The organism is Niallia taxi (assembly GCF_032818155.1).
Lineage (GTDB): Bacteria > Bacillota > Bacilli > Bacillales > Cytobacillaceae > Niallia > Niallia taxi_A.
Map to the genome: position 1 here is coordinate 593014 of NZ_CP102589.1, position 230686 is coordinate 823699.

Below are 230686 nucleotides of genomic sequence, written 5' to 3' on the forward strand. Positions count from 1 at the left end.
CCGGCGGGAGATGTACGATTCTCTTGAAAGTTTTGTAGACCATGTCAGTGAATTGCTCGGATGCCCGATTACACTTGAGGATACACATCATCGTGTTCTAGTTTACAGCAGCCATAATGAGGAGACAGATCCTGTCAGAATTTCTACGATTATAAGCAGAAGAGTCCCGGAAAAGGTAATAAACCGCTTGTGGAAGGATGGAGTTATCCCAAGTCTTCTTCAAAGTAAAAAGCCAATCAGAATTGAGGGGAAGCAAGAGATAGGTCTTGGAAGCAGAGTGGCAGTTTCCATTTGGAGAGCAGATGAAGTAATTGGCTATATTTGGGCAATTGAACTGCATCAAGCGCTGACAGCTAGCCAAATGGATATATTAGAGAATGCAGCAGCAGTAGGAAAACATCTTTTATCCCGTTTTGCAAAGGCGAAGCGACCATCAACAAGTGTCGATCAAGAATTTTTTTGGAAGCTTCTTACAGGTCATGTGAATAAGCAAGAGGCAGAAGAAAAGCTGATGGAAATAAATCAAACTGCCCTCAATAACTATACAATTATGGTTTTTACCTTTAAGGAAATTATCACGAAGGAAATGGAAAAACAAATTATTTATTTGCTGAAAGTAATGGATAATGTCAAAATCTCACTTTATACGATGGATGACCATGAATTAATATTGCTGGCAAGTGCAATAAACAAACAAGACAGCCCTGCTGCTGTTTTTAAGCAATTCATTCGGAATTTTCCAAGCAGCTTAGCGGAAAAGTTTCAAATAACAGATGTTTATGGAGGATATGGCAGCATCTATACTGATTTAAGGGATGTAGAAAAGTGCTTAAAGGAAGCAAAGAAGGTAATAGAGGTTAAAGCGAAATTTCCAGGTGAGGCACAAGCTTTTTCTGCGTATCAAGATTTAGGAATCTATCAGTTCATGGATGTGTTATTAGAAAAACGAATACAGGATGGCTTTGAAAATATTGCGATTCAGAAATTAAGGAAATATGATAACAGTCATAATACAGAGCTGCTGTTAACGTTGGAGGCCTTTTTGGATGAGAGTGAAAGCATGCAAAAAACGGCTTTAAAGCTTCATATACATACGAATACATTAACATATCGACTAAAGCGAATTACAGAGATTATGGAGGTTGACCTTTCTGTTCCCTCCCAGAAATTCATGCTTTATCTCGACTTGAAATTACTGCGCTGGCATCAGAAATAAGCTGCTGAAGTAAGTTTTGTGAATTTTCACAAAGGCGCTGATTTACTTTTATCTTTTTTACCAAAGAATAATTTCGCAATTCGTCCTATTATAATTATAAGATATCTAACAATTTAAGTAAGGAATTCTAACAAGGGGTGGATTGTATTGATTATTGGTATTCCGAAAGAGATAAAAAACAATGAAAACAGAGTTGCGATTACACCTTCTGGCGTCGCTTACTTGCTAAATGGCGGGCATGAAGTTCTAGTTGAAACAAATGCTGGTTCAGGCAGTGGTTTTACAGATAGTGAATATGCTGCTTCTGGAGCGAAAATAATGGATACTGCAGCAGAGGTCTGGAATTCTGCAGACATGATTATGAAGGTAAAGGAACCACTTCAATCAGAATACGGCTACTTCCGCAAAGGCTTAATCTTGTTTACTTATCTTCACTTAGCAGCTGAAAAGGAATTGGCAGCAGCCTTAACGGAAAAGGGTGTTACTGGCATTGCTTATGAGACAATTGAAGTGAATGGAAAACTGCCGCTGTTAACTCCAATGAGTGAGGTTGCAGGCAGAATGGCAGTTCAGATTGGTGCACAATTTCTTGAACAGCCTCATGGAGGAAAAGGGATTTTGCTGGCAGGAGTTCCTGGAGTAAAGCGTGGCAATGTGACAATCATTGGCGGTGGTATTGTTGGCGCAAATGCTGCTAAACTTGCAGTTGGTCTTGGTGCAAATGTAACATTACTAGATTTAAATCCAGAAAGATTAAGAGAGCTTGATAATCAATTCGGGTCAAGCCTAAATACAGTTATTTCAAATCCTGCTAATATTGAAGCGGCAGTAGCGGAGTCAGATTTAGTAATTGGTGCTGTCCTTATTCCTGGTGCTAAAGCACCGAAGCTTGTGACAGAGGAAATGGTTAAAAAGATGGCTCCAGGTTCTGTGATTGTTGATGTGGCAATCGACCAAGGCGGTATCTTTGAGACAGTTGATCATATTACTACACATGATAATCCGACATATGTGAAGCATGGGGTAGTTCACTATGCTGTTGCAAATATGCCTGGGGCGGTGCCGAGAACTTCTACGATTGCCCTGACAAATGTAACCGTGCCATATGCATTGCAGATTGCCAACAAAGGTGCAGTCGAGGCCATCCAAAACAACTATGCGATAAAGCAAGGTGTAAATACCTTTAATGGACATATAACATACGCTCCTGTAGCTAAGGATTTAGGGCTTGAATATGTCCCGGTTCAAGAAGTAATTAATTCGATTCCTACTACTGCAGTATAACGATATTAAAAGCCGTACTTCCTAGAAGAGGAGGTACGGCTTTTTGTGGATTCTGCTAACAAGATTATAAATTTTTTCCAGAAAAATGAAACTTCTATTAGGCGAGTTTCGTATAACAATATGGATAGATATGCTGAGGGTATAAAGATAAAGAGATAACAAGAGCGAAGATTTAAAAGATAAAAAAGAGAGGAGTATAACATGTCACAGTATGCATTAGAAGTGAGAAATTTCACAAAGAAAATTAAAAGCAAAACAATCGTGGACAAGGTAAGTTTTGCGGTGGAAAAAGGGGAAATTTTTGGACTGCTTGGCCCTAACGGTGCTGGGAAAACAACGATTATAAGAATGATAGTCAGCTTGATTAACAGAACAGAAGGAGAGGTTGTCATAAATGGGCATAACCTCGATACTTCTTTTGCAGATGCGATGAGCAGCCTCGGGGCTATTGTGGAAAACCCAGAATTCTATAAATACATGAGTGGTTACAAGAATTTACGCCATTATGCAAGAATGGCAAAAAATGAGATTTCGGAGGAGAGAATCGCAGAAGTAGTTAAGCTTGTAAAGCTAGAAAATGCTATTCATCAAAAGGTAAGGACATATTCACTTGGGATGAGGCAGAGGCTAGGTGTTGCGCAAGCACTTCTGCATAATCCTGCTATCTTAATCCTTGATGAGCCGACAAACGGACTAGATCCACAAGGGATACGAGAATTCCGTGATTATCTTCACGAGCTGGCAGCAACGGGAATATCTGTGCTTGTTTCATCTCATTTGCTTTCAGAAATGCAGCTTATGTGCCATCGCTTTGCGATCATTGAAAAGGGTAAGCTTATTCACATCTCTTCCATGGATGAGACAGTTGCAGAGGGAGTAGATGAGCAAAGAGAGGTAGCCTTTGAGATGGATGATGCTTCTAGTGCGCTAGAAACACTGAAAAGTGGCGCAGTGGCTTTTGAGGAGGTTTCGCTAAAAGAGGATATGCTTACAGTAAAACTGTCGAAGTCTTCCATTCCAGCTGTGAACAAACTATTTGTGGAAAAAGGATTATCTGTGTACGGAATTAGTGCAGCGAAAGCGACATTAGAGGACAGATTCCTTGAACTCACGAATAAAAAAGGAGAGGAAGCAAAACGATGATCGGGTTAATTCAGAATGAACTGATAAAAATATTTGAAAAGAAGATGAGCTGGATTTTTGCTATTATTCTTATACTTGGTCTTATAGGAAGTGCTGTGCTTGAGATGAAAATCAGCGATCAGCAAAAGGATGATGATTGGAAGGTACAGGTTCAATCAGAAATTGACAAGCTGGAGAAGAAGATGGAAAAAGCTCCGAGCTATAATGATTTCAAAGAGGATGAATATCCGTCAGAGGAGACGAAGGAGGATATTCAATCTCAAATTGATGGTTTTAATGGAAATCTGAAGGATAATGTAAATCCATATACGACAAGCTGGTCTTATTTAGGTGATTTTGGAATTGCGATGAAGTCTCTTATCACATTGTTTGTAGTAATTGTTTGTGCGGGAAATATCTCGTCTGAGTTTTCCGATGGGACAATTAAACAGCTGTTAATTCGCCCGCATAGAAGATGGGCAATCTTGCTTTCAAAATACGTTGCAATAGTCATTTATTCAGTGTTTCTACTTGCTGTGCTCGCTTTAGCTGGGTACTTAGTGGGTATTGCCTTCTTCGGTACAGCAGGGTTTAATGATAACATTTATGCCTATAATTCTGCTTTTAATCCAGAGGTTGTTAGCGGTGGTGTTTACTTTTTACAGAACCTGGCTTACTATTTACCTGGTTTAATTCTTATCCTGACATTGGCGTTTATGCTGTCTACTCTCTTTAAGAATCAAGCAATTGCAGTTGGAATTGGTATTTTTGTACTGTTCTTTTCTTCAACGGTTGGCTCTATAATTGTAGGGCTTTCGGAAAAATATGCGTGGACAAAGGCGTTAATTTTCCCGCACTTGGATCAGACTGTTTTTATAATGGATGATAAAATATTAACTAATATTACAATGCCGATATCATTGGGTATTCTTGGAGTCTATTATATTATCTTTATGTTCATCACATTTTTCTTTTTCCAAAAAAGAGATATCAGCATTTGATTTTATGGAAAACCGGAGAGGGTTGCTCTCCGGTTTTAGTTTGCAGTTAAACACTTATCACTAATAGCAAGTGGGGATATTAATTTCCGCTGCAGGGGTTCGCTTTCCACGGGGCGAGCGGTGAGCCGCATCGGCGCTAAAGCGCCTGCTGGGTCTCACCTGTCTCGCAAATCCCGTAGGAGACTCGCCCCTTCCGCTCCAATCCATATCCGTTTTTAATGTTGAAAGAATTATTAAGATATTCTTGTTTTACAAGCTGAAACCGGAGAGGGTTGCTCTCCGGTTTTAGTTTGCAGTTAAACACTTATTTATAGCAAGTGGGTATATTAATTTCCGCTGCAGGGGTTCGCTTTCCACGGGGCGAGCGGTGAGCCGCATCGGCGCTAAAGCGCCTGCTGGGTCTCACCTGTCTCGCAAATCCCGTAGGAGACTCGCTCCTTCGCTCCAATCCATATCCATTTTTAATGTTGATAGAATTAATAAGATATTCTTGTTTTACAAGCTGAAACCGGAGAGGGTTGCTCTCCGGTTTTAGTTTGCAGTTAAACACTTATCACTAATAGCAAGTGGGGATATTAATTTCCGCTGCAGGGGTTCGCTTTCCACGGGGCGAGCGGCGAGCCGCATCGGCGCTAAAGCGCCTGCTGGGTCTCACCTGTCTCGCTAATCCCGTAGGAGACTCGCCCCTTCCGCTCCAATCCATATCCGTTTTTAATGTTGAAAGAATTATTAAGATATTCTTGTTTTACAAGCCGATACTGGAGAGGGTTGCTCTCCGGTTTTAGTTTGCAGTTAAACACTTATTTATAGCAAGGGGGATATTAATTTCCGCTGCAGGGGTTCGTTTTCCACGGGGCGAGCGGTGAGCCGCATCGGCGCTAAAGCGCCTGCTGGGTCTCACCTGTCTCGCAAATCCCGTAGGAGACTCGCTCCTTCGCTCCAATCCATATCCGTTTTTAATGTTGATAGAATTAATAAGATATTCTTGTTTTACAAGCCGATACTGGAGAGGGTTGCTCTCCGGTTTTTTAACTGTTGTTATTTAGATAATGGATGGCTTGTTTAATTCGGGTTAAGCCATCTGTGAGCTTTGGCCGTGGGCAGCCTAAATTCATCCTTAAATAGCCTCTGCCGTCAGCGCCATATGTTTCTCCTGCCATGATGGCTACCTTGCCTTCGTGGATAAGAGCTTGCTGAATTTGTTCTGGTGAATACGGCAGCTTTTTTGTATTTATCCATGCTAAGTAAGTTGCTTCTGGTATTTGTAGAGTCATGCCTAACTGGTTCATTTCCAGGAATTCCTTTGTAAGAGTCAAATTTTCTTTAATATAGTCATTCATGTCGTCTACCCAACTGCCGCATGATTGATAGGCCTCTATTGTTGCCGTTAAACCTAGTATGCTTGTGGAGGAAAGACCATCTTTGTTTTTTAATGTTAGTAAAAATTCGTCCTTTATTGTTTCTCCAGGAATAATGGCATAAGAGCCGATTAATCCTGGAGTATTGAATGTTTTACTAGCAGAGGTACAAATGCATACGTTTTGTAAGTTCATTGCTTTGCTGATAATAGGAATATGCTTATTTGGCTGCATAACGATGTCCATATGAATTTCATCACTAATAATATAAACGTGATATTTTTGGCAAAGACTAACTAGTTGTTCAAGCTCTGTTGCTGTCCAAACCCTGCCTGTCGGATTATGAGGACTGCATAGTAACAGCACTTTTGCTTTTGGGTGGGCAAGCCTTTTTTCTAAGTCAGCAAAGTCAATCACGTATTTTCCGTCAGCCTCAAGTAATGGATTTCTTGATATTTGTCTGTTATTATCCGTAATCATTTTAAAGAAGGCATCATAAGCCGGAGTCTGTATCACGATATGATCTTCTTTATCTGTTAACATCTCGATTATTTTTGCAATCGTATAAATAACACTTGGGCTATAAACAATCCAATCCTCATCTAGCTCTGTGGAAAAACGCTCTCTGTACCATTTTTGAATAGATGCTTTGAATTCCTTGTGATTCCATCTTGTATAGCCGAAAATGCCGTGCTCCAAACGCTTAGTTAAAGCATTCATTACCTCTGGCGGTGTTTGGAAGTCTGTATCTGAAATAGAAAACGGTAAGAGCTTTGCTTCTCCAAATCTGTCTTCAATATAATCCCACTGTGTGCAGTATGTGCCAGTTCTATCTGTGATACGATCAAAAGAATATGTCATAAACGGTTCCTACTCCATTTCTATTTCCAGCTGGTTCTTTAAAGAAGCTACTTGTGTGCCAATAATGACCTGTACATTATGATTATCCAGCTTCACGACACCAAGTGCTCCGCAGGCCTTTAATTCCTGCTCATCAATTTTGCTCATATCCTGAACAACAAGACGCAGTCTGGTGATACAATTGTCCAATGTTTCGAGATTTTCTTTGCCGCCTAAAGCAGTTAAAATTCTTTTTGCATCATATTTACCTTTTTTCTTATGAGTTAATTCTTCCTTCGATGTTGCAGTTGTTTCATCTTCACGGCCAGGTGTCTTCAGATTGAACTTAATAATGGCATAACGGAAGATGAAGTAGTAAAGGGCGAACCAAACAGCTCCTACAACGAGAACGAGATACCATTTTGTGTATGTTCCCTGCAAGACACCGAAAATAATGAAGTCGAGAATGCCGCCATCTGTGTTTCCAATTACTACTCCGAGCAAATGCATTGTCATAAATCCTAAACCTGTTAAGATGACATGGATGCCGTAAAGGGCAGGTGCCAGGAACAGAAACAAAAATTCAATTGGCTCTGTAATACCAGTCACAAATGTGGCGATGACACCTGAGATTAACAACCCTTTAATCTTACTTCGTTTTTCAGGAAGTGCTGTATGATAAATAGCCAGTGCCACGGCTGGTAAGCCAAACATGAAAGTAGGCATTTTCCCTTGTGATAAAAAGGCGGTAGCGGAAGGACTGATTGGCGAACCGCTTTGCAGCTGGGCATAGAAAATATTCAGGGCTCCTGCAATAGTCTGTCCGTCAACAACCTGAACGCCACCAGCTTCCGTAAAACGAATCATTGCTACAAGTATATGGTGCAGTCCAAATGGCAGCAATAAACGTTCACCAGCTCCGAATATAAATGGTCCAAATGCACCGGATTTCTGAATAAGTTGACCAATGCCAGTGATAGCAATTGCGAAAATCGGCCAAATGATTGGAATTAAAATGCCGACAACAGCTAATGAAAGGGAAGTGATAATCGGCACAAATCTTGCTCCGCCAAAAAAGGCGAATGCATCTGGAAGCTGAATATTATAAAAGCGGCTGTGCAGCAAATGGACAATCACGCCGACGATGATACCGCCGAGTACCCCCATTTCAATCGTTTGTATTCCCATTACCATGCCTTGACCAGCTTCGCGCAATGCTTCAGCTGCAGCAAGGCTTTTTGTTTCTGATAAATAAAAGTTAATGGATAAATGCATAATGACATATCCTACAAACCCAGAAAAGGCCGCGACTCCTTTTTCGTAACGTGCAAGTCCCAGCGGAATTGCAACGGCAAACAAAACAGGCAGATAAGTAAAAGCAAAGCCTCCAATTGTAGACATGAACCGGAATATCGTTTGCAGGAAGCGGTTATCAAGAAAAGGCAGAGCTTCAATTGTAGATGGACTCGTAAAGGAGCTGCCGATTCCTAACATAAGTCCCATGAATGCAAGCAGGGCTACTGGAAGCATGAATGTCTTTCCGAGTCCTTGGAAAAATTCCCAAAAACGTGATTTAGCGTTTTTCATCATCACTTACTCCTTCCAAATACATATATTTGTGTTAAGAGTAACTGCCTTAGAAAAGAAGAACAATCAGTTTCGAATAATTTGTAAGGGTATACATTTTTTGTATAGCTATTTTTACATTAATAAAAGGCTTCTAGGACTGTGCCTTCGAAGCCTGCTAACTTTTTTTCCTTGATTCTATGGCTGTAAGGATGATGAAATCTAACAAAATACTTAAAGGAAATCTTGAACTCATATCAAGGTCACCGAGATAACAGTTTTGTATTTGCGCATGAAATGTTATGTTGACTAAATCCTTCAGCCGGCTGCTTTTTCTGCCGACGATAGCAATGGTTTTTACGTTTCGTTCCTTTAAAATTGCAGCGAACTCTAGTATATGAGCTGTTTCTCCGCTATAGGAAACTAGTATTGCCAAATCCTTATTGGAAAGCCTCTTCGCAACACATCTTAGTTCGTCCCAATCTTCTCTAGCATTACAAATAGTTCCTGAAAATGTCAGCTTTCTAGCAGCGTCTATGCAAGTAGGCAGAGATGCTCCTACGCCAAAGAATTCAATGAAGTTACTTTCGTGTATAAAGTTAGCAGCCTTTTGTATTTGCGCTTCATTAATATGCTCTAGTGTCCATTCCATTTCCTGCTGAACCCGTTCCATATGGGAGGACAGAAAGCTTAAACTAGGCTTGGCAGCTTCATATAATTCCTGTTCGGAATCTTTATTTAACGTATATTTTAAATCCTGAAAACCGCTGAATCCAATGCGTTTGCATGTTCTGCTAATTGTTGCTGTTGAAATAAATAAGTTTTTTGCCAGCGCATTTAAGCTGGAAGTGGCGATTTGCTCTGGGTTTGCAATGATATAGTCTAGTACTTGTTTTTCTAACTGGCTAAGCTCGCCTTTGTATTGGGCGAGACGTTTTAAGAGGATTTTCAAACTGTTCAGCTCCAGCACTTTATTAGGAGGACAAACCATCCTGAAGTATACGCTTTCCTTTTTATTATAAGGCCAATTACTGAAAAAAAGTACTTAAGCTTATGGCAGGAAATAAGCCAGAACCTAGTAGGGTCCCGGCTTATGTAGATAATACAGATTATCTCGCAGCTGCTGGCTGCACTTCATCTGGGATAGGACAGACATAGCCACTGTCGCCAACAGCCTGCTTAAGCTCATCTGCTGCTTTAAGAAGAAGCTCTGGCTCCTCCAGTACTTTTGCAGCAGTAAGGAATAGAATTTTTGCAACTTGTAAAGTTCCTTTATGTGCAATGCTAGATTTTCCTTGTGCCACTAGCTGCCAAGTATGAAATGGGGTACCAAGAGCACATGTTGTGACATTACATTGTGCTGTTGGTGTTACCCAGCTGACATCTGCTACATCTGTTGAGCCTGACATGAGAGAGACTGTCTCATCATATGCAAGAACATCCTCAAACAGAGGGGTATTTCTATCTGCAATGCCGATTAAAGGAATATATGCTTCGTTTAGCTCTTCTGTGCTAAAAGTTGTTTGGATCTCCTTGGCGAATTGCTTTTCTACTCCTGTAAACTTTGTTGGGCCTACCTCGAGCATCGCCTCTTGCATGGCTAAATTGAGCGTATTGCTCGGAATATAGTTAGAGCAAGCTTTATCTATAACAATCTCCAGCTCTGTCCCTGTCATTAAGGCAGCACCTCTTGCTACATCCTTTACTCTTTCGAATAATTCCATTACGGTATCTGTTTGTGGAGCACGTATTAAATAAAGCACTTCTGCAAAGCCTTGTACGACATTTGGAGAAAGTCCGCCTGAATTGGTGATGGCATAATGGATTCGCGCCTGATCAATAATATGCTCTCTTAAATAATTGGAGCCGATATTCATCAGTTCAACTGCGTCAAGGGCGCTTCTACCTAAGTGAGGGGAACCGGCAGCATGTGAGCTCTTTCCTTTAAAACGGAAATATACTTGGATATTAGCAAGCGAGCTCGTGTTCATTACAGAGGTAATACCGCTTGGATGCCAAGTTAATGCACAATCTACATCGTCAAACGCTCCTGCTCGAACCATAAATGTTTTTCCTGATCCACCTTCTTCTCCTGGGCAGCCATAAAATCGGATGGTGCATGGGATATTATTTTCTACAACAAAATTTTTAAGTCCCACGGCAGCAGCGAGGGCTCCTGTACCAAGGAGATTATGCCCGCATCCATGTCCATTTCCGTTTTGAGCGAGAGGGTTCTGGATGGCTGTTCCTGCTTCCTGGCTTAAACTGGATAAGGCATCAAATTCGCCGAGGAAAGCGATAATGGGTTTCCCAGAACCGTATTCTGCAATAAACGCAGTCTCCATTCCACCGATATTTTCATTAATCGTAAAGCCTTCTTCCTGTATAGCTGTTCTTAAGTAAGCGGCAGATGCGTATTCCTCAAATCTTGTCTCTGGATGATCCCAAATATAATCACTTATTGTGCTCCATTTTGCTTTTGTTTCCTCTAAATAATCGGTAATCCAATACAAGTTACTCATGCAAACTTCCTCCTTTTAATAAAAAATTAAAAAAATTTTGACATTTACTTGCAGTTATAGCTTACATCCATTAAAATAACGTTAGATTTCCTAACATATGTAAGAGAGATTAATGGCGTGTTTTATCTATATACATATATATGGATAAAAAAATCCATTACAAGCATAACCTGTATTTTTCAAGCTGCCTGCAATGGATGAATTATTTATGTGAAATTAGCTGTTTTGAATAATACGAAGAATATCATGGGCGTTGTCTCCTGCAACTGCTGCGAAGTTCTCCCATATCTCATCACGAAGAAGGTCGATCTCGACAATTTTTTTTGCTAATTCGATTGCTTCTTTGTTGATCATTGCATATAGCTCCTTTCGGTGTAAAATTATCCATTCTCCTCAGATTAAACAAAAGAAAAAATATTTATCGATTATATATAAGTATTTTAAAAGATTTTTTCTAAAAAAACATCTATATTGTCAGGTATTCTTACCCATTTTTTGAATTTTGCGTTAGATTATATGACAAGAATCAATTTTGTTTTGTGTAATCGTATTATAATTACATTAATGGTAGAAATCATTACTTCATGAGGTGAGATGATAATATGGATCATGAGCCATCCTACAAAAAAAGGAAAGTAATCACGATTGGTGTTGTTAGTGAACTGACTGGTTTGACAGAAAGGCAAATTCGTTATTATGAACAAAGAAAGCTTATTTTTCCTGAAAGGCCTGAAAGAGGGAATCGTAAATATTCCTTTTCAGATGTGGAACGGTTAATTGAGATTGCCAACAAGCGGGAAGAAGGAGTAAGGACCCACGAAATTCGCCAGGAAATAATTAAGAAAACCCGCGAAGAGGAAGAGCGCAAAATAAAAAAACAAATGTTACGCGGTCAAATCAACGCCAGGTTTGGTATCCAAAAAGATTGAGTAAGCCTAGCAACTTCCTATAATAAGCCTCGGGTAAGCAAAAGTCCTTTTTAATTAAAGGGCTTTTTATATGTTCACATACAGGAAATCTTAAGCGATAACTAGATTCTTCTATTGATTATAGGTGTTCTTCTCATATAAACTTGTAGATGGTAAAAGATAACTTCAAAGAATGTTCAATTAATGGAGAGTTGGCATGGACTATATATCCAAGGAAAAAACGTATGAAATTATAGAGGTTTGTTTGCTTGCTGGGCGGATTATGTTAAAAAACGGTGCGGAAACATACAGAGTGGAAGACACGATGACGCGCATTGCAAAAGCGTATGGAGTGGAGGATTCGGACAGCTTTGTTACACCTACTGGTATCATCTTTTCTTTAGCGGGTCAGGAACCGACAAAAACAAAGCTGATTCGGATTATTGAACGGACAACGAACCTTGAAAAGGTAATGAAGGTTAACGATATTTCTAGAAAAATCAGTGTCGGGAATATCCCTTTACAAGAGGCATATCATCTTTTAAAAGATGTAGATAAGGAGAGCAAAACGTATTCAGATTTGGCGCAAGTTATTGCTGCTGCCATTGCAAGCGGGTGCTTTCTCATCATGTTTCAAGGAATATGGCAGGATTTTTTTGCGGCTGTTATTGCAGGTGGTGCAGGCTTTTTATGCTCTGTGTATTTTCACCGCGTTGTCCAAATTAAATTCTTTGCGGAATTTTTAGCAGCAGTGCTCATCGGTCTTATTGCCTTTGGCTCCGTTCATATCGGTTTTGGCGCACAAACAGATAAAATTATTATTGGCTCGGTCATGCCGCTAGTGCCAGGGTTGCTAATTACAAATGCTGTCAGGGATTTAATGGCAGGCCACTTAGTTTCCGGCATCTCAAAAGGGGCAGAGGCATTTTTAACAGCTTTTGCAATTGGGTCAGGAATTGCGGTAGTATTCGTAGTATTTTAAGGAGAATAGATATGTGGGAATTAATAGAACAAGCAATTACAAGCTTCATTGCATCCTTTGCCTTCGCAATGATTTTCCACACACCGCCAAAACTGCTAGTGAAATGCGGATTTATCGGAATGCTCGGCTGGGTAGCCTATTGGGGCTCTGTCTCTTTGCACATCGATGAGGTTCCAGCAACAATCATTGGTGCTTTTTTAGTGGCAGTACTCAGTCAAGTGTTCGCAAGGCGGTATAAGACACCTGTCATCATTTTTTCGGTGGCAGGAATTATTCCACTCGTACCAGGCGGGATGGCGTATGATGCAATGAGAAAATTTGTGGAAAACGACTATTACTACGCTGTCAGCCTTGCTGCCAAGGCCTTTTTAATATCGGGATCCATTGCAATAGGATTAATGTTCTCTGAAGTAATCAATCAGTTAATGTATAAACGAAAAACTAGAAAAAGCAATGGAAGCATCTAAGGAGTGCTTCCATTGCTTTTTTAGTTATGTAACAGGTTGTTCCTATAAAGTAACAAGTTCCATTCGGTGTGACTAAGTACTAAATACGGAAGATGTATTTACTATGTATTGCAAGCGTTGTAACGTATAGATGTAAAGCAAAAGGGAGCGTTGCTATTTCCCTTCATCCCTGTCAATTAAGGAGGATTGCATATAGTCAAAGGTTTCTTTTCCTAACCGTTCAATCAGAAACATGACTGGTATTTGAGTCGTTAAATTGACATTTCCTAAATATTCCGTCGTTATATAATAGGCGAGGTTATAATCAGACATTTTGGCCAGCGAGCTGTCAGAGTGATTCGTCAAGCTTACGATGATGCTTCCATCCTGCTTAAGGCGGTCAAGCTTTTCCATTGTTGACTTAGATTCGCCTGACACAGACAGCACGATCGTGACACTGTCAGTTATATAGTGGCTATAAATTGGGAAATATGGGTCTTTAATATGAAGAGAAAATTTCTTAAGCCCAGAGAAGAACCTTGCGCCATATTCTGCAATTACACCTGAAGTGCCTGCACCGATAAAAATGACGATTTTCGCTTTTGCCACTACTTCGGCAATTTCTCGGATTTTAGTTTCATAGTTTGCTGATAATGTTCTTTCTACAAAGTCGGAGACCGTCGTATATGTATTGTTTAAACGGTAGGTTTCTTCTTCTGCAAGATAATTTTTCAGATGAACCTTGAATTCTGTGAAGCCATCGAAGCCTAGTTTTTTGCAGAAACGAAGTATGGTTGTTGTGGAGACATGAGTTTCATTTGCGAGTTCCCGTATTCTCATATAGGTTACTTCACGGGAATTTTTCATGATGTAATTGTAAAGCTCGTATTCTAGATCAGAAAAGGTTTGAATCTGCTCATTTGTAAACATATTAACACATCCATTAAAAAGATTTACTCCAACTTAGATAATCTTATTATAACAAATTTAGAAATTGAAAAGGGTTGCACACCCAAAAATAAGAAAAAGGGGCGTTCGTAGATGAGCAATGGAATTAAGATTGTAACGATTGGCGGAGGATCTAGCTACACACCAGAACTTGTGGAAGGATTTATTAAAAGATATGACTCTCTGCCAATACGTGAGCTTTGGCTTGTAGATATTCCAGAAGGACAAGAGAAGTTGGAGATTGTCGGTAACTTAGCAAAGCGTATGGTGAAAAAAGCAGGCTTGCCAATTGAAGTTCATTTAACACTTGACCGCAGAGAGGCGTTAAAGGATGCAGACTTCGTAACAACTCAATTCCGAGTTGGTTTGTTGGCTGCAAGAGCGAAGGATGAAAGAATTCCTTTAAAATATAATGTAATCGGACAAGAGACAAATGGGCCTGGCGGTCTTTTCAAAGGCTTGCGCACAATCCCTGTTATTCTTGATATTGTTAAAGATATGGAAGAGCTTTGTCCAAATGCTTGGCTCATCAACTTTACAAACCCTGCAGGAATGGTGACAGAAGCAGTGCTTCGCCACAGCAACTGGAGAAAAATTGTTGGCTTGTGCAATGTTCCGATTTCAATCCAAATGAGTGTAGCTAAGCTGTTGGAAGTTGAACCTGAACGTGTACATGTTGATTTTGCAGGACTGAACCACATGGTATATGGACTTCATGTATATCTTGACGGTAAAGATGTTACAAAAGAAGTGCTTGATGAAATGACATCCGGCAAGCATGCAAGTGCGACTATGCGTAATATTGCTGCAATTGACTGGGATCCAGACTTTATTAAGGCACTTGGGGCTATTCCATGCGGATACCACCGTTACTACTACAAGCAGGCACAAATGCTTGAGCACGAGCACGAGGAAGCAGCAGAACAAGGTACACGTGCAGAGGTTGTGCAAAAGCTGGAAAAAGAGCTGTTTGAACTTTACAAGGATGAAAACCTTGCTATTAAACCGCCACAGCTTGAAAAGCGCGGTGGAGCATACTACAGTGATGCAGCCTGCAGTCTAATTGACTCTATGTACAATGACAAGCGTGACATCCAGCCTGTTAACACAATCAATAACGGAGCAATTGCCAGCATTCCAGATGAATCAGCAGTTGAAATCAGCAGTGTCATCACAAAGGACGGCCCTAAACCGATTTCTATCGGCGATCTTCCTGTACCTGTCAGAGGATTGGTACAACAAATCAAGTCCTTTGAAAGAGTAGCAGCAGAAGCAGCTGTAACAGGCGATTATGATAAAGCATTGCTTGCTTTAACAATCAACCCGCTATTGCCTTCTGATAAAGTTGCGAAAGAAATTCTGAATGAAATGCTTGAAGCACATAAAGAGCATTTACCGCAGTTCTTTAAAGAAGATAAAGTACTATCTTAATAAATTGATAGCCAAAAAAGAGGAGTGTCCCAGAAGACACTCCTTTTTTTTATCGAGAAAAACAAAAAGGAACTATTTTACTATAAGCTTGTGCTAGGAAAAGAGAAGGTATGTCCTATTGACTATGTAGCGTATAGGAAAATAAATGCATTTATGGGTGTTTTTTGTCTTTATCCTTTATTTGGATATTGAATTATGGTAATTATTATATAGATGTTTGTTTTTTATTAGCTACATAGTAATAAAGAATGATAGCTAAAATTATTTTTAAAGGAGAGAGGAAAAATGGCAGGAATCATTCGAGTAACTCCTGAAGAGCTTATTAGCATGTCAAATCGTTACGCAAGCGAGGGAAGTCAAGTTGGTGAACAAGTCACTCGTTTGGATCAAATGATCCAAGAATTAGAAAGCATGTGGGAAGGTCAATCAAGCCAGGCGTTCAGTGAGCAATATCAATCACTTCGCCCTTCATTCCTTAAAATGCAGCAATTGCTAGAGGATATATCCTCACAATTGAATAGCACAGCAAAAGCACTAGAAGATGCTGATGCACAAATTGCCAATCAAATTCGCGGCTAAGTGACTGAACTTAATATCGTTAGAGCTTAGAGCTTCTTCATGAGGTATGCATGATGGGTAACGAAATAATGGCGGATGTAGCTTTGTAAAAAGCCGTGTGTATATTAATAAACAAACTAAACCCTTGGAGGAGCGCTTGTATTCAAAGCGCTCCTTTATATTTCGAGGTGGAAAAATATGTATATAGAAGTAACGGTCGATTTACATAAGTATGATAAGGAAACAATCGACTTGCGCTTATCAGACTTCTACACAATAAAAAAATTGGTTGACGTATCATGGCAGGTTTCACATATAGACAGCGTCCCGAGATCAGGGTATTGGGTGCGTGTAAAGAATAAACAAAAGGTATTCCCGGGAAATAGGCGGTTGGCAGATGCGGGAATAACGTCTGGAGATATTATTGAAATTTTATGAGGATGGTATAGAAAATGCCGCAAAATGAACGTACATACTTAGAAAATAAATTAGATGCGTTGATAAAAAAAGATCAAAATCGCATTTCATTCGTCTTTCAAATCGAAAAGATAAAGATGGATGAAGAAGGTGAAGTCTTTATATTAAAGGATTTGGATAAACAGCTCCATAAGGAAATAAATGTATTAGAGGATGCTCTTTCAATAAGCATAGATATTCCAAGTACCTATCAATATGGTACATCTGTTCAAAAACTGCCGAAAAGAGACAGGCTAAAAGTAATATATCAATTGATTCATAAAGTAAAGGATCACCGCGTTTCAAGGCTGCATCTTTTTATTAGCCCAGAAAACATTGTCGTGGACCAAGGGATGACCCCGTATTTCCTTCATTATGGAGTTAAAGAGAGCCTGCCTCCATATGAAAAAAAGGAAGAGCGGCTTTGGTATGAGCTTAAAGCGCTTGCTGCTTCGTGGGTAGATATCTCCCATTCGTTTGAGGAATATCTCCAATATGAAAAGACATTGGAATTGAGTGAAGACAGCAAAAAGGTGTTGGATGCTCCGTCATACGCCTCCCTGTTACAGATTATAGAGGAGTTTATTAGGAAGGATAAGGAATCTTCCTCTCACTATATAGAAGTGACAAAAAAGAAATGGAATTGGTTTCGAAACAGCCTGATTGCTGTGAGTATTCTGCTTGTGCCAGCCATTATTTATTCCTTTTATTCTATCTTTTTTCTGCAGCCAAAGCAGGCCAGAATCATCACGGCACAAGAACAATACCTTTCTAGTTCCTACAGTGATGTAATCAGTACGCTCCAGCCTTATGAAATTGACCAATTGCCAAAGGTTGCAAAGTTTGAACTGGCTATGTCTTACATCTCCAATGAAAACCTGACAGATGAGCAAAAGAAATTTGTCCGTAATACAGTCACACTGCAATCTGATTCTAAGTACTTGGATTATTGGATACAAATTGGAAGAGGACAAGGAGAGGAGGCGCTTAAGACTGCTAGATTCCTCGAGGAGACAGATCTCATTGTTTTTGCCCTCATAAATTATCGGGAAAATATATCTGCTGATGAATCAATGGACAGTGAAGAACGCCAGCAAAAGATGGATGAAATCGACCGAGAGATTAAAGAATATCAGCAAGAGGAAGATAGCGAATCATAATCGTTTATTTACTGGCAGTGATTAAAAAGGGGATTACAAGATGTACACATTATTTGTATTTCACGATGATACATACGAAAAAGCCTATTTAGATAAGAATGAGTCAATAACAATGGGCACAGCACTAGAAATGGGTATCACAATGGCTATACCAGGCTGGGAAGGCCAATTGACAGTAGCTGTTGATAAAAATGGAGTTGCGACATATCAACATGAAAAGAAATGGGTCGAAATTCAAGAAAAGGAAAAGCACAATGTTAAGGCAGGGTCTGCAATTATTGAACTGGTTTTAATAAAAGAAATTCCTAACACAACGTTTTATATAGGAAAAAGGAAAGAAATCTACTTTGCAGCACAACAAGCAGAGCGTGAGAATGATTCGGAATTTTGGTTGCAAGAGGACCAAGATGAGCTGTCAGCTGGCTTTTTAATTGATGTTCATGAAGGATGCACAGTAAAGAAAGGAGAGTCCCGAGTATTTCTTAATGGCCATTTACTGGATTCAGACAGTGAATTGGCGCTTGGAGACATTCTCCTCTGGAATGGGATGGAAATTACACTTTTAGATGAAGATCTTCTATCCATTGCAACTGTAAAAGAATATGGAACAACACTGGAAGAAATTAAGCCTCATCAATCAGAAATGAAAAAACGCTATCCACTGTACAGACGAACACCGAGAATGGTGTATGAACTTCCAAAGGAAAAGGTTCAACTAACCTTTCCAGGACAGGAGGCACAGCATACAAAAAGACCTTTATGGTTAATAATCCTTCCGCCCTTAATGATGCTTATCGTTATGGGAATTGTTGCGATTTTTATACCAAGAGGAATATTTATTGTCGTTTCTCTTGTTATGTTTGCGACAACTTTATTCACTTCAATCTTTCAGTATTTTAAGGATAAAGCAAACCGCAAAGAATGGGAGCTCAGAAGGCGCCGCATTTATACAAACTATTTAAATGAGAAGCGAGAAGAGCTTCACCTGCTTGCAGAAAAGCAACGTGAAGTACTTGATTTTCATTTTCCAGAGTTTGAGCGGATGAAATATATGGTCGCCGAAGTTTCGGACAGGATTTGGGAACGGACATTAACAAGCCAGGATTTTTTACAATTCCGTATCGGTACAGGAAAGGTGCCAGCAAGCTACAAAATCGACGTGAGCTCACAAGATATGTCTAACAGAGAAATGGATGAACTAATGGAGGCGTCAAAGCAGCTTGAGAAGACCTATCAGGAGCTTGAGCCTCTGCCTGTCACTGTCGATCTTTCAAAAGGTGCGATTGGTTTAATAGGGAAAGAAGCAGTCTTAAAAAATGAGCTTCACCAGCTAGTTGGTCAACTTGCATTCTTCCACAGCTATCATGACGTCCGCTTTATCTTTATCTTTGATGAGAGGGAGTACAGCACATGGGAGTGGATGAAACGCCTGCCCCATTTTCAGCTTCCGAATTCACATGCAAAGGGCATGATTTATAACGAAAGCACGAGAGATCAGCTTCTTAGCTCGATTTATGAAATGATTCGGGAGAGAGATTTGGAGGAGGATAAGGAAAAGCTACTGTTCTCACCGCACTATATTTTCATCATTGCCAACCAGCAGCTCATTTCTGAGCATGTCATCCTAGAATACCTGGAGGGTGAGCACAGGCATCTCGGTATATCTGTCATTTTTGCATCAGAAGCGAAGGAAAGCTTTTCCGATAATATTCATACACTTGTCCGATATATAAATGCCTCTCAAGGGGATATTTTAATGCAGGACAAAAAGGCTGTTGAAATTCCTTTCAAGCTTGATGTCCATAAGTATGAGAACAATGAATATTTCGCCAGAATGCTAAGGACTCTGAATCATCAGGTTGGAGTTACCAACTCGATTCCAGAAAGCGTATCTTTTATGGAAATGCTCCAACAAAAGGATGTTAAGGATATACCTATCCAAGAAAACTGGGAGAACAATCAGTCAGCTAAATCTCTTGCTGTTCCAATTGGCCTAAAAGGGAAAACAGATGTAGTTCGGTTAAATTTACATGAAAAAGCCCACGGGCCTCACGGGTTATTGGCAGGGACAACAGGGTCAGGGAAAAGTGAATTTTTGCAGACGTATATATTATCCCTTGCTGTCCACTTTCATCCGCATGAGGTTGCCTTCCTGCTCATCGACTATAAAGGCGGAGGAATGGCCCAGCCGTTCAAAAATATGCCCCATCTGCTTGGGACTATTACGAATATTGAAGGAAGTAAAAACTTCAGCCAGCGTGCATTGGCTTCCATTAAGAGTGAGCTTAAGCGGCGCCAGCGTCTTTTTGACAAATACGAGGTGAATCATATTAATGATTACACACGCCTTTATAAACAGAATAAGAGTACAGAACCATTACCGCATCTGTTCCTGATTTCAGATGAATTTGCTGAATTGAAAAGTGAACAGCCTGATTTCATTCAAGAGTTAGTCAGTGCTGCGAGAATCGGGCGAAGCCTTGGTGTCCATCTAATCTTGGCGACGCAAAAGCCAGGCGGCATAATTGATGCTCAAATCTGGAGTAATGCCCGCTTCCGTATTGCGTTGAAGGTTCAGAATGCAGAGGACAGCAGAGAAATTCTCAAAAATGCAGATGCTTCCGGCTTAACGGTTACAGGAAGAGGGTATTTGCAAGTTGGCAATAATGAGGTGTACGAACTATTTCAATCTGCTTGGAGCGGGGCGGCCTATAAAGATGAAGCATCTCTTAATGAGGATGAAGTTGCTCTTGTTACTGATCTTGGACTTGTGCCTTTATCAGAGCTTTCCTTACAAGAAACAATGGGGAAAGAGTCCATTACAGAAATGGAAGCAATTGTGGAGGAAATTGAAGCAGTCCAGCATAAGCTAGGACTTCAAAAAATTGCAAGTCCTTGGCTTCCGCCATTATCTCCGCGTATATATAAGCCAGATATAGCAAATGAAAGAGAAGATAACAAGGTCTTGCTCGCAATGGTCGATGAGCCAGAAAAACAAAGCCAGTCTCCGTATACGTATGAATGGGTGGAGGATGGCAATATTGGAATTTTTGGCTCATCAGGTTATGGTAAAACCCAAACAATGATTACATTGCTAATGGGCATTGCTGCAGAGGCAAGCCCAGAGCAAGCACATTTCTATTTACTTGATTTCGGGAATGGAGGCTTAATGCCATTAAGGCAGCTTCCGCATACAGCAGACTATTTCCTTATGGATGAACAGCGTAAGACAAATAAATTTGTCGCCATTATTAAGAGTGAAATGGCAAAACGAAAGAGACTGTTCCAGCAAATGGAGGTAAGCTCAATCAAGATGTATAACACTCTTGCTGAGGATATCTTGCCATTATGGTTTATTGTCATTGATAACTATGATGTAGTAAAAGATGAAATGCATGATTTTGAAGCACAGATGAACCAGTTTGCAAGGGATGGCCAATCACTCGGCATTTATATGATTTTCAGTGCAACGAGAGTCAATTCCATTAGACAAACGCTAATGAACAATCTCAGAACAAAAATTGTCCATTACTTAATGGATAACACGGAGGCATACTCAATTCTTGGCAGGGTACCATTTGAGCCAGAGCCTATCCCAGGGAGAGCAATCATCAAAAAAGATGCTGCCTTTTTCTCGCAAATATTGCTGCCGAATATTGGACTTGATGAGTACGAGCAATTGCGGTTGCTGAAAGAAGAAATTGATGCGCTAAAACAGAAGTATAACGAATTTGAAAAGCCGAAAGCTGTGCCAATGCTGCCTTCTGAATTGAATAATAAGCAATTCTATCTGTATGTGAAGGAGCAAAGGCAAGGCTTGATTCCGATTGGCTTGGAAGAGGAGAGCGTTGAGCCTGTCAGCATCAACTTTGCCAAAATGAACCACTGTTTAATTCTCGGCCAGGCCCAAAAGGGAAAAACAAACGCTATGCAGCATATCTTAAGTGAGGCTGCACGCCAGCAAACGGAAAAGTTAGCAATCTTTGATTCTATTGATAGAAGTCTTTCTCATGTTGTTGATAGGGACACAGTCAGCTTTATTGATAATAAGGATAGTATTTCTGCTTGGCTTGAAAATGTGGAGAGCGTGTTAAAACAGAGAGAATCAGACTACGAGGAGGCTGTACGCAGCGGCAGAATGCCAGAAATTCAGCCGTTCATCTATATGTTTATTGATGGATACAGCAGGTTCTTGCAGCAAGTTGATAACCGCATCCAAGAAAACATCGTCCGCCTTATGAAAAATTACAGTCATCTTGGCTTCCATATTGTTGTTTCTGGAACAAATAATGAGCTGACAAAAGGCTATGATCCGCTGACGCTGGAGCTGAAGCAGGTTCGTCAGGCACTTGTTCTTATGAAGAAGTCAGAGCAGACACTGTTCACACTTACCTATGAAAGACAGGAACAGGAAGTTCAGCCAGGGTTTGGATACTATGTGGAAAATGGCAAAGAAAAGAGAATCCAAATTCCGTTGATGTTAGTGGAAAGGAAGGTGAGCCTATAGTGAAGGGCTTTCCTATATGGAAGATAATTATTGCGCTAGTCCTTATAATCGGTGCTCCATTGCTTTTTTTTAAGGCAATTGGGGAAAATCCGTTAAAGGAGAAGGAAAATGCAACAAAGTCAATTGCCATCGTAAATGAAGATGTTGGCTTAGAAGGGGAAGAAGAGGAAATTCATTTAGGTGAAAGTGCTGCGAGCATTCTAGCGAAGGATTCTTCTTATAATTGGAGTGTTGTCGGCAGAAGTGCCGGAGAAAGCGGGCTGCGCAGCAATAAATATGATGCGGTCATTTATATTCCATCTGACTTTTCTAAAAAGGTGATGGATTATGAGAGTGCTAATCCAAGCAAGGTAACCTTCGACTATAAATTACAAACACAACTAAATGCTGTTAATACAGAGAAGGTGAAGCTGGAGGTAGAAAAAGCAACAAAGCGGACAAATCAACGGCTTTCCTCTCTATATTGGAGTTATGTTGCAACAGACATGAATTCAGTGAAAAAGGAATTCGACCAGATTTTGCAAAAGGAGGTCGATTTCCAAGGGACAATGCTTGCCTTCTATAAGCCGAGCTCAAAGGATTTGGCAGATCAAATCAAAGAACAGCAAGCGATGCTCGAGAATATTAAGAGCTCCTTTGGCCAAGTTGCTGACCAAGGAACAGATCAGGAGGCTTCGGCTGACTCCTTTTCAGAAGACTTAACTGGTTTTGTTGAAAATGTACAAGCATATGAACAATACCAGCAGGAGCAGCAAAAGCTCCTTGCAAGCATTCAAGAGGATGCCGTAGCAAATATAAGCACAGCAACGGAGAACCAGAAATCACCTTATCTGCAAACACAAAGCTTGTTAAATGAAAATGAACAAACAGTATTGCAGCAAATGACAGACTTAAACAGCCAACTGCAGACAAATGAAAGTCTGCTTCTGCAAACAAAGCAGGAGCGGGTTGATACTGCCGAAAACCAGCTGCTGTCTTACAACCAGTATCAAAGCAATCTCTTAGACTACTATCAGCAACTAGTTGATACAAAGTCCCTTAACTCCTTGCAAGGTAATCTTATAGCTGCTAAGCAAGGCTTGTCAGAAGGAGATGAAGTACTGCTGCCAGAAGATCCACCGGAGAATCCGGAAGTGCCTGCTGAAATGTCTGAGGAAGAGGGCGTGGATAATCCAGAAACAGGAGAAGAAGGTTCAGATAGTGAGAAACCGGTTGGTGGTGAAGGCAACGAAGTGATTGCGGCTGTAAGTGAACAAGCTGGAGCTAGCGAATCCCAGCAATCTGGCGAGGGTCAGGAACAGCAGTCTGGAAACTCTAATGCAGAGGCTAATGAGCACAAGGAATTAGAGGGAATACAAGCTGCTTTACAAGACCTTGAAGGCAAGCTCACAGGCATGGCCGGAAGCACTACTAGTGAAGAAATAGCCCAAGCAGTTGAACAGCTGAAGGCTATTAATGAACGTGTATTTAAAGTGAACGAAAGCTTGAAAGCAAGTGGAGATAACCAGCAAGGTTATGTTAAAGGACTGCTTGCTCAAATTGCAGATTTAACGAGCCAGCTCGACAATAATACAACAAGCCTGTCAGAGTTGGAAACGAAAAATGAAGACTTGAATAAACAGCTTGATGAGCTGACGAAACAAAAAGAAAGATTAATAGATTATGCAGAGGATTTAACAGAAGTCAATAATGAGCTAAGGGAGCAGCTGTCCCAATATGCTAATAACATGACAGCAATATTGGATGTAATTGAAGAAAAGGAACAGTCTATTATAGCTTCAAACGCCCTTTCAGCAGACCGAAAACAGGAGCTGGAGAATTGGTTTGATAAGGATATTGCAACAGGTAAGGTAGTAGATCTTCTTTACTATTATGCATACCTAAATGAGTATGAAGGTACATTATCGAGTATGCTTGGCCAAAATTCAGCAAAAGAGGAAGTTATGGCAAATGACAAGTTTCTTCAGCAAATCCAAGCCATTTTCCAAGTGAGTGATGCGGAAAATAACTATTGGAATCAAATCGAAGAGGAAACGCCGACAATGCGCGACGGATTATCTGCTTTAAATGACAGATTCACAGTGTTTATGGCAGATTACAAAAAATCAGTTGAGGATAACCAGGGCAAGCTCTTAGATAGCTTTACTTCAATGGAAGCTGATGCGAATCAATTGCTCGAACAAATCCAGCAGCCAACGCAAAATGAAGCTGGTAACTTAAGTGCTGAGGCAAGCGGCACTGGTGTCGCCACGAGTTATAAGGTTATTCAAGAGCAAATGAATTCCTTCCATAATGGTCTGCAGGATGCAAGCGAGAGCCAAGAGACAATTATTGAATACACAAATGGACTCCATCAAGAAGTATCTGCTGTTCAAACAGATGCAGATGTGTTGAACAATAAATGGTCAACAAATGTTAAATCTACAGAGCTAATAAGAGATGACGTCTTTTCAGTGCTGGGCAATGCCTTTGTTGATGACCAATCCAATGGCGTTGTTTATGACTTCCTTTCAAGTCCGCTGCAGCTTACTGCAGGAACTTCTGAGAAGGTTGAAACAAATACGGTTCCGCCAGTGGTTGTGTTGTTTATCGTTTTATTAAGCAGCTTGTTGATCGGCTATACAACCTATTATTTCAGCAGCCTGCCATATTGGGTACGCACAGCATTGTTCTTCATTGTGAATACGCTCGTCGGCTTTATCATCAGCCTATACGGCTTGAAAATATACCAGCTGGCAGAGCAGGCAACAATGGAATGGACTGTGTTTACTATTTTGCTTCTAATGGTCAGCTCAGGCCTAATTACAGCTGCGTTTTCACTGCATCGCCTTGTCGGCCTATTTGTGACTGCAGGCGTAATTGCCCTGTACGTTACACCATTGCTGGCATTGAGCACACCTAACTTTAAATTTGCAGATCCGATGAGCAACGTCTATATTTCCATTCAGTACAGCACGGAATCCTTATTTGCCCCTGCTGCTATCATTTTAGTGTTTACATTGCTTCTTCTTGTAATACTGCAAGTGCTGATTGAGCGCTATAAGGGCTCTAGCAGCATGGAGCATGAGGTGGGAGCAAATGAGACGATGTAAATGGATGATTTGTTTGGTAGTTTGTTTTATGGGGATAAATGGTTATTTTTCTTATGGAAATATGAAAAAGGCATATGCAGAAACAAAATCCAATATTGATGAATTGGCACCAAATGAATATGAAGGGAAATCAACAGATAAGAATACTAATTTGCTCGATGAAGATGGTTCTTCAACGAGCAAATCTGAAATTCCTGAAGAACAGAAGCAGCTGACATTCGAAGGTGAAAAGACCTTTTCTGCTGATGATGTTAAAGATAAACTTTTCCAAAAGGCGGCAACAAATAAAATTGAACAGAATGCCGAACAGCTTGGCTTATTTACAGGAGACGATGAGACTGCGCAAATGGGGAAAACAGAAGACATACAGTCTGATGCTAATTCCTCATTATCCTTATTTCTAGGCATTCTAATTGCTGTCTGTATTGTTCTGCTAGGCATCGTTTTAACTGTTTTCTATCGGACAGCCAAACAAGGGGAAAGGATGCGTGATAATTAATGAGTCTTTCAAGTATGCTCGCAAGCCTAAAAGGTGATGTAAACGGCAAAATAGACGATATTGAGCACAAAATTCAAAGATTAAAATCAGCTAAACAGAAGGTGGAAAACGAGCAGGATACAATGCTAGAGGAAATTAGGCAGCTAAAAAAGCCTGATTTAAACAATAATTGGGTTGGTCAACGAGCAGATGAGTTTGACGGGAAGCGAGACGATGTGTATCTGGCAATGAGCTATATTGGAAACTTAGAATATGCACAATATCAAAGCTCGATCCAAAGCAAGATCAACCTCCTGCAAATAGAAAAAACCAGTCTTCAAGGCATTGGCGGCCTTGTTGGTGAAGCATCAAAACTATTCGAGCTTGGCGAAGATATGTATGACGATGTCACAAATAAAATATCTGAAATTAAAAGGATGTTGTGATTATGGCTACGATTAAATTAAACCATGCTAATGCAATCAGCAAATTAAGCAATGCAGAACAGGCAGTGCACAGTCTTGCCTTGATCCGCACACCGACAAGTAAATTGAAGGACAACAAGCTCGATTTCACATCGGAATGGAAAGAAAGAGAAGAACGAATTGAGAGCTTAATAGAAGAGTATAAAAAGATTGTTTTAAAGAATATAGCAGATACAAAGGACAATATTGATGCATTAAAGGAACAGGATGAAGCGATAACTAGGTAGGGAGTTCTGGTGAAGGTTCTAAATGGTGAGGGCTTACGTAATACAATGAAAGCAAGAGCGCATTATTCCTCTCTAAGAGAACAGGCTACTAAAAAGCTGTCATTACAAGCAATAATATTGCACTCAAATAGTAATTTTCAAGCATAATTTCACTAGAAGTTATGCTTTTTTCATTTGAGGTAGTAGTTAATAAGGAAAATATAAAAGACCTTGGCGGCCCGGCGGCCATAATAGCTGCTGCTATCTTAGGTCCGTGGCTTTGCGTCTTTTACTTTCGTAAAATTTGCCTTTTGACAAGATATTCATATATTTTAGTTTTCCTTTTCATAGAAGCTGATCTGTTGTTGTTTTTCGTAGATGGAAATGGCTTCTTTTAATAATTGAATGTCTTTTTTTATTTCCTTTTTTATAAGGTGATCAGGGCATCTGTTGTGATCATCTAATAAGCGCGCAAGCTCCCTTTTTACTAGCTGCAAACAAGACCACTTCCTTAATTTGGAGTTGCATGAATTCATTATGCATTATTATAACCATCTTGAAAAGTATTCAATCCCATTTTGGTAAAAATAGTAAAAGTGAGGTTCGCGGTTTCGTACTGTATAAACAGTATACAATTCAGGAAATCTAATAAAACCGATAAACTTTAATAGAAGGAGTCTGTGATGAAGAAAACATTTGATTGTGTAATTATCGGCGGAGGAATCGCCGGCCTGCAGGCAGCTATACAGCTCGGCAGGTATAAACATAATGTGTTGGTTATAGATTCGGGAATAGGCAGGTCTATTCTTTGCAAAAGCTATCATAACATACTTGGCTATCCAGATGGGATAAGCGGAACAGAATTGCGCCAGAAGGGAAGGCAGCAGGCTGAAAGCCTTGGAGTTGAGTTTCTTTCCATGACAGCTACAAATGTGGAAAAGCAGGATGATTATTTTGTTATTGATACAGAATCAGGTCAGTATGAAGCGAAGAGACTGCTTCTTGCAACAGGTATTATTGACAATATCCCGCCATTTGCAGAGCTATATCCTTGTTTAGGTATCAGTGTGTATTTATGTCCTGATTGTGATGGCTATGAGGTTAAAAATAAGAAGACCATTGTTATCGGTAATGGAAAAGTTGGAGCAAATATGGCGTTAACATTAACGTATTGGACAAAGGAGCTTGTCTATGTTAATCACGGTGGAGAAGCCATCGGCGAGGAAGTACAAAAGAAGCTTGCTGAACAAAATATCCCTGTTATAGATAAGGAAATTAAGAAAGTGGAAGCGGATGGATCAAGCTTGCAAGGCTTTACTTTAAATGATGGGGAGTTTTTGGATGGGAAGCATGGCTTTATTGCATTCGGGGGCAATATCGTCAAATCAGAGCTTGCCAAACAGCTCGGTGTGGAGATATTAGAGAATAACCATATTTCTGTTAATGGCAGAACGAAAATGACTAATGTAGAAAATGTGTGGGCTGCAGGTGATGTTGTTGCCCATTCCGAACAGGTAACAATTGCCATGGGAGACGGATCCCAGGCTGCCATATGGATTCATAAATCGCTGTTAAACTAAGGAAAACACCCTCCTGACGAAGGGATCTGGCCCTGATATCCGGAGGGTGTTTTTATTAAAGTGTTGCTCTGTAAACGCGATATCCAATAATATTTCCATAAGTATATAAAATGTGAGCATGCTCCGTCAGCTTATTTTCCATTTCTAAATTTCTTGTAACATGAACGTCCATTTCTTCCTCTTCCCCTTCAATGTTTGCAAACATATGGGAATAGACGGTGTGTGACAGCTTGATTTCCGCATTCCTAAAGCCAGCAGCAGCTAAGTTGTGCACCCATTCTCCTTCAGAATATACCTTCTCTATTCCATAGACTGATCTCATATTATTTTGTTCTAATGATGTAAGCTCTCTTTCAGAAGTCATTTCCAAGGCAAGAACGACACCGTTAGGCTTCAGGACACGTTTAAGCTCCTTTAAGGAGTGGCGAATATCTGTGAAAATAAGCACAGATTCTACAAGTATGATGTCAAAGCTTCCGTCAGGGAATGGCAGTTTCTCAATACTGCCCTGCACTAGATTTATGGGCAGGTTTTCTCTGTGAAAACGACTTGCAGCCCTTTTGACCATCGTTGGATGGAGGTCAATGCTTGTGACAGAACAAGGGTAATGCTTTTTAATAAAAGCCGAGGTTTGCCCTGTCCCGCATCCAGCGTCTAACAGGCTTGTGGCTGATGTGATTTTTTCCTGCTGCAGCAAGTATCTAGTTAAGGAAAGCCCGCCAGGATGGGCTCCGTTAACTCCATAATAAGCAAGTGCATCTTGATAAGATGGTTTCATCTTTATTCCTCCAATAGTCAGGAATCGCATTTCGCTCCCTTTGATTAAGGCAGCTTTCCAATACTATATGGCATATCGGCAAATTGGTTCTGATTATCGGGCCAAATGTCTAACGGGTTAAGTTATAATGGGGAAAAGAGTGAAAAGTCAGACAGGAGCTGAAACGCAATGGCAAAAGGCAAAACGAATGCAATGCGCATTCTCGACGGTCTCCACATCTCCTATACCACTCATTCTTACGAAAATAAGGATGGGAAAATTGACGGCATTTCGGTAGCAGAAAAAATAGGTGTTGATAAAAGACAGGTATTTAAAACACTTGTTGTACAAGATGGGGAAAAGGAGCCGTATGTATTCATCATTCCAGTCCAAGCTGAGCTTGATTTGAAAAAGGCAGCTAAAGCAGTGCAATCTAAAAAAGTCGAGATGGCACCTGTCAAGGATATCCAAAAGCTAACAGGCTATATAAGAGGTGGATGCTCACCGATTGGCATGAAGAAAAGTTATCAAACAATTCTTGATGACAGTGCAGAGGGGCTGCCATCTATTGTCGTGAGTGGTGGCAAAATAGGGTTACAGATGGAACTGGAAGTGAGTGACCTTATTCAAGCAACAGACGCAGCAGTTGTGAATGTTCTTTCATAAAAAAAAGCACAACTTTTCCATCTGGGCATAGCATATGTAAAGATAAATGCCCAGAAGGAGTGCGAAAACAATGTATCCAGAATATCCGTATTATGATCATAAGCAGGAAGTAAAGAATACACCAATTGCTTTTCCACCACAGCATCAGAACAGAATGCCAGGATTTGAGTATGAAATGAATCCACGGCCGATTTCCGAGAACCCTAACTATAAAGGCAGCGGCAAGCTAAAGGGAAAAGTAGCAATTATTACTGGCGGGGACAGCGGTATTGGCAGGGCAGCGGCATATGCCTTTGTAAAGGAAGGTGCAAAGGTCGTTATCGTTTACTTAAATGAACATAGAGATGCCCAAGAAACAGAGCAGAGAATCAACCAGCTTGGTGGAGAGAGCCTGTTCATTGCAGCAGATCTCAGAGTCGAGGAAAACGCTGCAGTTGTCGCACAGCAGGCAATCCAGCGCTTTGGCAAAATTGATATATTAGTCAATAATCACGCTGTCCAATTTGTACAAAAAAGCATTCTTGATATTACAAAGGAACAATTAACGAATACCTTTGAAACAAATATATTCTCATTCTTTTACTTAATAAAAGCAGTCCTGCCTCATTTAAAGGCGGGAAGCTCGATCATTAATACTACCTCTGTTACCGCTTATGAGGGAAATAAGGATTTAATCGATTACTCGGCAACAAAGGGAGCTATTCTTGCATTGACGAGATCATTGTCAATGTCATTGGCAAAAAAGAAAATCAGAGTGAATGCCATTGCGCCAGGACCAATTTGGACACCATTAATTCCAGCAAGCTTTTCTGAAAAGAATGTTATGACATTCGGGACAGATACGCCATGGAAAAGGGCAGGCCAGCCTTTTGAGCTCGCACCTGCTTATGTTTATTTAGCTTCAGATGACTCTGGCTACACGACAGGGGAAGTAATTCATATAAATGGCGGTCAGATGGTAACGACATAAAAATGGCAACAAAAAAGATGAGGAAGTTTATGCCTCATCTTTTTTTAATAAAAAATCTGGATGATCCAGTTCATAAAATTGTCTATAACGTTCGTTTCCAAGAAGCTCTTGATGTGTGCCTCTCATTACAATTTTGCCTGCTTCCATAAATAAGATTTCATCCATCTGCTCCACCCCAACTAAATGGTGAGTAATCCAGATGATTGACTTACCTGCTAGGGAGGCAAAAATGGTCTGAAGCAGTTCCTTTTCTGTACGAGGGTCCAAGCTTGCATTCGGTTCGTCTAATATGACAACCGGCGTGTCCTTTAAGAGAATTCTAGCTAAAGCGACACGCTGTCTTTCACCACCAGAAAAGCGCTGGCCTGTTTCCTGCATAAAGGTATCAAGTCCATCTGGCAGTTTGTTCACTAAGTCTTGCAGCTGTGCTAGTTTAATTGCCGCAGTCAACTCATTTTCCCCCACGTCATCTGAGCCTAGCAGCAAATTATTTCTTAGTGTTGTATCAAATAGATGGGGACTCTGGTTTAAAACAGAAATAATCGCTGAAGTATCCTCCTGATGAAGTCCAGCATCCTTCCCGTTATAGGTTACCTTTCCATTCTTTGTGGTGATAACCCCTTGAATAAGCTTTAACAATGTTGATTTTCCTGCACCGCTCCTGCCAATCAAAGCAATTTTTTTTCCTTGGGGAATATCAATATTTACATTTTTGACAGAGGGGGTATCCCCTTTCTCATAGGTATAAGAGACATTTTCCAGTTTAATATGGATAGAATTTTCCTTTGGCGCCATTTTGTGCTGGCTAGCTTTATTTTCAGAGCCTTCCAGCCTTTTTAGTCTGTTTAAGGAATCTTGATATCCTGGGATTCTCTCAAACGCTTCAGAAACAACTAGAAAGGCGTCCAGTATTGGCAGTGCAACTAATACAATGGCAGCAATCATCGCAACAGGAATATGTCCTTCTGCATATTGTCCAGCAGCCCAAAATAGCAAAGAGGTAATTACTAATGCTGAAACTGCCTGCTGGGCAAAATTACGCCATCTCGAAAAGCGGGTCAGTTTAAGGTTTACATCTGCTGCTAAGGCTTCATCTCTTTCATAGGAGGATATAAAGCTGTTTGAGCGGCCACTAATAACCCAGTCTGTTATGCCTAAAATACTGTCAGTCAGCTTTTGATAAAGGCCATTTCTGCGCTGCTTATATTCTGTCTGGCTTTTCTTCATCAGCAGCAGAGAACAAACTGGAAATACAACAAGTAGCAGCGCTAAATAAAATGCCATAAGCATGGCAAAGGGGATATCGAGAATACCGATAACACAAATTGTCATGATATATAAAACACATGCAGCTATTGTCGGAAAAATCGTCCTTAAATAAATATACTGAAGCTGTTCAATATCCTCTGCAAGAATGCCAAGCATATCACCCATTTTGAAGCGGCTCTTAATGAAAAGTGCCTGTGGCTCTAAAATTCCATATAGCTTTATACGCATTTTCGATAATATTCTTAAAACAGCATCATGGCCCGCGAGCCTTTCTAAATAGCTGAACACAGCACGGCTGATTCCAAATGCTCTAACTCCTACAATCGGAATATACACCATTAGAATGTTTTCAATCGGCATGGCAGATCTGCTGATTAAATAGCCTGAAGTAAAGGTGAGCATTGCTCCTGTGCCCAGTGCTAATATGCTTAATAAGAGAATGATGATAATTCGTCCAGCATTCTCTTTCATAAATGGCAATATCCATTTGTCTTCTCTCATGCTTAGCAGCTCCTTTATTGAATCAGCAGCCTGTAATAGCAGCCTTTTGCCGCTACAAGCTCTTCGTGTGTGCCAGTTTCAACTATTTTTCCGTTATCTAGTACAAGGATTTTATCCATATTCTTCATCCAGTGAAGTCGATGTGTTGCAAGGAAAACAAGCCTCTGTTCAAACAATGGCAGCATTGTCTCCTTTAACTCAAATTCTGTTTCAATATCTAAGTGTGACGTTGGTTCATCCAACAGCATAACTTTTCGGTCTGTCAGAAAGGCCCTTGCTAAGGCAATGCGCTGTTCTTGTCCGCCACTAAGTGTTCTGCCGCCATCACCAAGCATCTCGTCAAGGCCATGCGGAAGGGATTGATATAATGTCTCCAATCCTGTTGCTCTTAATGCAGCTTTAATTTCATCATCCTCTGCTCCAGGTTGATAAAAGGCAATATTCTCTCTGAGTGTCATGCTGAATATATAGGGAGATTGTGGTATATAGACTGTTTTCTGCCGCCACTCCTCAGTCATAAGACTTGGTATCTCCTTGTTATTTAACAGAATTTCACCTTCTGTATTACTCGTAAAGCCGCTGAGTAAATCAATTAGTGTTGATTTCCCTGCACCGCTTTCTCCGACAATACCGACCTTTTTGCAGCCAGCAATTTGGAAGGATAGACTCTCAAGTGTAAGATTCTCCGCACTGCTGTGACGATATCCTACTTGATTAAATGCAATATTCGAAATATCCTGCATAGCTGATACAGTTGTTTTTGACATGCTATTGCTTTCCTCGTGAAGTATTGCCAATATGGCTTCGCCTGCTTCTTTTCCATTTAAAGTGGCATGATAGTCTGCTCCAACCATCCTTACTGGAAGAAAATATTCAGGTGCCATAATTAAAATCATTAATGCCGGCAACAGCAGCAAGTCACCGCCAATAAGGCGTACACCTAAATTAACTGCTACAGAAGCAACAGATAATGATGTAAAAAAGTCCAGTGAAAAGGAGGATAAAAAGGCGACACGAAGTGTTTTCATCGTGGCAGTCCGATATTGCTCACTCACTTTTTCAATATTGTCACTGTGTTTTTTGCTTTTTCCTAAAAATTTAAGTGTTTCCAATCCTCTTAATGAATCAAGGAAGTGATTGGAAAGAATCCGGTAAGTAGCAAGCTGCTTATTCATTTGTCCCTTTGCTGCCAGTCCAACGAGAATGAGGAAACCAATTAGAATCGGCATTGTGATTGTCAGAATGATGCCTGCAATCCAATCCAACCAATATACATACAGCAATATCATTGGAGGAATGACGGAGGTTCCCACCATCCTCGGAAGGATAAGTTCAACATACCCTTTATATTGAGAAATTCCTTCCAACACAAGTGTCGATATGTTTCCACTGCCTTGTTTCTTTGTATATTTCGGTCCAAGCTCAAACAGTTTTTTTATTAGGCGTGATCTAAGTTCTCTACTTGTTTTTTCGGCAAAACGGGCAGAGATGCTTTGCTGGAATAATTGAAGGAGGTGGCGTGCCAGAAATGCCAACAAGAACAATATGATTGTTTCATATTGTTCTTGAATTCCTTCTCCATTAAATAAAGAGGTGATGGCCTCTGCAAGCCATTTGGCTTGCAGAATGATTGCAGCACCTTGAAAGATTGTTGCGAAAGTTAGCAATGTAAGAATCGGCTTGATTCCTTTTGACTTCATTAAGTTTTTGTCCATCAGTACTCCAGATGAGACTTTTCTGTTACACGTTTACGGAATACAATATAGCTCCAAATTTGATACCCTAGCACAAAAGGCAGCAGGGTAAGTGCGACAATTGTCATCACCGTTAAGGAGTAATGCCCGGAGGCTGCATTGGAGACCGTTAAGCTGAATGAGCTGTTGATTGAGCTGATCATCAGTCTTGGGAATAAGCCGATAAAAATAGATATAAAGGAGAGGGCAATGACAGCACCTGTCATTCCAAATGCCCAGCCATCCTTTTTCCTAGATATGAAATATCCACTAAGAACAAAGGCAATTACACCGATTCCGAACAAGAAGGAAAGGATGGTGCCTTGTCTTTCAAAGATATCTGTTTTGATATATGTCATTACAGTAAATGCTGTTAATAAAATGCCTAATGGCGGCAGCAGCTTTTGACCAAGATTACGGGCGCGGTCTTGCAAATCACCGACAGTCCGAATTGTTGTAAACATAAGCCCGTGAACAAGACAAAGCATAAGTACAGTAATGCCGCCTGTTAATGTGTAGACATTAACGATATCGAAAAAGCCGGCATTAAGCTCCATGTTTTTATCAATCGGCAGTCCTTGTATGAAGCAAGCAAACACAACCCCAAACAAAAGGGGAGGAAGGAGACTGCCTAAAAATATACAGATGTCCCAACTCTTTTTCCAGATAGGGTGATTGCCCTTTGCTCGGAACTCAAAACCTGTTGCACGAATAATTAAAGCAAGCAGCACGACGACAAGCGGAGTATAAAATCCGCTGAACAGTGTTGCATACCAATGAGGAAAGGCAGCGAATAGCGCTCCTCCTGCTGTTATCAGCCAAACCTCGTTTGCGTCCCAGAATGGACCGATTGTATTAATAAGAATTCGTCTTTCCATATCATTTCTAGCAATTAACTGTGTGGACATGCCAACACCGAAATCAAAGCCTTCCAGAAAGAAGAATCCAATGAATAAGACAGCAACTAATATAAACCAAAGTACACCTAGATCAAACATGGAAACCCTCCTTTGCAAATGGGTCGTTGTTGATTTTTTGTTCTTCAGCGTCCATTTTGTACGGACCCTTTTTGATTACCTTCACATAAAGGAAAATCATGATTACAGCCAGAATCGCATAGACGGTGCAGAACGTTATGATGGAAAATAAGACTTGACCGGCACTGACGCTTGGGCTAATACTGTCTGCTGTTTGCATAAGACCAAACACTGTCCAAGGCTGCCTGCCGATTTCTGTCATAATCCATCCTGAAGTATTGGCTATAAATGGCAAGGATATACCTGCCACCATAAAACGGTAGAACCACTTATTTGGTTTAGTAACGAGTTTCTTTTTCCAAGCTAAGAAAACACCGTAAATGCCAAGCACAAACATGGCAACACCAGCAACAACCATGATGCGGAAGCTCCAAAACGTTGTTTTAACAGGAGGAATATAGTTTCCTTCGCCGTATTTTTGCTCATATTCTGCTTGAAGCTCATTCATACCTTTTACACTGCCATCCAACGTATTATAGGAAAGAATGCTGAGCAGATAAGGTATTTTAATTTCACCAGTATTTTCTTTTTTATCGACATTAATAAACGCGGAAACAGTCCAAGATGCTGGATCATCGCTATGCTCCCAAAGCCCTTCACTTGCTGCCATTTTCATCGGCTGTGTTTCTACAAGATATTGAGCTTGTGCATGACCTGCCACCATTGTTAAAAATGTTGAAATTAATGCAACTGTAATACCAATTTGGAATGACTTTTTAAAGAAAGAAACATCTTGTTTTTTCAATAGTTTAATTGCACTTATCCCTGTAACAAGGAAAGCTCCTGTTGCCAAAGCTCCGAGAACTGTATGGGGGATTTCAACAAGTGCCTGCCCATTTGTCAGCAGCGCCAAAAAGTCATTCATTTCCGCTCTGCCGTTGTTGATTTCATAACCGACAGGATGCTGCATAAAGCTGTTTGCAACAAGAATAAAGAAGGCAGACATGATTGTACCGAAAGATGTCAGCCAAATACAGGCAAGGTGCACCTTTTTTGATAACCGATCCCAGCCGAAAATCCAAAGTCCAATAAAGGTGGATTCCAGAAAGAAGGCAAGCAATGCTTCAATCGCAAGAGGAGCACCGAAAACATCTCCTACAAAACGAGAGTAGTTTGACCAATTCATGCCAAACTGGAATTCCTGAAGGATTCCTGTAACGATTCCGATGACAAAGTTAATAAGAAATAATTTCCCCCAAAATTTTGCCATTCTTTTATATTCTTCATTACCGCTTCTAACGTACATTGTTTCCATAATAGCAATCATGAAAACTAAGCCGATAGAAATTGGCACGAAGAAGAAATGAAAGATGGTGGTGGAAGCGAATTGTAAACGTGATAAAAACACCATATCCATGTGTTTTCCTCCTTGTTCTAAAATATTTTTGTGAAGATGTGAACATGATAAGTAAAATTGCGACAAATATCGTTGACTAAGCACATAAAAAATAAATAAACGTGTTGGATTAGAATACAAATTGATGTGGCCATCTGTTGAAGCTAGTCTTCTCACCTAGGAAGAAAAGCTGGTATAAAGATGTTTGTGCCGTTATCGTCTCCCTTTTCGAAATGATAGCTATATCATAATGAAAAAGGATTATTTTGCGTTATAAATCATAAAGTGTTTGAAAAGTGTTCACATTTTTAGTTCACAATTATGACAAATATAACCTTCTTTGTTGGAGCATTATGGGACAAAGCGGGGAGTTATTAAAATAGGTGAATCCATGTTATCATAGAGGTATTGGCTGAAAATGCTGTTAAAGGCTTTTTTTTAGGACAGGTTGGAAGCGCTATATATGAATAGCCTTTCCTGCCACAAATAAATAAAAAGGGTGTTTTTTAAATGGTAAAATGTATTGCTATTGATATGGATGGTACGCTGCTGACTTCTGCTCAGGAAATTACAGCAGAAAACCGTGAGGCGATAAAACTTGCTCAAGAGAGCGGGGTTGAAGTAGTGATTGCAACAGGCCGTGCTTATGAAGAGGCAGGGGACTTGTTGAAGGATGCTGGCATCATTACACCGATGATTTGTGCAAATGGGGCAGAAATCCGCACTAGCGCTCATGAAGTAATCCAAACAAATCCATTAAGCAAGGACCTTGCAAAGGAAGTTGCTGAAATTTTGCATAGTCATCAAGTTTATTATGAAGTGTATACGAATAAAGGAACATATACATTAGATAAGACAATGGCCAGATCATTGATTATGGATATTTTTACTGTGAATGGTCATGTAAAGGATATGGATATGGATGAAATTAAGAAGGCTGCTGAGGAGCGTCTGCAGGAGGTTAATCAGCTTGACAGCTATGCTGTTTTGTTTGAGGATGAGTCCCAAGTTATTTATAAGCTGCTGGCATTCCACTTCGAACCAGTCACATTAAATGAGGTAAGAGAGAAGCTGAAGGGAAATTCGAAGCTTGCAGTCAGTGCATCAGGCAAGGAAAATATTGAAATAACAGCTGTTGAAGCCCAAAAGGGTATCGCGTTAGAGGAATTTGTTGACGCAAGAGGCATCTCCTTACAAGACACGATGGCAATTGGCGACAATTATAATGACCTTTCTATGATGCTAAAGGTTGGAAGAGCAGTCGCAATGGGAAATGCCGATGAAGAAATCCAAAGACAGTGTCACTTTGTCACAGCAACGAATGAGGAAAGTGGCGTTGGTAAGGCAATTAAGCTTGCACTTGAGGTTTAAGCTCACAAATACATATAAAGAAAAACCCTTTTTAGCCTGCAGGCAAAAAGGGTTTTTCTATTGTTTCTAGCTTTTAGGCGCAAGACCAGCCAAGATGAACTGAATCGTTCGTTCAATTTCTGCCTCATCATCCCAGTGAATGTCAGGAAGAATGAGGTGCCTGGCAATAAAGTATCCAAAGATAGAGGTAATTGCTAAACGTACTGCCGACATGCTGGGAATGTCTAGTACATCTCCTTTTTCCTTATAAAAATCCATTATTTCATTTAAGCGCTTGAACACCTTTGAGGCTATTTGATCAATGAATATCTCCCTCAAATCTTGATGGAAAGGGATTTCTTGTATAAGAATCTTAAATAGAGCATCGTTTTTCTGAAGAAATTCCATGCGGTTTTTAACGACCGCTCGAAGAAATTCCTCAAAGCTGTGATGCTCGGCATCGAGTACCTTGTTAAAATCCTTGAGAACAATTGGGGCAATCAGCTTTGACACCATTGGAGAAAGAAGCTTTAGCAGCAAGTCTTTTTTCGTCTTGTAATGGCGGAAAATGGTTCCTTCGGCAACACCAGCCTTCTTGGCAATTTCACTCGTGGAGGTCGCTGCAAACCCCTTCTCGGAAAATGCTTCAATGGCAGCGGCAATTATCTTTTTCTGTTTTTCAGTCACATTATCTTCATCCTTTAAGATGAAATCTAATATGTTTTCTTGGTCACTCATGAGACGCTCCTTTAACTTCAGGATCTTTCCTCTATTGTACAACGAAGTATAGAGAAAACCTATCCGGAAATCCCAACACCCAATTTGTTATATTTTGCGATACCTCTTTAATGCTGCTATATTAATAACAATAAACAGCAGGGAAAAACAAAGCAGTATAATGAGTGGTTCTGCGATACTTCCTAGTCCTTTTCCTCTAATCATAACGTCCTTCAGTGCATCACCAGCGTAGTACAATGGAGTGATATTAGAAATCCAGCTGATGTAGCGCGATATCGTTTCTAATGGAAATAGTCCAGAAAAGAACACCTGTGGTACGACAATAATCGGAATAAACTGGATCATCTGCAGTTCATTTTTAGCGAATGTAGATAACAGAATACCAAGTGTCAATGCTGTTAAAGACAGAATTAACGTTGTCAAAAGCACTAAGAGGATGGATCCTTCATTCATCATCCCAAGTATATAAACTGCATAGAAAACAATGATGGCAGACTGAATCATTGTAAATAACCCAAACCCTATTACATAGGACAGAACAAACTCCCATCTCCTGACAGGACTAGACAGAAGCCTTTCCAATGTACCAGATGTTCTTTCTCTTAAAAAGGAGACCCCTGCAACAAGGAACACAAAGAAAAAAGCAAAAAAACCAAGAAGGATAGGGCCGAAGGAGTCGAATTGACTCATGTCTGTTTCCCCATATAAGGCATTTACCTTAATATCTGGACTAGCTGCACCTGTTGATGGAAAGGCTGTTCGAATCTTTTCTACTACCGATTTGCTAATGCTTGGATCGCTGCCTTCCACCATGATGTGTATCGTACTACCGACTTGTAGATAACCGTCAATTTTACCTGCGGCTAAGTCTTTTTGTGCTGCTGCTTCTGTTTTATATTTGCTTGTTGCATTATCAGGAAGTGCTTCCTCTAGCTTGCTTGGGGCATTAATAAGACCTATTTCAGGTTCGTAGCTGTCACTGTTAAAAACGAGATGAACCATTGTCAAAATAAAGATTGGTGCAAGAATCATCATTGCGACGGTTCGTTTATCACGGTAAAACTGCTGTAAAATCCGTATAACTAACGCTCTAATTCTCATCCTCGACCCCTCCATAAAATAAGAATGCTTCCTCCATTGTTTGCGTATTACTGCGCCTTATCAATTGCTTTGGGGAATCTATTGCAATGATTTTGCCATTGCGAATCATTGCAAGCCTGTCGCATTTTTCCGCTTCATCCATAACATGTGTTGTGACGATAATGGAGGTTCCTGACTCTTTAAGCTGACGGAATGTTTCCCAAATACTTTTGCGAAGAACAGGGTCAATACCGACAGTAGGTTCATCTAAAATAAGCAGCTTAGGTTTATTTAAAAGGGCAATACAAATAGATAATCTTCTTTTCATGCCACCTGAATATTGTGCTACTGGTTTATGAAGCTGGTCAGAAAGATTTACAAGCTGTGCGGTCTCTTCAAACCTATCCTTTTGTTGCAACTTGCTTAGACCATACAAACGGGCAAAAAACTGGAGGTTTTCTAATGCGGTTAAATCATGATAAAGGGCATCAGCTTGAGCCATATAGCCAATTTGCTCGATGATTTCTAAATTAGGCATTGTTGTTCCAAGTACAGATACATTGCCACTATCAGGAGATTCGAGCCCAATGATTGCTTTTACAAGTGTTGTTTTACCAGCTCCAGATGGACCAAGCAATCCTAATATTTCGCCTTGCTGGACCTCCATATCAATATTTTCTAATACAGGACGTTTGCCAAAGGCCTTGGAGAGATGATTTACAAATAAAACCGGATTAACATCCATATTAACTCCTCCTGTTAATAAAAGTGAGTAATTACTCACTTTTATCATAAAGTTAATCCCTTTGATTGTAAAGTGAGTAATCACTCATTTTTTAAAAAGTTAAAATAGGCTTAATCCAACCTTTTCTTTTTTAAAAATATGCATGATAAGAAAATAGAGTCTTTTATAAAAATCGGTTATACTTATAAAAAGCATTTAAGAAGAGATTAATAGATAGAAAATATATTAGAGGTGGAAAAAATGGCAGACTTTCGTGCAAGTGTCATTATAACAGAACCCGTAGATGTTGTTTTTGCCTACTTTGCCAATATGAGCTATGCGCCAGAGTACATGAGCAATGTCGAGGAAACAGAAAAGCTCACAGATGGACCTGTCGGGGTTGGAACTAAATATAGGGAATTAAGAAAAGTGCGTGGAAAAAACGCAACAGCTGAAATAGAATATCTTGCTTATGAAAAAAACGTTGCAATTAAGCGAAGAAGCAACTCAAACGGGCTTCTTGTTGACTATGATTATCGCTTTGCTGAGATTCAAGAAGGTACTCAGGTTGAGTTTGAAGGAAAGGTACATGTGAAGGGCTTAATGATGAGACTCACAAAAAGGGTGCTTGTCAATATCATTAAGACAGAGGATGGCGACCATGTCCAAAGAGCGAAGGAACTACTTGAAAGTGAAGAATCCAGTTTGGAGATTAATAGAGAATATTAAAAAAAAGGATGCGGATGCATCCTTTTTTATTTGAACTTGTAAGTCCAAAGTCTTTCTGTATACAGTCGTTCAAGTATTGCTGGATCTTGGTTTTTTAAACCTTCTTGCAACGATAAAGCATAGAGCTGTGTTTGTGAACGATGTGCCGCAATTGTAGCAATTTTCTTTTCTGCGAAGTTTTGGACATCAATGTGAACATCTGGCTCACCTAAGTCCTCTATGCAATTACGGGAAAAGGCAAGACAAAGCAGCTTTGGTCTTTGCGCTGGGTCCATTTTCTCTAACGTTCTAACTACAGCCTCTGCTGTTGCATCGTGATCTGGATGAACAGAGTATCCAGGATAGAAAGAAATAATCAAGGATGGGTTCAATTCTTCAATCAAACCTGTGAATTCATTGACAAGGACGGATTCATCTAAGAATTCGATTGTCTTATCTCTATAGCCCAACATTCTTAAGTCTTCAAGGCCAAGCACTCTAGCTGCCTCCATAAGTTCCTCTCTGCGAACATCTGGCAACGTTTCTCTTGTTGCAAATGGAGGACTTCCAAGATTCCTGCCCATTTGTCCCAGTGTCAGACAAGCATATGTGACAGGCGTTCCGTCATGTATATACTTTGCAATAGTTCCAGAAACACTAAAAGCTTCATCATCTGGATGGGGAAAGATGACTAAAACATGTCTTTCTTTTTCCAATATTATTTCCTCCTGTCTTATTAATAATTAATCAAACGGTTTATCACTAATTTGCAAAGCTACAGCAAGCTTTCCTGTAAAATCAAGACCAGCCAAAAGCAGGCGTCCTTTATCATCCACCTCATAATGGTTGATTCCCTCTGCATAAATCCAACCAATCTCAGTTTTAAGTCCTACTCGATATGGTCCTTCACCAGTGATTTTTCCATATTCATAAACAAGCTTTGCATTGCGGATGTAGGCACCTGAATTAAAGAAGTTTTCATCATTATGATTTGCATAAGCACCATTTGTTGTTTCTAAATGAATATAAACTTCCTTGTTTGCCTTATCATTAATTTGCTCTTGAACCTTATCAGCTTGAACAAACTCCATGCTATCCCTCCTTAGGTTTTACTTAAACAGTAGCACCGTTTCTTTCATTGCGGTAAGCACCATGCATTGTTGGACCGACATATTCATTCAGCTTAAAGCCATTGCTGATTGCAGCAGTAATGAAATCCTTAGCTACTTGCACAGCTTCTTCCACTGATTTGCCCTTTGCAAGCTCTGCTGTTATAGCAGCAGAATTAGTGCAGCCAGCACCGTGCGTATATGTTGTATCGACAAGTTCGCTTTCTAGAATGGTGAAATCTTTTCCATCATAAAGAACATCTACAGCTTTTGCATGATTTAATTTACTGCCGCCTTTAATCAACACATATTTTGGTCCTAAAGCATGGATTTTAACTGCAGCTTCCTTCATATCATCGACAGTTTTAATCGGATGATCTGTTTTAGCCAATTGCCAAGCTTCGAACAGGTTAGGTGTTACTACAGTAGCTCTTGGAACTAATAGTTCTCTTAAAGCATCAGCAGTTTCCGGGTGAAGTACTTCGTCTTCTCCTTTACAAACCATAACAGGGTCAATGACAACATGTTTTACTTTATTCTCATCAATCATTTTTGCCGCTTCTTCAATGATTTCCACAGAACCAAGCATGCCTGTTTTCATTGCATCAATTCCAACAGAAAGAACAGTTTCCAATTGAGATTTTACTGTATCAATATTTTGTGGGAAAACATTATGATGCCAATGGTTTTTCGGGTCCATCGTAACAATTGTTGTCAAAGCAGTCATTCCATAAACTCCTAGTTCTTGGAATGTCTTTAAATCAGCTTGAATACCTGCGCCTCCACTCGTATCAGATCCAGCTAAAGTTAATACTTTTTTCATGTTTATAAGCCCTCCTATGTAATCTCATTAATGAATTATTAATGATCGATGGAATTCATGGTAATTCGTAATAGACTAATGATACTACTATTTACTTTTTTTTTCATTAAGTTCGCATTAATAGACATATCCTTTAAGATGCCACTGATTGTGAAAGTGTATGCGAGTATATTTGGAAAAAGGAAAAAATAATCAAAAAACTGTCATAAAGCCGTCACTTCTGCGCGGTTAAAAAGGTTGAAATAAGTAAAAAAGTTCGGTTTAATTAAAAATAAAACGTTAATAGTGAATTTACAGTAGAAATGATAAAAGGGAATTTTCTTCTTAGGATGGATGTTTTTTATAAGGTTTGAAGTGAAGAAATGTCAGAATATAGCCATTTTTACCTGATAGTTTAAAAGAATATAAGTAAAGGAGCCGGCTATGAACTATCGAATTGTCCATACACCTATAGTTATCCAAGATGTGATTGATCTTGTCACAAGCAGAAATGCAGGGGCCATCACCACCTTTATAGGAACAGTAAGGGAAATAACAGGGAATAAAAAAACAGTATGGCTTTCCTATGAAGCGTATGAGCCAATGGCTATAAAAAAGCTTGAGGAAATTGGTCTTGAAATAAAAGAGAAATGGCAGGAGGCAAAGGTAGCCATATTTCATCGGGTCGGTGAGCTGGAAATAACAGATATAGCAGTTGTCATCGCAGTTTCGACACCGCACAGAAATGATGCATATGAGGCAAACCGCTATGCGATTGAGAGAATTAAGGAAATAGTGCCAATCTGGAAAAAGGAACACTGGGAAGATGGAGAAGAATGGATAGGTGATCAAAAGCAGACAAAGGCCTATCCGAGCGGCAAGCCGGAAGGAGTCGATGTAAATGAATAAACTGCTTTTTTTTGCAGGCTTGAAGGAGATTATTAACGCTGATTATTTAGAGATGGACTTGACAGGAAAAACGGTAAGAGAAGCAAAGGCTGAGCTTTTGGCGACTTACAGTGATCTGCCGTTAAATTCAGTTATGACAGCAATTAACGAAGAATTTGCTCTAGATGATGACATTATTGAAAAAAATGACATTATTGCATTTATACCGCCTGTAAGCGGTGGGTGAGAGGGGCAGGAAAATGGAAGCTAATCGCTATTCGAGACAAACGCTGTTTCCTCAAATAGGAGCTTTAGGGCAAGCGAAAATTCAAAAGAAGCATGTTCTTATTATTGGGGCCGGCGCACTTGGGTCAGGATCTGCAGAAATGCTTGTCAGAGCTGGTGTCGGCAAGCTGACAATAATAGATAGGGATTATGTGGAGCTAAGCAATTTGCAGCGGCAGCAGCTATATACAGAAGAGGATGCAAATGAAAAGGTACCAAAAGCAATTGCGGCTGAAAAAAGGCTGAAAGCTATCAATACCGAGGCGGTTATTACCCCGATAGTGGCAGAGGCAACAAAGGAATTAGTAGAAGAATATTTGGAAGCTGCAGATCTTTTAATAGATGCTACTGATAATTTTGAGACGAGAATGCTTTTGAACGATTTGGCGTTATTTCATCAAACCCCTTGGATATATGGTGCTTGTGTGGGAAGCTCCGGCATGTGCTTCACCATTATTCCAGAAGAGACCCCATGTCTCCATTGCCTGCTTCACACCCTTCCTGTGCAAGGGATGACCTGTGATACTGTTGGAATTATTGCCCCTGCTGTTCAGATGGTTGTGTCACACCAGGTTACAGAGGCGCTCAAAATTTTAGTGGAAGACAGACAGGCCTTAAGAGGGAGTTTATTTCATTTTGACCTTTGGACAAATGAATATTCAAACATGAAGGTTTCTCGCGCCAAAAACCCATCCTGCCAAACATGCGGAACGAACCGCATCTATCCGTTTCTGAGGGGTGAAAATCGAACGAAAACAGCTGTTTTATGTGGGCGAGATACAGTCCAAATAAGACCCCCAAAACAAAAGAAGCTCTCATTAAATAAGCTGGCAGCTAGTTTAAAACAGAACGGTTATCATGTAAAAGCCAATCCGTTTTTGCTGTCTGTTGAAATGGATGGAAACAGGATTGTTCTGTTTGAGGATGGCAGAGCACTCGTACATAATACAAAAGACACGGTGTTTGCAAGGTCCTTATACGATAAACTGCTTGGTTAAACATAAAAAGGTCAGCCCATATTATGGGCTGACCTTTGCTATTATTGCTGGTGGCCAACGATAACTAGTTTGCCTGTGTCCAGCACTTCCTCATATTTTTCTGCTTCCATTTCAGTCAATCCAACAGATTGCATTTTAGAGCGAAGCTCGTCTCCTCTTTTTCGGAAGACATTTCCGATTGTGTCCATTAAGCCTTGCTCCTTCATGCTGACATCGCCAGTATCTGTGGCAGCTGTCAAATCCTCTGAACGATCTTTGTCATGGGCGAAAATATAAATATTTTCCTTTGTATATCCTTGGTTTTCCAATTGGTTAATTACGTTAGTTGCTTGTACACCATTCTCCACTACTTCTACTTTATACATATCTAATTCCTCCTTAGAGTTTGTATAGAGCATCTGTCGCTCTGTCTAGTTATTATTTATCCACTTTTGTCAATAGTAAAACCTATTTTTTTCGAAAACTAGTAAATTGGTAAAATGATACAAGCACCAAAAACGCCACTTTCGACAAATTCCCCTATATAATGAATACTATAAAATACGTATAAAAAGGGGAGAAGGAATGAAAAGAAAAGATTGGAAACAAGCAAATCGTGAACAAGCAGCAGCTGTTATGGGAGCAGAAAGACGCTCTTATTTTCCGAGAATTGGATTTTTTAATAAAACAAAACGACAAATCAAACGGTCATTTTTTTTAATAGTTATCCTGTTTCTCCTAGCAGCAGCTGTCATTGTTTGGTGGAAAACGACGTTGGTAAATGAGCCAGCAATAAAGCAAGGAAGCTTTGTTGAGCAGATGAAGGATTTATCCTCATTAGCGACATCCCAAGCGTTCGTTAAGGTTATTTTGGAGAAGGAGGACAATGAGATATTTGGAAAAGAAATCAGTGCAAACCTGCCTGGAACGCAACGGAAAATCCTTCTCGTTGTTCCTGGATCTGTAACTGCAGGTGTCGATTTAGATGGACTTGAATCTGACCGTATAACGGTTGATGAGAATAATAAAGAGATTAGCCTGAAGCTTCCGCATGCTGAATTTTTGCAAGAGCCTTCTATAGACTTTGATCAAGTAGAAACGTATTCTATTTCGGGACTTTTTAGAGGAGATGTTGATTGGGAGGAAGGTTATCAGCTTGCAGCAGAGGCTAAAGAGGAAATAAAGAAAGAGGCAGAGTCCCAAGGGGTTTTAGCAAAGGCTGAGGCAAATGCGGAAAAGTCACTAAAGGAATTTTATAGCCAACTAGGATATAGTGTTAAAGTAGAATATACAGAAGACTAAAGGAATGGTTAACCATGTTGGATTTTATTAATAATGACTGGCAGTTATTGTTAGAGCGCGAACGAAAAAAAGAGTATTTTACTAGACTAGAAGACTTTTTGTTAGAGGAGTACAGCAAGCATACGATTTATCCTGCAAAGGAGGATATTTATAACAGCTTAAAATATACTCCGTATAATGAAGTGAAGGTTGTATTTTTAGGGCAGGATCCTTATCATGGTCCTCACCAGGCGCACGGGTTGAGCTTTTCAGTTAAACCAGGTGTTAAGAAGCCGCCTTCCCTAGTTAATATTTTTAAAGAGCTGCAAGCCGATATCGGCTGTTCCATTCCGGAAAATGGCTATTTAAAGGATTGGGCAATACAGGGCATCCTTATGCTCAACACAGTTCTTACAGTAAGAGACGGTAAGGCTAATTCCCATCGCGGAAAGGGCTGGGAAGTATTCACAAATGAGATAATCAAAGAGTTAAATGAAAGACAGGAACCAGTAGTATTTGTTTTATGGGGAAAACCGGCACAAGAGAAAATGAAGCTTATTGATACAAACAGACACCGGATTATTACTTCAAGTCATCCGAGTCCATTATCAGCTTACAGGGGCTTCTTTGGAAGCAAGCCTTTCTCTCAAATTAACGCCATATTAGCAGATTTGGGTACAAAACCGATAAATTGGTGTGCAGATGATTGTTTTGATAAGGAATAATATAATAAAATAAGAGGTGGACTATAGACTAGTCCGCCCTTTTTGATGGGGAGAGTAAGATGACTGAGCAAAAGAGGATTGATTGCTTTAAATGCAAGCATTTTTATGTAACATGGGATTCTCGATTCCCAAAAGGGTGCAAAGCCTTTGAATTTAAAGGCAGGGCGCTTCCATCCGTTGAAGTGAAGAGGGCATCAGGACAAGACTGTCTCCGCTTCACGAACAAATAAACGCGGCAGCAAAAGAAGGAAGGATTATAACATGAACATTTCTGTCCAAAAACTATTGGCAAAAATAGAAGACCAGCTCAAGGAAGCAAAAGCAAGCGGAAGTGAGGCAACTATTCGGGAGCGGGTATATGCTATTAAATCATTATGCGAGCTTGTTTTGGAGCAGGAGGGTGGCAACAGTTCAAACGTAACTTACAGCCAGCCGGTACAGCAGCCAGTATTAATTCAGCCTTCCCCTGTTCCAATGCAGCAGATGCAGCCAGTTCAGCAAATGCAACAAATGCAGACGCCAAAATTGAATACAGACGAAGGGAATGGCGATTCTTTATTTGATTTCTAGGAAATGAGGAGAATGTATGAAAATTTTTATCATTATTGGTGCAATTAGTGCGTTATTATCTGTCGCAATAGGTGCTTTCGGGTCACATGGCCTTGAAGGAAAGATTCCCGAAAAGTATTTGGAGATTTGGAAGACAGGTGTACAATATCAAATGTTTCATAGTATGGGTCTGATTATTGTCGGCATCCTTATGAGTAAGTTCCCTGAAAACAGCCTTTTGCCTTGGGCAGGCTGGCTGATGCTTGCTGGAATTGTCTTTTTTGCAGGAAGCCTTTATGTATTGGCTATCACACAAGTAGGAATTTTGGGAGCAATCACGCCAATTGGAGGCGTGGCATTTATTGTTGCTTGGCTTCTTATCGTAATTGCCGCTGTGAAGTATTTGTAATCAGCATGAAGATGTTTAAAAGCCGCCCTACTTGGGCGGCTTTTAGTTTTGATCTTTATCTAGGCGCATTAAAAGTTAAGTTTGGTGCACCTGCAGCATAAGGATATTCGTATTCAATTTCTTCATCAAATGTTACATAATCGAGGTAAATCATTGGAATAAGGTAGCGCTGACCTGTTTGTGGGTCACTTAAGATAAGATGGTCACGTCCAGCTGCTTCAATAAGCCCTTTGAAAATTTTTGCATTCCATTCGCGGTTGTTCTCAAACGTTGTGTAGACAGTGGCAAGCTTTCCTTTGTTTAATCGCAAAATGTTTTCTATATAAGAAGCTTCTAAAGGTAATTGGCCTGGCAGGGAAGGTGCTGTTGGCTGAGTATTGCCTTGAGGCTGTATGTACGGTGCCTGTGTGCCATAGCCAGGCTGTGGTGCCGTACCAAAAAACTGTCCTGGAGCTGCTCCTTGACTGCCAGGCAATGCTTGACCCTGCTGTCCTGTTCCATAGCCTTGTGGGAAACCATAACCTTGGTTTCGCCCGTCTTGATAAGGGTAATAATTAGACTGACTCATTTTCATCCCTCCATCTTTTAAAAAAACAACATTTCTTATTTCAACCTCATGAACATTCATAATTTAAAAAGCTGGGCTGCTTGCTCACTATTCCATCCTATGAGAGAGTGATGGAAGATATTCCTCGGCGGATAAAGAAAATTAAGAAGAAAAAACCCCACTTGTCTTTAAAAGATAAGTAGGGTTTATAAAACATAAGTCTCAGATTATACTTCCAAGAATGCTGGTATATCTGTAAGGATATTGCCGACAAAGAACGAACCGAATTCGCCATAGCGAGCACTCACTTCATCGAAACGCATTTCGTAAACAAGCTTTTTGAATTGGAGAACATCATCAGCGAATAAAGTAACTCCCCACTCATAATCGTCAAAGCCGACAGATCCAGTAATGATTTGCTTCACTTTGCCTGCATATTGGCGGCCAATCATACCATGACTTCTCATCAGGCTCTTACGATCATCCATCGGAAGCATGTACCAGTTGTCGTCTCCTTGACGGCGTTTATCCATTGGGTAGAAGCAGACATATTTAGATTCTGGAAGAATCGGATATAGTCTAGCCTTTACATGAGGATTCTCATATGGGTCCTCATCTGAATCAGATGGAAGATAATTGCTCAATTCTACTACAGAAACATAGGAATGAGCTGGGATAGTGAATTCAGCCAGCTTCGTTTTATTGAATTCTGTTTCGATTTGCTGTAATTCTTCCATTGTTGGGCGTAAAATCATCATCATGAAATCTGCCTTTTGTCCAACAATATTATAAATAGCGTGGCTACCTTGTTTATCAGTTTGAACAGTAGTCCATTTCTCTAATAAGCCTAGAAATTCATTAATGGCTGCTTGTCTTTCTTCAGCAGGCACCATTTTCCATGTTGTCCAATCCATTGTACGGAAATCATGAAGGCAATACCAGCCATCAAGTGTTTTTGCTGCTTCGCTCATTGCTACCACTCCTTGATAATAATTCTCATATAAATTTACTATATCATAGTTTCTCCATATTAGTTGTGAATAAAACTTGAACATTTCTTCTTTCGGTAGCTTAAAGTAAAATCTTGCATGAAATGAGAGCAGGAGGGGAAAATATATCAGGGTGTTATGCTACAGAATTAAAGCTTTTTGACCCTATTAGAACACAAAATAGCGTCTATTTTAGCAAATGGCATTGTTTTTTAAAATATTGGTATAATTCCTTGAATTTTTAGCGAGGAAGAGTATCCTATAGTATGTATACATAAAGGAGGAATTCAATAATGAGCGACCTATTTACTGGCCTTAAGGAAAAAGTGAAGGGCCAAAATCTTAAAATTGTCTTTCCAGAAGGATTGGACGAAAGAATTTTAAAAGCTGCTGGCCGTTTGGCAGAAGAGAATATATTAACACCAATTTTAATCGGTGATATACAAGAAGTGCAAACAAAAGCTGAAAACTTAGGTGTTTCTTTACAAAACGCAGAAATCTATGATCCGAAAAGCTATGCACAATTCGATGCATTAGTAGCTTCCTTTGTAGAAAGAAGAAAAGGAAAAGCAACAGAAGAGGATGCGCGTAAAGCACTTCTTGATGAAAATTACTTCGGAACAATGCTTGTTTATGCTAACCAAGCAGATGGTTTAGTTAGTGGTGCGATTCATTCAACTGCTGACACTGTACGTCCTGCATTACAAATCATTAAAACAAAAGAAGGCGTCAAGAAAACTTCTGGCGTATTCATCATGGTTCGTGAAGACGAGAAATATGTATTTGCAGACTGTGCAATCAATATTAATCCTGATAGTTCAGACCTTGCAGAAATTGCAGTTGAAAGTGCAAAAACTGCAAGAATGTTCGATATCGACCCTCGTGTTGCAATGTTGAGCTTCTCTACTAAAGGTTCTGCAAAATCTCCAGAAACAGAAAAAGTAGAAGGTGCACTTGCTGAAGCGAAGCTAAAGGATCCTTTACTTGTAATCGACGGAGAATTCCAATTTGATGCTGCTTTCGTTCCGTCTGTTGCGAAACAAAAAGCTCCTGATTCTCCTATCCAAGGTGATGCAAATGTATTTGTATTCCCAAGCTTGGAAGCAGGTAATATCGGTTATAAAATTGCCCAAAGATTAGGTAATTTCGAGGCAGTTGGACCAATCCTTCAAGGATTAAACCGCCCTGTAAACGACCTTTCTCGCGGATGTAATGAAGAAGATGTGTACAAGCTTGCATTGATTACTGCAGGACAAAGCATCAGCCATTAATTTTAAACAAAACTATTCATCTTCAGTTAATTTATGTCTGTAGGTGAATAGTTTTTTCTTGTATAATAAAGTGATGTAAATGCAAAGCTTGTATTACTAGCATTATTTTATTTTTTCCTTATGAAGGAGCTTTACAATGATGGAAAACAACAGTTTGTTAATGCAGAAGAAATGGAGAATTATTGACCAGTCCAGCACCGGCTTGCATGTTTCTCCACTGCACTCTTTTGGTATGGATGATACATTATGTGCCTCAGTCGGCAGTGGTATGACTCCAGCAACAGCGAGGACATGGGTGCATGGTAAGTCGATTATATTAGGAATCCAGGATACGAGACTGCCTCATTTAAAGGATGCTTTGTCCTACCTAGAAAAGGAAGGCTATCATTATATCGTCAGAAACTCTGGAGGCCTTGCAGTTGTTCTTGATGAAGGAGTACTCAATATTTCTCTTATCCTTCCAGAACAGGAAAAGAGCATCGACATTAACAGTGGCTATGATACTATGTGGGAATTGATCAAGTATATGTTCGCTGATTTTCATAAAAACATTGAAGCAAAGGAAATTGTAGGCTCCTATTGTCCTGGTAGCTATGATTTAAGTATAGATGGGAAGAAATTCGCAGGGATTTCGCAAAGAAGGCTAAGAAGTGGGGTTGCTGTTCAAATCTATCTTTGTGTTTCTGGAAGTGGACAAAAACGGGCAGAAATCATCAAGAGGTTCTATGAGATTGGTAAGCAAGGTGAAGAAACAAAGTTTGTTTATCCTGATTTAAAGCCTGAGGTGATGGCTTCTCTATCTGAATTATTTGGGATGGAGCTTACAGTAGATCAAGTGCTGACAAGGCTTCTTTATTCCTTAAAAGACCATGCAGAATTTCTTTTTGCAGATCAGCTTCAAGGAGAAGAGCTACCTTCGTTTGATGCTTATTATGAGCGTGTCGTAGAACGCAATGAAAAATTTCTTGCTCCTTTTAGAGATTGAAAAAGAGGATTATAGATGGATAGTGCGTCCCTTTGGTTCGGGGCGTTTTTATCGATCTATAATCCTCTTTTATGTTTAACGAGAATGGTTGCCAAACCAGACTTTAAGGCATATTTAGAATGAAACTATTCAGCAAGCTTTTCTAGGTTTCCGTTCCGGTCCATCTTGAACTTCGTTGCAGGGCGTTCATCTTCTTCCAAAACGACCAGCTTTCTTGCTCTGTTCATGATTTTAAGCAATGTTTCATAATCTTCCTGAATTGTTTCTGAATTGCTCTCCAGCTTATCCAATTTCCCTTCCAATTCCTGATTGCGGCCTTTCAGCATCGCCATTTCTCTTTTTAATCTTTCATTCTCGCTTTTTAGAACATCTACTTGAAGCTGAGAATGACGGAAATTTTGTAAGTAAGAAAGCACTGTGTCAAAATCAAGACTGTTAGTGTTTGCAGGAACACTTTTGTAAATAGGTGTTTGTGTTTCCTGCGGAGCAGCAAGCAGCATTTGTTCTGGAACGGTTGCTTCGAAGCTTGGAGCAGCCTCTGTTTCTTGCATATCTATATCTTGCATTTCAAATGAAGCAAATTCCATGCTAGTGGACACTGTTAAAGCCTCTAAGTCATCAACAGTAGGCACAGGTGGTGAATATAAAAGCTTCTTCTTCCCGCCCTGATCCTTGCCGAGAATTCTTTGGCGCTGTTTACGCTGCTTTTTTGCTAATTGCAGTGCTTTTTCATATTGATGGCGAACTACTGCGTTCCAGCGGAATCCGCAAGCTGCCGATGTGCGATTAAGCTTGTCCCCAACTTCTTCAAAAGCATTTAATTGTGTGCTTCCTTCTCTGACGTGGCGCAAAACTGTTTCTGCTAGCAATAAATCGTTTTCTTCTGACCAAGCATCTTGGCGTATTTTCATATCACTCAACTCCCGATTTCTTTCGATAAATAAGTATTTCTAGTTACATCATTGCCACCAAGACGCTTATTTATACAAACGAAATACAAGGATAGTAGATTTTTTTATAGAGCGAAAGAAAAGTCATTAGAATGCTTTAGTTGCCTTTCTCTAGTGAACTTTCATTCTGGATAAAAAACGCAGTCACAAGTGCTAAAATACTTGTAATAAATCCATAAAGGAAAAGGTGGTGGATGCCTGTCATGAAGACTGCCTGACTAGTAAGCAGCGCCCCCATTATCGTTACACCGATGGAAGTTCCCATATTTCGGCAGAACATGAAGAAGGATGTAGAAATACCTTTTTCATGAGGTCCAACTAAAGCTTGTGAGCCAATGACACCGACTGTTGACAGCAGACCAAATGATAGTCCTTGAATAAGCATGATGCTGAATGTGTACACAAAGCCATGCGTATCATTCAGCAGTACAAGCATCAACCCTGATAACACAAGCAGTGCATTGCCGATGATTAGTAGAATACGATAGCCGTATTTTAGTATCCATTTTCCTGCAGGCACAGATACAAGCATCCAGCCAATAGCTACACCTAATAAGGCAATTCCACTCATAAAGGGAGAAAGGCCAGCTTCGTCCTGAAGGAAAAGGGGAATATAGCTTGAAGTGCCAAACAGTGCCAATGTCCCAATAAAACCGTTAATATAGATCCATGTAATTGTCTTCTTCTTAAAGATAGATAGCGGGACAATCGGAGATTTTTGCTTTCTTTCAAACAAGTAAAAAGCAATTAATAACACTACTCCAACAAGCCCGTAGTAGACCTGTCCATCTTCTACTAATGTTATTAACAGAAGGGAAGTGATTGCCGCCCCAAACAAGATTGCGCCAATATAATCGACACTCGCCTTTTTCGGCTCATAGTCCTCTTTATAAGGCAGCAATGTCAAAAAAGCCACTATGCAAACTGGCAGGTTAACGAAGAATATCCATCTCCATGTCAAAAATTCTACAAATAGAGATCCAAGCAGTGGTGCAAGTATTGCAGATAACCCCCACATTGCTGTAAATAACGATTGAATCTTACCTCTTTTTTCAATTGGAAACAAATCGCCAGCGATGATAGCAGGAAATGGCATCATAAAGCCTGCACCCATACCTTGAAGTGCTCTGAACAATATAAGCTGGACCATATCATCAGCAATCCCGCATAATAATGAGCCTACTAAAAATAAAAGTATGCCGAACCCAAATACCCTTTTTCTACCAAATATATCCGAAAGCCTACCTGCGATAGGAGAGAGGATGGTGCTAGTAATCATATAGGAGGCAAACGACCATGCGTATAAGTCGAATCTCCCCAGTTCTTTAGCAATGATTGGCATTGTCGTATTCATTATCGTTGTATCTATAGAAGCAACGAGCATGGCGAGGACAATGCTGACCATGACTAATGTTCTGCTTTTTGTCATATTTATACCTCCTTAAATTCCAGATGAATTATACCGTAATTTACCGTGGAAACATAGGTGTTTGCTCAATATTAAAAAAACGCAGGGAAAGGGCGCCATAGAGAGCTTTTTCTCTTCTTTGACTACATAGCTAGGGTGAGTTGAAACAAACCAAAGAGCTGCTTTTTTCGAGCGGTTTTGACAATAGTTTGCATCTTGCATTGATGTAGAAGAAGGGGTAAAATACCATATAGCAATATAACGAACTTATGAATATCTTAACTAGCAAAGAGATGTTTGAAATAGAAAGGGTTGTCAAGATGGCAAACGAATTTAGAGTTTGCGACGATTGTCAGGCAGTGAACTTGAAAACGCTAATACCGCGTCTGAAAGAAATTGATCCAGATGCAAAGATAGATATTGGCTGCCAATCCTATTGTGGACCAGGTCGCAAAAAAACATTTGCTTTTGTCAATAATCGTCCGCTTGCAGCATTAACGGAAGAGGAATTGATGGGTAAAGTAAATACTAAGCTAAAGAAATAATTCTATAATGGCTTAACAGAAAGAGGAGTTTCTAAAAAGTGTTAACATCAGCCCAGGGGCAAAGCCTGAACCGCAGATAAACCTTTTTAAACAGAAATCCCTCTTTTTATATTCTTCTTAAGAGATACATTTCCTAACAAAAAAGACAAACACAGAAAAGAGGGAAGACTAGAAGCATGGCATATTCTACGGAAAAATTAAATGAAGAAAAGGTTTTTAAAGATCCTGTTCATCGTTATATCCATGTCAGAGACCGCGCTATTTGGGATTTGATTGGAACAAAGGAATTCCAGCGCTTGCGGAGAATTAAGCAGCTTGGCACGACCTATTTGACCTTTCATGGAGCAGAACATAGCAGATTCAACCATTCTCTTGGTGTGTACGAGATTGTCAGAAGAATTATAGATGATGTATTTAAGGACAGAAAGGAATGGAATAACAGCCAGAGGCTTTTGTCTTTATGTGCCGCGCTTTTACATGATTTAGGCCATGGTCCTTTTTCCCATTCCTTTGAAAAGGTATTTGACCTTGATCATGAACAATTCACGCAGGATATTATTCTCGGTGATACAGAAGTCAACCAGGTTTTATCAAGAGTAGCGGAGGACTTTCCGAAAAGAGTAGCAGAGGTAATTGGTAAAACATCAAAGGAAAAGCTGGTTGTTAGCCTTATTTCCAGCCAAATTGATGCTGATCGCATGGATTACCTGCTTCGTGACGCTTACTTTACGGGAGTAAGCTACGGCAATTTTGATATGGAAAGAATTCTTCGTGTTATGCGCCCTCGTGAAGATCAGGCTGTTATTAAGCAAAGCGGGATGCACGCAGTAGAGGACTATATCATGAGTCGCTATCAAATGTACTGGCAGGTTTATTTTCACCCTGTGTCAAGAAGTGCAGAAGTGATTTTGACGAAAATTCTACATAGAGCGAAGCATTTACATGAGCAATTTTACTCCTTTATTCATCATCCGACACATTTTTACTCCATCTTTGAAGATGAAACTTCGTTAGAAGACTACTTAAAGCTTGATGAGTCTATCATTCTTTATTATTTCCAAATGTGGCAGGAAGAAGAGGATGAGATTTTAAGGGATTTATGCAGACGTTTTATGAACAGGAACTTATTTAAGTATGTGGAGTTTGATCCCGCAAAAGAATATAAGATGCTTGCTGAATTGTCTAAAGCATTTACAGAGATTGGTTTAGATCCGGAGTATTATTTGGTTGTAGACTCTTCCTCCGACCTTCCTTACGATTTTTACCGTCCAGGGGAAGAAGAAGAGCGGCTGCCAATCCATCTCTTAATGAAAAATAATGAGATCAGGGAGCTGTCAAGAGAATCTGAGATTGTTGACAGTATTTCCGGTAAAAGAAGAACAGATCATAAGCTTTATTTTCCCAAGGACATTTTAAAGGACGATCGTGAACACAAAGAAGCGAAGATGCGGATAAGGCAGTTATTAGATATTAATTAGATTTAAGGATTATTCGGAGTAGGAGATGACCAATTTTGTTAAAAGATCATGCGAAAATTATGAACGCGATTGCTGCTTCAGGTGAAATTATCGGAAGAAAAAAATTGCAGAAGATGATTTACATCGCAAAGAAGCTGGATTTCCCTTTCCATGAGAAATATCAATTTCATTTTTTTGGACCGTACTCAGAGGAATTGACATTGAGGATAGAAGAGCTGTGTAATATGGGCTTCCTTAATGAATTAAAGGAGAAAAAGGGCGGATATTATCAATATCGGTATACACTGACAGAAAATGGTCAGGAATTTCTCGAACAGAATAAGGTGGAAATGCCGGCACTGCCAAGCTGTCTTGAAGATATGAACAGTCAAAACTCTCGATTCCTGGAACTTGTATCTACAGTCCTCTTTTTTGACAGCCTGGAAAAAGAGGAAGTGCAAGAAAAGGTCTTTACGTTGAAAAGCAAGCAGAAGTACACGGTCGAAGAAGTAGAAACTGCTTACCAATATATTGATGCTTTAAAGGGCATGGCAAAACAATAAAAAACAAGGATGCATGTTGATGCATCCTTGTTTTTTCTATTCGTCACTTTTACGCACGCCTGCAACTCCATAATTGTTTGGGGACATTTCTTCAATGAAGATAACGACGTTCTCTTTCGGAGCACCAGTTGTTTCAACAACTGCTTCTGTCACCTTTTTTACGAGCTTTTTCTTCTGTTCCTCTGTTCGGCCTTCCAGCATTTTCACAGTAATATATGGCATAATTATCCCTCCAGTCTAATTCGCTATCAGTTTTTCATATTTTCAGAAAAATAGCAAGCTTGAGGAAACAATGCTCCTCTGTGCAGTATGAAAGATTTATTTTCTATTTTATATCATGTATAATTTTATGGTGTACGACTAACTAATAGAAAAAAGATAAGCCTATATAGAAAATAATATGTAATTTGAGGGGAGAATAGCATTTTGTTATTTACACAGTCTTTGGCGAGTTTGCCATACATTATCATCTCCATCATTATTGCTTTTACGGTCCATGAATTTGCCCATGCATATGTGGCATATAAGTTTGGAGATCCGACCGCCCAAAAGCAAGGGAGACTCACCTTTAATCCGATTGCCCATATTGATCCAATCGGTGCCATTTTCATCCTGATTGCCGGTTTCGGTTGGGCACGGCCAGTGCCAGTCAACCGCCACTATTTCAAACGACCAAAATTGGCAGGTGTGTTAGTTTCGTTTGCAGGGCCTTTCAGCAATCTTGTGTTAGCTTTCTTAGGTTTTGGTGGAATGGTATTGATGCAAAAATTAGGTATTCCGACAGGCACAGCTTTTGATTTATACCCATTTTTGTCCATGTTTGTATCTATTAACTTAATGCTCTTTGCCTTTAACCTGCTGCCGCTTCCTCCATTGGACGGCTATCGAATCATTGAGGATTTAGTGACATCCAGAGTGCGGGCTATGATGTCTAAATACGAAGTGTACGGCTCGATTATCTTTATCGTCTTGCTTGTAACAGGATTGTCCAGCCAGACTATTTCACCTTGGATAAGTAATATATCCGCATTTTTTTATAATATCTTTATTTCCATATTTTATTAATCGTAATAAGGAGTGTATACGTTGGAAGAGAAAAAGAAAAAACCAATCGGCTTCAATATCATTAAAAATGCTCCGACAGATGGACATAAAGGCTTCGGAATCGGCGCTTTGAGCCTGGAGAATGTTTCTCCAGTGATTATTGATGTAGAAGCTGGCGAGGCTGCTGTTGATGTCGGTGCGATGCATGCGAGAAGTGTTGTTGAAAAAGGGATTAAGTTTTTGAAAGAAAAGGAAGAGGTCCCAAATGGAAAGCCATACTGGCTTGTGTGGGTGACAATTGACCGCAAGCCGGAGGGTGCTTATTATGCAGGGGTTACAGCTTGTGAAATGACTGTTGACCGTTCGATTCGCAGAGGCTATAAGTCCCTGCCAGAGCATGTGAACAAAATGGATAAATCAATGAAACGTCATATCATGGTAGATCATATGGATGACAAATCAAAAAAATTACTTGCAGACTTTTTAATAAATCACGACGAGTCAATTTGGGACAATTCAACAGATCAGTTGAAAAACGATTTACTCGGATAAAATGAAAGAAACAGCCTTCACCGTGAAGTGAAGGCTGTTTTTTTTATTACCAATGGAAAATTCGTTTATACCAAGGTAGCTTTTCAACTTGCTTTTGTCCGTTGTTATCGGTCGGATTCGATGACTCATTTTTAGGGAGGTCATCACAGTATTGAGTCGGAACCTTATCCTTAGTGAAATACATCAGTCTTTTTGGTGAACAGTCCTCTGTCGCAAGCTTTCCGCTTTTCGGATCAATATAAGCAGCGGCAGTTCCCTTTGTTGGTTTAAAGCCAACTATTGGTTGCTCCTTGAGGCTGTTTTCCATAAATTTAACCCAAACCTTTTTGGCATAAGTTTTATCGGCTGAGATGGTAATTGGGCCACCTTCATCGTAGCCTGTCCATACAGCGGAAACGAGCTGCGGAGTATAGCCAATCATCCAGCTGTCAGATTCAGTTGTTCCCGATTTTCCAGCGTAAATTCTCGTGATATTATTCAAGATGGTACTGCCAGTCACGCTTGCATAGCCATTTAGATTTTTGTCAAACATTCCTGTCATCATGGAATTCATGATGAATGCTAAATCTTCATCCAAAACCTGCTCTTTTTCTTGTTTACTTCTATAAATCAATTGTCCGTCTGCTGTCTCAATTTTCGTAATGAACACCGGTGAAGTGTTATTGCCTCCATTTGCCAGCATGCTGTATGCGTTAGCCATATCAACAACCTTCACATTGGATGTTCCTAATGCCAAGGAAGGCACGGCCTGCATCGGTGTCGACAGCCCAAACCTTTTAGCTGTGTCTGCCAACACATCCATTCCTAGAAATAAATGTGTCTTAACTGCGTATACATTATCTGATAAAGCCAGTGCTTGGGCCATCGTGATGTTTCCATCCGCATACTTATTGTTAAAATTATGAGGAATATATGGATCACGGCCATCCTCAAAACGGAAGGTCGTTTTTTCACTGCTCATCATCGTCACAGGCGTAAATCCATGCTCTAATGCCGCATAGTAAAGAAGCGGCTTAATAGTAGAGCCAGGCTGACGGGCTGCCTGTGTCGCCCTGTTGAAGGAGCTTTCGCTGTAATCCCGACCACCAACCATCGCTTTGACATAACCGGTGCTTGGATCCATTGCAACAAATCCGACTTGGATTTTACTTGTATCACTTATTTCACTTTTGACTGTATCTTCTGCTATTTTTTGCTGCTTCGTATTTAAGGTTGTGTATACACGCAACCCGCCAAGCTGAATGGTCCGATCGTCCATATTCAGTTCTGTCTTTAAGATGTTTTTCACGGCATCCTGAAAGTAAGGTGCTGTTTCAGCACTTGAGATTGGGAATTCCCCTGTAAACTCAAGCTTTTCTGTCACTGCTGCCTGCATATCCTTTTCATTGATATAGCCGTTTTCCATTAAGGAATGAAGAATAATTCCTTGCCTCTTCTTGGCGTTTTCAGGTGATACTAGTGGAGAATAGACACTCGGCCCTTTCGGTATACCTGCGAGCATCGCCGCCTCGCCTAATGTCAGATCTGATGCTGGTTTACCAAAGTAATATTGGCTAGCGGCTTCCGCACCATAGGCACCATGACCATAATAGATGGTATTAATATAGCCCTCAAGAATTTCCTGCTTTGTATAGAACATCTCAAGCCTTATTGTATAAAAGGCTTCAGAAAGCTTCCTTTTCCATGTCTTTTCATGCTCTAAAAAAAGATTTCTAGCATACTGCTGTGTGATAGTACTAGCACCCTGAACCTTTGCCATTGCCTTTATGTCAGCAAGTATCGCCGCTGCTATTCGTTTATAATCAAAGCCATGATGGTCATAGAAGCCCTTGTCCTCTATGGAAACTGTCGCATTGATTAAATCTGGACTTATTTCCTCAATCGGAACCCAGTATCTCTTTTGCCCACTGTTGCTCTCACCGATAATCGTCCCATCGTCAGAATAGTAAATAGTTGACTGGGTAACAGTTAAAGGCGGTGCACCCAAAACCTTCGCATAGATAAGAACCCCTGCAAAACCAATGCTGAAAATAAACGCGGCGAGTATTGCCAGGATGACAATCAGCCTGATATATTTAGCTGAATTTTTCAGGCGATCTTTTGCAATGACTTCCATTTACAATACACCTCCAAGTGGTTCTGTCCTATTTATGATAGATGTCATATTTTTAAACTCCTATATTGAGGTTTTTCGGAATAATAGATAGCACTAGTATGTGGATAAGATTTACATTTTAAACCTTTTATAGCGGAGCTAGTAAATTTTTCTTGCTTTTTAGCGAATATACTCTATACTTTTTTTCGTGTTTGTTATTTATTTGTTTGGGAAGTATATAGGGTAAATGGGTAATTAAGCCTTGTAAATATATGCTTTTTGCGTATGTGCCTGTCCCAATTGATTAGGATTACTTATCAATATGGTCGATACTATCAATAGTCAAAGCAGATTTCACACCCTTCTGCATAAGGGCAATTTAGAATGGAGGAAGCAAAGATGGGATTATGGTTTACAGAAAAACAAACAGATAACTTCGGAATTACGATGAAAATTAAACAAACATTACATACAGAGCAAACAGATTTTCAAAAGCTTGATATGGTCGAAACAGAAGAATGGGGCAATATGCTCCTACTGGATGATATGGTTATGACCTCTGTCAAGGACGAATTCGTATATCATGAAATGGTTGCACATATACCGTTGTTCACACATCCGAACCCGGAGAATGTGTTAGTGGTAGGCGGCGGAGATGGCGGTGTCATTAGGGAAGTGTTAAAGCATCCTAGTGTGAAAAAGGCTACTTTAGTAGATATTGACGGAAAGGTCATTGAATACAGTAAAAAGTTTCTGCCAGAAATAGCCGGAAAATTGGATGATCCTCGGGTTGAAGTTAAGGTTGGCGATGGTTTCATGCATATTGCTGAGAGCGAAAATGATTATGATGTCATTATGGTCGATTCTACAGAGCCTGTTGGGCCTGCAGTCAATTTATTCACTAAGGGATTCTATGATGGAATTGCAAAGGCATTAAAGGAGGATGGCTTATTTGTAGCCCAGTCCGATAATCCTTGGTTTAAAGCAGATCTTATCCGTGCTGTCCAAAAGGATGTTAAAGAGATATTTCCTATTACGAGACTGTATATCGCTAATATACCAACATATCCAAGCGGAATGTGGGCATTCACAATTGGTTCAAAAAAGTATGATCCACTTGAAGTGAAGGCTGACCGTTTTCACGAATTAGAGACAAAATATTATACGAAGGAATTACACAAGGCTGCTTTTGTGCTGCCGAAGTTCGTTAAAGATTTAACAGAGTAGAAGGCTCCGCTAGAACTGCAGGAAGCTGTAATTCTAGCAGAGCTTAATATAAAAAAAGAAGTTAAAGGGAATATCCCTAAAAGGAGTGGACAGATTTTGCGTTTTGATGAAGCATATCAAGGTAATACTTTTATAAAAAGTCACCAAAATTTTGAGGAAAGCAAGGCAGTTCTTTATGGAATGCCGATGGATTGGACAGTATCCTTCCGTCCCGGCTCAAGATTCGGCCCAACAAGAATTCGTGAGGTTTCAGTTGGTCTTGAAGAGTACAGCCCGTACTTAGACCGTGACTTAGCAGATGTTAAATACTTTGACGCTGGAGATATTCCATTGCCATTCGGAAACCCGCAAAAAAGCTTAAACATGATTGAAGAATTCGTGGATAAAGTATTGGCTGAAGACAAGTTTCCACTTGGAATGGGCGGCGAGCATTTAGTTTCATGGGGTGTTTTCCAAGCGATGTACAAAAAATATCCTGACTTGGCAATCATCCATATGGACGCACATACAGATTTACGGGATGAATATGAGGGAGAGCCGCTATCTCACTCCACACCGATTAAAAAGGTTGCAAACCTAATCGGTCCAAAAAACGTCTACTCATTTGGAATCCGTTCAGGTATGAAGGAAGAATTCGAATGGGCAAAAGAAGTTGGTATGCATATCTCCAAATTTGAAGTGCTAGAGCCACTAAAAGAAATCCTGCCAACATTAGCAGGCAGACCAGTATACGTTACAATCGATATAGACGTATTAGACCCAGCACATGCACCAGGAACAGGAACAGTAGACGCAGGCGGAATCACATCAAAAGAACTACTTGCATCCATACACGAAATTGCACGCTCAGAAGTAAACGTTGTAGGAGCAGACTTAGTGGAAGTAGCACCAATCTACGACCCATCAGAACAAACAGCAAACACAGCAAGCAAACTAATCAGAGAAATGATCCTTGGTTGGGTAAAATAATCCAAGGCTTGAAGCTTTTGGTATAGATGAAGTTAAGAGTTTCTCTATAGATTTGTGTTTTTTATCTCGAAACCCGTTATTTATACGGGTTTTTTCTTTTCAACAAAAAGAAAAGCAGATAACTTCATCTATATCCTTACATCATCTTGCACTTCCCATTTAAAAAATTTATACTTATTAAGTTATAGTTTAGAGGAAAAGGAAGTGTTACCGTTGTCTAACGGGCAAGCACCTATAAAAATACATGTGACCACCAACATATACAACGGAAGCTCGAAAGATAGTATCGAGTGGGTTGGATTTGGACAATACTTAGAAAAAGACGGAAGCAGTTATATTAAATACGAAGAAGAAATAGAAGAAGGCACCATTAAGACGATTGTTAAAGTATCTGGAAATGAAGGATTAATACTTCGCAGCGGAGCAGTGAAAATGCGACTGGCCTTTTTGTTGAACAAAAAGCGAAATGGCAGCTATGAAACTCCTTATGGTACTTTTCTAATGGTGACAGATACAAAGCGGCTAGGCATGGAAAAAGAAGCACATAGTCCATCAGGGCTTATTGATATATTGTATGATTTAAATACGAATGGCAATAAAAATGGAACCTATCATATGACAATCAATTTTAAGGAGGAGACAGTACAAGCATGAATATCGTAGATCAAATAAAAGAAAAACTGAAGGATGAAATTAAAGCGAGTGTTGTGAAGGCAGGTCTTGCTGAAGAGGCACAAATTCCAGAAGTAATTCTAGAATTACCGAAGGACAAGGCACACGGGGACTATTCTACAAATATGGCGATGCAACTGGCAAGAGTGGCAAAAAAAGCACCAAGAGCAATTGCAGAAGCAATTATCGACAACTTTGACCAAACAAAGGCATCCATTGAGAAAGTAGAAATTGCTGGTCCTGGATTTATCAATTTCTATATGAATAACCGCTACTTAGCAGACTTAATTCCGACAATTCTTGAAGCAGGCGATGCTTACGGAGAAACTAGCTTCGGAAATAAGGAAAAGGTGCAAGTTGAGTTTGTATCAGCTAACCCTACTGGAGATCTTCATTTAGGACATGCCAGAGGTGCTGCAGTTGGTGACTCTTTGTGCAATATTCTTGATAAAGCAGGTTATGATGTATCAAGAGAATATTATATCAACGATGCTGGAAACCAGATCAATAACTTGGCGCTATCTGTTGAAGCGCGTTATTTCCAAGCCCTTGGTCAAGATAAGGAAATGCCTGCAGATGGCTACCATGGTGAGGACATCATTGGAATCGGTAAGAAGCTTGCAGAAGAATTTGGCGATAAATTTGTGCATGTAGAGGAAAAGGAACGTTTTGATTTCTTCCGTACATACGGACTTAAATACGAAATGGGCAAGCTAAAGCAAGACCTTGAAGATTTCCGTGTACCATTCGATGTGTGGTATTCAGAAACGTCTCTTTATGAAAATGGGAAAATTGATGTAGCATTGAACTCATTAAGAGAAAATGGCTATATTTACGAAGAGGATGGAGCAACATGGCTTCGTTCTATGGATTTCGGTGATGATAAAAACCGCGTGCTTATTAAAAATGACGGGTCTTACACATATTTGACTCCAGATATTGCTTATCATAAAGATAAATTGGAAAGAGGCTTTACAAAGCTAATCAACGTTTGGGGTGCTGACCACCACGGCTATATTCCGCGTATGAGAGCAGCTATCCAAGCATTAGGCTATGATAAGGACGCTTTAGAAGTGGAAATCATTCAGCTTGTTCATCTGTACAAAAACGGTGAAAAGATGAAAATGAGCAAACGTACAGGTAAAGCAGTTACAATGAGAGACTTAGTGGAAGAAGTAGGATTGGACGCAACACGTTACTTCTTTGCGATGAGAAGTGCTGACACACATCTTGATTTTGACCTTGATTTGGCAGTATCTCAATCAAACGAAAATCCTGTATACTATGCTCAATATGCACACGCACGTATTGCGAGCATTTTAAGACAAGGGAAAGAACAAGGGATTGAGCTAGATAATAATCTTGATGTTTCCCATATTACTGCAGAAAAAGAGTTCGACCTATTAAAGAAATTAGGGGAATTCCCACAAGCAGTAACAGAAGCAGCAGCAAAAAGAATGCCTCACCGCATCACAAATTATATCTATGATTTAGCATCAACATTCCATAGCTTCTATAATGCAGAAAAAGTATTGGATGCAGACAATATGGAAAGAACAAAAGCAAGATTGGCACTAATCCAATCAACAAAAATCACATTGAAAAACGCACTGCATCTTATCGGTGTTTCTGCGCCAGAGAAAATGTAACAAGAAAAGGATGGAAGCAATTCCATCCTTTTTTCTATTAATTCATCACCCATTTATCCTTCAAAAACATGATTCTGCCGATAAGGAAAACAACTACTAATACAATAAGATTGCTTCCAATTGTGATAAAGAAATGTTCAAAGTTAGTTATACCAAAGATCAGCTCTTTAAGCAGGGAGTAAATATTCATAACAGGTATGGCGAAATGTTTGAACTCTAACTCATTTATACCGACATTTGACATAAACATTAAAGGCAATATCGTAACCATCATAATTGGTGCACTATAGCTTTGTGATTCCTTAATTGTTTTGCCGATGATGCTAGTCAGCATAAGCAGGGAAGCTATAAACATGGAGTAAACAATTGTTAGCACAAGTGCCAAGATAACACTTAAACCAAAATTATCCCCAATCTCAATAGCATTTTTAAGGTTTTCTGTTAAGAAGGCTATTTCCAATACGACAACAAGCAATGTGATAATTCCTGTGACTGTGCCTATTGTTGAAATTGTTAGCCATTTGGCAAATACAAGTGTAGAGCGGTTGACAGGAGTCATCAGTAATGCCTCCATTGTTTTCTTTTCTTTTTCCCCTGAAAAGAAATCAGCAGCAGAAGGTCCTGCTCCAACACTGATTGCGACAGCAAGAATAAGGGGAATGAGCATTGCCACAAGATTAATAGTCGGGTCCTCACTCAATTCTTCCTGTGTTATTGACAACGGCTTAATTGTATCAGCTTCAACGCCAAGAGACTCTAATCTTTCTGAAACTATTATGCTCTCATATTGGGACAGAGCAGCTTGTGTAAGGGACATGAGTGTAGAGGAGCTTTGACTGAACGAATCACCGATAATCGTTAATTCTGCGTTCTGCTTTTCAGCTACAAGGTTGGCAAAATTATCATCTGTCATTAAAGCAGCCTGAGCTTCTCCATTTTGTAACGCTTCTTCCGGGTTCTTCGCTTCAACTAGCTCAATGCTGCTGTTGGCAAGCAAGGACGTTTTTATTTCTTCAGGTAGAGTGGCAGCTACAGCAAGCTGATAGGATTCACCTTCCCCATCCGAAACCAATTTTTCATAAAATAAAGTAAGTAATGTCATGATAATAATAGGTAAAAACACCGTTAATAATAATGTCCGTTTATCTCGAAAGGAATCCTTCAATTCTTTTAAATATATATTAAGAAACATGGGCATTTCCTCCTCTAACAAGTCTGCTCATAAAGATATAGTTTAAGTCATTGCTTCCTTCTGCTTTATATAAATTTTCAAGGCTGCCATGGTGGACAAGCTCACCTTTATGCATCATCGCAACACTGTCACACAAAAGTGACACCTCCTCCATAATATGGCTCGAGAATATAATCGTTTTGCCGTCCTGCTTCAGCTGGTGGACAAGCTGACGAAACACATTGGAGGAGGTAATATCAAGACCTGTCGTTGGTTCATCGAAAAGAATAATTTCTGGGTTATGAATAAGCGTTCTAGCTATAGCCACTTTTTGGCGCATGCCTTTAGAGAAATTGCCGACTTTTCGGTCAAGATAATCTCTCATTCCAAACATCCTTGCTAATTCATCAATCCGTACCCTTGTTTCATGTTTGCTGAGTCCGTATAGGCGGGCAAAGTATTCTAGATTCTCCCTTGCTGATAAGCGATCGTACAAACCTGTTTCACCACCGAATAATACGCCAATCTTTTGCTTTATTTCATTTGGATTTGTCTTCGTATCAAAACCAGAGACAGTGATAATCCCCTCTGTTGGCTGTAGCAAAGTAGCAATCGACCGGAGTAATGTTGTTTTTCCTGCCCCATTTTCTCCTAATAAGCCGACTGTTTCTCCTTTCTTTATGTGGAAAGACACATGCTTTAATGCGGCTACATAAGTCTTTTTATCTTTAAATGTTTTCGATACCTTTTGTACTGTTATCATGTTTACCACTTCCTTCTTGTTATCTTTGTTTTTATCATACAGATAAAGGAAATGAGCGTCTGTACATATGTCGCGAAAAGTCCATTTCCTGTCGCGAAAATGCTGTACAAGGGTGGGAAAGTCTAATTTTGAGGAACACCTTATATTTCCAATTTGTAAACAATAAGAGGGGAAACCATGATAAAATAAGGAAGTAAAGAAAATATCTGGCAAAGGGAATGGGCAGATGAAATGAAAATCGGGCTAGTTGATGATAGGGCAATTGATTTAGATAAATTAAAAGGTATCGTTTCTGCCATCCCAGAGGCAGAAATTGTATTTGCAACCGACTCTGCAGAAGAGGCATATGAACAAATAAAAAAGGAAGCTATTTCTCTTCTTATTGCAGATATAGAAATGCCGAATCTGTCAGGATATGAGTTAGCTGACATTATTCACTCACATGCATTGAATATAAATGTTATTTTTGTAACGGGAAACAGTGGCTATGCAGTTCATGCTTTTGAGCTGAATGTTCATGACTATATTATGAAGCCTTATTCAAAAGACCGGCTTGTTCAGTCTGTTAAGAGGCTGATCGAAAAATCTCAGTCTGCAGAAATAGCCGGAAGAATTTATATAAAACAAAAGAATGATATACATATTATTTTAAAGAAGGACATTATTTTCATTGAGAGATCTGGAAGGTCTACAACAATCCATACGAAAACGGAAGCAATTAAGACATATCAGACACTTAATGAACTAGAAGGTGAATTAAGAGAGAGAGACTTCGTCAGATCCCACCGCTCCTTTATTATTAATATCCACTGTATTAAAAGCTTTTCCTTGTATGCAAAAAATTCCTATACGGTGACATTTGAAGGGACAGAAGCAAAAGCAATGATTACAAAGGAAAAGGTCGAATTTATTCAAAATAATTATTTCTAAGGAGCAAAGAATGGTGAAGGCAGATCAACTTTATTGGATTATATTATGGGCAGTTTCCGCCGTTCATATAGGATTGTTTTATTACGTCTTTCACTGGCACTTTTCCTTATGGATAATGGCTCTCATACTGTTAGCAGGAATATGTTTATATTATAAACGAGGGAAAGCTCTAATAACTGAAATGGGATGGAGGCTTCATGCTTTATTCTGGAGTGTGCAAACAATTATTGCAGCAGTAGCACTAACTTTGAAGATAGAATGGCTGTGGATTGTTTTTTTCCTGTTGTTCTGGGTTATTGAACTACTTAGAAATATGGTAACAGTTGAATTGTCAGAGGTGAGAAGGGAATTAGTACGAACTGATGGGGAAAGGGAAAAAATGAATGAGACGTTCCGAACAGTCAGAAGTGAACGCCATGACTTCCTGAAGCATATAGCTGCCATTCATTATATGGTTGAGAAAAATGAATTTAAAGAAGCATCAGCATATTTGAATGTACTTGTTGATGGCTATAAGGAAACAAACCTCTCTATTAAGGGTGAAAGTGGAGCAGTTGCTGCTATCTTGCATCAACATTATATGAAAGCTCAAAAAGAAAATATAGAAGTAATTTATGATTTAGATGTCCCTATTTCTGTCATGCCAGTGCCAGATAAAGAGCTTGTAGCTCTTGTTGGCAATTTGCTTGAAAATAGTCTTGAGGCCTGCTTAGAATGGCAAAAAGCCAATCAGCAGCAAGCTTTTATCACATTGAATTTAGTGAAACGAAGTGGATTATATATATTAACTTTAAGAAATCGTGCAATGCCCATCCCTGCAAAAGTACTGGATCGGCTCTATATTCAATTCGGAAATTCAACAAAGGCAGGTAGCGGTAGGGGTATCGGAACAAAGGTAATTTATGAAATTGTAAAAAAACATCAAGGTGTTTTGGATTTTGTTTACAAGGAAGAAGAATTTACGGTCAAGATTAAACTGCCAGCTATCCGCTGATTTAATTTATTTATGAGGTTTAAAGACGCCTTCTTTTCAAATAATAAGACCATTATATGAAAAAGGAAGGTGTTTATGAAGTTACTTTTATTAGCACTTATAACCGGATTTTTGACAGGTTTTATCTTTGCTTTACTCAAGCTGCCAATACCAGCGCCAGGGGCATTGCCTGGGATAATCGGAATTGTTGGCATTTATGCAGGATTTAAAGTTTATGTTAGCTTAGAGCCATGGATCTCTAGCTTGTTTACAAAGCATTGATAAAAGAAGGAGGCAGCATAATCGCTGCCTCTTTTTTTGCTGTCGAAAATGTCTTGGCAGCAAAAGCCAGTGTAGGACTTTTAATATTAAATTATTGCTTCGCACAGAAAGCGAGTTCTGTAAATCTTAAAAACTTATTCTCACTGTTTAGCTTTAATGATTAAGAAATCACTGTTTATTTTAATGAAAGATAACAAATATGCTAAACATAATAAGATTATTGGTAGGGTAAATCTATGAATCTCTAATAATATTGACAATATTCGTAACATTTAGCGCAAAGTATTTTAATTTAATCCTTTCCTTGTTATGGTGTACTTGTTGGAGCATTTATTGGTTTCTAAAGTTGTGGTGGGTTACGCTTGTTTCTATTTTTTCACGTCTTTTTGTTATTTGCTATAAGTGTTAATTAAGTTTGGGAATAAAACTTTCATCCTGCTATCACGTTTTTTTAATAAACGGTCACTGGTTTATCTAATTTTAACGAAACAGGTTTCCTGAAATGGAAGCTGATTTTAGGTAATGAAGAATTAACCAGAAAGGAGTTAGAAGGAATTGAAGCTTGTTCAATATAATAATACAAACCTAGCCCTCTTTAAAACAAAATCGCAATTTAATCAGTCCGTAAGTGTATATAAACAATATATATCCGTTATGTCATTAAGACACGATATTCGTTACAAGCTTTATAGAGTATTTAATTATTTAGCAACTCAAGCTAGGCCAAATTTAGGTGTTTTGTCAAAAGACAATAAACAAATATCCATGGATTTAGAAATCAGTACAAGAACCCTTATAAAATATTATGAACGTTTAGTTAACCTGGGAATGTTAGAGCTAATTAATCCTAAAGATACGACAACATATATATTTATTATTAACCCAATTACATTAAATAAGGCTGTAGATTTTCCAATAATCACAATTAATGATGATAAATAAATGAGTTAAATGAATGCTAAGATTTAATCATAGTATCGTTTAAATACTTATGTCTCAGCTTGTGAGAAATAATAGAACCTTTCTCCACAAACGAAAGAAGGAGACAGCATCCTTGCTGTCTCCTTCTTTTAATTAATTCCATTCTAATGTGGCTCCACCGATTCTTTTAATCCCGCGAATTTTGCTTAAATCCTCAACAAGCTGTAAACAAGCTTGATCCTTCAGCTTTGCTTCAATCATGAAATCGACGTCCATTTGAAGGGGACGCAATAGCTGGATGAGTGGTTTGACAAACTCCGCGTTTACAAAATCTGCATGTGAGCGGAATGTCTTCTCTGATTTGGGAGAAGACAAATGAATTTTCGGAGTAATTCCGCGGTGTTTCCAAGTTCCAAATATTGGCAATAGAAGTTCATCTAGTGGTTTATCACATAAGTTTGCCATATGATGATGATAGTCAAAAACAAGCGGAATTGTTTCGTTTTGACATACTGTTAATGTTTCCTCTGTGTTATACGTCTTGTCATCATTTTCTAATGTCATTATCTTCTTAATATGCAATGGCAATGACTTGATATTTTCATAAAAGCGGATAAGTGTTTGCTCCTTGTCACCGTATGTGCCGCCAATATGAATGTTAATAACACTTCTATCCTCTACTCCCATTGCTTCTAGCAATTTGTAATGATATTCCATATCAATGACAGCATTCTTTGTTACTTCCGGTCTTGGCGAAGTGAATAACGTATATTGATTAGGATGAAAGCTGACTCGCAGCCCATGATCCTTTACGAGTTGTCCAATTTCTGCAAACTCTTCCTTAAATGGAGTGAGATAATCCCACATAACATCAGGGTGTGTTGCTAGTGGAACAATGGAGCTTGACATGCGGTACAGCATGATTTCATGCCCGATATTGTAATGCAATGCTCTTTTCGTGTTGATGAGATTTGTTTTTGTTATTTCCAGAAGCCTTTGTTTCCGTTCTTCCTCAGGCAGTTCTTTGTAACGTGCAAAGGTCATTGTTTTGGAGGGCGAAGCGTCCCAAAGGTTCGTCGCTGTGGAAACATATCCAAATCTGAATTTCATCTTCGTTCTCCTTTCCCTTTGAAAAATTTACAGCAGAGGTGCAAATAATTTGGCAATCCACTCTAGCAATACTGTTTTAGGTTTAGGCTTTTCTAAGTATTCAAGCGTGTATTTTTCTGATACGGCAATATCCTTATCAACAATGCTGTTCATTTCTGTAATAAAGCTAGGTTCAAAAATACAGCAAACCAGTTCATGGTTCAAGAAAATGCTTCTCTTATCAAAATTAGGAGTGCCGACAAGACAAATTTCATCATCTGCTGTAATAATCTTACCATGAAAAAAACCATGTTTATAATGATAAGCCCTTGCACCACCCTTTAACAGGGTACGTAAATAGGGAAAGGAGGCTTCCTTTACTAAAATATGATCAGGCTTTGTTGGCAATAGCAGTGTGATTGTGACATTTCTGTCTTGGGCCATGCAAAGCTCTTTCATTATCCTTTTGCTAGGAATGAAATAGGGAGTGCCAATAAATAGTGTTTTCCGTGTATTACGGATAAGTCCGCAAAGAACATCCTCTAAATAGACTCCTTGGGTTGGAATGATCTGATGTCGGGCATTTCCTTTAGGCTGTTCGGGAAAGTAAATAGGATTCTGAAGCAGATTTGTTTTTGTGGCATCGGTCCAGTCTAATAAAAATTCGCGCTGCAGGTCTTCGACACCTTCACCTGTCATTTTAAAATGGTAGTCCCTCCATGGACTTAATTTTAAATTGGCGTGAATATAATCTTTTCCGATATTAAAACCGCCAACATAGCTGATTTTTCCATCAATTATAGATATCTTCCGATGATTTCTAACCTGCAAAGAATAGAAAAATGGCAGTGTTGGTCTATTGCAATAAGCAAACTCCACTCCTGCTTCCTTTAACTTATTGCGGATTTTTTTTCTGATTTGGAAGCTTCCGAGCCAATCGAGCAACAGTCTTACCTCAATCCCATCCTGTGCCTTTCTTTCAAGAATTTCTAAAAACTGTGTGCTAATTGTATCTGCTTTTACAGTGTAAAATAATATATGTATATGCTTTTCAGCATTCTCCAGCTCTTGGAATAAGTCTGGAAAGAGGTCTTTTCCGTCGTTGAAGATTTGAAAGTTACTTTCTCGAAACGGATAATTTCTTCTCGTAACCTTTCGCTTAGTGATAGCTTTGCCTACAATGAAATCTATATAAAGTAAAAAGATAAGCAGTAACAAAATACCAATGATTATTAAAAAAGTATACATAGAAGTTCCCCCTTGAATATGTATTGTTTCCCATTTTTCCTTATTCTATAAGAGAGTTGCGAAGACTCATGGAACTTTCAGAAATACCGTAGGCAATAAAGAAAAGAAAAGCTAAATAAACCTTAGCTAGAACTAGCATATTCACTAGAAAATTGTTTATAATGGAGAATATGTATTTTTTCTCTTTACTATGAAATGGAAACTGTATAAAATGAAACTCCATGAGGAAATAAATGTTAAGGCAGAAAGATTTCCGCTTGCATGCAGATTAAGATAATGCCTTTAATAAATGTGGTATAACTACATACAATCCAATTCGGATAAAGAGCAGATAGCGAAGGGAAGTGCCAAAATGAGTGTTGATAAGTTTACAAAAGAAGAATTAAATGAAATGTCATTAATTGAAATTGCATATGAACTATTAAATGGTGCAAAAACACCATATTCTTTCAATGAAATCGTGAAGGAAGTAAGCAGGCTAGTGGATTTGTCTGAAGATCAAATCAATGATAGACTTGCACAATTCTATACAGATATTAATATCGATGGACGTTTTTTGTCATTAGGAGATAATCGTTGGGGATTACGTACATGGTATCCTGTTGATAAGTCAGAGGAAGATGTCGTTACAGTAACGAAGCCGAAGAAGAAAAAAGCGAAAAAAGCTGCTGAAGATGATTTCGACGATTATGATGACAGCGTTGAAGAAGATTATGAAGAGTTTGATGATGATGATCTTGACGATGATGTTGAAGATGAGGACGATTTGCTAGATGACGACCTTACTGAAGACGACGAAGAAGAAGAAGAAGAAGAAGACAGCTTTGACGAAGATGCAGAAGATGCTTTCGAAATCGACGAAGATGAGCTGGATGAGGATTTAGACGAAGAAGATGATGAAGAAGAAGACGAGGATGAGTTTGAAGACGAGGATGAAGAAGATAAATAAGACCCTTGACTTTTAGATGCCTTGCTTGTAAAATCATTTTTGGGCTCCTTAAAAAAGGAACGAACTGATATTTGCTTAAATAGCGCTCCCCTTACTTGAAAAAGTAAGTGGAGCTTTTTTGTTTTTATAAAATGATTTTCAGGCCGCAGAACCTGTTTTAAAAGATTAGGACAGGGCGCTGAAAGGCTTTTTTATAAAAGTGGCTTTACAGCAATTGATTCACTCCCCTCGAAAAAAAAATATTCGAATATTTTTCTTTAAATAAAGACAAATATGCACAAACTTTAACTAAGGGGGATTATAAAAATGACAAAATATATTTTTGTTACAGGTGGAGTTGTTTCATCACTTGGAAAAGGAATTACTGCAGCTTCATTAGGAAGACTGCTAAAAAACCGTGGAGTGAGCGTAACCATTCAAAAATTCGATCCATATATTAACGTGGACCCAGGAACAATGAGTCCATATCAGCATGGTGAGGTTTTTGTTACAGATGATGGCGCGGAAACAGATCTTGACTTAGGACATTATGAGCGTTTTATTGACATTAACCTAACGAAATACAATAATGTCACAACAGGAAAAATCTACTCAACTGTGCTACGAAAAGAGCGCAGAGGAGACTATTTGGGAGGAACTGTTCAAGTTATCCCTCATATTACGAACGAGATTAAAGAAAGAGTATTCCGAGCAGGCCGTGAAACAAACGCTGATGTTGTTATAACGGAAATCGGGGGAACTGTCGGTGATATCGAGTCATTGCCATTCTTAGAGGCAATCCGCCAAATTAAAAATGATATCGGCAGAGAAAATGTAATGTATATTCACTGTACATTAGTGCCTTATATCAAGGCAGCTGGCGAAATGAAAACAAAGCCAACACAGCACAGTGTTAAAGAGCTTCGCAGCTTAGGTATTCAGCCAAATGTAATCGTAGTGAGAACGGAAAAGCCAATTTCACAAGATATGAAGGATAAAATTGCTCTATTCTGTGACATTGATACAAATTCTGTTATTGAATGTCAAGATGCAGATACATTGTATACAATTCCACTAGCACTTCAAGAACAACACTTGGATCAAATTGTTTGCGACCATCTTCATCTTAAGTGTGAAGAAGCAGATATGACAGAATGGATTGAGCTTGTTGATGTCGTCCGTAATCTGTCTAAAACAGTTAAGATTGCGCTTGTTGGTAAATATGTTGAGCTGCAGGATGCTTATATTTCTGTAGTTGAAGCATTAAAACACGCAGGCTACGCTTTCGATGCAGATATCGAAATTGATTGGATTAATGCAGAGCACGTAACTTCTGAAAATGTAAAAGAGCTGTTGCAGCATGCAGATGGAATCCTTGTTCCAGGAGGATTTGGCGACCGTGGTGTTGAAGGAAAAATCATTACAACACAATATGCTCGTGAAAACAAAGTTCCATTCTTCGGAATTTGTCTTGGAATGCAAGTAGCTTCAATTGAGTTTGCTCGCAATGTATTAGGCTGGAATGGAGCAAATTCTTCTGAGTTGGATGAAAAAACTTCATACCCTGTTATTGACTTGCTGCCAGAGCAAAAGGATATTGAGGATCTTGGAGGAACTCTTCGTTTAGGTCTATATCCATGTAAATTAAAAGAAAACACAAAAGCATATGAAGCATACCAAGATGAGGTTATCTATGAAAGACATCGTCATCGTTATGAGTTCAATAACCAATATCGCCAAGAGATGGAAGACGCTGGTTTCGTCTTCTCAGGAACAAGTCCTGATGGCCGTCTAGTTGAAATTGTTGAGCTTAAGGATCACCCTTGGTTTGTAGCATCACAATTCCATCCAGAATTTATCTCAAGACCAACAAGACCACAACCACTATTCCGTGAGTTCGTAGGATCTTCCTTGCGTTTTTCTGAGAAATAAGCAATAAAAAAGCTAACCTTTTAAGGTTAGCTTTTTTGCTTACAATTCATATTCCTTAATAAATTCATCCAACGTAAACTTGATGCCATAATAGACAAATAAAGCAGCGATAGAAGCAGGATATCCGAAGCGTTTGCCTTCTTCATCAGGCAGCAGACCTTTCGTCAATTTAAGGTCAATATGTACATCTGCAATGTCTTGTAATCCTTCTGAATCAGCAGACATAATGGTACTTACAGACACAAAAGGAATAAATTCTTCTGCAAGCTTCTTGGCTAAAGAAAGAACCTCCGAATCATCTGACGCCCGTGAGAACAATAAGAAGCGGTCATTTGGGCTAACATTATCAATAGAATGCTCCTCTGTCCATTCTTCTGCCCCTTGCAGCGGTTCAGCACTGTACAAGCTTTCAGAAACAACTGCCTTCATTTCATTGGTGGCATAAATGAAGATTTTGCCATCTCCGCCAAGTGCTTGGGCAAGTATTCTGGCACTATCCTCCATTGATTCTTCTTCCTTTTCGTGAAGTCTTTTAAATAAACCACTTAATTGAGTGGAGAACATTTTAAGCAATGTGAGGCACCCCCATATTTATTTTTACAATCTTATCCATTGATAGGGAAAGTTTGAGTGATTCAATTGTATTATAAGGAAACGGCAAGAAAAGGCAAAATTTATGCCTGTCAGCAGGAAAATATCAATAAAAAGTAGAAAGTTATTTATAGAGAAAAACTTTGTTATATAATGGATGTAATTGGGTCTATTGTCTAAAATAGTCTTTTTTGCTGTGTCGAATATCAGCAGCCGGTTATCAGATATAGGGGAACATCTTTTTCATTTGCAACAAATAGAGGAAAATTAGGAAGGGGAGGGTCTAAAATGAAAGGGAAAATATTAATCGTGGATGACCAGTTCGGTATCAGAATTTTATTAAATGAAGTGTTTCAGAAAGAAGGCTACAAAACATTTCAAGCTGCAAATGGAGTGCAGGCGCTAGAAATAGTGACGCAAGAGGTTCCTGATTTGGTACTTCTTGATATGAAAATCCCTGGAATGGATGGCATTGAAATATTAAAACGTATGAAAAAGCTCTACAAGGATATTCGTGTAATTATCATGACGGCATATGGTGAGCTTGATATGATTCAGGAAGCAAAGGATCTTGGTGCATTGACACATTTTGCAAAGCCTTTCGACATCGATGATTTGCGTGCTGCAGTAAAGGAATATATAGTCAGCTAAAGTATTGAACTAAACGGAGCCTTTTGGGGCACTTATACCTAGTAATTTTACGAATACATAATAACAAAAAAATGATAGAGCAAATTAATTGCTCTATCATTTTTTTGAATAAAACTAATTTTTTTATGACATTTTATAAAAAATGGTTGGATAGATAGCATTTCTCTACTTATTTTGGTATGATTACCTATGGAATTTAAAAGCTAATTGATTCGTTTTATTTTACTAGGGGTAATGTATACATATTCACAATTCTCTTTGGAGAATTTAATAAAGGTTACCTTGTAAAAACGACGATCATAATAAGGAGGAAGAAATATGCCTTTAGTTTCAATGAAAGACATGTTAAACAAAGCAAAAGCAGAAGGCTATGCTGTTGGTCAATTTAACTTAAATAACCTTGAGTTCACTCAAGCAATTCTTCAAGCTGCAGAAGAAGAAAAATCTCCAGTTATCCTTGGGGTATCTGAAGGTGCTGCTCGTTACATGGGTGGTTTCACAACTGTAGTTAAAATGGTAGAAGGTTTACTTGTAGACTATAAAATCACTGTTCCTGTTGCTATTCACTTGGATCACGGTTCAAGCTTCGAAAAATGTAAAGAAGCTATCGACGCTGGATTCACTTCTGTTATGATCGATGCTTCTCACCACCCATTTGAAGAGAACGTTGAAACAACTAAAAAAGTTGTTGACTACGCTCATTCAAAAGGTGTTTCAGTTGAAGCTGAGCTTGGAACTGTTGGCGGACAAGAAGATGATGTTGTAGCTGAAGGCGTAATCTACGCTAATGCACAAGAGTGTGTTGAGCTTGTTAAACGCACTGGCATCGATACTCTAGCTCCAGCACTTGGTTCTGTACACGGACCATACAAAGGTGAACCAAACCTTGGTTTCAAAGAAATGGAAGAAATCGGTAACCTTACTGGTCTTCCACTAGTATTGCACGGAGGAACTGGAATCCCAACAAAAGATATCCAAAAATCTGTTTCTCTTGGTACAGCTAAAATCAATGTTAACACTGAAAACCAAATCGCATCTGCTAAAGCAGTTCGCGAAACATTGGCTGCTAAACCAGAAGAGTACGATCCACGTAAATACTTAGGACCAGCTCGTGATGCTATTAAAGCAACTGTTATTGGCAAAATCAAAGAATTCGGTTCTTCAAACAAAGCGTAATATAACATAAATGATCGAAACCGTCCTTAATGGGCGGTTTCCGTTCATTTACTGTATTTTAGAAAGTCAGTCGAATAAACAGACATATTGTCGGTTATGATGTATAAAGAATGATAATTCCCCATTTGAAGACTGGCTGAAGCTGCTTAAAGGAACAAGACAAGCAGTCCCCATCTGGACTAGACTAAAAGCACCTTTATGTTCAACACATCCAGTATTCTAGTTATCAAGCTTCTATTGAAAAAACACCCAGATTTTTATTAATTATTAATTTCACCGTTCGTAAATTTGACTTGGCGATATTAATTTTGATACTACTTGAGATTTATTAGCCAAATTGGGAATACCCAACTGTCCTTAAATGTTACCTGGACATGCTTTTGCCCTTCTAAACATTGTGCATGTGCTAGCACTTTTCCTATCTTCCTTAAATTTTGGTATAATAATTGAATTAGTAGGAACTCATAATTGATATTACATTCAAGACTTAATTCAATTTTTATATTCCTGTAAACAGGGAAGTTAGCAAAGCAGTACTTGCCCAAATGAAAAGGGGCCGCAAAACGGCTAAGTAATTTCGGATAATACGAAAATTACATAATTAAGTACACGCATTGCTTGGCTTAGAAGGGAGTTAGAAATGGAAAAACTTATGATTGCAGGTGGATCACCATTAAAAGGTACGGTTCGCATTAGCGGAGCAAAAAACAGTGCAGTTGCACTGATACCAGCCACTATTTTAGCAGAATCTCCAGTGACCATTGAGGGATTGCCTGACATTTCTGATGTACACATATTGAAAGGGATTATGGAGGAATTAGGAGGAAGTGTTTCATTCTCTGATTCTGATATGACGATTGACCCGACTTCTATGATTTCCATGCCTATGCCAAATGGTAAGGTCAAAAAGCTGCGTGCTTCCTATTACTTAATGGGAGCAATGCTAGGCAGATTTAAAAAAGCTGTAATTGGATTGCCTGGGGGCTGCCATTTAGGTCCAAGGCCGATTGATCAGCATATAAAAGGATTTGAAGCATTAGGAGCTCAAGTGACAAATGAACAGGGAGCCATTTACCTAAGAGCTGATGAGCTGAGGGGAGCCAGAATCTATCTCGATGTGGTGAGTGTAGGGGCAACTATTAATATCATGCTTGCGGCTGTAAGAGCAAAAGGCAGGACGATTATTGAGAATGCCGCTAAAGAACCAGAAATCATTGACGTTGCTACATTGCTGACTAATATGGGCGCTAAGATTAAAGGGGCAGGAACGGATGTCATTCGAATAGATGGTGTCGATCGGTTAGACGGCTGCCGTCATACAATTATTCCTGACCGAATTGAGGCCGGAACTTATATAATTATTGGTGCAGCAGTTGGTGATGGAATACTGATTGATAATGTAATACCACAGCATTTAGAATCTCTTATCGCAAAATTAAGGGAAATGGGTGTGCATATTGAATCAAGTGGTGATCAAGTATTTGTAAGCTCCAACCCTGATTTGAAGCCTGTGGATATTAAAACCCTTGTTTACCCAGGATTCCCGACAGATTTACAGCAGCCGTTCACATCGCTTTTGACAAAAACAAACGGTACAAGCATGGTAACGGATACAATATACAGTGCCCGCTTCAAGCATATTGATGAACTGAGAAGGATGAATGCCACGATTAAAGTGGAAGGAAGATCGGCAATTATCAATGGACCTGTTCATCTGCAAGGAGCACGTGTTAAGGCAAGTGATTTAAGAGCTGGAGCAGCATTGGTAATTGCAGGATTGATGGCAGATGGCATCACTGAAGTTACTGGTATTGAGCATATTGACAGAGGATATGGACAGCTTGTAGAGAAGCTGAAGGGCTTAGGAGCGTCTATCTGGCGTGAAGGTATGACCCAGGAAGAGTATGAACAAATAAAAAATGGTTGATAGTGATAACAGGGTGGAATAATGGGTGCTGCTAATCTTAATGGACCCCTTCTGTAAGTGGAGGAGCTATAAAGCGAGGTCAGCCTCATTCTGCCCGTTTTATCTTATGTTGATGTTCCAAGAAAACGGATTCTTTTCCTATTAAATTGTAGTTGCATATCAACGACTAGATTAGGTAAAATAGAGGTTGCTTTTATGCAAAAAACTTCTTAACTTGCGGGAGTGCGGGAATTAATACTATACTTCATTAACTATATACATTTTATAGTTTTTTTCTTCTTCAAACACGTAACGCCTCAAAAAAAATGAATACATTCCTTTCCAAATACAAATTTCGCTAAATGGTAGGAATAACTGAAAATGAAAAAAGAGTGGTGGCAAAATGGGATTGAACATATCTAGTTTGGAAAATATGAAATTAAAAGAGCTATACGAATTGGCTCGTGAATATAAAGTAGCTTACTACAGCAAGCTGACGAAAAAAGAGCTTATATTCTCTATCTTAAAAGCGAGAGCCGAACAGGAAGGGTATTTCTTCATGGAAGGTGTTCTAGAGATTATCCAATCAGAAGGCTTTGGCTTCTTAAGACCGATTAACTATTCGCCTAGTTCACAGGATATCTACATATCAGCTTCCCAAATCAGAAAGTTTGATTTGAGAAATGGGGATAAGGTTTCAGGTAAGGTGCGTCCGCCTAAAGAGAATGAGCGATACTTCGGCTTGCTGCAAGTGGAAGCAGTAAATGGCGATGATCCGGCAACAGCAAAGGAAAGGGTTCATTTTCCAGCGCTAACTCCATTATATCCAGACAGACAGATGAAGCTGGAGACAACACAAAAGTATGCTTCTACACGTATTATGGATGTACTTGCACCTGTCGGCTTTGGGCAGCGTGGATTAATTGTTGCGCCTCCAAAGGCTGGTAAAACAATGCTTATCAAGGAGATTGCCAACAGCATAACGACGAATCATCCAGATGCGGAGCTTATTGTCCTTTTAATTGATGAGCGACCAGAGGAAGTAACTGATATCGAAAGATCTGTAAGCGGAGATGTTGTAAGCTCCACTTTTGATGAGGTTCCAGAAAACCATATTAAAGTTGCTGAGCTTGTTTTGGAAAGAGCAATGCGTCTTGTGGAGCATAAGCGTGATGTTGTTATCCTGATGGACAGTATAACAAGACTTGCGAGGGCATACAATCTTGTCATTCCTCCAAGTGGAAGAACATTATCAGGAGGGATAGACCCTGCTGCTTTCCATCGTCCAAAACGCTTCTTCGGTGCAGCGCGTAATATTGAAGAAGGCGGTTCTTTAACAATCCTTGCAACTGCATTGGTGGATACAGGTTCTCGTATGGATGATGTTATTTATGAGGAATTTAAGGGTACAGGTAATATGGAGCTTCATTTAGACCGCTCTCTTGCAGAAAGAAGAATTTTCCCTGCGATTGATATTCGCCGTTCTGGTACGCGTAAAGAGGAACTTCTTATACCGAAGGAACACTTGGATAAGCTATGGGCCATTCGCAAGTCCATGTCTGATGCTCCTGACTTTGCAGAACGTTTCTTACGTAAGCTAAGACAAACAAAGTCTAACGAAGAATTTTTCGCTGTATTGTCTGATCAAATGAAGGCAGGAACTGCTGCGAAGCGTTCTTAATTGCTGTTAAGTGAATTCAAAACTTGGGAAAAATTTCATGATTCAAGATGAGGAAATGAAGTTGCAAAAAGCCCATGTACTTGTTATAATGATGACAGTGTGTTTTTGAAATAATAATGCATGGGAAAAAGCATTGTCCAAGCATTATTCTATAACTCTGTTTCGAAAGTTGCAGGGCGGAAGGAGATGAAAAGGAATGAAAGCAGGAATTCATCCAACTTATAATGAAATTACGGTAAAATGCGCATGTGGCAACGAGTTCACAACTGGTTCTGTTGCAAAAGAGATGAAAGTTGAAACTTGCTCTGAGTGCCATCCGTTCTATACTGGACGTCAAAAATTCGCTGAAGCTGGCGGACGTGTTGACCGTTTCAACAAAAAATACGGCATCAAAACGCAACAACAATAATCAATCCAAAGAACAGGCAAGAATGTTTCATACCTTGCCTGTTCTTTCTTTATGATAATCCTACGGACTAAGAGGGTTTTTAAGAATACAAGAAAATGAAATACGGATTTTTTGTATTCTTAAGCGTCTTCTATGAGTACATGAACGCTACAGTCGCTTTGCTAATTTAGTAAAGGACATGTTTTTGGAGGAAGGAAGGAGAGGTTTCATGTATGTGATGAAACATCATGGATGGGTAGAGGTTATTTGCGGAAGTATGTTTTCCGGTAAATCAGAAGAGCTTATCCGACGAGTTAGAAGAGCCCAATTTGCTAAACAGAACATTGTTGTGTTTAAGCCTAAAATAGATAATCGTTACAGTGAGGAAGCTGTAGTCTCACATAATGGTTCTACAACAGTTGCTGTCCCAATTAGCAACTCCTCAGAAATCTTTGAATATGTGAAACCAGATGTTGAAGTGGTTGCCATTGACGAAGTCCAGTTTTTTGATCCGGAGATTGTGGCAGTTGTCCAGCATTTAGCCAATAGCGGCTATAGAGTTATCTGTGCAGGATTGGATCAGGACTTCCGTGGTGAGCCATTTGGAAGAATGCCTGAACTTATGGCAATTGCTGAGTTGGTGACAAAGCTGCAGGCAGTTTGTGCTGTATGTGGTTCACCGGCAAGCCGTACGCAGCGACTAATTGACGGATTGCCAGCATCGTATGATGACCCAATCATACTTGTCGGTGCTTCTGAATCGTATGAGCCTAGATGCCGTCATCATCATGAAGTACCTAAATCACCTTCACTGAAAGAAATCAACAGTACTTCAATAAAGTGACTGTATGCAAAAAAAGTCCCCATTAGAGCTCTAATGGGGACTTTATTAGGAAGATACAGATAAGCCAAGCTTTGAAAGTGCCTGCTTGAGTGTGCTGTATGTAGGGACATTCTCAAGGCTAATCCCTAAATTATTGATGACTTGTGCTATATCGGGTCTTAGCCCTGATATACTCGATTCCATGCCTGTGTACTTCAAAATCTTTACTAAGCTTAGAAGCTTTTGCAGCACCATCGTATCAATGGAAGATACGCCAGAAAGATCAATAAGCAGATGTCTAATTTCCTTATCCTTGCAGCTAGCAGGGACATTTTCTAAGATTAGATTCCCTCTTGTTGTGTCAATGGCTCCAATAATCGGCAGAACCCCAATATGATTAATAATGGGGATAATCGGGTTGCTTAATTCATTGATTGTGTCTTGCTGCGCTTGAATTTTTTTAAGATTGTATTCGTGGTACATTTCAGTGAATTCATTGTTCAATTTGTCAAAAGTAAGATGGAAGACCGAACTCCAATGCAATATGGTTGCCTGTGGAATATCTCCTATTTCTTCAATGAATATAGTAATCATTTCCCAGATGGTTTGTCTAGTCAGACTTAAAGCATGCAGTACTTGATGAACAGGCACGCCGAGCCTTACTCTGCTTTTGGCAATTTCGTTTGCCCATTTTGATAAATTTGCGGAGAAGATAGTCTCATCATCTAGAAAAGAACTGATGACAGTTTCAATTGTAAAAGCATGTTGGGACCTGAGTAGATTATTAACAGCATCAGTAGAATCTTTACTATAAATGGATCCCTCTTCGCCGTCTTTTAAGACGAACCATTTTTCTGTAATTACTGGAGCCTTTTCCATTATATAGTGATAGACAGAGTCGTTGGATAGAGACATTATTTGTCCTCTCTTTCTATGAATATCTTTATTATAAAGCAAAACGTTACAAGATAAGCATTATATCCTCGTAAATGCTGTTTTTACATGTTAATTTGGTTTTGACGGGGATAATAGCCTATAATATAATTAAAATGTTATGGAAAAAAATTGAGGTGAATATTCGTGTTTGATCGTCTGCAAGCTGTAGAGGATCGTTATGACAGGCTTAATGAGCTATTGAGCGATCCTGAAATTGTCAATGATACAAAAAAATTGCGTGATTATTCTAAAGAGCAATCAGATATACAAGAAACGGTTGAAGTTTACCGGGAATATAAAGAAGTAAAAGCACAAAACCAAGACGCGAGATCAATGCTAGAGGAAAAGCTTGATTCAGAAATGCGTGCAATGGTTAAAGAAGAGCTGGATGAAACAGCAGCGAAAATTGAGGAATTAGAAGGACGTCTAAGAATATTGCTGATACCAAAAGATCCTAATGACGATAAGAACGTTATCATGGAAGTTCGGGGAGCAGCAGGTGGAGACGAAGCAGCATTATTTGCTGGAGACTTGTTCCGCATGTACAGCCGCTATGCAGAATCTCAAGGCTGGAAAATGGAAGTAATTGATGCAAGTTCAACAGGTGTAGGTGGATATAAGGAAATCATTTTCATGATAAACGGAAAAGGTGCCTACTCAAAGCTTAAGTTTGAAAATGGAGCACACAGGGTCCAACGTGTGCCTGAAACAGAATCTGGCGGAAGAATTCATACTTCAACAGCAACAGTTGCGTGTCTTCCTGAGGCTGAAGAGGTTGAAATTGAAATCCACGATAAGGATATCCGTGTTGATACATTTACTTCAAGCGGACCTGGTGGACAAAGTGTTAACACTACAATGTCTGCGGTAAGATTGACTCATTTACCGACAGGAACAGTTGTATCTTGTCAGGACGAAAAATCGCAAATCAAAAACAAAGAAAAAGCAATGAAAGTATTACGTGCTCGTGTGTATGACAAGTTCCAACAAGAAGCACAAGCGGAGTATGACCAGCAGCGTAAGTCTGCAGTCGGTACAGGAGATCGTTCAGAACGTATCAGAACATATAACTTCCCGCAAAACCGTGTAACAGATCACCGAATTGGACTTACTATTCAGAAGCTTGATCAAATCCTGCAAGGAAAAATGGAAGACATTATTGATGCTTTGATTATGGAAGAGCAATCAAGCCGTTTGGAAAGTGCTTCTGATGTCTGATTCAGGACAAATGAAAGTGTTCGATGCCCTTAAATGGGCTTCTTCTTATTTGACTGTGCATGGTCGTGAGGAATACGCTGGAGAACTGCTAATGCGTCATGTATTAGGAGCGACTCGTTCTGAGATGCTGATGAAATTTAGAGAAGAGATGAGTGAAGATGCCTTTTGCCAGTTCCAAAAGTATGTCCATCTTCATGGTGAAGGAAAACCGATTCAATATTTAATAGGTTATGAGGACTTTTACGGACGGACATTTACAGTCAATGAGGAGGTTCTTATCCCCAGACCGGAAACAGAAGAGCTTGTTTATAATATGTTAGAGCGAATTAAGGTGTTATATGGAAGTGACACTGTTGATTTGGTTGATATCGGAACAGGGAGCGGGGCTATCGCGATTACGATGAAACTGGAATACCCACAGCTTCACGTGACTGCAACAGACCTATTCGAAGAATCCTTGAAGGTTGCAAGGCAAAATGCAATGGCGCTTGAAGCAGAACTGGAATTTGTCCAAGGAGATTTGTTTGAGCCATTTTTAAAAGCTAAAAGAAAATTTGATGTAATATTATCAAATCCTCCTTACATACCAGATCAAGATGCTGTTGAAATGTCTGTTGTCGTTACAGAGCATGAGCCTCATCGAGCATTATTTGCAGGAGCAGAAGGCTTGGATATTTACAGAAGAATATGCGAGCAGCTTCCTTTTGTGTTAAAGACTAAAGGCATTGTCGGCTTTGAAGTAGGCATGGGTCAAAGTGAAGCAGTTTCAAAATTGATTGTGAATGCTTTTCCGTCAGCAAAGGTAAATGTTGTGTATGACATCAACAAGAAGGATCGAATGGTATTTGCTGAAATAGGGTTTGAGTGACATTTTTATATTAGTTTTAACCGCGGATAATCCGCGGTTTTTTCTTTTGAAAAAAATCAAACTTGCTAGTTTAAGAATCTATTAATCTGTCCACACTGTTTTTATGAGGGGGCGAATTAATATGAAAAGAAAATCAATGGCAACAATATATATATTTGTACTTATCCTATCAACTATTATGAGTTTATATATACCAAAAAATGAAGTGACAGCAAATGACGAAGTGGTAATTCCAAATGATGCTATCAGACTAAGAATATTGGCAAATAGCGATAGCGAAGAGGACCAAGCTTTAAAGAGAAAAGTAAGGGACGCAGTCAATGCAGAAATAACAAATTGGGTAGCAGATTTAACTTCTAAAGAAGCAGCAAAACAGCTTTTAAAGGATAAACAGCCGGAAATTCAAAAGATAGCAGAAAAGGTAGTTATGGAAGAAAGCTCAGATCAGACAGTAAAAGTGAAATTCGGTAAAGTAGATTTTCCTACAAAGCTATACGGAGAGTTTTTATATCCTGCTGGTGAATATGAAGCAATTTTAATTACATTAGGAGCTGGAGAAGGAGCAAATTGGTGGTGTGTGCTGTTTCCACCATTATGTTTCCTTGATTTTTCTAACAGTGTCGCTGTAAGTGATGGCTTTGAAGAGGATAAGAAGGAAGAAGATAGCAAAAAGAAGGAAGAAGTAGTAGCAGAAAAGAAAGACAAAGCAGATGAAGAATCAAAGAAAGCTAAGGAAGACAAAAAAGCAGAAGTGAAAGAAGTAGTAAAAGACAGTAAAGAGGATCCTGTTTATGTGGATGAAGAAAAAGAGAGTGACGTAGAAGTAAAGTTCTTCCTTGTAGAGCTATGGGATAAAATCTTTGGATGAGATAATAAGTCATCTGCGCAAGTAAACACTGCTTGTGACAGATGGCTTTATTTTTAAAAATAAGGATACAGGGCATATACTGTAAAGTTATGCTTGGATTAATCTTATTGGTAGAGAAGATTAATAAAAATTCTATCATTTTTTTCAACTCCTTTTCATAGTAATAGAATTAACAGCTAATTCAATTTATGATAAAGGGGACTTAAAATATGGAGCATATTATTAGAACAGCAACTAATGGAGATATAGAGGGCCTTAAAAGCTTTTTAGGGAGAACGGAAGTCGAATTGCAGGATTTGGAGAATTGGATGGACTTCTGCCTTGTTGCGGAGGATACACATTCAGGAGAATTAATGGGGACAATCGGCATTCAGCCTTTTGCTGACGCTGGGCTGCTAAGGGCGCTAGTGCTTAAAAATGGATCTGCTGAAGACATTTTGTTTTTGCTTCAACAGGCCATAAGGTTGGCTAAAGAACAAAAATTAGGTATGCTATATTGCGTAGTGAATAATAAGAATGCGAGGAATCTCTTCTATTTACTTGGATTTAAGGAGATAAATGTCGAAGATTTGCCTGTGGATGTCAGACAATCATCAACAGTAAAGACAGCAGAAGCTGTTAATAACTCGAAAATTATGTATTATTCGATAAACAATGTGGATAATTAGGAAGAGTTATCCACTGTTTTCGTCTTTTTATTCACAATTTGTGGACAAGTCAGATAAAAGACGAAAAAATCGCCTGGATTTGGTCAAATGAGAATTGTCGAAAATTGAAGAAACACAGGCGATTTCAATGTATTTACATAAGTTTTAAATAAAGGTGGATAAGTATGAAGACAAATTTATGGTCAGTGGATAAGTATGTGGATATAGATAGTAGTTATCCACAAATTAAACAGGCTGCAGACCTTTTAAACAAAAATGAAGTAATTGCCTTTCCAACAGAAACAGTTTATGGACTTGGAGGGAATGCGAAAAATGATGAAGCCATTGCTAAGATCTTTGCTGCGAAAGGAAGACCATCTGATAACCCGCTCATCATTCATATAGCAAAAAAAGAGCAATTGGCAGAGCTCGTGAAGGAAGTGCCGGAGAAGGCAGAGCAATTAATGGAAGCCTTTTGGCCAGGAGCACTTACGATTATATTTCAGCTTAAAGAAGGTGCATTATCGAAGCTGGCAACTGCCGGGCTTAATACTGTCGGCATAAGAATGCCTGACCATCCGGTTGCATTAAAATTATTAGAATTGGCCAATTTACCGATTGCTGCCCCAAGTGCTAATACATCTGGAAAGCCGAGCCCTACTACTGCGCTTCATGTAAAGGAAGATTTAGATTCAGTTATTGCCGGGATTGTGGATGGCGGTCCGACAGGTGTTGGTGTTGAATCAACGGTTATTGATTGTACTGATTCTGTTCCTGTGATACTTCGGCCAGGTGGTGTGTCCCATGAGGACATCGAAAAAGTAATCGGGGAAGTGATGCTAGATAAAGCCCTTGTTAATAAAGATTCCGCACCAAAATCACCTGGCATGAAGTATACACATTATGCACCGAATGCTCCGTTGTATTTAGTGCAAGCACCGAAGGAAAGAATTCAAGAATTGGTTGCAGAAGAGCGCCGCAATGGCAAAAAGGCAGGAGTGCTTACAACAGAAGAAAACAAAGAGTATTATCAAGCAGATTATATTTTTGTGTGCGGAAAAAGAGCGGACTTATCCACTGTTGCTGCAAATCTATATGATGGCTTAAGAAGTTTTAATCATAGTGATGTTGATATTATTTTCGCAGAGGTATTTCCATATGAAGGGGTAGGACATGCCATCATGAACCGTTTAATGAAAGCAGCCTCTCACCAAGTTATTGATTGACATACTGATTATGTAAATTATTATTTTAACCTTCATTTCTAATGCTTCTAAAAGAACTTGGACGTGCATATTCTCTAATTAGCAAGTCCAAGGAGGAAGGTAATGTCTACACTAATCGGAGAAATATTTACACTTGTTCTAATGGCATTTGCTTTAGGGATGGACGCATTTTCTGTAGGGCTAGGCATGGGAATGTACAGGCTCCGGCTAAGGCAAATTATGAAAATTGGAATCATTATTGGAATATTTCATGTCATCATGCCACTGTTGGGAATTCTTGCAGGGAGATTTCTGTCTGATAATTTTGGGGAGATTGCTGGAATTATTGGTGGAGTGCTTCTGCTTATTTTAGGTGTGCAAATGATATGGGCAGGCTTTAAGGAAGAGGACGCCTACAAAATTACACCAGTTGGCTTCGGGCTTATTGTGTTTGCGGTCAGTGTGAGTTTGGATAGCTTTTCCGTAGGGCTAAGCTTAGGTATTTATAAGGCTAAAACATGGCTTGTTCTGCTTGCCTTTGGGTTAAGCGCAACATTGTTAACATGGCTTGGTTTAATTATTGGCAGAAAAGCTCAGGGTCTTCTAGGGAATTATGGGGAGGTTTTGGGTGGAGGAATATTGCTTGCCTTTGGCATTAAGCTGCTTTTACACCTATAAAATCTTAAAATTCAACATTGAGTAATCATTGGCAGCTTAAAAGTAAGCTGCTTTTTTATTTGGAAAAAACAGCTAAAACTCTATATGGAAAGTGTAAAATCTAAAAATCATGTCGATAGATATAGTAGTGAATCCAAATGGTGAAATAGAACGGCAATAAATCTATAATAACGTTAAAAGGGAGGTGGGAAAAATGGTGCGAGTATTGTTTGTTTGTACGGGAAACACTTGTCGAAGTCCAATGGCAGAAGCCATTCTTATAAACAGAGGGAATATGCAAGTGAAGTCTGCTGGAGTATATGCAATAGATGGTTCAGAAGCTTCCTATCAAGTGAAAGAAGTGTTGACAGAAAAGGGAATAAAGCATAATCATCTTTCAACCATGCTGAATGCTGACTTAATTGATTGGGCAACACATGTGTTTACAATGACAGTTGGGCATAAGAATGCCATTGTCAGCCAATTTCCCCATGCAATCGAAAAAACATTTACATTAAAGGAATTTGTAAATGATGATAAGTATGGTGATATTGTTGATCCATTTGGAGGTTCGGTCGAGCTTTACAGAAAAACATATCAGGAATTGGATGGCTTGATCCAGTCACTTATCAAAAAATTACAAGAGGAATACTAGGGGAGAAAAACATGGAAAAGACTGCTTCATATAAGTTCAGCTTGAGAAAAAAACTTGCATTATTTATTACCATTCTAGCGCTTATTACATATTCAACAAGTGCATTTTTCATCTACGTCCTATATCCTTTGCTTCCAGGAATCGGAATCAGCGCATTTGTATTCAATCTTATTACATTGACATTGGGTGTGCTGTGGTCTGGATTTTTGGCGTTTTTAGCAGCCGGCTTTATTATTAAACCACTGCAAAGATTAGAGAAAAGTGCCATTAAAGCAGCACATGGCAATCTTAGTGAGGATGTGAAATTGTCAAGCTCAGATGATGAGATTCGATCACTTGGAACGGCTTATAACGATATGCTCTCTAATTTAAGAGAAATGGTCAAAAGTATTGAGAAAAACTTCAATAGTACGAATGCAACGGTTAAGACAATTACAGGAAAATCGCAGGAAGCTCAAGAACAGACTGATTCTATTACAAGGGCAGTAGAAGAAATTGCAGGCGGATCAGAGGTAGCAGCTAATTCTGTGCAAGCGACAGCTGAAGCGGTGGAGCAATCAATGAATATCGCCCAAACAGTTCAAGAAACGGCAGATCATACTCAAGCGATCTCTAATGAAATGCTTTCAAACCTTGATGAGACAAATAAAGTAGTTCATTCACTTGTGGCAGGCCTTAAGCAATTGGCAGAGGAGAATAGCCGCTCCTTATCTTCCGTGAAAAGCTTGGAGGAAAATGCAGCGAAAATCGGTGATATTCTTAAGCTTGTTGGAACAATTGCAACGCAAACGAATCTTCTTGCTTTAAATGCATCTATAGAAGCTGCAAGAGCAGGGGAGCATGGTAAAGGCTTTGCAGTTGTTGCAGAAGAGGTCCGAGTTCTTGCGGATGAAAGTGCGAAAGCAGTTGATGGAGTAGCAGAGCTTATCGACAGCATGCAATCAGAGGTAAGAAATGTTGCCGTGCAAATTAAGAAGCAGGTGCAAAGCGCTAATGCAGAGGCAGAGCAAGGGGTAAGAACAAATGCTACACTTCAGGAAATGACAGCCATAGTGAAACAAATGGCAGATTCCACAAAACATATAACACAGCAGGTTCATCAGCAGATGGAGCAAATTGAACATACCTCCCGCCAGTCGCAGGAAGTGGCGGCAATAGCGGAGGAGACATCTGCGGGAACGCAACAGGTTATGATTATTGCAGAAAATCAAGCGAAGATTATTAATGAGGTTGATATGCTGACACTCGAGCTGCAAGAGCAGGCTGAACAGCTGAAAGAAACCATTACTAGATTTAAGGTTTAGTCTTTTCTTTACGAGTTTTGCTTAGGTTATTATTCATTTTAGTTAATCTTTAAGGAGAGGCTGGCATTTCTAAAAAGAATGTAAACAGCCTTTCTATTTGCTCCTTTTTATGTGAAAATAATAGAGGAATATGAGGAGGTTAACAGGATGAAAGTTGCCATTGCTTCAGATCATGGTGGTTTAACCATTAGAGAAGAATTAAAAAATTTACTGGAAGAATTAAAAATAGAATATGTTGATTTTGGCTGTGACTGTAATGCTTCAGTCGATTACCCGGACTATGCACTGCCAGTTGCGGAAAAGGTCGCTAGTGGAGAATTTGACCGCGGAATACTTATTTGCGGCACTGGCATCGGTATGAGCATTGCTGCTAATAAAGTTAAAGGTGTTAGATGTGCTCTTGTACATGATGTGTATAGTGCAAGATTGACAAGAGAGCATAATGACAGCAATGTAATTGCGATGGGTGAAAGAGTTATCGGGCCAGGACTTGCCCGGGAAATAACGAAGGTTTGGCTGCTTTCAGAATTTAGTGGCAGCAGACATCAAACAAGACTAGATAAAATAGCACAATACGAATTAGAAACATCCTCCTAAGCATATGCTAAATTGGAAAGGCTGTGTTGTTTATGAGTATAAATATATCAGCTCTGGAAGATCAGCTTCAGAGCATTGTTTCTGAATATCAAGAACAGGCAAAATTGACGGATCGCCATTTATTTGTCATTGGCTGTAGCACAAGTGAAGTAATTGGCCAGAAAATTGGTACAGCAGGTGCAGTGGACGTTGCAGGTATTATCTTCCAACAGCTTTTAAAGTACAAGGAAACAGCAGGTGTAGAACTAGCTTTTCAGTGCTGCGAACATCTTAACAGAGCTGTAGTTGTTGAAAGAAAGCTGCAAGAGGAAAAGAATTTATCTGAGGTATCTGTTATTCCTGTGCGTCAAGCTGGAGGTGCAATGGCAGCATATGCCTATCAGCATATGAAGGATCCAGTAGTTGTTGAACATATCAAAGCAGATGGTGGCATAGATATCGGGGATACTCTAATTGGCATGCATATTAAGCATGTTGCCGTGCCAATAAGGGTTTCGCACAAGCAGCTTGGCGAAGCTCATGTCACGCTTGCTAAAACAAGACCGAAATTGATTGGCGGCCAAAGGGCTGTTTATGAAAAAACGAAAGATAATGAATCCTGCTAACAGAAAAAGATATCCCGAAAGTAGTCGGGATATCTTTTTTGTTTACATATATGGAAGAAAAAACTGATTTGTATGTACGGGAATAATAGTGAAATTAGGGGTAGATTGGCTTTTTTATTATTTTAAGAAAGTAATAACACAAATTTATGCTATTTTCCCATTAAAACACGAACATTTAATTTTAAATATAAAATAATAATTCGTATTTTTTAGCTTCTTTTTGAAATTGTTCCATGTTAGAATATAAGAAGATTTTACGTAGATTAAAAGATTTTAATATTATCCGTTATGGGGAGGATTCAAATGAAGCATTTAGCACAAAACGACCAGCAAGTATATCAAGCTATCCAGCAGGAACTAGGCCGCCAAAGAGCAAAAATTGAGTTAATCGCATCAGAGAATTTCGTGAGTGAAGCTGTTATGGAGGCACAGGGTTCTGTACTGACAAATAAATATGCAGAAGGCTATCCAGCAAAACGCTATTATGGCGGCTGCGAATACGTTGATATTGTTGAAGATATCGCTCGCGATCGTGCGAAAGAGATTTTTGGAGCAGAGCATGTCAATGTTCAACCACACTCTGGCGCACAAGCAAACATGGCTGTATATTTCACTATACTTGAGCAAGGAGATACTGTGCTCGGGATGAATCTTTCCCATGGTGGACATTTAACACATGGAAGTCCTGTTAACTTCAGCGGAGTCCAATATAATTTTATAGAGTATGGCGTAGATAAAGAAACAGAGCAAATCGACTATGAGGACGTGCTGGCAAAAGCACGCGCAAATAAGCCGAAATTGATTGTAGCTGGTGCGAGTGCATATCCTCGTGCGATTGACTTCAAAAAATTCCGTGAGATTGCTGACGAAGTTGGGGCATATTTAATGGTTGATATGGCTCATATTGCCGGTCTCGTGGCTGCAGGGTTACATCAAAATCCAGTTCCTTATGCAGATTTTGTTACAACAACAACACATAAAACATTAAGAGGTCCTCGCGGCGGAATGATTCTATGTAAAGAGGAATTCGGCAAAAAAATTGATAAGTCCATTTTCCCTGGGATTCAAGGCGGACCGCTTATGCATGTTATTTCTGCAAAAGCTGTTGCTTTTGGAGAAACACTGCAAGATGACTTTAAAGTATATGCTGAAAATATCATCGCAAATGCAAAGCGCTTAGCTGAAGGTCTGCAAAAAGAAGGATTAAGACTTGTTTCAAACGGAACGGATAACCACTTATTGCTAGTAGATTTGCAAACTCTTGGTTTGACAGGGAAAGTTGCAGAACACGTACTAGATGAAGTTGGAATTACTGTAAACAAAAATACTATTCCATTCGATCCAGCAAGTCCATTCGTAACAAGTGGAATTCGTATTGGTACAGCAGCTGTTACTTCTCGTGGATTCGGTTTAGAAGATATGGACGAAATCGCTTCTATCATTGGCTTCACATTAAAAAATCATGAAGATCAAGAAAAGTTAGCAGAAGCAGCTAAAAGAGTTGAAGCATTAACTAGTAAATTTGTATTGTATAAAGAATTATAAGAAACACAAAGCCAGCCTATCATAAGCATAGGCTGGCACTTTTTTGGGTAAAAATAATGTGTGTAAAAGAAAAAATTTCAGTTGATTTGAAAGCCTTTTTTCTGTAGAATTACAAGAAGTGTGTTTACGATAAAGAAGGAAACGGAGTGAAAGATGTGGCAAAAGTATACGTATTTGATCACCCACTTATTCAACATAAACTTACATACATTCGTGAGAAGCAAACAGGAACTAAAGAATTCAGAGAGTTAGTAGACGAAGTGGCAACATTGATGGCTTTTGAAATCACTCGTGATATGCCTTTAGAAGAAATTGAAATTGATACACCAGTTAGCAGAACGAAATCAAATGTGCTTTCTGGTAAGAAAATAGGGATTATTCCTATCCTGCGCGCAGGTATCGGAATGGTTGACGGCATCTTGAAGCTTATCCCAGCTGCAAAAGTTGGACATATCGGTCTATACCGTGATCCTAAAACGCTAAAGCCTGTAGAATATTATGTGAAGCTTCCATCTGATGTGGAAGAAAGAGACTTCATCGTTGTTGATCCAATGCTTGCAACAGGCGGTTCTGCAATTGAAGCGATTAACTCCTTGAAGACTAGAGGAGGAAAAAACATCAAGTTCATGTGTTTAATTGCTGCACCTGAAGGCGTAGAGCTTTTAAAAGAAGCTCATCCAGATGTAGATATTTATATCGCTGCACTTGATGAAAAGCTAAATGAAAAAGGTTATATTGTTCCAGGTCTTGGAGACGCTGGTGACCGTTTGTTCGGAACTAAATAATGCTAAAAAGTTGGCTGGCCTATTAGGTCAGTCTTTTTTATGTTTAAATCATCCAGAAATGCCCAGACATAATTTATGCACAACTGCAAACTATAATGGCAACTACACCCCTCTATGCCTAAAGGAGAATACATATGAAGAAAATAATCCTTCTGCTCTTAGCTTTAATCCTCCCTTGCGATCATTATACTTTTGCTGCTGTGCACGAGCTTCCGGAACTTCCGGCTGAAAGCAAACAAGAAAAAAGGGTTGCCATCGTAAAGTTAAAAGGCAGCTGTTCGGATGATAAAGTAAATGAAATAATGGCTAAATTGAAAAGTGGTCAAAAGAGAACGGTTTTTTGTGAAATTTTTTCAGGCTTTTCTGTACGTGCAAATATGGAGGAGTTGGACAAGCTGACAAGCTATCAAGAAGTGGAGCTTGTATCTCCAGTCAAAACATATACAGCAGAAAGCGAAGGACCTGCAAAGATTATTGGTGCAGACTGGATTCAAGGAGCATCAAGAAGCCAATCGTCTGCTTTGACAGGGAAAGGTGTAAAGGTTGGCGTCATTGATACTGGAATTGATTATAATCACCCTGACTTAAGGAGAAGTTATAAAAAGGGCTGGGACTTCGTTGATCGGGATAAAGACCCAATGGAAACTGTCGGACATGGGCTAAGGGATACGCTTCATGGCACACATGTAGCAGGTATTATCGCTGCAAGGGGAAAGCTTAAGGGAATTGCCCCGAATGCAGAAGTATATGCTTATAGAGCTTTAGGTCCAGGAGGATCTGGAACAACAGAACAAATATTGAGCGCAATTGAAAGAGCGATAAAGGATAAAGTGGATGTGCTTAACCTCTCACTTGGCAGTGAGGTAAATGGTCCAGATTTGCCGATAAGCCTCGCGTTAAACAAGGCAGTCGATAAGGGCATTGTTGCTGTTGCAGCTGCTGGAAATGCAGGTCCGGCTGATTGGACTGTTGGTTCTCCCGGTACTGCGGCAAAGGCAATTTCAGTCGGTGCAACTACACCAAAGTTAAAGGTGCCTTTTTTAGAGGTGGACGGAGAAAAGATTATTTTAAATAAGATGGATAAAAGTAAGCAGTGGAGTTCTGAAAATGCATTGGAAATTGTGGAAGGAAAGCTTGGTTATCAAAAGGATTTGCAAAATGTGAAAGGCAAAATAGTTATTATTAGGCGAGGAGAGCTCACCTTTGGGGAGAAGGCTGAAAATGCTTATAAGGCAGGTGCGAAGGCTGTTCTCATCGCAAATGATATGGACGGACCACTGCTCGGCATGCTTGAAAGAGAAACTCCAATTCCGGTCGCAGGTGTTTCTAAAAAAGAAGGCAGTCAACTGCAAAGAAAGCTTGGCAAAAAGAAAACCATCTACGCAAAAATTAACAGCTACTGGGAACAGGATATACTTGCAGATTTCAGTTCAAGAGGACCTGTAACAAGCACTTGGGATATCAAGCCTGATGTCGTCGCACCAGGGGTAGTGATAAATAGCACAGTGCCAGGTGGTTATCTTGCCCTGCAGGGGACGAGTATGGCAGCGCCTCATGTAGCCGGCGCAGCTGCTCTTTTGCTCGAGGCTCATCCTGATTGGAGCCCGGAGGAAGTGAAGGCAGCATTGATGAATACGGCTCTTCCTCTTAACGACAGGGATGGCAAGCAATACAAGGTGTATGAACAGGGTGCTGGCAGAATTCAAGTTGATAAAGCAGTGAAAGCAAGTGTGTTGATTATGCCAGGAAGCATGCGCTTCGGAAAGTTTAAGCTAGCAGATCATCTGCATGAACATACTTCTTATATTACGATTAGTAACAAAGGAAAGTCGCCCGAATGGATTACGTTTAATCAGCCAAGTATACAGAGCGGTGTTACATGGCAATTGCCGCTGTCCTTAACGCTTGCGGCAGGTGAAACGAAAAAACTGCCCGTTAAGATGATGATAGACAGCGAGCTCTTTAAAAATAAGCTCCAAAATGGTGCGATCGTGGTGAACGCAGGCAAGCAGAAGGTGACAGTGCCATACTTGTATGTGCTTGAAGAGCCGGAATATCCGCGCTTAATGGGGTTCAATATGGTGCAGGAGGAGAACGGAGGCTTCAGTTATGAAGCATATTTGCCTACTGGAGCAGAAGAATTTGGTATTGCGGTCTTTGATAAGGAAACATTAAGATTCGTGAAGTTTTTGGATTGGAAAAAAGAAGTGAAAAGAGGTCAATTAAAGGGCAATATTAAAAAAGAGATTTTGCCGCAGCAAGGCATCTATGAAATTGTTGCATTTGCTAAAAAAGCAGGAAAAGAAGATGCAGTTAGTGGTCAATTAAGTGTGATAGGAAGTCAGGCTTTGTATAATAGTGAAGAAAATGAAAGTGATAAAGAGGATTTGTTAAAATATCCCTTAAATAAAACTAATAGGAAATAATTTGAAAGATATGTGAATTTACTCCTTTTCCGATATAAATTTTTTTGATTCATGATAGAATAAAAAAGAAAAATTTTATCGGGAAAGGAGAGCTAGTAGAAGACTGTATCAACGCGGTTTGCAACTGGATACAATATTTTTGGAGATACATGATTTTAACGTTTTTATGTTGTTAATTACAATTGACATTTGACATAACCTTATTGTATGCTTACAAAGTAGATGATAGGGTTTTCAGGGCCTTTTCAAAAAAATATTTCTTTTTTGTTCTGCAAAAAAGACTATTTTTGTTCCCTGATAAGCTGTCTGAAAGAAAGTCTGTTGTCAGGAGATTTGGCTAAATTATGTTTGAAATAAAACAGATGCTTACAAAACAATTTAAGTACATATCTATACTGCTTTCACTTTACCTTATTGGGTGGGTTGCTACTCCTTATAAGCCTGTATTTATGGGTTTGTTATTGGGAACTGCCTTAAGCCTTTACAATATTTGGCTCTTAGTAAGAAAAATGGCGAAATTCAGCAGAAATATAGATGAAGGTAAAAAGACGCAATCGTTAGGGATGCTGTCAAGGATGGCAGCTGCAGTACTTGGGGTTGCAATAGCCATGGAATTTCCTGAGCAGATACACCTTATCAGCGTTGTCATTGGATTAATGACGGCTTACATAGTCATTATGATAGATTACTTATTTAGTACTGTTTTTAAAAATAGTATTAGAAAAGAGAGGTGAGAATTGCTTGGATCACAAAGAGAAAGTGTATTACCTTTTCGGTTCGGAATACTTGAGAGTAGATGTATCCAGTGTCTTGATGATAGCTATAACTAGTTTGATCGTATTCATTATCGCTGTTGCTGCAACACGTCGACTTGCTTTAAAGCCAACAGGGATGCAGAACATGATAGAATGGGTAATGGACTTCGTGAAAAACATTATCAAAAGCAACATGGATTGGAAAGATGGCGGGAAGTTCCACATGTTAGGGATGACAATCATCTTTTACGTGTTAATTTCCAACCTGCTTGGTTTACCATTTTCTATAGTGGTTGACGGTGTTCTTTGGTGGAAATCACCAACGGCCGATCCGATTATCACATTAACATTAGCTTCCATGATTATTGCTTTGACACATTATTACGGTGTTAAGCAAAAAGGAGTTAAAGGATATTTCAAAGGCTATGTACAGCCGATGAAGTTCTTGCTTCCTTTAAAGATAATCGAAGAATTTTCCAATACGTTGACTCTTGGTTTGCGTCTATATGGAAATATCTATGCAGGGGAACTGCTTTTATCTTTATTAGTAGGTTCATTAGCATGGACAGGCTGGGCAGGCTTTATAGCTGCAATTCCTTTAACATTGGCATGGCAAGGTTTTTCAATCTTTATAGGCTTCATACAAGCTTATATCTTTACAATGTTAACATTCGTTTACATGTCACATAAAGTAAGTGACGAGCATTAATCAATTCCCTTATCTTTAAAAGGTGAAACTATAAAATACACATATTTATATATTTAGGAGGAAAATAAATAATGAATCTATTAGCAGCAGCAATCGCAATTGGTCTATCAGCATTGGGAGCAAGTATTGGTAACGGTTTGATCGTAGGACGTACAGTTGAAGGGATCGCTCGTCAACCAGAAGCACGCGGTTTCCTACAAACAACAATGTTCATCGGGGTAGCGTTAGTTGAGGCATTGCCGATCATCGGAGTTGTAATTGCATTCATGGTACTTAACCGTTAATAATAGCTAAAAAATGGCGAAGACTTTTTCAAAAACTTCGCCTTTGCTTTATGCAAAAAAAAAGAAAGTTTAAGGTATACAGTTGGAAGGGAGTGAACCGTTGTGTTATTAAATAGCTTCGTATTGGGAGCTGCTGGGGCAGCATCTCATGATGGTATAAATGGTGGGACAGCCATATTTCAATTAGTAATATTCCTAGTTCTTCTATTGCTTTTAAAGAAATTCGCATGGGGTCCGATTATGGGCATCATGAAGCAAAGGGAAGAATTTGTAGCAAATGAAATAGACAGCGCGGAGAAAAATCGCATCGAGTCTGCTAAGCTTTTAGAGGAGCAGCGGGCATTGCTTAAAGAGGCGCGCACGGAAGCAAAAGAGTTAATCGATAATGCAAAATCTCAAGGAGAGCTGCAAAGAGAAACTATTATTGCTGACGCTAGAAAAGATGCGGAAAGATTAAAGAATTCAGCATTGCTTGAAATTGAACAGCAGAAGGAAAAAGCTGTTGCTGCAATCAGAGAGCAAGTTAGTTCCCTATCTGTATTGATCGCTTCTAAAGTAATTGAAAAAGAGCTTAGTGAGCAGGACCAGGAAAAACTGATCAATGATTACATACAAGAGGTAGGCGAAAATCGATGATGGATACAGGAGTTTCAAAGCGCTATGCTTTAGCCCTTTTCCAAATCGCGAAAGAAAATGGCAGTGTGGAGCAGTTGGAAGAGGAAATGCGCGTTGTTAAAGCAGTTGTTGCCAACTCACCGGATTTGCAGCAAGTTTTCAAGTCTCCCAATATTTCATTGGAGCAGAAGAAAGAAATAGTTAAAAATGCGTTTGCTTCAGCGAGCGTTAGTGTGCAAAACATGTTGATGCTTCTGATGGACAGACATCGTGAAGACTATATTGTCAGCATTTGCGATTACTTTTTGCAATTCGTTAACGATGAAAAAGGGATCGCAGAAGCGAAAGTTTACTCTGTGAGACAGCTTACAGACAGTGAAAAATCGGCTATTTCTGCAGCGTTCGCCGCTAAAGTGGGAAAACGGTCGTTAAATATCGAAAATATTGTTGATTCCAACCTTTTGGGCGGAATTAAAGTTCGCATAGGTAACAAAATATTCGACGGCAGCTTACAAGGCAAGCTTGCTCGTTTGCAACGTACATTATTAGGATAAGATTTCGAGATAGGGGTGAAACGCATGAGCATCAAAGCGGAAGAAATCAGTGCTCTTATAAAAAGGCAAATTGAAAATTACCAATCAGAAGTTCAAGTGAGTGAAGTAGGTACGGTTATCAGTATTGGTGATGGTATCGCTCGCGTTCATGGATTGGACAACTGTATGGCAGGAGAACTTGTTGAGTTTTCTAATGGAGTAATGGGTCTTGCTCAAAACTTAGAAGAAAGCAATGTCGGGATTATTATCCTTGGCCCTTACACAGACATTCGCGAAGGCGACGAAGTTCGTCGTACTGGAAGAATCATGGAGGTTCCTGTTGGAGAAGAATTGATCGGACGTGTTGTTAACTCATTAGGTCAGCCAGTTGATGGAATGGGCCCGATTAATTCAAGCAAAACTAGACCGATTGAGTTCTTGGCACCAGGTGTTATGGACCGTAAATCAGTTAGTGAACCGCTTCAAACAGGGATTAAAGCAATCGATGCACTTGTTCCAATCGGACGTGGACAGCGTGAGCTTATCATCGGTGACCGCCAAACAGGTAAAACATCTGTAGCAATCGATACAATCCTTAACCAAAAAGACCAAGATATGATTTGTATCTATGTAGCAATCGGACAAAAGGAATCTACTGTTCGTAACGCTGTTGAGACACTTCGCAAACACGGAGCGCTGGAATACTCCATCGTCGTGACTGCATCTGCTTCCCAACCAGCTCCATTGCTTTACCTTGCTCCATATGCAGGTGTAGCGATGGGTGAAGAATTTATGTATAACGGCAAGCATGTCTTAATCGTGTATGATGATCTTTCTAAACAAGCATCCGCATACCGTGAACTTTCCTTGCTGCTTCGTCGTCCTCCAGGCCGTGAAGCATATCCAGGGGATGTATTCTACTTGCATTCTCGTTTGCTTGAGCGCGCAGCGAAGCTTAGCGACGCAAAAGGCGGCGGTTCTATTACTGCATTGCCTTTCATTGAAACACAAGCAGGAGACGTATCTGCATATATTCCAACAAACGTAATTTCTATTACAGATGGACAAATATTCTTGCAGTCAGATTTATTCTTCTCAGGTGTTCGTCCTGCAATCAACGCAGGTCTATCCGTTTCCCGTGTAGGTGGTTCTGCACAAATTAAAGCGATGAAAAAGGTTGCAGGTACACTGCGTCTTGACTTAGCGTCATTCCGTGAGCTTGAGTCTTTCGCACAGTTCGGATCAGACCTTGATAAGGCAACACAAGATAAATTAAATCGCGGTGCTCGTACTGTTGAAGTACTTAAGCAAGATTTGAATAAGCCGTTAAAAGTAGAAAAACAAGTAGCAATTCTTTATGCATTGACTCGTGGATTCCTTGATGATATTCCAGTACATGACATCAGAAGATTTGAAGATGAGTTCTTGAACTGGCTTGATCACAACCGCAAAGAATTGCTTAATCATATTGTGTCAACGAAAGAGCTTCCTTCTGACGACGAAATGACTGCTGCGATCAACGACTTCAAAAAAACGTTCGCTGCAACTGAGTAATTAAAGGAAAATCTGATGAATGGTGGTGAAAACGTTTGGCATCATTACGCGATATAAAGTCACGTATTAACTCAACGAAAAAGACAAGCCAAATCACAAAAGCTATGCAAATGGTCTCTGCTGCCAAAATGAACAAAGCAGAAGCAAATGCAAAGTCTTTTGTTCCTTATATGGAAAAGATAGAAGAAGTGACACATTCAGTAGCGGCAGGGAGCAAAGGGAGCTCCCACCCAATGCTGGTGGCCCGTCCTGTGAAAAAGACAGGTTATATTATCATCACTTCTGATCGTGGACTAGCTGGCGCTTATAACAGTAATGTTCTCAGAAAACTGAACCAGATTGTAAAGGAAAGGCATCAGTCGAAAGAGGAGTATGCAGTTATTGCGATCGGTAAAGTCGGCAGAGATTTCCTTGTTAAGCAAGGGACAAACGTCATTCTCGATATCGTCGGAATTGCAGATCAGCCTGATTTCCTCGATATTAAGGATATTACAAACAAATCTGTCGGTATGTTCAGTGATGGTACTTTCGATGAAGTACACATCATTTACAGTCATTATGTGAGTGCAATTCAACAGGATGTAATGGAGAAGAAGATTTTGCCTCTTACAGAGCTTGCGAATAATTCTGCTGCCCTTACTTCCTATGAATTTGAACCTTCAGCAGAAGAAATCCTGGATGTATTGCTGCCGCAATATGCGGAAAGCTTGATTTATGGTGCGTTGCTTGACAGTAAGGCAAGTGAACACTCTGCTAGGATGACGGCAATGAAGAACTCTACTGATAATGCGAAAGATATTATCGATGATTTGAGTCTAGTATATAACCGAGCTCGTCAGGCTGCTATTACGCAAGAAATTACGGAAATAGTTGGCGGCGCTGCTGCGTTGGAATAGTTTAAGAAATAGAATTGCCTGTGCGCAATTCTATGATGAGAAGTATAGGAGGGAAAAACATGAGCTTAGGACAAGTTCTACAGGTAATGGGTCCAGTTGTTGACGTAAAGTTCGACGGACATTTGCCTGACATTAATAATGCTTTGAAAGTGATCCGTAATTCAGGAGCTGCTGGTTCTGACAGCGTTGAAGTTACTCTTGAAGTGGCCCTTCACTTAGGTGACAACACAGTCCGCACGATTGCAATGTCTTCCACTGACGGTATTACTAGAGGTACACAGGTTGCAGATTCAGGCAAGTCTATTTCTGTTCCTGTAGGTGATGTTACACTAGGACGTGTATTTAACGTATTAGGAGAAACAATTGACCTTGATCAAGAAATCGCTAGCGATGCTAGAAGAGATTCTATTCATAGAGAAGCTCCGAAATTTGAACAGCTTTCTACACAAGTTGAAATACTAGAAACTGGAATCAAAGTAGTAGACTTGCTTGCACCATACATTAAAGGTGGAAAAATCGGTCTATTCGGAGGAGCGGGTGTAGGTAAAACGGTTCTTATCCAAGAACTTATCAACAACATCGCACAAGAGCATGGTGGTATTTCCGTATTTGCTGGTGTTGGTGAGCGTACACGTGAAGGAAATGACCTATATCATGAGATGACGGATTCTGGCGTTATCAAGAAAACAGCAATGGTATTCGGACAAATGAACGAGCCGCCTGGTGCACGTATGCGTGTAGCATTAACTGGTTTGACAATGGCTGAATATTTCCGTGATGAGCAAGGACAGGACGTACTGTTCTTCATCGATAACATCTTCCGTTTCACGCAAGCAGGTTCTGAGGTTTCCGCATTGCTTGGCCGTATGCCATCAGCAGTAGGTTACCAGCCGACACTTGCAACAGAAATGGGTAGATTGCAAGAGCGTATCACTTCTACAAACGTAGGATCAGTAACGTCTATCCAAGCTATTTATGTACCAGCGGATGACTATACAGATCCAGCTCCTGCTACAACATTTGCTCACTTGGATGCAACAACAAACCTTGAGCGTAAATTGACAGAAATGGGTATTTACCCAGCGGTAGATCCATTGGCATCTACATCACGCGCTTTGTCTCCTGAAATCGTAGGGGATGAGCACTATAATGTGGCTCGTCAAGTACAGTCCACTTTACAGCGCTATAGAGAGCTTCAAGACATCATCAGTATCCTTGGTATGGATGAGTTGAATGATGAAGATAAAATGGTTGTACATCGTGCAAGAAGAGTACAGTTCTTCTTATCACAAAACTTCCACGTTGCCGAGCAGTTCACAGGCCAAAAAGGTTCTTATGTCCCTGTAAAAGAAACTGTTAAAGGCTTTAAAGATATTCTTGACGGTAAATATGATCATCTTCCTGAAGATGCATTCCGCCTTGTAGGAAGAATCGAAGAAGCTATTGAAAATGCTAAAAAAATGGGTGTGGAAGTATAATCCTAATCAGGAGGGGTAGAAATGAAGACGATTAAAGTCCATGTAGTAACTCCTGATGGCCCGGTGCATGATTCAGACGTTGAGACGGTTATTGCAAAAGCAGAAAGTGGAGAGCTTGGAATTATGGCAGGCCATGTTCCTATGGTTGCTCCCCTTAAAATAGGTGTCATACACTTGAAAAATGGAAAGACTTCTGAGTATTTGGCAGTTAACGGCGGAATCTTAGAGGTACGGCCTGATAAAGTAACGGTGCTTGCTCAATCTGCGGAAACCGCTGAACATATCGATTATGATCGTGCTTTACGAGCTAAGGAGCGTGCAGAGCAAAGATTGCATACTCAAAGCAATGAACATGTAGATTTCAAACGTGCGGAGCTTGCTCTTAAGCGTGCAATGAATCGTATATCTATCGTTGAAAAGAGATATTAATAACCAAAAATGCCTCCTTTTGTTAAAATACAAATTGGAGGCATTTTTACGTCCTAAAAGAGTATGAATAAGAAATGTAGGCAAAAAACAGAAATGAAAATGAAAAGAAAATGAAAAGAAAATGAAAAATAGTGAAACCTTTTATGATGATCAATCGTCAAATAGTAGTTAGCAAGGAAGCTAAAAGAAGTGGAGGTAACGCATTGATTGAAGATTTTGGCCAACAGGCATTGTTGAGCATCGTAACAAATGTGGTATTTATTGCCCTCGCTTGGTGGGCATTGCAATCGTTGAACATTGAAAAGTTCATCCGTGCAAACAAAGTAGTTCAAGCAAGAGTATTATATGTATTATTATCCATAATAATTGGGTCACTTGTCAGTGAATTCTTCCTTAATTATCTGCTTTGGTCACAACAATTGCCATTAATTATGCAATAAGATACATTAGAAGAAACAATTACCAACGAAATAGGTCTTCATACATGTTTTCTTTTGCTCACTTTTTGAGTACAATTCAATTTGCGTGTTGCTAAAAAATAGTTTGTACGCAACTCAGAAAAATATTCATGTCAAAAAGTGACGACTATTTGCGAGTATTTCATTCCCCTACTAAGGAAACAATGCTAGTAAGGGAGAGGAATAGAGCATGAATAAAAAAAGAACAGCATTTTATCTTGTTTTAATGATCTTAGTTGGTTTGGCAGCAGTCACAATTGGGAATAAACCCATTATCGCGAAAAAACAGCTAGACCTATTTATTATAAATGGAATAATAAAAAAGGATCAGAACATTAACGTTACTGAATGGTCTCTGCATGCAAGAGAAAAAATGGAAAATGTGAAAAGCTTATCAGATGCTAAAGCCGTTAAAGCCGATTTGCAGGAAAAATTTCCGGATGCGAAATGGACGGAAGCGGAAACTGACAGCGCTTGGCAAGCTAAGGCTGTTCTGGCAGCTGATGGCTACAAAGAAGAGAGTTTAACTGTCACTGCTTCATTAACAACTCAAACATCCCAATCATATGTTATATATGAAGTGAAAGGGAAGGAGTTGAGTGACCAGTTCAGCAAAAAGCTGGAAAAGGATATAGAAGAAAAAGTTTCAGCTATATTTCGAGGAAAACCAACAATTTTCTCTTGTATAAAAGGCGAATTCAATGATAAGATGAGTAAGAGTCTGCCTTATTATGTAAACCATTTATTGGATGCTTTTCAAGCGAAACAAATAGAGGCGTTAGAGGAAGCTGATTTTGTATCATCTTCAGCCATGACGTCTATCTTTGATGAGAAAATTCAGAAAAATGACAAGGTATTGAACTTGCAATTGGGAATTAGGACACAAGGAATGGGCGGTAAAACTACCTTTGTAGTTGGCACACCCATCATAACGATTGAATATTAATATAGAGACATTGGACGCGGAGGGGAATACACTTTGGATAAAATCATCGTCCGCGGCGGAAAAAGGTTAAATGGAACGGTTAAAGTAGAAGGCGCAAAGAATGCCGTTTTGCCTGTAATCGCCGCTACATTATTAGCAAGTGACGGAAAAAGCATAATTAAATCAGTTCCAACTCTTTCGGATGTATATACAATAAATGAGGTATTACGTTTTCTTAATGCTGACGTATCATTTGCCAACAACGAAGTTACAGTAGATGCATCAAAAGAGTTGAGTGTGGAGGCGCCATTTGAATATGTGCGCAAAATGAGAGCTTCAGTTTTAGTAATGGGTTCATTATTGGCTAGAAATGGCCATGCAAGAGTAGCATTGCCAGGTGGCTGTGCAATTGGTTCAAGACCTATTGATCAACATTTAAAAGGCTTTGAAGCAATGGGAGCTAAAGTTCAGGTTGGAAATGGCTTTATTGAAGCATCAGTTGAAGATCGTCTGCAAGGAGCAAAGATCTATCTTGATTTCCCAAGTGTTGGAGCTACAGAAAACATCATGATGGCTGCGACTTTGGCAAAAGGCACAACAATCATTGAAAATGTAGCAAAAGAACCTGAAATTGTTGATTTAGCTAACTTCCTTAATGCGATGGGAGCGAAAGTCAAAGGTGCAGGAACTGGCACACTTCAAATTGAAGGTGTAGATAAGCTATACGGTGCAGAACATACGATTATTCCTGACAGAATTGAAGCAGGTACGTTTTTAGTTGCTGCTGCTATTACAGGCGGAAACGTTCTAGTACAAGGCGCAGTGCCAGAACATCTGTCATCTTTAATTGCAAAGATGGAAGAGATGGGTGTAGTTTTCAAAGAAGAAGAAGACGGACTTCGTGTAATTAGTGCTGAAAACTTAAAAGCAGTAGATATTAAGACAATGCCTCATCCAGGATTCCCAACGGATATGCAGTCACAAATGATGGCATTGCTGCTTCGTGCTCAAGGAACAAGCATGATAACGGAAACTGTATTTGAAAACCGTTTTATGCATGTTGAAGAGTTCAGACGCATGAATGGCGATGTTAAGATTGAAGGACGTTCTGTTATTATGAATGGACCAACAAACCTACAAGGTGCTGAAGTAGCAGCTACAGATCTTCGTGCAGCAGCAGCATTAATATTGTCAGGACTTGTTGCTGAAGGCATTACAAGAGTTACTGAGCTGAAGCACTTGGATCGCGGATACGTGAATTTCCATCAGAAGCTGGCAGCTATTGGTGCTGACATTGAAAGAGTAACAGAAGAAGAACAAGTAACATTGAGTGCAACGTATGTTGCAGATTTAAATGCATAACAAATAAATAAACAGCTTTATTCATTTCCCTTATGAGATGGATATGGCTGTTTTTTTTGCCGTTTTTTAGTTTGAATGAAGAGCATAAGATTATGTAAGAGTTACAAGGGGAAGGGAAGTGAAGGGTAACAGATATTATTCACATACTATGCATAGAATAAAATTATAGAACAGAACTAAGGTGATTTTTCTTGTCTTTTTCCCCTTAAATACAGTCATAAATGCTTGTCCAAATCCATAAGAATGTTTTGTAAGACATTTTTACAATGCAAATCTACATCGTTCTTATGGAGGCTACAGATGATTAAATTCAAACCCTTTATCGTACTAGGAGCTATTCTGTTCAGCATCACCTTATTGCTTCCAGCAATTTTAGTACTCCCTTTTATTTCAGAACGGGGAAACGACACAACCGCCCCTCCCGCAGAGGAAACACCAGCAGAAAATACAGGACCAGCTGTGGAGGTTTCCATCTATAGGGAAGAACAAAAAAAGATCGAGAAAGTTGATTTAGAAGATTATGTTGCCGGTGTTGTGGCAAATGAAATGAATGCAAGCTTTGAACCAGAAGCACTAAAGGCACAGGCATTGGCAGCAAGAACTTATATCGTCCGGAGAATGATATCTGAGACAGAATCAGGACTGCCAGATGGAGCAGTGGTTGGTGACTCCATTACCTACCAAGTATATAAAAATAAAGAAGAACTAAAAACGACTTGGCAAAGCAAAGATTATGATTGGAAAATGAAGAAGATTGAGGATGCCGTCCAAGCTACAGCAGGACAGATTCTGACATATGATGGACAGCCGATTGATGCTTTGTTTTTTTCAACTAGCAATGGCTATACAGAGAATTCTAATGACGTTTGGGCTAATTCAGTTGCTTATTTAAAAAGCGTCGAAAGCCCTTGGGATAAAAACTCACCGAAGTTCAATGGCGAAGAAGAGATTAGCATTCAAGATTTTGAAAGCAAGCTTGGCGTCTCCTTAGGAAGCAGTGCCAGCATCATGACAAATGTCGAGTATACTTCGGGCAAACGTGTTGCGAAAGCAAATATAAGCGGTAAAGAGCTCACAGGGACTGATATACGCGATAAGCTTGGATTGAAGTCTACAGACTTTACAATGACTAGAAGTGGTCAGAGTATTATTGTGACTACAAAGGGCTATGGACATGGTGTAGGGATGAGTCAGTATGGTGCTAATGGAATGGCAGCAGAAGGCAAGAATTACAAGGATATCGTCAAGTACTATTATAAAGATGTGGCTGTGACGAACTCAGAGAGCCTTCTGACGGCATATATGGCGAAAAAGTAATAGTGGAATAGGAAAAGCTCCCTTGGAAACCAAGGGAGCTTACTATTGCTTTACGGAGGAGTCATAATTCAAATATAAACAATTTAGAAAAAAAGTTTTTATTTTCATGCATAAAAGAATTCAGTTTGTCGAAAAATAAGTTTTTAAAAATTTTTTTTGAGAATGTATATATTTATCATTATCTGTTCAGAATGATTGCTGAGGTGATGATAAAATGAGAGAGGAAGAAAACAAACGTACTTCTCCAAAATCAAAAGTAAAGAATTTCTTTAAAAAGCGTTGGGCATTTCCAGCTGTTTATATCGCGAGTGCAGCTATTATTCTAACAGGTGTCCTTTGGTATCAAAACAGTGCAAATGAGACAGACAAGTTTAAGTATGATGCATCAAATCCATCAACACAGCTTGATGACGAACCAGCAGTACCAGTTACAAATGATGTAGAAAACTTCGCATGGCCAGTTAATGATCCAGATAATGTAATAACGCAAAAAGGCTTTTATGACAATAGCCAAAGTAAAGAAGAGCAAGTAAACTCTCTAGTGTTCTATGATAATGTGTATCAGCCAAATACTGGTGTAGATTTAAAAATGGAAGATAACAGTGAATTTGAAGTTCTAGCTTCATTGAGTGGAACAGTTACAAAAGTATCTGAAGATTCTGTACTCGGTAACACTATTGAAATTGAACATGCAGATGGAATTAAAACATTCTATCAATCTGTGAAGGATATCCAGGTTAAAGAGGGAGACGAAGTGAAAAAGGGTCAATCTCTAGCTACATCTGGACAAAGCCTATATAACAAAGATGGCGGTGTCCACGTCCACTTTGAAATTCGCAAAGCAGATGTTGCTGTAAATCCTATCGACTATTTCAATAAATCTTTAGCTTCATTAGAAAAAGCCGATACATCTGAAGCAAGCCAAGCTACAGAGGAAAATGAAGTGACAGAGGAAAATGCAACAGAAGAAGATGCTGTATCAGAGGATGCAACACAAGATGAGTCCAAAAAAGAAGTAAGTGATGAGTCAAAAGATGCAACAAATACAGATGCTTCTGATGAATCAACAGATTCTTCAAGTGATGACGCTGCAGATGAAAGTACTTCAGCAGATCCAAATGCATAATGCTTGTGATGAGAAGTCCAATTCTTTCGACAGAATTGGACTTCTTTTTTGTTATTTTAAAGACAAATTTCTCGGGAAATAACAGCAAGAAAAAGCATGATGTCTGGAATGAACATCATGCCTTATTTGCAATAACCTGCTTCTTTTTTAATTGAGTTGCTTGAACGATACGGAGAATTGTCAGGATGAGGACAGATGATCCTGTGAAGATATAGATGATAAGCATCCATATTGTCTGACTGTCTGTACCCATAAGAAATCCGTGACAGAGAGCTGCGTAAAATGTTGGGAAAGCAAGAAAATGAATGGCTTTCCACACCCTTTTTCCAAGCTTTTTCAGAAAGTCTGTTGATAGCACTAATAGCAGGAATCCGTAAAAGGCGAAAATGCCCAATGAAAGGGAGATGGCATTATGTTCAACAGTAAATGGTATAAGAATATTAAAGATGGTATAAGAGGTGTAATCTGTATCAAATACTAAAACGAGACCATGAACCATTCCAAACAGCAGGCCGAACCAGCCTGTTGCCTCGTGAGTATTTAAGAGTATTTTTTGAGATTTTTTAGGAAATATCGGTAGTTTAAAGGTTAAACCTGTCAGCATAGAGATAAACAGTAGTAAATAGGAAGTTATCGCTGCTGCCCTTGTTACGTTCCATATGCTGAATAAGTCACTAACATTGGAAATAATATCATTCATACTGTTTCACTCCTTCGTTTGTATATAAGTGTAAATTACCTCCTGACAGACATCGATTTTCCTCAGTCAGGACGATAAAAGCAATATTTTTATTTTCATTAAATCTTTTTAATCCTTCCTCCCAGCCAAGAATAAGCATGCATTTTGCAATTGCCTCTGCTTCTGTCAGCGTAGGGGCTATGACTGTTGCTTGAATTAAATTAGAGGCGCTTGGCATACCTGTCCTCGGATCAACGATATGATGATGCCTGCGCCCTCCTGCAGTTACCCAATTCCTTTTAACGATAGAGCTTGTCGCAATCCCTGCATCTCTGTGTAATTCAATAGAGGCAATGGTTTCTTCAGTGCGCCTTGGATGGTCAATCTTTACGACACGCTTTTTATATTCTAATCCCCATGCGCAAATATCTCCTCCTGCAGATATCGCACCTGTCCTTATCCCATCCTCCTGCAGCAGCTCTGCAATGCATTGTGCTGTCCAGCCTTTAGCAATGCCGCCTAAATCGATTTGGATGTCCTGCTTTAAAGTTATACTCTTCATACCAGCATCGATTAATAGAGGGCGAATATTTGCGTTTAATGATGGTAATGCTTTTTCATCTGGATTTGCTTCTAGCAGTTCAAAGCTTCGGTCATAGCCGAGAGCGATAAGTTGTTTTCCTAAATAAGGATTATAGATGCCCTTTGTGACGGCATAGTAGAAGTCAGCTATCCTAATAGCCTCAAATAGAATAGAGGTACATAGGAAAGGGACATTTGTTGTATTGTTTAATTGAGACAGTTCACTTGTATGATTGAAACGTGATAATGTTCGTTCTGATTTCTTAAACAGGTGAGTGATTTTTCTTACAGATTCGTCTGGCAAATCGAATGTACGAATAGTTGTATTCATGCATGTGAAGGCTGTTTGCTGCATATAATTATCCCCTTAAGATGAATGACTGCGCAGGTCTCCGCTTTCTGCGGTGCTACCGTTAGATGGAGGTGCTTGAAAACCTGAACCGCCGCTGAAATTATTTGTTCCACTGTCAGGTGTTGTTGTATCCTCTGAGCCGCCACCTAGCGTTGAATCAGAGGAACTGTCACTGTCTCCTTGATAATCTCCTGCCCAAGAGTCGCTGCTGCCAGATCCGCCATCAGGTGTTGTGTAGCTGCCGCTGCTCCCATCTGAAGGTAGCTGACTGCTGCTGCCATCCTCCTGTGCAAAAGGGTTTTGACTGCTTGGTGTCTCACTTTGTTGCCCATTTGTATTTGGTTGATTATTATAGGCTGTTTGCTGGCTTGCTCCAGTTGAAGTTGTTCCGTTTAAAAAACCAATAAATCCTGTAAAAGCTGCAACGCTGGATAGACCTATGATCCACTTTGTTTTTTTAGGTGCCATATGCAATTTCCCTCGTTTCTTTTGTCATTATTTGCTTAAAAAGGATTGTACGAAAGTTTCCTTAATTAATTCTTAAGCAGTAGATAGATTTTTATATAAGTAAGAGAAAAAAGAAGTAAACCTTGTTCCTATTCAAAATTTTCTGCATAAACTTTGACCCAAGCTAATAAACTGTTACAAACCTTACAAAGTTGAAGTTTGGAGTGAGGAATCGTTATAGATAAATGGATATGTAGTCGAGGACATGTTTAATCACGATAAGATCAGAAAGCGTTGAGCTGTCTGCCGCATGAGAGTTAGAGAGTTATCCATGAAAGGAAACGTGCGGGATGAAGAATTTCGATGAAGCGAAGAGCGAGTCTCATTTCACACTTCTCACATCCAATTTAGGGAGGGCGAGTGGTGTGCACGATTACATCAAAGAGAGAACTATCAAGATTGGAAAGTATATCGTGGAGACGAGGAAAACAGTTCGCGTTATTGCGAAGGAGTTTGGCGTATCCAAAAGTACAGTCCATAAGGATTTAACAGAAAGGCTTCCTGAAATAAACCCGGATTTGGCAAACGAAGTGAAGGAAATTCTTGATTATCATAAATCAATCAGACATCTTCGCGGTGGGGAAGCAACAAAAATGAAGTACAAGAAGGAAGAGTTGGAAGGGGAAACAGTACAATAAGACAGAAAATAAATCAGACATCAAAAGGTAAGCACACTTTTATCTATCGATGGAGGAAATAACCAACCTCCATCGGTAGAAGAAATAAATAATGTAATTTCCGGACTTAGCAGGCTAAGTCTTTTTTATATATACATAATTTTAGGTATCTAACACAGACTTGTTTCCTAAGCAGTTATATAACAGATAGCTAATTAGAAATAAGCTAATCGTTTAAACGAACAAATATGAAAAATTTACATATAAAAATAAGAAAAAATACGCATATTTTTGACAAATAGTTACTTCTTTCGTCAACGGTATGATAGAATAGAAAATTAGAGTAGGGCTAATGCAAATCTTGCTGTAATAAGGTTAGAGGGCTTGTGAAGTGTTAGACATACGCTTATCATAAATGAAATTTAGGAAATTTGTAGCAGTTGTATTTTATATCGAACAACTGTTCTTCTTTCTGTCATAGTATTGCTCCTGAATGGTTAAAATAATCCGCTTATTGAATGCTTACATAATTTTAATGAAACTCGGTCCGCTTTTTTGCGTTTAAATAATGGGAGAAAATTAACTTTTCATGTAAAGGTCTGTTTATAAAAACAACAAATTGAAAAAACTGAATAATAGCTATAAGGAGGAAGTGTAAAAAATGTTCGCTAGAGATATTGGTATTGACTTAGGAACAGCAAATGTATTGATTCATGTTAAAGGGAAGGGTATCGTTTTAAACGAGCCATCGGTTGTAGCATTAGACAAAAACTCAGGCAGAGTGCTTGCAGTCGGAGAAGAAGCACGCCGCATGGTTGGACGTACGCCAGGCAATATCGTAGCAATCCGCCCGTTAAAGGATGGGGTTATTGCAGATTTCGACGTAACAGAGTCCATGCTAAAGCATTTTATTAATAAGCTGAATGTTAAAGGATTTTTGTCAAAGCCTCGCATTCTTATTTGCTGCCCAACTAACATTACAAGTGTTGAGCAAAAAGCAATTAAAGAAGCAGCGGAAAAAAGCGGCGGTAAAAAGATATACTTAGAGGAAGAACCAAAAGTTGCTGCAATCGGAGCAGGAATGGATATCTTCCAGCCAAGCGGTAATATGGTAGTAGATATCGGTGGAGGAACAACAGATGTAGCAGTTCTATCTATGGGTGATATCGTAACTTCCTCCAGCATTAAAATGGCAGGAGATAAGTTCGACAGTGAAATTCTGCAATACGTTAAAAGAGAGTACAAGCTGTTAATTGGCGAAAGAACAGCAGAAAACATCAAGATTAATATTGGAACTGTTTTCCCTGGTGCGCGTAAAGAAGAAATGGAAATTCGCGGACGTGATATGGTTTCTGGTCTTCCAAGAACGATTACGGTTCATTCAGAGGAAATTGAGCAAGCGTTAAGAGAGTCTGTGACAGTTATCGTACAAGCTGCTAAGAGTGTTCTTGAAAGAACTCCTCCTGAGCTTTCAGCTGATATTATTGACAGAGGCGTTATTTTGACAGGAGGCGGCGCTCTTCTTCACGGAATAGACATGCTGCTTGCTGATGAATTGAAGGTTCCTGTTTTAATTGCAGAAAATCCTATGGATTGTGTTGCGATTGGAACAGGCATCATGCTTGATAATATTGACCGTTTGCCAAAAAGAAAGCTAGGATAAGCTGCTTTCTACTGATATTTTTAATAAAAAAGTCGGCTGCCCACATTGGAAGCCGACTTTTTTTATTAAATTTTTCATTTTGCATTAAATTCCATTAGATATTTGCAAATAACTTCCGATATAATAAAGGATGAAGTTTACATGCAAGATATGACGTTATTCAACAAATTACTACAAAGATAACAGGAACTTATTTTATAATATATATATAGACTGACTAAAAAAAGAGCACAAAGATATTAAAGAAATGGGGACAGTATATGTTTAAAGGATTTTATACTGCGGCATCGGGAATGTTGGCACAGCAAAGAAGAACAGAAATGCTGACAAATAACATGGCAAACAGTAATACACCAGGATATAAGGCAGATCAATCTGCAGTCCGCACCTTCCCAGATTTGCTGCAGCAAACCGTTGACACATATTCACAAAACGGGAAAACTACTAAGTCAACGATTGGCTCATTAGGGACTGGAGTGTATATGCAAGAAGCTATCCCAACATTTACTCAGGGTGATATTACACAAACAGACTTGAAAACAGACATCGCCTTGGTGAATATAAATGTTCCTGGAGATGACAATAATACTGCAGGCTCAATTTTCTTTAATATCCAAGATGCGAATGGTGAAACAAAATATACTCGCAACGGAAATTTCACTCTTGATGGCCAAGGGTATTTAACAACGGGAAGCGGTTTGTATGTTTTAGATGAAAATAATGAACGCATTCAGCTACCAGATGATAATTTTACTGTGTCAAATGAGGGTATTTTAACATCAAGTGCTGGGAATTATCGTCTTGGTGTAAGCTATACAGCTGATCCTAAATCACTTGTGAAAGAAGGAGACGGCCTATTCCGGGCTGAAAATGGCCAGGCGCTTGAAAATGCGTATACAGCAGGTGGCGTTTCATTTCAATTGAAGCAAAACTTCTTGGAAAGCTCTAATGTCGATGCGAGCAGGACGATGACAGACATGATGTCTGCATACCGTTCATTTGAAGCAAATCAGAAAATTCTTCAAGCATATGACAAAAGCATGGATAAAGCCGCAAACGAAATAGGAAAAGTATAATAGCAGCCCATTTAGGAGAAGCAGCCCAATAAGGGGGAGAGAATGATATGAACAGAACTATGCTTATTGCTACAAATACATTGACACAATTGCAAAAACAAATGGATACAATCAGCAATAATATTGCCAATGTCGATACGAATGGCTATAAGAAAAAAAATGCTACATTCACTGATTTGCTTGTACAACAGGTTAATAACCAAAAGGATACGACACAGGAGGTTAACCGCCAGACACCAAACGGTATAAGACAAGGTAACGGAGCAAAGATAGCGCAAACCCAAACGGTTATGACACAAGGCGCATTAAAAACAACAAACCGCCAATTGGATACTGCATTTACGTCAGAAGGGCAGCTTTATCGTGTACTTGTGCAAAATGGCCAGAATTCAGAGGTACAGTATACAAGAGATGGCGCCTTCTACTTAACGCCAGTATCGAATACAGAAAACATGCTTGTCACAAAACAGGGATATGCAGTGCTTGATGAAAATAATAATCCGATTATGCTCAATAAAGATGTGAATGAGTACTCCTTATCTAAAACAGGAACACTTCTTGCTAAGCTTAACAATGGCCAGACACAAAACGTTAATCTTGGTGTATCTGCTGTCAACTATCCTCAATTCCTCGAAAAGAAAGGTGATAACCTGTTTGGGTTGCCTACTAACTTAGATGAGCTTAACATGACAAGAGATCAAGTGCTGACTGATTTGGATGGAGCACTTCGAGGTGGGGTTGCTGTCTCACAGAATGTTCTTGAACAGTCAAATGTTGATTTGAGCAAGGAAATGGTTAACTTGATGTCGACACAGCGCTCCTATCAGTTTCAATCAAAAGCTATCACAATGGCTGACCAGATGATGGGGCTAGTGAATGAGATACGCTAAGAGGGAGATTAAATAATGTCAGCTAATACAAGCAGTCAAGAATTGATAAAAACACGAGAGCAGTTAAGGGAAGAGCGCGAAGAAAACAACCAACAAGAGAAGCCTTCTTCCAAAAGGCTTGGCAGAGTCCGGATGATTCCGATTTGGCTACGTTTAATCATAGTTATTGCCTTGATTTGTGTCAGCCTGACTGCAGGAGCTGTAATCGGTTATAGTGTAATTGGAAACGGAAAAGCAGGCGACACGTTCAAAAAAAATACATGGACACATATAATCGATCTTGTTGATAAAGAATAGGCATATAAATATTTTTAAAAAGGAAGGGGATTTCCCTTCCTTTTTTATAAGATAATTTAGTACAATTATACATAACCACATATTAGTAGGAGGTCATAATTATGTTAGACATAAATCAAATTAAAGAAATCATTCCTCATCGTTACCCATTTTTGCTGGTCGATCGTATTTTAGAGGTTGAGGAAGGCAAGCGTGCAGTCGGAATTAAAAATGTTTCTGCAAATGAAGAGTATTTCAATGGACATTTTCCAGAATTCCCTGTAATGCCAGGTGTGCTTATTGTTGAAGCTTTAGCACAAGTAGGTGCGGTGGCAATGCTTATTAAAGAGGAAAACAAAGGAAGACTTGCTTTCTTCGCAGGTGTGGACAACTGCCGTTTTAAAAAGCAAGTATCGCCTGGTGATCAGCTTCGTCTTGAAGTGGAAATGACACGAGTGCGCGGAAACTTTGGCAAAGGAAAGTGTGTTGCTACAGTTGACGGCGAAATCGCTTGTGAAGCAGAAATTATGTTCGCGTTAGGCGACAAGAAGGAATAATAAAAAAGGCATTAGACACAGCTTAAAGGCTGGTGTTTAATGCCTTTTTTTATAAAATTTTGGGAACGTACAATATCATGTAAGTTGTTCTTATTCTTGGACAAAATATCTATTGACCGTTAGTGGTCATTAAATTTGTAAGGAAAAGGGGACAATACAATGAGTAAATGGGTGAAGTTGTTAGGTGTTTCTGCAATGTCCGCAATGCTTCTTACTGGTTGTGGAGATAATGATGATCAAAGTCCGGCACCGGAAGATGATACAACTGTTGAAGACACAGATTCAACGGATAACAATATCATTCCGGACAATAACATTATTCCAGATGGTGACGGAAACAACCGTCTAAACAATGATGACGGGCTTAACAACAGAAATGGCGATAATGACAACAATATAGATAATGGTGATGACGGCTTTATTGATGATAACAATAATGACAATAATGACCGTAACACAGACAACGATCTTGACGCGGCAGATGATGACAATGATCCTGGCGAAGACATGATCGAGGACAAAAAAGATAGAAATGACAAGGATGATAAAGATAGCTAATCCTTTTAAACGAGGCTGGGACATAAGTATGTGAACCGCGTAAAGACCGAACTACTAAATCAACTATTGATTAAGTAGTTCGGTTTTTTGTTTTTAGTTTAAATACAAAAAATTAGAAATTTTAGTGGAATGGAGCGGAGGCCACTCGACTACTAAGGGAAATAGAGGAAAGGATGAGACCCCGCAGGCGAAGACGAGGAGGCTCCATACCTCCCCGCGGAAAGCGCGAGGACGAGCGCGCAATGAAACGACTAATTAGTCACGTGTTTCATTTTTCAAATTCAGATGTAATTTTATTATTCGTGTTTAGAAAGGTTATCTTTTGTTTTGTCCCAGCCTCATTTTTTTATTGTGATTTCTTTTCAAGGAAAAGCTGTTGTTTGCTGTGCATCAATTCCTTAAACCTTTCAGACAGTGCTTTACCCTCATATCCGCTCTCAAGGAGATGATCGAGCAGCATCTCTGCATAATCCTTTCGGTTTCTTTTCAGGCTTCCTTGGAGAAGCACGCTGATTGTGTCAGTAAATTTACTAATAGAATGAACAATAACTTCAAACGGTGCGGGGTCATTTTCCTTTTTAGATATTACAGCATGTACTAGCAGTTTCTGTCCATTGTTTAGAGCATTTTCAAAAAAAGAATAATCAGGGTGATCCATATATAATTCAATTAGCCAATTGTGATGGTCATCCTCTTTATTGATAATTAATCCGTCCAATATTGGTATTGCTGTTGCATTTTCACCTTGTAGCAATTGTATGGAGATAAGTTTGAATGTCTTCACTAGAAATGCCTCCCCCTCAAGTCAAAATCCTACTATTATTATAACTCAGATTAGCGCTCACTCCAAAGGACCCCTATTTTAGATTTTTGCCATAAAATGATTAGCAATTATTTTATGGCTTACAGTCAGGCTAAATATTTGTGTCATTACTATATTGATAAATTATTTAACATTTATACCAATATAATTGCAGGAGCAAATGGTAAAAAACTGTCATCCACTCATGCCTTGCGTAGATATATGTCGAATGGCAGGGAATGGTGCGGTAAATTACAACTTTTATATCAGTATAATTATGGCGACAAAAGGACTTTAGCCCCTTAATTGAGTGGAACAACTATGGTAATTTTATATGGTGTCAATATATTCAGAAAATATAGAAATATCGGGAGGGGAACCTTGATATGCAAAAAGGAAAAATATTAGTTTTTGTCATCATGCTATTTATGTTATTTTCCAATAGCGTCTTAGCTGCTGGCATACCGAACAAGGTAGGAAATACGAAAGGAAAAGACAATCAGCTTACTGTAAAAAAAATCAACGGCAGTGATGTGAAAGAGACATATAAAGATACAGACACTGTCCGGGTTGTCGTTGAGATGACTACAGAGCCAACAGTTGATTATGCCCAAAAGCAGGCCAAGCAGGTGAAGGAGCTGCCAAAAGCGACAAAGAAAAAGTTGAAAGAGGAGAAGCTAGCTGAGCAAAAGCAAGTAAAGCAAAAGGTGAAAAAGGAAAAAGTGAAGTTCACAGAAAGAGAAAGCTTCACAACTGTCTTCAACGGGTTTAGTGGTGAAATGAAATATGGTGACATTAAAACAGTGGAAAAGCTGCCAGAAGTAGCAAAAGTACATATCGTCAACAAATATGAAAGACCAGAAGAAGAGACAGATATGGTATACAGCAAGGAGCTTGTGCAAGCACAAGAGGCTTGGCGTGATTATGGCTTTAAAGGAGAAGGAATGATTGTTGGTGTTATTGACACTGGCATTGATCCGAAGCATAAAGATATGATTCTGTCAGATGCTACAGAAGGAGAGCTGACAGAATCTGAAGTGACCAAAGCAAAAACAGATAATGGTTTGCTTGGAGATTACTACACAGAAAAAGTGCCATACGGATACAATTATATGGATGAAAACAATATTATTCAGGATATTGCAGAGGGAGCGAGCATGCATGGAATGCATGTTTCTGGAACTGTCGGTGCAAATGGCAATGAAGAAAATGGCGGCATAAAAGGGATTGCCCCAGAAGCACAGCTTCTTGCTCTTAAAGTATTTGGTAATGATCCAAATATGCAGTCTACATGGGGAGATATTTATATTAAGGCAATCGATGACGCAATTATCCTCGGAGCAGATGTTATTAACATGAGCTTAGGCTCAACAGCAGGATTTGTGTCAGAGGACTCACCAGAGCAGCAGGCAATCAGTAAAGCTGTTGATAACGGTATCCTCATGTCAATTTCAGCAGGTAACTCTGCACATCTAGGCAGCGGCTTCGCTAATCCACTAAGCTCTAATCCAGACATCGGTGTTTCCGGTTCACCTGGCTTAAGCTATGACAGTCTTCAAGTAGCCTCAGTAGAAAACAGCTTTATGAAATTGGATGGCTTTAATTTCAAGGCTGGAGATGAAAATGGACAGGCTGCTTTTTTATCTGCAGGCAGTGTCCATCCGAATGATCTAAAACAGAAGGATTTTGAGCTTTTCTATGCAGGGCTTGGAAAGCCTGAAAACTTTAACAGTGATGCGAAAGGAAAGTTCGCCCTTGTTCAACGGGGAGAAATAGGGTTTGTGGATAAAGCTATAAATGCCCAGAATGCTGGTGCTGCTGGGGTTATCGTTTATAACAACACAGATGGGTTTGTTAGCATGGCAAGCGAACCGGCAATCAAAATTCCTCAACTGTTCCTTCAGAAAACGGATGGTGATAAATTAGCAGCTGTGTTACAGAAAAATCAAGCTGTTTCCATTAATTTTGATGGCAGTCAAGTGACAGCAGCTAATCCGGAGTCAGGGAAGATGAGTGCATTTACATCTTGGGGTTTAACGCCAAACCTTGATTTCAAACCAGAAATTACAGCACCTGGCGGACAGATTTATTCTACGTTAGAGAATAACCAATATGGCATGATGAGCGGAACTTCAATGGCTGCACCTCATGTATCCGGAGGATCTGCCTTAGTATTAGAAAGAGTAGACAATGAATTTGGGGTCACTGGCTTTGAACGCGTCCGAATTGCAAAGAACCTGCTGATGAATACAGCAGAGCCTGTAAAGGATATTGGCACAGTAAACAGTGCATTTGAATGGGACAACCCGTATTCACCACGCAGACAGGGCGCAGGACTAATGCAGCTGCATTCTGCCCTTCAATCACCTGTAATGATAACTGAAAATAAAACAAAAGAGGCAAAGGTGTCACTGAAAGAGGTAGGTAACAAGTTCAGCTTTACATTAAACGTAGAGAACTTTAGCGATAGTGCTGTCAATTATGATGTGACAGCTAATCTGCAAACAGATTTTGCTGCATATGGTGAGCTTGGATACAATGCAGATGAGCTAGAGGCACAAAATATTATTGATGGAAGCATTCTGATTGACGGAAAAAAAGAAAAAACAGTGAAAATCGGAGCAAACAAAAGCAAAAAAATCAAGGTGACAGTAGATTTGAGTAAAGCAAAAGTTGTAGAGCCATCATTGACAGGAAATTTTGAGACAACTGTTGATATTGATGACGTTTTTGAAAATGGCTATTTTGCTGAAGGCTTTGTGACATTCACAGACCCGACAGATACAAATGCAGACTTACATGTTCCTTATGTAGGTTTCAAAGGTGATTGGAACAAGGCACCGATTCTTGATGGAATGAAATATGATACAGATTCCTTCTATGGTATGGGTGGAGCTGTATCTACAGATGGAGAAGATTTCTCTTACTTAGGATATGACCCTGTTAATGACAAGTTCACGGAGGATGGAATCGCAATTTCTCCAAATGCAGACGGTACGCAGGACGATGTCATTCCAGTGCTTTCCTTCTTGCGCAATGCGAAAATCGCAGAGTTCTCGATTGTAGATAAAAACAAAAAAACGGTGCGCACTCTTCTCACAGAAGAAGAAGTGACAAAGGATTATTATGATGGTGGCAATGGAACAGCATACAAGCTAGACAGCGATTGGGCTTGGGATGGCAAAGTGAACAATAAGCTTACTGATGGTCAATACTACTATCGTATAAGTGCTACTATTGATTATCCTGGTGCTAAGCCGCAAGTTGTCGATATTCCAGTGAAGGTTGACACGAAGGCTCCTTCTGTCAAAGCGGAGCTGACAGAAAGCAATAAAGTGCTTGAAGTGGCAGCGGCCGATGAGAAAAATGGCTCTGGTATCGCTTATATCGACATTCAAAAGGATGGAAAAACGATATTAGAAAAACCGTTAAGCGCTGATGCAGCAAGCTATACATTACCAGAGGCATTGAGTCCTGGTGAAAGGGTAACAGTAATTGCATATGATTACGCAGGAAATACAGCAGATACTGAATTAGAAGCAGTTGACACGAAAAAGGATACAACAATACCTGTTATATCCTTAAATGACCCAGAAGCACTTGGTGTCTTTAATACATTAAAGGTACCTTTCACAGGAACAATTAAGGATGAATCAGCTATCAAGGAATTCACCATTGCAGGGAAAAAAGTAGCAACAACGTTTAATCAGGAAAAGGGCTTGTACGAATTTAACAGTACAATGTCATTCAAGAGTGGTGTCCACTCCTTTGAAGTGAAGGCAATTGATGCAGCAGATAATACGGCAGTCTTCAAAAGAACAATTATGGTTGATAATGAAAAGGCATCGCTGCAATTAAGTGGATTACCATTAAACCGCATCGTAAAAGCAAACACTAAAAATGTATCAGTTGATGTTACAGTAAGGGATAACTTTGATGAGCTGAAGCTAACATTAAACGGCAGCCAGTTGTATGCTCAAAAATTCAAAGAGCCGTATGCGATGAGAAGTTTGCAGAAAAAGCTCAAAAAAGTTAAGCTTGAGCTTGAGCCAGGTTTGAATGAATTCACTTTTGAAGCAACAGATCTTGGCGGGAATAAAACAGCCAAAACCGTTTATTTCTACAAGCTTGAAAAAACAGAAAAGCAATCTAATAAAACAGTCGTACCAGCAGATAAAGAATAATAAAACAAACCCCGGAGTCAAGATATCTCCGGGGTTGTTTTGGTTAATAAACAGGGGTGATCGGTCCATTCCTGCGGACGTATTTTCACCTGGTGTTCTTAGTTAAGGGAAACAAGATCCTTTAAATCATCTGTTGAAAGCTCTGTCAGCCAATTCTCATTTTGGATGATTTGATCATTCAATGTTTGTTTTTTCTCAAGCATAGCATCTATCTTTTCTTCCAATGTTCCTGTACAAATCATCTTATGAACATGAACAAACTTTGTCTGTCCGATTCTGTAGGCACGGTCTGTTGCCTGGTTTTCTACAGCAGGATTCCACCAGCGGTCATAATGAATAACATGGTTTGCTGCAGTTAGGTTCAGCCCTGTTCCACCCGCCTTTAAGGAAAGGAGGAAGATTGGAAACTCATTGTTTTGGAATTGCTGTATGAGTGTATCCCTCGTATTTTTCGGCACACTTCCGTTTAAGAAGGGCACATCTACATTATATTTCTTCTTAATCATAGCCTGAATCATATGCCCCATCTCAATATATTGAGTAAAGATCAGACAGCTCTCCTTTTGCTCAAGAATGGCATCAACCAGTTCTGACAGCTTCTCCATTTTTGTGGAGCGGTCAACCAATTGAGCAGGGTTCTCTTCCTTCAAGTAAAGGGCTGGATGGTTGCAAAGCTGCTTCAGCCTGCTCAGCATTTGCAGGACAAGTCCTTTTCGTTCAAAGCCTGTTAGCTGCTCTATTTTCACGAATGTATCGGAAACAAGCTGTTCGTATAATGCGGCTTGTTCTGGTGTTAAGCCACAATATTCCTTCTGCTCAAGCTTATCAGGCAGGTTAAGTGCAACCTCCTCATCCTTTTTCGTTCTTCTTAACAGGAATGGGCGAATGAGAGATTGCAGCCGTTCAATTCTTTCCTTTTTATTATCCTTTTCAATAGGAATAACAAAGCGTTTTTGGAATTGTCCGAGGCTGCCAAGATAGCCATGATTCGTAAAATCAAAAAGGGACCATAATTCATTTAATCTGTTCTCCATTGGCGTACCGGAGAGAGCAATATAATGTTTTGCCTTTAATTTACGGACAGCACGTGATTGCTTTGTCTGCGAGTTTTTAATGTTTTGCGCTTCATCAATGGAAATCGAGCTCCACGTTATCTGTTCAAATTGATCAAAGTCAATATGAGATAAGCCATATGATGTCAAAACAATATCGTAATGTTGCAGTTTCTCTAGGAATTCCTCATCCTTCAAGCGATTCGATCCATAATGCAAATAGATTTTTAAGGACGGAGCAAATCGTTCAATTTCCTTTTGCCAATTTCCCAGAACAGAAGTCGGACAGATAATCAATGCAGGGGAATGCTCATCTGTTTCTGTTTCCTTCACCTTCAGCAAGTAGGAAATGAGCTGAACAGTTTTTCCAAGTCCCATGTCATCTGCAAGAATCGCTCCGAATCCGTATTTACGCAAAAATAGGAGCCAGCTCATCCCAAGAATCTGGTATTTTCTTAATTCACCAAGGAACTTGCCTGGCACTTGTTCAAGGGGCAGGTTTTTGACTTCCTTTAATTGATGAATCATCGTTCGCCATTGTCTATTTAGCTCAATCTGAATTTTGGCAAATGCTTTCGGATTATCTAGCTCATCAACTGCGCCGTCATCCTGTTGGTTCAGCTCCTGCTCAATCAAGTCTCTTACATGAAGGCCTTCCTGTTCAGCCTTTTTCATGAGATCCTGAATTTGTCTAATGAAGGAAGGGTCAAGCTTAATCCAGCGGCCACGCACGAAGACAAGTCTGCGCTTTTCCTCGACCATTTGCTTGAATTCCTCTTCAGACAGGGTGACACCATTCATTGAAAAGCGCCAGTTATAATCAAGCATGGCCTGAAGTCCGACAAAGGAAGGACGGTGATTTGTCGTTGCAACCTTTGCTTTCACCTTCATGCTGGCACTTTTCATTGCTTGCCACCACGATGGGAGGAGAATATCAACGCCAAGAGCAAGTAATGTTTCACTGGCATCTGTCAGAAAGAGCCATGCTTCCTCCTCAGTGAGCTGATTTGTCATCCCGTTTTTCCCTGTAAGCCATGGGAAAAGGGAAATCCACCGAGCTTGCTCTTCTTCTATATAGCCTTCATATTCAAGCCATTTTGCTGGGATGCCCTGTTCTTCTATATCAATAACTTTATCAGGATTGCTTTTGGCTTTTAAAAATATATCGATATTCCACGTTTCATTTAGGTCAGCAGGCTCCACGAGCTTTATTCCTAATGTAAATGGATAAGGAGTACTTTTAAGTCCCATCCACTCCTGCCAAGTTTCCTCCGTGAAATAGCCAGACAAACTGGCAGGAGATATATTTGCATTCCGCAATGCATTAATTTTTTCGCCAAACGCCTGCTTGCTTTCTTCATTTGCATTTAAGTATTCATCTAATGAGTCATGGAACCATTTTTTAATAAATGTTAGGTTGCTGACTCCTTCTAATTCCTCCTGCAGTGTTTCTTCCCAGAAGGAATCAGTGAATTCTTCTGTAACACGATTAGGCAGTGCCCATTGAAAGGTGTCATTTTCCCAAGATTGGAAGTCAGGAATCCACTCTTTATTATAAATCGATTCAAACAGGCTTGGTGCGGCAGATAGGCAAACCTGCGCGGTGTCATTCCAATCCCATTCCAAATATCTGTTAAACCGTTCGTTTGCAAATAGTGTGACAAGCTGCCACGAATCGAGGGCGATTCCTTCAACACCATCGATAGTAACTGTTTTTAAAAATGTGCCATAGAAGCTTTCTTCATGATGTTGGAAAAGAAGGTTTTTCCAGTAGTTTGGATATAGGTATTCGTGATCGGCCTCTCCAGTTAAGAAAAAACCGTTGGCTTTATAATAATGAACGTTGATTTTTAAATAATTATTCTTCAACATGTATCAGTTTACCCTTTCTGCATTCTTCATGAAAGGCTCTTAAACGCTTCGTCCGATCAAGCGTCATTGTTAAGAACAGCTCAAATTGCTGTTGTTTTTTCAGTTTTTTATAGATAGTACGCAGTTTTTTCATCTGGCGGACAGCAATGCGGTAATGATCTCTGCTCTTTTGTTCAATATGTTCTTGTATTGAACGGTGATAAAGGGAGAGCAGCAGCTGTTGATCATGCTCCTGCAATGTCTTTATTTGCTCCTTTGATAGCATGTCGATACCAAGCCCCATATATGTGTATAGGTCAATCCATTTATCAAACTGCTTTTGTTCATACAGGAAGTCCTCATACTTTCTGTAGCTGTAAGGCAATGCTTGCATAAACAGGCGTTCTAAAATGTCCAGCCTATTTTTGGCATGACAAAATGGAGTGGCTGCCCTGATGCTCATACTTGTGAACTCATGGCAAAACTCAAATTCATTTTCCTGCTGCAAATAGCTTTTTATATGCTGGATAAATGGAGTTAAATAAAGCTCCAGCCTGTTCCATTCCCGTTTACTGTTTAAGATGTCGAGCCAGTACAGCATATATGGCATGATTTCCACTTGCAGCTCCTGAATACTCTGTCCAGCCTTAGCATCTTCTCTAAGTAATATCTGCAAATGGACAGCAGCAACTTTTTCAGTGAAAATGGGGGACGTGATTCCCTCTAGTTTACGCAGTTCATCTAGTCTCCATTGTTTTTTTGTAAACAGATTTGTCCATAATACCCGGTAAATTTGAATACTTTCAAAGGAAATTGTTTCGTGAATATATAGGATTTCTGTACTGTCATCTTTTAGTTTTTCCAAAAACAGATCGAAGGAAAAGGGAAAGGTGAAATTGGCCAGCCTATTCAAATATTCCTGCACTCCTTGGAGAAGATCCTGGAATATATGACGATAATACCGGTTGATGACCCCATCCGCATGATTTTTGTCCTTGCTCATGGAAAGAAAAAGTTTAAATGTAATAACATGCCCGACTAAAAGGTATAAATATTTCCACTCATTTTGTTGAGGAGCGGCGTTTTTTAGTTTGCGCATATATATATAGTACGTTTCAGAAATGCCTGCAGGCCTATTGCTGTTTTCTTCCATTAAAGTTTGGAAGGTATCTGTGAAGAATTCAAACCACTCTTGATAATCTGGTTCTTTGTTGGCTGGGTTCTTTAATAGGTCGCTTGCACGCATGAGCGGAAGGCTGCTTAAATCTACTGGCACTTTTTTTTGCGGTTGTCTCCAATCAGACAGCCATGTAGACACTTTTCCTGCCTGACCAAGCACAGAAAAGAATAAAGCAAGCTGATGCCGGCAGTATCCTTCAGCGAAACATGTGCAGGTGCTCATAGAAATATCGTGAATGTTCAGCATAGCTTTCGCTGGGTTAACATCTTGAATAATTCCTGTTACTGTCTCATCGTCCAGCTTTACCTGTGACACGTAATTTTGCCGATATAGAAGCAGCCCTTTTTCTACAATTTTTTGTGTTAAGGGATCACTTGAATCAAGAGCTTCTTGAAAGTTCTTGGCACAATGGCTTAAATGCTCTAAATATTGTTCGTGCAGCAAAAGTAAATCCCTCCAGAAAATCAGCGAAACGGGTTACATGAAAAGCTGATTCTTATTTATGATAATCAAGAACTTGGCGTTCGTTTCTAAAAAAAGTCCATTTAATAATTATAGCGTTTTTTTGAAGCAGATGGTAGGGAGGAGGCCGGAGAAAAATTGGATATAAACAAACAGACCAGCCTATCTGTAGGCTGGTCTAATGATTTTAAAATTAGTATAGTCGCTTAAAGCTGACAAAGTGCTTCTTATAATAGGAATTGTCCAAGCTTGTTTTTCTTACACCGTCAGAGTCGGCATGTACAAACTGGTTATTGCCGATATAGACACCGACATGAGAAATTCCTTCTTTATATGTCCCCTCAAAGAAGACTAAATCCCCAACTGCAGGAACATTCACATAAAAGCTGCGATCATAATATCCTTGTGCAGATAGACGACTGATTGAATCACCAGTTTGATTAAATAAGTAGTAGATTAGTCCGCTGCAATCAAAACCAGCTGTTGTGGAGCCACCCCAGACATATGGTATGCCTATTAAGCTGTTGGCTACAGATAGTAGGCTCTTGTTAGAGTTGCTGTTGTCCGAGATAAATTCTGGTTTGCTCGCATTCTCTTTTTCGACAGAGCTGCTTGTTTCAGTTAAGTTCCCTGTAACCTTTAATTTTTGACCTGGGAAAATAAGATCTGATGACAAATTATTCAACTGCTTTAGTTTTGCAACGGAAAGATTGTAGGATGATGCTATTTTGCCCAAAGTATCTCCGCTTTTAATCGTGTATGTACCTGTAGTTACAGTTGTTGTGTTATCTTTAGTAGAAGAACTGCCTGAGTTTGATGAATTATTGTTGTTACTGTTTGAACCAGTGGATGATGGTTTTGAAACAATAAGGACATCACCAGGATAAATGATAGTAGAATTGATGTTATTCCATTGCTTTAATTCCCCTAAAGTAATAGAGAACTTGTTTGCAATTTTTATCAATGAATCTCCTGATACAATTTTATACGTTTTTGTGCTTGTACTTGCTGTTTGTTTGCTTGTTGTTGTGTTCTTGGATGATGTATCTGAACCTGTTACATTAAGTTTTTGGTTAATAAAGATTAAATCGGAGGACAAATTATTATCTGACTTCAATTGCTTTACAGTTGTGTTGTACTTGCCAGCAATTTTGCTTAGCGTATCGCCTTTCTTTACTACATAACTACTAGCCGAGGCGTGGACAGAAAAAGCAGTCGATAGAATAGCAGCAGTAGCAAAGACTGTGACTTTTTTCTTCATTATTTTACACTCACTCCCAAATATTATGTTTATATAAAACTATCTTATCATAACGTATCGGCCTATAGTACCCATTTTCATAGAAAAGTAGGCTGTTGCAAGTAAAAATAGGTAATTACTCATGGTATTTTAGAAGGTTGTTATGGGAGATTAAAAGAAGGGTTCGTAATAGGGTATGATGGTGTTTTATATAAAGAAATATTAGGCTTGTACGCAAGATTTAAGTCTAGGTTAAAACTGAACTATTAAGCAATTATCGATGAATAGTGCAGTTTTTTAATTGGTATTTTTATGCTAAATACAATAATAGGAAAACTTAGTAGAATAAAGTGGAGGACACTCGACTGCTAATGGAAATAGATAGAACCCCGCAGGCGAAGACGAGGAGGCTAATCTTCCTCCCCGCAGAAAGCGAGTGTGCGAGCAAAATGAAACGAACTAGACTCTATTAAAACTCCTGAGTTCCTTTGTTTCGATGTCAGGTTAAGTCGTTTTTAGGTATGATATATTGTTTTGTTCTAACTAGTCATTAGAATGCTCTTTCCAACTGTCTATCTTCTCTTGAATATATTCGGTATATCGGGTATCCTTTACTAATTGAAAAATAAGCAGAGCTTCTTTCATATAATTGCTGGCAAGATTAAATTTCTCCTGCATTTCATAGTTAAATCCGATATGATAGTGAAAATGGGCCAGAAGATAAAGGTTGTCCTTTTTGATCGCCCAATCAATTCCCTTTTTACAATAAGTTATGGAGGATTCATATTTATTTAAGTCTGTCAGTGATTTAGCAATGTTGAAGAAAAGTCTGCTTTTAATGGTAGCATCCTGCAGATGAGGAATTTTTTGCAACTGAGACAATGCCTTGCAATAGATTTGCAATGCTTCCTCATTAAAACCTTCTTCATAATAAAAGATGCCTCTGCTGACGAAGATTTCTATTTCCTTTTCCGTAAAGACCTTGTCGAATGTTAAAGCTATTGCTTCATCAATAAGCTCAAGTGCCTTTTGAAAATCATGATCTACTTCATAAACATAGATGGCTTTGTGCCATAGAAGAATTTGATAGTGTTTCTTATTGCGGGTAAACAAAGGGTTTTTCTCTTCAGCTTCGACAATCTGCTTAATTGTCTCGTAGTCTGTATTTCGCCTTGCAGCTTTTAATTGTTCACTTGTTTCAATAACATAATCTAGTCTTGGAGTTGTGCCGATATCAAAGAAATAGTTCACGTCTATTCCTAATCTTTGCGAGATTAAGTACAATGTGGAAGAAAGCGGAAGGACCTCGCCTTTCTCTATTTTACTGATTTGCGCTTGTGTGCAGATGTTATGTGAAAGTTCCTTTTGTGAAAGTCCTACCTGTTTTCGCAATTCCTTTATTTTCTCTCCGACAGCTGAAAAATCCAATTCATCACTCCCTAAAAAAATATTCCTAAAGTTATATTTTTGTGCATCTGCATGTAAAAAAGCCTAAAAAAGAGGCTATATCACTTGAAATCAGTCATAATCACGAATACACCTATTTATATAATATGTTTTAATAGATTATATCGCAATATATTAAGAATATTTTGCTTTTTAGAGAAGTGCCCACCTACGCCTTCTTTAAGCAAGGAGCACTATATGCCTTAATTGAGCACTCTTAATAGAAGCTATTGTTTCTATTAAACCCCATTTATCTGTTTTACGAGTAGTCCTTTTATCTCCAATTTTCTGCCGTTTTCTTTCTGAGAGCGGTCTTTTTTTTGTTTGTTAAGGATAAACCCCCACCCCACATCAATAGCTAACCTAATAATAAATCTCCCGGAAACGGCGTGTATACTAAAGGCAATTTAATCCTAGCTGTTCTATCTGCTATAATAGGGAAAAAACTGTTGGGAGCATAATAACCATGAGAAAAAGATGGAGCCTGTTCGCTACCATTATGACACTTATCAGTGCTGTCGTCATTTTCTCTCTACTGATGACAGATATATTGATAAGCAATCTGCTGAATGATCATACCAAAAACAGCCTTGAGGAAAAGGCATTAATGATAGCCAGAGTTATGGCAAAAACAGAGCTTGTGAGGGATGCTCTTGAAGGAGACGAAGCTGCTCTTAATAAGATCCAAGCTTATACAAGTGACATACAGGAGCAAAATGGAGTAGAATTTATCGTAATTCTAAATATGGACGGAATACGCTTAACACATCCAGATGTCCGGAAAATAGGTAAGAAGTTTCAAGGCGGTGACGAGACTGAGGCAATGTCAGGAGAAGAGCACACAAGCACTTCAGAAGGAACCTTAGGAAAGTCTTTACGGGCGCTTACCCCGATTTTTTCAGATGATGGAACACAGATTGGCGTAGCAGCAGTTGGAATTTCGCTTGCGAAGGTAAATGAAGTAATGTCTGAAGGCAAATGGATTATTGTATATGGATCATTGCTTGGGTTAATCGCAGGCATTGTTGGTGCTTACATACTGGCGAGCTATATTAAAAGAGTGATGTTTAACCTTGAACCAGCCGCTATTGCCAAGCTGCTTCAAGAAAGAAGCGCGGTCATTAATTCTGTCAGAGAGGGCATTATAGCAGTAGATATGCAAGGGAATATTACGCTTGTCAACCAGTCTGCCATCGATTATTTACAAAAGCTTGGTTTGAATACAAATCCAATCGGTTTACCAATAAGCAGTTATATTCCTTCCAAAGGACTTGATCGCGTTTTGGCAAAAGGAGAGGAGCAGCTTGATGAAGAGCTGACGATAAATGGCACAACAATTCTTGTTAACAGGGTGCCAGTTAAAGTCGATAAAAAAATAGTCGGAGCATTGTCTACTTTTAGGGATAAGACCGAAATAAAGAAATTATCTGATCAGCTTTCAGGTGTAAAAACATATGCAGAAGCATTACGGGCACAATCCCATGAATTTATGAATCGTATGCAAGTTATCATCGGCATGCTTCATATGAAAAATTACGACAGACTCAAGGAATATCTTGATGATATTGTCGACCAGCAAAGCGGAGATATATCTGCGATTACAAGTAATATTAAAGATCCTGTTATAGCAGGACTTCTTCTCGGGAAGCTAAGCTATGCAAGGGAAAAGGGAGCAGTTTTGAATATTAGTATTATGACAGTTGTTCCTGAATTAACCGCGGCAGTTTCATACGAAATTATTACGATACTAGGCAACTTATTGGATAATGCTTTAGATGCAGTTGAAAACAGTTCAACAAAAGAAATTGAATTAAAGTTTGCTAAGACCGGTGGAATGATTGAAATGATTGTAAAGGATACAGGTAAAGGGATAACAAAAGAGGAAGAGGACTATATCTTTGAAAAGGGCATTTCCTCTAAGGGAGAGAACCGTGGCTACGGACTTTATTTGGTCAGTGAAAGCTTGCGAAAGCTGAACGGAAAGATAGAGTTGGAAAGTGTTCCAGATGTAGGTACGACATTTAAAGCAAGTATCCCATATGTAAAGGAGGAAAACGGAAGGTGATTTCGGTATTGATTGTAGAAGACGATCCAATGGTGGCTGAATTTAACAAACAGTTCCTGCAAGAGCTGAATGGCTTTAAAATCGGCGGTGTTGCCAACAATGTGGATGATGCGATAGAGATAATAAAGAGGGAAAGCATCGATTTAGTACTACTTGATGTGTTTATGCCTGGAAAAAGCGGATTGGAGTTTCTTTCCTACATACGGGAACTGAACGAAAACATGGATGTCATCCTCATAACAGCCGCATCTGACATGGACCATATACAAGCAGCGCTTCGCTTAGGAGCGGTCGATTATATCATTAAACCATTTAAATTCGAGCGTTTTAAGGAATCATTGATGAATTACGTCCAAAAGAAGGAATTTATGAAAGAGCAAACGAAGGTCAGCCAAAGTATATTGGATGAGCAAATTCTTAACCGTGACCAAAAGGGTGCAAGAGCAGAATTGCCGAAAGGTTTAACAAAAGAAACATTGAAGATTGTCTGGGAAGCAATCGAACTACAGCACGAGCAAGAGTTCACAACAGACATCATCGCAGACGAAACAAAGATATCAAGAGTTTCAGTAAGAAAATACCTCAACTTTCTTAACGAGCAGGATATCATTAAAGTAAGACTGACATATGGAAGCATCGGCAGACCAGTTAACGTTTATTATACGAACCCAAAAAGGATTGGCTGGCTTGAGCAGTTTTTGTGATAAGTAGGTGAAAGGCAGTCTTGGTTTTCTGTTTGTAAAGTGAGGGAATAGTGATTTCCGCTTTAGTGCTACGTTGCGCCCGAGGAGGCATAGGAAAGCATGCTTTTAGTCTCGGCTGTTTTTCTAATGTAAGCAGACGTTTCTTCTATCCGTTCCAATCCATTCAATGTTTAAATGGAGTTCATTCTTATTGAATAGATTAGAGGCTGCAATTAGTTTGCAGTAAAAGAGAAGAGGCTGGGACATAAGTAAGAGAATCTGTATAAAAACCGAATTACTTAATCAATCAATCAATGATTAAGTAGTTCGGCTTTTTGGTGTTTTTAAGTTTTAATACACTGATTAGAAAACTTAGTGGAATGGAGCGGAGGTCACTCGACTCCTGCGGGAAATAGAGGACGCTTTAGACCCCGCAGGCGAAGACGAGGAGGCTCAAGCTTTCCCCGCGGAAAGCGCGAGGACGAGCGCGCAATGAAACGAACTAATTTTAAACCCATATTCTATTTAGTCACGTGTTTCATTTTTCAAATTCAGATGTAATTTTATTATTCGTGTTTAGAAAGGTTATCTTTTGTTTTGTCCCAGCCTCTTTTCTATTTACTGTTGTCGGTTTAAAGACATTGATTAAAAACCTGTACTATTTTACAAAAACCGCTTTCTCGTATCCTTCGTCGGCAGCATACAATGCTCTTTTTTGCCAAACCATTTATATCTATTTCTAGCGACATAATTATAGAGAGGATCTCTTAGGAATGAAGGGATAATTTTAAAGACATATAGAAGCTTCCAGGCCCCGCGTAAATGGCGGCAAATTTGCAGAGCAGCAGCTGACTTTTCATAAAGTCTGCCATTTTCAATAAGAATAACACTATTCATCGATAATTCCTTATTGAATGGACGGAGAAGCTGCTGACCCTTTTCCTCCTGCAACGGAGCAAAGGAAAAATAAGCGTCAGGATCCCTTTTTATAATAAATTGTACGGCACCATTGCAAAGATTGCAGACACCATCAAATAATATGACTGCTTTCACTTTACCACCCGCGTTTCTAGCTTTTTCTATTACTCTAACATGTGCTGTATAAGATTTCATATATTTTCCTAATAAAAGGGCTTAATATTACAAGAAAATGACAGTTTGCCTTATAATACTATCGAAGCATAGCAAGTGTCTACGCAAAATATAGCGGTAATCTGTTAATTTTTTGTGGACTGTTGTAATATTCTTTTAATTTAAGTGTAAAAAATGGTACGCTAATATTAGGAGGGGAAAAGGAGAATGAAGAAACTATTTTGGCTTTTGCCGATGATTCTGATTGCGATATTGGCTGGATGTAATAATGATAAGCCTACCCCAGATGAGAGGCTTTCCCAATACATAAAGCTTTGGAATGATCAGAAGTTCGATGAGATGTACGACTATCTGTCTTCCGATGCGAAGAAGTCAGTTTCAAAGGAAGATTATGTATCCCGCTATGAAAAGCTATACAGTGATTTGGAGATTACAGACTTAGATGTTTCCTATAAAAAGCTGTCAGACGATCAAAAGGATGACAATAAGAAAAAAGAGTCTGCAGAAATTCCTTTCACTGCAAAGATGAATAGCATGGCAGGTGAGATTAGCTTTGACAAAGATGCGAAGCTTGTTAAAGAGGAACGAGACAAGGAAGACAACTGGTATATTGATTGGGATACAACGTATATCTTTGCCGATTTAGGCGCAGATGACAAAGTATCTTTAGAGACGGTTCCGGCAGAGCGCGGAGCTATTATGGATGTTCATGAAAACCCATTGGCGATGAATGGCATCATTTATCAAGTCGGCCTTGTACCAGAGCAAATGGAGAATGAAACAACAGAAGTAGAGAAATTAGCGAAATTGCTTGATATTAAAAAAGAAACAATAGAAAAGGCGTTAAGTGCAGATTGGGTACAACCTAACCTGTTTGTGCCAATTAAGAAATTAGCAACAGGCGATCAAGCTTATCTTGAAAAGCTGTTTGCCCTTCCAGGTGTACAGAAGCAGGATGTTGCCGGAAGAATTTATCCTTATGGTGAAGCTGCGGCCCACTTAATTGGTTATATTGGCAACATTACTGCTGAAGAGCTGGAAAAGCAAAAAGGCAAAGGATATACTGGCTCTGACGTTATTGGAAAAAGAGGCTTGGAGCAAGTCTATGAAGAAAAACTAAGAGGCGCAAACGGCGCAACAATATCAATTAAGAAATCAGATGGCACGTCAGTAACCTTGGCAGATAAAGAAGTTAAAAATGGAGAAAACATCATACTGACAATTGATGGGGATCTCCAAAAGAAAATATATGATGAAATGGATGGAGAGGCAGGAGCAGCAGCTGCCATAAATCCGACAACAGGTGAAACGATGGCTCTTGTCAGCAGCCCTTCCTATGATCCAAACAAGGTTGTCGCAGGTCTAACGACATCAGAGCAAGAGGACTATAACAACAATAAACTGGAGCCTTTCACAAATCGCTTTAAAAATACTTATGCTCCAGGCTCTGTGCTGAAGCCGATTGTCGCAGCAGCTGCATTGACAGAAGGTGTTATCACACCAGAGCAAGAGCGGAAGATTACAACAAAGCAATGGCAAAAGGATAAATCTTGGGGCAATTATTATGTAACAAGAGTGCATACTAGCAGTGCACCAGTTAATCTGGCAGATGCCCTGCTTTACAGTGACAACATATACTTTGCGCAGACAGCATTGGATTTGGGCAAGGATAAATATACGACAGAGCTGAAGAAATTTGGTTTTGAAGAGGATTTCGACTTTGCTTACCCTATTACAAAGGCAACAATTGGTAAGCTTGACAGTGATATTCTCTTAGCTGATTCAGGCTATGGCCAAGGCCAAGTCCAAACAAGTGTTATTCAGCTTGCTACAGCATATACACCATTTGTTAACGGCGGCAATCTGATTAAACCTGTGCTTCTCCAGGATGACAAGAAGGGGACTGTTTGGAAAGAGGGGGTTATGAGCAGCAGCACTGCTAATACCATTTCCGATGATTTACAGCAGGTCATTGACAATCCAAGCGGAACTGCCCGTGCCGGCAAAATCAGCGGTATGACACTTGCTGGAAAAACAGGTACAGCAGAGCTGAAGGCAAAGCAAGGTGAAAAGGGTACAGAAAACGGCTGGTATGTGACATATGATAAGAAGGATAAAGATATTCTTATTGCCATGATGATTGAAGGTGTCCAAGACAAGGGCGGCTCAAGCCATGTCGTGAAAAAAGTGAAAAATATTCTCGAAGATTAGTTAAAAGCCTGCAAGGGATTCACTCCTTTGCAGGTTTTTTTACTGAAACAGCAAAAAAATAATGGTATTGTTTTTCCTTATGAATTTTTTTCCACCTTTTTAAAGCGGTAAAAAAATCATCATTCAGTCATTTCGCTCATACATTAATTTAAGACGGTGAAGGGAGAGAACGGAATGAATGAAGTAGAGCAGAAAGAACTTCAATATGCCATCGAAGAAATCACAGAAATCGCTACTGGCTTTGGATTGGACTTCTACCCGATGAGGTATGAAATTTGTCCTGCAGATATCATTTACACATTCGGCGCCTACGGCATGCCTACACGTTATTCCCATTGGAGCTTTGGCAAGCAATTTCATAAGATGAAGCTTCATTATGATTTAGGCTTGTCTAAAATATATGAGCTTGTCATCAATTCAAATCCTTGCTATGCCTTTTTGCTCGACAGCAATTCACTTATCAATAATAAGCTGATTGTTGCCCATGTATTGGCCCATTGTGATTTTTTCAAGAATAACGTCCGCTTCCAAAATACTAAAAGAGAAATGGTAGAAAGTATGGCTGCTACTGCCGACCGCATACGTCAATATGAGATTTTGTACGGCAAGCATGAAGTGGAAACATTTCTAGATGCAGTTCTTGCCATTGACGAGCATATTGATCCAAGCTTAATGAGACCGAAGCTTGCTTGGACGATGGACGATGTGGAATATGAGGAAGTGGAAGAAACAATCGGAACACCGTATGATGATTTATGGGGTTTAGATTCCCGCAATAAACCGAAGCAGGAAAAAAAGAAAGTTATAAAAAAATTCCCGCCACAGCCGGAAAAGGATCTCTTACTGTTTATTGAAAGCTTCAGCAGGGAGCTGACAGAATGGCAGCGGGATATTTTAACAATGATGAGAGAAGAAATGCTGTACTTCTGGCCGCAGCTTGAGACAAAAATCATGAACGAGGGCTGGGCGTCCTATTGGCATCAGCGGATAGTCAGAGAGCTTGATTTGACGAGTTCTGAGGCAATTGAGTTTGCCAAGCTGAACGCAGGTGTTGTACAGCCATCCAAAACTGGCATCAATCCTTATTATCTTGGTCTGAAGATATTTGAAGACATCGAAGACCGTTATAATAATCCGACAGATGAGATGAAAAAACGCGGCATTAAACCAAACTCTGGCAGAGAAAAAATGTTTGAGGTCAGAGAAATTGAATCAGATATCTCCTTTTTAAGGAACTATTTGACGAAGGATTTAGTAACAAGAGAAGATATGTACTTATTCCAAAAGCAAGGCAGAGAATACAAAGTTGTCGATAAAGGCTGGGAGCAGGTAAGGGATCAGCTTGTCAGCATGAGAGTTAATGGAGGATTCCCATATATTACGGTTAACGACGGCGACTATTTAAAAAACGGTGAGCTGTACTTAAAGCATGGATTTGAAGGCATTGAACTTGATTTAAAGTATTTAGAGAAGGTTCTTCCATATATCCATCAGCTTTGGGGCAGAAATGTTCATATGGAAACAGTAGTCGAGGATAAGAACATCCTGTATACGTATGACGGAAAAGCATTACATCGCAAATATTTGTAAAATAAGAAAGAGACGAGGTTCGCAAGCGCGAGCTTCTTTTTTTTATGCAAAAATCATCTGCAGGCAAAAGGAAGGAAAAATGCTGTTACATCAAGAATAAAGTAAAAAAATGCTTGTATGAAGTGAGGTAGATTTGCAAATGGGTGAGACTTATACAAAACGCAAAATAATGATTACAGGCTACGGAACTGTAGCAAAAGAGTTCGTGAAAATGATGATGGAACAGAAGGAGCGGTATCGGGATTCATACGGTTTTTATGCAGAGATAGTAGGGATAATAGGATCAAAAGGTATGATTTATGAAGAGGATGGCATTGACTTAGTAACATTGCTTTCCTTCGGCAAAGGATCACAGGCTCTGGGGCAATATGCACAGCAAAAGCAGATCTCTATCCAAGCACCAGAGTTAAAAGGAGATGTGCTAATTGAATGCTCTCCAACCAACTTAGAAACCGGTGAACCGGCATTGTCCTATATGAAGGCTGCCATCACAAAGAATATGGATATTATTTCTGTTAGTAAGGGAGCGCTTGTACAGGCATTGCCAGAGCTAAAGAAGCTTGCTGATAGCAATGGCTGCCGTATTAAATACAGCGGAGCAACGGCAGCAGCACTTCCAACCCTCGATATCGGTGAATACAGTTTGGCAGGCAGCCGTATCACTGGAATTGAAGGCATATTGAATGGAACCTCCAACTTCATTTTGACAAGTATGTCGGAGGATAATCTCTCCTTTGAAAATGCGCTAAGGCTTGCACAAGAAAGAGGAATTGCAGAAGCCAACCCAGCATTAGATGTACAAGGCTACGATAGTGCCTGCAAAATCCTGTTACTGGCAAACGGCTTGTTCCATAAAACATGGACCTTGAACGATATTAGTATTGAAGGCATTGAAAAGGTCTCGAAGGCAGATATGCAATTTGCAAAAATTAACGGCAATGACATTAAACTTGTGGCGAGTGCAAGATCTATTGACGGCATAATAATACTTCAGGTAAAGCCTGAAATCATTACGGCAGATAATCCACTAATGAATGTGAAAGGTACAAACAAAGGAATTTTATTTCATACAGAGGAAATGGGGACAATTTGCTGTATAGGTGGGGCCTCCCACCCAAGAGGAGCTGCAGCTGCGGCGATTAAGGATATGCTGAATTTGTATCGTGGATAGTGCTTACATCAAAACCGGCCTCCTATTAGGAGGCCGGTTTTGGTATTATTATCGAGATAACGTAAAAGCTACAAGGAGGCATATGATTACTTTCCGCTAACATTGCAGGCGAATGCATGCCGGAAAAGTGTCAATCAGATACGTGATGCTATATATTTTCGGCATTGCAAACTTACAGGGCGGATTTTTGGGCAGCCATTCTCTGATATCTGACAATGTAAGTATCAAGCTGTTCACTGATCCGAAGTGTACCAGGATCATTAAGACCTCTATCACTTCCTGCTTTAATCAGTTCTAGCTTTAAAGATTCAATATCTTGCAGCAGCTCGCTCATACTCTCCTTATTATCTTTTTTCGCTATCATAATGATTACTCCTAGGTATCAATCTTTGTACTTATTCTAACAAAATAATTTGGAAAAATTAAGTGTTTTTATAAGGAAATTTACATAAATTGAAAAACATTTATTAAATATGGGAGAAAAATGGGCTTTGATTTTAGGGAGGCACAATCATTTCCGTTAGGCAAAGGAAAAACATTATGTGTTCATGTAAGCGCTTTTACATTAAGATAAGGACATAAGGTAATACAGCAACAAACGGAATGCAAAAAGCATATACGACAAGAAGAACAAAACATAAATGAATTAATATAGTGTATGCGTTAGCATTCTAAAAACTCTTTTTATCATACAATTCAATTTCTAGGAGGAATTATATTATGAATATCTTATTATGCTGTGCTGCAGGAATGTCTACAAGTCTATTAGTAACAAAAATGGAAGCTGCTGCAAAGGAACAAGGAATTGAATGCAAAATCTGGGCTGAAAGCGCAGATGCAGTAAAAAGCCATATCGATAACGCAGATGTCCTTTTGCTTGGACCACAAGTTCGCTATTTGCTTCCACAAATGAAAAAACTTGGAGCAGAAAAAGGAATTCCAGTAGATTCTATCAACATGATGCATTACGGAACTTGCAATGGCGCAGAAGTATTGAAATCAGCTATCAACCTAGTTAACAACTAAAATAGGATAAGGTGATAAATATGAATAAGTTCTTAGCCTTCTTAGAAGAAAAATTTATGCCTTTTGCAGCCAAATTGGCTGCTCAAAGGCACTTAGGTGCATTAAAAGACGGTATCATCTTGGCAATGCCAATGATTATCATCGGTTCAGTGTTCTTGATTCTAGGTTATCTACCAATTCCAGGTTATGCAGACTTTATGGCAAGAGTATTCGGAGATGCTTGGCTAACAAAAATCTCTTATCCAGTTGATGCTACATTCAATATGATGGGTCTGATTGCAGCATTCGGTATTGCTTACAGACTAGCTGAAAGATATTCACTAGATGCTATTACAGCAGGGGTTATCTCACTATGTGCTTTCCTTTTAGCAACACCATTTAATGTTCCTTTCTTAGCAGAAGGTGCAACAGAATCAGTAGCAGTAACAGGCGCTATCCCAGTAGCAATGATGGGAAGCAAAGGATTGTTCGTAGCAATCTTAATCGCATTGTTCTCAACAGAGGTTTACCGCTTTATTATTAACAAAAACATGGTAATTAAAATGCCTGACGGAGTTCCACCAGCAGTAAGTAAATCATTTGTTGCTTTAATTCCGGGCTTTATTGTAATCGCTATCATTTGGGTAATTCGTTTAGTTGTAGAATATTTCGGTATCAACAGTATACATGATATTGTAACACTAGTACTTGGCAAACCGCTTGGCTTATTAGGTGGATCACTTATCGGTTCTATTATCGCATATGGATTGGTAATGTTGTTATGGTCTGCAGGTCTACACGGTACAAACATCGTTGGTGGGGTAATGAACCCAATCTGGCTGTCTAACACAGATGCTAACAAAGCTGCTTTCCAAGCAGGAAAAGAGCTTCCAGAGATTTTCACAGCACAATTCTTTGAAGTATTCATCAATATCGGTGGATCTGGAGCAACATTCGCATTCGTTCTTATGATGGTATTGTTTGCACGAAGCAGACAAATGAAGGATTTAGGCCGATTATCAATCGGACCGGGAGCATTTATGATTAACGAACCAGTTATTTTCGGTACACCAGTCGTAATGAACCCATTATTGATCATCCCGTTCTTCTTAACACCAATTATTACAATCACAGTGACATACTATGCAATGAAACTTGGCTTTGTGGCAAAACCAGCAGGAATTGCAATCCCTTGGACTACACCGCCGCTAATCGGTGGATACTTGGCAACAGGCGGAAAGCTTTCCGGTGCAATAATGCAGCTTGTTAACATCGGTATTGCGTTTGTACTTTACTTCCCATTCTTCAGAACTTGGGATAAACAAAAATTAGCAGAAGAAAAAGGTACAGAATTCACAAAAGTAAGCTAATTATTAGTTGCTAATTAATGTGCGAGTATTTTTGGAAACGCTTCAAAAATACTTGCGCACATACTTAACAATTTTTACATTCTAAAATAGAAGGGTTGATTATAAAATGGCTAATATGGAAGAAACAGTATTCCAAATTATCCTCCACGGAGGAAACGGAAAAAGCTGCGCAATGGAAGCAATTGCAGCTGCTAAAGAAGGAAACTTCGAGCTTGCTAAGCAGAAGATGGAGGAAGCTGCAGAAGCACTAAATGATGCCCACCATATCCAAACATCCCTTATTCAAAATGAAGTAAGAGGAAACAAAATTGAGGTATCCCTGTTGATGGTACATGCACAGGATCACTTAATGAATGCAATCACGCTTAAGGATTTAGCTCAAGAAATTATTGATTTATATGAACTTGTTAAAACTCCTGGAGGTGTCCAAAAATGACAAACGGAATTAAAATTGCCACAATTGGCGGAGGATCAAGCTATACACCAGAATTAGTAGAAGGCTTTATTAAACGCTACGAAGAATTACCAATCAGAGAACTATGGCTTGTTGATATTGAAGCAGGTAAGGAAAAGCTTGAAATCGTTGGTAACCTGGCAAAGCGTATGATCGAAAAAGCAGGCTTGCCAATTGAGGTGCATTTGACACTTGACCGCAGAGAAGCACTTAAGGATGCAGACTTTGTTACAACACAATTCCGTGTCGGCCTACTTGATGCTCGTGCGAAAGATGAAAGAATTCCGTTGAAATATGGCGTGCTTGGCCAAGAAACAAACGGTCCTGGCGGATTGTTCAAAGGCTTGCGTACAATTCCTGTTATTTTAGATATTTGTAAGGATATCGAGGAGCTTTGCCCGAACGCTTGGCTTATCAACTTCACAAATCCAGCTGGTATGGTTACAGAAGCAGTGCTGCGCTATTCAAACATCAAAAAAGTAGTCGGCTTATGCAATGTTCCAATCGGTATGGAAATGGGTATTGCGAAGCTTCTAGATGTTGATCATTCTAGAGTTCGCATTGACTTCGCTGGATTAAACCATATGGTATACGGACTAGATGTGTATATCGATGGAGAAAGCGTGAAGGATAAAGTAATCAACCTTCTAACAGACCCAAATAACAGTTCATTTGTTAAAAATATCGAAGGTCTTGGCTGGGAGCCAGAATTCATTAAAGCATTAAATGTGCTCACATGTCCTTACCATATGTACTACTACAAAACGAGCGAAATGATCGCTAAAGATCAAAAGAACTCGAAAAGTGAAGGAACTCGTGCTGAAGTCGTGCAAGCACTTGAAAAAGAATTGTTCGAGCTTTACAAAGATCCAAATCTGGCTATTAAGCCACCACAATTGGAAAAACGCGGAGGAGCATACTACTCTGATGCAGCAGTACGTTTGATCAATTCTATTTACAACGACAAACGCGACATTCAGCCTGTTAACACAATCAACAACGGAGCTATCGCTGGCATTCCGAATGACTCTGCAGTCGAGGTTTCCAGCATCATTACAAAGGATGGTCCAAAACCAATCGTAATGGGTGAGCTGCCAGTAGCAGTAAGAGGACTAGTGCAACAAATTAAATCCTTTGAAAGAGTTGCAGCAGAAGCAGCAGTAACAGGTGACTATGACAAAGCAATCCTGGCTCTTACAATCAACCCACTATCTCCATCAGATACGGTTGCGAAGGAAATTGTAGACGAAATGCTTGAAGCACATAAAGAGCATTTACCACAGTTCTTCAACAAGGTTGAAGCATAATATGAAAGGAAGGACGGGAAACCGTCCTTTTTTTAGTTGAGCAGATTAAGATATTAATAGAGCTTTTCGTCAGCTTAGAAACCAACAAAAAAGCAAGGGAGATTCCCTTGCTTCTGCATAGAAAATATATAATAGCAATTAAACAGCAGCTTCCTCTGTATTGTCTTTTTGTGTAAATAAGTAGGCTAAGTAGGAGTGAAGCTCAAACCTTTCATCAATGATAAAATCCTTTACATCTAATTTTGTCATTTTATTCATCTCAATTCCTCCTTTGTAATACCATTCTTTCCAAACTAGCAAACTGTTATACATATAAATAGAAAGAAGTTTACTAGATGATAAAAATAGAAAGGTCGAGTATGCTCCGCTCCATTTCACTAAGTTTTTAATTATTGTATTTAGATCAATAACATAAAAAAGTGGCGGGATAAAACAAAAGATAACCTTTCTAAATACGAATAATAAAATTACATCTGAATTGGAAAAATGAAGCACGTGACTAAATAGAATATATGGGTTTAAAATTAGTTCGTTTCATTGCGCGCTCGTCCTCGCGCTTTCCGCGGGGAGGAAGCTGAGCCTCCTCGCCTTCGCCTGCGGGGTCTAAAGCGTCCTCTATTTCCCTTAGTAGTCGAGTGTCCTCCGCTCCACTCCACTAAGATTTCTAATCATTTGTATTAAAACTAAAGAAACCAAAAAACCGAACGATTTAATCATCAGTTGATTAAATCGTTCAGTTTTTACATAGATTCACATACTTATGTCCCAGCCTCTTGAATTAGAGAAACATATTTGTGTTGACCTCGTAAGCATCAGTTGTTATTGAAGCAAACGCAGGAACTGCTCTTCGTTAACAACCTCAATATCCTGACCCTTTTCTTTTAGCTCATAAGCCTTCTTTTCCTTTGTGCTGATGCCTGTGGCACCGACAAGCTGCTTGTCTTGAACACCAACGACAAGATAGTTCGTTTTCCCGCTAACAGCGCTTTTAACAAGCCCACCTGCGTCCACTACTTTTTGCATCGCTGCTTTTCTGTCCAATGTTGCTAAATCTCCTGTGAAAACAACATTTTTACCAAACAATGCATTTGACTCATCAAAGGTTTCGGTAGTTGCTGCAATTTCAGAAATAGACACAGAATGGAACTTTTTCGTTGTTTTTGGTGCTGGTCTTCTTTTGCTGAAGGAGATTTGCGGCTTTAATTCTGTAAATGACTTAACTGCGATACGCCTATTTGTCTTAAAATAATCAGCAAGACAAGATTCGTCCATCGCCTTAATACTTGCGATAACTAATTCAGCACAAGCTATCGCATCAGCTCCCGCATTGTGGTGATCCTCCAGTTTGACACCAAATCTAGCTGTGCGAGCCTTTAAGGATTGCCGTATCCCTTCCCCTCTGCATGCTGCCGTGCTTATCGAAATGCTGTCAGCATAACGAAGCGTTGGTATTGGAAGACCGTATTTCATCAAACAGCTATGCAAGACACTCATATCAAATTGGGCATTATGTGCAATCAGGAGCTGATTTTCCAGCTTGTCCTTCAGCTTTTCCCAAACTTGATCAAAGGTTGGTTCCTCCTGTACATCAGCTGCTGTTATCCCGTGAACAGCGACAAATCTTTCGTTAAATCTTAACACAGGCGGCTTAATAAGATAATAATCTGTCTTTACCACCTGATTGTTTTCAACATAAGCAAGTCCGATCGAGCAGGCACTGTCCATTTCTTCATTCGCAATCTCAAAATCTATCGCAATAAAATCCATCGTATCACTCCTCACAAAAACTTCTCTTTATAATAATATACCACGTATGTTTGATAGATTGATATTCCTGAACTGGTGCAAATAATTCCAACATGCAATATATCTTCATAAAAGAGAACTACTTATATGAATTTCCAATTTACAATCATATACTATTATTCAAGAATAATAATATATGATTGTATGGTGGCGCTTCCAGGTGGAGTTATTACTTTTTCTGTACATTCAGTCATATAATGGATATGCTTTGTACAACCCCTTAATTTAAAGGGTGAAATTTACCTCTAAAAGGAGAATCAAGGATGACAATTTTAATAAATAGGAAAAGGTTATTTCAACTGGATTTTACTGTTACCTAGTGATGGATGCAGCGGTGGTATATGGATTATTTGGAGGAGAGAGGCAGGATGAAGCATTTACAGAATAATGGTTTGGAGCTAAAGTTCGACCGGCTTGCCAACTTTCGGGATGTTGGAGGGAGGAGCGGTTATGACGGTGAAAGGATGGGGCTTGGACTCGTTTTCCGGTCTGAGGAACTATCTAAGCTGTCGAAGGAAGATATAAACAAAATAAGCGTTTAGGAATAAAAACAATCTGTGATTTTAGAACGGATGCAGAGCGAAAGTCGAAGGTAAGCAGGCTTAATGAAAAGCATGGAATAAATGTGATCACACTTTCCATGAACGACAAAAGCAGGGAGTTTACCCGCAAAGAGTTTTTTAGATTTCTCGTTATGGGAACAAAGGGAATTAACTTTGAGGATATTATGCATGACATGTATAAATATATGGCCTTTCAATGTAATCAGGAGCTCAAGCAAATGATTGAGCTGTTAGCACATCGTGAAAACTATCCGATATTAATTCATTGCACTGGCGGAAAGGACCGTACTGGCTTTATGTCAGCAATGCTGCAGCTGGCAATTGGCATAAATTATGAAGAGGTAATGGCTGATTATCTCCATTCCAATAACCTGATTGGTCCAAAGATGAAAAAACTGGAGAATGTATTACGGTGGATCAGCCTTTTTAGAGTGTCATCTGCACGCCTCAGACCAGTTCTTGAGGTGCGGCGTGAATATTTACAGCCTGTATATGAAGCAATTATTCAAGAATATGGGACAATAGAAAATTATCTGCAGACAGCATGCGGCATCTCCACGCAAACGCTTAAAAGCATGAGAGCGCTGCTGTTAGTGAGTGATGATAAGATAATCAAGGAGGAGCCTTATGCAAGAATTGTTCTTCGTTAAAGATTATAAACAGAATGACAGTTTGCGGAAAAGCTTTTCAGAACTTGCGGTTAATATTTTTGGAATAAGCTTTGAAGACTGGTATGTAAAAGGCTTTTGGAATGAACGTTATATTCCCTATTCCTTTTGCGATAATGGAAAGGTCGTTGCGAATGTATCAGTTAATCTCGTTGATTTAATTGTGGCAGGACAGCTAAAAAAGGCTGTGCAAATCGGTACGGTCATGACACATCCAGACTATAGAGACAGAGGGCTTTCACGCTTTCTTTTGGAAAAGGTACTTGCTGAATTCGAGAACGAAGTAGACCTGTTTTATCTTTTTGCCAATCATGAGGTGTTGGAGTTTTATCCTAAGTTTGGATTCAATAGAGTAGAGGAGGCAGAGTACTTTATTGAAATTGATAATGCAGGCGCGTTGCCTGTCGAGATGCGAAAGCTGGATGGCAAAGGCTTGGAAGATCTACAATTTATTCAGGATTTTGCAATAAAGCGTAAATCCTTGTCACAAGTCTTTTCAACAGAGCAAACGAGTGGGATTTTGCTTTTTTATTGTTTAAATGTATTTCATGACCAGATATACCTTTTAGAAGAGGAGAAAGTGATTATCATCTGTGAGAAGGATGGGAACAAGCTTCATCTGTATGATGTAATTGCAAGCTATGCTGTGGATATGGAAGAGCTCCTTGTGAAAATAACTGCTTTGGGAACGACAGAGGTTATCCTTCATTTTACTCCAGAGAATTTAAGTGGCTTATTAAGCAGGAAGGCTGTTGAAACGGAGGATGTACTTTTTGTGAAAGTGACTGGGGAAGGTATCTACCCAGAAGGTGTTAAGCATCCTGTTATGGCGAAAGCATAAATCTATTTTAATATAATGAAATGTTAAAGATGTCTGGAAGATATAATGATAGAGGTGGTGCTGTAGTGGCAAAGGAAGGACTATCCTTAGAGAGAATTATCTTTATCGGCAGAACTTTTAAAGAATACATGGATATGTTCTCATTAAAGCTAGACGATTTGAAGGGTAAAAAAATTTTAGATTGTCCTGCAGGTGCTTGTTCCTTTACAGCAGAAGGGGCAGTGCATGGTCTTAATATCATGGCGGCAGACATTGCCTACTATCATCAGAATCAAGACCTGTATGAAAAAGGACTTGAAGACATAAAGCATACTGTTGATTCCCTTGAAAAGGTCAAGGACCACTATGTTTGGAACTACTTTCAAGATATGTGCGGCTTGAAAGCAAGTCGAAAAGAGGCGCTGACTGCTTGTTATAAGGACAGAGCAAATAATCCTGCAAGATATTTAGCGTGTACCTTGCCCTCACTACCATTTGCAGCAGAGGAATTTGATATTGTGCTGTCAGCTCACTTTTTATTTACCTATGCAGACAGGCTCGACAAGGATTTTCATTTTGCTGTAATTGACGAACTCCTCAGAGTCGCTAAAACAGAAATTCGCATCTTCCCGACAGTTGATTTAGATGGAAACAGATATGCATATTTAGATGAAGTGATTAGTCGCTTAGCAGCAAAGGGTCATAAAGCAGAAGAGCGGAAGGTTGGGTATGAATTTCAGAGAAATGCTGATACGATGCTGAGAATTGTGAAGGTATGAGGCTTTTAAATAAGCGATTTAGAAGGGAATCCAGAAATAAGATGAAAGCTACTAAAATGACAAAAGCATGGGCGGAGGAAATTCTCGACTGGAATTACGAGCCACCGTATGACTTTTACAACGATAATAATAAAGAAGAATCAATGAAGGAGCTGCTTGAAGCACCTTATTTTGCCGTTTTAAATGATAGTGGAAACTTGGCCGGCTTCTATTGCATTGGTTATGCTGCACAAGTTCCTTTAGGCTATCTTTTCGGCGCCTATCAGGAGGACTGCTTAGACATTGGTTTAGGCATGAAGCCTGAGCTGACTGGTAAAGGAAATGGTGGAAGCTTTATTCGGTTTGTTTTGGAGCAGGTTAAAGGGAGTAAGTCTATCCGATTAACGGTTGCTGATTTTAATGAGCGGGCTATTACTCTTTATGAAAGGGCTGGCTTCAAGAAGACATATATGTTTGCTGGCGAAGAGATGAGTTTTTTTGTTATGGAAAAAAGGTCACTCTAGCTCATTACTGCGTTAAAGGAAACCGATTATAACAGCCGAATCCAATAAAACTGCGTATCTATTTTTGTTTTTTGCTTTCTTCTATTCTTAATGAAGCTAATAAAACCTTATAGTAATTATCCATATAAACCCAATAACAAACTAGTAAAATAGAAAAAATTGGAACAAACGCCTGCTCTTCTGATAAAATACAGGTATTGTAGCAGAGGAGGATCATGATGGAAACCGTTCAAGGTAAACGAAGAAGGGCTTTCTTGCTTAGTGATATTGCTGGTGCCGGTTTTTTAGTTGTTGTTTATATGGGGATAATCCTATTTTTGGACAGAAACATGTATGCGTTTACTACTAATTTAGCCTATTGGGTTGTTTTTTGGTGCTGTGGGGTACTCTGTTCCTTGTTGGTTGGTCAGATTATTTCCAGCCGTCCGAGCTGGAAGCTGCCTGTATATATAGTTGTTTTCGGTGTGTTTTTTCTGCTTCTTCAGCAAACACATTCCATTGCTCTTGCAGGGTTGTATGGTGCGATTTGTACCCTGCTCCTTTATTTTGGGAAATACCTGGCTAAAAACATCAAGATTTTTAAAGTAAGCTTTTGTGTTATTCCGCTGCTTTTTCTGCTTTTTCTATTCCTTCTTCCAGACACAACAGTAAAAAAAGAATGGAATGAAGTTGTTGGCCAAAATTCCTATTCTGCTTACTTTTTATATTTTAATGGGGAAAAGGAAATACCAGTTGAAGCAAAGGCAGGGGAGGAATTGCTTGTGAAAGTACAGGTGCAAAATGAAAATGGCGGTGGATACAGCTATTATATTGTTGATGGTCAAAACAGAACCCTTTCACAATTAAAGGAAGAAAGTAGGGAGCTGAAGCTTCATATCAAGAAGACTGGAACATACACAATTGTATTGAAAGGAAACGGCTTGCGTGGCGGTTTTGATGTAGAATGGCAGCAGCGCCAGCAAGAAACATAATGAAAAAAAAGATACTGTTAATCATAACTCTTTTTCTTCTTTGCGCCGTTGTTTTTTCCTATTTTCAAAATAACCGGCTTTCCATAAGCAGATTTACTATTACATCACAAGAAATAACTGGTGATGGCTTAAAAATTATTCAATTATCTGATTTGCATAGTAAGGAATTCGGTGAAAATCAGCATCGTCTAGTTTCTAAAGTGCAAGCATTACGTCCTGATATCATTGCCTTTACAGGTGATATTATTGATAAGGATAAATATGATGAAAAGACAGTACTTTCCTTGCTGAAGCAGCTTAAGGAAATAGCACCAACCTATTATGTCACAGGTAATCATGAATATTGGTCAGGGAAATATGACCAATTGGAGAAGGTTATCAAGTCAACTGATGTTACCATTTTGCATAATCAGAGGGAGAAGCTCCACTTGAATGGAACAACGTTTCTCCTCGCAGGTATTGATGACCCAGCAATTAGCAGTGAAGCAAGTGCAGTAACTGTTGAGACAGAGCTGGGAAAAACCTTAGAGGGTGTGAACGATCAAGAATTTGTCGTGCTGCTGTCACACCGGCCTGAGCTTTTTTCCATCTATGCTAAACATAATATTGATCTCGTTCTTTCAGGACATGCTCATGGCGGCCAGGTCAGAATCCCATTTGTAGGCGGATTGGTTGCACCTGACCAAGGCTTTTTACCAAAGTATACAGCAGGTAAATATGAACAAGACGGTACAGCAATGATTGTCAATCGCGGACTTGGGAACAGTATTATTCCACAAAGGGTGTTCAATACTCCAGAAATTGTTGAGATTACTATCAAAGGCAAAAAATAGACAGAAGGATGCGGACAGCCGCATTCTTTTTTTTATGACGTTGACATTTTAATAACAATTACATAAAATAAAAACAAACAAATTTAATTTTTGTTTATAAAAATACAAACTTTTAATCGGAGTGTTTGTTATGAATGATGATATTTTTAGTAATGCATCACTTGAGGAATTGAAAAAAGGCTATAAAGAGGATACGGATGCCTTTGTGTGCCTTTTATGTGGTGAAGTAATTGAAAAGGGGATTATTTATCCTTATCAAGAGATGTTATACGAGGCAGAAAGATATATGAAGCTTCATATTGAAAGAAGTCATCAATCTGTTTTTGACTATTTAATCGGTCTTGATAAGAAAATTACAGGATTAACCGAGCATCAAAGCAATTTGTTGGGTTTGTTTTATCAAGGGAAAAGCGATGCGGAGGTACAGAAGGAGCTGGAAATTGGCAGTGCCTCGACGATTCGTCATCATCGGTTTGTGTTGAAGGAAAAGGAAAGACAGGCAAAAACCTTTCTTGCTTTAATGGAGCTGTTAAAGGAAAAGGATAATCATGCACCAAGCTTCATACCAGTCCACAAGACGGCAAAAATGGTAGATGACCGTTATAACATTACAGAGGAAGAGCAGCAAAAAACAGTCGGCAAGTATTTTGAGGACCTGCAGGAAGCAAAGCTGAAAAAATTTCCGCTAAAGGAAAAGCAACGCCTTATTATTTTGAGAGAAATCATTAAGCATATAGACAATGACAAGACTTACAGCGAAAAAGCATTAAATGACATATTGATACCAATTTATGAAGATTATGTTCTAATTCGCAGATTATTAATTGAGTACGGTTTTATCGACAGAAAAGATGACGGAAGCGAGTATTGGGTTAAAAAATAAACAAGTAGGTGAAATAAATGGACAGAAAAAAAGAATTAAAGCAGCTTTATAAGGAAACGCCGATCGAGGCAGGTATTTACCTTATTAAAAATAATGACAATGACAAGCTGTTTGTCGGAAGCACACGAAATCTCAAAACATTAAACGGTGTGAAATTCAGCTTGGAAAACGGTGGGCATATGAACAAAAAGCTCGTTGCAGAGTGGAAGCAGTTCGGAAAGGATACATTTACTTTTGAGGTATTGGAAGTCTTAAAGAAAAAGGACGATCCGTATTTTAATGAAAAAGAGGAATTAGGCAAGCTTGAGGAAAAGTGGCTCGAGAAGCTGCAGCCATTTGGTGAACGAGGCTATAATTAAGAAGTGGCTGGGACAAAACAAAAGATAACCTTTCTAAACAAGAATAATAAAATTACATCTAAATTTGAAAAATGAAGCACGACTAAATTGAATATGGGTTTAAAATCAGTTCGTTTCATTGCGCTACAGCCACTCGCTTTCCGCGGCGAGGAAGCTGAGCCTCCTCGTCTACGCCTGCGGGGTCTCAGCCTTTCCTCTATTTCCCGCAGGAGTCGAGTGTCCTCCGCTCCATTCCACTAAGATTTCTAATCATTGTGTCAAAACTAAAAAACACGAAAATCTGAACTATTTAATCATTTGTTGACTAAGTAGTTCGCATTTTAAGTAGATTCGCATACTTTTGTCCAAGCCTCTTTTTTATTTTGTGAAAGTATATAGGGTGTCACTTTAGGAGTTATTTTTCATTTAGTTTAGGTGTTGATTTGCACTAAAAACGCTTTAATATTGCTATGTCTTGTTTAACTAACACTTCCTTTAACGCAATAAGAAAAATGACCGCCGAAGCAATCATTTCTTTAACTCATGCATCCATTACTTTAATATGCACATTGCACTTTTTTAAAACTTTCATTTTTCTACTCAGAGAAAGCTTAAAAAAATTCATATAAGAAGCATGCCTATACTGTATTGTATTTCCCTTTTAACAAATTATAGGGATTATGCAGCAGCCCCTCAGTCCTTTATTTTAACTATGTTGGCTTAATATTTCGGGTAATATATTAGTCTTTTAGTAAAAAATCTTTCTTGATTTTTTCAATATTCCTACTGGTTATTTCTGCAATATATTTCAATAGGCCATCATAATTTTCAACATTATTGAGTTTTTTGAATTTCTCTACATGTCCCTCAAAACTTCTAAAATATTCACTTTGATAATTTGGGTTGTTATAAATTTTAATAAATTCAAGATAATCTTTTGTAGACATCTTATTTTTAATTTGAATAAGAATATCATTCCAATTATTAATTCTTTTTTTATGTATAGGCTTTTTTACGCCAATTCCCCTTTTTTCCTCATTTTTTATCTGTTGGATAAATTGTTCAATTTCATCTATATATTGAAAAAGTTCATTCCTATTTTGATTATCCAATTCCGTTAGTATTTTAGTTTTATAATGTAAATAACTATTATGCCTTGGATGCAATTTGTCGTCTGTTTTGGATTCTTTTTTCCACTTTTTTGCTGCTCCTCCAATACTACCTACAACACCTATAATTGCCCCAATCTCTTTTTTGTTGTCTTTAACGAATTTCCCTGTTTTTTTAACACCTTCAATAACTGGTCCAATTGGTATCTTAGACATAATTGTCCCCCTTAAGTTAGTTAACAAAAGCATTGCGAAATAATAGGTTTTTTGATGACATATTCATCAACTATTATGGGTATCTACTCATGGATATTCGACGGTAGAAAGAGCATTTCCTTCTAAAAATAACCTGCCATGTTAGTTCCAAAAGAACTTAATAAACTTTTTCCTTTAATTACTTTAGTTATTACAGGGATTTTGCCAACTTAATGGTTTTTTTATATCCACTCAGTAAATAAGACTAGGATAACCTATTCTTGGTAATAGTTGTGTAACGTGCTCTTAGAAATAAACAAGAATGATTAAGAAGTTTTCACAGAACAAAATGAAAAAAGGCATTTAAATGGTATTTTTCATTTTGCTAGTTTTTATTATTTTTCAAGTATTAGCTAGAAAGTAAAACTGGACTGTACAGCTTAAAATATGGTGTGAAAAATATAAAATCAGCTTACCAGTTTTATATATTGTATGTATTGGCATCTATATTGTAATTAGTGTCTTTATTTAGATTCCTGTAAGGAAGGGAAAAGCGGAAAAAGGCAGAATCAAATAAGAGAGATAAAAAAAGGAGTGACAGGAATGAAACCAGCAATTACCGAATATCCAGAGCACTATCGAAATTACGTTAACTTAGTGCCAGAAGGAGACATTATTCAAATTATAGAAAGTCAGCTTGAGGATACAAAGAGTCTGCTCGCAGGCATAACAAAGGAGCAGGCTGACTTTAGATATGCGGAAGGGAAATGGAGTGTTTTAGAGGTTGTCGGTCATGTGATGGATACGGAAAGAATTATGAATTACCGCATTTTACGAATGGCAAGAGGCGACCAAACACCCCTTTCCGGGTATGATGATGAAAGGTATGTGGAAGCGTCCTTCTTTTCAAGCAGAACAATTGCAGATCTTTTGGCAGAATGGACGATTGTGAGAGCAGCTACTGTTGCCTTGCTGAAAGGTTTGCCAAAGGATGCTTGGGAAAGAACAGGATTTGCTAATAATGGTGAGTTTACCGTCAACTCTATCGCCTATATTATTGCAGGTCATGAGCGCCATCATGCTGGGCTGTTGAAGTCGAGATATTTGCTTGAAGCTTAATAAAGGTTTATTGCAACAGCAAAGGGACTGGAGTCAATTCAGTCCCTTTTTTAAACCTAAATCGAAACTCCCGATGATTACCATAGATATATTCCGCTTTTGTGAAGGATGTGGACATAATAAAATAAAGGGAGCAAGAAAAGGAGGTTTTTAATATGAAGGCATTATGCTTTATGGAATTTGGCCCGAAGGAAGTGTTAAAGCTGATGGAGGTGCCAGATCCAATCATCCATGAGCAGGAGGTAATCGTTCGAACAAAAGCAATTGGCGTAAATTATGCAGATATATACAGAAGGAAGGGCAATTATCATCTTGAAGGAGAGCCGCCTTACATTCTTGGTTATGAAGGGGCAGGAATTGTAGAAGCAATTGGTGCTGGTGTGAAGGATATTAACATCGGTGACCGCATTGCTTTTGCAGATGTTCCTTACGCAAATGCTGAATTAGTGGCAGTCCCTATCGATAAAGCGATTCCTGTTCCTAATGATATTACTTTTGAACAAGCGGCAGCAGTTTTACTCCAAGGGTTAACAGCCGGGTATTTGACTGCAGACAGCTTTAATGTGAAACAGGGAGACTTCGTGGTTGTTCATTCAGCCGCTGGCGGTGTTGGGCAGCTGCTTGTGCAAATGGCGAAGCTGAAAGGCGCGGTAGTTATTGCGATTGCTTCGACATCAGAGAAGGTGGCGGCAGCAAAAAAAGCAGGAGCAGACCATACACTTACATATGATGGAGACTGGGTTGCTTCAGTTAAGAAGCTGACAGACAATAAAGGTGCAGATGTTGTTTATGATGCTGTTGGGGCAACGTTAATGCAGAGCTTTGAAGCAACAAAAACTGGCGGGACGGTCGTATTTTATGGGATGGCTGGAGGAGATCCGCCATTGATTGATCCGCGTATGCTCATGGATACAAGCAAAACGCTAACAGGAGGAGATTTATGGAATGTCCTCCAAACTAGAGCAGATAGAATCAGCCGTTCTGGCGAGCTGTTTCAGCTAATGGCAGCAAATCGGCTCCTGCTCCCGCCGATAACCACTTTTCCGTTAAGCGAAGGACAAGCTGCTCATGGTTTATTGGAAAGCAGAAAAAACATCGGAAAAATAATCCTCCTGCCTTAATGGCTGGAGGATTATTAGTAGTTATCAATCCAAATAAAGCACGCCACCTGATGACACAGTAAACCCAGTTGTTTTGTAAAAGTTAGCATTATGCTCATCAAATGAAACAGTCAAAATGCCTAATCCAAAGCTTTTTGCCTCTTCAATTAAAGCCTTCACAAGCTTCACGCCAATGCCTTGCTTCTGCTTGCTTGGGTGAACGATAATATCCTCGACATATCCATGCTCAAGTCCCATCCCGCAAACATAGCCGAAAGCGATTAGCTTGCCAGTTTCATCCCGTGCACCTGCCCAGAAATTACATCTTTCAAATAAGGCAGGATAATCCTTATCTCGTCTGCCCCAGCCGACAGCCTCCCGCAAATCTGGGACTTCATTATCCTGAATCGGAAGATTGACCATTATTTGCACCTGCATTCGCATCTACACCCTTCCTAAAAAACCCTGCTATAAAGCTATTATAAAGGAATAAATATAGGTCACCGACTATTTTTTTGCAAAAATAGAATCTTTATGAAGATCCATTCGTATAGTTACATCATGAGAGTGGGGTGATTAGCATGGGAAAAACAAAAACAGTCATGACAGGCATTTTATCAACGGCTGTCCTTATTGGTATTACAGGCTGCAGCAGCAGTGGAACAGCGACAGGTAATTCAAACAGCAATAGTGACATCCCGCCAGTTCCAGATGATACGAACTGTACAAATTGGGAATGGGATGATGATGATGGCGTTTGGGAATGTGAGGACAGCAATTCCCGCTACTATGGCCATTATTTTTATGGTGGAAAATATTATAATTCCAAGTCGTCCTTGTTGAAAAATACAAGCTACAAGAAGCAACAGCAATCAAGCAGCTCCAGTTCGAGTGTGAGCGGCGGCAGTGACTCAACAAACAAAAGCAGTGGCTTCGGAAGCGGGAAGAAGAGCTACGGAGGCTAATTAATGTTAGAAAGGAAGTGTAAATGTGAACTTATATCTTAATTTCGGTTCTTATTTAGGAGTAGCAATCTTGCTGCTTGTCATCGGTATTCTGTTATTTATGTTAAGTACACCAAAAATAAATGAAATGAGGCTTATCGCTGAAAAAAACGTCAGTGCAGCACTGTTGCTTGGCGGTAAGGTGATTGGACTTGCGATTGTATTAGGAGCGGCAGCTGAATATTCTGTTTCACTTATAGATATGGCAATCTGGGGGGCAATCGGAATTGTTTCGCAAATTATCGTATTTGTGCTGGCAGAGGTTGTGACAATCCGCTTTAGCATCAGCAATGCTATTAAAGAAGATAATCGGGCAGTCGGTGTTATGCTGTTTTCATTGTCGCTTGCAATTGGCTGGATTGTGGCAAAATGTCTGTCCTATTAATGAGGGAGATGCAAAATGAAGAAACTGACGTATTTTATTGATAAAGGAAACGGTCAATACGACCCGTTTTATGAATATGATGTTCGGGATGTCGGTGTTGATGAGCTGTATGCAAGGCAATTATGCACATACCTCATCTTAAGAGGACAGCAATATGAGCTTGTTTCCAATGAGATGGGTGGCGATGAAGAGATACTCGTTATCGAAGATAGAGGCAGAAATGTATCGGTTCTCGATGAAAAGAGCTACAGAGGCCAAGGTATTCATATAGAGTTCAGGAACCATCTGGAAGCAGATAACTACAAGCTATTATCTCATATCCCGATTGCAAGCCATTTTGAGGTAATCCGCTATTTACTGAAGGATATCATTGATGTACCTAATGTTGGTCAAATGGAGGTAACATCAACAGAAATCGATGAGGACAGAGGCGTTTATGTCTTGTACGTAAAGGATTTGGAGGAGGAGTAAGGATGGATCGCCATATAATGGACAGAAGGCGCTTCTATTCACAAATAGACAGCTTTTGGGCAGACCTTTATGGGGAGGAGTATGCCCTTTATGATGTGCACTTGTTAGAAAGAAAAGAGGTCGAAAAGATCCGTCTTATCAGTGAAAGAGTTGGTCATATTTTCTTCAAGGCATGGAGGCTTTTAAAGGAGGTACCAGACAGGACATTCAGAGAAATGGGCTTCCCGGAAGAAGTGTTTTCCTTCCTGCGCCTTGAAACGCTGCAACAGGCCAGCGTCATTTCAAGGCTAGATTTAATTCCTTATAACAACAGCTATAAATGCATTGAAATCAACGCAGATACGCCAACCTTTATTAAGGAGCTGTTTTCCACAAATGCCAAAGTTTGTGCTGAGTTCCATGTGGAAAATCCAAACGCCGACATGGAGGAGGCACTAAGAAAAGCTGTTCGCACCGCGATACAAGCTGCAGCGAAAACAAGTGGAAAGGCCAGCCCAACTGTTGCCTTCACTGCCCATGATGACAACATCGAAGATAAGGAAACAATTCTATATTTACTGGAAATATCAGAGACGATTGGAACATACATACCGCTGCATATGCTGCAAATTGAAAGAGGCAAAGGGTTGTTTGATGTGGCTGGAAATCAGATTGATATTTTGTACAGACAAACCTTTCCGATTGAAAACCTTATCCTTGATGAGGATGAGGAGGAAAATAAAATCGGTATTTGGCTGTTAGAGTTAGTCGAGCAAGGAAAGCTGTCCATTATCAATCCTCCGTCCGCATTCCTTCTGCAAAACAAGGCAGTTCAAGCAGTGATCTGGAGCCTTCATGAGGAACAGCACGCCTTCTTTACAGAAGAAGAGCATCAGTGGATAGAAAATTACTTTTTGCCAACCTATTTAGAGCCAGATCCATTTATAGAACGAAACACAGCATATGTGAAAAAGCCGGCATTTGGCAGAGAAGGAGACACTGTTGAAATCTACAAAGGAAGCGGCAAACTATCAACCGCAGACCCACAGCAGTCATATACCGACTTCCTGCCAGTCTATCAACAATATGTCGAGCATCCAAAAGCACCAATCAAAACAGAAAAAGGCAAGCAAGAAGCAAACCTCCTCGTCGGCAGCTTCCTTCTCAACGGAAAGCCATCAGCCATCGGATTTCGAGCCGGAGGAACCATAACGAATAACTTGTCTTATTATCTTCCAGTTGGCATTCGTTGATATAGGGTGAGTTAAGATAACTAGAGAGCTAGGATAAAATTTTTTAAGTCTACGTTAGAACTGAACTTTTTAATCGATCATTACCGATTATTAGTTCAGTTTTTTGTGTTATCGGATTAAAAATCTTAGTGGAATGGAGCGGAGAACACTCGACTCCAGCGGGAAATAGAGGAAAGGATGAGACCCCGCAGGCGAAGACGAGGAGGCTCAGCTTCCTCCCCGCGGAAAGCGCGAGGACGAGCGCGCAATGAAACGAACTAATTTTGAAACCATATTCTATTTAGTCGCAAGCTTCATTGTTTCAAAGTTAGCTGTAATTATTATTTATTATTCGGATTTATAAAAACTATCATTTGTTTTGTCCCATTGTCATTACTAATGTTATTTTAAATAAAAAATAATATTATCCTTACCTTGTTGGCTAAGATCAGAAACAGATGTATCTATATAGGACAGCCATTCCTCCTCCAGCTCTGTCAAAGACTTATTCAACACAGAAGAAACAGAAGCTTCCAAATTCTCCGTATTATAAATTTTGAACAGCTCTTCAAAAGAGTATTGATTAACGATGAATTGTATAAAGGAACCTGCTTCTACATAACTAATCCAAGTTTTATAACTCGTTTGAGTGTTACCTTCAATACTGAAATAATTCATGGCCGTTTCGGGATTACCCAGTTTACTTAGACTAATGACCTCTTGTTTCCCCTTAAGATATTTGACAATCTTATCAGGATTAACAGAGTTATTGGGAAAAACACTTTTATCTGGTTCTAAATAAAACTGCAAAAAAACAGCCAAACCTTCTTGTGTAAGAAAACCATAATTACCATAAAACTCATTGTTATCGCTGTTTCCAAACCCAAACAACGTATGTGAAAGCTCATGTACTAATAAATAATTATCACTATACATGTTGTATAATACAACTTTGTTCTTTTGAGCATAGCTAATTAAATTACTTTTATTAAGCTCAATCATTATTTTCTTTGGTGGAGTATAAGTAGGAGAGTCATTTAACTCCACCATTTTTTTATAGACTATTTTTAATTCATCTGTAAGTTTATTGATTTTATTAGAGCTTAATCCACTGTTAATGATTACAAACTTCCTGTTTTCATCATTCACGCTTATGTTCAGCTCTCTTTGTTCAATAAGCCCATCTTCATTATATGTATCGCTTACAGCTTCCGTTTGTCTATTAACAAGCAGTAAGGCAGTCATTATTAATGAAATAAGTAATATAATGACTAAACTTCTTTTAAATATGCTGTTCTTCATCTTCAACAATTTAATCCTTACCTCTTATGTTTATTTTGATATATATAATCATTTGATTTTGCAGAATAATAGTTAGTTATTCCTCCAATAATTAATATGGCAAAAGACCCTATTCCAAAACCAATTTGATATTTACCAACAATAATAAATCCAACCGTACTAATGATTAATAATGTAATCAAAATAATGAAAAAAACCTTAAGTTTATTCAAGCCGAATTCCCTCTCAACAAGTTATTTTGACAATCAATATATATATAATATTAACATAAATGTCAAAAAATTAGAAATTAACGAAAAATAACTTTAGTTGATAATGATTGGAATATTAATATCGTGAAATAGTACACGAGTGTTGTGTAATAAATAGAATGCTTTATTTTGTTTTTGATACTACTATTGAAAATTTAAGTACAATGGAGCTACTTGTTTAGTACAGTGTAAACAGATGCTTCAAAATGTTTGGCGCTAGTTACGTTAGCAATAGGCTGCGGCAGTACAATATGCTCCCATGTAAATGACAATGCATTTTGGATTGTAAAGGAATATTCTGGCATGACATTAAAAGAAACATTCGGAACATATACCGTTCTTTCGACGATTTCTTCTGTCATTGGTCTGGTTTGCACACTGATATTAGACTTATTTGTATAACATATTATTGGAGGGATTACGATGAAAATAGCAATTGGATGTGACCATGGCGGAGATAATTTAAGACCAAGCATTGCGGAATATTTACAGGAATTAGGGCATGATGTAATAGAGTATTTACCTAAGTCAGGGGAAAGTACAGACTATCCTCAATATGGAAAAATGGTAGCAGAAGATGTTGTTGCAAACAAAGTAGACGCAGGTATCTTAATTTGTGGAACTGGTGTCGGCATATCAATCGCTGCTAATAAGGTTAAAGGAATCCGAGCAGTTGTCTGCAGTGAGCCTGCAACAGCAAGACTATCGAAACAGCATAATAATACGAATATTTTAGCCTTTGGCGGCAGAATAGTCGGCAGTGTATTAGCAAAGGAAATCGTAAAGGCATGGTTAGATGCTGAGTTCGAGGGAGGCAGGCATGCAAGAAGAATTAGCATGATTGCAGATATGGAAGAAGAATCTCTATGCTAACAAGGATCGGAGGAATAGAGAATGAAGAAGCTCGCAGTCATTACGAGCGGTGGTGACGCACCGGGAATGAATGCTGCCCTTTTTGGAGTCGTGAAGGCAGCAGCCAGACATGATATGGAGGTTTACGGTTGTGTAAATGGCTATATTGGCATTATTAAAGAAGAATTTATGCTGTTAACAGAAGCAGAGCTATTTAAGGTCATTGATGTTGGCGGAACCATTCTCGGCACCCAACGATTTCCCGAATTTGCAGAAAAGGAAATCCAGATAAAAGCAGTAGATATCTTAAAGAAGCATGAAATAGAGGGCTTAGCTGTAATCGGCGGGGACGGCAGTTATCACGGAGCAAGAGCTTTATCGCAATTAGGCTTTCCTGTTGCCGCCATTCCTGGCACGATAGATAATGATATCGCCTTGACTGATATCACACTCGGCTTTCACACAGCCGTAGAAAATGCAGTGGATGCCATTGATAAAATAAAAACATCAGCAGCAAGCCATAAACATATTTTCGGGATAGAAGTGATGGGGCGGCAAGCCTCTGATATTGCGATCTGGGCAGGACTGGCAACAGCCGCTGACGGCATTATCGGAACGAACAACGACTGGAATTTAGAGAAAGTGCTAGAGGGAATAAAAATGTCTGCTGGAAAAAGCCAAATATATATATTAGCAGAGGGAGCCATTAGCGCGGAGCAATTTAAAGCCGAAATTGAAAGTCACTCTGAATATAAAGTCCACCCATTAGTACTTGGTCATATTCAACGAGGCGGCAAACCATCTGTTACAGACCGGATTATGGGCATAAAATTTGGAGAGCAAAGTGTAAAAACTCTGCTTGAGGGCAGGACGGGTGTTTGCCTTGCTGTTCAAAACAATCAGATTGTGGAGTTAGAATTGGATAAGGTGCTTAAAACTTCTAATAACGAACCGTTTCTTCCTTATTAAGTGAACAGAGATAATAGTATCTGAGGGAAAGCTGCTGATGGCAGCTTTTTTTATTTACGCACATTTTGGCAATCAACCCTTCCTTTCTTTATACTTTCTTTATACTTTTCTAGATAAATTATTTAAACCTGTCATTTATTCTAAGTTCATCATAACGGAAAGGGCGAATAACGATGGCAGAAACAATTCTTAAAGCCACGAATATTACAAAATTATATGGCAAGCATAAAGCGCTTGATAAGGTTTCGATTGAAATTAAACGAGGAATGATTTACGGGTTGATTGGGGAGAACGGTGCCGGCAAATCAACCTTTATGCGGATTATTATGGGGCTAATTACAATTAATGAGGGCGACATGGAGCTGTTTGGTGAAACTGGGATGAAGGGCTTGCAGCTTGCGAGGCGGAAAATGGGACAATCCATTGAAACGCCTGCACTTTACCCAGAATTAACGGCTCGTGATAATTTGAAGGTACAAGCGGCAAATGGTGGTGTCAGTGAACGGGAGGTCGAGGACTTATTAAGACTAATGAACCTAAGTCATACTGGCAAAAAGAAGGCGAAGAATTTTTCGTTAGGAATGCGGCAGCGGTTAGCTATTGCGTCTACACTTATAACAAATCCAGAATTTCTTATTTTAGATGAGCCAACAAACGGACTTGATCCGTCGGGTATAGTGGAAATGCGTGAAATTATTCAGCGTTTAGTGACAGAACGGGGCATTACTGTGTTACTTTCAAGTCACTTGCTTGATGAACTCTCCCAAATCGCAACACATTATGGTATTTTGCATGACGGCAAGCTCATCAGTGAGTTTTCCCGTGAGGAGCTAGCAGCGAAAACCCGCCAATACATTGAGCTAGAAACAACAGAGGTTCAAAAGGCAGTTGTCGTATTAGATGAATTAGGAATAAATGATTATGCAGTCATTAATGGAACAGAAATTAGCATTTATGAACAATTAGAGGCTGTTGCGCGCATTAACCGGTCATTAGTATTAGCGGATATTAATGTTTTGCGCATTGGTGTGACTAGACAAAAACTCGAAGATTATTTCTTGCAATTAACAGGAGGTGCCACGAATGCTTAATCTTTTAACAGCGGAAAGAATCAAGCTGCTTCACAGTAAAAAGTTATGGGTGGTTTTAGCTATTTTCACGGCACTTCCAATCCTGCAAGTTATAAATACGAATTGGAATGTTAGTAATGGGGCGAAGCTTGTTCAAGCTATTGATACAGTCGTTAATGGAGCAACAAGCATTTTGATGATGGAGAAAAATGCCTTGACGATTTTACTCATCATCAGCGCCTTTATTAGCTTTTTTATTGGCGAAGAATTCCAAAATGGAACGGTTCGCAACGCCTTATCATTAGGCCGCAGCCGCATACATTATTATCTGTCAAAATTGATTATTGCCGCAGTTCTTTCACTTATTGGTGTGATCACCATGACAGGGCTCGGTATGGCAGGCTTCTCTACTGTTTTTGGCTTTGGGGAAATTGCGCATATCAGTGATTACACTTCGTTTGCGATTAAATCATTTAGTACATTATATCTGCTCATATTGGCGAACGTTTCTATCTATATTTTAATTACCTTTTTAACAAAAAGTACTGGAATTTCTCTTATTTGGAGCTTTCTTTATACGATGGGAACAGGCTTTGGCGCAGGCATTTTTCAGCAAACCGAGCATTTTAAGGAGCTTACCTTTTGGTTCACAGAATCATTCTTGTTTTATTCTGATTTTGCCGCACCAATCGATATCTTAAAATATCCTAATATGGTATTAGTAAGTGTAATTACAATCGTGGTATCATCAACGGTAGGAATCCTTCTGTTTAAACGAACAGACATAAAGTAGGGTAAAAGATGGCAGCGATTTTAATTATCGAAGACGATATGGCAATTCATTCACTTATAAAAGAAGCATTAGCTTTGCATAAGCTTGAAACACTCAGTGCCTATTCTGGTACAGAGGGGAAATTACTTTTTGAACAAAAGAAAATAGATCTAGTACTGCTTGACTTAATGCTTCCAGGGATGAACGGACAAGAATTTCTGCAAGAAATCCGCCAAAGCTCAATGGTTCCTGTCATTGTCATCTCGGCTATAAATGAGCAGCATACAAAATTAGATTTATTAACAAGCGGGGCAGATGATTATATTACAAAGCCTTTTGACATAAAGGAGCTGCTTGCGCGAATTCATATTCAGTTGCGACATGTGGCAAAGGATTCTGTCAGCACTAGGAAGGACATTTATTACGGGGATATCACCATGAATTTGGACAATCGTGAAGTGATGATAAAGGAGCAAGCCATTCATCTCACAGGGCGGGAATATGCAATCCTGCTGCTGTTTTTAGAAAATCCGCAGAAAGTATTCAGCCGTGCCAATATATACGAAAGTGTGTGGAATGAACCGTTTTTTGACAGTGATAAAACGATTAATATGCATATCAGCAACTTGCGCAATAAGCTAAATAGAGATGGTACAAATTATATTAAGACAGTATGGGGCATTGGCTTCAAATTTGATTAACAGAAGGGCTTGTTGGAGTGATGTGGGAATGGATATTAGTATTCCTTGTGTTAGCACTTATCCTCTATCTTTATTTCTTGAAGCGAGAGCTGCGAAAACTGAAAAGTAGTGTTAAAGGACTTTCTACTCGCGCTAAGTTTGGCAGCAGATTATTTCTTGATTTTCGTGACAAAACATTGCTGAATTTAGTGGATGAGTTAAATCAGATGATTACGGAGTTTGAGGGGAATAATCACCAAGCAAAACAAATGGAAGAGAATGTGAAGCTGACAATTGCCGGACTATCTCATGATTTGCGAACACCGCTCACATCCATTCATGGCTATGTCCAACTCTTAAACACAACAGAGGATGAAGCGAAGCGGGCCCATTATTTAACTGTTATTGAGCAATCTGTCAGAAGCCTGATGGAAATGACCGATAATTTCTATGATTTAGCTCGTGTGGAAACAAATCAGAAGAAAGTAAACTTAGCTTCGATTTCCCTTAGTAGCCTGGTGGAAGAAGTTTTCCTGTCCTTTTACGAGCAATTCGAGGAAAACAAAATTGACCTGCAATTTCCTGAACAAATAATAGACAGCCAAATTATTGCAGATCGCCTGCTGCTTATCCGTGTATTCCAGAATATCGTTCAAAATATTCTTCGCTATGCAAACAGCAATGCGCTTATCAGCTATGAGGATGACAGCAGCTATGTTATTTTTACGGTGAAAAATGATATTAAACACGAAAGTAAAGTGGCAATAGAAAAGGTTTTTACCCTTTTTTATACAGAAATCACCAGCAGAACGAACACAGAAACAAGCGGATTAGGATTATATCTTTCCAAAAAGCTAGTAGAAAAGATGAACGGGAAAATGCAGGCAGAGCTTGAGGGAAATTGGTTTGTCCTAAAAATTTATCTCCCTAAAATACAGTTGCAGTAACTTTAAGGTCTTAAATAAACAAAGAGGTAGAAGAAATTGTACGAATTTCAACATGAAGCCAGAAGAAAAACCAAAATTCACAATATATATATAGTGCTATTTATCATTGCTTCGATTGTAAACAGCACCTGGACTTTAATAGAAGGCCAGATTATGCGCGGCTTATTTAGTATTTTATTATTTCTAATTCTTCTGTATTTCGGCAAAAGGAAGAAAAGATGGGCTCTGTTCATTATTAAATACATGGTATGGCTGCATATCATATTGCTTATAGTTTTTGCGATTACTATTTTTATTTAGAATGGGAGTCAAGCTGCTAATTGCAGCTTTTTTTATTTGTGTTATGTGAGTCGATATAACCACTCTTTAACATAATACCTTGCATTATAAGGTATTATGTTTTACTATTATTCACAGAGGTGAAAAAAATGGAAATTAATAAAGAAGTTCTTAAAGGCCATATAGATACATTAATCCTCTCACTACTTAATAATCGAGATATGTATGGATATGAAATAGCAAAGATCGTAAGAGAAACAAGTAAGGAACAATTTGAACTAAAGGAAGGGACTCTTTACCTTTCTTTAAAAAGATTAGCAAAACAGGAATGGATCACTTCTTATTGGGGTGATGAGCAAGGGCCTGGGGGTAGACGGAAATATTATAAGATTACTCCTTTAGGCGAGGAAGGCTATGCAGAAAAACGATTAGAGTGGCAGCTTGTTAAAAGAATCATGGATGCATTTTTGGAAGGAGAAGAAATATGAAACAAATTGAAGCTTTCGTTAATGAAGCCTATCACAGTGTTGGTGGGAATAAACAAGAGATAGCAGAAATAAAGGCAGAAATGAAAAATCACTTACTAGAGGCTGTTTATGAATTGAAAGAGGAAGGCAAAAGTGAGGAGGAAGCAATCGAGATAGCTATTACCCGTTTTGGCGGCGAAAAGGAAATGCGTTCCATTGTGAGACAGCTATTTCAGGCACAAAAAACATTTGCAAAATGGGTGCTTTGGCTAGCCGTAATTGTCCTTTTTACTAGTTTAGCTTTATTTGAAGCTAGCAAGCTTTATCAACAAAAAAACGATATCCAAAATACTAATGCAGCCACAAATATGTATACGATTTTACAAAAGGATCAAAACATCTCTGAAGCTACAAAACAGAAAATCGTCGCACTTGTTCAAAGCACAGACCATATTGCACAAGTGAAAATCTATAATGTTCATGATTTAGAAGCGGAATCTGGTTCCCCATCCATATGGGCAAATGGAAAAGAAGCTGATCCAAACTATAAAATAGAAAGACATGTTTGGGCTCCCCAATGGTTAATGAATGACAATTATATGTATGTGACGTCAGATTGGTACATAAAAATGGAAACGATCCATATGGAAGGCTTTATTCATATTGCGTTATTTGCTGGATTAGCAGTTTATATTGTTCTATTCACCATCTGGGCAATTGTTAATGCATATCATCATAGAAGACTACATATCGGTTGGGTAATAGCATTTGCTTTATTTAATGTTATTGGTTATTTAGCATATGTCTTAGCAAGTAAAGCATATCACCAAAAATTAGCAGAAAACTCTCCGACATAAAAAAGGAAGGAAGAACCTATGTGTCTTCCTTCCTTTTTTATGTTGGATTCTTCCTCATTAGCGCCACAAGATTCATACAAATAAATACTGCTGCAATCAAGACCCCCGCCATACTAAACGCTTGATGGTCGATGAGTTTGTACATAATTGCTGCTAAGAATAGTAGTAGGGAAATAACATTTAACCATTTTATATTCATTATTCGCTCCTCATTTATCGTAAAACATAAGGTTTACATTTTTATCCATAAATGTATATTAACATAAATGAGTATTTATGTATGTTAATATATGTAAGTTTTTCTTGTGAATGGAGGATTTTATCACCTCTTCCGAAATCAATATGCTGACGATAAAGGAAATGGGTACCACGGTAATAAGTTAATGGAAGAATTTTTTTGGAATGTGTTTTGAGTTGTACAATATATGGCTATAAACATATACGGGCAAAAAAAAAATTAAGTTAAAGATAGAGGAGAAAGTTTGCATTAAAGACCCCTTGTGTAAAGTAAAAAGCAGCCGCTTAGGGCTGGCTCGAGTTGTTATTATACGCTTGTTTTTGGGTGCTTTAGCTTGTAAACGATGGATGCCATTATATTAGCAAGGAAAAAAAACGCACTTCCTTGGATATTGTTGTGCAGCGCTTGTTCTCCTGCATTCATTTCGTCATACATATCTCCCTGTGTTTTGCCTTTTGCTTTGAATTTGGCTTCTTCTTGCTTCAATGCAACTAAAAAGCGGTATTGCAATGGAAGGATTACAATAGAAAGCAATATATAAAGGCTAATCACCGTTATGAAAATGGTAGAATACATTCTATTCACCTCCTTTGATTAAAAGTATGAGTATTCTGTAATTTTATGATAATTATACCACTTATTGTAAGTGATTTCCTCATGTAAGCTGATTATTCATTTCATATTAGTTTGTTGTGCTAACATAAAAGTGACATACATGACAAAAACTATGCCAAATTTCATTTTTAAGGGAGAATGCCATGGATTTACTGATCACGATTATTTTGCTGTTATTATCCTTGTTAATATCAAATATTATTAGTCATTACATACCCTCCATTCCAACGGCATTGACGCAAATTGCCTTTGGGATGCTGTTAGCCTTCGTTTTTGAAGACATCTCCTTTGAGATTGATACAGAATGGTTCCTTCTATTATTCGTAGCACCGCTTTTGTATAATGACGGACGCTACTTTCCACGAGAGGAGCTATGGAAGATGAGGGCGCCGATATTCGGAAACGCAATTGTTCTCGTTATTTTGACGGCAATTGGCGGCGGTTATTTCATCAACTGGATGATTCCAGCTGTGCCGCTGGCAGCGGCTTTCGCGCTGGCTGCGATTCTGTCACCGACAGATCCTGTTGCTGTTAACGGGATTGCAAAACGCATCCATATTCCTGCAGGTGTGCTTCATCTTGTCAGAGGGGAGTCACTCATCAATGATGCTTCTGGCTTAGTTGCTTTTAACTATGCTGTTGCTGCAGTAGTGACAGGATATTTTTCATTATCTGAGGCATCTCTTGATTTTGTGTACAAGTTTATATTGGGAGCATTGCTTGGTGCGGTATTGGCATTGCTGATAACTTGGGCGAGGTTTATTCTTCGCAAACAAGGTATCAATGATGTTACGTTCCACACCTTACTACATATTATTACTCCCTTCATTATTTTCATTGTGACAGAGGACCTGCTTCATGCTTCAGGGGTAATCGCTGTTGTTGTGGGCGGAATTGTTCATTCACTAGTTAGAGAAAGACGAGAATTTGCAAGTGCAGAGGAACAGGTGCTGACAGAAAATATTTGGTCCCTTATTCTTTTTATATTAAATGGGGTTGTGTTCCTACTGTTAGGGTTGAACATCCCATCATCAATGAGAGATACAGTCTCAGATCCGAGCATCGGTAACTGGCTTGTGATTGGTTATGTGCTTGCAATTGGTGTTATTATCCTCGGAATCCGCTTCGTGTGGTCCTATGTGTTTGCTCATTTCGAATATCGGTATTTGCCTGGCGGAGCTAAACCAAATTTAAAAAATGCCTTGTTTGTGTCGTTAACAGGTGTGCGCGGTGCTGTGACAATGGCGGGGATATTATCTATCCCTTACTTTTTAGACAGTGGCGACGCATTTCCGGCTAGGTCGCTGCTCCTGTTTTTAGCAGCAGGTGTCATTTTGTTCACCTTAATTGTGGCAACCGTTTTTCTGCCGATGTTAAGCAAGGGTGAGGAAGCGGAGAATGCAGAGGGAGACAGAGATTTGGCTCCATTTAAGCAGAGGCTGCTATATAAGGCGGTTGATCAAATCAGGCAGCAAATGCAGGATGAAAATAAAACAGCTGCCTACGAGCTTATTGGAGAATATCGACGCAGAATTCACGATCTAGGCAAAGCAAAGAACGGAAAGATGAAGGCACTCGATGTGGAAATGGATGTGAGAACAGAAATCCGCATAAAAGCAGTAAAGGCTGAAAGGCGCTATATACAAGGCTTAATGGATGAAAATAAAATAGACGACAAACTGTTTCATACATTTGAGCAATCTCTAGAATACAGGGAAGAAGCATTAGCAGGCAGCCTCCAGTCAGGAACGCTTTATCTTGTCGGCAAAATGTTCAGAAGGTGGAGAAAGCTGCGGAAGTTTTCCCGCAAGGAAAAGGAATTGGTTATTGCCAAAATAGGCAAAGGCAAGGATGTACAAATCCAGGCAATGAAGGCAGCAATTGAATTCCTTGAGAACTATGCTATTGAAGTGGAGGAGCTTCGAGGTCCAATTCAAGCGGTTATCCTCGATTACAAGATGATAATAGAAAGGCTGAGTACCTCTGCCGTTAAGTACGACGAGAAACAAGAGGAACAGAAAGAAGAGCTTCGTATAAAGGTGCTTGATGTGGAAAGATCAGAAATTCAGAGTATGTATGAAAGCGGCGAAATTAACAGAGAAGAGGTAAAAGAGCTCAGAAGATTTATCAATTACGTGGAAAGTGCGGCACTGTATGAATATACAGAATAAATAAGATAAGAGCAGCAGTCCAATTTTAATGGCTGCTGTTATTTTTTTGTCAAAATAAGAAAGCGGTTTCTGCTATAATAGGAGAAAACAGAAGAGAGGGGAGGATTGGCATGCTGTCTGGTCGACAAAGGGAGATTCTACTGCTGCTGAGCAAGCATACAGAACCGTTGACTGCTGAATGGATTGCAAAGGAGCTGAGCGTGAGCGACAGGACGATTCGGAAGGAATTAAAAACCATCCAGGAGGACTGTGAGAACCTGGGAATCTGTATCAACCCAATGAAGGGGAAGGGATATTGCCTTCAAGTGCTGGATGCTAACGTTTTTCAGCAGGAAATCGATCCAGTTCAGAAGGCTTCCCCTCAAGTCGGATATGATTTTTCTGAGCAAAAGGGAAGAGTCTACTTTTTGTTAAAGCGGCTTTTATTACAGGAGGGGTATGTTAAGCTTGAGCAGTTTGAGGGAGAAATGTATGTTTCTAAATCAACCATTCAAAAGGACCTTCGTTTTGTCAGGGAAATGCTCGGGAAATATAAGCTGTCACTTGTCGTCAAGCCCCATTATGGTGTATATGTGGCAGGCAGTGAATACAGAAAGCGATTATGCTTTTCCAACTATCGGCTTTTAGAGGAGGAGCTCCCTCCTCAAATGACGAGTTCATGGCAGCCAGACGATAATTTTGCAGAACAAATTAAAAAAATTATTATCAGCAAAGTGAATGTCCACAATATCGAAATCTCTGATGTAGCCTTAGGGAATCTGACAAACCATATTGTCATTGCCTGCAGACGAATGGAAAAAGGGTTTGCCATGGAAAATCTCGAGCACCCGATTGGCGAGGAGCATCCATTTGAAAAAAAGGTAGCAGGCGAAATAATCGCAGAGGTGGAAGCATTGGCAGGATTTTCGTTTCCTAGTGCAGAGCTGGATTATATTATTATTCATTTGATGGGGACAAAGCTTTTACATGAAAATGCACTGACAGAATACAGGGAATTCGATGAGACGAGGGAAATAATTGTCTGTATGCTCGCAAGATTAAAGGCGGAGCTTGCTTGGGATTTTACGGACGATAAGGAGTTTTCTCATGCCCTTGCTCTTCATATCAGGCCAGCGCTTAACCGCTTGCGCTATGAAATGAATATTCGCAACCCATTGGTGAACGAAATCAAGCTGAAATACCCAAGTGCCTTTGAAGGGGCAATTATTGCAAGCAAATGTCTGGAAGAGCGGCTGTCTATCAAGATTGAGGAGGATGAAATCGGCTATATTGCTCTTCATATCGGTGTGGCTTTAGAGCGGATGAAGCGAAAGGCAAGAAGACGGAAACGGATCATCCTTGTATGCGCATCAGGAGTTGGCAGTGCAAAGCTATTATCCTACAGATTGCAAGAGCTATTTAACAGGGAGCTGGAAATTGTCGAATGCATTAATTACTATAGGCTGGCAGACTATGATTTGTCATCTATAGATTTAGTAATCAGCACAATTCCAATTGCGGAAAGAATAATCGCACCTGTTCAGGTTGTCAGCAATTTCCTTGAAGCAGAGGATATTAAAGGAATTAAGAAACAGCTTATCTTAGCTGACAAAGAGAATAAAGACAGCTATCTTGCCGAATCCCATGTATTTATCCACAAAAGGCTCGACACAAAATCGGCTGTTATTGAGTTTTTGAGTGAAATGCTATATGAACAGGGACTCGTCTCAAAGGAGTATGCAAATTTAGTGCTAGAGCGGGAAGCGATTGCTGCGACAAGCTTCGGTAATCTCGTCGCAATTCCCCACCCGACTTCACCAGATACAACAGAAACGTTTTGGACGGTATGCACATTAGCCAAACCGATTAACTGGAATGAAAATCAAATGGTTCAAGTCGTCTGCTTATTGAATATAAGTAAAGACGCAAAGGGAGATTTAGAGGATATGTATGAACAGCTCATCTCCATCATTGAGGATAAAAAGGTCATCCAGCAAGTAATTAAGGCGAAGTCGAAACAGGAAGTAATCCGCTTGTTTCAATATGATAAAGTACGAAGCTAATTGTTAACAGCAATTAGCCTTTTTATATTTCATGTAAAGATTTCCGCTCCTAAGCGGAAAATGCAGATATGATAAATTAAGCGCTTTCATTATACAATGGAAATGTAGAGAAATCCTAACAATTAGGAGGGACTTAAAGTGAAAACAGTCATGCTCGTTTGTGCAGCGGGAATGAGCACGAGCTTGCTTGTGACAAAAATGCGCAGAGCAGCCCTGGCAAAAGGCTTGGACATTAACATATTTGCAGTATCCGCAACAGAGATTGACGATGTTCTTGAGACAAGAAAGGTTGATTGCATGCTGCTCGGCCCGCAAGTGAAGTTCAGAAGGGAAGAGATAGCAGAAAGACTTAAGGGGGAGAATATTCTTCTTGATGAAATCCATATCCAGCATTACGGGATGATGGACGGAGAAAAGGTGCTAGATCAAGCACTAGGTCTTGTAGGAAGCTGATAGATCAATAACAGAGAAACGAGGGGAGATCATGCAGAAATTTATTGAAAGCCTTGAAAGCAAGATGGGTCCAATAGCAATGAAGCTTGATGGCAACAGATATATTACAGCAATCAAGGACGGGTTTTTTGGTGTAATGTCCTTATTGATTATCGGTTCAATCTTTTTACTTCTTGGCAATATCCCGATTGGTGGCTATGCCGAGTTCATGAGCTCCTTATTAGGAAGTGACTGGGCGACCTATTTTACTGTTCCTTATGATGTAACAATGAACGTCATGACAGTGTATGTTATCATTGCAATGGCGCGCAGCCTTTCCCGCACATATAAGCTTGATGGCATTGCCTGTATCAGCATTGTTGTGGTCGCATTCCTTATTCTTACTCCGATGCTTGAGCTTAAAGATGGCGGTTTAGGAATTCCAGTCACAAATCTTGGGGCAAGCGGATTATTCCTTGGGATGATTGTAGCGATAGCCGCAGTTGAAATTGTCCGTTATATTGATAAAAAAGGCTGGAAGATAAAAATGCCTGACTCTGTGCCGGAAAATGTAGCAAGATCTTTCTCTGCTCTTATTCCAGCATTATTCGTTATCATCGTCTTTAATCTTGTTCGCATCCTCTTTACACTAACACCATTTGGGACAGTTCAAGCTTTCATCTATCATTATCTTCAAGTCCCATTGCTATATTTAGGAGACACATTACCAGCAACATTAATCGTTACCATATTTGAAGGCGTACTTTGGAGCTTTGGTATCCACGGCTCAAATGTTGTCAGCGGTATTATGAAGCCAATCTGGCTTGCACTGACAGCAGATAATGCAGCAGCATTCAGTGCAGGAGAAGCAATCCCGCATATCATCAACTTCCAATTTTACGCAAACTTCATGAAGGTCGGCGGCTTTGGAGGAACATTAGGACTTGCTATTATCCTGGTATTCTTTGCAAAGTCTAAGCAATATAAAACATTAGGCAAGCTTGCGATCGGCCCTGGAATCTTCGGAATAAATGAACCGCTTATTTTCGGAATTCCAATCGTGCTAAATCCAATTATGATGATTCCGTTTATTTTAAACCCGCTGATTTTGGCGACTGTTGCCTATTTTGCGATGTCATCAGGGCTTGTACCGTTAACAAATGGAACGAATATTCCATGGACGACACCACCAATTATCGCCGGCTTTCTAGTCAGTGGCTGGAAAGGCGCTTTGTTGAACGTTGTACAAATTGGAATTTCCATTCTCCTCTATTATCCGTTCTTCAAGTCTGTTGACAAAATTGCAGTGAAGAACGAAAAGGAGCAAGAGCAAGCAGAAATCTCCAATGGTGGCGTTAACTTTAATTCTTGATAAGGGCGTGATATAGAAATGGCAGAGAATGCAATGGAGATGACAGGCTTTACAATCATCAGCAATGCTGGAATGGCAAAAAGCCTTGTCATGGAGGCACTCTATGCAGCGAAAAAGGGAGAATACGAGCTGGCAGAACAAAAACTGAAAGAATCGCAAAACTTTTTCCTTATCAGCCACAAGACACATAGCACATTAATTCAAAGGGAAGCAAACGGTGAAAGCCTGCCGTTTTCCCTCCTCTTTATGCATGCAGAAGACCAGCTGATGAGTGCTGAGACAACCTATGAGCTTGTGAAGGAAATGATTACGATGTATAAGCGAATTGATATAATGGAAAAAGGCAGTGTCAGCAGATGACATTGCCTTTTTTTATGATTAAAATTCTCCTATTAATGCAGCAAGTGCAATAAGCCCCTTTTCCAGCTCCTCATAGGAAGCATAAGAATAGGACAAGCGAATATGACGGTGATAGTTTCCGTAAAGAGAGCCGGGATTAATAAGGATGCCCTGCTGAAGTGCTCTTTTAAACAATAGCTGCAGCGGAATTTCCTTGTTTAGTGTTAGCCAAATATAAAAACCGCCTGCCGGCTTTTCCCAAACAGCAAGATCAGCAAAATACTGGGAGAGAAGTGTTAACACAAAATCTCGTCTTTTCCGCAGTTCAAGTCGCATCTTTTCAATATGCACCTCGTACTGACCATTTGCCAGCAGCTTAGCGACAGCGAACTGGGAGAGTGTGCTTGAGCCGTAATCTGTCTGCATTTTTATATCTGCGAGCCTATCAATGACAGGCTCTGGTGCGGCAATATAGCCGATGCGGAGGCCAGGGCCTAACACCTTGGACATGCTGCCCACATACAAGACATTTCCGTGTTTATCGAGCGCCTTAAGTGGAGGCGGAGGTGGTTCATCAAGCCATAAATCTCCATATACATCGTCTTCCAGAATTGGAATTCTTTCCTTTGAGCATGCCTCAAGCAGCTCCTTCCGTTTTGCTTCTGAAAGCACAGAGCCTGTTGGATTATGAAAGGTTGGAATTGTATACAGCAAGGACGTGCTATACTGCCTTTTCGCCCTGCTGATTGCCGGGTATGAAAGCCCGCCATTGTTTATAGGAATCGGGATCATTTGAATGCCGGCCGATTGAAAAACCATGATGGAATTTAAATATGATGGTGATTCATTTAATATGGCAGAATTTTGATCGAGAAGGCCGATGGAAATAAGCTGTAATGCTTGAATAGCACCAGAAACAATCATAATCGAATTCGGGGATGCAGCAATCCCTTTTTTTTGCAAATAATGGCTGATAGCCTTTCTTAATTCAAAGCTTCCCTTTCCTTCTGGATAGCTTAATGACAATGTGGCGGTTTCCTGGAAGGCTTGCTGGATTATATGTGTTGGCAGGAGACCTGGCGACAGCTCCCCTGTACCGAGTCTAATCACCTTAGCAGAGAATTCAGCCTTGTTTATCTCCTGAATCATTTGGATATTCGGAAGATGTGTCCCTGATTGGACATAGCTTTTCCAATCAGCCGGCTTGTTTGCCGCAAGGGAATTCCATGTGCTTTTGCCTACAACTGTTCCACGCCCAATAGTGGATTCAATCCATCCATCTGCCTTAAGTTCTTCTAGCGCATACACAACAGTACTTCGGTTAACGGCAAGTGTTTCTGCTAATTCACGTTGGGAGGGAAGCTTGTAGCCGACAGGCCAAGTGCCTGAAATAATCTGTTCTCGAATATATTCATAAATTTGCTGATAAAGAGGTACCGCAATGTGCTTGCTTGGCTGCCAATGATTTTCTGAAGTCATATCCGTCCGTCTCCTGTTTTTTCTTCATTATATAAAATGGTTGGGTAGATTACCATCCAATTGGTTGGAGACAAAGGGAGAGAGTTGCCGTAAACTGATGTTTATTAAGAGATTAAAGGAGCAGAAATACAGATGATTGAAGCAATAATTCATGGTTTTTTATTAGCACTTGGGCTTATTTTGCCTTTAGGTGTGCAGAATATATTTATTTTTAATCAAGGTGCAGGGCATGCGAAGTTTCGCAACAGCTTGCCTGCCGTTGTGACAGCAAGTATATGTGATACATTGCTGATACTCCTTTCAGTATTAGGAGTATCCTTGTTTTTATTTCATGTTGTGTGGCTAAAAACCCTGCTTCTTATCGCAGGTGCTTGTTTTCTTGTATATATGGGCTATGTGACATGGAAAAGCAAGCTAAATCCAGAGGGCGGCGAAACGCTCACCACAGGGAAACAAATCGGCTTTGCCATGTCTGTTTCCCTGTTGAATCCCCATGCCATTATGGACACTGTTGGAGTAATCGGCACAAGCTCTCTTCTGTACAGTGGGACAGAAAAGCAGCTTTTTGCCCTCGCTTGTATCATTGTATCGTGGCTTTGGTTTATTGGTCTTGCGATAACAGGAAGAATGCTTGGCAAAGTAGATAAAACGGGAAATTTGCTTGTACTGCTTAACAAAGCCTCAGCTCTTGTGATGTGGGTAATGGCAATAGTGATGGCAAAACAACTACTGTAACAAAGCTTCATGTTTAAAAAGCCACCATTAGTGATAACAATATTACTAATACATAAAGGAGGACATATACATATGAAGTGGAAGCTGCTTAGTTTACCTATATTATCAGCTGCCCTAATAATGGGTGGCTGCTCTTCAACTGATGATAAAGAAACAGAGGATTCGGCTAGTGAGAGTCACATGCATACAGGAACAAGCGAAATTCCTGAGGATCTAGAGCTTGCTGCTAATCCGAAATACATCGAGGGCAGTCAGGTCACCATTCTTGCAGACCATATGGAAGGCATGGATGGAGCAGAAGGAACTGTGCTGAGTGCCTATGATACGACTGCATATGAGGTTTCCTATACGCCTGTTGATGGAGGCGAAAAGGTGAATAATCATAAATGGGTTGTTCAGGAGGAAATCAAGAACGCAGGCGATGAGAAGCTTGCCCCAGGAACGGAAGTAACATTAGAAGCAGATCATATGGAAGGCATGAAAGGTGCAGAAGCAGTAATCGATGCGGCAAAGGAAACAACAGTTTACATAGTCGACTATACACCGACAAATGGCGGAAAAAAAGTAACAGATCATAAGTGGCTGACAGAGGATGAGTTGGAAGCTAGAGAGTGAAGAAAGGAAGCTTGCATTAGGCAAGCTTCTTTTTTGTGTTTTGTTATGTATAAAGCAAATCTAGTAAATTTTTCAATATTAAATATGCCATCTCTAGCAACAGCTAAAGTAGTGTGCCCTCCTCCTAATCCAGTATTTTTTAGTTAACAAGTTTCTTAAAGCCGAATCTATAACTTGGCAAAAAGAACATTAGGATAGTACTTTTAGTCTTTGTTAACTAACTGTTTACTTTTCGGAGTTTTTTCCATAAAATGTGCAAATAATCCAGAATAACTCCGCAAAATTAACATTTTCTCCAATGCTTTTCAAAAACAACTTATATATTATTAACACATATTAATTGATGTTAGGTTTTTTAACATTAATCGTTACTACACCTAACAATTAAAATGATTTCTTGATAGAAAATGATTTGTTAAATAAATAGGAGGAGAATTGGTCAACTGCAATAGCTGGCAAGCTGTATCTTAAATTTTCTTAATACTCTTAATTTTCAGCTTTAATATTTGATAAAAAGGAGTTGGATGTCCATGTCTACAAACTTAGCAAGTCAATCATTAGCAGAGGTAAAGGTCCCAAATGGGGGCGAAGTCGATGAATCATTAATGCCGAAATCAAGTGGAGCGAGGACAGTTGGTTCGCTTTCCTATATGTTTATGTGGATTGGTGATGGCGTCAATTTAGGGAATATGACCTTAGGAGCAAGCTTGATTGTTGCAGGAGCAGCAACATTAAACCTTGTGCAAACATTCGTGGCTGCGATTATTGCGATTGGCATCATTTCTTTATTTTTCACTTTGAATGATCGACTCGGCTATAAGACGGGCATACCTTACGTAATGCAGCTTAGAATGTCATTTGGAATAAAGGGAAGCTTTATTACTGCCTTATTACGAGGCATTCCAGCAATTATTTGGTTTGGTTTTCAAAGCTGGATTGGCGGCACTGCCTTAAATGAGATTGCCAAGATAGTAACAGGCGGTTCCTTCGATAATACGGTGATTTGTTTTGTGGTGATTCAGCTAGTGCAAATCATCCTTTCTCTGTACGGCTTCCATGCCATTAAATGGGTCGAAATTCTAGCTTCGGTTGTAATTATGCTTGGTTTAGTTTATGTATTCTATGTGCTTATGGCTTCACACAGAGAAATCATCGCAGAGAGATGGGTTCATTCTGAGGGTACATGGGGGCTGCCGTTCTTCGCCTTTATTATGGTATTCCTTGGAAACTATGCAGCCATCTTTTTAAGTGCAGCTGATTATTCTCGTGAGCTGAAGGCAGGCATCAGCACTAAAAAACGGGGAATCTTATATTTCTCGCCGATTTTTATCGCGTATGGCTTTGTTCTTACGATTGGCGCAATGCTTGCATCTGCAACAGGCATTTCTAACCCTGTTAAGGCGTTTGCGATTGTTGTTGACAATCCGTACATTACGGCAGCAGTTTCGGCATTCATCGTTATTGGTGCAGTCGCAGTTAACATGGTTGCAAATATCATTCCACCGACATATGTAATCACAATGCTGACAAAGTTGAAGTATAAGGTTGCTGTTGTCATAACAGGTCTGCTGGCATTTTGCTCATTTCCTTGGGTGCTTGTTCAAGATGATTCTGCTGCTGGCTTGAATACATTTGTGTTAATCTACTCTGCCTTTTTAGGTCCGATTGTAGCTATCCTGCTCGTAGAATACTATCTTTTGAGAAAACAAACTGTGAATGTTGATGATATATATAACGAAAATGGCCCATTTGCCGGCTTTAATCCATGTGCCCTCATTGCGATGCTGCTTGGTGCAGGCGCTGCCTTCATTGAAGTAGACTTAGGCTGGATTGTCGGAGTTATTGTTGGCGGAGCTTCCTATTTCTTACTGATGAAATATACGTTTAAAGACTCTGTGTTCAAAAAAGGGACCATTTTTGAAAGATAAATGATTAATTCAATATGTTGAAAAAAAGGAGAGAGACTTATGTTTGATATGCTTATAAAAAATGGAACGGTTGTTTTTCCAGATAAAGTCCAGATAACAAATATCGGCGTAAAGAATGGGAAAATTACTGCAATTGGAGATGAGTTTGTTTCAGGAGCAAATTGTATTATCGATGCATCTGGTCAGTATGTGTTTCCAGGCATGATAGATGTACATGTTCACTTTAGTGACCCAGGCCGTGATTACTGGGAAGGCTTCCGCACAGGCTCACAAATGATGGCAGCAGGCGGTGTGACGACATTTTTTGATATGCCGCTGAATGGCATTCCGTCGACGATCAATAAAGAAGCACTTTACCTGAAAAGTGACAGGGGGCAGGCTGAATCCTATACAGACTTTGCGCTGTGGGGCGGCTTGGTTCCAGGGAATGAAGCGGATTTAGCTGAACTTGCTGAAGAGGGAGTTATTGGCTTTAAAGCATTTCTGTCCACAACAGGCAATAAAGAATTTGAAAATGTCGATGACGTGACATTACTTAATGGCATGAAAATCATCGCTGGCTTAAACAAGGTGCTCGCCCTGCATTCGGAAAGCGGTCCGATAACGGATTGGCTCGCAGCTCGCAAAATAGAAGCAGGGCAAGTGTCGGCAGATGACTATTTGGAAACACGCCCAATTGCCGCAGAAGCAGAGGCAGTGCAGCGTGCCTTATATTATGCAGAGGTAACTGGCTGTCCGCTGCATTTTGTTCATATCAGTTCATATGAGGCAATCGAGAAGATTGAAGCAGCAAAGAAAAAAGGCATGAATGTCACAGTAGAAACATGCCCGCACTACTTGTTATTTAACCATGACGCATTGCGTGAGTTTGGACCTGTCGCAAAATGTGCTCCGCCTTTGCGTAAACAAGAGGAACAGGAAAGGCTTATTAAATTACTGATTGAGCAAAAGTTTGATATGATTTCCTCTGATCATTCACCATGTACAAGTGATTTGAAGGACTCTGCTGTATACAATATTTTTCAAGCATGGGGTGGTATTAGCGGCGGACAGTTTTCCTTCCTGTCCATGATGGAATTGGCGCTAAAATACGAGATTCCATTTGAACAAATCGCAAAAATAACTGCCTTAAATCCAGCAGAACGATTTGGACTGAAAGCAAAAGGCAGAATTGCGGAAGGCTATGATGCAGACTTTGTCCTTGTTTCTACAGATGATTCATATACTGTCAGTGAGGAAAACTTCTTTGCCAAAAATAAAATCAGCTTATATATTGGCCATACTTTTCCTTGCAAAATAAACAGTACAATTAATCGCGGCAAGCTCATTTTTAACGATGGAACAATTCAGGCAGACGGACCTGAAGGAGAATGGATAAAACCAATTCAACAAATAGAAATCAAATCCTAAACCAAAGCGGTTTAGGATTTTTTATATGGAAGAATGGTATAATTTACCTTAACAACTTCTATAAAAGGAGGCAAAAGGCATGGATGCGAGATTACAAGAATTAGTGAACTATACGCAGGAGAAGCTTGGTTTGGAAAACTATTATCTTCATTCCTATGATTTAGACAGAAGCGTATCGAATCAGAATAAAACACTGTACACACTGGAAATGGAATGGCTGCCAGAGCATATTAAAGCATATGATGAGGAAGACGAGGTTCCAGAAGGAGTAGCTTCTATCAGTATTTACATTGATTCAAGGAAGTTTAACAGTATCATATTTGTTGGCGGTAAATCTTATTTAAACAAGCCTATTTTGCAGGTGAAGGATAAAGCGGGGATCATCAGATGGATAGAGACGGAAACAGGCTTAACTTATGAAGAGGATTTTGTATTTTGGAAGGAAGAGGAGACTAGGCTTTCATTTAAAAGAATAATCAATGGCGTGGAAATATCACCAATAGAGTGGATAGATATCGAGTTTGATGAAGAGGGCAACCTTGTGTTTTTCAGTATGTACGGAGACTTTATGAACAAACTCCCTGTAAAAGAGGAGCTATATACACTTGACCTTCACAAAGCAGAACAAATTACGAAGCAACAATTTCAGCAATGGGATTTTCCTGTAGATGAGCAAAAGCGGATAGTTCACGCGTACGCCATTGAGGAGGTGTATGTTCGCAATGACCTTAGCGGAACATTCTCTTTTGAGCCAACACTCAATACAAAGCAAGTCGATTATGTGATGGAATGGGATGTGCCTACACCTAAAAGATTTAAACGGAAGCAAGTTGAACTTACGAGGAAAATAACTCCAGAGCAGGCCTTTGCATGCGAACCACATCCAGAAACCTTCCCGCTTACAGATGAAGACATCCAAATATGCGTGAAAGAGGTGAGATGTTTTCTGCAGAAAGTGTATCCAAATGATTCAGGCAAATCGAGAATGACTAGTATTCATCGTCATTATGACTTTATTGACGTAAAGCTTGTGCAAACAGAAAAATCTAAAAATATCTATAAAAGAAAACTACTAGTTATGCTGGACGGCAGCAGCTTCAAAGCATTTAATTATATGGATAATGAACTTATGCTTGAAAGATTTTCAGCGTATAAAATGCCAGAGGAAATGAAAATTTCAAAAGAGGCAGCATACGAAGCAGTAAAGAGTCATTTCATTCTAAAGCCACGCTATGTTTACGATAAAGAAACAAAAGAATACACTTTATGCGGCTACCTTGACTGCCACCACTATCTAGATGCCGAAACAGGCAAAGTCGGACTCTTAAACGACCTTTGACAACATAAAAAAAAGGGCTGCAATGCAGCCCTTGTAATATTAGAATGATGCAGCAGCAGTTGCAGCTTTAGTAACACCAGCAGCAATGATTTCTGCAGCTTGGTCTGGGTTTTGGTTGTGTCCTTCAATGATGATTGTTTCAGGATTTTGTACGCCCCAGAATCCAAGGATTGTTTTTACGTAACGAACTGCTAATTCAACAGAAGCAGCAGGTCCTTCAGAGTAAACGCCGCCAGCAGCGTTCAATAGCATAACTTTTTTGTCGCCAACAAGTCCTTCTGGACCTTCAGCAGTATAACGGAAAGTTTTGCCTGCTTGGCTCAAGTAGTCAAGGTATGTGTGCAATACTGCAGGCACAGTGAAGTTCCACAATGGGAAACCGAATACTACTTTATCAGCAGCAAGGAATTGATCCAAGTATTTAGTTACAAGGTCAGTTGCAGCTTTTTCGCCTTCTGTTAATTCCATACCTCTAGCAAGCTTGAACATACCGTTGATTTTGTCGTTGTCCAAGTAAGGTAGGTTTGCTTCAAAAAGATCCAATTCAGTGATTGTATCTTCTTTGTGAGTTTCTTTGTAGCTTTGCAAGAAAGCATCATACAATTGAACGCTCACTGCTTGATCAGCAGGACGAGAGTTTGCTTTTACGAATAATACGTTTGCCATTCTTAAAACACCCCTATTTTAAATTTTATATATTTCTAGCAGTTTTTGTTAAACTCATATTGGTTAAACAACATGTGTTGCTTACTTTATGATAGAATATAATTATACTAGTAGCAATCGTCATTATTATTGATATGTAGCCTAAACAACAAATGTCGATAAATGTCGTTTAGTTCAATATATAGAACCATTATTTACATATGGAGGTGGATAAATGGAAACGACCGTAGCAAAAAGCGACCCACGAGTACTTAGGACGAGACAGCTTATATTGGATGCTTTTACTATTTTGATCCAGGAGAAGGATTTCAAAGACATAACAGTCAAGGATATCACGGAAAAAGCAACCATCAATAGGGCAACCTTTTATGCGCATTTCCTTGATAAATATGAGCTGTTGGATCTGACATTACTGGATGGTTTTAGAGAAACGCTGCACCAGCGTCTATCTTGTCACGCCGTGTTCAACGAAAATTCACTGAGCAGTTTATTTTACGTTATGTGCCAATACCATCAAGAATTAAGCGGCCAATGTGCCAAAAACTATGAATCTCTCGGCGATCACTTCCAGAACAAAATGATTGAAGCAGTTCATGATGTGATTCTCCATTTGTTGGAGCATGAAGCAAATCCGAAGGAGGAGCATATTGCGATTGCTACAACATTGAGCTGGGGAATATACGGAGCAAGCTATTCCTGGAACAAGGAAGGCAGAAAAATATCGGCAGAAGAGCTTGTCGCAAAGATGGTGCCAATATGGGTCAGCGGATTGGACCATTATTTTAAAGGATAATAAAATGCCCTTCCCAAGCAGTTGGGAAGGCTTTTTATGTGGAAAGGAAGGCGGTACTTCCGAGCTTAAACAGGCGCAAATATCTCTCGTTTTTGCTCCTTCACCATCTTCACATATTGTTCGTTTCCGAGCAGCTCGAAGATGAACATGGACCTTCTGTATGAGTCGATTGCCTTCATTATATCTCCTGATAATACTTCAAGGCATTCTCCGCGCTGGAAGTAAAGCTGGCCTGTCATTGATATGTCTTCCTTCTGTTTGCCGAGGGCGATACCGAGATCAGCATGCTCTAATGACAGCGTATATTCTTTCTGTAGAAAGAATAATTTCGATATATTATAATGAAGCTTGATTTGGAATTTATGCTGTTGTTTTAAGAATTCCTTATAGGTAAGAATTTTTTTGTATTGCCGTAAGCTTTTCTGGAACAGATTGTTTTCAGCAAAGATGATCGCAATGCTGTTTTGAATGCGGAAATCGATAAAGTCTTGTCCGAAGAGGGGATGGTCATCATCGAGAAGATTTTCGAGCTCCTTGATAGCAGTGTGATAATCGTATTTTTCCAGATAATAGCCAGAAACGATATGTACCCATGCAATGAGCTGCTCGAATTTATAGCCGAGCTGCCTGCTGCCTTGCTTTCGTTCACTTTGACATATTTCGAATGCTTCTTGATAATTTTTTTGTTTCATTAAGTTTTCCAAAAGCTCTTCTGTTTCCTTTATATAATCCTCGGCATCATTTAAAAGAATCTTATATAAGTATTCTAGTGATACCTTCAGGCGAATAGAAATAATATATAGAATATCCACCCCTGGATAGCCCCTGCCAGCTTCAATTCCGCTGATTGTCGCCTGTGTGCAGATTCCGTCTGCCAGCTGTGCCTGAGAAATCTTATTCATTTTCCGCAGTCTTTTAATTTCTGCCCCAAGTGCTTTAGCGTTCAACTCTACCATCATTCTCACCATTTTATAAAAAATTTTATATTTTTTGAGGGAAATCTAGCTTTTCTGCCTTTAATTATAGCATATAGATTAATAAGTGCTCTCATCGGAAACGCAAGTGTATTTAGAGTGACGTATACTGTGAAAAAAGCGAAAGATGAGGGTGATCTTATGAAAAAACTATTTGCAGCCATTTTGTTGTTTGGTCTATTGATCTCACCACTTGGAAACGTATCTCAATCCTTAGGCACTCCAATCGTCAAGGCAGCAGGACTGCCGTTTGAGCATTGATAAGTTTGTAGAATTTTCATGATTCGCTAGTCTCATTTTAAGTAGGAGGTTTACCATATGCTGTTGGGAAAAAAGGTCAAATATAAAGGGAGAAAATACCGAATCATACATATATATAACTCCGGTTTCCTGGAAATAAAGGATCTTCAGCAGTACAGCTATACGGTAGAGCTTGTCAGACGCTCGGAGATTGAACTGCTGGGTGGAACAGAATAGTAGAAGGTAGAAGGCTTGAGCTGCTCGTGGCAGCTCTTTTTTTATGGAAAATATTGTTTGATTTTCAGCTATACTAAAAATATAATAAATTACATAGTTATTCTATGTAAAAGAAAACTTCTAAAAAGGAAGTCATTTTATGAAAAAATTAATGTTAGTAGTAAGCAGCTTAATGATGATTGGTCTAATGATTGGGATGTATTTTTATGAAAAGCAAAGAAGCAGCAAGCCTGTGACACAAAAGGAAAAGCTTGAAGCACAGGTGAAGGAAATGGAACAGACAGGGCCGGAAGTATTGCAGCCAATGGTTGCAGATGAAGAAATTAGCTACACTTTGCAAAATGACGAGTTAAGTATAACGTACAATAATGGGGAGACTTGGACAAAGGTTCCAATAAATAAGGAGCTTTTATTTCAAGGAGAGTATAACGGGAACGAGCAAGAATTAATAGAGCACAGCTATATAATAAATAACAAAATCGCAGCCTTCTTATATGCAAACACCACAGAAGGGTACCAAAACAAGCTGCTGTTAAAGTACTCTTTTGATAAAGGGAAGACGTGGGAAGAGACAGTGATCACAGACAAAATAATAGGTTTGCGCTTTCGAAAGGTTGATTTCTTAAATGAAAGCTTTGGTTATGTCATTATCTCAGGGGAAAGAACCATGTCATTTGAAGCCTCGACCGTTTTTTTAACACATGATGGCGGAAGTTCATGGCAGGAAACGGCTAATTCAGGCGTAACAAGGTTAATTTCAGATGGCGGCTTTATTGATGAAAGCACTGGCTTTTTATCCTTTGGCACGATTAACCCAGAGGAACCTGATGTTTATGTCACAGAGGATGGCGGAGAAACATGGACAAATGCTGTCTTTCAAATTCCTGATGAGTACAAACGAATCTTTGTCACTGCAGAAGTGCCTATTAAGGAAGGAAATCATTTAGCTGTATTGGTGAATCAAGGAGCAAATGGTGACTATAAAGGCGGAAAGGTTAAGGGTAAATTCCTATCCGACGATAACGGGAAAACATGGGAGTTTCAACAGGAGGTAGAGCCAAATGAATAAGGAGAGAACGGTTCGACTGTTTGGATGGCTGCTGTTTGTGCTTGCCATCTGCTTGTTTTTATTGCAAATGGGTTATTTTATCCTCCAAAGCCAGATTCAAGTAGAGTACATAGATAACAGGCTGTTTTATATCATTAATATCGCCTTCTCTGTCTTTTTATTGTCAGCACTGACCATTTTGATACCATTTTCGAAAGCAGGCCAAGTAATTGCGACGGGCATCATCATTATTTTCATTGCCGCCAATTCCTATCTTCTTGGTTCAAGCAATTATAAAGTCAAAAACATAAGCAGTATATCGCCTGATTGGAAGCATGTCCTGTCGATTAAGGAAAATCAAGGCAGGGCTGTTTATAACCGAACATATTATGGTATTTTCAGCCGTCCAAAAGATGCCTTCCCAAACGCCATAACAGGCGATCTCAAAATAAAGTGGCTGACAAATGATGCTTCTGCTGTTACATACAAAGGAACAGATAATAAAATCCATCAATTCATCGCAACATACGGCGATCGCGGCAACGGTGGCTATTATCATGTTGGAGCTGAAATTCACGGCAGCTGGCAAGGCGAAAATGTTCAGGTTATCAGTAACACAGAAGGGATATCCGTAACAGAAAACGGGATAACAGACCAGTTTGAATGGGGAAATATTGTTCAATTTGGCACACTTGCCGTTGTGCTGACAAAGGATGATCAAGCAGTCTGGACAATCGCTTTAGCGGAAAACTTTAAGAGGAATTCAAATGCATCGCTACCAGTTGAGGGGGATATTGTCCTTTATAAGGCAGAAATGGCAGAAAATCAGCCGATAACATTGAAAATAGAGAAATAGAATGGGGTGCACTTTAGTGATAGAGTGCACCTTTTAGCTTCATTTCTCCCTCCCCATATGCTTCTTCCGATAATTCAACGGCGAAATGCCATAAGTCTTTTTAAAAGCACTGGAGAAATAAGGGCCAAAGCTGAAGCCGCATTGTTCTGCGACAGTTTGAATCGGGTTATCTGTTTTTAATAATAGAATACGGGCTTGCTCTAACCGGTACGTGTTTAAATATTCTAGTGCTGTTACCTTGTAGAATTTTTTCATATACTTAGCGATTGTGTTTTCATGAACGTTGAATTCTCTCGCTAGTATCGTGCTTGTTATTGGCTGGTAATAATGATCTCTTATATATTGGGCAACCTTTTCAGAAATGATATAGCCGCTGTCCTTAGCCATGCCTTGCGATTCTAAAAGATTAATAAGAGAAAAGAAGCTTATCTGGATGTCCCAAAAGGATAAATCTTTATTTTCCTTCGTCGTTGCCGCTAACAGCTGGTCTATTTTTTTATAAATTTCATCATAATCAACGAGTCTGCACTGCTTTTGTAGGTGCAGTGTATAGCTGTGATTATGAAAATGCAATGCTGGAATAGGAATTGTCGATTCTAGCTTCCGCGGTTGACTCTCCTCTGTATAATAGCTGTTCGTATAGAAATGCAGCCAATAAAACTCTGTGTCTTCCTCTGTCGGGATTGTGGAAAAATGATGTTTGAAGGGCAGCAGGATAAACATTTCATTTTTATTGATAATAAACTCCTTATTGTCCTCTGTTAAGCAAAGACAGCCTTTCCGCACAAGAATAATATCGAAGTACTCTAAATCGCTTCGATTTGGATGGCTTATTCCTTTCTCATATGTAGTGATATTGCCTTCGATAAAAATTGGAAAAGGAGGCACTGCTATTGAAACGATTTCCACCATTATCACCTCAGTAATTCAATTAATTCCCATATAAAAGGGAGTGAAATATCTTAAAAATTGATTAGAATCCTTTATGTTCATCTTAAAATTATTTTGTTATATTTTAAGAGCACTAACAAAAGCAAGCGTTTACAATTAATTATACCTTCAAAATCTTCATTTTGCTTCAGTTAAATTATTAAAAAAGGAGGTATTTCCTTGGAGAATAAAAGATTCACCTTACAAGTTTCACCGAGTGGAAATTTAACAAATTTAATCTTAAAAGAAGATACACATAAAATGAACTGGGTTATTGATGCTAGCTATCTCAAGCAAAGCGGATATAAAGAACAAGATAAGCTATTTGGAAATTTTTCTGTTATCGTTGATGGAAAAAGACTAACTAATGCTGATACAACACCAGTGGTAAGGAAAGACGAGGCCATTATTACAGTCACATACACCTTTGAAAAAGTAGAAGTCATTATGACATACGATTTAAAGCAGGCTGAGGATAATCTGACTTGGAATATAACGATGAAAAACCGTCAAGAGAAGGAAGTGACTATCACAGACTTTGCAATCTGGTCGTCCTTTTCCTATGTTATGTACAAGATGAATGATCTGGATATGCAAACAAATCATTCTGCTGCTGTTTATCCCTCTATTTCGAATGATTATACGAAGCTGGCATGTGTGCGCAGAAGCAACGAGGCACCGCATTTAGGGATGTACCAAACGAAAGGGCAAACATTATCTGTCGGAACGTATTGTGCTTATCATAATCTCTTTTTTGAAAGCGTTTCCCCATCCTTGGATGGTCTTTTATTCCACCAGCTGATTTTAGCAGGCGGCTATCCAGATGGCTTTGAAAATGCGGATTGGTTATACAACAAAACTGGCTTTACGCTTGCAGGCTTTGGTGAGAAGGAATGGGAATACAAGCTGGAGCCATTTAAAGATCAGCACGACTTCTACCATATTGGCAAAACAAAATACGATCATCCTGTCTTTGAATTCCAGCCCCTTGCCATAGCAGGCAAGTATTACGATTTTGCGGTGCAGCTACCAGCAACTAAATATTTAACAGATGCGTTTGTTGAGTATTTGGATAAATACGGAAACAGAAAAAAGATCAATATTGTCGGCAAAATGAAAAAAACGAAACAGGGGTACAATGCTAAGCTTCTTTTCCGTGAAGCCGGTGAACATAAAATTACGATTGAAGTAGATGATCAGTATTTGGACAGCATCATCTTAAATGTAATGGAGCCAATCAAAACAATCATCGAAAATCGTTCCCGCTATATTAGTGACAAGTTATTTAATGGTGCTGACAGTGAAAATCCATACAGCTACTCGCCCATTTCTAATCAAGGTGAGTCTTTAGGAAAATTGAGCTTAGTGCTGAAGAATAACCTGCTCGGCAGTCTGAATGTCAAGGAAGTACAGCAGGTGGAGGAAAGCTGTGTCTATTATATTCGCCAAAAATGGTTTGAAAATGGCGACTTCACAAGGCCGGTTAATTTGTATGGCGACTTCTACCGCTGTATGGATTTTGAGTATATTGCGCATGTGTTTTATCTTCTATCTCAATTCGATGAGGATATATTGCAACTGCATAAGCCAGATACCTATTTAGCCTGGGCCGCAGATGTATTCTCATTACGAGTTAACCCAGATCTGCACGATACACCAAGAGGAAAAGAAGAAGCCCAAATGCTAGGCGTGTTTTTCTTATATATCGACGAATTATTGGAACAGCTTAAAAGTCGCGGTTTAACTGCGAAATACGAAGAAATTCATTCCCTTTGGTCTAAAATCGCCCAAACGGTAGCGCAGGATAGTTCCACCTATAAAGCGGCAGTAACAGAGCATTTTTACGATAATGCTGGCTTTGGTCCGGCAACAGGAGCTTTAGCAAGCACACACCATCAGGATGCTGCCAACAGATACGGAGAATTAGTTCTTGCCAACATAGGCTTTTCTAATGATTTCCGCGCTCAAAGTCCTGATCGCTGGTGGGAAGCATTATCTTATATGATTCATTCCCTTTGGGGCGGGGTAACAGCGGCTGCTTGCCTAAAGGCTTACGAAGAGCTGCATGATACGAGATACTTAAAGGCTGCATATCGGGCGACAATTGGAATTTTGTATTGCTATGACACAAATGCAAAGGCAACAGATACGAAGCTGAATAGTGGGGAAGCAGCTTCCACTTACAGCATTGCTGGTCCTCATATAAACAGACCAGATTTATCGCGCAACCGCTTTGGTCAATCAACCTTCTTTCGAGATGGCGGTATCTTTACCCGTCTATTCACAAAGGAAGAGGAAACAGCAGATTGGGATATGGGCGAGGAGCTTGTTGCTTATTTAGATGGTTTTGGAAAAAAGACGTTCTTATATGAGGAAAATGGCAAAATCGCTGTTGTGAATGGCTCAATCGAAGAAACAGAAGCAGGGCTGTTAATTACAAGCTATGCTCCCATTCCAACAGAATATCATTTTTATGATAAAGATATACACTTCATTTCAGAAAACGGGCAACTAGTTCCACAGGTTTTGTTTACAAATGGCCAGTTTAGGCCGAAAGAACAATTACTGACTAGGGAGTGAGAGAAATGGTAGAAAGCAGCACTGCTAAACAGCTACAAGACAACAAGGTAGAGGATAATAACTCAAAAATGCCTTTAAAACGAGTTTTGGCATATGCAAGTACAGATACTGCCGGAAATTTGCTATATTGTACACTAACTAGCTTTATCATGTACTTTTATACAGATGTTTTTGGAATTTCAATTGCTGCAACGGGAACTATTTTGCTTGTTGCTCGGATTTTTGATGCCCTTGATGCACCGATTTGGGGATTAATCATTGACCATACAAATACAAAATGGGGTAAAAATCGTCCATATTGGCTCTGGCTGGCAATCCCGTTTGGCGTAATATTCTTTTTAACCTTTTTAGCTCCAGACCTATCAGCAAGTGCAAAAGTCATTTATGCGTTAGTCACGTACATTTTAATGGGGATTGTTTACACAGGAATTGCCACACCCATTACGGCAATCCTGCCGAATTTAACGAATAACTCTAATGAACGTGTCCGTTTAAATTCATGGCGCAGCAATGGTGGAATGATTGGCTATTTAATCACAGCAACCTTCACACTGCCACTTGTTGCATTTTTTGGGAACGGCAATGATAAATTAGGGTTCCAAGTAACGGTTGCCATCTATGCCGTTATTGCTATCGCACTTATGCTGTTTGCCTTCTCTGGTACGAGAGAAATCAATACGAAAAGCATTAAATCAATCCCGATTCGCCAAAGCTTCCGAGCAGTTAAAGGGAATTGGCCATGGATTACTTTAGTTCTTGCCTTTATCTTTTATTGGTTGGGCAATACATCAAGAACATCAACATTAATCTATTATTCGCAATATAATTTAGATCATAAAAACCTGGCATCCATCTTAAACGGCCTTGTTGTGTTCCAGATGATTTCTATCACGATTATTCCATTTATCGTAAAGAAATTTTTGAAAACGCACACACAAATACTAGGCTTTGCCATTGCTGCAATTGGCCAAATTATCATTGCTTTTGCAGGGGCAAGCACGTCGATGATTATCTTCGGGTGGGTAATTGCCTCACTTGGAACAGGAATTGCCGTGACATTACCATTTGCAATGCTGTCAGACACTGTTGACTATGGCGAGTGGAAAACAGGCATCCGCGCCAGCGGCTTCCTCACAGCGATCGGCAGCTCCTTCTGTATCAAAATCGGAGCAGGCCTTGGCAGCTTCATCCCATCCATCATTATGGATAAAGCAGGCTATGTCGCAAATGCAACACAAACAGCAAGCTCACTCGCAGCAATCAAATTCTGCTTCACGTGGCTGCCAGCAATCTTCTTTATTGTCGGCGCAATTATTATGATGAATTATAAGAAGTATGAAAAGAATGAAGAGAGAGTTCGAGATGAGCTGTTGTTGAAGAGATAAATAATAAATAAGTAAGAGCTTAGGTGAACTTGCCTAAGCTCTTTTTTATATACAAAGTCAGTCTTTTTATAATAAATGCTGAAATAACCCAGTTATATAGGATAGTCCCTTCACACCATATGTTTTAATCCAGCTTACCTTGCCTGGTTTTAAGTCAGGGTTCTCCTCGTACGATTGATCCCGTGCTACCTTCAAGCTATGCTTGAAATAGTGGTTCATTTCTGTTTTGAGTTTTTCGGTAAACACTGGACTGTCAATGATGACCATGGACTCAGTATTTAAAAATGTCGACCGTGAATCCATATTAAAGGCACCAATCGCACTCACTTGATCGTCAAAGATAAATGTTTTGGCATGAATAGAGTCAGCCCCTTGGTATTCATACACATTCACATTCTTTGTTACCATTGCGTTAATATGTTTAATATGCCCTGAATAGGCCATAACATTGGCTGTTGATGCTAACGAGTTTGTTAACACTGTTATCTTGTCTGCAGGTATCTGTAAGTTATTGAGATAAGGAAGCATCGGTTTTGTCGGAATAACATATGGGCTTTGAATGACTAACGAATTTTTCGTCTTTTTCATGAGGTTTGTTAAATCATACCAAACCCAAGGCTCCTTATTAAATCTTTGGATCGGATTATGAATAAAGGTGATTTTCTTTGTAGGCAAAGACATACTCACCCAATCATAATAGTTATTGAATATTTTTTTATCTGTATTACGCAAATCATCGAGCTTCTGTTTTAATTGCTTGTTAGCTTCCTTTGCTTTCGTTTGTTGACGTGATGACAGCTTGTTATAAGGAGGCATTACAATTGGATTATTCCAAACCTCATCAAAATAAGATTCCATTTGCTTCAAAACACTGCCTTCGGCTGTTTCTGGCTTCGTATTAATTATCAGCACATCCCGGTCATTCGTCGGGTTTTTCTCACCCTCCTGAACAAAATAACGATTGCCAATATTTCTGCCGCCAATAACCGCATACTTATGATCAATAATAAGTAATTTATCATGAAACCGATTATTCCAAGTCCACGGCTTTAAAACATTTAATGGTTCGTAAAATTTCAGCTCCACATTTGGATGATTGATAAGGGCATATTGATCATCCTTTAAACTAAAGCGAAGACCATGAGAAAACCCATCCAAAAGAATTCTAACCTTAACCCCGCGGTCTGCTGCATCCAAAATCATCCCTAATATTAAATCGGTAATATAGCCTTTATGGATCGCATAATAAGCAACATCAATAGATTCCTGAGCATTTTCCATTAAGTTGACACGGGCATAACCAGCAAAGGTTTTTTCTTCTAATAAAATTGCCCGATCCTGTGACTCTTCCTTGCCATAAAATCTTTCTACTTTATGCTGTTCCTTATAGTCGTTACTAACCTGTGGGTGATTAAATTTAAAAATAACAATACCGAATATAACGCTATACAATAAATAAAAAATAACAATTATCATAACCCATCTACTCACCTTTTTTATCGGAATTCTCTCCCTTCGTACCTGGAAAGCAATAATAATTGTTAATAGTTTGTACAATACTGTTAAGAATATGAAAAAAGATGTGGCTTTGTTTTGGTTAATCAAATAAGAATAGCAGCCACTTTATTTTGAAGGAAATTCGCATAGCATGTTATAATTGGGAATATAAGGATTTTGGGATAGGGAGGACTGGTGAAAATGGAGGCCAAAGGAACTCGTAATATTTCATTTGTTTTAGCTATAATCATTTTACTAAATGATGTAATCGCACTTGTGGCAAAGCTTGAAATTAATAAAGTAACATTAATCATGTCAATCGCATTAGGATTATTGCTTTTCATTAATGGAATGCTGTATAGAAAAAAAGGCATAAATAAAAACGATGACAGATTTTAACAGGCTATTTTCATTTCCTCACCAGTATATTTTTGACATTACAAAAAGGGATGATTTAAGCAACCACCCCTAAAAATTCACACTTCTTAACGTAAGCTTCCTTTATTCGTTTATCACTTTCATCTGATCAAAAGGATAAAACCGAAGTGCTGCTTTACCGACAACATCCTCTTTTGAAATAAAGCCGAACCTGCGGCTGTCATTGCTTTTAAGGCGGTTATCTCCCATTACATACAAGTATCCTTCCGGAACAGTTTCTTTTAAATCGGCTGTTAAATTGCCCTTTGCGAGATTCTCTTTATTTGCCTGCAAATACGGCTCATCATATTTTTTCCCGTTTACATATAAGGAATCGTCTTTCACTTCCATTTTGTCTCCTGAGATACCAATGACTCTTTTAATATAGTAATCACTAGAAACAGGAGAATGAAAAACGATCACATCAAAACGGTCGATGCTGGTTATTTTGTTAACGAGAATACGGTTATTGTTTTCTAATGTCGGCATCATTGATTTCCCGTCCACGATGATTGGGGTAAATACAAACTGGCGACAGATGAATACTAGTAAAAAGCAAAATACGATTGTTTTGGCCCATGCGTAAATCTCTTTTTTTGTTTGTTCGCTCATGTTTCCCTCCTTAATCGAATTTATATATGGATATTACCATATTAATACAATAAATAGGTGGGACGATTTCAAGAGTGAAACAAGCTTTTCCAAATTTGAGACTGCTAGGATGAGCATATAAGTAAAAGCCCAACTCACAAGGGCGGGGCTGATACAGTTTAAGTAGTTTTATCATGACAGCAATAGTTATCGTTCGTTTCTATATCTTGAGTGACAGCGTAACTGTTTCCCCAGTCGCACATCGTATTTAGGACAGGTACAAAGGTAAGCCCTAACTTGGTTAAACTATATTCTACTTTTGGCGGGATTTCTTTATATACTTCTCTTTTCACAAGACCTGCTTCTTCTAACTGCTTTAACTGCTCTGTTAGTACCTTTTGTGTAATGGTTGGCATTAGTGTATAAAAATCCTTTGTTCTTCTTGGCTGCAGACTAAGAAAATAGAGAATTAAACATTTCCATTTTCCACCGACAACACTCATGAATATATTTATTCCTGTATTAAGCTTGCTCATCTCTACTCCTCCCTGATAGGTACAAAAAGGTGGCTATCCCACTTTTTTGTGCGTTATTTTCAATCTTCATTATCGCTTTTATAATTCAGGTAATAAATAAACAATTTGGAGGAATTGCAATGAGTGTCAGAAAGTTGATAGACGCAAGAAGTTCTGTAAGACATTATGATCCAGCCTACAAAATAGATGAAAATATATTGGAGGGCTTAATTGAAGGGGCAAGTAAGTCACCTAATGGTAATAATATTCAAGCAACACGATATTTAGTCATTGATGACCCGGAGGTAAAGGAAACTTTATTGCCGATTGCTTATAATCAGCAACAGGTAGTAGAGGCTTCAGCTGTCATTGTTGTGCTTGGAGATTATGCTGCTTTTGAAAAGGAAAATATCATCAATATACAGGAGCAGGGCTTCCAAAAAGGGTATTTTAATACCGATATTAGAGAATTTCTGGCAAGTGCTGCTATTGATTACTATTCAAACAAGACAGAGGAAGACTTGAAACTTGAATTGATAAGAGACGCGAGCCTTGCGTCAATGTCGTTATTGTTATTAGCGAATGAGACTGGCTTAGATACGATTACTATGTCTGGATACGATTCAGACAAATTAAGGAAGGTATTGAAAATTCCAGACAGGTATTTAGATGTTATGCTTATCGCGATTGGGAAAGGAGTAAAGCAGGGCCATCAAACGGTAAGACATGCTGTGAATAAAATCATCTTTAAAAATAGCATAAATAGATGACTCCCCACGCTAGCAAATCCTGCTGCTTTCATAGAAGCAGGATTTGCAGGTTTTTCTCCCACTAAAAACTACTAATTTTACAATTCCAACTCTAACTTTTCCTCTCCCTACTATTAACAACGGAAAAAATAAACAGGCATATTCCAAACCACTGGCACATAGCAATAATATTGGGCTTTCGTCGGGGAGATAAGCTCCATTTTTAAAGCTTAGAATGTAAGCGCATTCTGTTTTCAGCAGTCTTTAAAAAAGACAAGTATGGCACCAAAACGAAAGGTCCAAGAAATAGACAAATGGGAAGGGGTTCAAGAATGAAGAAGCTTTTGTCTGCAATTTTAGCTGCTGTTTTATTATTTGCGTTGGCTGCCTGTTCGGGAGGCGGCGGTAGTGATGAGGATGAGAAGGGCTTTGTTGGTGTCAGCATGCCTACGAAATCGTCTGAGCGCTGGATTAGTGACGGTAAGTATATGAAGGAAGAGTTTGAGAAAAAGGGCTATAAAGTAGACCTTCAATATGCAGAGGATGTTGTGGAAAACCAGGTTTCCCAAATCGAGAACATGATCACAAAAGGTGTTAACGTCCTTGTTATCGCCGCAATTGATGGTGAGGCACTGACAAATGTACTCGAAAAGGCTCATAAGCAGGAAATTGAGGTAATCGCCTATGACCGTCTTATTAAAAAGAGTGAGTATGTCGATTATTATGCAACATTTGATAACTTCCAGGTTGGAGTGCTGCAAGGCAGCTATATTGAACAGAAGCTTGGCTTAAAGGATGGCAAGGGGCCGTTTAATGTCGAGCTGTTCGGCGGATCACCGGACGATAATAATGCTTATTTCTTCTTTGATGGAGCGATGTCGGTCCTTCAGCCTTATATTGATTCAGGCAAATTAGTTGTACAAAGCGGACAGACGAAGTTTGAGCAAGGCGCAACATTAAGATGGGATGGAGCGACAGCTCAGGCCCGCATGGATAACTTGTTGAGTGCTCATTATACGAAGGAAAATGTTGATGCGGTTCTGTCTCCATATGATGGAATTAGTATTGGGATTATCGCTTCCTTGAAAGGTGTTGGCTATGGAACAACAGATAAGCCGCTGCCAGTCGTAACAGGACAGGACGCAGAATTAGCATCTGTTAAGTCCATTATTGCCGGCGAGCAGACGCAAACTGTTTTCAAGGATACAAGGGAGCTTGCCAAGAAAGCTGTTGATATGTCCGAGGCTGTTTTGAATGGGGAAGAAGCAGAGGTTAATGATACAGAAACATATGACAACGGTGTGAAGGTTGTTCCTGCGTATCTATTAGAGCCAGTTTCTGTTGATAAGGAAAACTATCAGGAAATTGTCATCGACAGCGGCTATTATGATGAGTCTGAACTAGACAAATAAACATAAAACGGCAGTTTCTCTTTAACTAAGAGAAACTGCTTTAGATAAGAAAGGGGGCTGACAGCGTGGGAAATATTCTGGAAATGAAGAATATCACAAAGGAATTTCCAGGTGTCAAGGCACTCGATGATGTGAACTTAAAAGTTGCAGCAGGCGAAATTCACGCATTATGCGGGGAAAATGGTGCGGGAAAGTCAACGCTGATGAAGGTGCTGAGCGGTGTATATCCACATGGTACCTATTCAGGGGACATTCTTTTTCAAGATGAGGTCTGCATGTTCAAGGATATAAAGGGCAGTGAAAGCTTAGGAATTGTTATTATCCATCAGGAGCTTGCGCTTATACCAGAGCTGTCGATTGCAGAAAACATCTTCCTTGGCAATGAACAGGCTAAAGCTGGTGTCATTAATTGGAATGAAACGGTTGTTAAGGCAAGAGAGCTTTTGAAAAAGGTCGGCTTATCTGAAAATCCGAATACACTCATATCCAAAATCAGTGTCGGCAAGCAGCAGCTTGTGGAAATCGCCAAAGCACTTTCTAAGGATGTGAAGCTGCTGATTTTGGACGAACCTACTGCGGCTTTAAATGAAGAAGAAAGTGAAAACCTGTTACAGCTCCTTCTTTCATTCAAAAAAGAAGGAATGACAAGCATCATGATTTCCCATAAATTAAACGAAGTCTCAAAAGTCGCTGACAGTATTACGATTATCCGTGATGGCAGAACAATCGAAACACTGAAATGGGAGGAAGTATCAGAGGATAGAATCATTAAGGGCATGGTCGGCAGGGAGCTGACAAACCGTTATCCAGACAGAACCCCGCAAATCGGTGAGACGATTTTGGAAGTCAAGGACTGGGAAGTGCTGCAAGGGGACAGAAAAGTAATCGACAATATCAGCATGCATATTAAAAGAGGCGAAATCGTCGGGATTGCAGGAGTAATGGGCTCAGGAAGGACAGAATTTGCGATGAGCGTGTTCGGACGGTCCTATGGTACGAAAATCTCTGGTCAGCTTTATAAGGATGGCAAGGAAATCTCGGTGAAAAATGTGCCGGAAGCAATTGAAAATGGACTTGCTTACGTAACAGAGGATCGGAAAAACTATGGGCTTATTTTAATTGAGGACATTAAACGAAATATTTCCTTGCCGAACTTAGGCAAGCTTTCCAAGTTTAGTGTACTCAATGAAAATGTCGAGGTGAAGGAGGCGGAAAACTATCGTCAGAAGATGAACATCAAAACACCGTCCATCCTTCAGAAGACCGGAAACTTGAGCGGCGGCAACCAGCAAAAGGTTGTGTTGAGCAAGTGGATTTACGCTGAACCGGATATTCTGATGCTTGATGAGCCGACAAGAGGAATTGATGTTGGCGCTAAGTATGAGATATACACCATTATCAATCAGCTCGCAGACGAAGGAAAAGGAATCCTCCTTATTTCCTCTGAGATGCCAGAGCTGTTAGGAATGTGTGACAGAATTTATGTTATGAACGAAGGCAGCATCAAGGGAGAGTTAGCTGCGGCAGAGGCGACACAGGAAAGCATCATGAAATATATTACAAGCTAAAGCCGTCGGTCAGGAAAGGAAGGGGGAGTTAAGGTGAATACACCGTTGGAGGATTACCGCAATAAAGGCTCTATATTGGCATTAATTCAGAGCAATTTACGCCAATATGGAATGTTTACCGCATTAGTGCTGATTATGATACTATTTCAAGTGTTAACAGAGGGCATTCTTTTACGCCCGCTCAATATCACCAATTTGATTTTGCAGAACAGCTATATTCTCGTCCTTGCAATCGGCATGGTGCTCGTGATCATCACAGGTCATATCGATTTGTCTGTCGGCTCTGTAGCTGCATTTGTCGGCGCCATTTCCGGTATTTTAATCATTAACCATGATATGCCCGTCTTTTTGGCTGTTATTCTTTCCTTATTAGTTGGCGCTGTAATTGGGGCATGGCAAGGATTTTGGGTCGCATACGTCAAGATTCCCGCCTTTATCGTCACACTTGCCGGGATGCTTTTGTTCAGAGGCTTGACGATGCTTGTCTTAAAAGGCAAATCTGTTGCGCCGTATCCACAGTCCTTTCAGGATATTAGCTCAGGCTTTATCCCTGATATCTTTGGCGGCAGCACATTGCATATGCTGACGATTGTTGCAGGAATTGTATTTTCCATCATTTACTTGCTGATTGAAGCCCGCAATCGTAAAACCCAGCTTCGCTATGATTTTGAAGTGTCTTCAAAAGGACTATTTATTACAAAGATAGCGGCCATTATCGTGCTGATTAATGTGTTCACATATGTTTTAGCAACATATGAAGGCATTCCAACCATTCTGCTTATCCTTATTGGGTTAATTATTATCTACAGCTTTGTCATGAAGAAAACTGTAATGGGCAGACATGTTTATGCGATCGGCGGCAATGAAAAGGCCGCAAGCCTTTCTGGTATCAAAACAAAAAAAGCAACCTTCTGGGTGTTTGTGAACATGGGTGTGCTTGCAGCTTTATCTGGTTTGATTTTCGCCGCAAGACTTAATGCCGCAACACCAAAAGCAGGAAATCTGTTCGAGCTTGATGCGATTGCAGCCTGCTTTATCGGCGGCGCATCTGCTTATGGCGGCATCGGTACAGTCGGCGGGGCGATTGTCGGTGGTCTCGTTATGGGTGTCATGAACAACGGTATGTCCATCATCGGCCTTGGCATTGACTGGCAGCAGGCTATAAAAGGACTTGTGCTACTGATAGCGGTTGCGTTTGATATTTATAATAAGAATAAATTAGCTTCATAAATCGTAAAAAACCAAGCTCGAGTGGGCTTGGTTTTTTAGTTTGTTAGTCTTCAAATCAATTAATCTTCACTGTAACTAAAAAAGAGGGAAGATACCATCCCCCCTCACTCCGGCAGCACTTCCTCATAAAGAATCCGAGCCGTAATATCCTGCTCATAATTGCCAAAGCTGCGCCCGTAAAGGGTCAAACCACCGATTGTGCCTTCATCTGTTACTGCAAACTTCAGCTTAATGTCAGGATGATCCTGCAGACCAACATCCTCAATCGTTACATCCGATATCCGGCAGCCATCAATGAATGTGCCGTCCTTATTGATGCGCAGCAGCTTCAGCAAGCCGTACTGGTTCAAGTGGGGCGGCCACCAGCTTGGATTGCAGGCTCCTTTTGTGCCGCCGAAGTCTCCCGGTGAATTCCAAAGGCCAAGCTCGACATTGTTTAAGTAAAAGAAAATGTCAGAGGGCCAGTCATTATTGTAGAAGGGAGCCTCTGAGCTGATTTCGAATATAAATTGAAGTTCTTTAAAGCGTTGATTTTTCTTTAAGTAATTAGGAATTCTGTATTCGAGAAAGCCTTTTTTCAGCCAAACGATGTCTGCGTGAATATGGTCAGGATCGGCAAAGTAGCGAGGGTTGTCAAACTCACCAATAATGCTGTCCTTTGTCGCAAGACCACATGTCGGATCTGCCGCATAATCGAAATAATGGCCGACCTTTATCTCATACTCATAAAAATTCTCCACACCCTTATCCTGTAGCTCAATCGTCAGAACATCCTCATTTAAATAGCAGATTTTTTGAATGCCATGCTTTCCTCCAGCTGTTGATATATCAATAAGACCACTTTCCTCCAGCTTTTTAATATGCATAGTGACAGCACCGTTAGAGAGCTGCAGCTTTTGGGCGATATCATTTAAGTTGAGGCTGTTATTTCGTTGCAGCAGTGTCAATATTTCAAGGCGGATTTCTGAGCTAAGTGCTTTATATATATTTAAGCCAGAGCGGAGATCTTTTATATGTATCATGTAAACTACCTTCTTTCTTGACTTGAGAGTTTATGTCAGTTGCTTAGTTCGTTTTTGTTCATATCGAGAAAATGCCCTTAAGCTGGTCCACATCATGTAAAAGGCAGGCAAACTTGCGCCAAATAGAATAATGCTTCCTGGAAAGGTAATCAGCACATAAACAATGATTATTAGTCCGCCAACCATTTTAGCGCAGGCAAGGGGCATTGCCAGTGTAAACAGCAGGGCGTTTTTAATGATATGAAGCCCTTTTAGCTCATAGTGAACATACATCGTAAAAAAGGTAAGAACACTGCAGGCGTAAAGCAAGGCGATAAAAAGAACAGGAAAGTAGAGATATTGTAAGAAGGTAATCGTTGTATGCTGAAGTGCCAGCAAATCTGCATACAGGACAGCCCCGCCAAAAATGAGGAGCAGGCCGAGAAGATTGCTTTTCACAAATTCCTTTTTATAGACAGATAGAAAGGTTGAAAAAATCGGAAAGCTTGTTTCACCAAGCAGCCATTTACGCATAACCGCAAACAGACTGACAGTTGCAGGGAAGAAACCGGCAACAGCGAGTCCTACAATCGAAAATAGCATCCATAATAGATGAACGTATAAAAACCGCAAAATCCAATTAGAAATAGAATAAATAGAATCGACGAGTACAGCCTTCATAGGTGGTCCTCCTTTTGTTTTCTTTTAGCAAAACCTAAAATAATAGATGCTTTCTTTTAATGTGTATGTAAGGAGCGTGTTAATAATATAAAAAATCGGAAAAATCCTCCTTTTCTCCTTTGCAATTAGGTAGAAACCGTCTTTTTTGCTTGACCTAAAGGGAAACTCACAAAATAAGTACAAAAAGATAATGACTTTTTACGCTTTAGAAAAACGTTTTCCTAGACGATTTACTTATTTATGAAAACGCATACATTTTTAAGAAGACAGGTTAATACTATTAACATGTGTAAAACATTTTAAGCTTTTTTAAAATAAAGTGTTTTTTCAACAAGCCATGAGGAGGAAAAGGGATGAAAAAGGGTCTTTTAGGAATGCTGGCTATCATTCTAGTAAGCTCCATGTTTTTAGCAGGCTGTAATAAGGGCAGTTCGGATAAAGGCTATTCGAACGGCGGTAAAGGAACAAAGATTGAATTATGGACGTTTAATGAGCTCCATGAACAATATTATGAGCATATGGCAGAGAAGTGGAATGAGGAGAATCCTGATGACCAAATCAGCCTTAAAGCCACTACATATCCTTATGAGGATTTGCATAACAAGCTGCTTGTTGCACTGCAGTCAGGCAAGGGAGCTCCTGATATTTCTGATGTGGAAATATCCAAATTCGGCAACTTCTTAAAAGGAGAGCCGCAGATTCTTCCATTAGATGATGTGATTGATCCTGAAAAGGAAAATATCGTGCAATCACGTCTTGATATTTATGCGAAGGATGGCAAGACATATGGAATTGACTTTCACGTAGGTGCTGCAGTTATTTATTACAATAAAGAAATTATGGATAAAGCCGGCGTCAATCCAGATGACATTAAAACATGGGCTGACTACAAGGAAGCAGGCAAAACAGTTCTTGAGAAAACAGGCATTCCAATGACAACACTTGATATTGAAGACCAATGGTCGTTCTGGCCGCAGGTTGCTCAGCTTGAAGGCAAGGATGACCTGTTGAAGGAAAATGGTGAGGTGAACCTGACAGATCCACGCATTGTTGAGGTGCTGCAATATGAGCAAGACCTTGTTAAAGAAGGCATTGCGATTCCATCGCCAGGTAATGATCATCACTCAGAGGAATATTACGGCTTCATGAATAATGGCGGAGCAGCATCTGTGTGGATGCCAATGTGGTATATGGGCAGATTCACTGACTATATGCCTGATTTGAAAGGGAAAATCGTGATTAAACCAATGCCTGCATGGTCTGAAGGTGCTCCTCGCTCAGCAGGAATGGGCGGAACAGGCACTGTTGTAACAAACCAGTCTAAAGATCCAGATGTTGCGAAGAAATTCCTTGCCTACGCTAAGCTTTCGAAGGAAGGCAATATTGAGATTTGGAAGCAGCTTGGCTTTGACCCAATCCGCTCTGATGTGTGGGATTTGCCTGAAGTAAATGAGGAGAATAAATTCACGGAATATTTCGGTCCGAATATTTTCAGCACATTGCTTGAGGTGAAGGATGAAATTGAAGGTGTCAATATTGGCGAAAGAACGCCAGATGTCTCCAATGCTGTCAAGACGACGATCTTGTTCCAGACATTAGTGGAAATGAAGGATCCAAAGCAGGCGCTCGAGGAGGCAGCAAGTCAGATTAAATAAGGAATAACACCAGGAGGCAAATTGCCTTTGCCTCCTGCCTATAAGGGGGGATTTTAATATGGAAGCAAGCCGCAGACAGGGTGTTAGGAAACAGAAGAAAAGAAGTCTCCTTTATTCGCAAAATGCAGCGCCTTACTTTTTTATTTTTCCATTCATCCTGTCTTTTCTAATCTTTTTTGCTTATCCAGTTGCTACGACTGTTATTATGAGCTTTCAGGAGGTTCTGCCAGGACAAACGACCTTCATCGGTTTAGACAACTATAAGGAGTTATGGAATCCAACCTTTTTAACAGCGATCCGCAACAGCACTGTTTATACGCTTTTGACCTTAATTATTTTAATTCCAGTGCCGCTTGTGCTTGCTGTTTTCCTTAATTCTAAGCTGATGTTTGCGAAGAACTTCTTCCGCTCTGTAACCTTCATACCCGCACTGACATCTGTCGTTGTTGCCGGGATGATCTTCCGTTTAATCTTCGGCGGACAAGAAGGGGCATTGCTGAACTCAATTTTAACGAACTTTGGCATGGAGCCAAAGGCATGGCTGAACCATGGCGGCACAAGCATGTTCGTGCTTGTTGTGCTGGCAACCTGGAAGTGGATGGGTATCAACATCCTGTATTTCCTCGCAGGACTGCAAAATATTCCGCGGGAGCTTTATGAATCTGCCGAGGTAGACGGTGCAACGACTGCGAGGAAGTTCTACCATATAACACTGCCACTATTAAAGCCAATCAGTATTTATGTTTTTACAATCAGCATTTACGGCGGCTTCTCCATGTTTGCTGAGAGCTATATGCTTTATGGCAGCAACAGATCACCTAATAATATTGGGCTGACGATTGTCGGCTATTTATACCAAAAAGGAATCGAGCAGAATAATCTCGGCTTCGGCTCTGCTGTTGGTATCGCCTTGCTTGTTATCACCCTGATTATCACCTTGATCCAGCTGAAGTTCTTCGGCATATTCAAAAAGGAGGAACAAGGATGAAACCGAAAAAAAAGTGGAAGCTGTCGTCCATCCTGCTTATCCTGCTGTTTGTAGTAATCGGCATTTTCGCCTTATTCCCGCTCTTTGCAATCACACTCGGCTCCTTAAAGCCATCAACGGAAATTATGCGGTACGGGCTGAATCTAAAGCTGCAGGCAGACCTTTTGTCATTAGATAACTATTCTTATTTGTTCAACGGAGAAACAGATTATTTCATTTGGTATAAAAACAGCATCATCATCACGATTGCTTCTACTTTATCCTGCCTGCTTTTGACAAGCATGGTTGGCTACGGCCTTGCTGTTTATGACTTTAAGCTAAAGAATGTTGTCTTTGGACTCGTTTTGATTGTCATGATGATTCCAGTCGAAATCATCATGCTGCCATTATATAAGCTGACAATGAGCCTTGGCTTAATGGACACATTAGTTGGCGCGTTTCTGCCGTTTGTCGTTGCGCCGATTCCCATTTTCTTTTTCCGTCAGTACGCAAGCGGATTGCCTCGTGATTTACTCGATGCAGCAAGGGTGGATGGCTGTACAGAAATCGGCATTTTCTTCCGCGTGATGATGCCGTTAATGACACCAGCCTTTTCTTCGATGGCCATTCTGCAAGCACTTGGAAGCTGGAATAATTTCCTGTGGCCGTTGATTGTTTTACGATCAAGCGAGAATTTAACATTGCCAATTGGACTATCGACATTGCTGACGCCATACGGCAACAACTATGATGTGCTGATTGCTGGGTCTGTTATGGCAATATTCCCAGTGTTGCTTCTGTATATTTTCTTCCAGCGCTACTTTATTGAAGGCATGACTGCCGGCGGTGTGAAGGGTTAACAACTAAAAAACTGTATGAAGGGAAGAACCATTGATGACGAAAAAAGCGAAGATGATTTTAGAAAAGGATTTTAAAATTGCTGAAATAGATAACCGGATTTATGGATCATTCATTGAGCATCTCGGTAGAGCCGTGTATGGAGGCATATATGAGCCAGGTCATCCAGATGCAGATGAAAAGGGCTTTCGCAAGGACGTAACAGGCTTGATTAAAGAGCTGCAGGTTCCATTGATCCGCTACCCTGGCGGGAATTTCGTGTCAGGGTACAACTGGGAGGACGGAGTAGGCCCTGTTGAAAGCAGACCGCGCCGTCTCGAGCTTGCTTGGCGGACGACAGAGCCGAATGTTGTTGGCACAAATGAGTTTATGGAGTGGGCGAAGCAGGCAGGGGCAGAGGTGAATATGGCAGTTAACCTCGGCACAAGAGGGATCGATGCAGCGCGGAATTTGGTTGAATACTGCAACCATGACAGCGGCTCGTACTATAGTGATTTGCGCATAAGCCATGGCTATCGTGAGCCACACAAAATCAAAACATGGTGTTTAGGAAATGAGATGGATGGTCCTTGGCAAATCGGTCATAAGACAGCGGCTGAATATGGCCGGATTGCTCAGGAGGCAGCAAAGGTGATGAAATGGGTTGACCCTGATATTGAGCTTGTTGCCTGTGGAAGCTCGAACAGAAGCATGCCGACATTTGCAGAATGGGAAGCAACTGTTTTGGATCATACGTATGACCATGTTGAGTATATTTCCTTACATCAATATTATGGCAATCATAGTAATGATATCAGCAACTATTTAGCTCTGTCTTTAGAGATGGATGACTTCATTTCGTCTGTAGTTTCAATTGCTGATTATATTAAAGCCAAAAAACGCAGCAAAAAGAAAATTCATTTGTCCTTTGATGAGTGGAATGTGTGGTATCACTCAAGAGAAGCAGATAAGCTGATAGAGCCGTGGACAGTTGCCCCACCACAGCTTGAGGATATTTATAACTTCGAGGATGCGCTGCTTGTCGGCTGTATGCTGATAACCATGCTGAAGCATGCTGACAGGGTGAAGATTGCTTGTCTTGCACAGCTTGTGAATGTGATTGCGCCAATTATGACAGAGGAGAACGGTCCTGCCTGGAAGCAGACGATTTTCTATCCATATATGCATGCCTCCGTTTACGGGAGAGGTGTTGCCTTAAATCCGATCATTTCCAGTCCGAAATATGACAGCAAGGATTTCACAGATGTGCCGACATTAGAATCAACTGCTGTATACAATGAAGAAAACGAGGAGCTGACGATCTTTGCAGTTAACAGAGATCTTCAAGACGGCTTACTGTTGGAGTGCGATATTCGCAACTTTGAAGGCTATAAAGTGGTAGAGCATATTGTCCTCGAAAATGACGATATTAAGCAAACAAACTCTGCTAAAACAGAAGCCGTTAAGCCACATACAAACGGTGACGCAAGCTTAAGGGACGGCGCACTTTCCGCAATGCTGCCAAAGCTTTCCTGGAATGTTATCCGTCTGGCGAAATAAATTGGGAACAGCCATGCTCGTCCGAGCATGGCTGTTTATGTAGAAAAAGAGTTATAGTTAATTTTTTGCAGCATCGGCCCCACCTACGCCAAATGCCAATGATAGCCACGCATGCTATCCACGCTTCTTTCATCATAGTGGACAAATATGAACAGAATACGTACTTAATGTAAAAACTATATGAATATTATCAGCCATTTCTCTTTGTGCGATAAGTGATATATTCGGCCTGGGCAAGCAGCGCAAGAAAAAAGATCGGGAAGGAGACAGCAACAAGTTTTCTGTGCCAGTCGAGATTGCGCTTAAGGAGAACACTCGAAAAAAGCATTTGTACAATACTAAACAAAAATTGCACTGGTCATTCAACTCCTTTTCTCTTAGTTTGCTAAAAGGGGAAGAATGTATACAAAAAAAGCCCCTTTTATTAAAAAAGGGACTGTTGCTTTGGTTATTTTAAAGATTGCAGTGCTTGTTTACATGATTGGAAAAAACGGATATTTAACTCATTGCCATTTGTATAATTGATTGTGTCTTGTGCCATTTTTACCTGGACACCGCTGATGATGAGCTCTGTTCCCATTAATGCGAGAATATCGTTAATCATTTTAAGACCATTATGTACAACCTCATCATATTTTAATAAGCCTTGCAAATCAATGATGAAATAATCTTCCTTGCTATTTCCCACATAAATCGCAATATCTTTAACAAGCTGATCAAACCGGTCCATTGATAAATCACCGATAAGTGGTAAAATGGATGTTTTTTCATTAATGGAAATGATCGGTGTAGAAAGATTGGCTATCTGCTCTAAATACTCGCTGATAAGCTGCTCTGATTCCTTTCTTTCTGTAATGTCCTTTTGGATTCCGACAAAAAACAGCTTATTGCCTTCTCCAATTCGAATGGGGGAAAGCTCAAGTTCATTCCAGAACAAGTGACCATCCTTGCGATAATTGCGCAGTTGAACAACAATATGCTTTTCCTCTTTGATTGCATTCCGCAGTGCTGTAACCGCACCTTGATTTCTGTCATCGCCTTGAAGAAAGCGGCAGTTCTTGCCAAGAATATCTATTGCTTCGTATCCGGTCAATTGCTCGAAACCTTTGTTTACGTAAATAATTGGGTTATCAGCGATACTCGGGTCTGTGATAACAATGCCTGTTCCGACCCTTTCTACTGCTTCCCTTATAAAGCTGTCCCTGAACATGTCAGAATAATGTTGTTGGATATCCGTTACCTCCTTCTGTTGTTCTTCTCTAATCTAAATCCATTATAACAAAAGGAAAAAGACATTGACCATAGTCGGCACTTAAACTCAGAAAGAAGCGCCCAATGCAACTAATTCGTTACATTTTCTACCATTATTAATAAATATGATAAAATTGTGTAGAAAAACTCTTTCCAATTCTAAGGAAAAATGTTACCATAAATGTACGTTATTAAGAACATTTAATTAAGCAAAAATTCAAGCTTACATATTATGATATCTTTAGATAGAGAGAAGACAGGAGAGGATAAAATGAAACACGTAAGAAAAGCAATTATTCCAGCAGCTGGTTTAGGGACAAGATTCCTGCCTGCAACAAAGGCAATGCCAAAGGAAATGCTGCCGATTGTTGATAAGCCGACAATCCAGTATATCGTGGAGGAAGCCATTGCTTCAGGTATTGAGGACATCATCATTGTAACAGGAAAAGGAAAAAGAGCGATCGAGGATCACTTTGACTATGCTCATGAGCTGGAGCAAAACCTGTTAGAGAAAAAGAAATTTGACCTGTTAGAAAAGGTTCAATACTCTTCAAACCTTGCTGATATCCATTATATCCGTCAAAAGGAGCCAAAAGGACTTGGCCATGCAGTTTGGTGTGCGAAAAGCTTTATCGGTAATGAGCCATTTGCTGTATTATTAGGCGATGATATCGTGCAAAGTGATACACCTTGCTTGAAGCAGCTTATTGACCAATATGATGAAACACTTTCACCTGTAATTGGAGTACAAACTGTGCCGGAAAGTGAAACAGACCGTTACGGAATTGTTGATCCAATCCAACAGGAAGGCAGACGCTATCAAGTTAAGAACTTCATTGAAAAGCCAAAGCGCGGAACAGCACCATCTAACCTGGCAATCATGGGTCGTTATGTACTTACACCAGAAATCTTCATGTTCCTTGAAAAGCAGCAAACAGGAGCAGGCGGTGAAATTCAGCTGACAGATGCAATCCAAGAGCTGAACCAAATTCAACGAGTATTTGCATACGACTTTGCAGGCAGCCGCTACGATGTTGGTGAAAAGCTTGGCTTCGTGAAAACAACATTAGAATTCGCCCTGCAACAGGACGAAATGAAACAAGAACTTATTGATTACATGAAGCAGCTTATGAAAAAGCATGAGAATGCTGAAGTGAAAATCATCTAATAATGAAGGAAGAACAGGGCAGGCAGCTGTCCTGTTCTTTTTTGTTCTCTATTGTTCACTCTCACTTTTTTTGAGAAGGAAGCAAGGTGATAAAGCAGTAAAACGAAAAAGCCAGACGACAGATTACTCTGTGTCTGGCTTCTGCTATTATTTAGCTTTCACAACCTTTTTTTCTGTCACTTTGCTAATGTTGCCAGCCTTGTCTGTTGCTGTTACTGCAAGGACTGTTTTTTCCTTTTGTTTTTTGATCGTGATAGAGTAGCTGCCTTTTTTGTCTGCTTTTCCTGTTGCAAGTACTTTATTGTTGACCTTGATTGTCACTGTTGCATTTGCTTCTGTGCTGCCTTTAACCTTTGTCGTTGCTGTTGTTACATTGTTCACTTTAGGTGCGCTTGGAGCGGTTTTATCTGCAACAGTAACTGTTTTTGCTTTGCTGATATTGCCCGCTTTATCCTTAGCTGTAATGCTCAGCTTTGTGCCAGCCTTTTGCTTACCAATCTTGATGGAGTAAGCTCCTTTGCTGTCTGCTTTCCCACTTGCAATTTTCTTTTTGCCATCTTTAATTTCAATGGAAGCATTAGCCTCGGCTTTTCCAGTCACTTTTGTACTGTTGTCACCAATTGTGCCGCTCACAGTTGGTGCACTTGGAGCGGTTTTGTCTGCGACAGTGACTGTTTTCGCTTTGCTTGTGTTCCCCGCTTTATCTGTTGCTGTAATGCTTAGCTTCGTGCCAGCCTTTTGTTTTTTAATCGTGATCGAGTAAGCGCCCTTGCTGTTTGCTTTACCGCTAGCAACAGCCTTTTTGCCGTCTTTAATGTCGATAGAAGCATTAGCTTCTGCTTTTCCTTCTACCTTTGTGCTCTTGTCACTAATTGTGCCTGTAACAGTCGGTGCTGCTGGTGGTGTGCTGTCGCCAACTGTAACGGATGTAGCCTTGCCTGTCAGCTTCGCGCCGTCCGTTGCTGTAACGCTTAGCTTTGTGCCCTGCTTTTGCTTGGCGATTTTGACAGAGAACTTGCCAGCATTATCTGCTTTCGCTGTGCCGATTGTTTTCTTGTTCGCTTTAACAGTAATTGTCGCATATTCCTCTGCTGTACCTGTTACCTTCGTGTCATTATCGCCAACTTTATTAACCTTCGGTGCATTAGGCGGTGTTGTATCCTCCAACACACTTGTGCGAATCGTTGCTTTCGCTTTAACACCATTTACTGTTTTCTCAAATGCTACTTCAAGCAGACCTTCTGCCTTTTGTAATGGAATCTCGATTTTGTAATTACCTTTTTTGTCTGCTGTTGCTTTTTTCACTTCTTTGCCAATTTTCACACTGACAGCCGTGCCGCTTTCAGCCGTTCCTTTAATTGCATAGCTGCTGTTATAGATATCCCCAACAGTTGCTTTCAGCAATAATGCGCTGTAGGCGCCATAGGCATCAAGACGACCCCAGCCAGTAACATAATCATAGCCTGGAGGAAGAGAGTCTCCCTCTTCATAAATAACCTCGCCGTCCTCGGTAATTTCAATGAAAGTTTCTTCAAACTTGTACGGGTTGTCCTGCTCCTCAAAGGCAACGTCTTTTGCTGTTTCCGTCAGAATTTTTTCTACCTCTGCTGGCTTTAAGTTATTGTTCAAAGATAGAAGCAGTCCTGCTGCCGCTGCAACATGCGGTGTTGCCATAGACGTGCCGCTAAAGTATGTGACATTGCCGTTTGGCACAAGGCTTGGGATATTTGTGCCTGGTGCGACTAAGTCTGTTCCAATGCCATAGTTTGAATAATCGGATACAAGGTCCATATCATTTGTAGCTCCAACAGAAGTCGCATATTTGCTTGATGCTGGATAGCCTAATTCTTCAGAGCCGTCATTTCCTGTCGCCGCAACGATTGTGACATTATGCTTGTACGCATATTGCAGCATATATTCCAATGTTCTGCTGTATGTGCCGCCAAGACTTAAGTTAATAACCTTTGCGCCTTTATCAACAGCATATTTAATTCCTTTCGCAATTTGTTCTGTGTCCCCGTAGCCGCTCGCGTCAAGAACCTTGACAGGGAGGATTTTCGCATTAGAATGAATTCCGGAAATAGAGTAGCCGTTATCCATGCCTGCTGCGATAATACCGCTCACATGTGTTCCATGCCCATTATCATCTAGCGCGTTATTATTGTTGCCAATATAGTTATAGCCTTCTGTTGCCAAAACATTGTTAAGATCAGCAAGTGTGCTGTCAACACCAGTATCAACAACAGCGATAACCGTTTCACTTGGTTTTGCTACATGAAGCAGGGAGTGAAGTGGACCGAATTGGATATCCGCACCGCTCGTCCCTTGTGTTTGGCCAGTGTTGGAAAGAGACCATTGGTATGGATTAGAAACATCACTTGTCGTTCCTAATGCTTTATATGTTTGTATTTGTTCCACATATTCAACCGCCGATGATTTTTTCACAGAGTTGACGATACTGTTTTTTGCTTGTGCAGAATAGCCATTTGCTTTGACCTCACTGCCGAGATCAATAACATATAAATCGTCTGCGATTTTATCAGAGCTGCCTAGGTTTTCAATTGTTTCACTTTGGGCAGATTGTGCGCTTCTTTTAAAGGTAGACAGGCTTTTGCCTGCTTTCAGCTTAACGATATACTTGTTGGAAGTGTTCTTGTTAGAAATAGCGGTTGTGGAAGCTCCCAATTTAGAAAACACACTTGATAGTGTTTTATCCTCCAAATTGCTGATATTAATTTTCGATTCTGTCTTTTTAATTTGCTCCTTCAATGCCTCTGGTGCTGCATCATACATATATTTGTAGAGACTGTTAATTGCCTTCACATCTGCACTTGTGAAAGTATACGTCGAGCTTGTGCCGTTTTTAAGTAATTCCGTATAAATTGGTTTCAGCTGGCGCAAATTCTTTAAAACGTCACTGCGAAGCTGGTCATCAAAGATAATTTTCGCACTTAAGAAAGGTGCGACCTTGTAATATAAGGATGATAGCTTTTTGCCTTCATCTGTTTGAGATAAAATCGAATCTCTGATTTCACGCAAGTCCTTTAAGATAGCTAGACCATCCTTTTGCTCGCTTGTGCTTAGCTCAACAGGACATTCCTCTGCTGATTCTATATCTGTTGATGGCGCAAGAGTTGTTCCATTTGCCTTTAATGTAAAGGAAGTGTCCACTTCAACAGGCTCTGTATCTTCTATCTCTTCGCCCTCTGGCAGCTCCTCTTGCCCAAGCTCTTCCTCTTCATAATAAGGATAGTACTCAACCTTCACATAATAAGAGCCGACCCATGCTAATGGAAAGTGAATAACAGCTGGCGATTCTGTATAGCTGTAGCTCCGATATTGATCAAATGTGTCATCTGCATTAGCCTTATCAAGGCTTGAGTAAACAGAAACATTCATTTCCTCTGTTGAATCTAACGTAAATTCATAATGTGTAAAGTTCTTCGTGTCTTCAGCAGAAGGAGTAAACTTAAACCATTTAACATTCTCTCCATCTGCAAAGCTTTCCTCCAGAGTCGTGCCACCTGCAAGCGTTTCTCCCGCGTCAGCTGTTTCTGCGGCCGCTGCCGGAAGCGCTGTCCAAGTGCTGACAACTAAAACAAATGCTAGTAAAAAAGTAAAGATAGAACCAAGCTTGCGTTTGCTGTTTTCCATTTCGTTCCCCCTAGAAATTTAATAGATTACTAATCTATTAAAGCATTTTTTTTGGAAAAAAGTTATTAATATCTAGTAAAAATGGAAAAATTATTCATTTGTCCCTAGTTGTGATAAAAGTTTGTAGGTATTTAGTCTTTGGAGGGGAAAAGATCAGAGAAATAGACCTGAGTATCGAAGCAAAGCAGGCTAATAGACAGAGTATGGTCAACCAGACATGGTAAAATAACATCATTGATAAAAAAGGGTGGCTGCGGTCAATCCGCATCCTTTTGCTGAATGAGGTAAACAACTCTTCATGTTTCCATTTTTCAGCGCAAAGGTAATGCCGCAAGCGGGGATTTTTTTCTCACAAGCCTGCCTAAAATCGAAAATTTCTTCTATATATAGGTAAGAGGGGAGTGATAAATATGGCAAGAGGGTTTGATTGTGCGACAAAGCTTAATATAACAACAGCAAGTGCTTTAAAGAAAGCAGGATTTGCTTATACAGCCCGCTATCTTGGGAACAGCTGGAAGACCTTTGATGCTGCTGAGGCAAAGGCGATAAGGAACGCTGGCTTAAAGCTTGTCAGTATTTTTCAGAAAAGCGCCGACAGGTCAGCGTATTTTACAGAGGAGCAAGGAAGACAGGACGGAAGGGATGCAGTGAAAGCCGCACAAAATGTCGGCCAGCCAGCAGGAACAGCCATTTATTTCGCAGTCGACTTTGATGCAGGCAAAAGGGCAATCCCACATATCCTTGCCTATTTCAACGGTGTGCGTAAATCCTTTCATACGTATAAGCTAGGAATCTACGGCTCATATACGGTAATGCTTGCAGTCAAGGGACTGGCCGATTATTATTGGCAGACATATGCATGGTCATATGGGAAGGTAGCTGATTTCATCCATATGCACCAGTATAAAAACAATATTAAAGTCGCAGGAGTGCTCATTGACAGGAATGATATCCGCAAAAGTCCAGGCGATTGGGGCTGGACAATACAGGAATCTGAAGTGGCAACCTTTGAGGTGAAAGCCGAGACAGGAGCCTATATGACAGCCGCAGATGCAAAGCAAGGCAAAAATAAAAAAGGCATTGTAAAGAAGGGAAGCTACTTCCTCTTTAATCAATCAGCAGGAATGGTAAATGTGACAAAACAAAAGGGTGTACCAGGCTCGTGGATTAATCCTGAAGCAAGTGAGGGAGCAAAATACCATATCGTCATAAAAGGCGACAGCCTCACTAAAATTGCGCAAAAATACGGCACAAGCCTCAAAACCCTCCAAAAGCTCAATCCACAAATCAAAAATATCCACCTAATCCATCCAAACCAAAAGATCCAGGTCAAATAGACATGCTGCCCCTTAATAACGAGGGGTGTTTTTTTATGAAAGTTTTTCCAAATAAGGCTAACAGCAATACATTTACAGCCAATATTTAGTATGATAGAAGTAAGAAAACCAAAAGGGAGGCGAGTGGGGATGGAGAAGAACAAGGAAGAGCTCGAAGTGAAGCTGGAGGACGCGGGAAAGCATTTTTCCGAGGAAAAGTTTTGGGGTAAGCTTACGAAGTTTGCGAAAAAGGCAGGTGCCTCTGTCGTGTATGCAGTCCTGCTTTTATATTTCACCTTAAAGAAGCCAGATGTGCCAGTAAGGGCAAAAACAACCATTATTGGAGCATTAGGTTATTTCATTCTTCCCGTTGATTTAATTCCAGATATGGCAGTCGGCATCGGCTTCACAGATGATCTCGGAGCATTAGGAATTGCATTGATCCAAGTAGCCATGTATATAGATGAAGATACGAAACAAAAGGCAAAACAGAAATTAGCAGATTGGTTTGGAGATAATGTCAGCACAAAAGAAATTGATGCGAAAATCGGCGGCTAACTATTTATAGGTGAAATGGAAGCTGAGAAAATCCTCTAATAGTAAATTATGGGTATTTAGACTGGTGTAAAATATATCTTTTGGCATATGAAAACCGCTTTTTTCTTTTTTACAATAAAAGGATATTAGGTAATCTATCTGATAATGATGGATTAATTGTTCGAAATCCTTGTGAAAAAGAAAGGAGATACTGTGAAAATATTAGATGCTTCAAGTTTACAAGACGCAATGGAACAGAGGGCGAAGCATTATGATAAGCTTCGCGACCAATTTACATCATTAAAGAGGGCCTTTCAGGAAATGATTGATTTAGACGACTTTGAAGGCAAAGGAGCAGAAGCAATCAAAGGCTTCTATCAAGGCCAAATCGAAGTCGTCGAGGCTTGGCGGCGTTTATTTGACAGACAAATTGCCTTTTTTGAAGGCGTCAGCGGCAAGCTGGAGGACAAGGATTTAGGAAGCAACTCAAGAGTCGAAACTGCCTTTCTTGAAGAGGATCTCGTACAAAAAGAACGACAGGCAGACGAGATGATAACAGAGCAAAGACGAGCTCTAGAAAATATCTTTCGTGATATTGACGATTTAGTCCCATTACATCCCTTCTCCCGCAGTAAATTCGACGACTTAATGATGGATGCCAGCAAAAAGCGCACAAAAACAATTGAAGCTGTAGAAGAGATCGATCAGGAGCTGAAGGACGAGTATATGTCTTCAGAAGGAGAGGAAGCCTATGCCATTCAGCTGTTTAGCGCCTTACTTGGCGCAACAAAGCAAGGCAGCAGCATTTCACCAATCCAGTTTGACGCAGAAGCCTATCATCAAAGCGATATCTACAAGCTGAAGGGAGAGGCAGAAGAAGCCACCATCAGCTACCTTACATACAAGCAACAAGAACAAGAAGCAAGAGAAATCGCCGAACGCCCTGCAGTCGAAAAGGTGTGGGACGGAGTAAAAACCTTTGTCGGTGAATTCACCGGCTACTATGACTACAAACGAGCAGTCGAAGGAGTCGACCCCGTCACAGGTGAAAAGATGTCAACCGCACAGCGCATCGCAGCAGGAGGCATGGCATTAGCCGGCTTCATCCCAATCGTCGGCTGGGCAGGCAGAGCCGTCAAAGGAGGCAAAGGCATCTATTCAGCCGCAAAAGGAATCAACGCAGCCGAAAATGCAATGAGCACCTACAAAAACGTGCAAGCCTTCAGCACCTTAGAAAAAACCGAAATGGGCATCTACGGCCTCCTATCCGCCAACGGCCTATCCGAATACACAACAGGCAAAGACATGTTCGGCAACGAACTCACAGCCGAACAACGCCAAGCAAGCCTAACCCAAAGCATCTTCGCCGGCCTTCCATTTATCCCAGGCATGGCCAAAGAAGCAGGCAAACTCGGCCAACAAGCCCTGAACTCAACCGTACAAATCGGCAAGCAAGGAGCGGACGTTTCAAGAGCGTTTATGGATGATCTTGGAAGGAGCCTTCATACTGGTCCTAATGTGGCCTTTGCGGGTGGGGTTGGTGATGTGAATTCATACTTGAAGGCTGAGAGTAGGGCTGATGGTGTTGGGAAGGTTAGTGGGGATAAAGAAAGTTATTTGAGTATGTTGAGTGGTGGTAGTGGGGATGTTGTTAAGGGTACGGGTAAAGTATATCCAACTAGACAAATAGATTCAGTAACAGAAGCACATATAATTGATAGAGTGAAGGAACTAAGAGGGAATTTATCGAGTAAATATAAGAAGTCTGGTAATTTTGCTCTTGCAGAGGTGGATGTCAGTGGGATGAGCAAATCGGAATTTTATGCTCAAAGTAGCATAAATGAACTTAAAGGAAATCTTGAGCATAAGGTGTCTGATATTTCTTTACAACCTAAAAATCCAATGTTTAAGGCTACAGAAGCAGTTGGTAAAAATGGATTTAGTTATTTAAGGAATACAGATACGGAGTATAAAATACTAAATGATATAGCTTCTAGACTTGGGGAGAATACACAAGCTACTGGTAAAATTAGGTTATTTACAGAATTGGATACTTGCGATAGTTGTAATAATGTTATAGCAGAGTTTGCGGCTAAATATAAAAATATTGAATTAGAAGTCATACACAACAATGGTAATAGAGTTATTCCTTAAACTAAATTTTTTGGAGGAAAATAATTATGAAAGATTGGGAGTATAATGAATTATTTGAAGCAATTCAGGAGACATATGAAGAACTGTTAGATGAAGATAGGGGATATAAGTATGCTATAGCAAAACTATCAGATGAGTTCGATAACTTAGGTAAGATAGAAGATGTTATTGTTGATACTGCTATTGGTGAGATTGCAATTGGACATGACAAAGTTTTTGTTGGACTTATTGAAGGTATAACAAAGAGGTTAAGCAAGTTTAAAGATATAGATGCTTCAAATGAACTGACAAAAGAGGAAATAGAAGATTTAACTACTAGGATAGAAAAAGTATTAGAGGGTCTTAGTAAAGTTGAGATAGATTATAACCCATCTTCCGAGTAAGTTATATTAGATTCCCAACATTAGATAACTATAAAGCACTTGATTGCCTAATAGGCAACAGGTGCTTTTGCTTTTATAATCTTAGACTAGCGTTTGTTCAAGGCAAGGTTAGTAAAGTAACTAAACTCTAGTTAATAAGCCCTTAACTCAACCGTACAAATCGGCAAACAAAGAGCGGACGTTTCAAGAGCGTTTAAGGATTATCTTGGACGGAGCCTTCATACTGGTCCTAATGTGGCCTTTGCTGGTGGGGTTGGTGATGTGAGTTCATACTTGAAGGCTGAGAGTAGGGCTGATGGTGTTGGGAAGGTTAGTGGGGATAAAGAAAGTTATTTGAGTATGTTGAGTGGTGGTAGTGGGGATGTTGTTAAGGGTACGGGTAAAACTGTAAGTGATTATTTTGATGATATAATTGTGTACGGTAAAGTAGATGCCAATAAGATGAATAAGCTTAAAAATGCTATACAGAATAATACTTTTAGTGTAGATGAGCTGACTGAGATTAGAAAAAGGATGTCTGAATTAGGCATTACTAAAGAATATGATGAAGCATTAATTAAAATGGATTTTGGTAAGTATCTCAGAGGACTAATAGGTGACCCACCTTCTGCTATGATAAATCCTCATGCACATCATATTTTATTTAAAAAAGGTCTTGGTCAGAAGCAACAAGAACTGGTTCGAGAAGGTCAGGAAATATTAAGAAGGTATGGAATAGATCCAATTATTGGGGAGGAAAACCTTGTTTGGGCCCCAAATGCCGTAGTAGGACAACATAGTCTTGATGCTTTAGAGGAAGTAGTGAATCGGTTAAGGGCTGTTGAATCTGAGGGTGGTGACCTTGACGATATTGTTGAAACTCTTGAAGAATTAGGTGTATTAGCTAGTAGAAGATAATAGAATTAAAGGAGGATATGTTTTGGAACAAAAAAGTATAAACAAAGCAATAAGGAATGCAATTAAAATGGGTGATATCAATGAAGTAAAACAATTAATAGGTGATGATAATGAAATTTTAAATGCCATGACTTCATTTGGTACGTGGTTACATGTAGCTGCCAAGAGAGGACACCTTGAAATAGTTGAGTATCTAATTAGTAAAGGTATAGATATTGATGCTATAGGTGGTACCTTTGATGCTTCTGCATTAAATTTGGCAGCAGGAGAGGGGCATATGGAGATAGTAAAGTATTTAATTGAGAATGGTGCAGAATTAGATGTAAGCTTAGCAAAAAGAAATCCGTTATTTGGAGCAATTTATGGCGGGCATAAAGAAGTAGCTGAGTTTCTAGTTGAAAAAGGAATAGATATTTCAATTAGATATACTGGAGAGAATATTAAGAATATGGATGCATATGAATACGCTAGACAATTTGGGCAAACAGAAATCGCTGAATATTTAAAGCAGAAGATGGAGGAAAAAGAATAAAAAAGTGTTACAGGCGGGTAGCCTGAAAAGATTAATATGCTTGTCAATATAGAGGAGAGATTAAAAATAGAATCATTAATAAAGCACTTAATTGCCTATTAGGTAACAAGTGCTTTTTGTTTTTTATGAGACAATTATATTTTGGATAACATGAAAGATTCTTAACTGAAATTCATAGCTCATGAAGGTAGTACCATCCTGGAGTATTGTTTTTAGAACTATGGAAACTGAACCAGAAAGAGTATGGAATGATGACCTATTATTTGGGTAGGTTACTTATGATTCTAAAGGACCATAAACTGAATGACAAAGCTTATAACGCTATAGGTAACTATATATTGGTGTATTAGCGGTGAAGTATCGGATAATGAAAACAATAAAGCTTTAATTGATAAGTATTATTCTGAATTTCCGAATGATCCCATTTAGTGTAAAGTTTGTATGCATGGTCAAATACATTTGGAACAGGTTTTCATGCAAAGGCTTACTCTTTAAATCAAGCTTTGCTTGCAAATCCTAATGAGTAACAATCAGATTTAATAACACATGTTGTTAGATCTGGAAAAAGCTAAAATCTGTAGGTATGATGATGCTAAGATGTTCGGATCGTGAATTTATTACAGACTGATATGATTTCAGTTAAAGGTGAAAAAGGTTGGAGAATGATATGGACATATTAAATAAAGAATATGTGTTAACACATGGTGTGGATTTTGATGAGGAGCTCTGGTTTACTTCATATAGTGATGAGATTCTTGATAATCCAGAGGACGAAGGTGGTAAACCTTTTACTGGTTTAGCATATGAAGTATTTGATAATGGTAATTTAGCATATTACTGTCATTATGAAAATGGGTTTGCAGAAGGGCCAAATGTTAATTTCTATAAAAATGGTATGGTTAAATCAATAGAGTATATGATAAAAGGACAAACAAGGGGTAAAAGAAAAGTTTGGCATGAAAATGGAAAACTTAAATATGAGGGTGAACTCAAATATGGTGTTTGCCTTAAATATAGTGAATGGGATAATCAAGGAAACTTGATTGGACAAAAGAGTTCCCCTGCTAAAGATGAAGTAGAATATATAAACCGATTAACTAGCCGTGATAAAAGTGAATGAGGTTAACAATAAGTTACAAGAATAAGAATTTAAGGTTTGAAAAAATTGATATTGAGCCAAGTTATTCGCAGAATAACATGCAACCTAATTCATTTATGTATGAATATGAGATTGAAGGTCAATTCCCAGTGATTCGTGAGATGCGAATAAATCAGGAGGCTAATATATGAGTTTTGAAATGGAGCTAAATAAGTTATATAAAAAAATTGCACAGCAGATTAATGATATGATTCCATCTGAATGGGATAAATTTTGGTTTAATGGCGAAATTAAGGACGAAGAAGGTGGAGTTTTTTTCTTTTTTACTCCGAAAGGTGAAGAACAACATGTTTTTTCTCATTATATCCCAAGGTTATATAGTGTAGATAAAAGAGTATATAATAGAGAACTACACCAATTATTCCAGTTAACTGTTGAACTTCAAAGGGTTTTTATTGATAATGACCAAGAACCTTGGTTTTCTATAACATTAGTATTAACTGAGACAGGTAAATTAAATGTGCACTTTGATTATACAAATTGGCACATTAGTGAATTTGGTCCGACTGATAGAATTAAGTACTTTGAACATAAATATATAAGATCAAATAAAGAGCAACAAGATTTAGATTTAATAATGAAGATGGATAAATTCATAAAGAAATAAACGTAAAGCACTTGTGATTGCCTTTTTAGGCAACAGGTGCTTTTTATTTTATAAACTTCAAAAGAACTTGCGTTTGTTCCAGGAATGGAAAGGTAAGAAACTAAACTTTAATTAACAAGCCCTGAACTCAACCGTACGGCGTTTGCGGTGGGGATGGTGATGTGAGTACCTACTTGAAGGCTGAGAGTAGGGCTGATGGTGTTGGGAAGGTTAGTGGGGATGTTATTAAGTGTGCGGGAAATGGTATTACAAAAGACGAATATAAAAATTTGAGGAAAAAGTCACCAAGTAACGATGTAAGAAAAATGGTTAATCCATAAAGTAGACCCGGTATACGGGTATGAAGTTGATAAGTTTGAAGCAGACCATATTGTTTCAATGAAAGAAATAACTGAAATGGATGGATTTAGTAGGTTAACTAGAGAACAACAAATAGAAATTTTAAATCTAAAAGTTAATTTTATTGGTCTTGGAAAATCTTCGAATGCATCTAAGGGAGCTCATAGTTGGGCTGATTGGAAAGGACATTCTAAAATGGGAGAGGTTCCTGTTAATGTTAGAATGGAAATGCTAGAAAAAGAGAAACAAGCTAAAGAAGCTCTAAAAATAGCTATAGAAGAGAGGTTGCAGAAATGAAGAAATTTGAAAAGATTATTATGGGCAAAACCATTATAGTGACTGCCGAAAAAGAATTAGAGCCTCAAATAGAAATTTTGTTTGCTATATTAGAACAGGTAGACCCTAATAAATTAATTCATGGATTCTCTTTACAAGTTGGTTGGTCCGTCTATTATTTACAAGAGAGAGAAACCGGGAATTTTATATTAACTACTCCTGATTACTCTAGAAATCCATTTGAAGATATAACAGAAGATTTAACTTTAGCATTGTGGGTACAACTAGAACAAGGTCATTTTTTGAGAAAGATAAATGTCGATGGTTCATCAATAAATTTTAGTGATAAAATCATACTTTCTAAAGGTGTACTTGAACTTGAGAAAATATATTTACAAAGAAATGGAGATGTTGAAAAAGGAGATTCAGGTTGGTATATAGGTCCTATAGAGGATGATAATACTACAGAGTTGTATGCTCTATATGCATATCAACTACTAAAAGTTAAACCAGAGATCATACAAGTTCTTGCTTTACCAAATGACTATATGGTTGTTTTTGAAGGTAATGAAATAAAAGCAGTATTAAACGAAAATGATGTAGATGTTTTTAAAGACTCTTTATAGATTTTATTTATGTTTATGGAGATCTTAAGTTACACAACTAAACTATACAGGTAGCAAAACATTGAATAAAGCACATGATTGTCTACTAATGGCAACAAGTGCTTTTTGTTTTTTGTGAGAAGTTTATGCATTGGACCACTAAAAAAAGATTGTTTGAAATTCATAGCTCATGAAGGTAGTACCATCAAGGCATTCTGTTTTAGTACTGTGTTTATGAAAATAATGAGATAAATAGGCGAGATGACATTTCACATGTCAGCGGTAGTTATGATATGGATTGGCTAATAAACTAACGAGAATGACAAAGCTCGTAGCGATAACCAATGGGTTAATGATGCAAAAGGAAACCTGGTAAATAGATCTATTGTTCCAAAAGGCTACGATAGTGTTGAAGACTTTTTGAAGGTTGTAGACGATACAACGATAAAAGAATTTGGTTACGACAGTGTAGAGGAATTTAAGGCGGTTGTAGGACTTGTAGACGACTACTTAAATGCTTCACCCAAGAACAATATAGTTAATAAAGGATTAGCGGGAGGGAAACACGTGAAAGGCGTAGATTATGATGTATTAGGTTTTTCAATTTTTAGAGGAGATGACGTAAAGTTTTCAATGATATTAGAAAAGAAACTTGTTCAAGGCAACTGATGATACTCAATTTAAAGAATGTACAAAGTTATTAAAAGAAGCGATTGATCAAGGAAAGTTATCTAAAGAATTATTCACTTCAAAACAACTTAGGGATATTGAAAATGGGGAAGCTAGAATAAAAGGCTTGACATGGCATCATCATCAAGTGCCTGGTAAGATGCAACTTGTAATATCTAAAACGCATAAAGTTAATCATTTAGGTGGGAATAAATTATGGGGAGATGGTATTAGATGAGTAATGTAAAATGGAGATCATGGGACGAACCAGTAACTAAAAAAGAAGTGGAGAATGTCGGAGAAACATTAGGAGTGAAATTTCCCTTAGATTATATAGAAGTTGCTATGAACTTCAACGGTGCACATGTTAGCCCTGAAATATTTCAAGTCGAAGGAAAAGAAAAGGTCTTCGGAACATTATTAACATATGACAGTGAAGATGATGAGCATATTGTAGAAGTCTTCAATGATTACAAGGATACTCTTCCAGAGAAAATAATACCTATTGCTTTTGACCCAGCAGGAAATTTAATATGCTTTGATTATAAAAATCATGAAGATAATCCAATTGTTGTCTTTTGGGAACATGAGAACGCTGCTGAAAAAGAAATGTTAATGGAAGAAGAAGGATTAACAGAAGAACAGGCTGAAGAGCGTGCAAGAGAAAATGTATTTTACGTTGCAGCAACATTTACAGAATTTCTGGATAAACTGCATGACTAAAATTATAATAAGATAAGATAAGGCAAAATGTATTAATAATAGTTACAAAGAGAAAAAGCACTTGAGATATCAAGTGCTTTTTCTCTTTTGTAATAAAATCGGTTGAAAACAGTAAGAAAAACAAATGTGAAAGAGAGACTCCATGATGATACCATCATGGATGCCTTTTCTATCGAGATGAAAGATTAAAAAATTAGGGGTGATAGTCTTGAGTAAAGTATTTGAAGATTATTTTTCTGAATTACAAGCAGATATGGTAGCTATTTGTTTAGAATACGTTGAAAATGAGGCAGAGGATATTTACATTTACTGTTCCTATGAGCCAGAAATGTATGTTTTTGACGTATTTTTTAAAATAAATAGTCAATATGTTTTTAAGCATAACTTAAATGATGCAGTAAATAACACAAGTACGATAGGTGAGAAAGCATTTATTTATGATACCTCTGAACAAAGGCAAGAAGCTGTTTTAGATATTGGACTTGAAAATTTAGAAAAAATCCATGAAAAATGTAAAAAATATGGAAAATAAATGCCTACAGAGATAAAGTTACATTATAATGTGAAGCAGAATAGTTTAAAAGGAAAATATAGATATGATTTAGTTTATTCAAATGACGAAGAGCTTTTACCAGATGATATTTTCAATTTTTGGTTTGAAGAAGTAAAAAATGTAAATTACTGAAGTGAAAATGTCTAAATTAATATAAGAGTTCAGTAGTATTCAGGATTATGTTTTATTTTTATAATCTTCAATAGACTAGCGTTTGTTCAAGGCAAGGTTAGTAAAGTAACTAAACTCTAGTTAATAAGCCCTTAACTCAACCGTACAAATCGGCAAACAAAGAGCGGATGTTTCAAGAGCGTTTATGGATGATCTTGGACGGAGCCTTAATACTGGTTCTAATGCGGCATTTGCGGGTCGGGTTGGTGATGTGAGTTCCTACTTGAAGGCTGAGAGTAGAACTGATGTTGGGAAGGTTAGTGGGGATAAAGAAAGTTATTTGAGTATGTTAAGTGGTAGTAGTGTGGATGTTGTTAAGGGTATGGGTAAAGTATATCCAACTAGACAAATAGATTCAGTAACAGAAGCACATATAATTGGTAGAGTGAAGGAATTAAGAGGGAAATTATCGAGTAAATATTAGAAGTCTGGTAATTTTGCTCTTGCAGAGGTGGATGTTAATAGTTTAAATAAAAAGGAATTTTATGCTTCGAGTAAAATAGATGAATTTAAAGGGGATTTAGAAGAAAAAGTTCCTGAAATTTCATTAAAACCAAATGAGCCAATTTTTGAGGCATCTCTAGCACCTGGCAAAGAGGGAAAACCTTTTATGCGAGATTCTGACACTGAGTATAAGATTTTGAATGAAATTGCTTTAAAACTGGGTGATGATGTAAATGCTACTGGTGAAATTAGGTTATTTACAGAACTAGATACGCGTGACAGTTGTAGCAAAGGTAATAAATATAAGAATATTGAATTGGAAGTTATTCACAATAACGATGAAAGACTTAAACCATAAAAGAGGAGTGATATCTTGGAAGACTGGGAATATAATGAAATATTTGAGGCTATTAATGAAGACTACAATGATTATTTAAAATTAAATAGAGGACATGAATATGCAATAGCAAGAACTGTTAATGATTATATAAATCTAGGAAAGATAGAAGACTTTATTGTTGATACTGCTATAGGTGAAATATTGTTATCCAAAAATAATGCCTTTATTGGATATGTTGAAGGGATAACAAAGAGATTAAGTATGTTTAAAGATTTAGATGCTACAAGTGAACTGACACATGAAGAAAATGCAGATTTGACTAATAGAATAGAGAAAGTACTAGATGGTCTTAGTAAGGTTGAGATAGACTATAACCCTTATTCCGAGTAGTAATTTGCGAAGTTGTGATGATTAAATTAATTAAAAGCACTTGATTTCCTTTTTAGGGCATTAGGTGCTTTTTATGTGATATCTATGCTTTGGACAAAATAAAAATGTCTAAATTAAATTCATAGCTCATAAAGGTTGTACCATCAAGGCATTCTGTTTTAATATTGGTTTGTGAAAATAATAATGATAAATAGGTGAGATGACATTTTACGTGCCGAGAGGACTTATGTTACTGCCAAACGCACAAACTAATGAAAATGACAAAGCTCGTAATGCTAAAAGTGGTAATGTTACAGATACATAAAGCTAGTGAATAAAAGGAAAGTGAGGATTTATGAGTGAGACAAAAGGAAAATGATTTCCTTTAAAATCGAAAGCTCATGATGGTTGTACCATCAAGGAGTATCAGTTTAATACTTTGCGGGAAAGTTTTAACTTATGAAGGAACCGAAGTCATTGGACGTGGAGTAAAAAGAGGTTTTACAACTGTTGAAAATATGACAAATGCTAGAATTGTCTTGAAAAAGGATGGAGAAGGGAATTACATTCTAACTGGCTATCCAAAATGGCTCTATCAGGTTATTGAACAAATAAGAGAAGCTGTTAAAACAAAATAACATTATTATTAAACATTAATTGGCTAAAAGCCTTTCAAGGTTTTTTACTTTAATTTATATTAAAACAGTTGAGAATTGAGTGAGACAATAAGAAAATGTTTTGTTTAAGTTGCGCAAAACTAAATGAAGAAGCATTGGAAAAATAGACAGGGTTGGCTTTCAAGAGATGTTGGCTCACCTTTCGTCTTTCCAAATTGATTTTGTGGTAGTGCTGAACACAAGCGGATTATGGCAGTCAGATATTGTAATGGTGTTGATACAGTAAGAGTTAAAGAAATATGGCTGCGATTTTAAAAGCATGGAACAGCCATTTTACAGTATCTATAAGAAAGACCCCAACGATTTTTTGGTCAATGCTATTAAATGGAGACAGAAGGGCTAATGCATTGAAAGAAACACCACCAAGAAAAGTTTCTGTAAAAATCGAAAATATTTATCTAGAAACGTCGTTGAGACCAAGCTCATTTGAGATAATGTATGAAAAAATAGAGAAAAGAAATGTTTGGAAAAATTATAAACGTAAATGGGAGGTTGAAATGGTTGGAACAAAGATTGAATGATTTATATAGAAAGATAGCTGAAACTGTTAATGAAATGATTCCAGAAAAGTGGGAGAGATTTTACTATTATGCTCAAATCTCAGAAGATGGTGGGGGTATATACTTCTTCTATCAGCCTTCAACCAACCCAAGTTTGAATGTATATAGCCTTGAAATTCCTTTTAAATATCAAGTAGACGAAAAATCATTCAAATTAAATAAAAGAAAGCTATTTTCTTTATCGGAAGAAATGAGAGAAGTTTTTAAAAGCGAGGAGCAAGAACTTTGGTACTCTTTCACACTAAAATTAGAAAGTACAGGCCAATTAAATGTGCATTTTGACTATACAGATTGGTTTGATACAGAATATAGTTTCAGTGACCAAATGATTATTTGGAAAAATAAATACTTAGGTGAAGTACCAGACAATGAAAATAATAAAGCTATAATTGATAAGTATTATTTTGAATTTCAAAATGATCCCATTTAAAATAAAGTTTATATGCATGGTCAACAAGAAAGCACTTGATTGTATTAAGGATCAAGTGCTTTCTTGCTTTCAGTGTTAAATTAAACTAGCATAAGGAGTCAAATTCCCTACATCCTCCTATCAGCCGACGACCTATCCGAAAACAACGCCCAGCAAGCCTAACCCAAAGCATCTTCGCCGGCCTTCCATTTGTCCCAGGCATGGCAAAAGAAGCAGGCAAACTCGGCCAACAAGCCCTGAACTCAACCGTACAGATCGGCAAGCAAGGAGCGGATGTTTCAAGAGCGTTTATGGATGATCTTGGAAGGAGCCTTCATACTGGTCCTAATGTGGCCTTTGCGGGTGGGGTTGGTGATGTGAATTCCTACTTGAAGGCTGAGAGTAGGGCTGATGGTGTTGGGAAGGTTAGTGGGGATAAAGAAAGTTATTTGAATATGTTGAGTGGGCGTGGTAGTGGAGTTAAGGATGCAGTTAATGGTGAACAAGATGATTACTTTATAGGGACTCTAAAAGGGCAGGAAATTCACTTAAAAGGTGTAAAGCTAGAAGAAATAATATACACTAAGAGATCCCCGGAAGAAACTGCTAAACTTAGAAAGGAATTTAATAGTACCGTTCGTAAGAAGTTTCTTAAGGAATTTGCAACTGATCCTATTAGAGTCGAATATCTTAAAGAAGCTGGTTTAGTTGCAGTTGATATTGCTAGGATGCAAGACGGACTTAACCCTAAAGGATGGCAAGTACATCATAATTTGCCTTTAGATGATGGGGGAACAAATGATTTTGCGAACCTAGTACTGATTAATAATGATCCTTATCATAAAGCGGTTACTAATGAACAAAACACTTTAACTAGAGGCTTAGCACCCAAACAAAGTATTACAATAAATTGGCCAATGTTTAAAGATGAGATATACCCACCAAAACCCTTTGAAGGAGGGAAAGAGTAGATATGTTGCAATGGAAAAAACTTGTGGAAGAAATTAGAAAAACAGAAGAAAAGTATGGGTCTTCACTTAGAAGACCAGTAGCAGATGCTGAAATTATTAAAATGAATCATAAGATTAAGGATGAATTAGGCGATGTTGTATTACCTAGTTCGTATATTGAATTTCTAAAAAACATAAATGGATTAGATTTTAATGGTTTAGTAATATATGGTGTTGATGAAAAATTTCTTGATAGTAAATTAGAAGAAGACAGCCAAGGGTTTATTGAAACAAATAGGCTTTGGTATGAAAATGAGTGGCAAAAACAGTATTTATTTTTTGGTGATTCTGATACAGCATGGTATTGTTATGATCAAAAAGAAGATTTATATGTTGAACTCGATAAGCCTTCCGGAACTTTAATTGAGTCATTTGAAAGTTTTGATACTATGTTAAGTAATGCACTGGAAACTGCACTTTTGTGATGAGAATTTTACCTCTATAAGTATAATTTTCTGCATCAATATATAGTAACAAACCCAAATCTATTGTTTTGATGTCAGAGTTTTCTTTTCTAACCTTAAAAGCCCGATGTTCAATGGTGCTTTTAAGGTTTTTTTATTTTTTGAACACACGATGAACTACTAACTAGTTCTTATTATAAAGTTAACAATACTGTAATCTCTTGTTAATGGTAATAATATCTTCATAGTGTTAATATATCCATATTATCTTTCTAATCCAGACAAAGGCAAACCATATTGAAAAGATGGGACGCAAAGTCACAGGTCTAAGGAATTCTATGATGGCTGGACTACCTCGATTGAATAATCATCAAGGGGAGTGTCAACATGTTTTTCAAAGCGATAATTTGTCTATGTAAACGTAGACATAAATTCAGTTATTATACTGATAAGTGTGTTCGATGTGGAAAGAAAAGAAAGATCTCATAATAAGTTTAATGCCCATCTACTTTAAGAGAAGGGCCTTTTTTATTTTTTTGAAAGAATGGGTTATATTACCACTATGCCTTAAGTGTGGATGGTAATATAATACCATTTATAGGTCTTAAATCCTATCCAAGGTATCTTATGCTATACTCACACACCGTTAGATACCTTGGTTTTAAATTTTCAAGAGGAATCCTCCTGAAGAAGTCTTCTTAGAGATTCCTTCTTAAAATGAGAAACTGTAGGCTTTGCTTCTGTGTACAGCAGGAGTTCTGTATAAACAGCAAAAGGATTTTCATCAAGCAGACCGATTAACTCATTTAGGTCTTCCCTCACAATAACGGAAAAAGTAACAGCAGTCTGTTCCTTGAATTCTACTAAGCTGACACTGATATGCTCTAAAACCTCTATGTCTTCTTCAGCCATTGGTTCTGTGATTACTGCCTGTAACTTTATTATATTTTCAGATGTATCAAACTCTTCTGGTGTGTCTTTATAAACCTCTTCTAAAAAAGGATAATCCGAAATCCTGCTTTTTCTATTGCAATCTTCAATAAGTAGAAATCCAATAACATAGTTCCAGCCATCTTCCTTTGTTTGCATAAGACGAAAGATTTCAAAGTTTTTCATCCTCAGCTCGCCAATTAGGTATACCTCTGGCATTTTCAAAGTATTACACCTTCTTTTTTTAGAATTTAATCTACTCGTAAAATGCTCTTTTGAACTGAAATGACAATCTAATAATATAGGCTTTGTCCACTTCATTGTCATAGTATCTTGAATATTCCCCTAAAACAGTCACTTATCCTTTTTTGAAATGATAGATGAGCTGTTTATCATTTTCTTCACTTTCATTTGCTAGTCATTGTGTAAAAATGCCTTTTTAGGTTTGTCATATAAGAGCACAGCCAAGTTCCTCCTAAAGGTTATCTATAGACTATAATAACAAATTGATGCCTAAAAATTAGTGAACAAACCCAAAACAATCTAAAATAGAAGCTAACGAGAATACAGGAAAGATAACTAAAGAGAGGTATAAAAAGATGAACATACAAGTATTTATAGTAAATGCCTTTACAAAAAACAAAACAGGAGGCAATCCTGCTGGAGTTGTAGTAGAGGGAGACGGACTGAGTGCCGGTGATATGCAGTACATCGCTACCGAAATGGGATTGTCTGAAACTGCTTTTATTCTAAGCTCCGCATCTGCCGATTATAAAATCAGGTACTTTACACCAGCAGCAGAAGTAGATTTATGCGGCCATGCCACAATCGCAAGCTTTGCCCTTTTAGTGCAAAAAAATATTATAAACAAGGGCAGCTTCACAATTGAAACAAAAGCTGGCATTCTTCCAGTAAAAGTGGAAAGGGAAAAGGTGTTTCTCACACAGAATAATCCTGAATTCAGCCAACAGTTGGACAAAAAGGATATTGCCCTGTTACTTAACATTTCAGAGGCAGATATTATGAATGACCTGCCCATTGAAATTGTCTCAACAGGCTTAAAGGATATCCTTGTACCAATCAAAAATAATGAAGTACTGCAAAGCCTGCAGCCAGACTTTAATACAATTGAAGAAATAAGCGTCGAGCATCAAGTTGTGGGCTACCATGTTTTTACATTAGATACTAATACAAAGGCAAATGCCTTTTGTCGTAATTTCGCGCCACTCTATGATATTAACGAAGAAAGTGCAACAGGCACAGCTAGTGGAGCATTGACAGGCTATCTACATAAACACAGATTAATAGATCCAGCCAGCACAAGTTTAATATTTGAACAAGGTCATGCGATGAAAGCTCCATCTGAAATTATCTCCCGTTTTAAAGTGGATAGTTATAATGAGATACAAACTTTGGAGGTTGGGGGAGAGGGGATCTATTTATCTTCTAAATGGATAGAACTGCAATAAAAAAAGGAGGGGGGTTCCCTCCTTAAGCAATAAAGTCATTAGGATAACTAGTCTGAAAATGATTGAGCAAAGAAGGCAATTGCTTTTGGAATGCAAGGCAGATCTGCTGTCCGGCAGGGTAAGGATAAATTGTCTTATTGCAAAAAATACAAACATCCTTTTCTTTGAAAATATGCATAACGTTTAAAGGGAAGGGCATCTTTTTGTTTCCCACTAGAAACTGATATAAATGATCATTAATGCGGAAATTTATTTGATAACCATCGAAGGAGCTTAAGTTGCTGATTTTTACGTCTTGATATGGTAACCCTTTGACATTTAGCATAGAGTGCATCTCCGTTTCCTCTAAGTAAGATATTTATATTTATTATATTATTAAAAGTAAGCGCGTTCAATTATTGTTAAGTATGTTGTTTTGTTTTCTGTAAATGAAATTGAGATATATAGCAAAAAGCCGCTTATCAGCGGCCTTCTTACTTTGAGTGTATTACAGTTTAAATTTATCCATCGTATCATTAAGCTCTTTTGACATCTCATTAAGTTCATTAATTAATCTGCCGACTTGTTCATTAGTTGCAGTTTGGCTTTCAGAAGCAGAAGCGACAGCATTAACATGGTCCACATTTTCACTTGCGATTGCAGCTAATTCTTCAGAAGAGGCTGTTATTTCCTCAACACTTGCGGACAGCTCTTCAGAAGTAGTGGATATTTCTTGAATTTGAGCAACAATATTTTCAATGGAAGCAAGAATGTTTTTAAAGGCTAGTCCAGCATTATTAGCAGAGAACAAGCTGCTTTCCATTTCACTTTTACTTTTAAGAGTAGAAGTGACCGCAGTTTCTGTATCATGTTTAACTGCTTGGATCAAGTCAGCAATTTCCTTTGCAGATTCCTTCGAGTTCTCCGCCAGCTTTCTAACCTCTGTCGCAACGACAGCAAACCCTTTACCGTGCTCACCAGCTCTTGCTGCTTCAATTGTCGCATTAAGAGCAAGCAGGTTTGTTTGCTCAGCGATATTAGTGATAACCTCTGAAATCGCGCCAATTCTGTTTGTTCTTTCTCCCAGGTTTTCCATAACAGATACTGTTTCAGTGACAGTTGTGTTAAGACCTTTTAACTCGTCCAAAGTATTTTGGATAACTTTATTGCCTTCATTAGCAGCGTCATTCACATGTACAGAATAATCAGCGACAGATGACGAAGAGCTTGCAATAAGTTCAATGCCTTTTGCCCCTTCAGCCATCGTAGCTGCCATATCATTAGCAGTATCCTTTTGAAGTAAAGAACCAGTGGTTACTTGTTCAAATGATTCTAAAATTCCCCCTGATTGTGCCTCCAAATCCTGTCTTGCTGTGAGCAATTGACTCGAAGTGTCTAATAATCTGCCTTCTGTCGTTTTAATGCGGTCAATCATGCCAACTAAGCTTGCGACCATTGTATTAACAGCATTGGCCAGCTGTTGGAACTCATCTCTGCTATTGAAATGAAGTGGTTCACCAGATAAATCATTATCGCTGATTTGTGTAAGCCTTCCCTCAATCACTTTAATTGGTTTTACAACTGTATAGATTAACCAAGCTGCTACAGCGAGCGCAATAACAGCCGTCAAGACCGCCATAACCATAAATACATTCTTCTGAGAATGATTTTCAGAAATGAGGTTATCACCTGTATCTGTTAGTTGCTGATCTACTGTATTCTTAACCTTGTCCCATGCATCCATTGCATCTGTCGACCAAACTTGGCAATATTGTTCCATTAACGGAATTGCCGCATCGAATCCGCCATCTTCATATGCAGGAATTACTTGGTCAGTAATAAGATTATTCCATTTTTCCGTTTTAGCGACAGCATCTGCATAATCTGCGTTATCTCCTAATAATAACTTTTCCATTTCATCCATTAATACAGCAGACTCTTCTGCATTCTCAGCAAACTGCGCTTTATAGTTTTCATCCCCATATAACACATAACCACGAGCCATAATGACACGTTGAGATAAATTTTCCTCTAGGGTATTTGCTAAAGAAACAAGCTTATAATCTTTATCAATCAATTTGGTCATCTGATCATCGGCACGATCATTCCCCCAATAACCGACTACCGCAAACCCTATAATAAACAATAATATTGCACCAAACCCAATAAACACTTTTCTTCTAATTCCCATTTTTTCCCCTCGCAATAACTTTTATTTGTATTTTTTGATTTTAAGAATTTTTAAACTGAGATATATGTATTAAAATAGATTTTGATAATAGCACAACAGTGACTATTTACCCAAATATTTAGACCTATAAACTTAACAATACAAATTTTATATGAAAAATTAGAGTGATTAAAAATATAGAGAAAAATGTATCAAGAAAATTATTTTTGTATAACAATATATACCAGCTGAAGGTGTGTTTTGTAAGCCCAGAGAATTGGCTTGGAAGAGTGTAAAATTGTTTGGCTTTTACCATTACAGAGTACTTCTTTGGAATGCTTGGTACATACAAAGTTCAATAATCGAAACAGAAACCCGCATATTGTTTAAATACAATATTCCAAACTTAGGGATTCTTGTTTGAGGTGCTTTTGGATACAATATTCCTTACTTAATAATGGTAAGAATGATATGTATATATAATAGAAGAAACTAGGAAGCGTTTTCATAAATAGTAACCTATATAAT

The 230686-nt window shown here is 39.2% G+C and carries 224 protein-coding genes, 5 pseudogenes and 2 riboswitches (1 of these 231 cut by a window edge); of the genes and pseudogenes, 168 read left to right on the forward strand and 61 right to left on the reverse strand.

Annotation, left to right across the window (positions count from 1 at the left end):
- From NQZ71_RS02980 to NQZ71_RS02995, 4 genes are all read left to right on the forward strand, one after another.
- Positions 1–1216: the 3' portion of a PucR family transcriptional regulator gene (locus tag NQZ71_RS02980; RefSeq protein ID WP_317011272.1), read on the forward strand. The gene continues 26 nt to the left of window position 1, outside the view; 1216 of the gene's 1242 nt are visible here — the last part of the coding sequence; the start codon falls outside the window, past its left edge; the stop codon is at positions 1214–1216.
- Between the two features lie 147 nt (positions 1217–1363).
- Positions 1364–2500 carry an alanine dehydrogenase gene (ald, locus tag NQZ71_RS02985; RefSeq protein ID WP_144455064.1) on the forward strand — a complete coding sequence of 379 codons (1137 nt, stop codon included), beginning with the start codon at positions 1364–1366 and terminating at the stop codon, positions 2498–2500.
- 201 nt (positions 2501–2701) lie between these two features.
- Positions 2702–3643: an ABC transporter ATP-binding protein gene (locus NQZ71_RS02990; RefSeq protein ID WP_144455065.1), complete on the forward strand. Its 942-nt coding sequence runs from the start codon at positions 2702–2704 to the stop codon at positions 3641–3643.
- Positions 3640–4623: an ABC transporter permease gene (locus tag NQZ71_RS02995; RefSeq protein WP_144455066.1), complete on the forward strand. Its 984-nt coding sequence runs from the start codon at positions 3640–3642 to the stop codon at positions 4621–4623. Before NQZ71_RS02990 ends, NQZ71_RS02995 begins: the two co-directional genes overlap by 4 nt.
- Positions 4624–5651: 1028 nt before the next feature.
- Here the strand turns inward: NQZ71_RS02995 and NQZ71_RS03000 are convergent.
- The 5 genes from NQZ71_RS03000 to NQZ71_RS03020 all read right to left on the reverse strand — a co-directional run bounded on the left by NQZ71_RS03000 (position 5652) and on the right by NQZ71_RS03020 (position 11263).
- Positions 5652–6842 (reverse strand): MalY/PatB family protein, encoded by a 1191-nt coding sequence (locus tag NQZ71_RS03000; protein ID WP_260054254.1) that lies wholly within the window; start codon positions 6840–6842, stop codon positions 5652–5654.
- A gap of 9 nt (positions 6843–6851) precedes the next feature.
- A complete protein-coding gene (malX, locus tag NQZ71_RS03005) occupies positions 6852–8411 on the reverse strand; it encodes a maltose/glucose-specific PTS transporter subunit IIBC (protein ID WP_317011273.1) in 1560 nt (519 codons plus the stop codon).
- A 154-nt stretch (positions 8412–8565) separates the two neighbouring features.
- Positions 8566–9339, reverse strand: coding sequence for a MurR/RpiR family transcriptional regulator (locus NQZ71_RS03010; protein WP_275008271.1), 774 nt, complete (start codon positions 9337–9339; stop codon positions 8566–8568).
- 157 nt (positions 9340–9496) lie between these two features.
- Positions 9497–10909, reverse strand: coding sequence for a M20 family metallopeptidase (locus tag NQZ71_RS03015; protein ID WP_317011274.1), 1413 nt, complete (start codon positions 10907–10909; stop codon positions 9497–9499).
- Positions 10910–11125: 216 nt separating this feature from the next.
- A complete protein-coding gene (locus NQZ71_RS03020) occupies positions 11126–11263 on the reverse strand; it encodes a hypothetical protein (protein ID WP_164849666.1) in 138 nt (45 codons plus the stop codon).
- Between the two features lie 248 nt (positions 11264–11511).
- Here NQZ71_RS03020 and NQZ71_RS03025 point away from each other — a divergent pair, with 248 nt between their 5' ends.
- The 3 genes from NQZ71_RS03025 (at position 11512) to NQZ71_RS03035 (ending at position 13266) form a co-directional block, all read left to right on the forward strand.
- Positions 11512–11838: a MerR family transcriptional regulator gene (locus NQZ71_RS03025; RefSeq protein ID WP_144455070.1), complete on the forward strand. Its 327-nt coding sequence runs from the start codon at positions 11512–11514 to the stop codon at positions 11836–11838.
- Between the two features lie 196 nt (positions 11839–12034).
- Positions 12035–12799 (forward strand): threonine/serine exporter family protein, encoded by a 765-nt coding sequence (locus tag NQZ71_RS03030; RefSeq protein WP_317011275.1) that lies wholly within the window; start codon positions 12035–12037, stop codon positions 12797–12799.
- Between the two features lie 11 nt (positions 12800–12810).
- Positions 12811–13266 (forward strand): threonine/serine exporter family protein, encoded by a 456-nt coding sequence (locus tag NQZ71_RS03035; RefSeq protein WP_144455071.1) that lies wholly within the window; start codon positions 12811–12813, stop codon positions 13264–13266.
- Positions 13267–13419: 153 nt separating this feature from the next.
- Here NQZ71_RS03035 and NQZ71_RS03040 read toward each other — a convergent pair whose 3' ends face one another.
- Positions 13420–14175: a MurR/RpiR family transcriptional regulator gene (locus tag NQZ71_RS03040; protein ID WP_127738926.1), complete on the reverse strand. Its 756-nt coding sequence runs from the start codon at positions 14173–14175 to the stop codon at positions 13420–13422.
- Positions 14176–14286: 111 nt separating this feature from the next.
- On the opposite strand from NQZ71_RS03040, the gene NQZ71_RS03045 reads away from it, so the two are divergent.
- The 9 genes from NQZ71_RS03045 (at position 14287) to NQZ71_RS03085 (ending at position 26587) form a co-directional block, all read left to right on the forward strand.
- Positions 14287–15624 (forward strand): 6-phospho-beta-glucosidase, encoded by a 1338-nt coding sequence (locus NQZ71_RS03045; protein WP_144455072.1) that lies wholly within the window; start codon positions 14287–14289, stop codon positions 15622–15624.
- 285 nt (positions 15625–15909) lie between these two features.
- The gene (locus NQZ71_RS03050) at positions 15910–16203 is read left to right on the forward strand and encodes a WXG100 family type VII secretion target (protein ID WP_127738928.1); all 294 of its coding nucleotides are present in this window, start codon (positions 15910–15912) and stop codon (positions 16201–16203) included.
- Between the two features lie 177 nt (positions 16204–16380).
- On the forward strand, positions 16381–16620 hold the full coding sequence (locus NQZ71_RS03055) for an ESX secretion system protein YukD (protein ID WP_317011276.1): 240 nt from the start codon (positions 16381–16383) through the stop codon (positions 16618–16620).
- A 14-nt stretch (positions 16621–16634) separates the two neighbouring features.
- The gene (gene essB, locus NQZ71_RS03060; RefSeq protein WP_317011277.1) at positions 16635–17798 is read left to right on the forward strand and encodes a type VII secretion protein EssB; all 1164 of its coding nucleotides are present in this window, start codon (positions 16635–16637) and stop codon (positions 17796–17798) included.
- Positions 17799–17838: 40 nt separating this feature from the next.
- Entirely contained in the window at positions 17839–22305 is a 4467-nt protein-coding gene (essC, locus tag NQZ71_RS03065; protein WP_317011278.1) for a type VII secretion protein EssC, read from the forward strand.
- A complete protein-coding gene (gene esaA, locus NQZ71_RS03070; RefSeq protein WP_317011279.1) occupies positions 22305–25397 on the forward strand; it encodes a type VII secretion protein EsaA in 3093 nt (1030 codons plus the stop codon). Before essC ends, esaA begins: the two co-directional genes overlap by 1 nt.
- Positions 25384–25896: a type VII secretion protein EssA gene (essA, locus tag NQZ71_RS03075; protein WP_186304057.1), complete on the forward strand. Its 513-nt coding sequence runs from the start codon at positions 25384–25386 to the stop codon at positions 25894–25896. Before esaA ends, essA begins: the two co-directional genes overlap by 14 nt.
- Positions 25896–26321 (forward strand): YwqH-like family protein, encoded by a 426-nt coding sequence (locus NQZ71_RS03080; protein ID WP_144455078.1) that lies wholly within the window; start codon positions 25896–25898, stop codon positions 26319–26321. The genes essA and NQZ71_RS03080 overlap by 1 nt, the downstream gene beginning before the upstream one ends.
- Before the next feature lie 2 nt (positions 26322–26323).
- Positions 26324–26587, forward strand: a complete 264-nt coding sequence (locus tag NQZ71_RS03085; protein ID WP_144455079.1) for a YwqI/YxiC family protein — start codon at positions 26324–26326, stop codon at positions 26585–26587.
- Positions 26588–26796: 209 nt separating this feature from the next.
- Positions 26797–26885: riboswitch (cyclic di-GMP riboswitch) on the reverse strand.
- A 13-nt stretch (positions 26886–26898) separates the two neighbouring features.
- On the opposite strand, the gene NQZ71_RS03090 is transcribed toward NQZ71_RS03085, so the two are convergent.
- On the reverse strand, positions 26899–27063 hold the full coding sequence (locus NQZ71_RS03090) for a hypothetical protein (protein WP_260054260.1): 165 nt from the start codon (positions 27061–27063) through the stop codon (positions 26899–26901).
- A gap of 186 nt (positions 27064–27249) precedes the next feature.
- On the opposite strand from NQZ71_RS03090, the gene NQZ71_RS03095 reads away from it, so the two are divergent.
- A complete protein-coding gene (locus NQZ71_RS03095) occupies positions 27250–28146 on the forward strand; it encodes an NAD(P)/FAD-dependent oxidoreductase (protein ID WP_317011280.1) in 897 nt (298 codons plus the stop codon).
- 55 nt (positions 28147–28201) lie between these two features.
- Here NQZ71_RS03095 and NQZ71_RS03100 read toward each other — a convergent pair whose 3' ends face one another.
- Positions 28202–28924: a class I SAM-dependent methyltransferase gene (locus NQZ71_RS03100; RefSeq protein WP_317011281.1), complete on the reverse strand. Its 723-nt coding sequence runs from the start codon at positions 28922–28924 to the stop codon at positions 28202–28204.
- Between the two features lie 168 nt (positions 28925–29092).
- On the opposite strand from NQZ71_RS03100, the gene ybaK reads away from it, so the two are divergent.
- Together ybaK and NQZ71_RS03110 are read left to right on the forward strand one after the other, a co-directional pair.
- Entirely contained in the window at positions 29093–29569 is a 477-nt protein-coding gene (gene ybaK, locus NQZ71_RS03105) for a Cys-tRNA(Pro) deacylase (RefSeq protein ID WP_144455083.1), read from the forward strand.
- Positions 29570–29639: 70 nt separating this feature from the next.
- Positions 29640–30539, forward strand: coding sequence for an SDR family oxidoreductase (locus NQZ71_RS03110; protein ID WP_260054264.1), 900 nt, complete (start codon positions 29640–29642; stop codon positions 30537–30539).
- A gap of 27 nt (positions 30540–30566) precedes the next feature.
- Here NQZ71_RS03110 and cydC read toward each other — a convergent pair whose 3' ends face one another.
- The 4 genes from cydC to NQZ71_RS03130 are packed head-to-tail and all read right to left on the reverse strand — an operon-like array spanning position 30567 to position 36436.
- Complete coding sequence (gene cydC, locus NQZ71_RS03115) at positions 30567–32309, reverse strand: thiol reductant ABC exporter subunit CydC (protein ID WP_317011282.1); 1743 nt, start codon at positions 32307–32309, stop codon at positions 30567–30569.
- 14 nt (positions 32310–32323) lie between these two features.
- On the reverse strand, positions 32324–34024 hold the full coding sequence (cydD, locus tag NQZ71_RS03120; protein ID WP_260054265.1) for a thiol reductant ABC exporter subunit CydD: 1701 nt from the start codon (positions 34022–34024) through the stop codon (positions 32324–32326).
- Positions 34024–35040 carry a cytochrome d ubiquinol oxidase subunit II gene (cydB, locus tag NQZ71_RS03125; RefSeq protein WP_127738943.1) on the reverse strand — a complete coding sequence of 339 codons (1017 nt, stop codon included), beginning with the start codon at positions 35038–35040 and terminating at the stop codon, positions 34024–34026. The genes cydD and cydB overlap by 1 nt, the downstream gene beginning before the upstream one ends.
- A complete protein-coding gene (locus tag NQZ71_RS03130) occupies positions 35033–36436 on the reverse strand; it encodes a cytochrome ubiquinol oxidase subunit I (RefSeq protein ID WP_275008299.1) in 1404 nt (467 codons plus the stop codon). Before NQZ71_RS03130 ends, cydB begins: the two co-directional genes overlap by 8 nt.
- A 489-nt stretch (positions 36437–36925) precedes the next feature.
- Here NQZ71_RS03130 and NQZ71_RS03135 point away from each other — a divergent pair, with 489 nt between their 5' ends.
- Positions 36926–37786: a Cof-type HAD-IIB family hydrolase gene (locus NQZ71_RS03135; RefSeq protein ID WP_144455088.1), complete on the forward strand. Its 861-nt coding sequence runs from the start codon at positions 36926–36928 to the stop codon at positions 37784–37786.
- A gap of 66 nt (positions 37787–37852) precedes the next feature.
- Here NQZ71_RS03135 and NQZ71_RS03140 read toward each other — a convergent pair whose 3' ends face one another.
- The 3 genes from NQZ71_RS03140 to NQZ71_RS03150 form a co-directional block, all read right to left on the reverse strand.
- Positions 37853–38503 (reverse strand): TetR/AcrR family transcriptional regulator, encoded by a 651-nt coding sequence (locus NQZ71_RS03140; protein ID WP_317011283.1) that lies wholly within the window; start codon positions 38501–38503, stop codon positions 37853–37855.
- 87 nt (positions 38504–38590) lie between these two features.
- A complete protein-coding gene (locus NQZ71_RS03145) occupies positions 38591–39604 on the reverse strand; it encodes an ABC transporter permease (protein ID WP_317011284.1) in 1014 nt (337 codons plus the stop codon).
- Positions 39594–40328: an ABC transporter ATP-binding protein gene (locus NQZ71_RS03150; protein WP_317011285.1), complete on the reverse strand. Its 735-nt coding sequence runs from the start codon at positions 40326–40328 to the stop codon at positions 39594–39596. Before NQZ71_RS03150 ends, NQZ71_RS03145 begins: the two co-directional genes overlap by 11 nt.
- A 240-nt stretch (positions 40329–40568) precedes the next feature.
- On the opposite strand from NQZ71_RS03150, the gene NQZ71_RS03155 reads away from it, so the two are divergent.
- A complete protein-coding gene (locus NQZ71_RS03155) occupies positions 40569–41036 on the forward strand; it encodes an SRPBCC family protein (RefSeq protein WP_144455092.1) in 468 nt (155 codons plus the stop codon).
- Positions 41037–41062: 26 nt separating this feature from the next.
- On the opposite strand, the gene bshB2 is transcribed toward NQZ71_RS03155, so the two are convergent.
- Genes bshB2 through pdxK form a run of 3 tightly spaced genes read right to left on the reverse strand, consistent with a single transcriptional unit; the run spans position 41063 to position 42953 of the window.
- Positions 41063–41731: a bacillithiol biosynthesis deacetylase BshB2 gene (gene bshB2, locus NQZ71_RS03160; protein WP_144455093.1), complete on the reverse strand. Its 669-nt coding sequence runs from the start codon at positions 41729–41731 to the stop codon at positions 41063–41065.
- A 27-nt stretch (positions 41732–41758) separates the two neighbouring features.
- Positions 41759–42106, reverse strand: coding sequence for a YojF family protein (locus NQZ71_RS03165; RefSeq protein ID WP_144455094.1), 348 nt, complete (start codon positions 42104–42106; stop codon positions 41759–41761).
- 22 nt (positions 42107–42128) lie between these two features.
- Positions 42129–42953 (reverse strand): pyridoxine/pyridoxal/pyridoxamine kinase, encoded by an 825-nt coding sequence (gene pdxK, locus NQZ71_RS03170; RefSeq protein ID WP_186304062.1) that lies wholly within the window; start codon positions 42951–42953, stop codon positions 42129–42131.
- A gap of 417 nt (positions 42954–43370) precedes the next feature.
- Here pdxK and NQZ71_RS03175 point away from each other — a divergent pair, with 417 nt between their 5' ends.
- Genes NQZ71_RS03175 through NQZ71_RS03185 form a run of 3 tightly spaced genes read left to right on the forward strand, consistent with a single transcriptional unit; the run spans position 43371 to position 45097 of the window.
- Positions 43371–43835: a molybdenum cofactor biosynthesis protein MoaE gene (locus NQZ71_RS03175; RefSeq protein ID WP_144455096.1), complete on the forward strand. Its 465-nt coding sequence runs from the start codon at positions 43371–43373 to the stop codon at positions 43833–43835.
- A complete protein-coding gene (locus NQZ71_RS03180) occupies positions 43828–44061 on the forward strand; it encodes a MoaD/ThiS family protein (RefSeq protein WP_144455097.1) in 234 nt (77 codons plus the stop codon). The genes NQZ71_RS03175 and NQZ71_RS03180 overlap by 8 nt, the downstream gene beginning before the upstream one ends.
- Positions 44062–44074: 13 nt before the next feature.
- Positions 44075–45097, forward strand: coding sequence for a MoeB/ThiF family adenylyltransferase (locus tag NQZ71_RS03185; RefSeq protein ID WP_144455098.1), 1023 nt, complete (start codon positions 44075–44077; stop codon positions 45095–45097).
- Positions 45098–45138: 41 nt separating this feature from the next.
- Here the strand turns inward: NQZ71_RS03185 and NQZ71_RS03190 are convergent, their stop codons facing one another.
- Entirely contained in the window at positions 45139–45462 is a 324-nt protein-coding gene (locus tag NQZ71_RS03190) for a YflT domain-containing protein (RefSeq protein WP_127738956.1), read from the reverse strand.
- A 199-nt stretch (positions 45463–45661) separates the two neighbouring features.
- Between NQZ71_RS03190 and NQZ71_RS03195 the strand changes: the two genes are divergently transcribed.
- From NQZ71_RS03195 to NQZ71_RS03215, 5 genes are read left to right on the forward strand one after another with little or no spacing between them, the layout of a single operon-like run.
- Complete coding sequence (locus tag NQZ71_RS03195; protein WP_260054274.1) at positions 45662–46378, forward strand: DUF4230 domain-containing protein; 717 nt, start codon at positions 45662–45664, stop codon at positions 46376–46378.
- A gap of 14 nt (positions 46379–46392) precedes the next feature.
- A complete protein-coding gene (locus NQZ71_RS03200) occupies positions 46393–47082 on the forward strand; it encodes a uracil-DNA glycosylase (RefSeq protein WP_260054275.1) in 690 nt (229 codons plus the stop codon).
- A gap of 59 nt (positions 47083–47141) precedes the next feature.
- The gene (locus NQZ71_RS03205; RefSeq protein ID WP_127738959.1) at positions 47142–47312 is read left to right on the forward strand and encodes a uracil-DNA glycosylase; all 171 of its coding nucleotides are present in this window, start codon (positions 47142–47144) and stop codon (positions 47310–47312) included.
- A gap of 31 nt (positions 47313–47343) precedes the next feature.
- Positions 47344–47652: a YwdI family protein gene (locus NQZ71_RS03210; RefSeq protein ID WP_144455101.1), complete on the forward strand. Its 309-nt coding sequence runs from the start codon at positions 47344–47346 to the stop codon at positions 47650–47652.
- 16 nt (positions 47653–47668) lie between these two features.
- Entirely contained in the window at positions 47669–48040 is a 372-nt protein-coding gene (locus NQZ71_RS03215) for a DUF423 domain-containing protein (RefSeq protein WP_144455102.1), read from the forward strand.
- A 55-nt stretch (positions 48041–48095) separates the two neighbouring features.
- Here the strand turns inward: NQZ71_RS03215 and gerQ are convergent, their stop codons facing one another.
- Positions 48096–48608, reverse strand: a complete 513-nt coding sequence (gene gerQ / locus NQZ71_RS03220) for a spore coat protein GerQ (protein ID WP_260054276.1) — start codon at positions 48606–48608, stop codon at positions 48096–48098.
- 206 nt (positions 48609–48814) lie between these two features.
- A complete protein-coding gene (hemQ, locus tag NQZ71_RS03225) occupies positions 48815–49558 on the reverse strand; it encodes a hydrogen peroxide-dependent heme synthase (RefSeq protein ID WP_260054277.1) in 744 nt (247 codons plus the stop codon).
- A gap of 311 nt (positions 49559–49869) precedes the next feature.
- Here hemQ and pta point away from each other — a divergent pair, with 311 nt between their 5' ends.
- Entirely contained in the window at positions 49870–50847 is a 978-nt protein-coding gene (gene pta / locus NQZ71_RS03230; RefSeq protein WP_144455105.1) for a phosphate acetyltransferase, read from the forward strand.
- A 136-nt stretch (positions 50848–50983) separates the two neighbouring features.
- Complete coding sequence (locus NQZ71_RS03235) at positions 50984–51832, forward strand: octanoyl-[GcvH]:protein N-octanoyltransferase (RefSeq protein ID WP_144455106.1); 849 nt, start codon at positions 50984–50986, stop codon at positions 51830–51832.
- 125 nt (positions 51833–51957) lie between these two features.
- On the opposite strand, the gene NQZ71_RS03240 is transcribed toward NQZ71_RS03235, so the two are convergent.
- Positions 51958–52743 carry an RsfA family transcriptional regulator gene (locus NQZ71_RS03240; RefSeq protein ID WP_144455107.1) on the reverse strand — a complete coding sequence of 262 codons (786 nt, stop codon included), beginning with the start codon at positions 52741–52743 and terminating at the stop codon, positions 51958–51960.
- Between the two features lie 136 nt (positions 52744–52879).
- On the reverse strand, positions 52880–54211 hold the full coding sequence (locus tag NQZ71_RS03245; protein ID WP_317011287.1) for an MFS transporter: 1332 nt from the start codon (positions 54209–54211) through the stop codon (positions 52880–52882).
- Between the two features lie 299 nt (positions 54212–54510).
- On the opposite strand from NQZ71_RS03245, the gene NQZ71_RS03250 reads away from it, so the two are divergent.
- The 3 genes from NQZ71_RS03250 to NQZ71_RS03260 all read left to right on the forward strand — a co-directional run bounded on the left by NQZ71_RS03250 (position 54511) and on the right by NQZ71_RS03260 (position 56755).
- Positions 54511–54735 (forward strand): YuzB family protein, encoded by a 225-nt coding sequence (locus NQZ71_RS03250; RefSeq protein WP_144455109.1) that lies wholly within the window; start codon positions 54511–54513, stop codon positions 54733–54735.
- A 176-nt stretch (positions 54736–54911) separates the two neighbouring features.
- Complete coding sequence (locus tag NQZ71_RS03255) at positions 54912–56213, forward strand: HD domain-containing protein (RefSeq protein WP_144455110.1); 1302 nt, start codon at positions 54912–54914, stop codon at positions 56211–56213.
- A gap of 35 nt (positions 56214–56248) precedes the next feature.
- Positions 56249–56755 (forward strand): YwgA family protein, encoded by a 507-nt coding sequence (locus NQZ71_RS03260; protein ID WP_127738970.1) that lies wholly within the window; start codon positions 56249–56251, stop codon positions 56753–56755.
- 36 nt (positions 56756–56791) lie between these two features.
- Here the strand turns inward: NQZ71_RS03260 and NQZ71_RS03265 are convergent, their stop codons facing one another.
- Complete coding sequence (locus NQZ71_RS03265; protein ID WP_275008318.1) at positions 56792–56977, reverse strand: 2-hydroxymuconate tautomerase; 186 nt, start codon at positions 56975–56977, stop codon at positions 56792–56794.
- A gap of 204 nt (positions 56978–57181) precedes the next feature.
- On the opposite strand from NQZ71_RS03265, the gene NQZ71_RS03270 reads away from it, so the two are divergent.
- Together NQZ71_RS03270 and NQZ71_RS03275 are read left to right on the forward strand one after the other, a co-directional pair.
- The gene (locus NQZ71_RS03270) at positions 57182–57820 is read left to right on the forward strand and encodes a site-2 protease family protein (RefSeq protein WP_275008320.1); all 639 of its coding nucleotides are present in this window, start codon (positions 57182–57184) and stop codon (positions 57818–57820) included.
- 21 nt (positions 57821–57841) lie between these two features.
- Positions 57842–58351 (forward strand): YwhD family protein, encoded by a 510-nt coding sequence (locus NQZ71_RS03275; protein ID WP_144455114.1) that lies wholly within the window; start codon positions 57842–57844, stop codon positions 58349–58351.
- 46 nt (positions 58352–58397) lie between these two features.
- On the opposite strand, the gene NQZ71_RS03280 is transcribed toward NQZ71_RS03275, so the two are convergent.
- Positions 58398–60467, reverse strand: a complete 2070-nt coding sequence (locus NQZ71_RS03280) for a transglycosylase domain-containing protein (RefSeq protein WP_317011288.1) — start codon at positions 60465–60467, stop codon at positions 58398–58400.
- 378 nt (positions 60468–60845) lie between these two features.
- On the opposite strand from NQZ71_RS03280, the gene speE reads away from it, so the two are divergent.
- The 4 genes from speE to argS all read left to right on the forward strand — a co-directional run bounded on the left by speE (position 60846) and on the right by argS (position 64963).
- Entirely contained in the window at positions 60846–61673 is an 828-nt protein-coding gene (gene speE, locus NQZ71_RS03285; RefSeq protein ID WP_144455116.1) for a spermidine synthase, read from the forward strand.
- 96 nt (positions 61674–61769) lie between these two features.
- Positions 61770–62642, forward strand: a complete 873-nt coding sequence (speB, locus tag NQZ71_RS03290) for an agmatinase (protein ID WP_144455117.1) — start codon at positions 61770–61772, stop codon at positions 62640–62642.
- A gap of 213 nt (positions 62643–62855) precedes the next feature.
- Positions 62856–63296, forward strand: a complete 441-nt coding sequence (locus NQZ71_RS03295) for a YwiB family protein (protein ID WP_225314744.1) — start codon at positions 62856–62858, stop codon at positions 63294–63296.
- Positions 63293–64963, forward strand: coding sequence for an arginine--tRNA ligase (argS, locus tag NQZ71_RS03300; protein ID WP_144455118.1), 1671 nt, complete (start codon positions 63293–63295; stop codon positions 64961–64963). The genes NQZ71_RS03295 and argS overlap by 4 nt, the downstream gene beginning before the upstream one ends.
- 37 nt (positions 64964–65000) lie before the next feature.
- On the opposite strand, the gene NQZ71_RS03305 is transcribed toward argS, so the two are convergent.
- Together NQZ71_RS03305 and NQZ71_RS03310 are read right to left on the reverse strand one after the other, a co-directional pair.
- Complete coding sequence (locus tag NQZ71_RS03305) at positions 65001–66155, reverse strand: ABC transporter permease (RefSeq protein WP_144455119.1); 1155 nt, start codon at positions 66153–66155, stop codon at positions 65001–65003.
- Positions 66145–66897 (reverse strand): ABC transporter ATP-binding protein, encoded by a 753-nt coding sequence (locus tag NQZ71_RS03310; protein WP_144455120.1) that lies wholly within the window; start codon positions 66895–66897, stop codon positions 66145–66147. Before NQZ71_RS03310 ends, NQZ71_RS03305 begins: the two co-directional genes overlap by 11 nt.
- A 231-nt stretch (positions 66898–67128) precedes the next feature.
- Between NQZ71_RS03310 and NQZ71_RS03315 the strand changes: the two genes are divergently transcribed.
- From NQZ71_RS03315 to NQZ71_RS03330, 4 genes are all read left to right on the forward strand, one after another.
- Positions 67129–67827 (forward strand): LytR/AlgR family response regulator transcription factor, encoded by a 699-nt coding sequence (locus NQZ71_RS03315; RefSeq protein WP_275008329.1) that lies wholly within the window; start codon positions 67129–67131, stop codon positions 67825–67827.
- A 10-nt stretch (positions 67828–67837) separates the two neighbouring features.
- A complete protein-coding gene (locus NQZ71_RS03320) occupies positions 67838–68821 on the forward strand; it encodes a sensor histidine kinase (protein WP_275008331.1) in 984 nt (327 codons plus the stop codon).
- 75 nt (positions 68822–68896) lie between these two features.
- Entirely contained in the window at positions 68897–69082 is a 186-nt protein-coding gene (locus NQZ71_RS03325) for a XapX domain-containing protein (RefSeq protein WP_127738983.1), read from the forward strand.
- Positions 69083–69637: 555 nt separating this feature from the next.
- Positions 69638–70024, forward strand: coding sequence for a hypothetical protein (locus NQZ71_RS03330; protein ID WP_317011290.1), 387 nt, complete (start codon positions 69638–69640; stop codon positions 70022–70024).
- A 132-nt stretch (positions 70025–70156) separates the two neighbouring features.
- Here NQZ71_RS03330 and uvsE read toward each other — a convergent pair whose 3' ends face one another.
- Positions 70157–71113: a UV DNA damage repair endonuclease UvsE gene (uvsE, locus tag NQZ71_RS03335; protein ID WP_275008334.1), complete on the reverse strand. Its 957-nt coding sequence runs from the start codon at positions 71111–71113 to the stop codon at positions 70157–70159.
- 27 nt (positions 71114–71140) lie between these two features.
- Positions 71141–72340, reverse strand: a complete 1200-nt coding sequence (gene cls / locus NQZ71_RS03340; RefSeq protein WP_275008336.1) for a cardiolipin synthase — start codon at positions 72338–72340, stop codon at positions 71141–71143.
- Between the two features lie 352 nt (positions 72341–72692).
- Here cls and rpoE point away from each other — a divergent pair, with 352 nt between their 5' ends.
- Positions 72693–73289: a DNA-directed RNA polymerase subunit delta gene (gene rpoE / locus NQZ71_RS03345; protein WP_317011291.1), complete on the forward strand. Its 597-nt coding sequence runs from the start codon at positions 72693–72695 to the stop codon at positions 73287–73289.
- Positions 73290–73595: 306 nt separating this feature from the next.
- Entirely contained in the window at positions 73596–75200 is a 1605-nt protein-coding gene (locus NQZ71_RS03350) for a CTP synthase (RefSeq protein WP_144455127.1), read from the forward strand.
- A 39-nt stretch (positions 75201–75239) separates the two neighbouring features.
- On the opposite strand, the gene NQZ71_RS03355 is transcribed toward NQZ71_RS03350, so the two are convergent.
- Positions 75240–75773, reverse strand: a complete 534-nt coding sequence (locus tag NQZ71_RS03355; RefSeq protein ID WP_317011292.1) for a DUF2529 domain-containing protein — start codon at positions 75771–75773, stop codon at positions 75240–75242.
- A 306-nt stretch (positions 75774–76079) separates the two neighbouring features.
- Between NQZ71_RS03355 and NQZ71_RS03360 the strand changes: the two genes are divergently transcribed.
- The 6 genes from NQZ71_RS03360 to NQZ71_RS03385 all read left to right on the forward strand — a co-directional run bounded on the left by NQZ71_RS03360 (position 76080) and on the right by NQZ71_RS03385 (position 82437).
- Complete coding sequence (locus NQZ71_RS03360) at positions 76080–76442, forward strand: response regulator (RefSeq protein WP_127738990.1); 363 nt, start codon at positions 76080–76082, stop codon at positions 76440–76442.
- A gap of 318 nt (positions 76443–76760) precedes the next feature.
- Complete coding sequence (locus NQZ71_RS03365; protein ID WP_127738991.1) at positions 76761–77618, forward strand: class II fructose-bisphosphate aldolase; 858 nt, start codon at positions 76761–76763, stop codon at positions 77616–77618.
- A 640-nt stretch (positions 77619–78258) separates the two neighbouring features.
- Positions 78259–79545, forward strand: a complete 1287-nt coding sequence (locus tag NQZ71_RS03370; protein WP_127738992.1) for a UDP-N-acetylglucosamine 1-carboxyvinyltransferase — start codon at positions 78259–78261, stop codon at positions 79543–79545.
- 382 nt (positions 79546–79927) lie between these two features.
- Positions 79928–81205 carry a transcription termination factor Rho gene (gene rho, locus NQZ71_RS03375; RefSeq protein WP_144455129.1) on the forward strand — a complete coding sequence of 426 codons (1278 nt, stop codon included), beginning with the start codon at positions 79928–79930 and terminating at the stop codon, positions 81203–81205.
- A gap of 196 nt (positions 81206–81401) precedes the next feature.
- Positions 81402–81614, forward strand: coding sequence for a 50S ribosomal protein L31 (gene rpmE, locus NQZ71_RS03380; protein WP_127738994.1), 213 nt, complete (start codon positions 81402–81404; stop codon positions 81612–81614).
- Between the two features lie 208 nt (positions 81615–81822).
- A complete protein-coding gene (locus NQZ71_RS03385; RefSeq protein ID WP_144455130.1) occupies positions 81823–82437 on the forward strand; it encodes a thymidine kinase in 615 nt (204 codons plus the stop codon).
- A 45-nt stretch (positions 82438–82482) separates the two neighbouring features.
- Here the strand turns inward: NQZ71_RS03385 and NQZ71_RS03390 are convergent, their stop codons facing one another.
- Positions 82483–83331 carry an STAS domain-containing protein gene (locus tag NQZ71_RS03390; protein WP_144455131.1) on the reverse strand — a complete coding sequence of 283 codons (849 nt, stop codon included), beginning with the start codon at positions 83329–83331 and terminating at the stop codon, positions 82483–82485.
- 165 nt (positions 83332–83496) lie between these two features.
- Here NQZ71_RS03390 and prfA point away from each other — a divergent pair, with 165 nt between their 5' ends.
- The 27 genes from prfA (at position 83497) to NQZ71_RS03525 (ending at position 109173) form a co-directional block, all read left to right on the forward strand.
- Positions 83497–84570: a peptide chain release factor 1 gene (gene prfA, locus NQZ71_RS03395; protein WP_144455132.1), complete on the forward strand. Its 1074-nt coding sequence runs from the start codon at positions 83497–83499 to the stop codon at positions 84568–84570.
- Positions 84571–84580: 10 nt separating this feature from the next.
- The gene (gene prmC, locus NQZ71_RS03400) at positions 84581–85438 is read left to right on the forward strand and encodes a peptide chain release factor N(5)-glutamine methyltransferase (RefSeq protein ID WP_317011720.1); all 858 of its coding nucleotides are present in this window, start codon (positions 84581–84583) and stop codon (positions 85436–85438) included.
- A 121-nt stretch (positions 85439–85559) separates the two neighbouring features.
- Positions 85560–86306: a stage II sporulation protein R gene (gene spoIIR / locus NQZ71_RS03405; RefSeq protein WP_317011293.1), complete on the forward strand. Its 747-nt coding sequence runs from the start codon at positions 85560–85562 to the stop codon at positions 86304–86306.
- A gap of 209 nt (positions 86307–86515) precedes the next feature.
- Positions 86516–86974, forward strand: a complete 459-nt coding sequence (locus tag NQZ71_RS03410) for a GNAT family N-acetyltransferase (protein WP_144455134.1) — start codon at positions 86516–86518, stop codon at positions 86972–86974.
- Between the two features lie 164 nt (positions 86975–87138).
- Positions 87139–88179 carry an L-threonylcarbamoyladenylate synthase gene (locus NQZ71_RS03415; protein WP_317011294.1) on the forward strand — a complete coding sequence of 347 codons (1041 nt, stop codon included), beginning with the start codon at positions 87139–87141 and terminating at the stop codon, positions 88177–88179.
- Between the two features lie 102 nt (positions 88180–88281).
- Positions 88282–88836, forward strand: a complete 555-nt coding sequence (locus tag NQZ71_RS03420) for a manganese efflux pump MntP (protein WP_317011295.1) — start codon at positions 88282–88284, stop codon at positions 88834–88836.
- A 193-nt stretch (positions 88837–89029) separates the two neighbouring features.
- Positions 89030–89470, forward strand: a complete 441-nt coding sequence (locus NQZ71_RS03425; protein WP_317011297.1) for a low molecular weight protein arginine phosphatase — start codon at positions 89030–89032, stop codon at positions 89468–89470.
- A gap of 11 nt (positions 89471–89481) precedes the next feature.
- Positions 89482–90774 carry a methyl-accepting chemotaxis protein gene (locus tag NQZ71_RS03430; RefSeq protein WP_260054293.1) on the forward strand — a complete coding sequence of 431 codons (1293 nt, stop codon included), beginning with the start codon at positions 89482–89484 and terminating at the stop codon, positions 90772–90774.
- Positions 90775–90921: 147 nt separating this feature from the next.
- Entirely contained in the window at positions 90922–91371 is a 450-nt protein-coding gene (gene rpiB / locus NQZ71_RS03435) for a ribose 5-phosphate isomerase B (protein WP_127739003.1), read from the forward strand.
- A gap of 32 nt (positions 91372–91403) precedes the next feature.
- Positions 91404–91976, forward strand: a complete 573-nt coding sequence (locus tag NQZ71_RS03440) for a TIGR01440 family protein (protein ID WP_144455139.1) — start codon at positions 91404–91406, stop codon at positions 91974–91976.
- A gap of 303 nt (positions 91977–92279) precedes the next feature.
- On the forward strand, positions 92280–93521 hold the full coding sequence (locus tag NQZ71_RS03445; protein ID WP_127739005.1) for a serine hydroxymethyltransferase: 1242 nt from the start codon (positions 92280–92282) through the stop codon (positions 93519–93521).
- 155 nt (positions 93522–93676) lie between these two features.
- Positions 93677–94306: a uracil phosphoribosyltransferase gene (gene upp, locus NQZ71_RS03450; RefSeq protein ID WP_127739133.1), complete on the forward strand. Its 630-nt coding sequence runs from the start codon at positions 93677–93679 to the stop codon at positions 94304–94306.
- A 134-nt stretch (positions 94307–94440) separates the two neighbouring features.
- Positions 94441–96732, forward strand: a complete 2292-nt coding sequence (locus NQZ71_RS03455; RefSeq protein WP_317011298.1) for a S8 family serine peptidase — start codon at positions 94441–94443, stop codon at positions 96730–96732.
- Between the two features lie 344 nt (positions 96733–97076).
- The gene (locus tag NQZ71_RS03460) at positions 97077–97466 is read left to right on the forward strand and encodes an ATP synthase subunit I (protein ID WP_144455141.1); all 390 of its coding nucleotides are present in this window, start codon (positions 97077–97079) and stop codon (positions 97464–97466) included.
- Between the two features lie 25 nt (positions 97467–97491).
- Complete coding sequence (gene atpB, locus NQZ71_RS03465) at positions 97492–98196, forward strand: F0F1 ATP synthase subunit A (RefSeq protein ID WP_375545222.1); 705 nt, start codon at positions 97492–97494, stop codon at positions 98194–98196.
- A 71-nt stretch (positions 98197–98267) separates the two neighbouring features.
- Positions 98268–98480: a F0F1 ATP synthase subunit C gene (gene atpE / locus NQZ71_RS03470; RefSeq protein WP_127739009.1), complete on the forward strand. Its 213-nt coding sequence runs from the start codon at positions 98268–98270 to the stop codon at positions 98478–98480.
- A gap of 102 nt (positions 98481–98582) precedes the next feature.
- Positions 98583–99116: a F0F1 ATP synthase subunit B gene (locus NQZ71_RS03475; RefSeq protein WP_317011299.1), complete on the forward strand. Its 534-nt coding sequence runs from the start codon at positions 98583–98585 to the stop codon at positions 99114–99116.
- Positions 99113–99649 (forward strand): F0F1 ATP synthase subunit delta, encoded by a 537-nt coding sequence (locus NQZ71_RS03480; protein WP_127739011.1) that lies wholly within the window; start codon positions 99113–99115, stop codon positions 99647–99649. The genes NQZ71_RS03475 and NQZ71_RS03480 overlap by 4 nt, the downstream gene beginning before the upstream one ends.
- Positions 99650–99673: 24 nt before the next feature.
- Positions 99674–101182 carry a F0F1 ATP synthase subunit alpha gene (atpA, locus tag NQZ71_RS03485; RefSeq protein ID WP_127739012.1) on the forward strand — a complete coding sequence of 503 codons (1509 nt, stop codon included), beginning with the start codon at positions 99674–99676 and terminating at the stop codon, positions 101180–101182.
- A gap of 35 nt (positions 101183–101217) precedes the next feature.
- Positions 101218–102078, forward strand: coding sequence for an ATP synthase F1 subunit gamma (gene atpG / locus NQZ71_RS03490; protein WP_127739013.1), 861 nt, complete (start codon positions 101218–101220; stop codon positions 102076–102078).
- Positions 102079–102137: 59 nt separating this feature from the next.
- Positions 102138–103556, forward strand: coding sequence for a F0F1 ATP synthase subunit beta (gene atpD, locus NQZ71_RS03495; protein ID WP_144455145.1), 1419 nt, complete (start codon positions 102138–102140; stop codon positions 103554–103556).
- Positions 103557–103577: 21 nt separating this feature from the next.
- On the forward strand, positions 103578–103985 hold the full coding sequence (locus NQZ71_RS03500) for a F0F1 ATP synthase subunit epsilon (protein ID WP_127739015.1): 408 nt from the start codon (positions 103578–103580) through the stop codon (positions 103983–103985).
- A gap of 203 nt (positions 103986–104188) precedes the next feature.
- Positions 104189–104425: a DUF1146 family protein gene (locus tag NQZ71_RS03505; protein WP_127739134.1), complete on the forward strand. Its 237-nt coding sequence runs from the start codon at positions 104189–104191 to the stop codon at positions 104423–104425.
- A gap of 208 nt (positions 104426–104633) precedes the next feature.
- Positions 104634–105389, forward strand: coding sequence for a YwmB family TATA-box binding protein (locus NQZ71_RS03510; protein WP_144455146.1), 756 nt, complete (start codon positions 104634–104636; stop codon positions 105387–105389).
- A gap of 33 nt (positions 105390–105422) precedes the next feature.
- Positions 105423–106730, forward strand: coding sequence for a UDP-N-acetylglucosamine 1-carboxyvinyltransferase (murA, locus tag NQZ71_RS03515; protein WP_144455147.1), 1308 nt, complete (start codon positions 105423–105425; stop codon positions 106728–106730).
- Between the two features lie 300 nt (positions 106731–107030).
- Positions 107031–108047, forward strand: coding sequence for a stage II sporulation protein D (gene spoIID, locus NQZ71_RS03520; protein ID WP_144455148.1), 1017 nt, complete (start codon positions 107031–107033; stop codon positions 108045–108047).
- 214 nt (positions 108048–108261) lie between these two features.
- Entirely contained in the window at positions 108262–109173 is a 912-nt protein-coding gene (locus NQZ71_RS03525; RefSeq protein ID WP_144455149.1) for a stage II sporulation protein SpoIIQ, read from the forward strand.
- Between the two features lie 115 nt (positions 109174–109288).
- On the opposite strand, the gene NQZ71_RS03530 is transcribed toward NQZ71_RS03525, so the two are convergent.
- From NQZ71_RS03530 to NQZ71_RS03540, 3 genes are read right to left on the reverse strand one after another with little or no spacing between them, the layout of a single operon-like run.
- A complete protein-coding gene (locus tag NQZ71_RS03530; protein ID WP_317011301.1) occupies positions 109289–109873 on the reverse strand; it encodes a ferric reductase-like transmembrane domain-containing protein in 585 nt (194 codons plus the stop codon).
- Entirely contained in the window at positions 109866–110789 is a 924-nt protein-coding gene (locus NQZ71_RS03535; RefSeq protein WP_317011302.1) for an FAD:protein FMN transferase, read from the reverse strand. The genes NQZ71_RS03530 and NQZ71_RS03535 overlap by 8 nt, the downstream gene beginning before the upstream one ends.
- Before the next feature lie 12 nt (positions 110790–110801).
- A complete protein-coding gene (locus NQZ71_RS03540; RefSeq protein ID WP_317011303.1) occupies positions 110802–111254 on the reverse strand; it encodes a hypothetical protein in 453 nt (150 codons plus the stop codon).
- 404 nt (positions 111255–111658) lie between these two features.
- Between NQZ71_RS03540 and spoIIID the strand changes: the two genes are divergently transcribed.
- The 7 genes from spoIIID to NQZ71_RS03575 all read left to right on the forward strand — a co-directional run bounded on the left by spoIIID (position 111659) and on the right by NQZ71_RS03575 (position 116930).
- The gene (gene spoIIID, locus NQZ71_RS03545; protein ID WP_016204804.1) at positions 111659–111931 is read left to right on the forward strand and encodes a sporulation transcriptional regulator SpoIIID; all 273 of its coding nucleotides are present in this window, start codon (positions 111659–111661) and stop codon (positions 111929–111931) included.
- 640 nt (positions 111932–112571) lie between these two features.
- Positions 112572–113573 (forward strand): rod shape-determining protein, encoded by a 1002-nt coding sequence (mreB, locus tag NQZ71_RS03550; protein ID WP_144455153.1) that lies wholly within the window; start codon positions 112572–112574, stop codon positions 113571–113573.
- Positions 113574–113833: 260 nt separating this feature from the next.
- The gene (locus NQZ71_RS03555; RefSeq protein ID WP_317011304.1) at positions 113834–114649 is read left to right on the forward strand and encodes a flagellar hook-basal body protein; all 816 of its coding nucleotides are present in this window, start codon (positions 113834–113836) and stop codon (positions 114647–114649) included.
- Between the two features lie 47 nt (positions 114650–114696).
- The gene (locus NQZ71_RS03560; RefSeq protein WP_317011305.1) at positions 114697–115539 is read left to right on the forward strand and encodes a flagellar hook-basal body protein; all 843 of its coding nucleotides are present in this window, start codon (positions 114697–114699) and stop codon (positions 115537–115539) included.
- A gap of 15 nt (positions 115540–115554) precedes the next feature.
- Positions 115555–115836, forward strand: coding sequence for a DNA-directed RNA polymerase subunit beta (locus NQZ71_RS03565; RefSeq protein WP_144455156.1), 282 nt, complete (start codon positions 115555–115557; stop codon positions 115834–115836).
- A 101-nt stretch (positions 115837–115937) separates the two neighbouring features.
- Positions 115938–116372: a 3-hydroxyacyl-ACP dehydratase FabZ gene (fabZ, locus tag NQZ71_RS03570; RefSeq protein WP_127739027.1), complete on the forward strand. Its 435-nt coding sequence runs from the start codon at positions 115938–115940 to the stop codon at positions 116370–116372.
- 159 nt (positions 116373–116531) lie between these two features.
- The gene (locus NQZ71_RS03575) at positions 116532–116930 is read left to right on the forward strand and encodes a hypothetical protein (RefSeq protein WP_144455157.1); all 399 of its coding nucleotides are present in this window, start codon (positions 116532–116534) and stop codon (positions 116928–116930) included.
- 346 nt (positions 116931–117276) lie between these two features.
- Here NQZ71_RS03575 and NQZ71_RS03580 read toward each other — a convergent pair whose 3' ends face one another.
- On the reverse strand, positions 117277–117714 hold the full coding sequence (locus tag NQZ71_RS03580; protein WP_144454202.1) for a YwpF-like family protein: 438 nt from the start codon (positions 117712–117714) through the stop codon (positions 117277–117279).
- A 404-nt stretch (positions 117715–118118) separates the two neighbouring features.
- Between NQZ71_RS03580 and NQZ71_RS03585 the strand changes: the two genes are divergently transcribed.
- Positions 118119–121916 carry a S8 family serine peptidase gene (locus NQZ71_RS03585; RefSeq protein ID WP_317011306.1) on the forward strand — a complete coding sequence of 1266 codons (3798 nt, stop codon included), beginning with the start codon at positions 118119–118121 and terminating at the stop codon, positions 121914–121916.
- A gap of 98 nt (positions 121917–122014) precedes the next feature.
- Here NQZ71_RS03585 and NQZ71_RS03590 read toward each other — a convergent pair whose 3' ends face one another.
- The 4 genes from NQZ71_RS03590 to NQZ71_RS03605 all read right to left on the reverse strand — a co-directional run bounded on the left by NQZ71_RS03590 (position 122015) and on the right by NQZ71_RS03605 (position 129129).
- Positions 122015–124840, reverse strand: a complete 2826-nt coding sequence (locus NQZ71_RS03590; RefSeq protein ID WP_275008374.1) for a DEAD/DEAH box helicase — start codon at positions 124838–124840, stop codon at positions 122015–122017.
- Positions 124827–126443 carry an SWIM zinc finger family protein gene (locus NQZ71_RS03595; RefSeq protein ID WP_317011308.1) on the reverse strand — a complete coding sequence of 539 codons (1617 nt, stop codon included), beginning with the start codon at positions 126441–126443 and terminating at the stop codon, positions 124827–124829. Before NQZ71_RS03595 ends, NQZ71_RS03590 begins: the two co-directional genes overlap by 14 nt.
- Before the next feature lie 211 nt (positions 126444–126654).
- Entirely contained in the window at positions 126655–127722 is a 1068-nt protein-coding gene (locus tag NQZ71_RS03600; RefSeq protein WP_317011309.1) for a C40 family peptidase, read from the reverse strand.
- Positions 127723–128244: 522 nt separating this feature from the next.
- Positions 128245–129129: a helix-turn-helix domain-containing protein gene (locus tag NQZ71_RS03605; RefSeq protein WP_144454197.1), complete on the reverse strand. Its 885-nt coding sequence runs from the start codon at positions 129127–129129 to the stop codon at positions 128245–128247.
- Positions 129130–129613: 484 nt separating this feature from the next.
- Between NQZ71_RS03605 and dcuS the strand changes: the two genes are divergently transcribed.
- Together dcuS and NQZ71_RS03615 are read left to right on the forward strand one after the other, a co-directional pair.
- Positions 129614–131212 carry a DcuS/MalK family sensor histidine kinase gene (dcuS, locus tag NQZ71_RS03610; RefSeq protein ID WP_275008378.1) on the forward strand — a complete coding sequence of 533 codons (1599 nt, stop codon included), beginning with the start codon at positions 129614–129616 and terminating at the stop codon, positions 131210–131212.
- On the forward strand, positions 131209–131916 hold the full coding sequence (locus NQZ71_RS03615) for a response regulator (protein WP_144454195.1): 708 nt from the start codon (positions 131209–131211) through the stop codon (positions 131914–131916). Before dcuS ends, NQZ71_RS03615 begins: the two co-directional genes overlap by 4 nt.
- Positions 131917–132558: 642 nt before the next feature.
- Here NQZ71_RS03615 and NQZ71_RS03620 read toward each other — a convergent pair.
- On the reverse strand, positions 132559–133008 hold the full coding sequence (locus tag NQZ71_RS03620; RefSeq protein ID WP_317011310.1) for a thiol-disulfide oxidoreductase DCC family protein: 450 nt from the start codon (positions 133006–133008) through the stop codon (positions 132559–132561).
- 186 nt (positions 133009–133194) lie between these two features.
- Here NQZ71_RS03620 and NQZ71_RS03625 point away from each other — a divergent pair, with 186 nt between their 5' ends.
- From NQZ71_RS03625 to NQZ71_RS03635, 3 genes are all read left to right on the forward strand, one after another.
- Entirely contained in the window at positions 133195–135198 is a 2004-nt protein-coding gene (locus tag NQZ71_RS03625; protein ID WP_275008382.1) for a penicillin-binding transpeptidase domain-containing protein, read from the forward strand.
- 174 nt (positions 135199–135372) lie between these two features.
- Positions 135373–136788, forward strand: a complete 1416-nt coding sequence (locus NQZ71_RS03630; RefSeq protein ID WP_144454193.1) for a SpoVR family protein — start codon at positions 135373–135375, stop codon at positions 136786–136788.
- 139 nt (positions 136789–136927) lie between these two features.
- Positions 136928–137959 (forward strand): homoserine dehydrogenase, encoded by a 1032-nt coding sequence (locus tag NQZ71_RS03635; protein ID WP_144454192.1) that lies wholly within the window; start codon positions 136928–136930, stop codon positions 137957–137959.
- A 172-nt stretch (positions 137960–138131) separates the two neighbouring features.
- On the opposite strand, the gene NQZ71_RS03640 is transcribed toward NQZ71_RS03635, so the two are convergent.
- On the reverse strand, positions 138132–138323 hold the full coding sequence (locus NQZ71_RS03640) for an aspartyl-phosphate phosphatase Spo0E family protein (RefSeq protein ID WP_260054301.1): 192 nt from the start codon (positions 138321–138323) through the stop codon (positions 138132–138134).
- 356 nt (positions 138324–138679) lie between these two features.
- On the opposite strand from NQZ71_RS03640, the gene NQZ71_RS03645 reads away from it, so the two are divergent.
- The 4 genes from NQZ71_RS03645 to NQZ71_RS03660 all read left to right on the forward strand — a co-directional run bounded on the left by NQZ71_RS03645 (position 138680) and on the right by NQZ71_RS03660 (position 142095).
- Entirely contained in the window at positions 138680–138985 is a 306-nt protein-coding gene (locus tag NQZ71_RS03645; protein ID WP_127739040.1) for a PTS sugar transporter subunit IIB, read from the forward strand.
- Between the two features lie 20 nt (positions 138986–139005).
- Positions 139006–140334 (forward strand): PTS cellobiose transporter subunit IIC, encoded by a 1329-nt coding sequence (gene celB / locus NQZ71_RS03650; protein ID WP_144454191.1) that lies wholly within the window; start codon positions 139006–139008, stop codon positions 140332–140334.
- A 106-nt stretch (positions 140335–140440) separates the two neighbouring features.
- Positions 140441–140770, forward strand: coding sequence for a PTS lactose/cellobiose transporter subunit IIA (locus NQZ71_RS03655; RefSeq protein WP_127739042.1), 330 nt, complete (start codon positions 140441–140443; stop codon positions 140768–140770).
- Positions 140767–142095 carry a 6-phospho-beta-glucosidase gene (locus NQZ71_RS03660; RefSeq protein ID WP_317011311.1) on the forward strand — a complete coding sequence of 443 codons (1329 nt, stop codon included), beginning with the start codon at positions 140767–140769 and terminating at the stop codon, positions 142093–142095. The genes NQZ71_RS03655 and NQZ71_RS03660 overlap by 4 nt, the downstream gene beginning before the upstream one ends.
- Before the next feature lie 819 nt (positions 142096–142914).
- Here NQZ71_RS03660 and NQZ71_RS03665 read toward each other — a convergent pair.
- Positions 142915–143862, reverse strand: a complete 948-nt coding sequence (locus NQZ71_RS03665; protein ID WP_317011312.1) for an exonuclease domain-containing protein — start codon at positions 143860–143862, stop codon at positions 142915–142917.
- A 407-nt stretch (positions 143863–144269) separates the two neighbouring features.
- Between NQZ71_RS03665 and NQZ71_RS03670 the strand changes: the two are divergent.
- The 8 genes and pseudogenes from NQZ71_RS03670 to NQZ71_RS03705 all read left to right on the forward strand — a co-directional run bounded on the left by NQZ71_RS03670 (position 144270) and on the right by NQZ71_RS03705 (position 150280).
- Positions 144270–145114: pseudogene (locus tag NQZ71_RS03670) on the forward strand (tyrosine-protein phosphatase).
- Entirely contained in the window at positions 145092–145973 is an 882-nt protein-coding gene (locus NQZ71_RS03675; protein ID WP_317011313.1) for a GNAT family N-acetyltransferase, read from the forward strand. Before NQZ71_RS03670 ends, NQZ71_RS03675 begins: the two are co-directional and overlap by 23 nt.
- Before the next feature lie 29 nt (positions 145974–146002).
- Complete coding sequence (locus NQZ71_RS03680) at positions 146003–146731, forward strand: SAM-dependent methyltransferase (RefSeq protein WP_394374119.1); 729 nt, start codon at positions 146003–146005, stop codon at positions 146729–146731.
- A 41-nt stretch (positions 146732–146772) separates the two neighbouring features.
- Entirely contained in the window at positions 146773–147234 is a 462-nt protein-coding gene (locus tag NQZ71_RS03685; RefSeq protein WP_317011314.1) for a GNAT family N-acetyltransferase, read from the forward strand.
- 215 nt (positions 147235–147449) lie between these two features.
- On the forward strand, positions 147450–148205 hold the full coding sequence (locus NQZ71_RS03690) for a hypothetical protein (protein ID WP_144454185.1): 756 nt from the start codon (positions 147450–147452) through the stop codon (positions 148203–148205).
- Positions 148205–149038, forward strand: coding sequence for a metallophosphoesterase (locus tag NQZ71_RS03695; RefSeq protein WP_317011315.1), 834 nt, complete (start codon positions 148205–148207; stop codon positions 149036–149038). The genes NQZ71_RS03690 and NQZ71_RS03695 overlap by 1 nt, the downstream gene beginning before the upstream one ends.
- A gap of 130 nt (positions 149039–149168) precedes the next feature.
- Positions 149169–149921: a DUF2087 domain-containing protein gene (locus tag NQZ71_RS03700; RefSeq protein WP_317011316.1), complete on the forward strand. Its 753-nt coding sequence runs from the start codon at positions 149169–149171 to the stop codon at positions 149919–149921.
- A gap of 17 nt (positions 149922–149938) precedes the next feature.
- Complete coding sequence (locus NQZ71_RS03705; RefSeq protein WP_317011317.1) at positions 149939–150280, forward strand: GIY-YIG nuclease family protein; 342 nt, start codon at positions 149939–149941, stop codon at positions 150278–150280.
- Positions 150281–150999: 719 nt separating this feature from the next.
- Here the strand turns inward: NQZ71_RS03705 and NQZ71_RS03710 are convergent.
- Positions 151000–151584 carry a hypothetical protein gene (locus tag NQZ71_RS03710; protein WP_317011318.1) on the reverse strand — a complete coding sequence of 195 codons (585 nt, stop codon included), beginning with the start codon at positions 151582–151584 and terminating at the stop codon, positions 151000–151002.
- A 582-nt stretch (positions 151585–152166) separates the two neighbouring features.
- Between NQZ71_RS03710 and NQZ71_RS03715 the strand changes: the two genes are divergently transcribed.
- Both NQZ71_RS03715 and NQZ71_RS03720 read left to right on the forward strand, forming a co-directional pair.
- Entirely contained in the window at positions 152167–152682 is a 516-nt protein-coding gene (locus tag NQZ71_RS03715; protein WP_317011319.1) for a DinB family protein, read from the forward strand.
- Between the two features lie 155 nt (positions 152683–152837).
- Positions 152838–153803 (forward strand): quinone oxidoreductase family protein, encoded by a 966-nt coding sequence (locus NQZ71_RS03720; protein WP_317011320.1) that lies wholly within the window; start codon positions 152838–152840, stop codon positions 153801–153803.
- 24 nt (positions 153804–153827) lie between these two features.
- Here NQZ71_RS03720 and NQZ71_RS03725 read toward each other — a convergent pair whose 3' ends face one another.
- On the reverse strand, positions 153828–154226 hold the full coding sequence (locus NQZ71_RS03725; RefSeq protein ID WP_317011321.1) for a GNAT family N-acetyltransferase: 399 nt from the start codon (positions 154224–154226) through the stop codon (positions 153828–153830).
- Between the two features lie 137 nt (positions 154227–154363).
- Here NQZ71_RS03725 and NQZ71_RS03730 point away from each other — a divergent pair, with 137 nt between their 5' ends.
- The 4 genes from NQZ71_RS03730 to NQZ71_RS03745 are packed head-to-tail and all read left to right on the forward strand — an operon-like array spanning position 154364 to position 156874.
- Positions 154364–154747, forward strand: a complete 384-nt coding sequence (locus NQZ71_RS03730) for an aminotransferase yhxA (RefSeq protein ID WP_235856622.1) — start codon at positions 154364–154366, stop codon at positions 154745–154747.
- 25 nt (positions 154748–154772) lie between these two features.
- On the forward strand, positions 154773–155171 hold the full coding sequence (locus NQZ71_RS03735) for a DUF350 domain-containing protein (RefSeq protein WP_127739056.1): 399 nt from the start codon (positions 154773–154775) through the stop codon (positions 155169–155171).
- A gap of 15 nt (positions 155172–155186) precedes the next feature.
- Positions 155187–155642, forward strand: a complete 456-nt coding sequence (locus NQZ71_RS03740; protein ID WP_144454176.1) for an RNA helicase — start codon at positions 155187–155189, stop codon at positions 155640–155642.
- Positions 155643–155644: 2 nt separating this feature from the next.
- Entirely contained in the window at positions 155645–156874 is a 1230-nt protein-coding gene (locus NQZ71_RS03745) for a glutathionylspermidine synthase family protein (RefSeq protein WP_317011322.1), read from the forward strand.
- Positions 156875–157255: 381 nt separating this feature from the next.
- On the opposite strand, the gene NQZ71_RS03750 is transcribed toward NQZ71_RS03745, so the two are convergent.
- On the reverse strand, positions 157256–158164 hold the full coding sequence (locus NQZ71_RS03750) for a gluzincin family metallopeptidase (protein WP_317011323.1): 909 nt from the start codon (positions 158162–158164) through the stop codon (positions 157256–157258).
- 452 nt (positions 158165–158616) lie between these two features.
- Between NQZ71_RS03750 and NQZ71_RS03755 the strand changes: the two genes are divergently transcribed.
- The 9 genes from NQZ71_RS03755 (at position 158617) to NQZ71_RS03795 (ending at position 165299) form a co-directional block, all read left to right on the forward strand.
- Positions 158617–158808: a GntT/GntP/DsdX family permease gene (locus NQZ71_RS03755; protein WP_317011324.1), complete on the forward strand. Its 192-nt coding sequence runs from the start codon at positions 158617–158619 to the stop codon at positions 158806–158808.
- Between the two features lie 21 nt (positions 158809–158829).
- On the forward strand, positions 158830–159279 hold the full coding sequence (rpiB, locus tag NQZ71_RS03760; protein WP_144454168.1) for a ribose 5-phosphate isomerase B: 450 nt from the start codon (positions 158830–158832) through the stop codon (positions 159277–159279).
- A gap of 21 nt (positions 159280–159300) precedes the next feature.
- Positions 159301–160227, forward strand: a complete 927-nt coding sequence (locus NQZ71_RS03765; RefSeq protein WP_275008399.1) for an ATP-dependent 6-phosphofructokinase — start codon at positions 159301–159303, stop codon at positions 160225–160227.
- Positions 160228–160400: 173 nt separating this feature from the next.
- Positions 160401–161318: an ATP-binding cassette domain-containing protein gene (locus NQZ71_RS03770; protein WP_144454166.1), complete on the forward strand. Its 918-nt coding sequence runs from the start codon at positions 160401–160403 to the stop codon at positions 161316–161318.
- Positions 161311–162090, forward strand: coding sequence for an ABC transporter permease (locus NQZ71_RS03775; protein WP_317011325.1), 780 nt, complete (start codon positions 161311–161313; stop codon positions 162088–162090). Before NQZ71_RS03770 ends, NQZ71_RS03775 begins: the two co-directional genes overlap by 8 nt.
- A gap of 8 nt (positions 162091–162098) precedes the next feature.
- Entirely contained in the window at positions 162099–162770 is a 672-nt protein-coding gene (locus tag NQZ71_RS03780; RefSeq protein WP_317011326.1) for a response regulator transcription factor, read from the forward strand.
- Positions 162771–162790: 20 nt separating this feature from the next.
- A complete protein-coding gene (locus NQZ71_RS03785) occupies positions 162791–163696 on the forward strand; it encodes a sensor histidine kinase (RefSeq protein ID WP_317011722.1) in 906 nt (301 codons plus the stop codon).
- 428 nt (positions 163697–164124) lie between these two features.
- Positions 164125–164463, forward strand: a complete 339-nt coding sequence (locus tag NQZ71_RS03790; protein ID WP_144454162.1) for a PadR family transcriptional regulator — start codon at positions 164125–164127, stop codon at positions 164461–164463.
- Positions 164460–165299: a permease prefix domain 1-containing protein gene (locus NQZ71_RS03795; protein ID WP_317011327.1), complete on the forward strand. Its 840-nt coding sequence runs from the start codon at positions 164460–164462 to the stop codon at positions 165297–165299. The genes NQZ71_RS03790 and NQZ71_RS03795 overlap by 4 nt, the downstream gene beginning before the upstream one ends.
- Before the next feature lie 37 nt (positions 165300–165336).
- On the opposite strand, the gene NQZ71_RS03800 is transcribed toward NQZ71_RS03795, so the two are convergent.
- Entirely contained in the window at positions 165337–165498 is a 162-nt protein-coding gene (locus NQZ71_RS03800) for a hypothetical protein (RefSeq protein ID WP_186303968.1), read from the reverse strand.
- Between the two features lie 345 nt (positions 165499–165843).
- A complete protein-coding gene (locus NQZ71_RS03805) occupies positions 165844–166113 on the reverse strand; it encodes a DUF3949 domain-containing protein (protein ID WP_317011328.1) in 270 nt (89 codons plus the stop codon).
- 182 nt (positions 166114–166295) lie between these two features.
- Here NQZ71_RS03805 and NQZ71_RS03810 point away from each other — a divergent pair, with 182 nt between their 5' ends.
- From NQZ71_RS03810 to NQZ71_RS03830, 5 genes are all read left to right on the forward strand, one after another.
- Entirely contained in the window at positions 166296–168323 is a 2028-nt protein-coding gene (locus NQZ71_RS03810; protein WP_317011329.1) for a Na+/H+ antiporter, read from the forward strand.
- 110 nt (positions 168324–168433) lie between these two features.
- Positions 168434–170365 (forward strand): BglG family transcription antiterminator, encoded by a 1932-nt coding sequence (locus NQZ71_RS03815; RefSeq protein ID WP_317011330.1) that lies wholly within the window; start codon positions 168434–168436, stop codon positions 170363–170365.
- A 138-nt stretch (positions 170366–170503) separates the two neighbouring features.
- Positions 170504–170818 (forward strand): PTS sugar transporter subunit IIB, encoded by a 315-nt coding sequence (locus NQZ71_RS03820; protein ID WP_311200977.1) that lies wholly within the window; start codon positions 170504–170506, stop codon positions 170816–170818.
- A gap of 31 nt (positions 170819–170849) precedes the next feature.
- Entirely contained in the window at positions 170850–172169 is a 1320-nt protein-coding gene (locus NQZ71_RS03825) for a PTS sugar transporter subunit IIC (protein WP_127739074.1), read from the forward strand.
- Between the two features lie 18 nt (positions 172170–172187).
- Positions 172188–172529, forward strand: coding sequence for a PTS sugar transporter subunit IIA (locus tag NQZ71_RS03830; RefSeq protein WP_260054328.1), 342 nt, complete (start codon positions 172188–172190; stop codon positions 172527–172529).
- An 18-nt stretch (positions 172530–172547) separates the two neighbouring features.
- On the opposite strand, the gene pdxR is transcribed toward NQZ71_RS03830, so the two are convergent.
- The gene (pdxR, locus tag NQZ71_RS03835; protein ID WP_317011331.1) at positions 172548–173987 is read right to left on the reverse strand and encodes a MocR-like pyridoxine biosynthesis transcription factor PdxR; all 1440 of its coding nucleotides are present in this window, start codon (positions 173985–173987) and stop codon (positions 172548–172550) included.
- Between the two features lie 132 nt (positions 173988–174119).
- Here pdxR and NQZ71_RS03840 point away from each other — a divergent pair, with 132 nt between their 5' ends.
- From NQZ71_RS03840 to NQZ71_RS03860, 5 genes are all read left to right on the forward strand, one after another.
- The gene (locus NQZ71_RS03840) at positions 174120–174722 is read left to right on the forward strand and encodes a LysE/ArgO family amino acid transporter (RefSeq protein ID WP_317011332.1); all 603 of its coding nucleotides are present in this window, start codon (positions 174120–174122) and stop codon (positions 174720–174722) included.
- A 72-nt stretch (positions 174723–174794) separates the two neighbouring features.
- Entirely contained in the window at positions 174795–175337 is a 543-nt protein-coding gene (locus NQZ71_RS03845; protein WP_317011333.1) for a YdhK family protein, read from the forward strand.
- A 530-nt stretch (positions 175338–175867) separates the two neighbouring features.
- Positions 175868–177265: an NCS1 family transporter gene (locus NQZ71_RS03850; RefSeq protein ID WP_275008408.1), complete on the forward strand. Its 1398-nt coding sequence runs from the start codon at positions 175868–175870 to the stop codon at positions 177263–177265.
- 39 nt (positions 177266–177304) lie between these two features.
- Positions 177305–178675, forward strand: coding sequence for an allantoinase (locus tag NQZ71_RS03855; RefSeq protein ID WP_317011334.1), 1371 nt, complete (start codon positions 177305–177307; stop codon positions 178673–178675).
- Between the two features lie 79 nt (positions 178676–178754).
- Complete coding sequence (locus NQZ71_RS03860) at positions 178755–180014, forward strand: hypothetical protein (RefSeq protein ID WP_317011335.1); 1260 nt, start codon at positions 178755–178757, stop codon at positions 180012–180014.
- A gap of 39 nt (positions 180015–180053) precedes the next feature.
- On the opposite strand, the gene NQZ71_RS03865 is transcribed toward NQZ71_RS03860, so the two are convergent.
- Positions 180054–180680 (reverse strand): FMN-dependent NADH-azoreductase, encoded by a 627-nt coding sequence (locus NQZ71_RS03865; RefSeq protein ID WP_127739082.1) that lies wholly within the window; start codon positions 180678–180680, stop codon positions 180054–180056.
- 214 nt (positions 180681–180894) lie between these two features.
- Here NQZ71_RS03865 and NQZ71_RS03870 point away from each other — a divergent pair, with 214 nt between their 5' ends.
- Entirely contained in the window at positions 180895–181473 is a 579-nt protein-coding gene (locus NQZ71_RS03870) for a TetR/AcrR family transcriptional regulator (protein WP_260054334.1), read from the forward strand.
- Positions 181474–181538: 65 nt separating this feature from the next.
- Here NQZ71_RS03870 and NQZ71_RS03875 read toward each other — a convergent pair whose 3' ends face one another.
- On the reverse strand, positions 181539–182432 hold the full coding sequence (locus tag NQZ71_RS03875) for a helix-turn-helix domain-containing protein (RefSeq protein WP_317011337.1): 894 nt from the start codon (positions 182430–182432) through the stop codon (positions 181539–181541).
- A 333-nt stretch (positions 182433–182765) separates the two neighbouring features.
- Here NQZ71_RS03875 and NQZ71_RS03880 point away from each other — a divergent pair, with 333 nt between their 5' ends.
- The 3 genes from NQZ71_RS03880 (at position 182766) to NQZ71_RS03890 (ending at position 184828) form a co-directional block, all read left to right on the forward strand.
- The gene (locus tag NQZ71_RS03880) at positions 182766–182924 is read left to right on the forward strand and encodes a hypothetical protein (protein ID WP_164849674.1); all 159 of its coding nucleotides are present in this window, start codon (positions 182766–182768) and stop codon (positions 182922–182924) included.
- 139 nt (positions 182925–183063) lie between these two features.
- Complete coding sequence (locus tag NQZ71_RS03885; protein ID WP_317011338.1) at positions 183064–183993, forward strand: DUF6242 domain-containing protein; 930 nt, start codon at positions 183064–183066, stop codon at positions 183991–183993.
- Complete coding sequence (locus NQZ71_RS03890) at positions 183986–184828, forward strand: hypothetical protein (protein ID WP_317011339.1); 843 nt, start codon at positions 183986–183988, stop codon at positions 184826–184828. The genes NQZ71_RS03885 and NQZ71_RS03890 overlap by 8 nt, the downstream gene beginning before the upstream one ends.
- Positions 184829–184867: 39 nt before the next feature.
- On the opposite strand, the gene NQZ71_RS03895 is transcribed toward NQZ71_RS03890, so the two are convergent.
- Entirely contained in the window at positions 184868–185740 is an 873-nt protein-coding gene (locus tag NQZ71_RS03895) for an AraC family transcriptional regulator (RefSeq protein WP_317011340.1), read from the reverse strand.
- A 198-nt stretch (positions 185741–185938) separates the two neighbouring features.
- Here NQZ71_RS03895 and NQZ71_RS03900 point away from each other — a divergent pair, with 198 nt between their 5' ends.
- Positions 185939–188338: a hypothetical protein gene (locus NQZ71_RS03900; protein WP_317011341.1), complete on the forward strand. Its 2400-nt coding sequence runs from the start codon at positions 185939–185941 to the stop codon at positions 188336–188338.
- Positions 188339–188343: 5 nt separating this feature from the next.
- Positions 188344–189723 carry a glycoside-pentoside-hexuronide (GPH):cation symporter gene (locus tag NQZ71_RS03905; protein ID WP_275008415.1) on the forward strand — a complete coding sequence of 460 codons (1380 nt, stop codon included), beginning with the start codon at positions 188344–188346 and terminating at the stop codon, positions 189721–189723.
- 66 nt (positions 189724–189789) lie between these two features.
- Here NQZ71_RS03905 and NQZ71_RS03910 read toward each other — a convergent pair whose 3' ends face one another.
- Positions 189790–191199: a phospholipase D-like domain-containing protein gene (locus NQZ71_RS03910; protein ID WP_317011342.1), complete on the reverse strand. Its 1410-nt coding sequence runs from the start codon at positions 191197–191199 to the stop codon at positions 189790–189792.
- Between the two features lie 222 nt (positions 191200–191421).
- On the opposite strand from NQZ71_RS03910, the gene NQZ71_RS03915 reads away from it, so the two are divergent.
- Positions 191422–191619, forward strand: a complete 198-nt coding sequence (locus tag NQZ71_RS03915) for a hypothetical protein (RefSeq protein ID WP_317011343.1) — start codon at positions 191422–191424, stop codon at positions 191617–191619.
- A 102-nt stretch (positions 191620–191721) separates the two neighbouring features.
- Here the strand turns inward: NQZ71_RS03915 and lepB are convergent, their stop codons facing one another.
- Both lepB and NQZ71_RS03925 read right to left on the reverse strand, forming a co-directional pair.
- The gene (gene lepB / locus NQZ71_RS03920; protein WP_317011344.1) at positions 191722–192249 is read right to left on the reverse strand and encodes a signal peptidase I; all 528 of its coding nucleotides are present in this window, start codon (positions 192247–192249) and stop codon (positions 191722–191724) included.
- A 158-nt stretch (positions 192250–192407) separates the two neighbouring features.
- Complete coding sequence (locus NQZ71_RS03925) at positions 192408–192764, reverse strand: winged helix-turn-helix transcriptional regulator (RefSeq protein ID WP_144454132.1); 357 nt, start codon at positions 192762–192764, stop codon at positions 192408–192410.
- A gap of 119 nt (positions 192765–192883) precedes the next feature.
- On the opposite strand from NQZ71_RS03925, the gene NQZ71_RS03930 reads away from it, so the two are divergent.
- The 4 genes from NQZ71_RS03930 to mmsB all read left to right on the forward strand — a co-directional run bounded on the left by NQZ71_RS03930 (position 192884) and on the right by mmsB (position 197702).
- Positions 192884–193513, forward strand: a complete 630-nt coding sequence (locus NQZ71_RS03930) for a nitroreductase family protein (protein ID WP_317011345.1) — start codon at positions 192884–192886, stop codon at positions 193511–193513.
- A gap of 311 nt (positions 193514–193824) precedes the next feature.
- Positions 193825–194904, forward strand: coding sequence for a multiple monosaccharide ABC transporter substrate-binding protein (gene chvE, locus NQZ71_RS03935; protein ID WP_317011346.1), 1080 nt, complete (start codon positions 193825–193827; stop codon positions 194902–194904).
- A gap of 83 nt (positions 194905–194987) precedes the next feature.
- Positions 194988–196472, forward strand: a complete 1485-nt coding sequence (gene mmsA, locus NQZ71_RS03940; protein WP_317011723.1) for a multiple monosaccharide ABC transporter ATP-binding protein — start codon at positions 194988–194990, stop codon at positions 196470–196472.
- A 33-nt stretch (positions 196473–196505) separates the two neighbouring features.
- The gene (mmsB, locus tag NQZ71_RS03945) at positions 196506–197702 is read left to right on the forward strand and encodes a multiple monosaccharide ABC transporter permease (RefSeq protein ID WP_275008422.1); all 1197 of its coding nucleotides are present in this window, start codon (positions 196506–196508) and stop codon (positions 197700–197702) included.
- 104 nt (positions 197703–197806) lie between these two features.
- Here the strand turns inward: mmsB and NQZ71_RS03950 are convergent, their stop codons facing one another.
- Positions 197807–198724 carry an ArsR/SmtB family transcription factor gene (locus NQZ71_RS03950; protein ID WP_317011347.1) on the reverse strand — a complete coding sequence of 306 codons (918 nt, stop codon included), beginning with the start codon at positions 198722–198724 and terminating at the stop codon, positions 197807–197809.
- A 30-nt stretch (positions 198725–198754) separates the two neighbouring features.
- A complete protein-coding gene (locus NQZ71_RS03955; protein ID WP_317011349.1) occupies positions 198755–199384 on the reverse strand; it encodes a YesL family protein in 630 nt (209 codons plus the stop codon).
- Between the two features lie 353 nt (positions 199385–199737).
- Here NQZ71_RS03955 and NQZ71_RS03960 point away from each other — a divergent pair, with 353 nt between their 5' ends.
- Genes NQZ71_RS03960 through arfA form a run of 4 tightly spaced genes read left to right on the forward strand, consistent with a single transcriptional unit; the run spans position 199738 to position 204403 of the window.
- The gene (locus NQZ71_RS03960) at positions 199738–201039 is read left to right on the forward strand and encodes an ABC transporter substrate-binding protein (RefSeq protein ID WP_144454125.1); all 1302 of its coding nucleotides are present in this window, start codon (positions 199738–199740) and stop codon (positions 201037–201039) included.
- Between the two features lie 58 nt (positions 201040–201097).
- A complete protein-coding gene (locus tag NQZ71_RS03965; protein WP_317011350.1) occupies positions 201098–202027 on the forward strand; it encodes a carbohydrate ABC transporter permease in 930 nt (309 codons plus the stop codon).
- Entirely contained in the window at positions 202024–202866 is an 843-nt protein-coding gene (locus NQZ71_RS03970) for a carbohydrate ABC transporter permease (protein WP_144454121.1), read from the forward strand. Before NQZ71_RS03965 ends, NQZ71_RS03970 begins: the two co-directional genes overlap by 4 nt.
- Positions 202867–202897: 31 nt before the next feature.
- Positions 202898–204403, forward strand: a complete 1506-nt coding sequence (gene arfA, locus NQZ71_RS03975; protein WP_144454119.1) for an arabinosylfuranosidase ArfA — start codon at positions 202898–202900, stop codon at positions 204401–204403.
- Positions 204404–204851: 448 nt separating this feature from the next.
- On the opposite strand, the gene NQZ71_RS03980 is transcribed toward arfA, so the two are convergent.
- Positions 204852–205613 (reverse strand): YtvA family blue-light photoreceptor, encoded by a 762-nt coding sequence (locus tag NQZ71_RS03980; protein ID WP_260054349.1) that lies wholly within the window; start codon positions 205611–205613, stop codon positions 204852–204854.
- Between the two features lie 312 nt (positions 205614–205925).
- Between NQZ71_RS03980 and galU the strand changes: the two genes are divergently transcribed.
- The gene (gene galU / locus NQZ71_RS03985; RefSeq protein WP_127739104.1) at positions 205926–206822 is read left to right on the forward strand and encodes a UTP--glucose-1-phosphate uridylyltransferase GalU; all 897 of its coding nucleotides are present in this window, start codon (positions 205926–205928) and stop codon (positions 206820–206822) included.
- Positions 206823–206969: 147 nt separating this feature from the next.
- Here galU and NQZ71_RS03990 read toward each other — a convergent pair whose 3' ends face one another.
- A complete protein-coding gene (locus tag NQZ71_RS03990) occupies positions 206970–210476 on the reverse strand; it encodes a S8 family peptidase (protein WP_317011352.1) in 3507 nt (1168 codons plus the stop codon).
- A gap of 410 nt (positions 210477–210886) precedes the next feature.
- On the opposite strand from NQZ71_RS03990, the gene NQZ71_RS03995 reads away from it, so the two are divergent.
- The 22 genes and pseudogenes from NQZ71_RS03995 to NQZ71_RS04100 all read left to right on the forward strand — a co-directional run bounded on the left by NQZ71_RS03995 (position 210887) and on the right by NQZ71_RS04100 (position 225631).
- The gene (locus NQZ71_RS03995) at positions 210887–211813 is read left to right on the forward strand and encodes a glycoside hydrolase domain-containing protein (RefSeq protein WP_317011353.1); all 927 of its coding nucleotides are present in this window, start codon (positions 210887–210889) and stop codon (positions 211811–211813) included.
- A 129-nt stretch (positions 211814–211942) separates the two neighbouring features.
- Positions 211943–212350, forward strand: coding sequence for a YkvA family protein (locus tag NQZ71_RS04000; RefSeq protein WP_317011354.1), 408 nt, complete (start codon positions 211943–211945; stop codon positions 212348–212350).
- A 192-nt stretch (positions 212351–212542) separates the two neighbouring features.
- Positions 212543–214483, forward strand: a complete 1941-nt coding sequence (locus NQZ71_RS04005; protein WP_317011355.1) for a deaminase domain-containing protein — start codon at positions 212543–212545, stop codon at positions 214481–214483.
- A gap of 26 nt (positions 214484–214509) precedes the next feature.
- Complete coding sequence (locus NQZ71_RS04010; protein WP_317011356.1) at positions 214510–214866, forward strand: Imm3 family immunity protein; 357 nt, start codon at positions 214510–214512, stop codon at positions 214864–214866.
- A 261-nt stretch (positions 214867–215127) separates the two neighbouring features.
- Positions 215128–215763: an AHH domain-containing protein gene (locus NQZ71_RS04015; RefSeq protein WP_317011357.1), complete on the forward strand. Its 636-nt coding sequence runs from the start codon at positions 215128–215130 to the stop codon at positions 215761–215763.
- Between the two features lie 22 nt (positions 215764–215785).
- Positions 215786–216295 (forward strand): ankyrin repeat domain-containing protein, encoded by a 510-nt coding sequence (locus tag NQZ71_RS04020; protein ID WP_260056165.1) that lies wholly within the window; start codon positions 215786–215788, stop codon positions 216293–216295.
- Positions 216296–216950: 655 nt separating this feature from the next.
- Positions 216951–217415, forward strand: coding sequence for a toxin-antitoxin system YwqK family antitoxin (locus tag NQZ71_RS04025; RefSeq protein ID WP_260056166.1), 465 nt, complete (start codon positions 216951–216953; stop codon positions 217413–217415).
- A 166-nt stretch (positions 217416–217581) separates the two neighbouring features.
- Entirely contained in the window at positions 217582–218061 is a 480-nt protein-coding gene (locus tag NQZ71_RS04030) for an immunity protein YezG family protein (protein ID WP_317011359.1), read from the forward strand.
- Between the two features lie 378 nt (positions 218062–218439).
- Positions 218440–218697: a hypothetical protein gene (locus NQZ71_RS04035; RefSeq protein WP_317011360.1), complete on the forward strand. Its 258-nt coding sequence runs from the start codon at positions 218440–218442 to the stop codon at positions 218695–218697.
- On the forward strand, positions 218694–219302 hold the full coding sequence (locus tag NQZ71_RS04040) for an immunity protein Imm33 domain-containing protein (protein WP_317011361.1): 609 nt from the start codon (positions 218694–218696) through the stop codon (positions 219300–219302). Before NQZ71_RS04035 ends, NQZ71_RS04040 begins: the two co-directional genes overlap by 4 nt.
- 333 nt (positions 219303–219635) lie before the next feature.
- Positions 219636–220188: pseudogene (locus tag NQZ71_RS04045) on the forward strand (HNH endonuclease); the annotation flags it as partial.
- The gene (locus NQZ71_RS04050; protein WP_317011362.1) at positions 220185–220673 is read left to right on the forward strand and encodes an SMI1/KNR4 family protein; all 489 of its coding nucleotides are present in this window, start codon (positions 220185–220187) and stop codon (positions 220671–220673) included. The pseudogene NQZ71_RS04045 and the gene NQZ71_RS04050, both read left to right, overlap by 4 nt.
- Positions 220674–220881: 208 nt before the next feature.
- Positions 220882–221205 carry a hypothetical protein gene (locus tag NQZ71_RS04055; protein ID WP_317011363.1) on the forward strand — a complete coding sequence of 108 codons (324 nt, stop codon included), beginning with the start codon at positions 220882–220884 and terminating at the stop codon, positions 221203–221205.
- A 337-nt stretch (positions 221206–221542) separates the two neighbouring features.
- Positions 221543–221821 carry a hypothetical protein gene (locus tag NQZ71_RS04060; protein WP_317011365.1) on the forward strand — a complete coding sequence of 93 codons (279 nt, stop codon included), beginning with the start codon at positions 221543–221545 and terminating at the stop codon, positions 221819–221821.
- 12 nt (positions 221822–221833) lie between these two features.
- Positions 221834–222199, forward strand: a pseudogene (locus NQZ71_RS04065) (deaminase domain-containing protein); the annotation flags it as partial.
- Between the two features lie 15 nt (positions 222200–222214).
- Positions 222215–222571, forward strand: a complete 357-nt coding sequence (locus NQZ71_RS04070; RefSeq protein ID WP_317011366.1) for an Imm3 family immunity protein — start codon at positions 222215–222217, stop codon at positions 222569–222571.
- Between the two features lie 431 nt (positions 222572–223002).
- Positions 223003–223188, forward strand: a pseudogene (locus NQZ71_RS04075) (RNase A-like domain-containing protein); the annotation flags it as partial.
- Between the two features lie 104 nt (positions 223189–223292).
- A pseudogene (locus NQZ71_RS04080) lies at positions 223293–223549 on the forward strand (recombinase family protein); the annotation flags it as partial.
- Positions 223467–223748, forward strand: a complete 282-nt coding sequence (locus NQZ71_RS04085; protein ID WP_317011769.1) for a hypothetical protein — start codon at positions 223467–223469, stop codon at positions 223746–223748. The pseudogene NQZ71_RS04080 and the gene NQZ71_RS04085, both read left to right, overlap by 83 nt.
- Complete coding sequence (locus NQZ71_RS04090) at positions 223729–224217, forward strand: antitoxin YezG family protein (RefSeq protein ID WP_317011367.1); 489 nt, start codon at positions 223729–223731, stop codon at positions 224215–224217. The genes NQZ71_RS04085 and NQZ71_RS04090 overlap by 20 nt, the downstream gene beginning before the upstream one ends.
- A gap of 200 nt (positions 224218–224417) precedes the next feature.
- The gene (locus NQZ71_RS04095; protein WP_317011368.1) at positions 224418–225167 is read left to right on the forward strand and encodes an HNH endonuclease signature motif containing protein; all 750 of its coding nucleotides are present in this window, start codon (positions 224418–224420) and stop codon (positions 225165–225167) included.
- Between the two features lie 2 nt (positions 225168–225169).
- Positions 225170–225631: an SMI1/KNR4 family protein gene (locus tag NQZ71_RS04100; protein ID WP_260056221.1), complete on the forward strand. Its 462-nt coding sequence runs from the start codon at positions 225170–225172 to the stop codon at positions 225629–225631.
- A 255-nt stretch (positions 225632–225886) separates the two neighbouring features.
- Positions 225887–225968, forward strand: a riboswitch (cyclic di-GMP riboswitch).
- A gap of 311 nt (positions 225969–226279) precedes the next feature.
- On the opposite strand, the gene NQZ71_RS04105 is transcribed toward NQZ71_RS04100, so the two are convergent.
- Positions 226280–226765 (reverse strand): hypothetical protein, encoded by a 486-nt coding sequence (locus NQZ71_RS04105; RefSeq protein WP_317011369.1) that lies wholly within the window; start codon positions 226763–226765, stop codon positions 226280–226282.
- 374 nt (positions 226766–227139) lie between these two features.
- On the opposite strand from NQZ71_RS04105, the gene NQZ71_RS04110 reads away from it, so the two are divergent.
- Positions 227140–228009, forward strand: coding sequence for a PhzF family phenazine biosynthesis protein (locus NQZ71_RS04110; protein WP_317011371.1), 870 nt, complete (start codon positions 227140–227142; stop codon positions 228007–228009).
- A gap of 22 nt (positions 228010–228031) precedes the next feature.
- On the opposite strand, the gene NQZ71_RS04115 is transcribed toward NQZ71_RS04110, so the two are convergent.
- Together NQZ71_RS04115 and NQZ71_RS04120 are read right to left on the reverse strand one after the other, a co-directional pair.
- Positions 228032–228334 (reverse strand): hypothetical protein, encoded by a 303-nt coding sequence (locus tag NQZ71_RS04115; protein ID WP_317011372.1) that lies wholly within the window; start codon positions 228332–228334, stop codon positions 228032–228034.
- A 162-nt stretch (positions 228335–228496) separates the two neighbouring features.
- Positions 228497–230179, reverse strand: a complete 1683-nt coding sequence (locus NQZ71_RS04120; RefSeq protein ID WP_317011373.1) for a methyl-accepting chemotaxis protein — start codon at positions 230177–230179, stop codon at positions 228497–228499.
- Positions 230180–230686: the final 507 nt, after the last annotated feature.

What these genes read in the sequence shown, in the direction of transcription:
- NQZ71_RS04050 (WP_317011362.1), top strand. Translation starts at nt 220,185, where the DNA reads ATGAGTAATGTAAAATGGAGATCATGGGACGAACCAGTAACTAAAAAA.
- NQZ71_RS03700 (WP_317011316.1), top strand. Translation starts at nt 149,169, where the DNA reads ATGAATGATGATATTTTTAGTAATGCATCACTTGAGGAATTGAAAAAA.
- NQZ71_RS03210 (WP_144455101.1), top strand. Translation starts at nt 47,344, where the DNA reads ATGAACATTTCTGTCCAAAAACTATTGGCAAAAATAGAAGACCAGCTC.
- NQZ71_RS03980 (WP_260054349.1), bottom strand. Translation starts at nt 205,613, where the DNA reads ATGTTCAGGGACAGCTTTATAAGGGAAGCAGTAGAAAGGGTCGGAACA.
- NQZ71_RS03130 (WP_275008299.1), bottom strand. Translation starts at nt 36,436, where the DNA reads ATGGATATGGTGTTTTTATCACGTTTACAATTCGCTTCCACCACCATC.
- NQZ71_RS03525 (WP_144455149.1), top strand. Translation starts at nt 108,262, where the DNA reads ATGAGAGAGGAAGAAAACAAACGTACTTCTCCAAAATCAAAAGTAAAG.
- NQZ71_RS03430 (WP_260054293.1), top strand. Translation starts at nt 89,482, where the DNA reads ATGGAAAAGACTGCTTCATATAAGTTCAGCTTGAGAAAAAAACTTGCA.
- NQZ71_RS03690 (WP_144454185.1), top strand. Translation starts at nt 147,450, where the DNA reads ATGATGGAAACCGTTCAAGGTAAACGAAGAAGGGCTTTCTTGCTTAGT.
- lepB (WP_317011344.1), bottom strand. Translation starts at nt 192,249, where the DNA reads ATGAGCGAACAAACAAAAAAAGAGATTTACGCATGGGCCAAAACAATC.
- NQZ71_RS03360 (WP_127738990.1), top strand. Translation starts at nt 76,080, where the DNA reads ATGAAAGGGAAAATATTAATCGTGGATGACCAGTTCGGTATCAGAATT.
- NQZ71_RS03460 (WP_144455141.1), top strand. Translation starts at nt 97,077, where the DNA reads ATGTTTGAAATAAAACAGATGCTTACAAAACAATTTAAGTACATATCT.
- NQZ71_RS03885 (WP_317011338.1), top strand. Translation starts at nt 183,064, where the DNA reads ATGAAAAAATTAATGTTAGTAGTAAGCAGCTTAATGATGATTGGTCTA.
- NQZ71_RS03150 (WP_317011285.1), bottom strand. Translation starts at nt 40,328, where the DNA reads ATGGATGTTAATCCGGTTTTATTTGTAAATCATCTCTCCAAGGCCTTT.
- NQZ71_RS03655 (WP_127739042.1), top strand. Translation starts at nt 140,441, where the DNA reads ATGGCTAATATGGAAGAAACAGTATTCCAAATTATCCTCCACGGAGGA.
- NQZ71_RS03865 (WP_127739082.1), bottom strand. Translation starts at nt 180,680, where the DNA reads ATGGCAAACGTATTATTCGTAAAAGCAAACTCTCGTCCTGCTGATCAA.
- essA (WP_186304057.1), top strand. Translation starts at nt 25,384, where the DNA reads ATGAGACGATGTAAATGGATGATTTGTTTGGTAGTTTGTTTTATGGGG.
- NQZ71_RS03200 (WP_260054275.1), top strand. Translation starts at nt 46,393, where the DNA reads ATGTTGGATTTTATTAATAATGACTGGCAGTTATTGTTAGAGCGCGAA.
- NQZ71_RS04000 (WP_317011354.1), top strand. Translation starts at nt 211,943, where the DNA reads ATGGAGAAGAACAAGGAAGAGCTCGAAGTGAAGCTGGAGGACGCGGGA.
- NQZ71_RS03745 (WP_317011322.1), top strand. Translation starts at nt 155,645, where the DNA reads ATGGATCGCCATATAATGGACAGAAGGCGCTTCTATTCACAAATAGAC.
- cls (WP_275008336.1), bottom strand. Translation starts at nt 72,340, where the DNA reads ATGTATACTTTTTTAATAATCATTGGTATTTTGTTACTGCTTATCTTT.
- NQZ71_RS03245 (WP_317011287.1), bottom strand. Translation starts at nt 54,211, where the DNA reads ATGACAAAAAGCAGAACATTAGTCATGGTCAGCATTGTCCTCGCCATG.
- NQZ71_RS03540 (WP_317011303.1), bottom strand. Translation starts at nt 111,254, where the DNA reads ATGGCACCTAAAAAAACAAAGTGGATCATAGGTCTATCCAGCGTTGCA.
- NQZ71_RS03710 (WP_317011318.1), bottom strand. Translation starts at nt 151,584, where the DNA reads ATGTCTAAGATACCAATTGGACCAGTTATTGAAGGTGTTAAAAAAACA.
- NQZ71_RS03830 (WP_260054328.1), top strand. Translation starts at nt 172,188, where the DNA reads ATGGCAGAGAATGCAATGGAGATGACAGGCTTTACAATCATCAGCAAT.
- NQZ71_RS03020 (WP_164849666.1), bottom strand. Translation starts at nt 11,263, where the DNA reads ATGATCAACAAAGAAGCAATCGAATTAGCAAAAAAAATTGTCGAGATC.
- NQZ71_RS03645 (WP_127739040.1), top strand. Translation starts at nt 138,680, where the DNA reads ATGAATATCTTATTATGCTGTGCTGCAGGAATGTCTACAAGTCTATTA.
- atpE (WP_127739009.1), top strand. Translation starts at nt 98,268, where the DNA reads ATGAATCTATTAGCAGCAGCAATCGCAATTGGTCTATCAGCATTGGGA.
- dcuS (WP_275008378.1), top strand. Translation starts at nt 129,614, where the DNA reads ATGAGAAAAAGATGGAGCCTGTTCGCTACCATTATGACACTTATCAGT.
- malX (WP_317011273.1), bottom strand. Translation starts at nt 8,411, where the DNA reads ATGATGAAAAACGCTAAATCACGTTTTTGGGAATTTTTCCAAGGACTC.
- NQZ71_RS03350 (WP_144455127.1), top strand. Translation starts at nt 73,596, where the DNA reads ATGACAAAATATATTTTTGTTACAGGTGGAGTTGTTTCATCACTTGGA.
- NQZ71_RS03365 (WP_127738991.1), top strand. Translation starts at nt 76,761, where the DNA reads ATGCCTTTAGTTTCAATGAAAGACATGTTAAACAAAGCAAAAGCAGAA.
- NQZ71_RS03095 (WP_317011280.1), top strand. Translation starts at nt 27,250, where the DNA reads ATGAAGAAAACATTTGATTGTGTAATTATCGGCGGAGGAATCGCCGGC.
- NQZ71_RS03635 (WP_144454192.1), top strand. Translation starts at nt 136,928, where the DNA reads ATGGGTGAGACTTATACAAAACGCAAAATAATGATTACAGGCTACGGA.
- NQZ71_RS03590 (WP_275008374.1), bottom strand. Translation starts at nt 124,840, where the DNA reads ATGTTGAAGAATAATTATTTAAAAATCAACGTTCATTATTATAAAGCC.
- NQZ71_RS03860 (WP_317011335.1), top strand. Translation starts at nt 178,755, where the DNA reads ATGGATGCGAGATTACAAGAATTAGTGAACTATACGCAGGAGAAGCTT.
- NQZ71_RS03085 (WP_144455079.1), top strand. Translation starts at nt 26,324, where the DNA reads ATGGCTACGATTAAATTAAACCATGCTAATGCAATCAGCAAATTAAGC.
- NQZ71_RS04085 (WP_317011769.1), top strand. Translation starts at nt 223,467, where the DNA reads ATGGCTGCGATTTTAAAAGCATGGAACAGCCATTTTACAGTATCTATA.
- essB (WP_317011277.1), top strand. Translation starts at nt 16,635, where the DNA reads ATGCCGCAAAATGAACGTACATACTTAGAAAATAAATTAGATGCGTTG.
- NQZ71_RS03030 (WP_317011275.1), top strand. Translation starts at nt 12,035, where the DNA reads ATGGACTATATATCCAAGGAAAAAACGTATGAAATTATAGAGGTTTGT.
- celB (WP_144454191.1), top strand. Translation starts at nt 139,006, where the DNA reads ATGAATAAGTTCTTAGCCTTCTTAGAAGAAAAATTTATGCCTTTTGCA.
- uvsE (WP_275008334.1), bottom strand. Translation starts at nt 71,113, where the DNA reads ATGAAATTCAGATTTGGATATGTTTCCACAGCGACGAACCTTTGGGAC.
- NQZ71_RS03715 (WP_317011319.1), top strand. Translation starts at nt 152,167, where the DNA reads ATGAAACCAGCAATTACCGAATATCCAGAGCACTATCGAAATTACGTT.
- NQZ71_RS03560 (WP_317011305.1), top strand. Translation starts at nt 114,697, where the DNA reads ATGAACAGAACTATGCTTATTGCTACAAATACATTGACACAATTGCAA.
- NQZ71_RS03100 (WP_317011281.1), bottom strand. Translation starts at nt 28,924, where the DNA reads ATGAAACCATCTTATCAAGATGCACTTGCTTATTATGGAGTTAACGGA.
- NQZ71_RS03810 (WP_317011329.1), top strand. Translation starts at nt 166,296, where the DNA reads ATGGATTTACTGATCACGATTATTTTGCTGTTATTATCCTTGTTAATA.
- mmsA (WP_317011723.1), top strand. Translation starts at nt 194,988, where the DNA reads ATGAAGAATATCACAAAGGAATTTCCAGGTGTCAAGGCACTCGATGAT.
- rpmE (WP_127738994.1), top strand. Translation starts at nt 81,402, where the DNA reads ATGAAAGCAGGAATTCATCCAACTTATAATGAAATTACGGTAAAATGC.
- NQZ71_RS03740 (WP_144454176.1), top strand. Translation starts at nt 155,187, where the DNA reads ATGAAGAAACTGACGTATTTTATTGATAAAGGAAACGGTCAATACGAC.
- NQZ71_RS03785 (WP_317011722.1), top strand. Translation starts at nt 162,791, where the DNA reads ATGTGGGAATGGATATTAGTATTCCTTGTGTTAGCACTTATCCTCTAT.
- galU (WP_127739104.1), top strand. Translation starts at nt 205,926, where the DNA reads ATGAAACACGTAAGAAAAGCAATTATTCCAGCAGCTGGTTTAGGGACA.
- NQZ71_RS03870 (WP_260054334.1), top strand. Translation starts at nt 180,895, where the DNA reads ATGGAAACGACCGTAGCAAAAAGCGACCCACGAGTACTTAGGACGAGA.
- NQZ71_RS03765 (WP_275008399.1), top strand. Translation starts at nt 159,301, where the DNA reads ATGAAGAAGCTCGCAGTCATTACGAGCGGTGGTGACGCACCGGGAATG.
- NQZ71_RS03370 (WP_127738992.1), top strand. Translation starts at nt 78,259, where the DNA reads ATGGAAAAACTTATGATTGCAGGTGGATCACCATTAAAAGGTACGGTT.
- NQZ71_RS03825 (WP_127739074.1), top strand. Translation starts at nt 170,850, where the DNA reads ATGCAGAAATTTATTGAAAGCCTTGAAAGCAAGATGGGTCCAATAGCA.
- NQZ71_RS03080 (WP_144455078.1), top strand. Translation starts at nt 25,896, where the DNA reads ATGAGTCTTTCAAGTATGCTCGCAAGCCTAAAAGGTGATGTAAACGGC.
- NQZ71_RS03235 (WP_144455106.1), top strand. Translation starts at nt 50,984, where the DNA reads ATGATGGAAAACAACAGTTTGTTAATGCAGAAGAAATGGAGAATTATT.
- NQZ71_RS03685 (WP_317011314.1), top strand. Translation starts at nt 146,773, where the DNA reads ATGAAAGCTACTAAAATGACAAAAGCATGGGCGGAGGAAATTCTCGAC.
- NQZ71_RS04010 (WP_317011356.1), top strand. Translation starts at nt 214,510, where the DNA reads ATGAAAGATTGGGAGTATAATGAATTATTTGAAGCAATTCAGGAGACA.
- NQZ71_RS03905 (WP_275008415.1), top strand. Translation starts at nt 188,344, where the DNA reads ATGGTAGAAAGCAGCACTGCTAAACAGCTACAAGACAACAAGGTAGAG.
- NQZ71_RS03875 (WP_317011337.1), bottom strand. Translation starts at nt 182,432, where the DNA reads ATGATGGTAGAGTTGAACGCTAAAGCACTTGGGGCAGAAATTAAAAGA.
- NQZ71_RS03240 (WP_144455107.1), bottom strand. Translation starts at nt 52,743, where the DNA reads ATGAAAATACGCCAAGATGCTTGGTCAGAAGAAAACGATTTATTGCTA.
- NQZ71_RS03845 (WP_317011333.1), top strand. Translation starts at nt 174,795, where the DNA reads ATGAAGTGGAAGCTGCTTAGTTTACCTATATTATCAGCTGCCCTAATA.
- NQZ71_RS03640 (WP_260054301.1), bottom strand. Translation starts at nt 138,323, where the DNA reads ATGATAGCGAAAAAAGATAATAAGGAGAGTATGAGCGAGCTGCTGCAA.
- NQZ71_RS04030 (WP_317011359.1), top strand. Translation starts at nt 217,582, where the DNA reads ATGAGTTTTGAAATGGAGCTAAATAAGTTATATAAAAAAATTGCACAG.
- NQZ71_RS03015 (WP_317011274.1), bottom strand. Translation starts at nt 10,909, where the DNA reads ATGAGTAACTTGTATTGGATTACCGATTATTTAGAGGAAACAAAAGCA.
- cydC (WP_317011282.1), bottom strand. Translation starts at nt 32,309, where the DNA reads ATGAGAGAAGACAAATGGATATTGCCATTTATGAAAGAGAATGCTGGA.
- NQZ71_RS03390 (WP_144455131.1), bottom strand. Translation starts at nt 83,331, where the DNA reads ATGTCTCTATCCAACGACTCTGTCTATCACTATATAATGGAAAAGGCT.
- essC (WP_317011278.1), top strand. Translation starts at nt 17,839, where the DNA reads ATGTACACATTATTTGTATTTCACGATGATACATACGAAAAAGCCTAT.
- NQZ71_RS03680 (WP_394374119.1), top strand. Translation starts at nt 146,003, where the DNA reads ATGTCTGGAAGATATAATGATAGAGGTGGTGCTGTAGTGGCAAAGGAA.
- NQZ71_RS03180 (WP_144455097.1), top strand. Translation starts at nt 43,828, where the DNA reads ATGAATAAACTGCTTTTTTTTGCAGGCTTGAAGGAGATTATTAACGCT.
- NQZ71_RS03250 (WP_144455109.1), top strand. Translation starts at nt 54,511, where the DNA reads ATGGCAAACGAATTTAGAGTTTGCGACGATTGTCAGGCAGTGAACTTG.
- NQZ71_RS03315 (WP_275008329.1), top strand. Translation starts at nt 67,129, where the DNA reads ATGAAAATCGGGCTAGTTGATGATAGGGCAATTGATTTAGATAAATTA.
- NQZ71_RS04100 (WP_260056221.1), top strand. Translation starts at nt 225,170, where the DNA reads ATGTTGCAATGGAAAAAACTTGTGGAAGAAATTAGAAAAACAGAAGAA.
- fabZ (WP_127739027.1), top strand. Translation starts at nt 115,938, where the DNA reads ATGTTAGACATAAATCAAATTAAAGAAATCATTCCTCATCGTTACCCA.
- NQZ71_RS03000 (WP_260054254.1), bottom strand. Translation starts at nt 6,842, where the DNA reads ATGACATATTCTTTTGATCGTATCACAGATAGAACTGGCACATACTGC.
- NQZ71_RS03510 (WP_144455146.1), top strand. Translation starts at nt 104,634, where the DNA reads ATGAATAAAAAAAGAACAGCATTTTATCTTGTTTTAATGATCTTAGTT.
- NQZ71_RS03325 (WP_127738983.1), top strand. Translation starts at nt 68,897, where the DNA reads ATGAAGTTACTTTTATTAGCACTTATAACCGGATTTTTGACAGGTTTT.
- NQZ71_RS03205 (WP_127738959.1), top strand. Translation starts at nt 47,142, where the DNA reads ATGACTGAGCAAAAGAGGATTGATTGCTTTAAATGCAAGCATTTTTAT.
- rho (WP_144455129.1), top strand. Translation starts at nt 79,928, where the DNA reads ATGGGATTGAACATATCTAGTTTGGAAAATATGAAATTAAAAGAGCTA.
- NQZ71_RS03880 (WP_164849674.1), top strand. Translation starts at nt 182,766, where the DNA reads ATGCTGTTGGGAAAAAAGGTCAAATATAAAGGGAGAAAATACCGAATC.
- NQZ71_RS03410 (WP_144455134.1), top strand. Translation starts at nt 86,516, where the DNA reads ATGGAGCATATTATTAGAACAGCAACTAATGGAGATATAGAGGGCCTT.
- NQZ71_RS03535 (WP_317011302.1), bottom strand. Translation starts at nt 110,789, where the DNA reads ATGCAGCAAACAGCCTTCACATGCATGAATACAACTATTCGTACATTC.
- NQZ71_RS03775 (WP_317011325.1), top strand. Translation starts at nt 161,311, where the DNA reads ATGCTTAATCTTTTAACAGCGGAAAGAATCAAGCTGCTTCACAGTAAA.
- gerQ (WP_260054276.1), bottom strand. Translation starts at nt 48,608, where the DNA reads ATGAGTCAGTCTAATTATTACCCTTATCAAGACGGGCGAAACCAAGGT.
- pta (WP_144455105.1), top strand. Translation starts at nt 49,870, where the DNA reads ATGAGCGACCTATTTACTGGCCTTAAGGAAAAAGTGAAGGGCCAAAAT.
- speE (WP_144455116.1), top strand. Translation starts at nt 60,846, where the DNA reads ATGGGATTATGGTTTACAGAAAAACAAACAGATAACTTCGGAATTACG.
- NQZ71_RS03195 (WP_260054274.1), top strand. Translation starts at nt 45,662, where the DNA reads ATGAAAAGAAAAGATTGGAAACAAGCAAATCGTGAACAAGCAGCAGCT.
- NQZ71_RS03720 (WP_317011320.1), top strand. Translation starts at nt 152,838, where the DNA reads ATGAAGGCATTATGCTTTATGGAATTTGGCCCGAAGGAAGTGTTAAAG.
- NQZ71_RS03805 (WP_317011328.1), bottom strand. Translation starts at nt 166,113, where the DNA reads ATGTATTCTACCATTTTCATAACGGTGATTAGCCTTTATATATTGCTT.
- spoIID (WP_144455148.1), top strand. Translation starts at nt 107,031, where the DNA reads ATGATTAAATTCAAACCCTTTATCGTACTAGGAGCTATTCTGTTCAGC.
- NQZ71_RS03415 (WP_317011294.1), top strand. Translation starts at nt 87,139, where the DNA reads ATGAAGACAAATTTATGGTCAGTGGATAAGTATGTGGATATAGATAGT.
- NQZ71_RS03705 (WP_317011317.1), top strand. Translation starts at nt 149,939, where the DNA reads ATGGACAGAAAAAAAGAATTAAAGCAGCTTTATAAGGAAACGCCGATC.
- NQZ71_RS03455 (WP_317011298.1), top strand. Translation starts at nt 94,441, where the DNA reads ATGAAGAAAATAATCCTTCTGCTCTTAGCTTTAATCCTCCCTTGCGAT.
- NQZ71_RS03855 (WP_317011334.1), top strand. Translation starts at nt 177,305, where the DNA reads ATGTTTGATATGCTTATAAAAAATGGAACGGTTGTTTTTCCAGATAAA.
- NQZ71_RS03625 (WP_275008382.1), top strand. Translation starts at nt 133,195, where the DNA reads ATGAAGAAACTATTTTGGCTTTTGCCGATGATTCTGATTGCGATATTG.
- NQZ71_RS03305 (WP_144455119.1), bottom strand. Translation starts at nt 66,155, where the DNA reads ATGTTTCTTAATATATATTTAAAAGAATTGAAGGATTCCTTTCGAGAT.
- NQZ71_RS03665 (WP_317011312.1), bottom strand. Translation starts at nt 143,862, where the DNA reads ATGGATTTTATTGCGATAGATTTTGAGATTGCGAATGAAGAAATGGAC.
- mreB (WP_144455153.1), top strand. Translation starts at nt 112,572, where the DNA reads ATGTTCGCTAGAGATATTGGTATTGACTTAGGAACAGCAAATGTATTG.
- NQZ71_RS03990 (WP_317011352.1), bottom strand. Translation starts at nt 210,476, where the DNA reads ATGGAAAACAGCAAACGCAAGCTTGGTTCTATCTTTACTTTTTTACTA.
- NQZ71_RS03555 (WP_317011304.1), top strand. Translation starts at nt 113,834, where the DNA reads ATGTTTAAAGGATTTTATACTGCGGCATCGGGAATGTTGGCACAGCAA.
- NQZ71_RS03445 (WP_127739005.1), top strand. Translation starts at nt 92,280, where the DNA reads ATGAAGCATTTAGCACAAAACGACCAGCAAGTATATCAAGCTATCCAG.
- NQZ71_RS03995 (WP_317011353.1), top strand. Translation starts at nt 210,887, where the DNA reads ATGGCAAGAGGGTTTGATTGTGCGACAAAGCTTAATATAACAACAGCA.
- pdxR (WP_317011331.1), bottom strand. Translation starts at nt 173,987, where the DNA reads ATGACTTCAGAAAATCATTGGCAGCCAAGCAAGCACATTGCGGTACCT.
- rpiB (WP_144454168.1), top strand. Translation starts at nt 158,830, where the DNA reads ATGAAAATAGCAATTGGATGTGACCATGGCGGAGATAATTTAAGACCA.
- NQZ71_RS03420 (WP_317011295.1), top strand. Translation starts at nt 88,282, where the DNA reads ATGTCTACACTAATCGGAGAAATATTTACACTTGTTCTAATGGCATTT.
- NQZ71_RS03480 (WP_127739011.1), top strand. Translation starts at nt 99,113, where the DNA reads ATGATGGATACAGGAGTTTCAAAGCGCTATGCTTTAGCCCTTTTCCAA.
- atpA (WP_127739012.1), top strand. Translation starts at nt 99,674, where the DNA reads ATGAGCATCAAAGCGGAAGAAATCAGTGCTCTTATAAAAAGGCAAATT.
- NQZ71_RS03045 (WP_144455072.1), top strand. Translation starts at nt 14,287, where the DNA reads ATGAGCAATGGAATTAAGATTGTAACGATTGGCGGAGGATCTAGCTAC.
- NQZ71_RS02995 (WP_144455066.1), top strand. Translation starts at nt 3,640, where the DNA reads ATGATCGGGTTAATTCAGAATGAACTGATAAAAATATTTGAAAAGAAG.
- NQZ71_RS03055 (WP_317011276.1), top strand. Translation starts at nt 16,381, where the DNA reads ATGTATATAGAAGTAACGGTCGATTTACATAAGTATGATAAGGAAACA.
- NQZ71_RS03965 (WP_317011350.1), top strand. Translation starts at nt 201,098, where the DNA reads ATGGAAGCAAGCCGCAGACAGGGTGTTAGGAAACAGAAGAAAAGAAGT.
- NQZ71_RS03135 (WP_144455088.1), top strand. Translation starts at nt 36,926, where the DNA reads ATGGTAAAATGTATTGCTATTGATATGGATGGTACGCTGCTGACTTCT.
- NQZ71_RS03925 (WP_144454132.1), bottom strand. Translation starts at nt 192,764, where the DNA reads ATGAGCAAGCTTAATACAGGAATAAATATATTCATGAGTGTTGTCGGT.
- NQZ71_RS03575 (WP_144455157.1), top strand. Translation starts at nt 116,532, where the DNA reads ATGAGTAAATGGGTGAAGTTGTTAGGTGTTTCTGCAATGTCCGCAATG.
- chvE (WP_317011346.1), top strand. Translation starts at nt 193,825, where the DNA reads ATGAAGAAGCTTTTGTCTGCAATTTTAGCTGCTGTTTTATTATTTGCG.
- NQZ71_RS04120 (WP_317011373.1), bottom strand. Translation starts at nt 230,179, where the DNA reads ATGGGAATTAGAAGAAAAGTGTTTATTGGGTTTGGTGCAATATTATTG.
- argS (WP_144455118.1), top strand. Translation starts at nt 63,293, where the DNA reads ATGAATATCGTAGATCAAATAAAAGAAAAACTGAAGGATGAAATTAAA.
- NQZ71_RS03910 (WP_317011342.1), bottom strand. Translation starts at nt 191,199, where the DNA reads ATGATAATTGTTATTTTTTATTTATTGTATAGCGTTATATTCGGTATT.
- NQZ71_RS03960 (WP_144454125.1), top strand. Translation starts at nt 199,738, where the DNA reads ATGAAAAAGGGTCTTTTAGGAATGCTGGCTATCATTCTAGTAAGCTCC.
- rpoE (WP_317011291.1), top strand. Translation starts at nt 72,693, where the DNA reads ATGAGTGTTGATAAGTTTACAAAAGAAGAATTAAATGAAATGTCATTA.
- atpD (WP_144455145.1), top strand. Translation starts at nt 102,138, where the DNA reads ATGAGCTTAGGACAAGTTCTACAGGTAATGGGTCCAGTTGTTGACGTA.
- spoIIR (WP_317011293.1), top strand. Translation starts at nt 85,560, where the DNA reads ATGAAAAGAAAATCAATGGCAACAATATATATATTTGTACTTATCCTA.
- NQZ71_RS03795 (WP_317011327.1), top strand. Translation starts at nt 164,460, where the DNA reads ATGAAACAAATTGAAGCTTTCGTTAATGAAGCCTATCACAGTGTTGGT.
- NQZ71_RS03630 (WP_144454193.1), top strand. Translation starts at nt 135,373, where the DNA reads ATGAATGAAGTAGAGCAGAAAGAACTTCAATATGCCATCGAAGAAATC.
- NQZ71_RS03585 (WP_317011306.1), top strand. Translation starts at nt 118,119, where the DNA reads ATGCAAAAAGGAAAAATATTAGTTTTTGTCATCATGCTATTTATGTTA.
- NQZ71_RS03050 (WP_127738928.1), top strand. Translation starts at nt 15,910, where the DNA reads ATGGCAGGAATCATTCGAGTAACTCCTGAAGAGCTTATTAGCATGTCA.
- NQZ71_RS03695 (WP_317011315.1), top strand. Translation starts at nt 148,205, where the DNA reads ATGAAAAAAAAGATACTGTTAATCATAACTCTTTTTCTTCTTTGCGCC.
- NQZ71_RS03930 (WP_317011345.1), top strand. Translation starts at nt 192,884, where the DNA reads ATGAGTGTCAGAAAGTTGATAGACGCAAGAAGTTCTGTAAGACATTAT.
- NQZ71_RS03440 (WP_144455139.1), top strand. Translation starts at nt 91,404, where the DNA reads ATGAGTATAAATATATCAGCTCTGGAAGATCAGCTTCAGAGCATTGTT.
- NQZ71_RS03780 (WP_317011326.1), top strand. Translation starts at nt 162,099, where the DNA reads ATGGCAGCGATTTTAATTATCGAAGACGATATGGCAATTCATTCACTT.
- NQZ71_RS03255 (WP_144455110.1), top strand. Translation starts at nt 54,912, where the DNA reads ATGGCATATTCTACGGAAAAATTAAATGAAGAAAAGGTTTTTAAAGAT.
- NQZ71_RS03530 (WP_317011301.1), bottom strand. Translation starts at nt 109,873, where the DNA reads ATGAATGATATTATTTCCAATGTTAGTGACTTATTCAGCATATGGAAC.
- NQZ71_RS03425 (WP_317011297.1), top strand. Translation starts at nt 89,030, where the DNA reads ATGGTGCGAGTATTGTTTGTTTGTACGGGAAACACTTGTCGAAGTCCA.
- NQZ71_RS03890 (WP_317011339.1), top strand. Translation starts at nt 183,986, where the DNA reads ATGAATAAGGAGAGAACGGTTCGACTGTTTGGATGGCTGCTGTTTGTG.
- NQZ71_RS03025 (WP_144455070.1), top strand. Translation starts at nt 11,512, where the DNA reads ATGGATCATGAGCCATCCTACAAAAAAAGGAAAGTAATCACGATTGGT.
- NQZ71_RS03955 (WP_317011349.1), bottom strand. Translation starts at nt 199,384, where the DNA reads ATGAAGGCTGTACTCGTCGATTCTATTTATTCTATTTCTAATTGGATT.
- hemQ (WP_260054277.1), bottom strand. Translation starts at nt 49,558, where the DNA reads ATGAGCGAAGCAGCAAAAACACTTGATGGCTGGTATTGCCTTCATGAT.
- NQZ71_RS03190 (WP_127738956.1), bottom strand. Translation starts at nt 45,462, where the DNA reads ATGTATAAAGTAGAAGTAGTGGAGAATGGTGTACAAGCAACTAACGTA.
- NQZ71_RS03265 (WP_275008318.1), bottom strand. Translation starts at nt 56,977, where the DNA reads ATGCCATATATTACTGTGAAAATGCTGGAAGGCCGAACAGAGGAACAG.
- NQZ71_RS03660 (WP_317011311.1), top strand. Translation starts at nt 140,767, where the DNA reads ATGACAAACGGAATTAAAATTGCCACAATTGGCGGAGGATCAAGCTAT.
- cydD (WP_260054265.1), bottom strand. Translation starts at nt 34,024, where the DNA reads ATGGACAAAAACTTAATGAAGTCAAAAGGAATCAAGCCGATTCTTACA.
- cydB (WP_127738943.1), bottom strand. Translation starts at nt 35,040, where the DNA reads ATGTTTGATCTAGGTGTACTTTGGTTTATATTAGTTGCTGTCTTATTC.
- NQZ71_RS03500 (WP_127739015.1), top strand. Translation starts at nt 103,578, where the DNA reads ATGAAGACGATTAAAGTCCATGTAGTAACTCCTGATGGCCCGGTGCAT.
- NQZ71_RS04060 (WP_317011365.1), top strand. Translation starts at nt 221,543, where the DNA reads ATGGATGATCTTGGACGGAGCCTTAATACTGGTTCTAATGCGGCATTT.
- NQZ71_RS03620 (WP_317011310.1), bottom strand. Translation starts at nt 133,008, where the DNA reads ATGAAATCTTATACAGCACATGTTAGAGTAATAGAAAAAGCTAGAAAC.
- NQZ71_RS04110 (WP_317011371.1), top strand. Translation starts at nt 227,140, where the DNA reads ATGAACATACAAGTATTTATAGTAAATGCCTTTACAAAAAACAAAACA.
- NQZ71_RS03770 (WP_144454166.1), top strand. Translation starts at nt 160,401, where the DNA reads ATGGCAGAAACAATTCTTAAAGCCACGAATATTACAAAATTATATGGC.
- NQZ71_RS03815 (WP_317011330.1), top strand. Translation starts at nt 168,434, where the DNA reads ATGCTGTCTGGTCGACAAAGGGAGATTCTACTGCTGCTGAGCAAGCAT.
- NQZ71_RS03840 (WP_317011332.1), top strand. Translation starts at nt 174,120, where the DNA reads ATGATTGAAGCAATAATTCATGGTTTTTTATTAGCACTTGGGCTTATT.
- NQZ71_RS03035 (WP_144455071.1), top strand. Translation starts at nt 12,811, where the DNA reads ATGTGGGAATTAATAGAACAAGCAATTACAAGCTTCATTGCATCCTTT.
- NQZ71_RS03145 (WP_317011284.1), bottom strand. Translation starts at nt 39,604, where the DNA reads ATGAGAATTAGAGCGTTAGTTATACGGATTTTACAGCAGTTTTACCGT.
- NQZ71_RS03110 (WP_260054264.1), top strand. Translation starts at nt 29,640, where the DNA reads ATGTATCCAGAATATCCGTATTATGATCATAAGCAGGAAGTAAAGAAT.
- NQZ71_RS03725 (WP_317011321.1), bottom strand. Translation starts at nt 154,226, where the DNA reads ATGCGAATGCAGGTGCAAATAATGGTCAATCTTCCGATTCAGGATAAT.
- NQZ71_RS03790 (WP_144454162.1), top strand. Translation starts at nt 164,125, where the DNA reads ATGGAAATTAATAAAGAAGTTCTTAAAGGCCATATAGATACATTAATC.
- NQZ71_RS03165 (WP_144455094.1), bottom strand. Translation starts at nt 42,106, where the DNA reads ATGGAGTTTGTTCAAGCTGATAAGGTTCAAGAGCAAATTAATGATAAG.
- NQZ71_RS02990 (WP_144455065.1), top strand. Translation starts at nt 2,702, where the DNA reads ATGTCACAGTATGCATTAGAAGTGAGAAATTTCACAAAGAAAATTAAA.
- NQZ71_RS03600 (WP_317011309.1), bottom strand. Translation starts at nt 127,722, where the DNA reads ATGAAGAAAAAAGTCACAGTCTTTGCTACTGCTGCTATTCTATCGACT.
- NQZ71_RS03675 (WP_317011313.1), top strand. Translation starts at nt 145,092, where the DNA reads ATGCAAGAATTGTTCTTCGTTAAAGATTATAAACAGAATGACAGTTTG.
- NQZ71_RS03385 (WP_144455130.1), top strand. Translation starts at nt 81,823, where the DNA reads ATGTATGTGATGAAACATCATGGATGGGTAGAGGTTATTTGCGGAAGT.
- NQZ71_RS03950 (WP_317011347.1), bottom strand. Translation starts at nt 198,724, where the DNA reads ATGATACATATAAAAGATCTCCGCTCTGGCTTAAATATATATAAAGCA.
- NQZ71_RS03565 (WP_144455156.1), top strand. Translation starts at nt 115,555, where the DNA reads ATGTCAGCTAATACAAGCAGTCAAGAATTGATAAAAACACGAGAGCAG.
- NQZ71_RS03185 (WP_144455098.1), top strand. Translation starts at nt 44,075, where the DNA reads ATGGAAGCTAATCGCTATTCGAGACAAACGCTGTTTCCTCAAATAGGA.
- NQZ71_RS04040 (WP_317011361.1), top strand. Translation starts at nt 218,694, where the DNA reads ATGAAGAAATTTGAAAAGATTATTATGGGCAAAACCATTATAGTGACT.
- prmC (WP_317011720.1), top strand. Translation starts at nt 84,581, where the DNA reads ATGAAAGTGTTCGATGCCCTTAAATGGGCTTCTTCTTATTTGACTGTG.
- NQZ71_RS03280 (WP_317011288.1), bottom strand. Translation starts at nt 60,467, where the DNA reads ATGGAAGTCATTGCAAAAGATCGCCTGAAAAATTCAGCTAAATATATC.
- NQZ71_RS03320 (WP_275008331.1), top strand. Translation starts at nt 67,838, where the DNA reads ATGGTGAAGGCAGATCAACTTTATTGGATTATATTATGGGCAGTTTCC.
- NQZ71_RS03175 (WP_144455096.1), top strand. Translation starts at nt 43,371, where the DNA reads ATGAACTATCGAATTGTCCATACACCTATAGTTATCCAAGATGTGATT.
- NQZ71_RS03155 (WP_144455092.1), top strand. Translation starts at nt 40,569, where the DNA reads ATGGCAGACTTTCGTGCAAGTGTCATTATAACAGAACCCGTAGATGTT.
- NQZ71_RS04115 (WP_317011372.1), bottom strand. Translation starts at nt 228,334, where the DNA reads ATGCTAAATGTCAAAGGGTTACCATATCAAGACGTAAAAATCAGCAAC.
- NQZ71_RS03915 (WP_317011343.1), top strand. Translation starts at nt 191,422, where the DNA reads ATGGAGGCCAAAGGAACTCGTAATATTTCATTTGTTTTAGCTATAATC.
- NQZ71_RS03140 (WP_317011283.1), bottom strand. Translation starts at nt 38,503, where the DNA reads ATGAGTGACCAAGAAAACATATTAGATTTCATCTTAAAGGATGAAGAT.
- NQZ71_RS03040 (WP_127738926.1), bottom strand. Translation starts at nt 14,175, where the DNA reads ATGTTTACAAATGAGCAGATTCAAACCTTTTCTGATCTAGAATACGAG.
- NQZ71_RS03895 (WP_317011340.1), bottom strand. Translation starts at nt 185,740, where the DNA reads ATGGTGGAAATCGTTTCAATAGCAGTGCCTCCTTTTCCAATTTTTATC.
- NQZ71_RS04035 (WP_317011360.1), top strand. Translation starts at nt 218,440, where the DNA reads ATGAAAGAAATAACTGAAATGGATGGATTTAGTAGGTTAACTAGAGAA.
- rpiB (WP_127739003.1), top strand. Translation starts at nt 90,922, where the DNA reads ATGAAAGTTGCCATTGCTTCAGATCATGGTGGTTTAACCATTAGAGAA.
- NQZ71_RS03970 (WP_144454121.1), top strand. Translation starts at nt 202,024, where the DNA reads ATGAAACCGAAAAAAAAGTGGAAGCTGTCGTCCATCCTGCTTATCCTG.
- NQZ71_RS03850 (WP_275008408.1), top strand. Translation starts at nt 175,868, where the DNA reads ATGTCTACAAACTTAGCAAGTCAATCATTAGCAGAGGTAAAGGTCCCA.
- NQZ71_RS03215 (WP_144455102.1), top strand. Translation starts at nt 47,669, where the DNA reads ATGAAAATTTTTATCATTATTGGTGCAATTAGTGCGTTATTATCTGTC.
- NQZ71_RS03310 (WP_144455120.1), bottom strand. Translation starts at nt 66,897, where the DNA reads ATGATAACAGTACAAAAGGTATCGAAAACATTTAAAGATAAAAAGACT.
- NQZ71_RS03800 (WP_186303968.1), bottom strand. Translation starts at nt 165,498, where the DNA reads ATGAATATAAAATGGTTAAATGTTATTTCCCTACTACTATTCTTAGCA.
- ybaK (WP_144455083.1), top strand. Translation starts at nt 29,093, where the DNA reads ATGGCAAAAGGCAAAACGAATGCAATGCGCATTCTCGACGGTCTCCAC.
- NQZ71_RS04095 (WP_317011368.1), top strand. Translation starts at nt 224,418, where the DNA reads ATGGCAAAAGAAGCAGGCAAACTCGGCCAACAAGCCCTGAACTCAACC.
- NQZ71_RS03730 (WP_235856622.1), top strand. Translation starts at nt 154,364, where the DNA reads ATGGGAAAAACAAAAACAGTCATGACAGGCATTTTATCAACGGCTGTC.